Origin of the sequence: Nocardioides sp. URHA0020 (genome assembly GCF_000620705.1) — a bacterium.
Lineage (GTDB): Bacteria > Actinomycetota > Actinomycetes > Propionibacteriales > Nocardioidaceae > Nocardioides.
In genome coordinates this window covers 7501-235690 of sequence record NZ_JIAR01000025.1, presented here as the reverse complement: position 1 = coordinate 235690, position 228190 = coordinate 7501, and the positions used below count along the sequence as shown (strand labels likewise).

Here is a 228190-nt window from a genome sequence, read left to right as displayed (position 1 = left end):
CGAGCGCCGCGAGGCGTGCCTCCGGCGGCCGCTCGGTGTCGGCGGCGGCGTGGGCAGCGGCCGTCAGCACCTTCGCCGCCTGCGCCGCGTCGGGGTCCGTCTCGTCGATGGTGGCGAGCACCCGGTCGACCAGGAGCCCGGCCTCGGTGAACATCAGCTCGACGTCCACCCCGGCCGGCACCTTGAGCCCGGCGGCGTGCTGCCAGGTCGCGACCGGGTCCGACCAGGCGTGGATCTCGAACGTCCAGGCGCCACCGATGTCCGGGGTCACCCAGGCCTCGTAGAGGTCGGGCACCTCGGCGTGCTTGGTCATCCGCACCGGGGCACGGCGTACGCCGTCCGGCGCGGTGAGCACGACCTCGGCGCCGAGCTTGTCGTGACCCTCGCGGAACACGCTCGCCGTGACGGGAAACGGCTCGCCGACCGTCGCTTTCGCGGGCTGGCGACCGAGGTCGACCAGCGGTGTGACGTTCATGACGGGGATGCGTCCGACCATGCGCTCCAACCTAGCGAGAATGCGGAGAGGACCTGCAAGTGCGCTGGTCCTGTACCCGGATTCGCCGGCTCGACGCGTGGATGCGCGGGTGGTTTCGAGGCTCGGGCCTGGCGGCCCTCGCACCTCAACCACCGGTGGCCGGCCTGGCGGCCCTCGCACCTCAGCCACCGATGGCCCCCTGGCCCTCGCACTCGACCACTGCCCGGTGGTTGAGGTGCGAGCCGCGCTAGCGGCGAGCCTCGAAACCACCCGGCACCCGGGCCGAGGTGCTGCTCGCCGCCCCGGATCGGGTCCATCCGGACCCCGGAGATCGCGCCGTTCCTTTGATCGATCCAAGAGTCTCGCGGTAGCGTCCCTCCGGTGCGTGCCATTCGACGATTCACCGTCCGTCCCGTGCTCCCCGCGGCTCTTGCCGCCCTGGGCGACCTCGCAGGCAACCTGCGATGGTCCTGGCACCCCGAGAGCCAGGACGTGTTCGCCGCGGTCGACCCCGACCTCTGGGAGTCGACGGGGCGCGATCCGGTCCGCCTGCTCGGCGCGGTCGGCCGCGCCCGGCTCGACGAGCTCGCCCGCGACACCGAGTTCCTCGCCGCCCTCGGCGCGGCGCACGACGACCTGACGGCGTACCTGACCGGCGACCGCTGGTACCAGCGCCGCCTCGCGGCGGGCGTCGACGGTCCGGCGGCGATCGGCTACTTCTCGCCCGAGTTCGGCATCGCCGCGGTGCTGCCGCAGTACTCCGGCGGTCTCGGCATCCTGGCCGGCGACCACCTCAAGGCCGCCAGCGACCTGGGCGTCCCGATCATCGGTGTCGGGCTGCTCTACAAGCACGGCTACTTCAAGCAGTCCTTCTCCCGCGAGGGCTGGCAGCAGGAGACCTACCCGGTCCTCGACCCCGACGGGCTGCCGATCTCGCTGCTGCGCGAGGAGAACGGCGACCGGGCGATGATCTCCATCGCGCTGCCCGACGGCCCCGAGCTGCTGGCGCGCATCTGGGTGGCCAGCGTCGGCCGGGTCCCGCTGCTGATGCTCGACACCGACGTCGAGGGCAACCCCGACCACTACCGCGAGGTCACCGACCGGCTGTACGGCGGCACCAGCGAGCACCGGCTGCGCCAGGAGCTCCTGCTCGGCGTCGGCGGCGTCCGTGCGCTGCGCGTGTTCTCCCGCATCACCGGCCACCAGGCGCCGGAGGTGTTCCACACCAACGAGGGCCACGCCGGCTTCCTCGGTCTGGAGCGCATCCGCGAGCTGACGGTCGCCGAGGGCGGCCCCCAGCTCGACTTCGACACCGCGCTCGAGGTCGGGCGCGCGTCGACCGTCTTCACCACCCACACCCCCGTCCCCGCCGGCATCGACCGCTTCCCGCGCACGCTCGTCGAGCAGTACTTCAGCGACGCGGGTGCCACCCCCGGCGTGCCGATCGAGCGGATCCTGCCGCTCGGCAGCGAGGACTACGAGGGCGGCGACGCCTCGGTCTTCAACATGGCCGTGATGGGCTTCCGGCTCGCGCAGCGCGCGAACGGCGTCTCCCAGCTGCACGGCCACGTGAGCCGCGAGATGTTCAACGGGCTGTGGCCCGCCTTCGACGAGGCCGAGGTCCCGATCGGGTCGATCACCAACGGCGTGCACGCGCCGACGTGGGTCGCCCGCGAGGTCATCGAGCTGGCGGCCAGCCAGGGCGCCGACCCGGAGTCCGACGACGCCGAGGGCTTCTGGGCCGCGGTCGACAAGGTCTCCGGTGCGGACATCTGGGCGACCAAGCGCGTGCTCCGCGAGCGCCTGGTCGTCGACGCCCGCAAGCGCCTGGCCCGCTCGTGCGAGAAGCGGGGCGCCGCGAAGGCCGAGCTCGGCTGGATCGAGACCGCGCTCGATCCCGACGTCCTGACGATCGGCTTCGCGCGGCGCGCGGCGTCGTACAAGCGGCTGACGCTGATGCTGCGCGACCCGGCCCGGCTCAAGCGGCTGCTGCTCGACCCCGACCGCCCGATCCAGCTGATCATGGCCGGCAAGGCGCACCCGGCCGACGACGGCGGCAAGAAGCTGATCCAGGCGATCGTGCAGCTCGCCGACGACCCGGAGGTCCGCCACCGGATCGCCTACCTGCCCAACTACGACATCGCCATGGCACAGCCGCTCTACCCCGGCTGCGACGTCTGGCTCAACAACCCCCTGCGGCCGTACGAGGCCTGCGGCACCTCCGGCATGAAGTCGGCCCTGAACGGCGGGCTCAACCTGTCGATCCTCGACGGCTGGTGGGACGAGTGGTACGACGGCCAGAACGGCTGGGCGATCCCGTCCGCCGACGGTGTCGTCGACGCCGACCACCGCGACGACCTCGAGGCCAGCGCGCTCTACGACCTGATCGAGAACGAGGTCGCGCCGCGCTTCTACGACGTCGACGACGAGGGCGTCCCGACCCGCTGGCTCGAGATGACCCGGCACACGCTCAAGTCGCTCGGCCCGAAGGTGCTCGCGACGCGGATGGTCAGCGACTACGTGCGGCAGCTCTACACGCCGGCCGCGACGACCGCCCGCCGGCTCAACTCCGACTACGCGGGGGCCGTCGAGCTCGCAGCGTGGAAGAAGAAGGTGCGCACCGGCTGGTCCGGCGTGCGCGTCGAGCACGTCGAGAGCAGCGGGGTCGGCGACGCGCCCGAGGTCGGCGACACCATGAGCGTGCGCGCCTTCGTCGCGCTCGGCGACCTGTCGCCGGCCGACGTCGACGTGCAGCTCGTGCACGGTCGCAGCAACGGCGAGGACGAGCTGTCCGACACCACGGTGTCGTCGCTGCTCCCCGCCGAGTCCTACGAGGCCGGGCGGCACCGCTTCGACGGTGACGTCGTGCTCGACCACTCGGGCTCGTTCGGCTACACGGTCCGCGTGGTGCCCCGCAACGACCTGCTCACCTCGCCGGCCGAGCTCGGGATCGTCGCGCTGCCCTGAGCGGTCGGCGGGTCAGGCCTCGCGGAGCACGACGACGGTACGGCGACCGAGCGCGATCCGGTCCCCGGCCTTGACGTGCGTGCCGACCGGCAGCCGGAAGTCGGTGGAGAGCACGACCTCGCCGCTCTGCACCCAGTCGTTCTCGGCCAGCGAGATCGTGGTCGGCAGCCAGTCGGAGTTGAACCAGAGCACGAAGGACTTGTCGACCTGCTGCTCGCCGTGGCGTCCCGGTGCTCGCAGCGGGGCGCCGGAGACGAACATGCCGATCGTGCGCAGGGTGGGGTTGTGCCAGTCGGCCTCGGCCATCTCGCGCCCCGACGGGTGCAGCCAGGCCAGGTCCTTGGGTCCGCCGCGGATCGTCGGACGCCCCTCGAACCAGTGCCGCTGCCGCAGCGCCGGGTGCTCGCGGCGCAGGCGCAGCGCGGCCCGGGTGATCTCGTAGACGTCGAGCCAGGCGTTGTCGACGCTCCAGTCGACCCAGGAGATCTCGTTGTCCTGGCAGTAGGCGTTGTTGTTGCCGCCCTGGGTGCGCCCGCGCTCGTCACCGGCGGTGATCATCGGGACGCCGTTGGACAGGCACAGGGTCGCCATGATGTTGGCCGCCTGCCGACGCCGTACGGCGATCAGCGCGTCGTCGTCGGTCTCGCCCTCGTGCCCGAGGTTCCAGGACCGGTTGTTGTCGGTGCCGTCGCGGTTGCCCTCGCCATTGGCCTCGTTGTGCTTGCCGTCGTAGGTCACCAGGTCGCGCACGGTGAAGCCGTCGTGCGCGGTCACGAAGTTGATCGAGTTGTACGCCGATCGCCCGTCGTCGGCGTACAGGTCCGACGACCCGGCGAGCCGGGTGGCGACCGTGCTGTTGCCGGAGGAGTGGTTGCGCCAGAAGTCGCGGATCTCGTCGCGGTACTGGTCGTTCCACTCCACCCACGGCGGGGGCATGCCGCCGACGAGGTAGCCGTCCATGGACGCGTCCCACGGCTCGGCGATCAGCTTCACGTGCCGCAGCACCGGGTCCTGGCCGATCGCGACGAGCAGGCGACAGTTCATGTCGATGTCGTAGCCGGTGCGCGCGAGCGCCGACATCAGGTCGAAGCGGAAGCCGTCGATGTGCATCTCGGTGACCCAGTAGCGCAGCGAGTCGAGGATCAGCCGCAGCGCCAGCGGGTCGTTGGAGTCGACGGTGTTGCCGCAGCCGGTGACGTCCCAGTAGCTGTCGTCGTACACCTCGGCGCCGGTCACCGGGTCCGTGGTCGGCAGCACCCGCTTGTAGAAGCCGCGGTCGTCGAGGCCGCGGAAGGAGATCGTCGGCCCGAGCGGGCCGCCCTCGGCGGTGTGGTTGTAGACGACGTCGAGGATCACCTCGATCCCGGCGGCGTGCAGCGACTTCACCATCTGCTTGAACTCGCGGACCTGCTGCCCGCGGTCGCCCGCGGAGGAGTAGCCGGCGTCAGGGGCGAAGTAGCTCATGGTGTTGTAGCCCCAGTAGTTGACCGTCCCGCGCTCGAGCAGCGCGGGCTCGGAGAAGAACTGGTGCACCGGGAGCAGCTCGACGGCCGTGACGCCGAGGTCGCGCAGGTACTCCACGACGGTGGGGCTGCCCAGGCCGGCGTACGTGCCCCGCAGCTCCTCGGGCACGCGGTCGTGGAGCTGGGTGAAGCCCTTGACGTGCAGCTCGTAGATGACGGTGTCGCGCCACCGCCGCCGCATCGGCGCGTCGCCCTCCCAGTCGAAGCTGGGGTCCACCACGACGCTGCGGGCGGTGTACGGCGCCGAGTCGGCCTCGTCGAGCTTCGTGGGGTCCGACATCCGGTAGCCGAAGAGCGCCGGCACCGGGGTGATCGTGCCGGAGGTGGCCTGGGCGTAGGGGTCGAGGAGCAGCTTGTGGGGGTTGAACCGGTAGCCCTGCTCCGGGTCCCACGGTCCGTCGACCCGGAAGCCGTACCGCGTGCCCGGGGGTACGTCGGGGAGCGCGCCGTGCCAGATCCCGAGGGAGCGCTCGGTGAGCTGGTGCCGGATCTCGACCCCGTCGTCGTCGAAGACGCACAGCCAGCACTCGGTCGCGTTGGGGGAGTACACGGCGAAGTTGGTCGACTCCGGCGACCAGGTGGCGCCCAGCGGCCAGTTGCGGCCCGGCCACACCCGCGTGCGCTGTCCGAGGTGGGTCCAGATGCCAGGGGTCACGAGCATCATTCTTGCCGATGCTGGCAGCATGCCGGGGACGGGTCCGACACGACCAGGAAGAGGTGGCAGCGATGGGCGAGTTCGTGCGACTGGAGGTGGCCGACGGCGTCGGCACCATCCGGCTGGACCGACCGAAGATGAATGCGCTCAACGTGCAGGTGCAGGAGGAGATCCGCGCCGCGGCACTGGAGGCCACCGACCGCGACGACGTCAGGGCCGTCGTCATCTACGGCGGCGAGCGGGTCTTCGCGGCGGGCGCGGACATCAAGGAGATGGCCGACATGTCGTACACCGACATGGTCAAGCGCTCCGGGCCGCTGCAGTCCTCCCTCGGCGCCGTAGCCCGGATCCCGAAGCCCGTGGTCGCGGCCATCACCGGCTACGCGCTCGGCGGCGGCTGCGAGCTGGCGCTCTGCGCCGACCTCCGGATCGCGGCCGACAACGCGACGCTGGGCCAGCCCGAGATCCTGCTCGGCATCATCCCGGGCGCCGGCGGCACCCAGCGGCTCACGCGCCTGGTCGGCCCGAGCAGGGCGAAGGACCTGATCTTCACCGGCCGGTTCGTCCAGGCCGAGGAGGCGCTCGCGATCGGCCTGGTCGACAAGGTCGTCCCCGCCGAGAGCGTGTACGACGAGGCGCTCGCCTGGGCCGCGCAGTTCACCCGCGCGGCGTCGTACGCCCTGCGCGCCGCCAAGGAGAGCATCGACCGTGGGTCGGAGGTGGACCTGGAGACCGGGCTCGAGATCGAGCGTCAGCAGTTCGCCGCGCTCTTCGCCACCGAGGACAGGACGACCGGGATGACCTCGTTCGTCGAGAACGGCCCCGGGAAGGCCGCGTTCGAGGGTCGCTGAGGACCACCGGGCGCGCTCCGGTCCTTGTTTGGGTCCGGCCGGGTGGGGGATGGTTCGGCGGCGGGGACCGTGGTAACTCTGGTCGCCAACGGACAACAGGGATGGTGAGGCGGGGTGACGTCAGACGTGGCTGAGCGCAAGCGGGGCTCCATGGTGGCCGTGGTGCGCACGCGGGCGGCACAGGTGATCTGGCTGGCGGCGGTGGTCTGCGCGCTCTTCCTGGCCGTCGGGGCGCTGCTGATCGCGCTCGACGCCAACCAGGACAACCCGCTGGTGAGCTTCGTGCTCGACGTCGCCGACGTCGTCGACCTCGACGTGTTCTCGCGCTCCAACGGCATCTTCACCTTCGACGGCGCCGACGCCGCCACCAAGAGCGCCCTGGCGAACTGGGGGCTGGGCGCGGTCGCCTACCTGATCGTCGGACGCATCGCGGAGCGGATCGTCCGGCCCTGACGGTCGCCCTGCCGGCGGTTCCGGTCTCGAGGGCGACCGTGACAGTGACGCTGTGACGTATCCGACCCTGCTACGAGTTTCGGCGCGTCCTACGCGGCGGTAGCCTCACGAGCACATCGAGTCCACAGGAGGGGCCGTCCCGGCCACACCACCATGAACATTGTCGTCTGTGTGAAGTACGTCCCCGACGCCACTGCCGACCGGCAGTTCGAGTCGGACAACACTGTTGACCGCGTCGGCGTCGACGGCCTGCTGTCGGAGCTCGACGAGTACGGCGTCGAGCAGTCCCTGCAGATCAAGGAGAAGGCCGGGGACGACACCACCGTCACCGCCCTCTGCGTCGGCCCGGAGAAGGCGCTCGACGCCGTCCGCAAGGCGCTGCAGATGGGTGCCGACAAGGGTGTCCACGTGATCGACGACGCCATCGCCGGCTCCGATGCGGCCGCGACCTCGCTGGTGCTCGCCAAGGCGATTGAGAAGATCGGCGCCGAGACGCCCGTCGACCTCGTCGTCGGCGGTCTGGCCTCGACCGACGCCGGCATGAGCGTCGTCCCGGCGATGCTCGCCGAGCGCCTCGGGCTGCCGCAGGTCACGCTGGCCTCGGTCGTGGAGTTCCAGGGCGACCAGGTGCGCATCAAGCGCGACGGCGACACCGCCACCGAAGTCATCGGCGGCACCATGCCGCTGGTCCTGTCGGTCACCGACCAGTCGGGCGAGGCTCGCTACCCGTCGTTCAAGGGCATCATGGCGGCGAAGAAGAAGCCGCTCGAGACCTGGTCGCTGAGCGACCTCGGGGTCGAGGCCGACCAGGTCGGTCTGGCCGCGGCGTGGACCGAGGTCGTGGACACCGCGGCCCGTCCGCCGCGCACAGCCGGCGAGATCGTCAAGGACGAGGACGGTTCGGGCGCCACGGCGCTGGCCGAGTTCCTCGCTTCCAAGAAGTTCATCTGAGGAGCGCTGCCTGATGTCTGAAGTTCTGGTTGTCGTCGACCACGTCGACGGCGCGGTCAAGAAGCCCACGTACGAGCTGCTCACCATCGCCAAGCGGCTCGGTGAGCCCTCTGCGGTCTACATCGGTCCCGCCGACAAGGCGTCCGAGGTGACCGACAAGGTCAAGAAGTACGGCGCGGAGAAGGTCTACGTGGTCGACGACGCCCAGCTCAAGGGCTACCTCGTCGCGCCCAAGGCCGAGGCCCTCGCCCAGCTCGTCGAGAAGGCGTCGCCGGCCGCGATCCTGATCCCGTCCTCCGCCGAGGGCAAGGAGATCGGTGGTCGCCTGTCGATCAAGCTCCAGTCCGGCCTGATCACCGACGCCGTCGACGTCCAGCCCGGTGACGGTGGAGCGCCGGTGACCACGCAGAGCGTGTTCGCGGGCAACTTCACGGTCCAGGCGAAGGTCACCCAGGGCACCCCGATCATCACGGTCAAGCCCAACTCGGCTGCTCCCGAGGAGTCCGAGGGCGCCGGTGCGGTCGAGGAGTTCACGCCGACCATCTCCGACACCGCGAAGACCGCGCAGATCGTGGCCGCCCAGCCGCGGCAGGCCACCGGTCGCCCCGAGCTGACCGAGGCCGCGATCGTGGTCTCGGGCGGTCGTGGCACCGGCGGCAACTTCGAGCCGATCGAGGCCCTCGCGGACGCCCTCGGCGCGGCCGTCGGCGCCTCGCGGGCCGCCGTCGACTCGGGCTGGATGCCGCACACCTTCCAGGTCGGCCAGACCGGCAAGACGGTCTCGCCGCAGCTGTACGTCGCCAACGGCATCTCCGGTGCGATCCAGCACCGCGCCGGCATGCAGACCTCGAAGACCATCGTGGCCGTCAACAAGGACGAAGAGGCCCCGATGTTCGAGCTCGTCGACTTCGGGGTGGTGGGTGACCTGCACACGGTGCTGCCCGCCGCCACTGAGGAGATCAACAAGCGCAAGGGCTGAGTCCCCCTGCATGGACGGGTCGTCCGCCTCACGCATGTCACTGGGCATGCCTGAGGCGGACGACCCGTCTGTCGTGGGTCCTCCACCGCTGCGGATCCATCAGCGCGGCGCGCTGGCGGCGCTGGAGACGGCGTACGCCGCCGGCCGGACCCGGGCGTGGATCGCGCTCCCGCCCGGAGGCGGCAAGACCCGGGTCGGCCTGGAGACGGCGGCCCGGCACCTCGCGGACGGCACCGTCACCCGCGCCGTGGTGCTCAGCCCCAACACCGCGATCCAGGGTCAGTGGGTGGATGCCGCGACGGCCCTCGGGCTGACGGCCTCCGACGACCGCTCCCTGGACGCGCAGCTCGTCTCGCTGACCTACCAGGCGGTCGCCGTCTTCGACGCCGACGACGAGGTGGCCGACGACCCGGACGGCGCCGGTACGACGCAGCTCGCCCGCCTCCACCCCAACGGGCGCGCACTGGTCGAGCGGTTGCGGGCCACGCCCGGGCTGCTGCTCGTCCTCGACGAGTGCCACCACCTGCTCGAGGTGTGGGGCGAGCTGCTCGCGGAGGTGCTCGCCGAGCTCTCCGGCTCCCGGGTGCTGGGACTGACCGCGACGCCGCCGGCGACCCTGGACGCCGACCAGGCCGCGCTCGTCGACGACCTCTTCGGCGGGATCGTCTTCCAGGCCGGCGTCCCGGCACTGGTCCGCGAGGGCGACTTGGCGCCGTACCTCGAGCTCGCCCACCTGGTCACGCCGACCGCCCACGAGGAGGAGTGGCTGGCCGCGGAGGCGACCCGGTTCGCCGAGCTGACGACCCGGTTGACGGACCCCGCCTTCGGCTCGCTGCCGTTCCTGCAGTGGCTCGACGACCGGTTCGTGACCGCCACGCCTCGCGGCCCCGCCACGCCCGAGCAGCTCGACGCGGCGCTCCGCCTGCACTTCGTGGATCTGCTGGACCTGCCGCCCGGTGCGCTCGTCTCGGAGCGGCACCGTCGACCGCCGAGTCCGGCGGACTGGGTCGCGCTGCTCGATGACTGGCTGCTGCGGTGCGTGACCGACAGCGACGACGCGCGCGACCACGAGGTCCTCGCCGTCGTACGCCGGGCGCTGCCTGCGGTGGGCTACGTCTGGACCCGGCGGGGCGTGCGCCCCGGCCGCTCGATCGTCGACCGGGTGCTGGCCCGGTCGCTGGCGAAGACGACCGCCGCCGTGGGTCTGGTGGCGGGGGAGTGGGACGCCCTCGGCGAGCACGCCCGGGTGCTGGTGCTCTGCGACCACGAGCGCGCCACCGCGATCGTCCCGCGCGAGCTCGACGGGGTCATCGACGAGCAGGAGGGGTCGGCCCGTTCGGTCATCGCGGCCCTCGCCGCCGACCCGGCCACCGCCGGGCTCGACCCGCTGCTGGTGACCGGCTCCACCGTCGCCGCCGGCGAGGGCACGCTGCGGGCCCTGGTCGAGGACGTACGGCGCACCGACCCGCGCCTGGCCGACGCCCTGGTCGTCGAGCCGGGAGACGGGTCGGTGGCGCGGCTGACCGGACCGTGGACCAGTCGGCGCTGGGTGCCGCTCGTCACCCGCTTCTTCGAGAGCGGCGGGTCCCGGGTCCTCGTCGGCACGCGCGGCCTGCTGGGCGAGGGCTGGGACGCCCGCCGGATCAGCACCCTGATCGACCTGACCACCGCGACGACCAGCACGGCGGTCGTCCAGACCCGCGGTCGTGCGCTGCGGGTCGACCCGACGTGGCCGGACAAGGTCGCCCTGACCTGGTCGGTCGTCTGTCTCACCGAGGCGCACCCGCGCGGCGGCCAGGACTGGGATCGGCTGGTGCGCAAGCACGTCGGCTTCCAAGGGGTCGACGCCGAGGGCGACGTGGTCGACGGCGTCGGACACCTGGACGCGTCGTTCTCGCCGTACGCCCCTCCCGCGGCCGCGGACCTCGACCGGCTGAACGACCGGATGCGGCAGCGGGCCGCCGACCGCCACGCGGTGCGCGCCTGGTGGCGGATCGGGGAGCCGTACGCCGACCAGGTGCGACCGACCCTGCGGGTACGCGGCCGGCTCGCGCCGGTGGTCGGTCCCGACCAGCGGCCGGTGCCACCGACCGTCGTCGTGGGTGCCGAGGGCGTGCTGCTGCGGGGAGCCGACGACGGCCCCCGGACGCTCGGCGTCGGTGACCTGTCGACGGCCGGGCTGGCGGCGGCCGGCGTGGTGTCGGTGGCGGTGCAGCCGCTGGTCGCCCTCGGTCTGGGCGTCGCGACCGTCGGTGCCGGGCTGGCCACGGTGCGGCACCGCCGCGACGAGCTCCGGGTCTGGAGCGCCGGGCTGCTGGCGCGGGTGTTGGCCGGGCCGACCCTCGAGCAGCTGGCCTGCGCGGTCGCCGACGCGCTGACCGGTGCCGGGCTCGCCGCGCCCGGTGCCGACGCCGTGGTCGTCGAGCCGCACCCGAGCGGCGAGTACCGCTGCCGGCTGGAGGGCGCCGACGAGCCGTCGGCGTGGCTCTTCACCGAGGCGTTGGAGCAGCTGCTGGCCCCGCTGGCCGCGCCGCGGTACGTCGTCGCCCGCTACGTCCTCGCACCCGCCGACGTCCCCGTCCCGGGCGTGTGGGCCGGCCTGCGGGGAGCGGCCGCGGTGCGCGCGGCGCTCGGTCGGGCGCACCCGTCGGGCGAGGCGTGGCACGCGGTCCCGACCGTGCTCGGCGTCAACGCCACGCGCGCCGGAGCCTTCGCGACCGCCTGGGAGCGCTGGGTCGGGCCGACCGAGCTGCTCTACACCGGCTCGCCCCGGGGCGCCGGTGTCATCGCCGCCCAGCAGGGCAGCGACCCGTTCGCCGCCGCGACCGTGATCCGCCGCACCTGGTCCTAGGCTCGGGCGGTGGAGTTCGCATCGCTGGAGCCGCTCGAGGGCGGCTGGTCGGGCCAGACCTTCGTCGCCGACGCCGGCGGCGAGCGGACCGTCGTACGCATCTATGCCGACGGTCGTCGTGGCCCCGTGGCACAGGAGGTCGACGCCGCGGTGCTGCGCCTGGTGCGCGGGCTGCTGCCGGTGCCGGAGGTCCTCGAGGTACGCCGCGCCGACCCGGCCACCGGGCTGCCCGCCCTGCTGGTGACCGAGTTCCTGCCCGGTGTGCGCGGCGACCTGCTGCTCCCGACGCTCGACGACGACGGGCTGCGACGGGTGGGGGAGTCGGTCGGCCGCGTGGTCGCCACGCTCGGCGGGATGCCGTTGCTGGACCGCGGTGTCTTCGTGGACGGCGACCTGCGCGTCGAGCCCGTCGAGCCGGAGCTGCCCGAGTCGCTCGGTGCGCTGCGAGCGACCGCGGAGGCGCTGCTCGACGAGGAGACCCGCAGCTGCCTGGTCCACGGCGACCTCGATCCCGCGAACCTGCTCCTCGACCCGGGCACGGGGGAGGTCGTCGGCGTGCTGGACTGGGAGCTCGCGCACGCCGGCCACCCGTTCGCCGACCTCGGCAGCGTGCTCCGCTTCGACCGGGCGCCGGCGTACGTCGACGCCGTGCTCGCGACGTACGCCGAGCTCCGGGGCACCCCGCCGGGCCGGGCGCTGGAGCTGGCCCGGGCCGCGGATCTCCACGCCCTCGCGGGCCTGGCCCCCCGCGCCGGGCAGCACCCGGTCGCCACCCGGGCCGCCGGGCTGCTGGCCGCGATCGGTGCCGGGGGCGACCTCCACGCCGCCGCTCACCCCTAGGGGTGGGACGCCGTGCTGGATGTGGCGCGATTGCCACGATCGGCACGGATGGCATTTACACTTCCGCTGTGACACAGGGGACAACTCGGGCCGTGACGTTGCTGGCACTTGCGATTGGGGCGTCGTTGCTCAGCATCGTTCCGCTGAGCCCTGCGAACGCGGCGCGCGACCGCTGGAAGCCGCCGGTCGGTGTCAGCTTCAACGATCCCACCGGCAACGCCGACGCGCGCGGCGAGATCGTCACCCGCCTCAAGCGGGCGATCAAGCACACCCACAAGGGCTCCACGATCCGGCTCTCGAGCTTCTCCTTCGACCGCATGGACGTCGCGAAGCTGCTGATCCGGGCGCACCGCCGCGGGGTCCACGTGCAGATGGTCGTCATGGACCACACCGCCAAGACCGACACGCTGCCGGACGAGACCGAGGACGCCGACGACCCCGAGGCCGAGCCGTCCGCCGTCAAGCCGAAGCCCAACAAGGCGCAGAAGCGGATCGTCAGGGAGCTCGGCCAGAGCCGCAAGCGCTCGAGCTTCATCGTCTTCTGCACGGGCTCCTGCCGCAAGGGCAAGACCGGTGACCTGCACACCAAGATCTACTCGTTCAGCCGGACCGGCGCGGCCAAGTACGTCGTCATGGCGACCTCCGGCAACCTGACCAACGGCTCCGCCTTCGCGCAGTGGAACGACATGAACACGATCGTCGGCGACAAGGCCCTCTACCGGACCTGGGTCAAGGTCTTCCTGCAGCTCAAGGCCGACCGCAAGGCGAAGCCGCGTCGGATCAACTACAGCTCGCCGGTGCGCTCGGTCTACTTCTTCAAGCAGGCCGCCGGTGCCGCCCAGCGCACGACGTCGACGACGCCGGCACTGCGTCGGGGCAGCAGCGACCCCGTCATCCAGCGTCTCGACAAGGTCGGCTGCAAGGCACCGAGGGGCACCGGCAGCGCGGGTCGCACCGTCGTGCGCGTCATCATGTACGGCTGGTACGGCGGCCGCGGTGACCGGATCGCCAGGAAGGTGGCCTCGCTGCGCCGTTCGGGCTGCTTGGTGAAGGTGATCGGCAGCGTGCTCGGGCCCTCGACGGCCAGCATCCTGCGCGGGGCCAAGATCCCGATGAAGGCTGCTGACTGGGACTTCGGCGACCGGGTGTCGACCAACGGCCAGAAGCTGGTGACGGGTCCGCGCTGCTACTCCCACTACAAGGTGCTGGCGATCAGCGGCTCGTACGCCGGGAAGCGGACCAAGGCGGTGTGGACCGGCTCGGAGAACTGGTCGGCCGTCTCGTACTCCAACGACGAGGTGACGCTGCGCCTCAACGGCGGTCGCGTCTACTCCAAGTACTTCCACCTCTTCAGCAGGATGTGGAAGGACAAGGACGCCACCCACCCCGTCGGCGTCAAGCCCACGCGTCGGCCCTGCCACGGCTAGTCCGGTCGGGGCCCCTAGCCTGGGACCCATGATCTCCGAGGTGCTGCAGGTCGCGGTCCGGGCCCGGACGGCGAGCCTCGAGCTCGCGCTGGCCACCCGGGCCCGGAAGGACGCCGCCCTGCTGGCGATGGCCGCGGCGCTCTCGCGGCACGAGGCGGAGGTCCTGGCGGCCAACGCCGAGGACGTGACGCGCGCCGAGTCCGGTGGCACCGCGCCCAACATCGTGGACCGGCTGCGGCTGACGCCCGAGCGGATCGAGGGCATGGCCCAGGGGCTGCGCGACGTCGCCGCCCTGCCCGATCCGGTCGGTGACGTCGTACGTGGCAGCACGCTCGCCAACGGCCTCGAGCTGCGCCAGGTGCGGGTGCCGTTCGGCGTCGTCGGCATGATCTACGAGGCCCGCCCCAACGTCACCGCCGACGCGGCCGGCATCTGCCTGAAGTCCGGCAACGCGGTCCTCCTGCGCGGCAGCTCCAGCGCGCGGTCGAGCAACGCCGCGATCGTCGCCGTGCTGCGCGACGCCGTCGCCGCGACCGGGCTGCCGGCCGACGTCGTCCAGCTGGTGCCCGGCGACAGCCACGAGAGCGTCAAGGAGCTGATGCGGGCACGCGGGCACGTCGACGTGCTGATCCCGCGCGGCGGCGCGGGCCTGATCCGCTCGGTCGTCGAGGAGTCGACCGTGCCGGTGATCGAGACCGGGGTGGGCAACTGCCACGTGTACGTCGACCGCGCGGCCGACCTCGACCAGGCGCTGGCGATCGTGCTCAACGCCAAGACCCACCGCACCAGCGTCTGCAACGCGGCCGAGTCGCTGCTCGTGCACGCCGACGTCGCCGAGGACTTCGTGCCGCGGGTGGTCGTCGCGCTCCAGGAGGCTGGAGTGACGGTCCACGGCGACCCGACCTTCGCCGCGCAGGACGGGGTCGTCGCAGCCACCGAGGAGGACTACGCGACCGAGTACCTCTCGCTCGACATCTCCGCTGCCGTCGTACCGGACCTCGAGGCGGCGATCTCCCACATCCGACGCTTCTCGAGCCAGCACACGGAGGCGATCCTGACCCGCGACCAGGCGGCGGCCCGCCGGTTCACCGCGGCCGTCGACTCGGCGGCGGTGCTGGTCAACGCCTCGACCCGCTTCACCGACGGCGGCGAGTTCGGCTTCGGCGCCGAGATCGGGATCAGCACCCAGAAGCTGCACGCGCGGGGCCCGATGGGCCTGCCGGAGATGACCTCGACCAAGTACGTCGTGACCGGCGACGGCCACGTGCGCTGAGCGGTGGTTGAGGACCGAGCGCGGCGTGCCGGGCACGGTGGTCGAGGTGCGAGCGCGGCGTGCCGGGCACGGTGGTCGAGGACCGAGCGCGGCGTGCCGGGCACGGTGGTTGAGGTGCGAGCGCAGCGTGCCGGGCACGGTGGTTGAGGTGCGAGCGCAGCGAGCCTCGAAACCACCGGTAGGGTGTCGACCATGAACGCGCTGCTGACCGTCCTGCACACCGAGAACCCCAACGTGCCGAACCACTGGCTCGTCGGCGGGGTGGCGCTGGGGATCCTGCTGGCTCTGCTGCTGGGCCTGCTGGCCTTCGGTGCGGGACGAGAGCACAGCTGACCACCGGGCTCGTGTCGGGCGCCCGCCGGGTCGGTGTCATGGGCGGCACCTTCGACCCGATCCATCACGGCCACCTCGTGGCCGCGTCGGAGGTGCAGTCGTGGTTCGACCTCGACGAGGTCGTCTTCGTGCCGACCGGTGATCCGTGGCAGAAGTCGGACCGCGACGTCTCCCCGGCCGAGGACCGCTACCTGATGACGGTCATCGCGACCGCCGCCAACCCGCGCTTCAACGTCTCCCGCGTCGACATCGACCGGCACGGGCCGACGTACACGATCGACACGCTGAAGGACCTCGCGGCCCGGTTGCCCGACGCCGAGCTCTACTTCATCACCGGTGCCGACGCGCTGGCCGACATCTTCACCTGGCGCGATGCCGAGGAGCTCTTCTCGCTCGCCCAGTTCGTCGGCTGCACCCGGCCCGGCTACACGATGACCGAGGCCACGCTCGACGGGATCCCCGCCGACCGCGTCACGATGGTCGAGATCCCCGCCCTGGCGATCTCCTCCACCAACTGCCGTGAGCGCACCCGCCGCGGCGAGCCGGTCTGGTACCTCGTGCCCGACGGCGTCGTCCAATACATCGCCAAGCACCACCTGTACCCACAGGACTCCACAGAGGACCGTCAGTGACTGCCACAGAACACGCCATCGAGCTCGTCCAGGCCGCCGCCCGTGCGGCGTCCGACAAGCTCGCGTCCAACATCATCGCCTTCGACGTGAGCGAGCAGCTCGCGATCAGCGACGCGTTCGTGCTCGCCTCGGCGTCCAACGACCGCCAGGTCAAGTCGATCGTCGACGAGATCGAGGACCGGCTGCGCGACATCGGCGCCAAGCCGCTGCGCCGCGAGGGCGAGCGCGACGGACGCTGGGTGCTGATCGACTACGGCGAGATCGTCGTGCACGTGCAGCACGAGGAGGAGCGGCAGTTCTACGCCCTCGAGCGGCTCTGGCGTGACTGCCCGGCGATCAAGCTGCCCGCCGACGTCGTCTCGCATGAGCGCTGAGGCCGCGCGCCGACTGCTCCTGCTCCGTCACGGCCAGACCGCCTGGAACGCCGCCCGCCGCGTCCAGGGCCAGCTCGAGGCCGAGCTCGACGACACCGGCCACCGGCAGGCCGCCGCCGTCGCCGCTGCGCTCGCCGCCAGGGCGCCGGTGGCCCTCTGGTCCTCCGACAGCGTGCGCGCGCGCCAGACGGCGTCGTACGTCGCGGGGGAGACCGGGCTCGCCCCGGCGTACGACGCCCGCCTGCGCGAGTACTTCCTCGCCGACCGGCAGGGCCTGACCCACGAGGAGTACGCCGCGCTCGCCCCGGACGAGTTCGCCGCCTTCCGGCTGGGCGACTTCGACGTGGTGCCCGGAGGGGAGACCGCCGAGCAGGTGTCCCGCCGGATGGTGGCGGCGCTGCAAGAGCTGCTCGCCTCGATCGGCCCGGGCGAGCTCGCCGTGGCCGTGTCCCATGGGGCCGCGATCCGCGACGCGGTCCCTGCTCTCCTCGGCTGGCCCGTCACCGAGCGGGCCGTCCTGCACGGGCTGGACAACTGCGGCTGGGTCGAGCTCGACCAGGCCACCGCCGGTGGGGCGTTGCGGCTGAAGGCGTACAACCGCGTCGTGGCGCCCTGACCCTCCCCGGATTCGCATCCGGCGGATCGGTTGGCTAGTATTCCGCGAGTTGTCACCCGCTGGCGCGGGAAGCAATGGGGCTGTGGCGCAGCTGGTAGCGCACCTGCATGGCATGCAGGGGGTCAGGGGTTCGAATCCCCTCAGCTCCACCGAAGGTGCAGGCCAGGGCCATGTTCTGAATCCTCAGGCGAGGAGGACGGCATGGCCCTTCGGCTTGTCCGGCTCCTCCTCGTGCGCGGTGCCCGCCGGGAACGACGGCCGCGACGGGTCAGCTCTCCGTCCGGACGAGCGCGAGCCGCTGGAGAAGGGTCTCCAGGGAGTCCTCGAACTCGAGCGCGGAGTGGTTCTCGCGCAGCTGCCCCGAGAGCCGCCGGACGTTCGGGTACGGCGCGAGCGAGGTGTCGACGTCCTCCTCGAGGACGTCGAGGGGACCGAGGTCCGCGCCGAGCACGGCGACCTCGAGCAGCAGGTGGCCCAGCAGGAAGCTCGTGAACGCGCGGTAGGACTCAACCGTCGCCCGGTCGCTGAAGCCCTCGTCCCGCAGGCCCTGGAGGAACGCCTCCACCCACCGCAGGCTGCGCAGTGGCGGACGCAGCCAGGGAGCCTCGGCGGGTCGCGACGCGACGAGGGGGAACGCCCTCGGATGGCTCAGCGCGACCCGACGGATCCCGTGGGCGAGTCGTTGCAGGTAGTCCTGCCAGCCGTGCTGCGGGCGCTCGACGACGTCGGGGTCCGCCTCCATCTCGTCGACGATGCGCTCCACGACGGCGTCGAGGAGCTGCTCGCGGCCGGGGACGTACCGGTACAACGACATCGCCTCGACGCCCAGCAGGGTGCCCAACCGACGCATCGACAGGCCCGGGAGTCCCTCCCGGTCGATGAACGCCACCGCTGCGTCGACGATGCGCTCCTTGCTCAGCGGGACGCGCTCCGAGGGCACCGCCTCACCGCGGACCCGGGCGGCGTCGGCGTCGAGGTGGGTGTCGGGAGCCGGCGCGACCGACCCCTGGTCGTCGCCTTCTCGTGCGTCCGACATCGGGCCTCCTCGCGGCCAAGCCTACGAGCGTAGAAGAACGAGGCGCCCCGCCGACGGAGAAATCCTCGACGCCCACCCGCATGGAGGCCAGGGGCCATGGGCACCGAGCACGCAATCCGGTTTACGCCGTAAGGCGGTCGCATGGGAGCGGCCCGCCGACGTGAGCCGCACGTTCTTGGGAGGGCCAGATGGTCAGCAAGGTGTCATTCCTCATCGGGTTGGGAGCCGGCTACGTCCTCGGCGCGCGTTCGGGCCGTGAGCGCTACGAGCAGATCGCGCAGAAGGCGCAGCAGGTGTGGAACAACCCGCGGGTCCAGGAGAAGGCGGGACAGGCGCAGCAGGTCGCGCAGGAGAAGGCGGGGCAGGCCGGCCAGCTCGCGAAGGACAAGGTCGGCCAGGCCGGATCGGCGGTCAAGGAGAAGGTGTCGTCCACGTCCACCTCCGACGGTGACGGGACGGCCGGTGCAGGCACGCACGGGTACGCCGGCACCGTGTCCCCCGCGGCGACGGATCCGGTCGCCACCAGCGCGGGGAACCTGCCGTGAGCCACAACGCGGACGCGGGTGCCCGGACCGCCGCCGGCGCACGCACCGAGACGGACTCGACCGGCGACCTGGTGTCGCGCCTCTCGCAGGACGTGTCACGGCTGGTGCGCGACGAGCTCCGGCTCGCGCAGCTCGAGGTCAGTGGCAAGGCCAAGAAGGCCGGCGTCGGCGCCGGGCTGCTCGGGGGCGCCGGCGTCATCGCCCTCTACGGCCTGGGCGTGCTGATCACCACGGCCATCCTGGCCCTCGCGCTCGCGATGCCCGCCTGGCTGGCCGCCCTCATCGTCGGCGTGGTGCTTCTCGTCGTCGCCGGCATCGCCGCCCTGATCGGCAAGAAGCGCGTCGCCGCAGCGGCACCGCCGGTCCCCGAGCGGGCCGTCGAGAGCATCAAGCAGGACGTGGACGCGGTCAAGCAGGCCCGCAACCGCTGACCAGCGGAACGTCCGGCGTCCGGACTCACCTCCACGTCGGCCACCACGCCATTCCATGCACCGTTCACAGCATCGAGGGAGGCCACCACATGGCCACGAACGACACCGCCCACAGCGCCCGGACCCACCAGGACGACGGCAGCGCACCCGCTGAGGAGGCGAAGCCGGAGCTCGCGGAGGTCCAGGCCGACATCGAGCGCACTCGCGCCGACCTGGCCGACACCGTCGACCAGCTCACCGCCAAGCTCGACGTGAAGACCCGGGTCCGCAACAGCCTCGCGGACACCAAGGACGACGCGACGGCGCAGCTGCGGCGGCTCCAGGACCGGGCCACCGACGACGAGGGCAAGCCGACCCCGACGACGCTCGGCATCGGTGGCGGCACGCTCGCCGCGGTCCTGGCGGTCATCGTGCTCGCCCTGTGGCGTCGCAACAACGCCACCCGGCGGCCGCGGAGGCGGCGCTGATGTTCGGGCGGGGGAGCGGCTCCGATGTCGACGTCCGTGACCGCGGGACCGACGCCGGGACCCGGGACACGCCGCCGTCCGGGCACGCGGACAAGCCGGACTCACCGGGAGACCTGAGGAAGCGGTCGTGGCTCTACGTCGCGCGCAAGACCGTGCGCGAGTTCTCCGACGACCAGTGCACCGACCTCGCGGCCGCGCTGACGTACTACTCGGTCCTCGCGCTGTTCCCGGCCGCCATCGCCATCCTGTCGCTGGTCAGCCTCGTCGGCCAGGGCCCGAGCACCGTCGACACGCTGCTCGGCATCCTGCGAGACGTGGGCGCCGCCAGCGCCGCGGACACCCTGGAGCCGACCCTGACCCAGCTCAGCAAGGCCCAGAACTCCGGCCTGGCGCTCATCGTCGGACTCGCCACGGCCCTGTGGTCCGCCTCCGGGTACGTCGGCGCCTTCGGGCGCGGGATGAACCGGGTGTACGAGGTCGACGAGGGTCGGCCGATCTGGAAGCTGCGTCCGACGATGCTGGTGGTCACTCTCATCACCGTCGTCCTCACCGCCGTGGTCGCGATCGGGCTCGTCCTCACCGGGCCGGCCGCCACGGCCGTCGGGAACGCCATCGGGCTGGGCTCCACCGTCGTGACTGTGTGGAACATCGCCAAGTGGCCCGTCCTGCTCGCCGTGGTGGTCCTCATCGTCGCGTTGCTGTACTACGCGACGCCGAACGTCAAGCAGCCCAAGTTCCGGTGGATCAGCGTCGGCGCCCTCGTCGCCATCCTCACCTGGGTCGTCGCCTCGGCCCTCTTCGGGTTCTACGTCGCCAACTTCGCCAGCTACAACAAGACCTACGGGTCGCTGGCCGGCGTCATCGTGTTCCTGCTGTGGTTGTGGATCACCAACCTGGCGCTGCTCTTCGGCGCCGAGCTGGACGCGGAGCTGGAGCGCGGTCGCCAGCTCCAGGCGGGCATGCCGGCGGAGGAGGTCATCCAGCTCCCCGCGCGTGACACCCGCAAGAGCGACAAGGCCGCCGAGAAGGAGCGCACGGACATCGAGCGTGGCCGCCGGCTCCGCCTGACCCACGGTCGCGACGACGATCCCGACCGCTCCGACCACTCCGACAACCGGTCCGGCCAACACGAGCGAGGTGGCAGATGAAGTCCGAGAAGCAGTCGAGCAAGTCCGCGAAGATCCTGTACCGACCCTGGGGGCTCATCGCGAGCCTCCTGGGCGGGCTGATCGCGGGACAGATCTTCCAGCGGGTCTGGAAGCAGCTGGATCCCGAGAGTCCGGAGGACCCGCCCAAGCCCCTCGAGTCGGAGTACCGGCTCCGGAAGATCCTCATCGCTGCTGCCGTGCAGGGCGCCATCTTCACCATCGTCCGCGCACTCATCAACCGCGGTGGCGCCCGCCTCTTCGAGCGGTGGACCGGCGAATGGCCGGGCGACTAGCTCGTCCACGTCCACGCGCTGGGCATCCCTCAGCGAGCTCGCAGGCTCCGACCGGTGGTCGGAGCCTGCGCGGCGTCAGCTCAGGACCGGACGGCGTCGCTGGCGACGACCCGGAAGCTCCCCATCGTGGTGTCGGCCGACTCCGCGATGAGCATCCCGGCCTTGACCCCCGTCTGCAGGTACTCGACGGCCTGCGCCGTGATGACCTCACCGGGCGTGAGGACGGGCACGCCCGGGGGGTACGGCGTGACGAGCTCGGCGGCGACGCGGCCCACGGCCTCGGACGCGTCGACCTGCTCGGCCGCGGCGAAGAAGGCGTCGCGTGGCCGCATCGCGGTCTCCAGCTCCAGTCCGTGCTGATCGGGCAGGTCGACGCTGCCCGACGGTCCCAGGCCTCGGGCGTCGACCCGCAGCGCCTCGACCGTGCTGACGAGCACGTCGACCGACGTCTGGTCGTCGGCGTGCGTCAACCGGGCGTTGAGCCGGAAGGAGTCCGCGGCCCCGAAGTCGACGTGGTGGCGCGTCCGGGCCAGCTCGGCCGCCTGGTAGCCGGTGATGCCGAGTCCCCGGACGTCGATGGTGAGCACCAGCGGGTCGGTCTCGTGGGCGTACCCCTCGTCGACCACCTCGGCGCCCATCACGCTGATGCCGTCCAGGGCGCCGAGCCGGGAGCGGGCGTCCTGCGCGAGCCCGATCGTGCGGGCCATCAGCTCGTGGCCGTGCTCGACCATGTGGCGCCGCCACCCGTCGAGCGAGGCGTAGACGAGGCTGGAGGCGCTGGTGGTGCCCAGGAGGTCCTCGCGCTGCTTCAGGACGGTCGGGTCGACCCGACCGCCCTGGAGGTGGAAGACCGAGCTCTGCTCGATGGCGCCGCCCATCTTGTGCACGCTGGTGACGACCAGGTCGGCGTCGGCGTTCATGCCCCATGCCGGCAGCTGGTCGTGGAAGGGGAGGTGGGCACCCCACGCCTCGTCGACGATCAGCGGCACGTCGAACTCGTGGCACACCGCGGCGACGCCGCGCACGTCCGCGCACGAGCCCCAGTCGGTCGGGGTGATCAGCAGCATGCCCTTCGCGTCCGGATGCGCCTCCAGGGCCCGGCGCACGTCAGCGGGCTCCGGGGGATGGGCCAGATGCCGACCGGCGTCGAACTTCGGGTGCACCCAGATCGGCACCGTGCCGTTGACGATGACCCCGGAGATGACCGACTTGTGGGCGTTGCGGGAGATCAGCAGCTTCTCACCGGGCCCGGCGACGGCCAGCATCGCCGACTTCACCGACAGCGAACTGCCGCACGTGGAGAAGAAGGCGTGCTCGGCGCCGACGGCGTCGGCCATCAGGGACTGGGCATCCTCCAGGACGCCCTCGGACTGGCGTCGGTCGTCGAGACCGTTCAGCATCAGCACGTCGGAGGAGAAGACTCCCTCGCCCAGGATGGTGAGCGTGCGGGAGTCCACCCCCCGACCCTGCCGGTGGCCGGGTGGCCCGTACACGACGTCACCGCGGTGACGGAAGGCCGCGAGGGCGTCGAGCACGGGCGCGCGGGAGTGATCCATGGCCAGCGGTTCCCGGGCGTCGGCCCGGCAAACGTCGCCCGGATCAGTCGCCGCTCTTCACCTCGGACTGGACCGACTGGGCAGCCGACTGGCCCTCGGAGCGCACCTGCTCGGCTCCCTCCGCCGCAGCTCCCTTGACCTCGGCGGTCGCCTGGGAGACCGACTCTGCGAGGTGCTGGGTGACCTCCTGACCAGTGGCACGGGCGTGCTCGGCCAGCGGCTGGGCGTGCTCACGAGCGGTGTCGACGAGCTGGGCGCCGGCGCGGGTCTCCTTCTCGGTGACCGGCATCAGCGCTGCCAGCACCATGCCGGCCCCGAAGGCCACGAGTCCGGCGCCGAGAGGTGACCCCTGGATGGTGTCGTGGACGCGGTCCTGCGTGCCCTCGACGGCGCCGTGCGCGGTGCTCGAGGCGCCGCGCGCGGAGCCGGTGACGCCGTCCTTGGCACTGTGCGCCGTGCCCATGACCCGGTCCTTGATGCCGTCCCTCATCCCGCTCACCTTTCCCTTGGCCGCCTGCTTGCGGCGCTCGACGATGGCGCTGGGGCTGACCCGGTCCTGCAGGGCGTCCAGGTCGGACGCCAGGGACTGCCGGGTGCCGGCGATCTCTCCGCTCAGTTCTTCTGTGCTCTGGCCCATGCCGCATCCTCCTTGAGTGTGTGCTGCGTCCGGGGCAGCTGGGGGTTGGTTGCCTGGAGTGACTTCTTGCCGGTCAGGGCGAGCGCGGCTGCGACCACCGCCCAGAGGGCGGTGACGATCAGGGCCGCGACCTCGATCGGCATCCAGTTGTCGAGCAGGAACACGATGGTCAGCGACAGGAAGAGCAGGACCAGGTGTCCCGCCACTCCGGCGCCGCCCAGCAGGCCGGCGCCCTTGCCGGCCTTGGTCGCCTCCTCCTTCAGCTCGGTCTTCGCGAGCTCGAGCTCCTGCTTGAGGAGCTGGCTGAGGTCCTGGGCGATGTCGCTGACGATGTCTCCGACGCTGCGCTGGTCCGTGGTAGCCGCCGAGGGGATCGGCGGGGTCGGCGGCAGGGGCGCCGCTGACGGTGTGCCGAGCATCGGGTCGACGTCGTCCGGGCGGGAGGTGCTCACGGCTGGCTCTCCTGCGTGGGCCGCTGGCCGTAGCCCGCGGCGTTGGTGCCGAGCGCGTCGTCGTACTGGAACGCGTCCGGTCCGGGCTCGGTGATCGGCGGGTACGCCGGCGCCGGCGTCGTGGTCACCCCGGCGAGCGAAGCAGGCTCCGTCGACGACGGGAGCGGTTCCCCCGCGGCCGTCCCGACGGCGGGCGGCTGGGCCGAGGCTGCGGTGCCGGTGCCGGTGCCGGCGGACTCGGCGGCAGCCGCGGCGGCGACGCCCTCGCCGGCTCCGCGGACCAGGCGGCCCGCGACGACGCCGGCCGCGAGCGCGCCCAGCAGGAACACTCCCGGTCGCCTGCGTGCGAAGTCGCGCACGTCGTCCAGCAGCTGGCCCGGCTCACGGCCCTCCAGCGAGGACCCGAGGCTGCGGGCGCGATCGGCCACCTCCCGGGCGGCGTCGGTCGCGAAGCCGGGGCCGGCGCCGGAAGCCATCTGCTCCAGGTCGTCGCCCAGGCTCCGCAGCGTGTCGACGAGGCGGTCGCGCTGGCCGCTCGCCTGCTGGCCGAGCTGGCCGGTGACCTGGTCGAGCGCCTCGTGCGCCACGCTCTGTGCCTGGCCCTTGGCGGTGGCCGCCACGTGCTGGGCCTGCTCCTTGGCGGTGGCAGCGACGTTGCGTCCCTCGTCCGCGGCGGTCGACGCCGCGTGTTGTGCCCGTTCGGTCGGGCCCGCGCTGGTGGTCATGGTGCCTCCCATGTCTGTGGTGGTGACGGATTCGGTATCCGCGCTCGCCGCAGGCATTCCTGTCGGGGGGTGCCAATCGACCGAGTCCACCTAGTCGGGCGAACGCAGGTCGACGGGCCGACCGAGCAGGGGGGCGATCAGCGTGCGGATCCCGGCGGAGGGCCGGAGGCCGAGCTCGTCGGCGAGCAGCCGCCGGTAGCCGTCGTACTGGCGCAGCGCCTCGGCGTGGTTGCCCTCGGCCAGGTGGACCGCGATCACGCTGCGGTGCGCGGTCTCGCGCAGCGGCTCGGACTGGACGGCGCCGAGGCCGGCATCCAGGGCATCGGTGTAGAGCCCGCGCTCGCACAGCAGCCCGGCCGTGCGCTCCAGGGCGTGCAGCCGCTTCTGCCGGTAGGCCTCCCGCTCGGCCACGAGCCAGGACTCCTCCCACTCGGGCAGCAGGTCGTCGCGGAAGAGTGCGAGGTCTGCGCGGTGGTCGGGCAGGGCCTGCGGGTCCGTCGTTCGGAGCAGCTGAGCGTGCTCCTCGGCCTCCCACAGGTCGACCTTCAGGTCCGTCGAGAGCCAGACCTCGGTCGCGTTGCCGATCACCAGGGCCCGACCGCGGGGTCGCGGGAGACGCCACAGGACCGACCGCAGGCTGGAGCCGGCCCGGCCCGGGGGCGCGTCCGGCCAGAGCCGCTCGGCGACCGTCGCTCGGCGCGCCCGCTTGGTGCGGTGCACCACCGCGAGGAGGGCCAGGAGGCGCTGGGCCGTCAACCACAGGTCCTGCCGCTCGCCCTCGAGGGACAGGTTGAACTCGCCCAGCAGCCCGAGCCGGCTGGAAGGGAACATCCGGTACCTCCTCTCCCCGTCGGCGTCGGTTCCCCCCAGCCGTGCCGCCATGCCTTCCGAGGACCGATCGCGCGGCGACGACCCCGTCGGGCGCGTGACGCCGGTGTGACGCCGGTGTGACGCCGGTGTCACGTCAGGTCCTACGACGGCTGGTGCACCTGCTCCACGCCGACGAGACGCAGCTGCTGAAACGTCCCGGGTCACGAGGCGACCGACGCCTCGCCACAAGGAGGTCCGAGATGTACAGGCACACCAAGGAGCTGCAGTTCGACGTCCGCCCCGAACGGCCCGACGCCCTCTTCGCGGCCAAGCTGCAGGAGCTCGTCGGCGGTCAGTTCGGTGAGATGACCGTGATGATGCAGTACCTCTGGCAGGGGTGGAACTGCCGGATGCCCGGCAAGTACAAGGACATGATCTACGACATCGGCACCGAGGAGATCGGCCACGTCGAGATGCTGGTGACGCTGATGGCGCGGCTGCTCGAGGGAGCGCCGTCGGAGACGCAGGCGGCCGCGGCCACCGCGAACCCGGCCCTGGCCGCGGTGCTCGGCGGCCAGAACGTGCAGCACGCGATCGTGACCGGTGGAGCGGCGATGCCGACCAACAGCCAGGGCGTGCCCTGGAACGGTGGCTACATCGTCGCGAGCGGCAACCTGCTGGCCGACTTCCGGCACAACGTCGCGGCCGAGGCGCAGAGCCGCCTCCAGACCGCGCGGGTCTACCAGATGACCGACGACCCGGGCGTCAAGGAGACACTCCAGTTCAACCTGGCGCGGGACACGTTCCACCAGCAGCAGTGGCTGCTGGGCATCGAGCAGCTGATCGAGGACGGCTTCACCGATGGCATCGAGGACTCGCTCAAGGACGAGGAGAACCACGAGGCGGCGCGCACCTACTACAGCTTCCACGAGGGCAGCACCGCAGGCGAGGGCCGCTGGGCCCAGGGGACGACGCTCATCGGCAACGAGGAGATCCGCTTCGAGCAGGGCCGCCCGCTCCGCGACGACATCCAGGAGATCCCGGCGCCCGACCCGCTGCTCTTCGCGACGTACGACGGGAGCAAGGGCCCCGGCAAGCCCGGCAACGCCGCCGGCGGACTCGTCCAGGGTGCGGAGAACCTCATGAGCAAGGCCAAGGAGAAGCTCACCGGGGAGTGAGCAGCCGCGATGACTGATCTGATCCTGCGCCCGCTCGCCGACGCCTTCATGCAGGTCGGCGTCTTCGTCGCCCTGCTGGTCGCGCCGTTCGGGTGGGCGCGGCACCGGTGGGGCCACCGCCTCGACGACAGCCTCCAGCGTCGTCGCGGACTGGCCCCACTGGTGGCGGCGGCGCTCACGATGCCACCGGGCTGCGGTGGCGCGATCATCGTGATGTCGGCCTACTCGCGAGGTGCCGTGTCGTACGGCGCCGCGATCGCCGCGCTGGTCGCCACCATGGGGGATGCCTCCTGGGTCCTCCTGGCGGCCGACCCCCTGCTGACCGTGCAGCTCAAGCTGGTGCTGCTGGTGGTCGGCGCCTCGACCGGCTACCTCGTCGACGCCCTGGGCATCGCGCCGCGGCGGCGGGTGGACGGGGCGGCCGACGGGGTGAACCACGTCGACACGGGGCCGGACCCGGTGTCCTGCCCCCACGAGCGCGACGTCGCCGGCGCGACCGTGCCGACCCTGCCGGGCGTGCCGGCCCTGCCGGCCCTGCGGCTCCACGACCTCGGGGTGCTGCCGGTGCTGTTGTGGGTGCTGCTCGGCACGGGCGCCACGCTCAGCGTGCCGGTGACCTTCCAGGTGCTGGCACCCTCGAACCTCTACCTGGTCGTCGGTGTCCTGGGCACGTCCCTCGCGGTGGTCTTCTTCATCCGCAACGGGTGCAGGCTGGCCGACGACGACGAGGACAACACGCGGCCGGGCTCCATGTCGGGCGTGCTCCGCCACGGAGGCGAGGAGGTCGCCTTCGTGACCGTCTGGGTGGCCATCGCGTACGTCGCGTGGTCGCTGGTCACCCACGTCACCGGCTTCGACGGGTCGCAGCTCCCGCTCTTCGGGGTGGCCGGCGTCGTCGTCGGAGCCTGCATCGGGCTGATCCCGGGCTGTGCCGTGCAGATCGTCTTCGCCGGCATCTTCGTCGCGGGCGGCATGCCGTTGTCCACCCTGATGGCCAACACCGTCAGCCAGGACGGGGACGCACTGATCCCGCTGCTGGCTCTCGAGCACCGCTCGGCCCTGCTGGCCACCGTCCTGACCACGATCCCGGCCCTGACGGTCGGTCTCTGCCTGCTCGTCCTCACCTGACCTGGGACCAGGTCCCGCCAAGGAGAACGCCATGCTCGTCTTCCTCTCGCCCGTCCGCCTCCAGCTCTGCCTCGCGCTGCTCTGTGCGCTGACCGGCACGTGGTGGGGCATCGGCACCGCGCTGATGGTGCTCGCCGTGCTGGCCGCCCGCACGGCCGCTCGCCGTCACGTCGCCAGCTGGTCCTCGACGCCCCTGGCCCACGGGAGCATCTCGCTGCCGCCGGAGGCCGCGCCGCTCCCGGCTTCGCGCCGTGCGGGTCACGTCCGAGCGTGAGTGACCCGCGGCGACGACCCGGCCGTCCGGCGACGGCGGGAGCCGTCGCCGCCGCGGCGCCACGTCAGCAGCAGCGCGAGCGCGAGCAGGACCTCGGCGACGTCACCACCGACGTACATGAGGTTGCCGGCGGCCTGCATCTCGCCGACCGGCTCGTGCACCTGCACGAGGATCCCGGCGAAGAGCAGCTGGGACACCACAGCGTGCACGGCGACCGCGACGCCGAGGACGACCAGCCGTGCGGGCACCGACGCGCGCACCGGGGCGGGGTCGGGTCCGGCGATCACCCAGGCGAAGAGCAGGCCGGAGGCCAGCAGGTGCAGGTGCACCAGCGCGTGGACGACCGGGTCCCGGGTGCTCGCGTCGTACAGCGGGGTGAAGTACAGCAGCACCAGGCCGCCGCTCGAGAGCAGCAGCGCGACGGAGGGGCGGGCGAGCAACCGGATCGGCGCCGTGTGCAGGGCACGACCCAGCCGGCGGGCCGCTGCGTGGGGCAGCCCGCGCAGCAGGAGGGTGACCGGCGCCCCGAGGGCGAGGCCGAGCGGCGCCACCATGGCCAGCAGGAGATGCTGGGCCGCGTGTCCGCCGAAGTCATGGTCGGCCAGCCGGTCGACGGGCGGCGACACGGCGATCGTCAGGACGGCCGCGCCGGCCAGGAAGAGAAGGGTGCGGCCGACGGGCCACCGGCGCCCGTCGCGCGCAGCGAGCCACACGTAGCCGCACGCGAGGACCGACCCGGCCGCCGACGGCGCCAGGTCGACGACCGCGCCGCTCACCGCGTGCCGCGTGCGGGCACGGCGTCGACGAACCCGGCGCCGCGCTGAATCAACCAGCCGCCGACCACGAGCAGGACGCCGAGCGCGAGGAAGTCGAGGTCCCAGGCTTTCTGGTGCACCCCGGCGCGCACGTGGTGGATGCCGAGGAGGTGGTGGTCGACGATCCCCTCCACCAGGTTGAAGACCCCCCAGCCGACAAGGGCCCAGCCCCACAACGCCCGGGACCGCCAGACCCGGCCGCGGGAGTGCTGGACGCGCGCGTAGAGCAGGGCCAGGCCGCCGAGCACCATCAGCCAGGTGAAGGTGTGGAAGACGCCGTCCCAGACCGTGTTGATCCGCAGCCCGTGCACGGAGTCGGCGGGGTAGTACCGGATCCCGACGTGGTCGGTGTCGGTCGATGTCAGCATGTGGTGCCACTGGAGCACCTGGTGCAGCAGGATGCCGTCGACGAAGCCGCCGAGGCCGACTCCCAGCACGATGCCGGGCGCTGTGAGGGCGGGCGGGGGTCCTGACTCGTGAGCGCGCACGCCGCGGGGTAGCCCGGTCCGTGCTGCGGCATGCGGGGAGCCCTGGTCGGCCGGGCGCCCGAGGGCTCAGTGCATCGCCGCGCGTACGGCGTCGCGGGTGCGGTCGATGATCGAGGCGAACGGCCCGACCGCGTACTGCGCGACCGTCGAGCCCGCGGTCGACGGATGGGGGTGCGTCGGTGCGACGGCCTCCGCGGCGCGCAGGTGCATGCCCATCGCCTGCCGCTGCCCCTCGTCGCACGAGGACTCGATCAGCGGGAACTCCTCGTGCTCCTCGGCCTCGGCGTGCTCGTCCACCGACGCCTCGAGCTCCGCGAGCAGGGACTCGAAGTCCGACCCGGCCGGATCGAGCTTCTCCAGCCGCTGGAGGACCTCGTTGGCCTCGGCCTCCTCGTGGTTGCGGGCGTCGGCGACGTCCTTGCCGCCGGCCGCCGTGGTGGCCGGCCTGATCACCATCTCCTCAGCCGTCTCGTGCACCGCGAGCAGGGTGCGCAGCTCGGCGAAGGTCTCGCTCCTGCGGTCGCCGCCCGCGGCCTTCACCGCGGCGAACAGGTCACGGATCCGCGCATGCTGCTCGTAGAGCACGCGGAGCACGTCGCCCTCCGGATAGGTGGCAGCCTTCGCCCGGTCCTCCGCTGCGTCACCCACCGCTCACGCCTGGGGTGCGGTGTTGTCGGTGCCGCCCAGCTCGGCCAGGAACGCGTGGCACTGGTGCGCGCGGGCGCTGTCCTGCTCCATCACGTCGCGGAAGAAGCCGGCGATGTCGTCGCGTCCCGCGTTCTCGGCGTCGCGGACGTACTGGCCGTAGTCGTGCCCGGCCTTGAGCGCGTGGTACTGCAACGAGATCAGGTCGAACGTGACGTCGTCGAAGCCGGTCTCACCTGTGGCCATGGTTCATCACTCCTCTTCGGTGGGGGAACGGGCCGGTACCCCGAAGGGCGCCGGGTATCCGCACCCCTCTGGTCGTCCCACTCAGCCGGCGGGCCCCGCCGCGGTGTCGCGGCCGGGCAGCGTCCGCAGCATCCGGTCGCCCGCCGAAGCAGCCACGAGCTGTCGTTCGGCCTCCTCGGCGAGCGCGGTGTAGCCGCCGACCCGGGTCAGGAGCCGGAAGCACAGCGACGCCGACTCGACCTGGAGCTCGGCACCGCGGGCGACGATCCGCTCGCGCGCGTCGTCGATCAGTCGCAGGCAGCTGGAGTCGACGTGGGTCACGTTGCCGAGGTCGAGCAGGTAGCGGGTGCACCGGAGCTGCTCGAGGTCGAGCAGCCGCCAGGCGAGGGGCCCGCGGCTCTGGACGTCCAGCTCGCCGTCGATGCGGAGCGATGCGTGGGACGGCGCCGAGCAGAGGTGGAACGTTGCAGTCATGAGTGAATCCCGAGAGGAAAGCTGCACCGGCCGGTTCTGAGCTCGGTGTCGCACCCCGACGCTAGCCGACGCGTCGGGGCGCCACTACCTCCTCAGGGGTAGTGGTGCGGTTTGGGACCGGTGGCTTCGGGGACCGAGGTCCACCACCGGACCTACGCGAGGAGCACTGCCATGGTGAGCGCCACACTGGAGTTCGTCGGGACGGCGACCACGATCCTGCGGCTGGGTCCCTTCACCATCCTCACCGACCCGAACTTCCTGCACCGGGGCCAACGTGCCTACCTGGGCAAGGGCTTCTTCTCCACCAGGCTGACCGAGCCCAGCCGCCGGGTGAAGGACCTGCCCGCCCTGGACCTCGTCGTGCTCTCCCACCTGCACGGTGACCACTTCGACCGCACCGCCCGTGCCGAGCTCGACCGGTCGCTTCCCGTGCTGTCGACGACCAGCGCCGCTGATCGGCTGCGGAAGTGGGGCTTCGAGAACGCCGCGGGCCTGGCCACCTGGGAGTCCACGTCGTACGAGGACGCGGGGCACCGTCTCAGCGTGCGAGCCGTGCCGGGCCAGCACGGGAAGGGGGTGGCGCGCGCCCTGGTGCCGCCGGTGATGGGCACCGTCCTGGAGCTCGAGTCACCCGACGGCCAGCCGCTCCGGGTGTACGTCAGCGGTGACACGCTCTACTCCCCGACGCTCGCCCAGATCACCGAGCGCTGCGGGCCCGTGGATGCGGCCGTCGTCCACCTCGGCGGCACGCGGCTGCTCGGCCTCACCGTCACCATGGACGACCGCCAGGGCGCCGACCTGCTGCAGCTGCTGACGCCCCGGGTCGCGGTGCCGGTGCACTACGACGACTACGGCGTGTTCAAGTCTCCGCTGAGCGCCTTCGTGGACACGTGCGGCCGCCGCGGCGTGGCGACCCAGCTGCGCGTCGTACGACGCGGCGAGACGGTCAGCCTGCAGCCCGACTACGACGGCGGCTCGACGTAGTCGTCGTCGACGACGTGGACCGCCGCCTCCTCGGCGCCGGCTGCGGCGCCGTCGATGCCGACGTCCTCGGCGACCAGACCCGCCTCGACATCGGTGCGCACGCCCTCGTCGGGAGCGACGAGCCGGCCGGCCCGCTCATCGCCGACCTCGGTCTGTGACTGCTCGGCGGTGACCGCCTCGCGCTCGGCGAGCTCATAGGGGTCGGGCTCCGGGATCTCCTGCTGGAGGCGCTGGTCGAGCGTCTCGCCCATGCTCTCCTCGAGCGGGGTGTTGCCGAACCCCTGGGCCACCGACCACTTCTCCGGCGGCGAGAAGCCCTCGTCGAGGGGGTCGGCCAGGCCACGGTCGTCGTCGACCAAGCTGTCGCCGGTGCTCTGCGGCTGCGTCTCGTCGTCGACGCTGTAGCCGTGGTAGCTCTCGTTGTCCGAGGCGTCCTGGGTGACGTCGACGGCCGGGTCGGTGCCGATCGCCGTGTCCACGTCGGGCTGCTGGTCGCTCATCGGTGCCTCCACATCTCGGTTGCGTCCCGGCGTGGTACCCACTCGGTCCTCGGCCTATCCGAGGGTCACCCTCACGGATCCGCCGACGCCGGGTGGCCCGCCGCCCGGCGTAGCAGCGAGGAGACGTTGCTGCCGATGCCGCGCAGGACCCCGCCGTGGTCACCCGAGACCTGGTGACCGGTGTCACGGGAGTGCAGCACGTTGCCGGAGGTGGACGGGGCGGGGCGGCTGAGATCGACCGCCAGCAGCTGGCACATCGGTCCGACCAGGTGGTCGTAGACGACCGGCAGGCACGTGAAGCCGAACCGCACGACGTCGTTGGCGGCGCTCAGCTGCGCGCGGCGGCGCGGTCGTGCGAGGCGATCGAGGATCTGCCGCGCGACCCGCTCGGGACGCACGTACGGCGGCGGTGGCCGGGCCTCCCAGCCCCCGTAGTTGGCCGCCTCCCGGTAGATCGGCGTGTCGACCCCGCCGGGCGCGACGTAGCCGATGTGCACGCCGCGCAGGTCGCGGTTCTCCAGGCGCAGCTGGTGGACCAGCGACCGCAGGCCCCACTTGCTGACGGCGTACGCCGTCAACGAGGGCACGGCGACGTGACCGATGACGGAGCCGACGTAGAGGAGGGTGCCGGACCGCTGGTGTCGCAGTGTCGGCAGCACGTGGCGGGCCACGTTCGCGGCTCCCAGGAGGTTGGTGCGCAGGACGCGGTCGAAGACCTCGGCGGGGACCGCCTCGGCGCGACCGTACGACACCACCCCGGCGCCCGAGACCACCACGTCGAGACGCCCGTGCCGCTCCAGCGTGGTCGAGACCATGGCGCGCACGGCGTCGTCGAGGCCGACGTCGGTCGGGACCACCAGCGTCGACGCGGCGCCGGCCGTCTCGCATTCGGCAGCAGTCGAGTGCAGCGCGGTCGGGTCGCGGGCGACGAGCACCACGTGGGCGCCGGCCCGGGCGGCGCCGAGCGCCGTGGCGCGGCCGATGCCGCTCGAGGCACCGGTCACCAGCACCACCTGATCCGTGAGAGTCCGCACGGCCGCCGGTATCCCGACCGGTGGCGGGCATGCCGACCGCGTCCGGCAGCCGGCATGAATCCCGCAGCGGGCGGCTACCGCTGCGCCATGGCGCGCGAACACCACCCCCGACTGGCCATCGTCACCGGTGCCGACTCCGGCATCGGGCAGGCGACCGCGAAGCTCCTGGCGGCGGAGGGCTTCGACATCGGAGCGACCTTCCACACCGACGCCGACGGCGTCCGAGCGACCGCTAAGGAGGTCGAGATGCGCGGCCAACGGTGCTTCGTCGAGCAGCTCGACGCCGCAGCGCCCGACGCGGGGGCCGTGGTCGACCGCCTCGCGGACCAGCTCGGGGGAGTGGGGGTCCTGGTCAACGTCGCCGGGACCGGGCACTCCTCGCGAGCGCTGGACCTCGACCTCGCGACCTGGCGACAGGTGCTCGCGACCGACCTGGACGGTCCGTTCCTGTGTGCCCAGTCCGCTGCCCGCCGCATGATCGCGGCGGACCGTGGTGGCCGCATCATCAACGTCACCAGCGTGCACGAGCACGTCCCGCGGCTCGGGGCGGCGGCGTACTGCTCCGCCAAGGCGGGACTCGGCATGCTGACCAAGGTGCTGGCGCTGGAGCTCGCCGAGCACGACATCACCGTCAACGCGGTCGCGCCCGGCGAGATCGCCACGGCGATGACCGGGCTCGACGAGTCGGACGCCTACCACGAGGAGCGCCCGGGCAACCCGCTCGGTCGCCCGGGCCACGTCAACGAGGTCGCCTCGGTCATCGGCTTCCTGGCGTCACCGCGCTCGGCGTACGTGACCGGCTCCTCCTACGCCGTCGACGGTGGCCTGATGCTGATGGCCGCGCACGGACACGACTCCGCGACCGGGTGGCGTGAGGTCTGACCTCGGGCCCTCTTCTACATCGCCCGGTCGGCGGTCAGGCTGCCGCGCAGCTTGCGCTGCAGCACCAGCCCGAGACCGACCATGGCGACCCCGAGCACGAGGTGCAGCCAGTTGTCGGCGGTGTTGAGAGGCACGAAGTTCGCGGAGCTGTCGTGGCCGATGGCGAGCCCGTAGATCCACAGCGCGAGGTAGACGACGCCGCCGGCGAGGAAGTACGTGACGGCGGCCTTCGGCCGAGCGGCGACCGCGAGGCCGACGACGCCGTACGCCACGTGCACCAGGTTGTGGAGCACCGACACCTCGAAGATCCCGAGCAGCTTGGCGTGGCTCATGTGACCCGCGAACGTCATGTCGCTGTAGTGCGTCGTGATCCCGGGGATGAAGCCGAGGATGCCGACGACCAGGAAGACGGCACCGACGACCAGCGCGGCGAGCCGGGTGAGGCGGACGGCACTCGGGGCGAACGCGGTGGACCTGGTGGAAGTGGACATGGTCTTCTCCTCCTTGACGCGTTGGGAAGTGGCGCCGCTCCGGTAGCCATCAGCGTGGGGGCGAAACATCGGCGGCGGCGGCGATTGGGCCCTGGACGCCGGGATACCGAGCGAGCCCCATGAACGTCTATCGCTGGGTCTGGTCGGCCTGCTGGCTGGTCGTCGGTGCCGTACCCGTCGCCGTCGGCCTCGTGGTCGCGCCCGTCACCGTCGTGTGCGTCGGGCTCCTCGCCGCCACCGCCACGGCTGCGGTGGGTGCCGGTCACGATCGGTGGGCGGCGCACGCGTGGCTCCGGGCCGGTCTGCTCGGCGCTGCCGTGGCAGGCGGACTGTCGGCCAGTGGCCCCGCGGGCTTCGGACTGCTGGTGCTGGCCGCCGCGACGGCGCCTCCCGTCGTCCGGCGCGCGGTGGCCTGTCGGCGCAGCGCCCTCGGTCGGCCGGGAGTCGGGGTGGTCGACCTGCCGTCGGTCCTGACCGCCGACCTGCTCGCCGGGCCGGTGCACGCTCTCGAGGACGGGGCGCTCTGCCGGGCCTGGTCGGACAGCTTCGTGGCCCTCAAGCTGAGCCGCACCAGTGCCGAGCGGCTCGAGCTGGTCAACCTGCGACAGGCCTACCTCGACGAGCTCGAGTCGCGCAACGCCTTCGGCTTCCACGCCTGGCTGCGCTCCGGCGCCCGGCCCGTCGCCAACCCGGCGCGGTACCTCGCACTCCATGAGCCGTACGGGTCACCCCGGCCCTCGCTCGGCGACCAGCGCGACGGCTGACCACATCGGTGCCGGCGGCTCACCGTCGTGTCCCGCTCCGACCGGAAACGCAGTCCTGCGAGGAACGTCGCGAGCGACCGTATTGCCGGCCGGGCAGCGGGGTACAGCCCCTGGCATGGACACCGATCAGCTGACATGGACCGTTGGTCCACGTGGTCCCCACGGTCCACGTGGTCGTCGAGCGGAGGAGGTCGCGACAGCGTGAGCATGGAGCCGGTCCCCGAGACCATCGCCGCGTTCGACGAGCTGGATCCCGCGGCGGAGGCCGAGCTGCGGACGAGTCTGACCCGTGCCGGCCAGCAGGTGCGCGCGCTCGTGCCGGACTGCATCGGGCTCAGCATCGCCACCGTCGAGTACGGCGTCACGTTCACGCTGGTCGCGTCGGCGGTGGACATCGCGGTGCTCGACGCTATGCAGTACCTCGCGGGCGGACCCTGCGTCGATGCGCTCGCCAGCACCGACCCTCTCGAGGCCCAGGCCGAGGACTTCGCCGAGCAGGACTGGCAGCTCTTCGCGCAGGCGACAGCGGCCAAGGGGGTGCAGTCGACGCTCACCCTGCCGATCCTGGTCGGCGACCGGGTGATCGGGAGCGTCAACCTGTACGCCGCCTCGCGCCGCGCCTTCGGCGGCCTGCACGACCAGCTCGCCGAGATCTTCGGTGCCTGGGCGGGTGGCGCCGTCACCAACGCGGACCTGTCCTTCGACACCCGCCGACTCGCCACCGAGGCTCCCGGGCACCTGAAGGACTCCTCGAAGATCTCGACCGCCGTCGGCGTCATCTGCGCCCAGCTCGACGTTGACGAGGAGCAGGCGCGTCGACTGCTCCGCGACGCCGCCGCGTGCGCGGGCGCCAGCGAGCTGCGGGTCGCCGAGGCGCTGCTCGAGTCGTGGCACGAGTTCGGGGGCGGGGCGGGCACGTAGCCGGTCGACCGGGCGGCGACCAGGGACTAAGGTGGGAGGGTCGTCGGTGCTCAGACCTGGCACCGATCGCTCCCGGAGGGCGCAGGCCATGCGTTCCCTGATGACGGAGACCGTCGAGGACGGCTGCCTCGTCCTGCACCTCGACGGTGAGTTCGACCTGTCCACGCGAGCCGCGGTGGGGGTGTCGTGCCGCCGCCTGGCCCGGGCACCCGGAGGGCGGCGTACGGTCCTCGACCTCACGGCCGTGACGTTCATCGACTGCGGCACCATCCGCCAGCTGGCTCGGTTGGCGTCGAGCCGTCAGGCCTCGGGGGATGCCTGCACGATGCTGGTGAGTTCGCCCTTCCTCCAGCGGGTCATCGAGGTGACCGGCTACTCGCGGTGCGTACCGGTGGTGCTCATGCCGTCCGCGCGCGGTGCGTCGCCGAGGATCGCCGGCCGACGGCGGGGAGCCGGCACTCCATGGCAGCCACCACCTCGTCGACCGTGATCGCGAGGAGCGCGGGGTCGACGACCGCGCCGTGCGGATCGCCCGTGCCGTCGCCATGCCACACGACCGTGTGGGGACCGTCGACGGGTGGTCCCCAGGTCGCTGGAGACACCGGCCCGAACAGCACGACCGAAGGCGTCGCCAGGGCCGAGGCGAGGTGGGCGACCCCCGTGTCTCCCGAGACGACCAGACGGGCGGAGGCCACCGTCGCCGCGAGCTCCTGCAGGTCGGTGCGTCCGGCCAGCACGGCGGACGACGGGAGGCCGGCCGCGCCGGCCACCCGTTCGGCGCGGGCGCGCTCGGCGCTCGTGCCGGTGAGGACCACGGTCTCGCCGCGAGCCCGGGCCCACGCGGCGGCGCGGGCGAAGCGCTCCTCGGGCCAGCGGCGGCTCTCCGAGGCGGCCCCGACGTGCACCAGCACCGCGGCGGTCACCGAGGCCGGCTCCGTCGGCGCAGCGATGCCGACGTCGTCGGGGTCGGCCGCGACGTCGAAGGCCTCCGTGACGAGCCGGCACCAGCGGCTGCGCTCGTGCTCGTCGGCGCGCCAGCCGGGACCGGCCACCGGCTCACCGCCACCGCCGGGTCCGGCGAAGGCGACCAGCCGGCCGGGGTGCAGCTCCTGGAGCAGACGCTTGCTCGCCGGCCCGTTGCCGTGCAGGTCGACGGCGACCTCGGGAGGCCTGCCGCGCCACGGGACCGGCTGGAGCTCACGGGTCGGCAGCAGCCGGTCGACGGCGTCGGTGAGCCTGACCAGGGGTGCGAGCGCGGGCGGCGCGGCGAGCACGAGCTCGTGCGCCGGCAGGGCGCGCCGCAGCGCGCGCAGGGCCGGCACCCCGGCGAGGTAGTCGCCGAGACCGATGGCTCGGAGGACCAGCGCCCGTGGGCTCACGGTCGGTCAGGCCGCCCCGCTGCTGCGGTCACCAGCCCGCTCGTCGACCGGCCGGCGAGGTAGGGCACGACCACGGACTGCCCGCCCCACCCCCGGAGGATGGCCGCCTCCGGCAGCTCCGCGCCGGCGTAGTCCCCGCCCTTGACCCAGACGTCGGGCCGCAGCCGGCGGAGTGCCTCGACCGGTGTGTCCTCCTCGAAGACGACGACCTCGTCCACGGGCTGGAGGGCGGCCAGCACCCGGGCCCGGTCGGCCTGCGGCACCAGCGGTCGGGACGGGCCCTTGAGGCGGCGTACGGACTGGTCGGAGTTCAGGCACACGACCAGGCAGTCGCCGAGCGCGCGAGCGGCCTCCAGGGTCGCGACGTGCCCGGCGTGGAGCAGGTCGAAGCAGCCACCCGTCGCCACCACCTTGCCCCCGGCCGCCCGCACGCGCTCGACCACGGAGGCACCGGAGGCCTGGCTCGCACCGACAGGGGCCCGGCCGAACGCAGCGGCGCCTCCGTCGGCGACGAAGCGGGCGGCGCCGTGCACCGCAGCCTGGACCGCCTCCAGGGTCACGGCCCCCGACGCGAGGGCGACGGTGGCGGCGCTCGCGAACCGGTCGCCGGCTCCGCAGGCGTCACCGGCGCCCACGACCTGGGGCGCGGGGATCACCGACGGGGAGGACTCGCCGTGGGACAGCAGGGCGCCACGCGCTCCCAGCGTCACCGCGACCGCGTGCGCGCGCCAGGCCACGACCAGGACGCGCGCCTCGTCGGTGACCCGCGTCAGCCCGTCCAGGGCCGGAGGGACCTGCTCGAGACCGCCGGCCAAGGCACTGGCCTCGGCCAGGTTCGGCGTGGCGAGCCGTACGCCGGGCACCGGCATCGCGCCCCGGGGGTGCGGGTCCCAGACCACCGGCATCCGGTGGGCGGCATCGGCGAGCGCGGCCCGGACCGGTCCGAGACCGGTCAGGCCGTGCCCGTAGTCGGAGACCAGGACCGCGGAGGCCGAGCGGAGAGCGTCGACCACCGCCCCGCCCGAGGCGTCGATGGGCCCGGCGCCTCCGTGGTCCAGCCGGACCAGCGACTGGCCGTCGGCGCGGACGCGCCGCTTGACCGGGGTGCTGCCGGCGTGGGGCAGAGCCACGACGCGGACCCCCGCAGCCTCGACCAGGGCGCGCAGCCGGGCCCCGTCCTCGTCCTCGGCCAGGGCGGTGACCAGGACCACGTCGGTGTCGCGCGCCGCCAGCGCCGCCGCCAGGGCGGCGCCGCCGGGCCGCGGCACCTCGTCGTCGACGGCCACGACCGGCACCGGTGCGTCCGGGCTGAGCCGGCCGGCGTGTCCGAGGACGTCGATGTCGAGCAGGGCGTCGCCGAGCACGACCACCGGTCCCGCGGTCACGACGCTCCCGGTGCCCGCGTCCGGGACACCCCCACGCCGAGGGCGCGGTCGAGGGCGGCGCAGAGGACGTGGAGCGCGACCAGGTGCAGCTCCTGCACCGTGGCGGTGTACGGCGCGTCCACCGCGCAGCACTCCGTCGAGTGCTCGGCGAGCGGGTTGGGGAGCGGGCCGGTCGTCGACCAGACGTGCATGCCCACCTCGCGGCCACGCTGCGCCGCCGCGACGAGGTTCTCACTGCGGCCGCTCGTCGACATCAGCACCAGCACGTCACCCGGGCGGCCGTGGGCCTCCACCTGGCGCGCGAACAGCTCGCTGGCGGGGTAGTCGTTGCAGATCGCCGTCAGGCTGGAGGTCTCCGCGCTGAGGCAGATCGCGGAGAAGGGCGGCCGGTCGTGGCGGTAGCGACCCACCAGCTCGGCGGTGAGGTGCTGGGCCTGGGCCGCGCTGCCGCCGTTGCCGGCCGCGAGCAGCCGACCTCCCGATGCCAGGATCTGGGCCAGCCGGGTGCCCCAGTCGTCGACGACGTCCACACAGCTGCCGAAGCGCGCCAGCGCCTTCGAGAGCTCGTGGAGGTGCTCGTGGTCGCAGGGGGTCGCCGCCAGGTCGTGGTGGCGGGTCGTGGTCGTGGTCATCGGAGCACCTTCGTGGTCGGGCGGGCATGGACGCCCGCAACTGCGCGGTAGACGGTCTCGGTCTGCTCGACGACACGGCGCCAGTCGTAGCGCTCGACGGCGCGCCTCCGACTCGCGACGCCGTACGCCGCGCGCCGGGCGGGGTCGTCGAGGAGCCCGCGGACGGCCCGGGCCACCTGGTCGGGCCGGCGCGGAGCGACCAGCTCACCGGTCTCGCCCGGCACGACGGAGTCGAGCAGGCCACCGACGGCCGATCCCACCACGGGCCGGCCGCAGGCCATCGCCTCGAGCGGCACGATGCCGAAGGGCTCGTACCACGGCACCGCCACGACCACGTCGCAGTCGCGGATCAGCGCCGGCACGTCGGGCCGGGCGACGCTGCCCACGAGCCGCACCCGGTCGGCCACCCCCAGGCGGTCGGCCAGCGCGCGCAGCCGCACTACTGCGGGATCGGCGTCGAGCGCGTCGCGGCGAGGGCCGCCGGCGATCACGAGCTCGACGCCGGGGAGGTCGCGCAGTGCCTCGACCGTGTTGCCGATGCCCTTGCGCGTCACCAGCCGTCCGACGACGAGCAGGCGGGGAGGGCCGTCGGGATCGCGGCGTGGCCCCGGTCGGAAGAGGTCGGTGTCGACGCCGCAGGGGATGACGCTGGCACGGCCCGGCGGCAGCCCGAGCTCGCGCAGCTCCTCGACCTCGTCGGCACAGGTGGCGACGACGTGGTCGACGTCGCGGCACAGCCGTCGCTCGTGGTCGATGCGGGTCGGCGGACTGGTGTCCGCGTCGCCCTGCTCGCGCCGCTTCACCGATCCGAGGGCGTGGAAGGTCTGGACGACCGGGATGCCCGTGCCGCGGGTCGCGTCCCGGCTGGCGAGCCCGCTCATCCAGAAGTGCGCGTGCACCAGGTCGGGACGCTCGGCCTCGAGGTGGGTCCGCAACCGCGCACCGAAGGCGGGCATGTACTGCAGCAGCTCGTCCTTGGGGACGTCGGTCGGGGGTCCCGCCGTGATGCGGCGGACGACGTAGCCGTCCTCGCACCGGACGGCGGCGGCCCCGCCGGTGGTGTCTCGGCGGGTGAAGACGGTGACGTCGTGGCCGCGCCGCACGAGCCCGGCGGCCAGCGCCGCCACGTGCACGTTCTGCCCCCCGGCGTCGGTGCCGCCGATCGCTGCGAGCGGGTCTGCGTGCTCGGAGACGAGTGCGATCCTCATGAGATCCTCCTCAACGTGGTGCGGCGGTCAGGGGTCCCGGCCCGGCCGAGCAGCGACTCGAGAGCGGTCACCACGTCGTCCGCCGTGACCGAGCTCAGGCACGGGTGACCCGGCACCGGGCAGGTGGTGGCGCGGCTGCCCCGGCACGGGGCGTGCTGGTCGCCGAGCACGGCGACGGGCACGCCGTACGGCGCCCAGCGCGCAGCGGGCACCGTCGGTGCGAAGAGCGAGACGACGGGGGTGCCGACCGCCGCCGCGAGGTGGGCCGGCCCGGTGTTGCCCACCACCACCGCCTGGGCGCCGGCGAGGATCCCGGCGAGCTCAGCGAGGTCCGTGCACCCACCACGGTCCTCGCCCTCCTCGCCGGCGACGTACGCCGTCAACGAGCACTCGTCCGGCGCGCCGGTGACGACGACCCGCACCCCGCCGGCCGTCAGGGACCGGCACAGCCGGCGGTAGCCCTCGGCGGGCCAGGCGCGGGCGGGCACCGAGGTGCCCGGGTGCAGCACGACGTAGGGCTCGCCCACGGTCGGTGCCGACCAGGCGCCGGGACGCAGGGCCAGGCGGCCGTCGTCGCCGGGCGGCGGCTCCGCGCCGCACGCCCGAGCCAGGCCCAGCGCCCGCTCGGCCTCGGGGAGGTCGTCGGCGCAGCGGTGGCGCAGGTCGAGCAGCGAGCCGGGGTAGTCCTCGCTGATCGCCCCGATCCAGGGCACGCCGGCCAGGCGCAGCACCAGGGCGGTCGGCAGGGCCGACTGGTGGAAGGAGGTGACGACCACCGCGCGGTCGTAGCGCCCGGCAGCCACGGTGTCGACGAGGTCCTCGATGTCGCCGCGGCGCACCGGATCGGGCTCGGGGTCGATCCACGGGGATGCCCAGCAGAGGATCTCGTCGACCCCCGGCAGCAGCTCGGCCGCCGCTCGGCCGCGCGGCCCGCACAGCAGGGCGAGGTGGTCGGACCCGGCGGCGAGCGCGCGTACGGCGGGCCCGGTCACCAGCACGTCACCGAGGCTGTCGAGGCGCACCACCAGGGTCCGGGTCACCAGGCACCCGCCAGGATCCGGTCGACCGCGCCGTCCACGGACGGCTCGACGAGCCCGGCGGCCGCGACCTCGGCGCCGAGGGTCGCGCCGGTCGGCACCAGGATGCCCACCGCTCCGGCGGCCTCCGCCGCCGCCACGTCGGAGCCGATGTCACCGATCAGGACGGTGCGCGCGGCGTCGACGCCGAGGTCGAGGCAGGCCTGCTTCACCATGCCGGGCTCAGGCTTGCGGCAGTCGCAGCCGTCCGCGGCCGCGTGCGGGCAGAGGTAGATGGCGTCGAAGGGACCGAGCAGCTCCTCGACGCGCGCGTTGACGGCGTCGGCCTGGGCCCGGGAGATGCGGCCGGATGCGATGCCCGACTGGTTGGTGACCAGGGCGGTGCGCACGCCGAGCGCCCGCACCCGGCTCAGCGCCTCGGCGGCACCGGGCATCGGGCGCACGAGGGTCGGGTCGCCGTTGTAGGGCACGTCCTCGACCAGGGTCCCGTCGCGGTCCAGCAGCACCAGGTCGGGCAGGCCACGCCAAGGACGGGCGCCGCGATGACGGACGAGGCCGCGCAGCGAGTGGAAGGTCGCCGCAGGGGGGATGGCGATGCTGGTCAGCAGCATCCGGCGCACCTCTGCGCGGTCGCGGGGGCCGGGCGCGATCCGCGCCCAGGCCAGCTCGAGCGATCCGGCGGCCCACGCAGCGGCCGCGCCGACGGCGAGCGGCCGTCTCCGTGCGCATTCCGCTCCGAGCGCCACCAGCCCCAGCGCCGTGATCGCGGCGTTGCGGGCGCGGCGGCCGACGGGCGCCTGCGCGCGCCGGTGCCAGTGGCGGCCGTGGAGCGCGCGCATCAGGAAGTCGTCGGCGTTGCCGGCCTGCTGACGCAGGCTGGCCCAGTCGCCGGCAGGACGCACCGGGTGGGTGACGCGACGAGCGCCGTCCACGACGCGTCCGCGTTCGGCGCCCAGCCGCAGCGCCAGGTCGGCGTCCTCCCGGAAGGCGCGCGGGAACCGCTCGTCGAAGCCGCCGACGGCGGAGAGCGCGCTGCGTCGGTAGGTCAGGTCCGCGGTGATCCACCGGGCGGTCTCGAGCCCGGCCGTCCCGCGCTCCCAGTCGGTCGGTGCCCGGTCCGGTGGCAGGGGCACGTGGACCCGGCCCACACTGCCGGCCGCGGCGGCCAGCTCGGCGGCCCCGAGGTCGGCCGCGAGGTCGGCGTACCAGCTGTCGGGCGGCACCACGTCGTCGTCGAGGAAGGAGACCCACGTCGTCCGGGCGTGCCGCCAGCCCAGGTTGCGCGCCCGGGCCGGCCCGCCGCCCCCGGCCCGCAGCACCAGGAGCTCCAGTCCGTGGTCGTGGCCGAGCTCGTGGTCCAGCACCTCGGCGAGGTCCGTGCCCGAGGGGCGGTCGTCCACCAGGACCACGGGTGACCGCAGCGGCACCGTCTGGTCCGCCAGTGCACGTAGCAGCACCACCAGGCTCGGCCGGCCCAGGGTCGGGATCACGAGCGTGGTCTGCGGCAGGCTCATCGCGCCCGGCCTCCCCGCCGGACCACGAAGGGTCCGATGGCCAGCAGGGTCACCGGTGCCGAGCCGAAGCACTCCAGCGCGTCGCGGGGCGAGTCCACCATCGGGCGCCCCGCCGTGTTGAGGCTGGTGTTGACCACGACCGGCGTGTCCGTGCGCCGCTCGAACGCCCGCAGCATCCGGGCCAGCAGCGGCTGGTCCGCGGCGTCGACCGTCTGGACCCGGGCGGTGCCGTCCACGTGCACCACCGCCGGGATGCGCTCGCGCCACGCGGGCGCCACGTCGTGCACGAAGAGCATGTACGGCGAGGGGAGCGGCCCACCGGAGAAGATCTCGGTCGCCCGGTCGGCGAGCACCATCGGGGCCACCGGCCGGAACTGCTCGCGACCCTTCACGTCGTTGAGCCGCTCGAGGTTGGCGACGTTGCGGGCGTCGGCGAGGAGCGAACGGTTGCCCAGGGCACGCGGTCCGTACTCGCTGCGGCCCTGGAACCAGGCGACGACGCCGTCGGCGGCCAGGCACTCCGCGACCTCCTCGGCCACGTCGGCCGGCCGCTCGTAGGCGACCTGCGCCGTGCGCAGGCACGCCTCGATCTCGTCGTCGCTCCAGCCCCGTCCGAGGTCCGCCCCGCGGAAGGTCTCGAGCCGGTCGCCCCCGTCCGCGGCCACCTGGAGCGCCGCGCCCAGCGCGGTGCCGGCGTCTCCGGCGGCGGGCTGCACCCAGACCTCGTCGTACCCGCTCTGCTCGTGCAGTGCCGTGTTGGCGACGCAGTTGAGCGCCACCCCGCCAGCCATGGCGAGGCGCGTGGCACCGGTGCGCGCGCGCAGCCACTGCGCCAGCTCGAGCAGGACCTCCTCGAGGCGTCGCTGCACCGAGGCGGCCAGGTCGGCGTGCTGCTCGGTCCACTCCTCCCCGGGCTCCAGGCGCTTGGCGAGGCCCGCCCAGTCGACCCCGTGGGCGACGAAGCCGCCGCGCCCGTCGGCCCGGACGAGCCGGCGCATCTCGTCGAGGAAGCGCGGCGTGCCGTACGACGCCATCGCCATCACCTTGAACTCGTCCGAGGACCGCAGGAAGCCCAGGTGGTCGGTCAGCTCCTCGTAGAGCAGGCCCAACGAGTGGGGCAGCTCCTGGGCGGCGTGCACCGTGAGGCGACCGTCCGAGTAGTGACCGGCGAGGTGGCTCGCGCACTCTCCCCGGCCGTCGAGCACCAGGACGTCGGCGTCCGTGTCGGGGTAGGCGGCCAGGGCCGCGGAGGCGCCGTGGGAGACGTGGTGGGGGACGAACCGGACCGCGGCGGGGTCCAGACCCGGCAGAGCCGAACTGAGGAAGCCGGGCGCCTGGCGGGCATAGGTCTGGCGCAGGTGGTCCCACGGGTCGTGCAGCGACATCGCCTCGGCCGGACGGGCCAGACCGGGGTCGTAGGAGTAGGCGACCGCGTCGACGTCGGTGACATCGAGCCCTGCCTGCTCCAGGCACGACCGCGCGGCCAGCTCCGGGAGCTCCCAGGCCGCGAAGGGCACCGGGCGGTGGCCGTGCTTGCGGCGGGAGAGCCGCTCCTCCTCCACGGCGGCCACCGTGACCCCGTCGACCACGAGCGCGGCGGCCGGGTCGTGGAACAGCGCATTGATGCCGAGGACCTTCACGGGCACACCTCCTGGATCGGACGGACCTGCGGATGCGACGCGGTTCCCCTATGGGGACCCGACAAACGTCTCTCTCCCGATCGGGCCCGCTCCCGCGTGGAACCGGGCGAGGCATGAAGAAGCACTTGTGGGAGACCGGTCGTCATGCAGATCTCGGTTCTCGGCACGGGCTACCTCGGAGCCACCCACGCGGCCTGTCTCGCGGCCGGCGGCCACACGGTCATCGGGGTCGACACCGACCCGCTGCGCCTCGAGCTGCTCCGCCACGGCAGGGCGCCCTTCCACGAGCCCGGACTCGACGAGCTGCTGCGCTCCGGGGTGGACTCGGGCCGGCTGCGCTTCACCGACGACCTCGACGAGGTGGTCGACGCGGACGTGCACTTCCTCTGCGTGGGGACGCCCCAGGTCGCGGACGGCGACGGCGCGGACCTCTCCGTGCTGCACGCCGTGGTCGAGGCCCTGGCCCCCCGGCTCGACAAGCCGTGCCTGGTGGTCGGCAAGTCGACGGTCCCGGTCGGCACGGCTGCGGATCTGCGGGGGCGGCTGCAGCGCCTGGCGCCCGCCGGGACGGGGGTCGGCGTGGCGTGGAACCCCGAGTTCCTCCGCGAGGGTCGGGCCGTCCGCGACTCGCTGGAGCCCGACCGGCTCGTCTTCGGCGTCGACTCCGACCTCGACAACCAGCTCCTGCGCGAGGTGTACGCCGACCTCGTCCGCCGCGGCGCCCCGGTGTTCCGCACCGACCCCGCCACCGCCGAGCTCGCGAAGGTGTCGGCCAACGCGATGCTCGCCGCCCGCATCTCCCTGGTCAACCTCCTGGCCGAGGTCTGCGAGGCCTCCGACGCCGACGTCAGCGACCTCACGGCCATCCTCGGCGCCGACCCCCGCATCGGGTCCGACTTCCTCAGCCCCGGTCTCGGGTACGGCGGCGGCTGCCTGCCCAAGGACACCCGTGCCTTCGTCGCGCGGGCACGCGAGCTCGGGGTGGTCGAGTCCTCGCAGCTGCTGGCGTCCGTCGACGACGTCAACACGCGTCAGCGCACGCGGACCGTCGAGCTCGCCGGTGCCCTGGTCGACCTCACGGCGGGCCCCCGGGTCGCGGTGCTGGGCGGCGCCTTCAAGGCCGGGTCGGACGACGTACGCGACTCGCCCGCCCTCGCGGTGGCCAGTGCCCTGCGGTGTCGCGGCGCCCAGGTCGTCGTGCACGATCCCCAGGCGGGGGACAACGTCCGGCGCACCCATCCGGAGCTGGAGGTCTGCGCGACGGCCCACGACGCCGTGCGCGGCGCCGAGCTCGTGCTCGTGCTCACGGAGTGGTCGGAGTTCGCCGCCCTCGACCCCGTCGACCTGGGGCGGATCGCGGCGAGGCGCGTCGTCGTCGACGGCCGGCTCGTCCTCGACGGGGACAAGTGGCGCGCCGCGGACTGGGACTTCCACGCCCTGGGGCGAGGGACGAGGGGGGCGGCCTGATGCGCATCCTCCTCTGGCACGTGCACGGCTCCTGGACCACCTCGTTCGTGCAGGGCGGCCACGAGTACCTCCTGCCGGTGACGCCCGACCGTGACGGCGACGGTCTCGGCCGCGCCCGGACGTGGGACTGGCCGGCCACCGCACGCGAGGTCCCGGTGGAGGAGCTCCGCGACGTCGCCGTCGACGTCGTCGTGCTCCAGCGCCCGCACGAGCTCGAGCTCGTCGAGCGGTGGCTCGGCCGCCGCCCCGGGGTCGACGTCCCGGCGGTGTACGTCGAGCACAACACCCCGCTGCACGGCCGGCCCGATGTGCCCGACACCCGCCACCCGCTGGCCGGGCAGGACCGCATCCCCATCGCCCACGTGACCGGGTTCAACGAGCTGTTCTGGGACTGCGACGGCGCCCGGACGGTCGTGATCGACCACGGCATCGTCGACCCCGGGCACCGGTGGACCGGTGAGCTGGCCCGCTCCGCCGTGGTGGTCAACGACCCGGTACGCCGAGGCAGGTCGGTCGGCACCGACCTGCTGCCCGACCTCTGCGCCGCCGGTGGTGTCGACGTTTTCGGCATGCGGGTCGACCTGCTGCCGGCGTCCCTCGCCGACGTCCCACCGGGGCTCGCCGTCCACGAGGACCTGCCGCAGGACCGGATGCACGACGAGCTCGCGCGGCGCCGGGTCTACGTGCACACGTCGCGCTGGACCTCGCTCGGCCTGTCGCTGCTGGAGGCGATGCACCTGGGCATGCCGGTGGTGGCTCTCGGCGCCACCGAGGTCCCGATGGCCGTCCCGCCGCAGGCCGGGGTCGTGACGACGCGCCGCACGGAGCTGGTCGACGCCGTCGCCCGCTTCCTGGCGGACGAGCCGCTGGCGGCTGCGGCGGGTCGAGCGGCACGGCAGCACGCCCTCGAGCACTACGGGCTCAAGCGCTTCCTCGCCGACTGGGACCGCCTGCTCGAGACGGTGGTCGCCCGGTGAGCCGGGTCACCACCGTCATTGCGACGCGCAACCGCTGGACGGACCTCGAGGTCACGCTGTCTCTCCACACCGAGCCGGTCATCCTGCTCGACAACGGCTCCGACGACGGCACGCCCTCGCGCGTCCGGACCGCCTTCCCGCACGTGGCCGTCATCGAGCTGCGGACCAACCTCGGCGCCGTGGCGCGCAACGTCGGCGTCCGGGCAGCGACGACGCCGTACGTCGCGTTCGCGGACGACGACTCCTGGTGGGCGCCGGGCAGCCTCGACCGCGCGGCCGACCTCCTCGACGCCCATCCCCGGCTCGGTCTGCTCGCCGCGCACATCCTGGTCGGTCCCGACGAGTGGCCCGACCCGGTCTGCACCGAGATGGCGAGCTCGCCGCTGCTCGCGGGTGACGGCCGGCCGTGCCCGGGTCCGCGCGTCCTCGGGTTCGTGGCGTGCGGCAGCGTCGTGCGTCGGGAGGCCTTCCTCGCGGCCGGCGGCTTCGACCCGGTCGTCGAGTTCGCCGGCGAGGAGGAGCGCCTCGCGATGGACCTCGCCACGGACGGGTGGGACCTCGCCTACACCGAGGAGGTGGTCGCGCACCACCACCCGTCGCCGTCGCGCGAGGGGGCGCTGGCGCGCCAGACCCGCCTGGCCCGCAACCACCTGCTGACCGCCTTGATGCGCCGACCGTGGCCGGTGGTCGCCGGCACCGCGTGGTCGCTGGCCTGCGGTGACCCGGCCAGCCGACGTGGCGTCGCCCTCGCGGTCCCCAGGATGGCCCGCGCCCTGGGCCACCGCGAGGTCGTGCCGCCACCGGTCGAGAGCCAGCTGCGCCTGCTCGGCTGACGGCGGCATGCCCGGGGGTCGCGGGGGTACCGGACCGACCCATGTGGCATGCCGGAGAAGGGAGCACTCATGCCCGGCGAGAAGGAACTTCCCTCCACCCTCGAGCGGTCGCCCGCGAAGGCGCGGCGGACCTGGATCGAGGCGCACGACGCAGCCGTGGAGGAGTACGGCGAGGGCGAGCGCGCCCATCGCACGGCGTACGCCGCCCTCAAGCACAGCTTCGAGAAGGTGGGCGACCACTGGGAGCCCAAGGACGGCAAGGGGCCCTCCGACAAGCAGGCGGCGAGGTCGGGAGGTCCGGCCCGCCGGGGCGGCGAGACCGCGGGGGGCGTCGACGCCAACGCATCGAAGAGCCACCTGGCCGACATCGCGAAGCGGCTCGACATCTCGGGCCGCTCCCGGATGACCAAGGACGAGCTGGTCGACGCGATCCAGAAGGCCAACGCCAGGGAGACCCGCGCGAGCCGGTCGGGGAAGGACTGAGATGACCACCTCCGAGCAGACGACGACCGTCGGACGCCCCGCCCGGGACCTGAGCGACAGCGTCGCCCTGGTCACCGGCGCCGGCAGCGGGCTGGGACGGGCCATCAGCGTGGCACTCGCCGACGGGGGAGCGCACGTGCTCGTGGCGGACATCGACGTGGAGGGCGCCAAGTCCACGGTCGCTCTCGTCGAGGAGGGCGGTCGGGGCGGTGCGGAGGTCGTGGTGCTGGACGTCACCGACTCCGCCGCCGTCGACGAGGTGGTCCAACGTGCCTCGCTGACCTACGGCGAGCGCTTCGACTGCCTGGTCAACAACGCGGGCACCGACAGTGGCGACGACCTCGTCGATGTCCAGGACGACCGCTGGCACCGGGTCTTCGGGGTCAACGTGCACGGGCCGATGTACCTCAGCCGAGCCTTTGTGCGCCACCTGCGCAGCCACCACTCGGAGCGGACCGGGGACATCGTGTGCATCGTCTCGATCAGCGCGTTGACCGTGGGTGCCGGTGCGGGGGCCTACAACTCCTCGAAGGCGGCGATGCACAAGCTCGCCGAGGTGCTGCAGACCGAGTCGCGCGAGCACTCCTGGCCGGCGCGGGTGAGCATCATCGACCCGGCCGCGATGAACACCCCGATGATGGACCAGTGGTCGCTGCCGCAGGAGCGGATGATGGACCCGGCCATCGTGGCGGGGCTGGTGCGCTCGGCCGTGACGCTGCCTCCCGAGGTGGTGCTGCAGAGCCTGGTCGTCACGCTGCGCAACGAGTACTACCCGCGCTGACGCGGGCGGTCGCCGTGCGCCCGGGATGCGGGCGCACGGCGACCGGTCCGTCAGGGCGTGGGCTCTCCCAGCGACTGCCGCAGCTGGCTGGTGATCCGGCTCAGCAGACGCGACACCTGCATCTGGGTGACGCCGATCTCGTCGCCGATCTCCTGCTGGGTCCGGTCCTCGAAGAACCGCAGGTAGAGGATCCGGCGGTCGCGCTCGCTGAGCTTGCGCACCACCGGTGCCAGGATCACCCGGGCCTCGGCTGCCGGCGGGTCGGCGTCGTCGTCGGCGAGCACGTCGGCGAGCGTGAGCGAGGACCCGCTCGCGACCGCCCGGTCGATGGACCCGGCGGTGAAGCTGCCGAAGGCCGCCTCGGTGTCGCTGAGCTCCTCCGGGGTGATGTCGAGCTCCCGACAGATCTCGTCGCGGGTCGGCTCGTGCCCCAGCTCCGAGCGGAGCCGGTCGATGGTGCGGTTCAGCTGCCCCTGGAGCACCTGGATGCGACGGGGCGGCCGGACGTCCCAGCAGTGGTCACGGAAGTGCCGCTGGACGCCGCCGCGGATCACCGGGACGGCGTAGGTCCGCAGGTCGTCGGCCCGGCTGGGGTCGTAGCGGGAGACGGCTCGCACCAGGCCCTCGTAGGCGACCTGGCGGAGGTCCTCGTCGTCGACGCCGCGGTTGCGGTAGCGCCTGGCCACGGACTCGGCCACGCACCGGTTGGCGAGGACCACCTCCGCGAGGAGGCGCTCCCGTTCCTCCGGCTCGGCGACGGCCGCCTCGGCGAGGAGCCGCTGGGTGTGCTCGATGCGCGCAGCTCTGCGCTCATCCTGGTCATGCTGCTTGCGGTCGTGGTGCGCGGTCAGCTCGGTCTGGGTCATGAGACTGTTCCCGGGACGGGTCTCCGCCGTGATCTCAGCGGAACCATGTCGCATCGTGCGGCGCGACACTCTCCGTCTACCCAGCCACCGACCCGCTCTAGCCACCCTTCCGGGTGAAAAAGACGGCGGCTCAGGTCGCCGGTTCGATGACGTCCATCATCAGCATCGCGGCCGGGTCGCCGCCCTCCCGGCCCCGGATGGGCGTCAGGGTGACGCGCACCCGCACCCGTCGCCCGCGGCGGTTCACCGCCTCCAGGTCGGTGTAGTCGGGGGCCGAGGCGTCGTCCGAGAGCGTCGCGCGCAGCGCCCGGCGGATCGGCTCGAGCGGCAGACCGATGTCGAGGTTGAAGAGGTGGTCGCCGACCGCCTCGTCCGTGCGGACTCCCCAGAGCTCCGCGGCTCGCGCGTTCCAGGCCATGATCTGGAGATCGGTGTTCACCACGGCGACGCCGGACTCCATGCTCTCGAGCACCGAGACCATGAAGGCGTTGAGCCGGTCGACCTCGTCCTGGTGCTCGCGGAGCGCCTGGTTGCTGCCGTTGAGCTCGTCGTTCATCGCCTGGAGCTCCTCGTTCATCGTCTCGAGCTCCTCGTTGGTGCTCTGGAGCTCCTCGTTGGTGGTCTCGAGCTCCTCGACGGTGCTCTGGAGCTCCTCGTTGGTGGTCTCGAGCTCCTCGACGGTGCTCTGCAGCTCCTCGTACGCCGTCTCCAGCTGCCGGTTGGCGTACAGCAGGTCGTTCTGCAGCTGGCGGTACTGGGTGACGTCGTTGAAGATCACGGTCACGCCCTCGAGAGCGCTGAGCTCGTCGAGGAGCGGCACGAACTGGATGTCGAGATGGATCTTCTCGCCCGCCGCGCGCACCCACTCGACGTCGCGCAACCAGGTCGGCCGCCTGGCCTGCACGGCCTCGTCGATCTGGGCGCGCAGCTCGATGGGGCGGTACGAGATCTCCAGGTCCTGGATCGGCCGCCCCACGTCGCGCTGGACCAGGCCGCACAGGTGCATCGCGCGGTTGTTGGCGAAGGCCAGGCGCCCGTCGGGGTCCAGCACGATCTGGGCGGCCGCCGAGGACATCAGGGCGGAGTGGGCGAGACGGCCGTGGTCGAACGTGCTGTCCTTGACGAACGCCGTCGGGGCCGAGGTCGCCAGCGGCCGACGGTCACGGGGTGCGGAGGCGATCTTCTTGAAGAACCGGCGCCGCAGCTCGATCGGGCGGAAGTACGAGGAGTGGCTCAGCAGCATCTCCGCCTTCCCCAGGAAGAGGTAGCCGTCCGGTCGCAGCGCGAAGTGCAGCCGGTTGAGGATCTGGGCCTGGGTCTCGGCGTTGAAGTACATGAGCGTGTTGCGGCAGGTGAGCACGTCGACGTGGGAGATCGGTGCGTCCTTGACGAGGTCGTTGCGGCCGAAGATGACCGCACGGCGCAGCTCCTTGCGGACGATGAACCGACCGCCGCCCGGTTCGAAGTAGGTCTCCCGGAGCGCCGACGGCACGTGCTGGAGGTCCTTGGCCGAGTACGTCGCGGCCCGGGCGTGGGCCAGGGCGTCCTCGTCCACGTCGGTGGCATAGATCTTCACCCGCTGACGGAAGGCGTCGATGCCCAGCACCTCGGCGAGCACGATGGCCAGGGTGTAGGCCTCCTCGCCCGAGGCGCACCCGGCGACCCAGCACCGGACCGGTTGATCAGTGCTGAGGACGCTGTCGGGCAGCAGGCTGTGCTGGAGGTAGTCCCACGAGTCCACGTCGCGGAAGAAGCTGGTGACGTTGATCAGCACCGTGTCGAAGAGGGCCTGGAACTCGGCAGGGTGGACCACCAGGTGGTCGTGGTACGCATCGAACGTCTCGATGCCGGCCGCGGCCATCCTCCTCTCGACCCGGCGCATCAGGCTCGCGCGCTTGTAGCCGGTGAAGTCGAAGCCCCGCTCCTCGTGCAGGTAGGCGAGGAGACTCTCGAAGGCGGGGTCCGCCGCGCGTTCGGCCAGGTCGGGCTCGGTGCCCTCGGACATCAGGGCGTGCCGCCGTCGTTCAGGCTGCCGATGTCGTCGATCAGGGCCCGGACCAGCTCGGCGGCCTCCAACGTCTCCGCTGCACTGCTGTGGAACCGACCGGCCGTCAACGGGTGGCCGGACGTCTCGGCCCGGTCGCCGAGGTCCTGGTTGAGGGCGGCCTTCTCCTCCAGTCCCCGCAGCGCCATCCACAGCGCCCCCTCGAGGGCCAGGCCCTGCTGGGCCAGCAGGCTCTCCGGTGACCAGGCGTGTCCCACCCGGCACCGGTAGCGGACCAGATCACCCTCGGTGATCTCGAAGAGAGCGCCATGGCAGTCCGGGCACCCGAACCCCGACGGGGTGCCCGGTCGGTCGTGGTCGTGGATGGCGGTGGGATCGAGATCGGCCAAGGCTGTCTCCATGTCGAGGAGCCGCTCGGGCTCCGCCTGCTGATGGGACGAGGGTCGACGGAGCAACTCCGCGAGCAGGGCGGACAGCTCCTTCGCCGGGACGACGAGCTCCACCCCGGCGGCGAGCTGGGCGGCGCGAGGCATGCTGTCGTGGAGGGCGTCGTCGAAGTCCTGGACGATGCCGGTGCCCCCGCGTCGGGTGACGGCGACCATCCCGGCAGCGCCGTCGTCGAGCGCGCCGGAGAGGACGACCGCGATCACGTCGCCGTCGTGGGACCGGGCGGCGGAGCGGAAGAGCACGTCGACGGCCGGTCGATGTCCGTTCTCCCGCGGGCCGTGGGAGAGGGTGACCGAGTCGCGCAGCACGATGAGGTGGTGGTCGGGCGGGGCGACGAGGATCCGGCCGGGGGTGAGCGGGCTGCCTTCCACGGCGTGCTCGGCCGGCAGCACGCCGGTCCGGCTCAGGATGGCGGGTAGGGCGCTCATCCCGGTGCTCGGCACGTGCAGCGTCACCAGGATGCAGGCCGGGAAGTCGGCGGGCAGGTCGGCGACGAGGGTGCGCAGCGCCTCCACACCGCCGGCGGAGGCGCCGATGACGACGACCTTGGCACCGTTCGGCACTGGGTCCATGGATCAACTTTCAATGAGGACGGGCGCGGTCGTAGGGTGGGACCGCCGATGGCTGAGGTATCAGTACCCTCGTCCGGTGCGACGGACACGTCTCGTGAGGAGTCTGGCATGAACTCACCGGAGCAGCATCCGGGCGCGGGCGTCGCGGGCTTCCCGGCGGCGGTGCCGGCTCTGCCGCACCGGCTCGCCGCGCTCCGCTCGGTCGTCGGGGACTCACCGGAGGCCGAGACGGTGCTCGCCGAGCTCGAGACGGCGTACGAGGAGCTCCGCGTGGCCGACGAGGAGGTGCACACCCAGCAGGAGGAGATCCGTCGCCTGGCCGAGAGCCAGCAGCAGCTGCGGTGGCAGCACCAGCGGATGCTGGAGATGCTGCCGGTCCCGGTCGTGATCACCGACATGTCCGGCATGGTGCGCTCGGCCAACGCTGCGGCGGCGGGGCTGCTCGGCATCGACCTGGCGCGGCTGGTGCGCAAGCCGCTGATGGGTTTCGTGGCCCTGGAGGATCGCGCCGAGCTGCGTCGCCAGCTGCCGGGACTGGCCGACGGGCACCGGATCCGCCGGATGATCACCGTGAACGGGCGCGAGGGTCGCCTGCTCACCGTGGAGGCGAGCGCGACGCTGGGCACGGCCGACGGACGGGACATCACCTGGATCTTCCTGGCCTCCAGTGGGGGACAGGCAGCGATGACGACCGACATCGAGCTGCCGTCCGCCCTCGTGCAGCTGGCGAGCCTGCCGGTGGGCGCCGTCGAGGTCGTCGAGATCCTGCGCCGGGCCACGACGGTGTGCCAGGCCGCCCTGGGCGATCGCGTGACGGTCAGCCTCAACTACGGACCTCCGAACGCGCCGACGGCCGTCTCCTCCTCCGGGCAGCTGGCCCAGGCGGCAGACGGCGCCCAGATCAGCCTGGGCGAGGGGCCGTGCATCACGGCCTTCGAGCGGCGGCGGACCATCGTCTCCACCGACCTGCGCACCGACGACCGCTGGCCCCGCTTCGCCGCGGACCCGCGCACGGTGGCGGTCGGCGGGGTGATCGCAGCCCCGATGCTCATCGGCGGTGAGCTCGTCGGCGCCGTCAACGTGTACGGCGACGTCGGCGACCCACCGGACGGGCGCCTGGTGGAGACCGCGGAGCTGCTGGCGGCGGGGGTGGCGGCCGTGCTCTACGAGCTGTCGGTCCGCGAGGAGCTCGAGCTCACCGCGACGGACATGGAGCGGGCACTGTCGTCGCGAGCCACCATCGACCAGGCGAAGGGCATGATCATGGCCGATCGCGGGTGCACCGCCGAGGAGGCCTTCCAGCACCTGGTGGAGCTGAGCAGCACCCAGCACGTCAAGCTGCGCGACCTGGCCCGCCAGATCGTGGACCAGCGCTCGGCCACCCGCAGCCGGCGCTCGGATCAGGTCGGCGGAGCCGGCTCGTAGGGGAGCCGGGCCACGTCGAGCACGTGCTGGGCCGGCGTACCGGTCGAGGCCGTCAGCGCGACCCGATCGTCGGCGGCGAGCAGCTCCTGGAGCACCTGGACGCCGGCGCTGCCGAGGTGGGTGACCCCCGACAGGTCGACGACGAGCCCGGCGCTCGCGCGGCCCGCCGCTCGCCGGAGCAGGATCCGGAGCTCGTCCGCACTGCTCAGGTCGAGCGGCCCGCCGACCCGCGCGCGGTCGCCCACGACCTCGACCGCGAACGCCCGGCGCTCCGCTGTGGCGTCGGCGTCGTCCGACGCGGCCGGCACGGTCGTCGCGGCGAGCAGGTGGGCGGTGCGGTGCAACCGGTGGTGCAGCACCGCGGTGGTGCCGGCGTCCCCGCTCGAGAGCTCGAGCCGGTCGACCAGCCCGCGCACCATGGCCAGACCGTGGCCGCGACCCAACGACGTGGCGCCGGGGACCAGCCATCGACCGTTGTCGGTGACGGCGCACACGAGGTCGCCGTCGTGCTCCAGGGAGGCGCTGACGCTCACGGCACCCGGCCCCTCGGCTCCGGAGTGCTCGACCGCGTTGGTGACCAGCTCGCCGACGGCGTGCTGCACGGCGGTCACGTCCACGACGTCCGCCTCGAGCGGGGCCAGCCAGCGCGCCAGGGCCTCGCGCACCGAGGCCACCGCATCGGGGTGTGCCTCGCCACGGACCATGAGGGGAGCGGGCGGTGCGGTCCGCTCGGCGACGAGCAGCACGATGTCGTCGACGTAGCCCGTGACGCGCACGCGATCGACCGCGGCCGAGGTCGCGGCCGCCGACGCCCGCTGCGTCGGTCCGGCCCCTGAGGAGCGGTCCGCCAACGCGCCGCGAACCGCCCCGAGGAGCTCCTCGGAGCTGGTGGGATGCGACTGGCCGGGGCGCGCCAGGAGCCCGTCGCTGTACATCACGAGGACGTCGCCGAGACCCAGGCGGTCCGATCGGACGTGCGGAGGGGCCCCGACGCCCAGCGGGCCCGACCCGGTGTGGGCGAGGTAGCGCGCGTCGCCGTCGGCCGACCTCACCAGGGGCGGTGGGTGCCCCGCGGTGCAGTACTCGAGGTCTCCGGACCGCGGGTCGAGGACGACGACGCACACGGTCGCGGCCCGAGACTCCATGCGCGTGGCGGCGGAGAGGTCCGCCCTCCTGACGGCCTCCGCCACCGGGCTGCCCGCCAGCAGGTGGTCCGCCAGGACGGCGCGCAGCTGGCTCATCACGGCCGCAGCCGAGAGGCCTCCGCCGACCACGTCGCCGACCACGAGGGCCACCGAGCCGTCGGCCCGGACGATGCAGTCGAACCAGTCCCCGCCACACCGGCTCTCGTCGGGGGCGAGCAGGTAGGTGGCGGAGACGTCGAGACCCCCGAGCACGGGGAGGGCGACCGGCAGCAGCTCGCTCTGCAGCCTGACGATCAGGTCGAGGTCGGACCGCGTGGGGTCGATGCCTCGGCGCACGGCCCGGCGGCGTGCCCAGACCCGCTCCGTCGCGTCGACCAGGGCCAGGTGCACCCCGGTGACGGTGCCGTCAGCTGCGAGGTACGGCGTCGCCGTCACGTCGAGGTAGACCTCGCTCGGCGCCGCGTCCCCCGGGGCGAGGAAGGCGCACCACTCGCCGACCCGCTCGGGCTCAGCGGTCCGCCGGACATGGTCCAGGAGCTCGACCAGCTCCTGGGCCTCCGGGTCCGGCCACCGGTCCTCGAGCATCGTGCCCTCGGCGCCGGCCGGCTGCCCGACCAGGGCCCGGTAGGCCGCGTTGCAGGTGGCGAGCAGGTGCGACGGCCCCGTGACCGTGGCCAACGCCACCGGCGCGGCGTCGTACGCGTGTCCCTCCGGCCCACCGGCGTCGGCGAGCGGCTGGAGCTCCTCGGTGCTCACCGCGGCCTCCTCCCTGCCTGTGCGGCACCCTACGCTGGTGACCGGGTGGCGCATGGCCGCCGGTTGCCGGGATACCGCCGATCCATGCGAGCCGGAGTGCGGGTGGTGGTGACGGGTGGAGCCGGGTTCCTGGGCTCCTGGCTGTGTCGACGGTTGCTTGCCGACGGGGCCGACGTCGTCTGCCTCGACTCCCTGGTCACCGGTGCGCGCGCCAACGTCGCCGAGCTCGAGTCGCAGCCCGGGTTCACCTTCGTCGAGGCGGACGTGTGCGACCCGATCGCCCTCGACGGACCCGTCGACGTGGTCTTCCACCTCGCCTCGGTCGCCTCACCGGTGCACTACCTGCGCCTGCCGCTCGAGACCCTGCGCACCGGGAGCGTCGGCACGACCAACGTGCTCGACCTGGCGGAGCGCACCGGCGCGCGGTTCCTGCTCGCGTCGACGTCCGAGGTGTACGGCGACCCCCTCGAGCACCCGCAGCACGAGTCCTACTGGGGCAACGTCAACCCGATCGGACCACGCAGCGTCTACGACGAGGCGAAGCGGTTCGCTGAGGCGACGACGGCGGCGTACCGCCGATGCCGGGGCGTGGACACGACGATCGCCCGCATCTTCAACACCTACGGTCCGCGGATGGCCCTGGACGACGGGCGCGTGGTGCCCGCGTTCGTCCAGCAGGCGTTGGCGGGCCAGCCGCTGACGGTCGCCGGAGACGGCACCCAGACCCGCTCCCTGTGCTGGGTGGAGGACACGGTCGACGGTCTGGTGCGGCTCGCGGCGTCGTCCTCGTCAGGACCGGTCAACATCGGCGCCGAGGACGAGACCACGGTGCTCGAGCTGGCCACCACCATCCGACGCCTCGTCGGCTCGACGTCCTCCATCGACTTCGTGCCGCTGCCCCAGGACGACCCGCGCCTGCGGTGCCCCGACATCACCGAGGCGATGGGCCTCCTCGGCTGGGCGCCACGGATGCCGCTGGAGCAGGGGCTGAGCGCGACCGTCGACTGGGTCCGCGAGCGGCTGGGCGCCGACCTGGACCGTCAGCCCGCCTGACGTCGCTGCCGCGTACGTCGCCGCTCATCGACCCGGAGGAGACGGTCAGCGCAGGGCGTGGTCGGGACGACGGTCGGGGACCGACCGCAGCCGGACGGTCCGGGCCTCCCACGAGATCTCGGCGTCGGCCGCACCGGCGATCACGGTGTGCCGGTGCAGGCGTCGCACGACCACCCGCACGAGCCGCGGACCGATGTCTCCTCGTCGGTCGTAGCCCAGCAAGGACCCCGGGCGCCCGTGGCCGACGATGAGGGAGACGAGCACCAGCCGCCCGTGGTGGTCCGCCTGGAAGCGGGCGTCGAGCACGCGTCCGATCCGCGTGCCGTCCGGGCCGAGCACGTCCATGCCGGTCAGGGTCCCGAGCCGCAGGGCGTCACGGTCGCGCCGGAGCACGCCCTCGCGCCGCACGGCGAGGTGCAGAGCGCTGTCGAGGCGGTCGATGTCCTCGACGTCGATGCGCCAGGGCCGGGTGCGGTCGGGCTCGGAGACTCGCAGCTGCCCCCAGGTGCGGGTCATCGCCCCGCCGAGCCGCCCGCCCAGCCGCTGCGCGAGCGCCGCCGGACCGGTGAGCACGCCCGTGATCACCAGGTCGTCGCCCCGCTGGGTGAGCTCGACGTCGTCGACCTTGCCCAGCATCCGCCCCTCGCGGTCGAGGAGCTGGCGGTCCAGCAGGTGCAGCGCTCCGTCGATGGTGGCCTCGAGCCGGTTCTCGAGCCGCTCCTCGCCGGTCTCCGGGTCGCTCACTGGCCCATCCTCGTCCAGATCATCAGGGGGATCGCCGCGGTCGCCGCCACGGCGATGACGAGGAGGAAGAACGTGCCCAGGGCGTTGGCCAGTCGGCCGTTGACGTGCTCGCCCATGTAGTCGGGGTCGTTGGCGACCACCAGGATCGGGAAGTAGGTCAGGGGAAGGGCGGCCGCGGAGAACACGACCGAGACCTCGGTGACCAGGATGGGGTCCACCTGGGTCATCAGGAACGCGGTCGCCGCGAGGGTGGCCAGCAGCAGCACGACATGGAACACGGCGGCCTCCCGGGCTCGCACGTACTTGCCCCACTGGGCCCCGAAGTACTGCCCCACGCTGTAGCCGACGCTCAGCCCCGTCTCGCAGGCGGCGCCGAACGTGGCGGCGACGAAGCCGACGATGGCCACCGCGAGCCCCACCTTGCCAAGGGCTGCCGCCACCGGCAGGGCGACCTGGCCGAGGCTGTCGACGCCGATCTCGAGGGGGCCGAGCACCAGCCAGGAGCAGCCGACGATCGCGACCGAGAGCAGGCCGCCGAGCGGGAAGCCGACCAGCACGTTGGCCCGCATCGTGGCGATGTCCTCGGTGGTCCATCCCTCCTCGACGCCGCCGGAGGAGAAGAAGAAGACCTCGTACGGCGTCATCGCCGCGCCGAAGAGCGCGACGGCGTAGTAGGCGAAGGTCCGCCAGTCCTCGTCGGCAGGCTTGTCGAGGGTGACGGCCTGGTGCGCCACGGACGACCAGTCGGGGGCCAGCTGCCACAGGGCGACCGCGAAGACCACCAGGGCCAGCCCGAGGAGGCCGAGGACGTTCTCGATGGCGCTGAACCGTGCGCGCCACAGGAGAAGCCAGACGAGGAGGCCGACCAGCGGGACGATCAGCAGCAGGTGCACCGACGCGACCAGCTGCAGGGCCAGGGCGACGCCACCGATCTCGGCGACGAAGGTCAAGAAGGTGATCAGCATCGAGGAGACCAGGTTGAGCATGCCGACCCGCGGTCCCAGCCGCTCCCGGACCAGGTCGAAGGTGGCCCGACCACTCACCGCCGCCACCCGACCGGACATCTCGGCGAAGACGCAGATGCCCACCACGCCGATCGCGGTCGCCCAGACGAGCGAGAAGCCGAAGCGGGCACCGACCTGGGCGTTGGTCACGAGGTCACCGATGTCGACGAAGCCGCCGATCGCGGTCAGGACGCCCAGTGCGACGGCGAAGAGCCTGCTCACGGGAGCCCCTCGGCCGTGGCGGTCAGGTCACGCCCGACGGACTCCAGCTCGGTCAGCAGCGCCGGGTAGTCCGAGGTCGCCCTGCGGACGACGGCGATCCGCACCTGCGACAGCAGGTCGGACGCGTCGGTGAGGACGCCCGTCACCTCGGCGTACGTCGCGTCGTCCTGCGGCGGCGGCTGCTCGCCGCCGAAGTGCTGGAGCGTGGCCCCGACCGCCGTCTCGCTGTCCTGGGCCACGACCTGCTGGTACTTGCCGAGCACCTTGTCCTCGGTCGCGAGGCGGAGCAGCAGGCTCACCGTGGCGACCTGGCTCGAGGTGTCCTCGAGGGCCAGGTGCGCCTGGTCCACCCACGACGAGTCGTCCGGGGCCCGGGGCGCGCAGCCGGCGACGGCGGCCGCGAGGACCGCCACGCCGGTCGCCATCCGCACCACGCACGTACTGCGCCTCACACGTGAGAGGTACCCACTGCGATCGGCGGGCTAACCGACCCGGCGGCCGGGCACGGCTCCCTCAGTCCGTGGCCGGGGCCGACGAGATCGCCGCGACGAGCTCGCCGATCTGGTCCTCGGGCAGGCTCCGGGCGATGTCCGCCTGGCTGATCATGCCGACGAGGTCGTGACCGTCGATCACGGGAAGCCGTCGTACGCCGGCCTTGGTCATCGTGGCGAGCGCCTCCTCCACCGAGTCGTCGGCGCCGATCGTCACGACCTCGCCGCCCGCGTAGTCCTGGACCTTGACCTGGGTGGTGTCCATCCCCTCGGCGACGCAGTTGAGGACGATGTCACGGTCCGTGATCACGCCCTTCAGCCGGTCGTCCTCACCGCAGATGGGCAGGGCGCCGACGCCGAGGTCCTTCATCTTGCGGGCCGCGTCGGTGACCGTCTCGTCGACCTGCGCGCACTCCACGCCACCGGTCATGATCTCGCGTGCTGTCGTCACGGGCTTCCTCCTCTGTCAGCAGCCGGTCCCTCCCGGCCGACCTGGTGCCGCACGGTTGCCCGGCGGCGGCCTCGCAAACCGGCGGCCCGGCCCGCATGCGTCGGAGGGGGTCGGGTACTGGGCGGCGTGCGCATCGCTGTGACCGGAGCCACCGGCAACGTGGGGACCGCCGTGGTCCGTCGACTCCTGGCCGACGGGCACGCCGTCAACGGCGTCGCCCGGCGTCCACCGGACGCGGAGTTCTCGGGGTCCTCCGCCGTGACCTGGACCTCGGCGGACCTCGCCACCGACTGCCAGGAGCTGCTCGGGCAGGCGTTCCGCGGCTGCGACGCCGTCGTCCACCTCGCCTGGGGCTTCCAGCCCTCCCACGACCTCGCCTACCTGGAGCGTCTGGGCGTGGGCGGGACCGAGCAGGTGCTCCAGGCCGCCCGCGGCGCGGGCGTCGCGCACGTGGTGCACATGTCGTCCTTCGGTGCCTACGCGCCACGCACGGGGCCGGCCCCCGTCGACGAGTCGTGGCCGACGACCGGGGTCACCTCCTCGCCGTACAGCCGGCACAAGGTCGCCGCGGAGCGGTGCGTCGACCGGTTCGAGACCGCGACGCCCGACGTCCGGGTCGCCCGGCTGCGGCCGGGCATCATCGGACAGCGGTCCGCGGGCAGCGCCCTGCTGCGCTACGGCCTCCCGGGGCTGGTGCCGGCCGCGGTCCTGCGTGCCCTGCCCCTGCTGCCGCTCGACCGCCGCCTGGAGCTCCCGGTGGTGCACGCCGACGACGTGGCCGACGCCGTCTCCCGCATCCTCGACACCGCGGCGGTCGGAGCGTTCAACCTCGCGGCCGATCCCGTCATCACCGTCGAGCACCTCGCGGCCGCGCTGGGCACCGTCCACGTGCAGGTGCCGGCCCCGGTCGTGCGGGCGGCGGCGTCGTTGTCGTGGCACGCGCGGGTGCAGCAGGTGGACCCGGGCTGGGTGGACCTCGCCTACCAGCTCCCGCTCGTGGACACCGCACGAGCCGGCTCCGAGCTGGGATGGCGGCCGGCGACGGACGCCGTCACCACCCTGGAGGAGGTCGTGGCGGGGATGAGGTCGAGCGCCGCGGACGCCACGCCCGCCCTGCGCCACCGCTCCATCACCGAGAACGTCGTCCGAGCCTGGACCCGAGGACCGGTGAGCCGCAGGCGCGAGCCGTGAGCTGGGTGCACGCGGTGATCGACGTCCCCGAGGCCGCCCACCGGGAGGCCGGCTGCTTCTGGGGCGCGGCGCTCGGCTGGGCGCCGGGGGAGCCGTGGCCGGGGCACCCCGAGCTGCGGAGCTTCGAGCCGGCGCGCGGCTCGGCGTACGTCCACCTGCAGCGGATCGGCGGTCCGGCCCGGGTGCACCTCGACGTCGAGTCCGACATGCCGGACCGCACGGTCGCGGACGCGGTCGAGCTGGGTGCGACGGTGACGGCGGAGCAGGACCGCTGGCGCACCCTGGTCTCCCCGGGCGGCCTGCCCTTCTGCGTGCTCCACGTCGGCGAGCACCGGTCGCCCGACCCGGTCGCGTGGCCCGACGGGCACCGCAGCCGTCTGGTCCAGGTCGCGATCGACTCCCCGGCGGCCGCCCACGAGCACGAGGTGGCGTTCTGGCGGGCGCTGCTCGCGGGGCGGTGGGTGGACTCGAGCGTCACGGAGTTCGCCGGGAAGTGGCACGACGACGCCGGCTCGCCGCTCCAGCTGCTCTTCCAGCGGCTCGAGGAGCCCACGGGTCGCGTGCGCGCCCACCTCGACCACGGGACCGACGACGTGGCGGCCGAGGTGGACCGGCTGTGCGGGCTGGGCGCCGTGGAGCTCCACGGTGGCCGGGGCTGGCAGACGCTGCGGGACCCGGCCGGCCTGGAGTTCTGCGTCACCGGCAACGCCCCGGACCGCGACGTACGCCGCGACCTGAGCTGAGGAGCCGGCCCGCGACCACCGGTGGTCGGTCGCACGCATGATCGGACGGCGTGCGGTCACCACGAGACATGAGCCAACAGCCCCCACAGCACCAGGATCCCCCCGGCCTGCAGAGCGAGATGGACCCGCGGCCCGACTGCGGCGAGGAGAGCTACGTCGGTCACGACCGGCTGGCCGGGAAGGTGGCCCTGATCACCGGGGCCGACAGCGGCATCGGCCGCGCGGTCGCCATCGCCTACGCCCGCGAGGGCGCCGACGTCGTCCTGTCCTACCTCAGCGAGCACAGCGACGCCGAGGAGACGGCGTCGTACGTCGAGGCTGCGGGCCGTCGGGCCGTCCTGGCGCCCGGCGACGTCAGCGACCCCCAGCACTGCCGCGACCTGGTCGCGCGCACCGTCGACGAGCTCGGTCACCTCGACATCCTCGTCAGCAACGCGGCCTACCAGATGACCCGGGAGTCGCTGGAGGAGATCCCGGACGAGGAGTGGGACCACACGATCGCCACGAACCTCTCGGCCCTCTTCCACCTCAGCAAGGCCGCCGTACCGCACCTGGGGCCGGGCGCCTCGATCATCGGCAGCTCCTCGGTCAACTCCGACAACCCCAGCCCGACGCTGGCGCCGTACGCCGCGACCAAGGCCGCGATCGCCAACTTCTGCGCCAGCCTGGCGCAGCTGCTCGGCGAGCGCGGCATCCGGGTCAACAGCGTCGCTCCCGGTCCGGTGTGGACGCCGTTGATCCCCGCGACGATGCCGCCGGAGAAGGTGGCGGAGTTCGGGGGCAACGTGCCGCTGGGGCGCGCCGGTCAGCCGGTCGAGCTCGCGCCGGTCTACGTGCTCCTGGCCTCCGACGAGGCCAGCTACGTCTCGGGTGCGCGCGTCGCCGTCACCGGTGGCCGACCCATCCTCTGACCCGCCGAGCCCCGCCGCACCGATGGGTGACGCCGGGCGGGTCCGGGTGGGTCCTGGTGGGTCATGGCGGGTCGCGGTGGGTGCGGCCCGTCAGGGCGATCTCCTGGAGCCGCTTGACCCGCACCTCCAGGTGGTAGTGCCAGGTGCGATGGCGCTCCAGGTTCACCTGCTCCACCGCCGCGCCGCAGACCGCGCACGTCCTCAGCCCTTCCATCGTCGTCGCCTCCCGTCGCTCCCAGGGCCCGGTGCCGGGACCTGATCGCACCCGGTTCCCCGAAACCGCCGGCGTCACCGGTTGGCGGCGACCGGTCCGGGTACCGGTGGCCCGAGAGGCGGCGAGCACGCTGAGCGCCCGCCCCCCGACCACGTCCTCGACGACCGACCGGCAGGAGCCCCCATGACCACGACCGTCGCGGACCTGCTGCTCGACCGTCTCCGCGAGTGGGGCGTCGAGCAGGTCTTCGGCTATCCCGGCGACGGCATCAACGGGATCATCGGCGCCTTCTCGCGGGCCGACGACAAGCCGCGCTTCATCCAGGCGCGGCACGAGGAGATGGCGGCGTTCGAGGCGGTCGGCTTCGCGAAGTTCTCCGGACGGCCGGGCGTCTGCCTGGCCACGTCCGGCCCGGGCGCCATCCACCTGCTCAACGGCCTCTACGACGCGAAGCTCGACCACGTGCCGGTCGTCGCGATCGTCGGTCAGACGAACCGGACCGCGATGGGAGGCCACTACCAGCAGGAGGTCGACCTGCTGAGCCTCTTCAAGGACGTGGCGAGCGACTACGTGCAGATGGTGACGGTCCCCGAGCAGCTGCCGAACGTGCTGGACAGGGCGCTGCGGATCGCGATGAGCCGACGCGCCCCCACGGCCGTCATCATCCCGAACGACGTGCAGGAGCTGGCGTACTCGCCGCCCCAGCACGCCTTCAAGATGGTGCCGTCGAGCCTGGGCATCAGCTGGCCCCAGGTGGTCCCGGACGACGGCGCCCTCGCGGCGACGGCGGACCTGCTCAACGCCGGCGAGAAGGTCGCCATCCTGGTCGGCCAGGGCGCCCGCGGTGCCGCCGAGGAGGTGAGCCGGGTCGCCGACCTGCTCGGTGCCGGGGTGGCCAAGGCGCTGCTCGGCAAGGACGTGCTGTCCGACGAGCTGCCGTTCGTGACGGGCTCGATCGGGCTGCTGGGGACGCGGCCGAGCTACGAGATGATGCGCGACTGCGACACCCTGCTCACGATCGGCTCGAGCTTCCCGTACACGCAGTACCTGCCGCCCCTGGACCAGGCCCGCGCCGTCCAGATCGACGTGGACGGCGCCATGATCGGGATGCGGTACCCCTACGAGATCAACCTCGTCGGCGACGCGCAACGCACCCTGAGCGCCCTGATCCCGCTCCTGGAGCGCAAGCAGGACCGCAGCTGGCAGGACGGGATCCGGGACCAGGTCGCGCGCTGGTGGCAGGTCATGGACGCGGAGGCACACGTGTCCGCCGATCCGATCAATCCGATGCGGCTCTTCAGCGAGTTCTCGGCCCGAGCGCCGATGGATGCGATCATCGCCGCCGACAGCGGCTCGGCGGCCGACTGGTACGCCCGTCACGTGCGGATGCGCGGGCAGATGCGAGGCTCGCTGTCGGGCACGCTGGCGAGCATGGGGCCGGCCGTGCCCTACGCCATCGGCGCGAAGTTCGCGCACCCGGGGCGCCCCGCGATCGCCTTCGAGGGCGACGGGGCGATGCAGATGAACGGCCTCGCCGAGCTCCTCACGATCGCCCGGTACTGGCAGACGTGGGACGACCCGCGCCTGGTCGTGGCGGTCCTGCACAACAACGACCTCACCCAGGTCACCTGGGAGCTGCGGGCGATGGGCGGCACCCCGAGCTTCGTCGAGTCCCAGGCGCTGCCGGAGATGTCGTACGCCGACTTCGCCGCCTCGATCGGGCTCGGCGCCATCACGGTCACCGACCCGGAGCAGCTCGGCTCGGCCTGGGAGACGGCGCTGTCGGCCCAGCGGCCCTACGTCCTGGACGTGCGGTGCGACCCCGACGTGCCGCCGATCCCGCCGCACGCCGACCTCGAGCAGATGACGAACCTCGCGCGGGCGCTCATCAAGGGCGACACCTCGCGGTGGGGCGTGATCAAGGAGGGCATCAAGACCAAGGCCCAGGAGCTGGTGCCGCACCATGACCGGGACGGGAGCTGACCGGACGGTCAGCGCACCGTCTCACTGCGGCGGGTAGGGCGCCGCCTTCAGCAGCCGAGCCAGGTGGACGGCGTTCGTCGCAGCGACCGCCGTGGTCGACGCGGTCTTCTCCGGCGTCGGCTCGACGTCGCGGTAGTCGGTGGCCTGCATCGCCTCGCCCACCCAGTAGGTGGCGGCGAGCGAGGGGATCGAGAAGCCGGTGTCGTTGAGGGCCTGGAGGCACTCGGCGACGACGTGGTGGGCGCCGTCCTCGTTGCCGACCACCGCGACCACGGCGACCTTGCCCTGCGTGAGCATCCGGCCCTGGTCGTCGGTCTCGCCGAGCTCGGCGTCGAGACGCTCGAGCACCATCTTGCAGACCGAGGACGGCTGGCCCAGCCAGATCGGGGTGGCGACGACGAGGATGTCGCTGGCCAGCATCCGGGCGCGGATGTCGGGCCACGCGTCGCCGTCACCCTCGTCGGTGGTGACCCCGAAGCGCACGTCGTGGTCGACCACGCGCACGATCTCGCCCGTCGCGCCGTTGTCCTCCAGTTGAGCGAGCACCTGCTCGCCCACCAGCTGGGCGCTGGAGTCGGTGGGGGAGGGCTTGAGGGTGCACACCAGGACCAGGGCGCGGACGGGTGCGGGGATCGGGGCGTCGGTCATGGCGTCCGGTTCCCCCCGGTGGTCGGGCGCATGCCCGATGCCCCGGTGCGCTCAAGGTCCGGCACTCAGGTGCCGGCGAGCAGGGCCGCCGCGACCCGCAGGTCGGCGACCAGGCCGTCGTACGTCGCGGCGCGGTCGTCCGCGCGCAGCACCGCGGACGGGTGGGTGGTCGCGAGCACCCAGTCGGGGGGACGCCGCGCTGCCGAGGTCGCCGGCCACGTCATCGGCTCGCCGCGCGCGGCACCGACCCGGAAGGACGCGCCGTACACCGCCTTGCCCGCCGTCCCACCCAGGAGGACGACTCCGCGCGGGCGCACGAGCTCGAGCTCCGCCTCCAGCCACGGGCCGCAGGCGGCGACGTGCGCGCGGCTGGGGGACTGGTGGATCCGACGCCTGCCTCGGGTCCCGGACCAGCGGAAGTGCTTCACGACGTTGGTGGTGAAGACGTCGTCGGGGTCGATGCCGGCGTCGGCGAGCGCGTCGTGCAGGACGCCTCCGGCCGGGCCGACGAACGGGTGACCCTGTCGGTCCTCCTGGTCGCCGGGCTGCTCGCCGAGCAGCATCAACGCCGACCCGAGCCGGCCCTCGCCCATCACCGCCTGGGTCGCGTCCCGGTAGAGCTCGCAGCCCCGGCAGGACTGGACCGCCTCCTCCAGGCTGCGCAGGCTGATCCGGTCCGGGACCCAGGCACCTGCGCCGGGGCGCTCCTCCTCCGTCATGCCGCCGCGGTACCCGCACCGGCCGCGGGGATTCCGACGGCACGCTGCGGGTACCCCGGGTCGTCAACCGCCCGCCGTCCGAGGAGGACACCGTGGACCCGGCCTTCGAGACCCTGGACCGGTGGTGGCGCGCTGCCAACTACCTCTCCGTCGGACAGATCTACCTGATGGGCAACCCGCTGCTCCGGGAGCCGTTGCGACCCGAGCACGTGAAGCCGCGGCTGCTGGGGCACTGGGGCACGACGCCGGGGCTCACCTTCGTCTACGCCCACCTCAACCGCGCGATCCTGGAGCGCGGGCTCAGCACGCTCTTCGTGACCGGTCCCGGGCACGGCGGCCCGGGCGTGGTCGCGGCGGCGTACCTAGACGGCACCTACTCCGAGATCTACCCGGAGGTCAGCCAGGACGAGGCCGGGCTGGGCCGGCTCTTCACGCAGTTCTCCTTCCCGGGTGGCATCCCGAGCCACGCGGCGCCGGAGACGCCCGGCTCGATCCACGAGGGCGGTGAGCTCGGCTACGCGCTCTCGCACGCGTACGGCGCCGCCTTCGACCATCCCGACCTGGTCGTGGCGGCGGTGGTCGGGGACGGCGAGGCCGAGACGGGGCCCCTGGCGACGAGCTGGCACTCGACGAAGTTCGTCGACCCACGTCGCGACGGGGCGGTGCTCCCGATCCTGCACCTGAACGGCTACAAGATCGCCAACCCGACCGTGCTGGCCCGGATCCCGGAGGAGGAGCTGCTCGCCCTGATGCGGGGCTACGGGCACGCGCCGTACGTCGTCGCCGGCTCGGACCCCGAGGAGATGCACCGCTCCTTCGCGGCGACGCTCGAGCGCTGCCTGGACGAGATCGCCGAGATCCAGCAGGAGGCCCGCTTCGGAGCGGGGCCGGTCGCGCGCCGGCCGTGGCCGATGATCGTGCTGCGCTCACCCAAGGGCTGGACCGGGCCGAAGGAGGTCGACGGCCAGAAGGTGGAGGGCTACTGGCGCTCCCACCAGGTCCCCTTCGCCGACGCCCGCGGTGACGAGGGGCACCGCCGCATCCTCGAGGAGTGGCTGCGCAGCTACGAGCCGGACACCCTGTTCGACGCCGACGGCGCGCTCGCCGCCGACATCGCAGGCCTGCACCCGGCGGGGGACCTGCGGATGAGCGCCACGCCGTACGCCAACGGGGGCGTGCTGCGGCAGGCCCTCCGGATGCCCGACTTCCGCAGGTACGCCGTCCCCGTCGAGGAGCCGGGGACGGGCTCGGTCGAGGCGACCAAGGTGCTCGGCGGCTTCCTGCGCGACGTGATGGCCCGCAACGACAGCAGCTTCCGGATGTTCGCGCCCGACGAGAACAGCTCCAACCGGCTCCAGGACGTCATGGAGGTCACCGACCGCACCTGGAACGCCGAGATCCAGCCGGACGACGACCACCTCGCCCCGGACGGCCGGCTGATGGAGATCCTGTCCGAGCACACCTGCCAGGGCTGGCTGGAGGGCTACCTGCTGACCGGGCGGCACGGCCTGTTCTCCTGCTACGAGGCGTTCATCCACATCGTCGACTCGATGTTCAACCAGCACGCCAAGTGGCTGGAGTCCTCGGCGCGCATCGCGTGGCGACGACCGATCTCGTCGCTCAACTACCTGCTCACCTCGCACGTCTGGCGGCAGGACCACAACGGCTTCTCCCACCAGGACCCGGGCTTCATCGACCACGTGGTGAACAAGAAGGCCAGCGTGGTGCGGGTCTACCTGCCGCCGGACGCCAACACGCTGCTCTCCGTGGCCGACCACTGCCTGCGCAGCGAGCAGTACGTCAACGTCATCGTGGCCGGCAAGCAGCCGTCCCTGCAGTACCTGTCGATGGACGACGCCGTCGTGCACGCCACCAAGGGCATCGGCATCTGGGACTGGGCCTCCAACGACGGCACCGAGGGTCCCGACGTCGTGATGGCGTGTGCCGGCGACGTGCCGACGATGGAGACGCTGGCCGCGGTCTCGCTGCTGCGCGAGCACCTGCCCGACCTCCGGGTCCGGGTCGTCAACGTGGTCGACCTGATGCGGCTCCAGGACGAGCGGGAGCACCCCCACGGGCTCTCCGACGCCGACTTCGACTCGCTGTTCACCCGCGACCGGCCGGTGATCTTCGCCTACCACGGCTATCCGTGGCTGATCCACCGGCTCACCTACAGCCGGACCAACCACGCCAACCTGCACGTCCGTGGCTACGTCGAGGAGGGCACCACCACGACGCCGTTCGACATGACCGTGCTCAACGGCATCGACCGCTTCCACCTCGCCATGGACGTCATCGACCGGGTGCCCCGGTTGAGCGCGACGTCGGGCGGGGTGCGCGAGCGGTTCAAGGACCAGCTGATCCGGCACCGGCAGCACGTGCGGTCCGCGGGCGAGGACCTGCCCGAGATCCGGGACTGGCAGTGGAGCGCCGCCCCCGGACCCCGGGCGCGGACCGCCGCCCCCGAGCGCACCTCGCCGGAGGGCTGACGTGCGGACCCTCGTGGTCAACCCCGGCTCCAGCAGCCTCAAGGTCGTGCTGCTCGAGGACGGCGACCGCGTCTCCGCGACGACGATCGACCATCCCGTCGAGCCCGGCGAGGACCTGCACGGCCTGGTCGCCGAGCCCGAGCGCCTGGACGCGGTCGTGGTGCGCTTCGTGCACGGCGGGCCCGAGCACACCGGCGCCGTGCTCGTCGACGACCGCGTGCTCGCCGACCTGGTGGCCGTCACGGAGCTGGCGCCGCTGCACAACCCGCCCGCGGTCGCCGCGGCCCGGGCCCTGGTGGCCCACTACCCGCACGTCCCCGTGGTGGCCTGCTTCGACACCACGTTCCACACCACGATCCCGGCCGCGGCGTCGACGTACGCGCTGCCCCGGGAGTGGAACCGGCGCTGGGGGCTGCGGCGCTACGGGTTCCACGGGCTCTCCCACGCGTGGGCCGTACGCCGGGCCGCGGAGCTGCTCGCCCGCCCGGCGCTCTCCCTGCGCGTCGTCAGCTGCCACCTCGGCGGTGGCGCGTCGGTGTGCGCGGTCCGCGGGGGGAGGTCGGTCGACACGACCATGGGGTTCACGCCGATGGAGGGGCTGGTGATGCAGAGCCGCAGCGGCTCGGTGGACCCCGGCCTCCTGCTGCACCTCCTGCAGCGCCACGACGTCACCCCCGACCGGCTGGCCGCCGTCCTCGACCGCGAGTCCGGTCTCAAGGGCCTCTCCGGGACCTCCGGAGACATCCGGGAGGTGCTGGCCGCGCGCGAGGAGGGACACCGCGACGCCGGGCTGGCCCTCGACGTCTACGTGCACCGTCTCGTCGGTCAGGTGGCGGCGATGACGGCATCGGCCGGGGGCCTCGACGTGCTGGTCTTCACCGGTGGCGTCGGCGAGCACGCACCGGTCGTGCGCTCCCGGACGGCGGCGGGGCTGGCGCACCTCGGGGTGTCCCTGGACGAGGCGGCCAACGCCGGCGCCGGCGAGCGCGTCATCAGTGCGACCGGCTCCGCCGTCCGGGTCGTCGTCGTCGAGGCTCGCGAGGACCTCGAGATGGAGCGTCAGGCCCGCGCGCTGCTCAGGGAGCGACCCGCACCATGAGGCCGCGTGCCGGCAGCGTCGGGATCCGGGTCGCGTCGTACGACGGTGACGAGACCACCGCGTAGTCGACCTCGGCCAGGACCCGCAGGGTCTCCGCCAGCATGCGCACCGTGAGTGGCTCGCCGGGGCAGCGGTGGCCCGTGCGCGGGTCGCCGCCTCCCTGCGGGACGAACTCGTAGGGGTCCGGCTCGACGTCCGCGAACCGCTCGGGAAGGAACTCGTCGGGCTCGGTCCACGCCTGCGCGTCGTGGTTGGTGCCGGGCACGTCGAGGACGACCAGGTCGCCGGGCTCGACCCGCTCGCCATGGATCTCGGCGGTGCTGCGGGCGGTGCCGGCGAGCGCCGGCACGAAGGGGCAGGTGCGGCGCACCTCGTGACCGAACGCGGTCCGGCGGGCGCTCGCGTCGTCCCCGCGCAGGAGCGGCCGCCACTGCTCGTGCTGGGCGAGCGCGAGGGCGGCGAAGGTGGCCGGCCAGGCGACCGCGACCGTGGGCCGGAGGAGGTTGAGCAGCTCGACGCCCGCGGTCCGCGCGTCGAGGTCGCGGCCCGGACCGGTGGCGATCAGCTCGAGCGGGCTTCCCGGCGGCGGTCGCCGCTGGCCGTCCCGGACGCTCTGGACCAGCCGTCGCGCCCACCGGTCCGCCCGGATCCGGGCGGCCCAGCCTCGGGGGTACGCCGCGCCGGCGCCGCCGAAGCCGTCGACGATGTGGGCCAGGTGGTGGCTGGTGCGTCGGGCCTGCGCGCCCGTGCAGTCGATGCCCGCCCAGGCGAGGACGGCCGCGCCGTACACCTCGACCAGCTCGGAGTGGAGCTGGACGTCGCGCCCGCGCCAGGAGCGGGCCCGGCGCTGCAGGTCGGTGCCGATGGCCAGGGCGAGAGGCTCCACGCGTTCGGCTGCCAGCACCTGCAGGAACATCGCCTTGCGCTCCGCGTGCGCCTCGTCGTCCAGGCCGTGCACGGCGCCCCGGCCGAACAGGAGGTCGGCGAGCGGTGGCGGGATGGCACCTCGGCGCTGGATGACGGTCGGGTCGTAGAAGAGGCGGGTGCCGTCGCGGCCGCGGACGACGACGGCACGCCGACCGACCAGGCGACTGGGGTAGGCGGGCGCCCCCGCGTGTGCCGAGCGCTCTTCGGGCAGGGCGCGGTAGCCGGCCCGCCACAGGGCCCAGCTGAGATCCACGGTCACGGGGTGGCCTCCTCGTGTCGACGCCCGGGGTCCCTCGTTACCCCACCCGGTCGAGGTCATGCGGGGAGGTCGTGCGGCGGCGTCGCTCCGGAGGGGTCGACGGTGACCGGCGAGCTGGGCGCGCGGATCTCCCTGCGTACGACGCGGCCGGATGGATACCGCAGGGTCATGACAATCTCCGAGACAGGCTCCGGGACCGCGTCCGGGACGCAGGCACCTCTCGCTGTCGTGACGGGTGCCTCGACGGGCATCGGTCGCGCGCTGGCCCGCCAGTTCGTCGAGCACGGGTTCGACGTCGTCATCGCCGCCGACGAGCCCGAGATCCACCACGCGGCCGAAGAGCTGCTCGCAGCCGGCCGCCAGGTGGTGCCGGTCGAGGTGGACCTTGCGACGGCTGCTGGGGTGGAGACCCTCGTCGACCGCGTCCACGAGCAGCGGCGACCGGTGGCGGCGGCGGCGCTCAACGCGGGCATCGGCGTCAACGGCCGCTTCGACCAGACGTCGGTGGAGGACGACCTGAGACTGGTCGACCTCAACGTCCGCTCGACCGTCCACCTGGCCAAGCTGCTGGTCCGCGACATGGTGGCGCGCGGCGAGGGCAGGCTGCTGGTGACCTCCTCGATCGCCGCGGTGGCGCCCGGGCCCTACCACACGACGTACGCCGCATCGAAGGCGTTCGTGCACTCCTTCGCGGAGGGCATCCGCGAGGAGCTCAAGGACACCGGGGTCACGGTGACGTCGCTGATGCCCGGTCCCACCGAGACCGAGTTCTTCTCCCGCGCCGACATGGAGGACGACACGAAGATCGGGCGGATGAAGGGCAAGGACGATGCCGACGAGGTCGCCAAGGACGGCTTCGACGCCCTGATGAAGGGCCGGTCCAGCGTCGTGTCCGGCTCCCTCAAGAACCGCATCCAGGCCGAGCTCGGCACCCACCTCCCCGATGCGCTCGCCGCCCCGCTGCTCGCGCGGATGACCAAGCCGCAGGAGTGAGTGGCTCCACCCACACCGTGTCCGTCGACCGGCAGCTGATCAGCGCCCGGTCCAGCACCACCCGAACCCCAGGGAGTGAACGATGAAGGCAGTCACATGGCAGGGACGTCGAGACATGCGGGTCGAGGAGGTGCCGGACCCGATCCTGAAGGAGCCGACCGACGCGATCATCCGGGTGACCTCCACCGGTCTGTGCGGCTCGGACCTGCACCTCTACGAGACCCTGACGCCCTTCATGACGCCGGGCGACGTCGTGGGCCACGAGCCCATGGGCATCGTGGAGGAGGTGGGCTCCGGGGTCTCCAACCTGAGCGCCGGCGACCGCGTCGTGATCCCGTTCAACGTCTGCTGCGGCCGGTGCTGGATGTGCGACCACGAGCTCTACAGCCAGTGCGAGACCACCCAGACCCGTGAGTACGGCACGGGTGCGGCGCTGCTGGGCTACAGCAAGCTCTACGGCCAGGTCCCCGGCGGCCAGGCCGAGTTCCTGCACGTGCCGTACGCCGACTTCATGCCGATCAAGGTCCCCGAGGGGCCGCCCGACGACCGCTTCCTCTTCCTGTCCGACGTGCTGCCCACCGCCTGGCAGGCCGTGCAGTACGCCGCGGTGCCCGACGGCGGGACGCTGCTGGTGATGGGGCTCGGGCCGATCGGCGACATGTCGGCGCGGATCGGCCTGCACCACGGCTACCGGGTGATCGGCGTCGACCTGGTCCCGGAGCGTCTGGCCCGCGTGGCGGGCCGGGGTGCGGAGGTCATCGACCTCACGGCGGTCGACGACGTCGGCGATGCCGTGCGCGACCTGACCGACGGCCGGGGCGCCGACGCCGTGATCGACGCGGTGGGGATGGAGGCGCACGGCTCCCCGGGTGCCGCGGCGATGCAGACCCTGGTCGGGCTGCTGCCCAAGGCGCTGGCACAGCCGATGATGCAGCGGGCCGGCGTGGACCGGCTCGCCAGCCTGTACACCGCGCTCGACGCCGTGCGCCGCGGCGGCACGGTCTCCATCTCGGGGGTCTACGGCGGCCAGACCGATCCGATGCCGATGCTGACGATGTTCGACAAGCAGCTGCAGATCCGGATGGGGCAGGCCAACGTGAAGAAGTGGGTGGACGACATCCTGCCCCTGCTGACCGACGCTGACCCGCTGGGCGTGGACGAGTTCGCGACCCACCGGCTGCCGCTCGACGAGGCGCCGGCGGCGTACGAGCGGTTCCAGAAGAAGACCGACGGCACGATCAAGGTCGTGTTCCAGCCCTGAGGGGGGTACCGGGACCATCATGGCGACCAACAAGCGCAGGATGAAGGCGACCCCCGAGCACGTCTGGGAGGTGCTGTCCGACGGCTGGCTGTATCCGCTCTGGGTCGTGGGGGCGTCGCGGATGCGCGACGTCGACGCGACGTGGCCCGAGCCGGGCTCGCAGCTCTACCACTCGGTGGGGACCTGGCCCCTGCTGCTCGACGACAGCACCGAGGTGCTCGACATGGTCCCGGGCTCGATGCTGACCCTGCACGCCCGGGGCTGGCCGGCCGGTGCCGCCCGGGTGACCATCCGCCTGGAGGCGCACGGCGCCGAGACCGAGGTCGTGATCGACGAGGACGTCGCAGGCGGGCCGGCGGCGCTCGTCCCGACGGCGCTGCGCGACCTGCCCATCGGCTGGCGCAACGTCGAGAGCCTGCGGCGGCTGGCGTACGTCGTCGAGCGCCGACCGGCCTCGTGACCCGCTACGACGCGATCGTCGTCGGCGCGGGGCCTAACGGCCTCGTGGCGGCCAACCTGCTGGTGGACGCGGGGTGGTCCGTGCTGGTGCTGGAGGCCCAGCCGACGCCTGGGGGAGCGGTGCGCAGCGACCGCGAGCTCCACCCCGACTTCGTCCACGACACGATGAGCGCGTTCTACCCGCTGGCCGCGGCGTCGCCGGTCGTCCGCGCGCTCGGTCTGGAGGAGCACGGCCTGGTGTGGCGACACGCCCCTGCGGTGCTCGGGCACCGACTGCCCGACGGGCGGTGGGCGATCCTCCACCGCGACCGCGACGTCACCGCGGCGCTCTTCGAGGAGCAGTGCCCCGGCGACGGCGACGCCTGGCTCCAGTTGTGCTCCTCCTGGGACGCGGTCGGCGACCCGCTGGTCGAGGCGCTGCTGTCGCCCTTCCCGCCGGTGCGCGCCACACTCGCCGGGCTCCGCCGCATCCGTGCCGCCGGCGGTCTCGACTTCGTCCGCATGCTGCTGACCCCGGCCACCGAGATCGGGCGCACGCTCTTCCGGGGCGAGGCGCCCCGGCTGCTGCTGTCCGGCGGCGCCGGCCATGCCGACATCCCCTTGGACGGCACCGGGTCGGGGCTGATGGCGATCCTCATGTCGATGCTGGGGCAGACGGTCGGCTGGCCCGTCCCGGAGGGCGGGGCCGGTGCCCTGACCGACGCCCTGGTCGGTCGCCTGGTCGCCGCCGGCAGCGAGGTGCGGTGCTCCTCCGAGGTGGTCTCGATCCGGGTCGAGCGCGGCCGGGTCACCGGCGTCCGCACCGCGACGGGCGAGCAGCACGAGTCGGACGTGGTGATCGCCGACGTCGCTGCGCCGAAGCTGTACGGCGGCCTGGTGGCCACCGCCGACCTGCCCGACAGCGTGGTGCGCCGGATGCGGTCCTTCCAGCAGGACCCCTCGACGGTCAAGGTCGACTGGGCGCTCTCCGGCCCGGTGCCGTGGGACGGGGAGCCGCCGTACGCCCCGGGGACGGTGCACGTGGCGGACTCGGTCGAGGACATGTCCCACGCGGCCAGCCAGGTGGCGGCGCGCACGGTGCCGGCCAGGCCGTTCCTGCTGGCCGGCCAGATGACGACCTCCGACCCGACGAGGTCACCGAAGGGCACCGAGTCGATGTGGGCCTACACCCACGTCCCGCAGACGACCACCGGCGATGCCGGCGACGAGGGCATCCGAGGTGCCTGGGACCACGACGACCTGCAGCGCTTCGCCGACCGGATGCAGGCCCGGATCGAGTCCTGGGCGCCGGGCTTCGGCGACCGGGTCATCGCCCGTCGCGTGCTCGGACCGCACGAGCTCGAGGCCCGGGACGCGAACCTCGTCGGGGGCGCGATCAACGGCGGCACCGCCCAGCTGCACCAGCAGCTGGTGTTCCGGCCGATCCCCGGCCGCGGCCGCGCGGAGACCGCGATCCGCGGCCTCTACCTCGGCTCCGCGTCCGCCCATCCGGGCGGCGGGGTCCACGGGGCCGCGGGCAGCAACGCGGCGCGAGCCGCTCTCGCGCACCAGCGCCTGCGTCGGCGGTCCTGACCGCGGCGAGCCAGCGTGGCTCAGGCACCGCCCGCGGGCAGCTCCTCCAGCAGCACGTCGGGGTTGTCGCGGGCGGTCGTCCCGGCGCGCCACTTGTCGACGAAGAGAGCGAGATAGGTGCCGTCGGATCGCTGGAGGACCTCGACACCACGGGCCCCGGACAACGCCGTGGCCCCGGCGGCATCGGTACGGCGCGCCAGCTGGTAGTCGAGCCGTGAGAGCCGGATCGGCGAGTTGAACTCGTGGGTCATCCGCTCCTGCACCACCTCGAACTGCATCGGCCCGACCGCGGCCAGCACCGGGCTCTGGTCGCCACGCAGGTCGGAGCGCAGCACCTGGACCACGCCCTCCTGGTCCAGCTGCTCGATGCCGCGTCGGAACTGCTTGTACCTGCCGATGTCGGCGGCGGTGGCGGTCATGAAGTGCTCGGGCGCGAAGCTCGGCACCGGCGGGAACTCGATCCGGTCGCCGACGTACATCGTGTCGCCGACGCGCAGCGCCTGGGCATTGACGAGGCCGATGATGTCGCCGGGGTAGGCGTGCTCGATCGAGGACAGCTCCCGGCCGAAGACGGCCTGGGCGTACTTCGTCGCGAAGGGCCGCCCGGTCGAGGCGTGGGTGACGATCATGCCGCGGTCGAACTCGCCGGACACGACGCGGGCGTAGGCGACCCGGTCGCGGTGCGCGGCGTTCATGCCGGACTGCACCTTGAAGACGAACGCGCTGAACTCGTCCTCGACCTCACGCACCGAGCCGTCGACGCCGGGCGTCGCGTGCGGTGCCGGGGCGAGGTCGAGCAGCAGGTCGAGCAGCTGGGCCACGCCGAAGTTCTGCAGGGCGGAGGCGAACATGACCGGCGTCGTACGACCGGCCAGGAAGCGCTCCTGGTCGTGGTCGGCGTCGTCGGCCGACAGCAGCTCGTGCTCCTCCACCGCCGCCTCCCAGACCGCCGCGTCCGCCTCGCCGACGTCGGAGGCCGGCATCCGGACCTCCGGGGCCCGCGTGGCGCCACCGGCGGTGCGGGTGTACTTCACGAACTCGCCCGTGCGGCGGTCCAGCACGCCGCGGAAGTCGCCGGCCTCGCCGACCGGCCAGGTGAGGGGAGTGGGTCGCAGCTTGATCTGCTGCTCGATCAGGTCCATCAGCTCCAGCGCGGAGAGGCCGGGCCGGTCCCACTTGTTGATCACCGTGATGACCGGGATGCCCCGCAGCGCGCAGACCTTGAAGAGCTTGAGCGTCTGCGGCTCGAGCCCCTTGCCGGCGTCGACGAGCATCACGGCGGAGTCGACCGCCGACAGCACGCGGTAGGTGTCCTCGGAGAAGTCGCTGTGGCCCGGGGTGTCGACGAGGTTGACGACGTGGTCGCGGTAGACGAACTGCAGCGCCGCCGACGTGATCGAGATGCCGCGGGCCTTCTCCATGTCCATCCAGTCCGACACGGTGGCGCGGCGTCCGCCCTTGCCGTGCACGGCGCCGGCCTCGGTGATGACCCGCGCGTGCAGCGCGAGCGCCTCGGTGAGCGTGGACTTGCCGGCGTCAGGGTGGCTGATCACCGCGAAGGTACGGCGGGGACGGTTGTCGGACACCCGGAGAACTTACCGGCCCTCCCGCTCGTTCGACGGATCGGGATGCGCCGTACCCGTTGCGCTGGTTGAATCCCCGTCACAGGACGCCGTCCGGGACGTCCCGGACGCCACAGACTCGGAGGCTCCATGGCACGCCGTTCCTCGGTGGACCGCGACGACGGCGGTGTCGTCGGCCAGGAGGGCCGGGTCACCGGCACCGTCGGCCCGGGGCTGGTGGGCGAGGTGATCCTGCCCGTCCGCGGCGGCAGCGAGGCCTTCAACGCCTACCCGTACATCGGCACCGACACCATCCCGATCGGGACGCTGGTGCGCGTCATGTCCTACACGCAACCCCGCATCGTCTTCGTCTCGGCGGCGATGTGACCCACCCTGCGACTCTGAAGAGAGCCCTTTCGTGATCTCACTCCTGACCATCGCCGGCGTCGCCGTCGTCGCGCTGATCTTCCTCGTCCTGGCCTTCAAGCTGGTGTGGCGGGTCGCCGAGCCCAACGAGGCGCTGATCATCTCCGGCCTCGGTGCCCACGGGGAGAGCTCGGCAGACATGCCGGGAGACACCGGTCGCGGATTCAAGATCGTCGTCGGTCGCGGCACCGCCGTCATCCCGGGCTTCCAGACCGTGCGCCGCTTCTACCTCGGCCTGCGCACCACGACGCTGACCGTGAAGGCGCCGTCGAACCAGTCGATCCCGCTGACGGTCAAGGGCGTCGTCGTCTTCAAGGTCGCCGACGACAAGTCCAGCATCGCCAACGCGGCGCGACGCTTCCTGGAGCAGACCGAGGACGTCCTGGTCGGCACCATCCACGAGCTCTTCGCCGGCCACCTGCGGGCGATCGTCGGCGGGCTCTCGGTGGAGGACATGCTGCACAACCGCGAGTCGCTCACCAGTGCCATCCGCTCGTCCCTGGCCGACGACCTCGGCAAGCTCGGCCTCATCGTCGACTCGCTGCAGATCCAGGAGATCGACGACGAGGTCGGCTACATCAACAACCTCGGCAAGCCGCAGGCCGCCGCGATCGAGGCGGCCGCCCGCATCGCGGCCGCGCAGCGCGACCAGGAGGCGACCCAGGCCGAGCAGGTGGCCGACGCCCGCAAGGCGGAGGCGGTCCGCCAGTCCCAGATCGAGCAGGCGGCCTACCAGGCCGACGTCGACAAGGCCAAGGCCGAGTCGGCGCAGGCCGGCCCTCTCATGCAGGCCCAGGCCCGTCAGGAGGTCGTCCGCGCCGAGACCGCCGCGGCCGAGCTGGACGCGCAGCGCCAGGAGAAGGTGCTCAACACCGAGGTCCGCAAGCCGGCGGACGCGGAGGCCTACCGCCAGGTGACCATCGCCAACGCGGAGCGGGACGCCGCCATCGCGCGTGCCCAGGCCGAGGCCCAGCAGACGACGCTGACCGGCAACGCGCAGGCCGAGGCCACCAAGGCCACCGGTGACGCCGAGGCCGAGGTCATCAAGGCCAAGGGGCTCGCCGAGGCGGCCGGCATCAAGGCCCGTGCCGACGCGCTCGCCGAGAACCAGGACGCCGTCATCGCGCAGATCATCGCGGAGCGCTACCCCGAGATCGTGGCCGCCGGCGCTCAGGCCATGGCGAACGTCGACAACATGGTCGTGCTCAACGGCGGCGACGGTGTCGAGGACCTGCTGGCCAAGGCGATGACGATGGGGGGCGCTGGACTCGGCATCGCCCAGAGCCTGATCGCCTCGATCAGCGCCGGCTCGTCCGAGCAGACCGAGACCGGCTCCGCGCCGGTGCCGGTGGCCGCGCCGGTGGCCGCGCCCGTGTCGGTGGCCGCGCCGGAGGAGCAGCAGTAGCCGGCGGCCTCCTTCGTCACGCTCTTTCTTGACTCGTTCAAGAAAGAGCGCAAGACTGCCGGCATGCCCCTGGCCGACGACTTCGAGCAGCTGCTCCGAGGCGCCGGCCTGCGGGTGACGCGGCCCCGGGTGGCCGTGCTCGGGGCGGTGCGCCAGCACCCGCACGCCGACACGGAGTCGGTGATCGGCGCCGTCCGCGGCGACCTCCCCGACGTGTCCCACCAGGCGGTCTACGACTCGCTGCACACGCTGACGGCCGCAGGTCTCGTCCGCCGGATCCAGCCGTCCGGCTCGGTCGCGCGCTACGAGTCCCGCGTCGACGACAACCACCACCACGTGGTGTGTCGCTCGTGCGGCGCCATCGCCGACGTCGACTGCGCCGTCGGGCACACCCCCTGCCTGACCGCCTCCGACGACCACGGCTTCGTGGTCGACGAGGCGGAGGTCGTGTACTGGGGCACCTGCCCCGGGTGCGCGGCCGCTCGTACTCCCCAGTGATCCCCGCAGAGCACCACAGTCCGGAAGGAACCAGATGAGCGACAGCCAGACCCCGGAGAGCCCTCAGGGCGTTGACCGCAAGGCCGAGGGCGGTTGCCCGGTGGCGCACGGCTCCGCTGCCGCCCACGGCAGCGAGAGCGAGAACCCGGCGATCGACTCCCCGACGCCGAAGACCGGCGGCCGGCCGCACACCAACAAGGACTGGTGGCCCAACAGCCTCGACCTGTCGGTGCTGCACACGCACTCCTCGAAGGCCACTCCGCTGGCCCCCGACTTCAGCTACTCCGAGGAGTTCAAGAAGCTCGACCTCGCCGAGCTGCGGCGCGACGTCGTCGACGTGCTCAACACCTCCCAGGACTGGTGGCCGGCCGACTTCGGGCACTACGGCGGCCTCTTCATCCGGATGAGCTGGCACGCCGCCGGCACCTACCGCATCTACGACGGCCGCGGTGGGGCGGGCGAGGGCAACCAGCGGTTCGCCCCGCTCAACAGCTGGCCCGACAACGCCAACCTCGACAAGGCCCGTCGCCTGCTGTGGCCGGTCAAGCAGAAGCACGGGCAGCGGATCTCCTGGGCCGACCTGCTGGTGTACGCCGGCACCGTGGCGCTCGAGGACATGGGCTTCTCGACCTTCGGCTTCGGCTTCGGCCGCGAGGACGTCTGGGAGCCCGAGGAGATCATCTGGGGTCCCGAGGACACCTGGCTCGGCGACGAGCGCTACGCCGGCGAGCGCGAGCTCGAGGAGACCCTCGGCGCGGTCCAGATGGGCCTCATCTACGTCAACCCCGAGGGCCCGAACGGCAACCCCGACCCGCTGGCCTCGGCCCGCGACATCCGCGACACCTTCGCCCGGATGGCGATGAACGACGAGGAGACCGTCGCCCTCATCGCCGGCGGTCACACCTTCGGCAAGACGCACGGAGCCGGCGACGCCGACCTGGTCGGCCCGGAGCCCGAGGCGGCGCCGCTCGAGGAGCAGGGCCTGGGCTGGAAGAGCTCCTTCGGCTCCGGCACGGGCGCCGACGCCATCACCTCCGGCCTCGAGGTCACCTGGACCTCGACCCCGACCCGGTGGAGCAACGACTTCTTCAAGTTCCTCTTCAAGTACGAGTGGGAGCTGACCAAGAGCCCGGCCGGCGCCTACCAGTGGGTCGCCAAGGACGCCGAGGACATCGTCCCCGGCCCGGCGGCGGACTCGCCGAAGCGCAGGCCGACGATGCTGACCAGCGACCTCGCGCTGCGGTTCGACCCGGCGTACGAGAAGATCTCGCGCCGCTTCCTGGAGAACCCCAACGAGTTCGCGCTGGCGTTCGGCAAGGCCTGGTACAAGCTGCTGCACCGTGACATGGGCCCGGTCGAGCGCTACCTCGGTCCCTGGGTCCCCGAGCCGCAGCTGTGGCAGGACCCGGTGCCGGCGGTCGAGGGGCCGCTGGTCACCGATGCGGATGTCGCCACGCTGAAGTCGAAGGTCCTCGCGTCCGGCCTGTCGGTCTCCCAGCTCGTGTCGACCGCCTGGGCCTCGGCCGCGTCGTTCCGCTCCACCGACAAGCGCGGTGGCGCGAACGGCGCCCGGATCCGCCTGGAGCCGCAGCGTGGCTGGGCGGTCAACCAGCCCGAGCAGCTCGCCGGGGTCCTCGACCAGCTCGAGGCCGTCCGGGGCGAGTTCAACGCGGCCGGTGGCGCGCAGGTCTCGCTGGCCGACCTGATCGTGCTGGCCGGCTCGGCGGCGGTCGAGAAGGCCGCCGCGGACGCCGGGGTCGCGGTGACCGTGCCGTTCCACCCCGGGCGGACCGACGCGACGCAGGAGCAGACCGACGTCGACTCCTTCAAGGTGCTCGAGCCCCGCGCCGACGGGTTCCGCAACTACCTGCGTGCGGGGGAGAAGCTCCAGCCGGAGACGCTGCTGGTGGACCGGGCGTACATGCTGGGGCTCTCCGCGCCCGAGATGACGGTGCTGGTGGGTGGCCTGCGGGCGCTCGGCACCAACGTCGACGGGGTGCAGCACGGCGTGCTCACCGACCGCCCCGGTGTCCTGACCAACGACTTCTTCGCCAACCTGCTGGCCCCGGGCACGCAGTGGAAGGCGTCGGAGTCGGCGGAGAACGTCTACGAGATCCGCGACGCCGCGAGCGGTGACCTGAAGTGGACGGCGACCGCGGTCGACCTGATCTTCGGGTCGAACTCGCAGCTGCGCGCCCTGGCCGAGGTCTACGCGAGCGACGATGCGAAGGACAAGTTCGTCCACGACTTCGTGGCCGCGTGGGTCAAGGTCGTCGAGGCGGACCGCTTCGACCTGGCCTGAGTTCCCGACCCGAGGGGCCCGCGCGCTGCGCGGGCCCCTCGTGCATTTCGCCCAGCCGTGCATTTCGCCCAGCCGTGCATGTCGCCCGACGCGCATCTCGCCCGTTTCGGGCGACTCGCCCGAACGGGTGAGTTGGGATGCTGACCGGGGGGTTCTTGGGGTCTCACGGAGGAGCCAGCATGGGGCGCGACCGGCACGACCGGCACGATCCTTCCCACGTCGACGGACTCGGCCTGCTGGCCGCCCAGTCGTCGGCGGCCCGCTCCGCGATCTTCCCCTCGAAGCTGCGACCCGCCGCCCACCCGGCGCACCTCATCCTCCGGCCGCGCCTGCACCAGCTGCTCGCGCCGGAGACCTTGGCCGCGGTCACGCTGGTCGTGGCCCCTGCCGGCTCGGGGAAGACCTCGCTCTTGGCCACCTGGGTCGCCGGGCTGGACCTTCCGCACGCGTGGCTCTCCCTCGACGAGACGGACCGCGACCCGGTGCAGCTGTGGCGCGGCATCCTGGCTGCCCTGGAGGGCATCGCCCCGGGCTGCGCGGTCTCGGTGGCCGACCGGTTCCGTCGCGGCGGCCAGCTCACCGCGGCCGTCGGCGCGCTGCTCGACGAGCTCGAGGAGCGCGACCTCGGCCCGCGGGTGCTGGTGATCGACGACCTGCAGCTGGTCGACGACGACGAGGTGGTCGTCTCCTCCCTGGCGCTCTTCGTCCAGCACCTGCCGACCTGGTTGCGCGTGGTGATCGCCAGCCGCCACGAGCCGCGGCTGCCGGTCCACCGGCTCCGGGCGCGGGGACAGCTGGGGGAGGTCCACTTCGCGGAGCTGCGGTTCACCCCGGACGAGGCGCTCGCAGTGCTCGGCCGGCTCGTCCCGGAGCTCGGCCAGGACCAGGCGCGGGACGCGGCCGCACACGCCGGTGGCTGGGCGGCGAGCATTCAGCTCGCGGCGCTGACGGCACGCTCGGCCCGCGCCCGGGGCGTGCGCTACCTGCCGCAGACCGGCGACGGCGGGCGCCGCCTCGCGGACTACGTCTGGCACGAGGTGCTGGCCGCCGAGAGCGAGGAGCTCGTCGACGTGCTGCTGGCGACCTCGGTGGTGGAGCGGATCGACCCGGGCCTGGCCCAGGTGCTCGCCGAGCGCCCCGATGCGTCCGAGCTGCTCGCCACGGCGGAGTCCCGCGGCCTGTTCGTGACGTGGACCGAGCCCACCGGGTGCTACGAGATCCACCGACTGGTGCGCGAGGCGCTGCTGGCCGTGCTCTCCGAGCGCTCGCCGGACCGGCTGCGCCGGCTGGAGGGATGGGCGGCGGGGTGGTACGAGGCGCACGGGCAGGCCATCCCCGCCCTCGACCACTGGCTGCGCGCCGACGAGCCGGGCGAGGCGCTGCGGCTGCTCGCTGCGCAGGTGCCGGCCCTGTACGACGGCGGGCACGAGAGCACCATCCAGCGCGTGATCGCGGCCATCCCCGCCGCCGTCGCCGCCGAGGACGTGCAGGCGATGATCCGGTACGCGTGGTGCCACCTGCTCCTGGACCGGCACCGGTTCACCTCCCTGGTCGACGCGACCAGCCGGTCGGTCCGCGACGAGCTCGACCTCGCCCCCGCGCTGCTGGCACGTCTCGAGGTCCTCCAGTCGATCGCGGCGACGCTGCGCGGGCACTGGGCCGACGGTGCCTCCCTGGCTCGGTCGGCGGTGCAGCTGCTCGGCGAGACGTGGTGGCTCGACCCGCTGGGGCCGTTCGCGTGGAACATGATCGCGCGCGACGCAGCGCTCTCGGAGCAGTGGGACGAGTCGGGCCCGGAGGCGCGCACCGTCCTGCGCGCGCTCGACCTCGTGCCCGAGCGTCGCATCGCCATCCAGGGCACCCGGGCGCTCGGCGAGGCGCTGGCCGGTCGGCCTATCGACGCCCTGCGGGTCGTCGCCGGTGCCCGCAAGGCCGCCGAGGCGGCGAACCTGTCCATCCTGCGGGTCGAGGCCACGACCGCCGAGGCGATCGCCCACCGCGAGCTGGGGAACCTGACGGACGCCCTGCCGCTGCTGCTCGAGAGCTCGGTCGACTGCCTGGAGGCCACGCCGCACTGCGTCCTGATCGCCCGGCTCCAGCTCGTGGGTGCGCGCGTCGACGAGGGCGACCTCGAGTCGGCCGGTCGCATCTTCGGCGAGGCCGCCGAGCTGGTCGACACCGAGCTGACCGGTCCGGGCGCCCGTTCCTGGCTGGCCACGGTCGGCGTCCAGCTGGCGCTGGCCACGAAGGACCCCGAGCGCGCCCGGGACTGGGCGAGCCAGGTCTCCGACCCGTTCTGGTCGGCCGTGGGCTCGGCCCGGATCCTGCTCGCCACCGGCGAGCGGGGGCCGGCGTACGACGCGCTGAAGTCCGCCGAGCCGCGCTGCCTGCGTCACCGGGTGGTGCACGACCTGACGCTCTTCCGCGCCACCGAGGCACCCGAGGACGCCGAGCGCCACCTGCTCGAGGCGGTGCGGGTCGCGTCGGGCCACGGCATGGTCCAGACGGTCGCCTCCGAGGGGCGGGAGGTCGTCGAGGCGGTCGAGCTGCTGGCCTGGCGCGCGCCGGTGTCCTGGCTGGACCGGCTGCGCCGGGCCGCGGTCTCCGGGGGCCCTGCTCCGCTCCACCCGGGCCGGCTCCCGGCCGAGCAGCTCACCGAGCGTGAGCTCGAGGTGCTCCGGATGCTGCCGAGCCGGCTCACGCTGCGCGAGATCGCCGACGAGCTCTACATCTCGATCAACACCCTGAAGTTCCACCTCAAGGTGGTCTACCGCAAGCTCGACTGCGCGTCGCGGGCCGAGGCGTCGGAGGTCGCCCGGTCGCTCACCGGCCTGCGGAGCGCGGCTCAGCCGTCGAGCACCCTGCGACGCTGAACCTCGTACTGCTCCAGCGACAGCAGTCCGCGGTCGACCAGCTGCGCCAGGTTGCGCACCTGCGCCGCCTGGTCGACGACACCGACGGACGCGACGGTTCGCACCGTGACCGGACCGCGACTCAGCAGGTCGGCACCGTGCCGGCTCTCGGCGTCACCCAGGGCGGCCTCGGCGCGACGCCGGCCGATCCGCTCCCCGGCCGTGACCTCGCCGCCGACGGCGCGTGCCGCGGCGGACACCCGGTCGGCCCAGCGGTCCTCCACGAGCAGCAGGAGCGCCGCGACGCCGGGGGCCAGGGTCATCGACGTGAGCTCGATGTCGTGCAGGCTGAGGCGGATGCCGGACGCCGGGTCGACCGCGGCCCGCAGGGGTGCCAGCCCGACGTGGTCGGAGGGCTCGCCGACCGTCACCGTGGCTCCGCCGCCGGGACGCACCAGCAGCACGGCGTCGACGACGCGGATCGCCCCGCTGTGGACCGTGTCGGCGACCGCGGCGGCCACGTCGGAGAGGCCCGCGACGGCGTCGGCCGACACCATGACGTACTCGAGCAGATCGAGGTCGGGCGGACGCTCCGGCAGCACCTTCTCACCCATGCGATCACCCACCTGTCCGTCCTGTCATGGCGATGATGGCAGCGTCGCGGGTGGCCCAGCACCACCCCGTGACGGGTGAAGGTGGGTCTAGTGCAGGGCGACCTTGAGCGCGACGACGAGGAGCCCGAGGCCGAGGCCGGCGAGCCCGCTCGCGATCCGGCCCCAGGTGTCGAGCCCTCCGCGGACGCCGGCCAGATAGCTGTACGCCGTCAGCAGCGCGATCGAGGCACCCAGCGCGATCCACGCGGCGGTCCGGAGGTCAGCGCCGAACAGCGAGGCCGCCAGCAGGACGGCGAGCGGCACCACGGATGCTCCCGCGATCGGCCAGGTCTCTCCGAGGGCGTGCTCGAACGCCGCCAGCGGATGGTGCCGGTGCGTCAGGGCGCTCCCGATCGTGACCGCGTGCAGGTGGGCGATCCAGTACACGGCGACGGTGCCGAGGATGACGCCCGAGAGCGCGGCCACCGAGTCGGTGTGACCGCCGGAGTAGGCGATCGCGGCGGCACACACGACCGTCCCGGTGATCGTGCCCTCCCCGCCGGCTCGGAGCCCGAGGGGGTCGCGACCCTTGGCCTCAGCCACCACCGAAGGTCTCCAGCAGGGTCTCTCGCTCGGCCTCGGTGAGGTTGGTGCTGATCAGCCGGCTGTCGCGGGCGTGGAAGCGCTCACCGAGGCGGTCCAGGTCGGCGCCGTCGGTGACCAGGAACAGCGCCGACGTCCCCGGGGTGACCTCGGTGCGGATCCGCTCGAGGTCCTGCTTGGTGATGCCGGTGCCGGCGGTGGCCTTCGCGAGCGCGCCCACCCCCGCGCCGAGCACCAGGCCCGCGACCGGGATGGCGAACAGCGCCCCGCCGAGGATGCCCCAGAGTGCGCCCCAGGCGGCCCCGCGCTTGGGGCCGTCGTGCTCGTGGTGGAGCTCGGGCTTGCCGGCGTCGGGCTCCCAGGTCATGACCGCGTGGTCGACGATGGTGACCAGACCGTCGGCCGCCGCCGACTTCAGGGCGGACTCGGCCAGCAGCGCTCCGCCGGGCTCGTCGAACTTCCACACGGTGAACGTCGTCATGATCACTCCTTGTCGAGCGCCGCCGCGAGTGCGGCGAGCGCGGTCCGGGTCTTCGCCTCCTGGGGGACGGCGAGGTCGACGCCGTGACCGGCCAGGAAGATCTTGGTCTCGGCAGCCGCCTGGAAAGCGTCCGCCGGCGCGGCCTTCGCCGACAGCTCCAGCAGGCGGGAGCCGTCGGGGAGGAACCACAGCTCGGCGACCATCGGCCGCGGGAGGTCGGCCGGCGCGAACTTGCACTTCAGCAGCGAGAGCGGGCCGAGGACGCGCAGGTCCTCGAGGCCGACGTCCTCCGGCAGCCGCGCCGTGAGCAGTGCGAGCTGCGCCTTGCCGAGCACGCGGGCCAGCGGACGCGTCCCGGCGTACAGCTCCTTGACCTTGTGGTCCGGCACCTCGGCCGTGAGGGAGCACGAGCAGGTGTAGCCGGCCGGTGAGGCGTCGACCTCCACCTTGAAGCCGGGCTGGTCCCGCAGCCCGTCGGGCACCTGGTCCGGGAGCAGCGGCCGCAGCTTGACGGTCGCGTCACCCGGCTTGCGCTGCGTCCGCCTGGCGCGGACCACCACCCCGGCCGCGGAGAGCCGAAGGTCCGGAGTGTCGATGAAGGCCACCTGGCGGACCCGCGCGTCGAGGGTGTCGATGCCCAGCGCCGCGACCACCCCGGGGCGGTCCTGGTCGCCGACGCTCAGCTTGAGCTCGACGGAGTCCACGTCGGGCAGGAGGGCGAGCACGCCCGTGAGCTGCTCGGCGGTGTACGACGGGAGCGCGCTCATGTCCAGACTCCTCGCGCTCGGATGGCGAGCTTGACGGCCTCCTCGACGACCACCAGTGAGGCCGCGAGACCGAGGCACAGGCACCACTGGTCGAAGGAGAGCCCGGTGGTGTGGAAGATGCGCTGCAGGAGGTCGAGCGAGGTGATCGCGACGATGGCGACCAGCGAGATCGCGTAGCGGCGCAGCTGGAGCACCCCGGGCAGCGAGTCCCGGTCGAAGACGGTGGTGATCTGGTCGCGGCTCAGCAGCGCCCCCAGCAGGTGGAAGACCGAGAGCGTCGTCAACAGCATCGTGGCGGCCAGGACCGCGTCGCCCTGGTGGTCCCCGATCTGGTAGGCCAGGAGCGAGCCGGCGGTCATCACGGCGCCCTGCACGCAGAGCCGGACCCAGTCCGTGCGCGAGAGCACCGGGTCGCCGACTGGTCGGGGTGGGCGGGACATCAGGCCGCGTGCGGGCCGGTCGAAGCCCAGCGCGATGGCGAGCGGGATGTCGACGACCATGTTGAGCCAGAGGATCTGCAGCGGGTTCAGGGGTGCGCCCGCTGCGATGCCGAGCACGCCGGCCCCGATGAAGATCGCGATGTAGGCGACCAGCGTGGACATCTGGAAGCGCAGGTACTTGAGCAGGTTGTCGTAGAGGGTGCGCCCGTAGGAGACCGCGCCGACGATGGTCGCGAAGTTGTCGTCGGTCAGGATCATCACCGCGGCCTCCTGGGAGACCTCGGTCCCGGTGATGCCCATGGCGACGCCGATGTCGGCGGCCTTGAGCGCGGGCGCGTCGTTGACGCCGTCGCCGGTCATCGCGACGACGTTGCCCTTCTCCTGGAGCAGCCGGACCAGGCGGACCTTGTCCTCGGGTGCGACGCGGGCCACGACGCCGATCTCGTCGAGCTCGCCGAGCAGCTGCTCGTCGCTCATCGCGGCGAACTGCGCGCCGGTGATGGCCTTGCCCTCGATGCCGAGCTCACCGGCGATGGCCGCCGCCGTCGCAGCGTGGTCGCCGGTGATCATCCGCACCCGGATCCCCGCGTCGCGGCACTCCGCGATGGCGTCCCTCGCCTCCGGACGGGGCGGGTCGACGATGCCGACCATGGCCAGGAGCGTCAGGTCCTGCACGGCGCCGATCAGGTCGTTGCCGGGCCGGATCGTGCCGGCCTCGAAGTCCCGGGACGCGACGACCATGACGCGCTCACCGGCGTTCGCGATCCGGTCGTTGGCCTCCAGCGCGAGGTGCCGGTTGTCGTCGGTGATCGGCACCAGGGTCCCGTCCGGGTCCCGGAAGGTCGTGGCCCGCGCGATCAGCACGTCCGGGGCGCCCTTGACGTAGCACCGCACCACCGGACGGCCGTCCTCGGCGGTCATCTCGTGGAAGGTCGCCATGAACTTGTAGTCGGAGTCGAAGGGCACCTCCGCGATGCGGGGCAGCGCGGCCCGCGTCTCGGTGATGTCGAGTCCACCCTTCGCGCCGAGCACGATCAGGGCGCCCTCGGTGGGGTCGCCGATCAGGGCCTCGCCGTCGAGCACGGCGTCGGCGCAGAGCACCATCGGCAGCAGGTAGGGGTCCAGGTCGTGACGCTGGCCGCCGACGTGGCTGATCTGCCCGACGGTGCCGTAGCCCTCGCCCGAGACGGTGTAGCGGTTGTGGCCGGGGATCACCAGCTCGCGCGCCGTCATCTTGTTCAGCGTCAGCGTGCCGGTCTTGTCCGAGCAGATCGCCGACGTCGACCCGAGCGTCTCCACCGCCGGGAGCCGCTTGACGATCGCGTTGCGTCGGGCGATCTCACGCGTGCCCATCGAGAGCAGGGCGGTGACGACGGCGGGGAGGCCGGTCGGGATCGCGGCGACCGCGAGGGCGACGCCGGTGATGAAGAGGGTGTCGAACGACTCGCCCTGGGCCAGGCCGAGCAGCACCACGGCCACCAGGGCGACCGCCGCGATGGACGCGATGATCTTCGACAGGGAGTCGAGCTGCTTCTGCAGCGGCGTTTTGCTGGTCTCGGTGTGGGCCAGCATGTCGGCGATGTGGCCGATCTCGGTGTCCATCCCGGTCGCCGTCACGATCAGCTCGCCGCGCCCGCGCGTGACCGACGTGTTCATGTAGGCCATGCAGACCCGGTCGCCGAGAGGGATGTCGCTCCCGGGCACCGGGTCGGCGGTCTTGCCCACCGGGAGGCTCTCCCCGGTGAGGGCCGCCTCCTCGATCTCGAGGTTCGCGGCCAGCGACACCCGGCCGTCGGCCGGCACCCGGTTGCCCGCCTCGACGAGCACGACGTCCCCGGGCACCAGGTCCACGGCGTCGATCTCGACCGCCTGCCCGTCGCGCCGGACCCGGGCGATGGTCTTCATCATCTGGGAGAGTGCCTGGACGCTCTCCTCCGCCTTGGCCTCCTGCCGCAGTCCGATGACGGCGTTGAACACCGTCAGCCCGGCGAGGACCACCGTCGTGCCGGTGTCCTGGGTGACGAGCTGGTTGACCAGCGCCGCGGCCAGCAGCACCAGCTGCATGAAGTCCTCGTACTGCCGCAGGAACGCCCGCCACCCCGGCTCCCTGGTGCCCGCGGCCAGGGCGTTCGGCCCGAGCGACGCCAGCCGTGAGCCGGCCTCGGCCGCGCTGAGCCCCTGGGCCACGTCGACCCCGAGCCCCGCGGCGACCGCCTCCGCCGTGGCGGAGACCGGGTCGCTGCGCGGCGCCGCGGTGGCAAGCTGCACGCCGTTCGTCATGCCCCGATCGTCATGACCGCACGGGTGGTCGCGCCTCACCCGCGGCGGGGTGGGGTCGAACCACCCACCCTCGTGTGACCGTGGCGGCACAGCACTCGATCTCGACCACATCACACCGATGGAGTCGGCCTAGGAGGACCCGATGACCCAGCTGGACGTAGGACCCATCGACTATCTCGCCCTGGAGTTCCCGGGGGCGCGGATGGAGGGCGAGGGCCTGGCAGCGCTCCTCGACCTCACCGATCGCGGGATCATCCGGATCCTGGACCTGGTGGCGGCTGTCGTGGCCGAGGACGGCAGCTTCACCGTGGTGGCGCTCTCCGACCTCGACGGCGACGGGGTGCTCGACCTGGCGGTGTTCGAGGGCGCCCGCTCGGGCCTGCTCGACGACGCCGACGTCGCCCAGAGCGCGGCGCTCGTGCAGCCGGGCAACGCCGTCGCCGTGCTGCTCTACGAGAACACCTGGGCGGGACCCTTCGTCACCGCCATGCGCAATGTCGGAGCCGAGGTCATCGCCAGCGGGCGGATCCCGGCCGAGGACGTCATCACCGCCCTCGACGCGCTCGAGACCGCGGAAGCCTGAAGGAGACTGACATGGGACTGATCGGTGGAATGGCCCGCACGGCCGTCGTCGCGGGCACCGCGACGGCGGTGTCCAACCGGGTGTCGCGCCGCCAGGCGGGGCGCTGGCAGGCACAGGAGGCCCAGGCCTACCAGCAGCCTCCGCAGCAGTACGCCCCCCCGCCGCCCCCGCCGCCGCCGGCGGCGACGGACTCGGACGACCTGATCGAGACGCTCCAGAAGCTCGGGGCGCTGCGCGACCAGGGCATCCTGACCGACGCCGAGTTCGAGGCGCAGAAGGCGAAGGCGCTGGCCGGGCTCTGAGCGACGTACGACGTGCAACGGCCCCCCTCGCGCCTGGCGCGAGGGGGGCCGTTGCACGTGCCTGCCGGACGTCAGGCCAGCAGCTTGGCCTTGCCCTGCTGGAACTCCGCCTCGCTGATGGTGCCGGCGTCCCGGAGGTCGGCGAGGCTCTGGATCTCGCCCGCGGTGCTGGGCGACCCCGCCACGCTCTGGACGTAGGAGCGCATCTGCTGGTCCCGGAGAGAGGCGTCCTGGACGGCGTGCTCACCCATCCGGTGACCGCGCGCGATCAGGTAGACGAACACGCCCAGGTAGGGCAGCACGATCACGAAGAGCGTCCACAGAGCCTTGCCCCAGCCTCCCAGGTCGTCGCTGCGGAAGATGTCGCCGAAGACGCCGATCAGCAGCCAGATCCAGATGAAGAAGAGGAAGAACCACAGCATGCTGAGGAAGACGTCCCCGGGGGTGTACTCCAACACGGTGACCACGGTGAACCTCCTGGCAAAGTCGCAGCGGCGCTCCGCTGCAGCGTGCCGTCGGGTCGACGGCAGCCTGGGCCCAGCGTGGGCACCGCCGGGGTGGGCGGGCACCACCCCGGGCAGGGTGGAAGCCGGTGAGCGCCGACCGTCGGTGGGTCGTGGCACGCTGCGGACATGGTGGAGCTCAGCGACCGTGACCTGACCGGATCCCGCTTCAGGACCGTCGACCTGAGCGGGAGCCGGTTCAGCGACGTCAACCTGAGCGGCGCGCTCCTGCGCGGCGCGTGGGCCGACCGGCTCGAGCTCGACGGGGCGTTCGGCGCCCTCGTCGTCAACGGCGTCGACGTCATGCCGTTCGTGCTGGCCGAGATGGACCGGCTCGACCCCGAGCGGCCGTTGATGCGACCTGAGGACGCCGACGGCTTCCGGGTCGCCTGGCCGATCATCGAGCAGCGCTGGGCCGAGACGGTCGAGCGAGCCCGACGGCTGCCGCCCGACCTGGTGCACGAGCGCGTCGACGAGGAGTGGTCCTTCATCGAGACCCTGCGGCACCTGGTGATGGCGACCGATGCGTGGGTGCTCCGCGCGCTGCTCGGCGAGCCGGCGCCCTACCACCCCCTCGGCCTGCCGCACTCCGAGATGGACCCCTCCCTGGGCCTGCCGCGCGACCTCGACGCGCGCCCCGGCCTCGACGAGGTGCTGGCGATTCGGGCGGACCGGATGGCCACGGTCGGCGCCGTCATCGCCGAGCTGAGCGACGAGCGGCTCGACGCCATGACGGAGCCCGTGCTGGACCCGGGCTACCCGGAGCGCGTGAGCCACCCCGTACGCCGGTGCCTCGGTGCCGTCCTCAGCGAGGAGTGGGAGCACCGCCGCTTCGCCGAGCGCGACCTCGCGGTCCTGGAGGAGCGGGCCAGCGCTGTGGTGACGGTCACCCCTGACCGCTAGCATCGCGCAACGAGAACCTGTTCTAGTGCGAGGTGGCTGTCGATGTCCGGACCAGTTCCCCATGGCTTCAACCTGTCGCGGGTCTTCTCCACCGTGGCGGCCGCGGTGCCCGACCAGGTGGTGCTCATCTGGCGCGACCGCAGGGTGACGTACGCCGAGATGGACGCGCGGGCGACGGGACTGGCGAGCCTGCTCGTGGAGCGCGGGCTCGGGTCGCACGCGGAGCGGGAGACGCTCGCCGGGCACGAGTCCGGCCAGGACCACCTCGGCATCTACCTGCACAACGGCAACGAGTACCTCGAGTCGATGATCGGCTCCTTCCGGGCCCGGGTCGCACCGTTCAACGTCAACTACCGCTACGTCGCGGAGGAGCTCGTCTACCTCCTGACCGACGCGCGGACGCGGGCGCTGGTCTACCACGCGGAGTTCGCGCCGACGTTGGCCGCGATCCGGGACCAGCTGCCCGACCTCGAGCTGCTGGTCCAGGTGGCCGACGAGTCCGGCCACGACCTGCTGCCGGGGGCGGTCGACTACGAGCAGGCGGTGGCCACGCCGGTGCCCGCGGCCGGGCTTCCTGAGCCCGACGGCGACGACCTCTACATCCTCTACACCGGAGGCACCACCGGCATGCCCAAGGGCGTGCTGTGGCGCAACGACGACATCTACGTGAGCTCGATGGGCGGTACCCCGTTCGGCACGACCGAGCCCTACACGTCGTACGACGCCATCGCGGCGGCGGCGCGGGCGGGCGGCGGCGGGATGCGGCTGCTGATGATCCCGCCGTTCATGCACGGTGCCGCGCAGTGGTCGACCTTCCACACCATCACCGGTGGCGGCGCGATCGTGCTGCCCGACGAGGTGCGCCGACTGGTGCCGAGCGATGCGATCGGCGTCGCCGTGCGCGAGAAGGTGGTCAGCATCCCGGTCGTCGGCGACGCGGTCGCCCTGCCCCTCATCGAGGAGGTCGAGCGCGGCGACCACGACCTGTCCGGGCTGGCCGCCTTCAACAACGGCGGCGCGCCGCTCACGCCGGGCGTGCGGGACCGGATCCTGAGCGCCCTGCCGCACGTCCTGGTGATGGACGCGGCCGGCGCGTCCGAGACCGGGCTGCAGATGAGCTCGCTCTCGCTCAAGGGCATGGAGGCCGGCACCGCGACCTTCGACCCGATCCCCACGACGACCCTGGTCGACGACCTCCTGAGCCGGACGCTGCAGCCGGGGGAGGGCGAGGGCTGGCTGGCGCAGCGCGGTCGGGTGCCGCTCGGCTACCTGGGCGACGCGGCGAAGACGGCGCGCACCTTCCCGGTCATCGACGGCGTGCGGTTCTCGATCCCCGGCGACCGCGCGGTCATCAACGCCGAGGGGCGGGTCGTGCTGCTCGGTCGCGACGGGGTCACCATCAACTCCGGGGGCGAGAAGATCTTCGTCGAGGAGGTCGAGCGCGCGCTGGCCGCACACCCGGCCGTGCGTGACGTCGTCGTCGTCGGTCGCCCGTCGCAGCGGTGGGGGAGCGAGCCGGTCGCCGTGGTTCAGCTCGAGGACGGCGCGGAGGCGACCGACGAGGAGCTGGTCGCCGAGGCTGAGCGGCACATCGCCCGCTACAAGGTCCCGAAGGCGATCGTCCGGGTCGCCGCGGTGCAGCGCTCGCCCTCGGGCAAGGCCGACTACCGCTGGGCCAAGGCGCAGGCGGTCGAGCCCGTCGGCTGACCCGGGTCACACCACCGCCGGCGGCACCGCCGTCTCCGTCGCCGTGGTCGGGAGGGTGTGCGCCGAGGACGCCGCGGCGGCGACCGAGTCGCCGAGCGTGCCGCGCGGCTCGCGGTGCCGTCCCATCAGCACGGCCATCACGACACCGGAGAGGCTCAGCGCCGCCATCACCCACGCCGTGGTGCTCAGCCCGGCGGCCAGGGCGACGTCGGCGGCGTCCCCGTCCGCGATCCGGCCGGCCGTCACGTTGCTGTACAGCGTGGCCGCCAGGGCGGTGGCGACGGCGGCTCCGACGTACCGCGCCATGTTGGAGACCCCCGAGGCCTCACCGACCTGGTTGGAGGGCACGCACGACGTCGCCGCGGCCGACGACGGACCGTTGGACAGCCCCATGCCGACGGCCACGGCGATGAGCGGGAAGAAGAAGGCGAGGTAGGCCCAGGACGAGTCCGCGAGCCCGATCCATGCGAACCCGATGGTCGTGACCAGGAAGCCAACGCCGACGACCTCCCGCCCGCCGAACCTGGCGGCCAGTCGCGGGACCAGCGGCGCCGAGACGACCAGGCCGACCGTCGCCGGCAGGGTCGCCAGGCCCGCGTCGAGCGCGCTGAAGCCCAGGGCGCTCGGGTCCTGGAAGTAGAGGCTGAGGACATACATGAGCGCGTTGATCGTGCCCGCTCCGATGAGGATCGCGACGGTCGAGCCGACGAGCACCCGGTTGCGCAGCAGCCCGAGGTCGAGCAGCGGCTGGGCCACGCGGCGCTCGACGGCCACGAAGGCGAAGCCGGCAGCGATCGCGACCACGACGCAGCCGATCGTGCGGCCGGAGAACCAGCCCCAGGCGCTGCCCTTGCTCAGCGCCAGGATGAGCGGGCCGAGGGTCAGCGCGACCAGCACCGTGCCGGCGTAGTCGACCGAGCGCGGCCGGTCGGGGTCGGAGGACTCGGCGACGGTCGCGGCCGTGAGCGCGATGCACGCCGCGGCGATCCCGGCGTCGATCCAGAAGAGTCCCTGCCAGCCGGTGCTGCCGACGAGGACGCCGCCGATGAGGGGGCCGGCGGCGGCACCGACGGCCGCCGCGGCGCCCCAGAACGTCACCGCGCGCACCTGCTCCTTGCCGCTGAAGGCGACGGTCAGCAGGCTCATCCCGCAGGCCAGGATGGTCGCGCCCGCGGCCCCCTGGATCATCCGGCCGGCGATGACGGCCCCGCCCGAGCTGGACAGCGCGATCAGGACGCACGACCCGACGAAGAGCAGCAGCCCGAGCTGGAAGATCCGCCGGCGGCCGAAGACGTCACCGAGGGAGCCCGAGGTGATGATCACCGCCGCGCCGACCAGGGAGTAGCCGGTCACGGCCCACTGCAGCGTGTTCACCGACGTGCCGGTGTCCTCGCTGATCGCGGGCAGCAGGATGGTCACCGCCGAGGTGTTCGCGTTCACCACCAGCGTCGAGATGCAGGTGGCGAGGAGGACGCCCGACGTCCGGCTGCCGCTCATCGGAGCGCTGCGCCCTCGGTCAGGTGGACCAGCAGCCGTGACTGCGCGACCACCATCTTCTCGATCTCGGCCGGGTCGACGCTCTCGTCGGAGGCGTGGATCCGTGCCTCGGCCACGTCCTCGGGCCCCCACAGGATGAACTCCGCACCGGGGCACGCCTGCTGGAGGGTGCGCAGCAGCGGGATCGACCCACCGGACCCGGCCTCCGCGGCGGGCTTGCCGTACGCCTCCTCGAGCGCGACCCGCGCGGCGGCGTACCCGGGCCCGTCGGTGGCGCACCGGAACGGCGGCGCCTCCTTGGTCCGCTGCACGTCCAGCTGGGCGCCGTACGGCGTGTGCGACTCGAGGTGGGCGACCAGGGCGTCGAGCTCCTGGACGGGATCGGAGCCGGGCACGATGCGCATGGAGATCTTGGCCCGGGCCTCGGGGATCAGCACGTTGGACGAGGTGGCGACGGGCGTCATGTCGATGCCGATCGCCGAGACCGAGGGCCGCGACCACAGCCGGGTGCCGATGCTTCCCGTCCCGGTGAGCCGGACGCCGTCGGCGAGGTCGGCGCTCGCCTCGAAGTCGTCGGCGCTCATGTCGGCCCCGGTCCACTCGCCGCTCGAGACGCCGGCGACGGCGACGTTGCCCTCCGCGTCGTGCAGGCTCGAGAGCAGCCGGGCGAGCGTCATCATCGCGTCGGGCGCGGCGCCACCGAAGACCCCGGAGTGCAGCGGGTGCTCGAGGGTGCGCACCGTGGCGACGCAGGCGACGTCGCCACGGAGCGCAGTCGTGAGGATCGGCTCGCCGACGGTCAGGTTGCCCATGTCGCAGACGACGAAGACGTCGCACTGGAAGAGGTCGGGATGTGCCCCGACGAAGGCCTCCAGGTTGCTCTCGGTCTCCTCCATCCCCTCGAGGACGAGCTTGACCGTGCACGGCGGGGCACCGTCGAAGACGCGCATCGTGCCGAGGTGGGCCACCAGGCCACCCTTGTCGTCGGCCGCGCCCCGCCCGTAGATCCGTCCGTTCTTGTGGGTGGCGGTCCACGGGTCCGACGTCCAGCCCTGCTCGGGAGGGGCGGGCTGCACGTCGTAGTGGGCGTAGAGCAGCACGACCGGAGAGCCCGTCGGGCCCGGCGCCTCGGCGTAGATGGGCGGGTAGCCGGTCGGCACCTCCATCAGCCGGGCGTCGGTGAAGCCGACCTCGCGGAACATGTCGAGCGTCGTCGCCGCCATCTCGTGGACCGGCTCGGACGGGTAGCCGGGGAACGCGACCGACGGCAGCGCGACCAGCTGCTCCAGCTGCGTGATGAGGCTCGGCATCATCGCCCTCGCCCGCTTCTCGATCTCCTGGAGCTCCATGGGTCCTCCTGTGCGTGGGTGGCGGGAGTGGTCCGTCAGAAGAGGACGGAGCCGATGAGTGCGCCGACGCCGACGGTGACCACGGTCATGATCAGCATCGGGACGAAGAAGCTGTGGTCGATGAGCTTGTTGCCCAGCTTGGTGGTGCCACTGAGGTCGAAGTTCGCCGCCGCGATCTGGGTGCCGTTCGCGGGGAGCGTGTAGACGCCGCTGAGCGCGCCGGCCCACATGCCGGTGACGAGACCGGGTGAGAGGCCCGCGGCGAGGCCGATGGGCACGATCGTCCGGGTCGCCGTGGACTGGCTGGTGGTGAGGGCGGCCACGAGGAAGACGGCGAGCGCGAAGAGGAACTTCCAGTCGGTGACCCAGCCCCCGATCGTGTCGATGATCCGCTCCTCGTGCGCGGAGATGAACGTCGCGGTGAGCCACGCGATCCCGAAGAGAGCGATCGCGGAGATCATGCCGGCCTTGAAGACCGACTGGTCGGGGACCTCCTCGACCTTCGGCTTGCCGAGGAAGAGGATCGCGACGCCGACCGCGAACATGACCATCACGATGGTGGTCGTCATGTCGATCGACACGCTGCCCTCGCCCTCCACGGGGAAGGAGGGCCGCAGGTCGGGGAAGAGCCCGAGGATGACGATCACGACGACACCGGCGAAGAACGCCAGCGCGGAGTTCCTCCCGGCGGAGGTGTAGCTCAGCGCCGACGACGCCGGCGTCCCGTCGCTCGCCGGTGCGTCGGCCGCGGGTGCGTCGGTCGCCGACGTGCCCGGAGCCGCGAGCTCTCCGGCGCTGATCCGGGCCTGGACGGCGGGGTCGTCGTCGAGGTCCTTCCACATCCGGTTCACGACCAGGGACGTCACGATGATGCCGATCACGCAGGACGGCACCGTGATGGCGAGGATCTGCGTCAGCCCGAGGTCGTACGGCGCCACGTCGGTCAGGGTGAGCATCGCCGCCATCGCGGCCGACACCGGTGAGGCGGCGAGCGCCATGCCGGACTGGACCACGGTCACCGTCAGCGGCCGCGACGGCCGGATGTGGTTGCGGTAGGACACGTCGTAGATCACCGGGAGCAGCGGGTAGATGATGTTGCTGGTGCCGGCGCCGATCGAGAAGACGAACGCCGTCAACGGTGCGATCAGCGTGATCTGCTGCGGGCGCTTCTCGATGACGCGCGCGGCCATGGCCACCATCCAGTCGATGCCGCCGGCGGCCTGCATCATCGCCGCGGCCGTGACCACCGCCAGGATGATCGCCAACGCGGCCGCCGGTGGCTCGCCCGGCGGCTCGCCGAAGATGAACACCAGCACGCCGGTGCCGAGACCGCCCCACAGACCCACGCCGACGCCGCCGGCCCGCGTGCCCATCACGATGCAGCCGAGCACGACCAGCGCCTCGAGCAGGAGCTTCACATCATCTGCACTCATCTCGCCCTGCTTCCTGGTCGCTGATCGTCGCCGAGCGACCGCGCGGGGCGCGCGATCGTCCTCATGGCACGTCGCACCTGACGTCCGCGACCTGCTGCACGGTCGCCCAGGCCTCACGCACGTCGTCCAACGAGTCCTCGAGCAGCGGGCGGGCGGTCTCGAGCGCGTCCTCGCCCGCGGTGGTCGCCGACAGGACGAGGTCGTTGACAGCGGCCCGCAGCGTCGAGACCAGGGTGTCGAGGCGGCCCTCGGCCACGGCCTGGAACGCGTCGAGCTGCTGCTGCACGTCGTCGACCTGCGAGCGCAGCTCGTCGACGGCCACCGTGTCGGGGTCGACGCCGTCCAGCGAGTCCAGCCTCTCGACGAGCTGCCCGTACTGGGCGCACAGGTCGTCGTCGGCCCGCACGCGGGCCTCACCGCAACCGGTCAGGAGGACCGATCCGATCGTCAGCCCGAGTGCCGTCCCGACCGTCCCGGTCCGTCGGAGCACCGATGCGCGCCGCCTCCACATGGGGCGAACGTAGGTGGGGGTCGGGCTGTCCGGCACCACCCCGGAGCGGGTGGGATGCGGCGACGAGGATCCCCGCCCAGCGATGACTTCTCGGTGGCAGGGTGGTCAGAGCCTGCACACCCGCCGACGAAGGAGCACGACATGGCCACCCAGCTCAACCCGTACCTCGCCTTCCGCGGCCAGGCCCGCGAGGCGATGACGTTCTACCAGTCCGTGCTCGGCGGACGGCTCGAGGTGATGACGTTCGCGGACCAGGGCGGCATGGGCGTGCCCGAGAGCGAGGCCGACCAGGTGATGCACTCGGCGCTGTCGATCTCCGACACCCTGCAGCTGATGGGGTCCGACGTCCCCAGCCACATGGAGGGCGACCTCCACAACGGGCGCATCGCCCTTAGTGGCGACGACGTCGACACCCTGCGCGGCTGGTTCGACGGTCTCGTCGCCGGCGGCACCGTCAACGTGCCGCTGGAGAAGGCGCCCTGGGGTGACTGGTTCGGCGACCTCGAGGACAAGTACGGCGTCGGCTGGATGGTCAACATCTCGGGTGCCGCCGGGGAGTGACGCGCGTCGTGCTGTAGTTCTCCCATGCCGATGCTGACCCACGACGGACCGCTCTGGACGATCGACCTCGGAGACGACGAGAACCGCTTCTCGCCGGAGTGGCTCAGCACCGTCGAGGGCTTCCTCGACGACCTGGCCGCCAGCACGGAGCCGGCCGCCCTGGTCACGTCCGGGACGGGCAAGTTCTACACGAACGGGCTCGACCTGGACTGGCTCGGCGCGCACCCCGACGAGCTCGGCTCGTACGTCGCACGCGTCCACGGGCTCTTCGAGCGGGTCCTCACCCTGCCCGTCCCGACGATCGCCGCCGTCAACGGTCACGCGTTCGGGGCGGGCGCCATGCTGGCGATGGCCCACGACTACCGGGTGATGCGCACCGAGCGTGGCTACTTCTGCTTCCCCGAGGTCGACATCCACATCCCGTTCACCCCCGGGATGAACGCCCTGATCACGGCCAAGCTGACCCCGCAGGCGGCCATCGATTCGATGACGACGGGCCGTCGGTACGCCGCGGACGACGCGCGCGCTGCGGGGATCGTCGACGCCGTCGTGCCGATCGAGGAGCTGGCGGCGGCCGCTGCCGGCCGGGTCCGCGACCTCGCGGGCAAGGACCGGGCGACGCTGGGGAAGATCAAGGCCACGATGTTCGCCGGCGTCGTCGCCGCCCTGCGCGAGAGTCGCTAGCCGACCCGCTCCAGCTCGGCCCAGTCCACGCGGGCGAGCCGGCGCTGGTACTCCGCCACCTGGCCCGGCCAGTTCGTGGTGATCCGGGCGCCGTCGCGGTACCAGCTGTCGCAGTGCGACCAGATGCCCGACCCGAGGCGCGACTGCATCTCCTCGTCGTACGCGAGCCACACCTCGCGGCGTACTGCGAGCGCCGGGCCGCGTCCGTCCGCGATGCCGCGCGCCACCTGGGCGATCCAGCCCGCCTGCGCCTCCAGCATCTGGATGATCGAGCTGCCGCCCAGGTTGGTGTTGGGCCCGTAGACGCAGAAGAGGTTGGGGAAGCCGGGCACCGTCAGACCGAGGTGGGCACGGGCGCCGTCGGCCCACACGTCGCGCAGCGACACGTCGTCGACGCCGCGCACGTCGATCCGTCCGAGGTAGTCCGTCGCGGCGAAGCCGGTGCCCCAGATCAGCACGTCGACCGCGTGCAGCCGGCCGTCGGCGGTGCGGACGCCGGTCGGCTCGATCCCGGTCACGCGCTCGCTGACGACGTCGACGTGGTCCCGGGCGAGGGCGGGGTACCAGTCGTTGGAGAAGAGCAGGCGCTTGCAGCCGAGCGGGTAGTCGGGCACCAGTCGCCTGCGCAGCTCGGGGTCGGGCACGCCGCGCCGCAGGTGCAGCCGCCAGACCGCCTTGATCGCGGCCATCAGCGGCCGCTTCACCAGGGAGGTGCCCTCGAGGGCGCGGTTGAAGAGCTCCGTGAGCTCGTACGTCGCACGCCGCTCGGCCGCCAGGACGGCCGGGAACCGGCGGAAGAGCCGGTGGTGGAGCGGGGAGTAGCGCCGGTCGGGGCGCACCACGACGTACGGCGCGGACCGCTGGAAGACCGTCATCGCGGCGACCTCGTCGACGATGCCGGGCACGAGCTGGACGGCGCTGGCGCCGGTCCCGATCACGGCGACCCGCTTGCCGTCCAGGTCGACGTCGTGGCGCCACTCGGCGGAGTGGAAGGCGGGGCCGGCGAAGGTCTCGGCGCCGGCGATGTCGGGCACGACCGGCTCCGACAGCTGACCGACCGCCGCGACGACCACGTCAGCGTCGTACGAGCCGGTCGTGGTGGTCACCCGCCAGCAGGAGCCGTCCCAGGTCAGCCCGGTGACGGTGCTGCCCGTGCGCACGAGGTCGAGCAGCCCGCGGTCTGCCGCCGTGCGCTCGATGTAGGAGAGGATCTCCGGCTGCGCCGAGTAGCGGCGCGACCAGTCGGGGTTGGTCGCCCAGGACCACGAGTAGAGCGGTGAGGGCACGTCGCAGGCCGCGCCCGGGTAGGTGTTCTCGCGCCAGACCCCGCCGACCGCGTCGGCGCGCTCGAGGACCGTGACGTCGGTGATGCCGGCCTCGCGCAGGGCGTGGGCGGCCCCCAGGCCGCCGAACCCCGCGCCGATCACGACTGCTCGTGGACTCATGGGTCGACCGTAGGGTGCGCGGCCGGCCGCACGATCCATAATTCCGGACATGGTCAGGTTCGCCGACGCCGCCGTGCGGGACTGGGACTTCCCGCGCGCCGTCGCCGGGGTGGCCCTGCTGCTCGAGCACGCCCGAGAGCGCGGGGTGGCCGACGACGTGGTGCTGAGCGGGTCCGGGCTGACCGCCGTCGAGCTCGTGGCGGCCGTCGAGGTCACCGCCGCGCAGGAGCTGCGCGTGGTGCGCAACCTGCGCGGCCGGCTCGGCGAGGTCGGGCCGGAGGTCGGGCGCCGCTACCGCGCGTCGACCTTCGGCGTCCTGGGCTACGCCCTGCTGGCCAGTCGCACGGTCCACGAGGCGATGGACGTCGCGCTGCGCTTCCTCGACCTGAGCCACACCTTCGCGATCCCGCGGGTCGAGCTGGACGGGCAGCGGGTGCGGATCGTCGTCGACGGGGCGGGGCTGCCCGCCGACGTACGCCGCTTCCTGGTCGAGCGCGACGCGGCGGCCATCCGGGCGGTCCTCGCCGAGCTGGCCCGGTTGCCCATCCGGTCCGCGGGTGACGAGGCCGCGCGCGTGCTGTCCTTCGACCTCGCCGAGCTGGACCGGCCGCTGGCGCACTCCGAGCCGGCCAGCCTGGCTGCCTGCGAGGCCGCGTGCCGCGACGTGGTCGGGGCGCGACGCGAGCGCTCCGGGTTCGCCGGGCAGGTGCGGGTGCTCGTCACGCAACGGCTGCCGGTCGGCGCGCCGACGGCCGCGGTCGCCGCCTCCCTCGGGATGAGCGAGCGGACCGTGCGGCGACGGCTGGCGGCGGACGGCACCAGCTATCAGCACCTGCTCGACGAGGTGCGCGCGTCGATGGCCGAGGAGCTGCTGGGCACCGGTCGCCTCTCGGTCGAGGAGGTGGGGCTGCGCCTGGGGTACGCCGAGGCCTCCAGCTTCATCGCCGCGCACCGCCGCTGGACGGGGGAGACGCCCGGCGCGCGGGGACGACGCTGAGGCGCCGTGCGCCCGTCACCGCGGCGACGGGAGCCGTTCATCCGGGACTGGTCGGCTCGGGTCGACATCCCGACTCGGAAGGACCACTGCGGCATGCATGCACGCACCTCTCGGCCCTGGCTCGCCGTCGCCGGCCTGGCCACCCTCGCGGTCTCGGTGACCGGCACCCTCGCCTTCGCCGGCACCTCGAGCCCCACCGCCCTGTCCGACCACGGCGGCGCCACCCGCAACGCCGGTGACCGCACCGACGGCGTGCGCAAGGCCGTCGTGGGTGGACACGCCCGCAACGTCATCCTCCTGATCGGCGACGGCATGGGCGACTCGGAGATCACGGTCGCCCGCAACTACGCCAAGGGCGCGGCCGGTCGGTTCGCCGGGATCGACGCACTGCCGCTGACGGGCCAGTACACGACGTACTCGCTGGACAAGACCTCCGGCAAGCCCGACTACGTGCCCGACTCGGCCGCCACCGGGTCGGCCTGGTCGACCGGCACCAAGACCTACGACAACGCGATCTCGGTCAACCTGGCCGGCCAGCCGCAGCAGACGCTGCTGGAGCTCGCGAAGGCCAACGGCCTCAAGACCGGTGACGTCACCACCTCCGAGCTCCAGGACGCCACCCCGGCCGTCCAGGTCTCGCACATCTCGGCGCGCTCCTGCTACGGCCCGACCAAGACGACGGCGACCTGCCCGGAGGCGGCCAAGGAGAAGGGCGGGCTCGGCTCCATCACCGAGCAGCTGCTCGACGCCCGCCCCGACGTGACCCTCGGCGGCGGCGCGACGACCTTCGCCGAGACCGCGACCGCCGGCACCTGGGCCGGTCAGACGCTGCAGCAGCAGGCCACCGCCCGCGGCTACACGACCGTGACCGACGCCGCCGGTCTCGCCGCGGTCACCTCGGCCGACCAGGGCAAGCCGCTGCTCGGCCTCTTCGCGCCGGGCAACATGCCGGTGCGCTGGGTCGGCCCGGCCGCGACCGCGGGCGGCTCCAAGCTCCCGGGCGTCGCGTGCACCGACAACCCGGCCCGCCCGTCGACGCAGCCGAAGCTCTCCGAGATGACCGACAAGGCCATCAAGCTGCTCCAGAACCCCAACGGGTTCTTCCTCCAGGTCGAGGGCGCCAGCATCGACAAGCAGGACCACGCCGCGGACGCCTGCGGCCAGATCGGCGAGACGGTCGACCTCGACGAGGCGGTGCAGGTGGCGCTGGCGTACGCGAAGAAGGTCGGCAACACGAGCGTCTTCGTGACCGCCGACCACGCGCACACCAGCCAGATCATCGAGGTGAACAGCGACTCTCCCGGCAAGACCGTGACGCTGACCACCGCCGACCAGGCGCCGATGACGGTCAACTACGGCACGTCGACCGGGTCCTCGCAGCAGCACACCGGCACCCAGCTGCGGGTCGCCGGCTACGGCCCCGGAGCCGCCAACATCGTGGGGCTCACCGACCAGACCGACCTCTTCTACACGATCCGCAACGCGCTCGGGCTGGCCGACGACCCGAAGCACGCCAGCGACAAGGCGAAGGTCTCGGCCTCGCCGGCGAAGGTCAAGGCGGGCCGGAAGGTCACGCTCACGGCCAGCCGGTTCTACGGTGACCGCCGCGCGACGGTCACGGTGAGCGGACCCGTCAAGCAGACCCTCACCCGGGACCTCTCGGGTGGGCTGCTGAAGCTCTCCATCACCCCGAAGAAGGCGGGCACCTACACGGTGCGCGTCACCGGAGCCCAGTCGGGCAAGGTCGCGAAGGCGACCGTCAAGGTCGTCAAGGTGAAGACCAAGCACCACCGCTGATCTCGGGCGACGTCGTACGGGACGGGTCTCCACGACCGGCCCGTACGACGTCGTGGTGCGTCGCGGTGCGTCGTGCCGGGTGCGCCGGGTCGTGGTGGGGCGCACGTCGCCGAGGTCCGGTCAGGTGATGGTCATGCCGCCGTCGACCGCGAGGGTCTGGCCGGTGACGTAGCCGCCGGCGTCGGAGGCCAGGAAGACGACGGCCGCGGCCAGCTCGGCCGGGTCGCCCTGGCGGCCGGCGGGGATGCGCTGCTGCTGCGACTCGAGGTAGCCGGGCGGGTACTGCTCGGTCATCTCGGAGGCGAAGAACCCCGGCGCGATCGCGTTGACCCGGATGCCCTTGCGCCCGGTCCACTGCTGGGCCAGGTCGCGGGTGAGGCCGATCAGCCCGGCCTTCGAGGAGGCGTACGCCGCCTGGGGCAGCCCCGCGGTCGTGATGCCCAGGACCGAGCTGATGTTGATGATGCTGGAGCCGGGCTGCATCACCCGGCCGCAGGCCTGCGCCATCCAGTAGCACCCGTTGAGATTGACGTCGATCACCCGGCGGAAGTCGTCCGGCGCCTCACGGGTCGCCGGAGCCGCCGTACCGATCCCGGCGTTGTTGACCAGCACGTCGACCCGGCCGAACTCCTCCATCGCGAGCGCCACCAGGTTGCTGCACGAGTCGGGGTCGGCGACGTCGGTCCCGACGGTGAGCGCCCGCCGCCCGGCCGCCTCGACGAGCCGAGCGGTGTCGCCCAGCCGGTCGACGCGACGGGCCCCGAGCACCAGGTCGGCACCCGCCTCGGCCAGGCCCTGCGCGAACGCGACGCCCAGGCCGCTGGACGCCCCGGTCACGATCGCGACCCTGCCGTCGAGTCGGAAGAGGTCGGGGACGGTGCGTGCGTCGGTCATGGGCCGATCATGCCGGACCGTGCTGGCGGCGGCCCCGCCGGACGCATCCACCGTTTGGTCACCAACCGCAGATCTGGAGCGCTCCCACCTGCGGTTTGGTCACCAATCGACGGTCCCGCGCCCCGCCAGTCCCGCCACCAGCCCACCACCCAGGCCGACCCTCACGCCGACGCACGCAGCGTCTCGCGGATGTCGGACTTGAGCACCTTGCCGACCTTGGAGCGCGGCAGGTCGGGCCAGATCTCCACCTGCTTGGGCGTCTTGACGCTGCCCAGTCGCTGCTTGACGAAGGCGGTGATCTCCGCCGCCTCGAGAGTCGCGCCGGGCCGCAGCTGCAGCACGGCGGTGACCCGCTCGCCCCACTTCTCGTCGGGCAGCCCGATCACCGCGCAGTCCTGCACGTCGGGGTGGGCCATCAGCGCCTGCTCGACCTCGGTGGAGTAGACGTTGAAGCCGCCGGTGATGACCATGTCCTTGGCGCGGTCGACGATGTAGAGGTAGTTGTGCTCGTCGAGGTAGCCGATGTCGCCGGTGTGGTGCCAGCCGTACGCCGACGCCTCGGCGGTCGCCTCCGGGTCGCGGTGGTAGCCGGCCATCACGAGCGAGCTGCGTACGACGATCTCGCCGCGCTCGCCGTGGGGCAGGAGCACGCCGTCCTCGCCCATGATGGAGACCGTCACCAGCGGGGCCGGTCGCCCCGCTGATGACAGCCGCTCGTGGTCGATGCTGCCGTCGGGCCGGAAGTGGTCGCGCGGCGGCAGGGTCGAGATCATCATCGGCGCCTCGGTCTGCCCGAAGAGCTGGGCCATCACCGGACCGATGCGCATCAGCGCCTCCTCGAGCCGGGTCGCCGACATCGGCGCGGCGCCGTACCAGAAGCACTGCAGCGAGGTGAGGTCGACGGTGTCGAGGGCGCCGTGGGCGAGCACCATGTAGATCAGCGTCGGCGGCAAGAAGGTGTGGGTCACGTGGTGCTGCTCGAGCAGCTCCAGGAAGCGGCCGACGTCGGGGGAGCGCATCACGACGATCTCGCCGCCGAGCGCCAGGACCGGGAAGCACAGCACGCCCGCCGCGTGGGTGAGCGGCGCGAGCGCCAGGTAGGTCGGCCGGCCGACGAACGGGTAGCTCATCAGGGTGATCGCGGTCATCGTCTCGAGGTTGGTCCCGGTCAGCATCACGCCCTTGGGCCGGCCGGTCGTGCCGCCGGTCCCGACGATCATGGCCACGTCGTCGACCGGGGGGAGGTCGACGACGTGGCCCGCCATGAAGTCCTGCCACGAGAGTGCCCCCGGCAGCCCGGCCGGCGGGGCGCCGTCGAGGCACACCAGGGTGGCCAGCCGCGGGAGGTTGCCGCGGATCTGCTCGACCAGCGGGGCGAACCGCTCCTGGAAGAAGAGCGTGACGCACTCGAAGAGCTCGAGCAGCTCCTGGTTCTCGACCGCCTCGTTGCGCGGGTTGATCGGGCACCACACCGCGCCCGCCCGGCTGATGCCGAAGACGCAGGTGAACGCGAGCGGGTCGTTGGCCGACAGGATCGCGACCTTCTCGCCCGGGTGCACACCCCGCTCGGCCAGGCCCGCGGCGATCCGACCGCTGAGCTCCTGCACCTCGGCGTACGACCACGTCTCGCCGTCCGTGGTCAGGCAGGGCGCGTCCGGCCCGAGGGACGCTCCCTTGTCGAGGTAGTCGGCGAGTCGCACGCTCAGCCCTCGACCGTCAGGACCGGCTCGGAGACGAGGCCGAAGCTGCGCAGCACACCGAGCAGCTCACGGTGCCCGAACGCCTGGCAGCCCGATGCGAAGCCGACGCGCCTGGGTGGCTGCTGGAGCAGGGAGTACGCCGCGTAGGCCTGCAGCGCCCCGGTCTGCTTGTAGTTCTGGTTGCCGTGGATGACCACGTGGGCCCGGCCCAGCGGCCCGGACGCGTGCACGGAGTCGAGCGACTTGTTGACGCGCGGGTTCTCCCGCGGTGGCATCTGGCTCATCACCTGGGAGGCGGTCGCGGTGAGGGCGGCGTACTTGTCGTCGGGCGACATGTCCTTGGTCGCCTCGACGGCGGCGGCCACGATCTGCGGGACGCCGGTCATCAGCTGCTTGTTGAAGACGCCACCGAGCACCTTGACGTTGGCGACCCGGGGGTCGCGTCGGTACCAGACCGGATGCGACGTCCCGCCCCACGGCAGGGCGAGCGCGAGCTCGTGCTGACCCGGGATGGCGAGCTGGTAGAGGCCGGCCTCGGGGTCCCACGGCGCGTACTGGTTCTGCTCGAGGTAGTAGGCACCGGCCAGGGCCGCGTTGACCAGGATGGTGAGCGTCGAGGCGACGGTCGGGCTGCCGCCCCAGAACACCGCGACGTCGAGCGTGTCGAGGCCGGGCTTCTCGAGCGCGACCTCGACGGCGATCTCGCCGGTGGTGTACATCTGCGCGATGCCGGGTGCCAGGAGCAGCCCGGCGGCGGCGAAGTCCGCGCCGTACTGCTCGTCGCAGGTGATCAGCCAGTCCTGCTCGCCGGTGGTGTCGGTGTAGTGGGCACCGGCGGCCAGCGCGGCCTCGACGACGGCCGGGCCCAGCTGGCTGAACGGCCCCACGGTGTTGAGGACGACGGAGGCTCCGTCGAACAGGCGCGCCAGGGCCTCCGGGCTGCCGTCGCACTCGACGACCTCGTAGTCGGCGGTCTCGATGCCGGCGACGTTGGACTCCATCGAGCTCTTCAGCCGACCCTCGTCGCGGCCGGCGGCGACGAACGGCACGTGGTACTCGCGGAGGTACTCGCAGATCAGCCGGCCGGTGTAGCCCGAGGCGCCGTAGACGACGACGCGACGCTCGTTGCGCGGTGTGGTCGACATGCTCACATCCCCATCCCGCCGTCGACCGGCAGGCCGATGCCGTTGACGAAGCGGGCGCTGTCGGAGGCGAGGAAGACCACGGCGTCCGCGATGTCGGCGACCTCGCCGAGCCGTCCGCTCGGGGTCAGCTCGACGACGGCGCCGACGGCCTCCTCGGGGGAGCCGAAGAGGCCCAGCGCGGCCATGTCGACGGCGAGGCCCTGGCCCATGGCGGTCGGGACCAGGCCGGGGTAGACGCAGTTGACGCGTACGCCGTACCCGAGCTTGCCGGCCTCCATCGCCGCGACCCGCGTCAGCCGGTCGACGGCCGACTTGGTGGCCGAGTAGATCGGGATGCCGGGGAAGGCGATCGTGGCCGCGACCGACGAGATGTTGATGATGCTCCCGCCCCGGCCGGCGACCCCGTCGGGGCGCATCGCCCGCAGCCCCCACTTCAGGCCCAGTGCGGTGCCCAGGACGTTGACCTCGAGCATCGTGCGGATGTCCTTCGGGTCCACGTCCACGACCAGGCTGCTGATCTCGACGCCCGCGTTGTTGACCAGCACGTCGAGGCCGCCGAAGCCGGAGGCGACCGCGGTCACGGCGTTCTCCCAGCTGCCCTCGTCGGTCACGTCGAGGTGCACGAAGCCGTGGCCGTCGCCCTCGAGCGAGTCGGCGACCTTCTCGCCGAGGTCGTCCTGCAGGTCGGCGACGACGACCCGGGCACCGGCGGCCGCGAGGGCGTGCGCCATGCCCTCGCCGAGGCCCTGGGCGCCCCCGGTGACGAGGGCGGTGCGGCCGCTGAGATCGAGCTGGGGCATGAAGGTTCTCCTCGGGGCGAAGTGGTGGCCGTCACAACGTAGGCCGCGACCCTTGACGACTGTCAAGACTTTGCTGGACAAATGCCCGGAAACGTCTGGACAATCGTCAAGATCGGTGATGGGGCGCGGTCCGGGCCGCGTAGAGTGACGCCCGATCGAGTCGGAGAGGCGAACCATGGCAGGCACCAAGCAGGCGCGTCGCGCGCCCGCGGACAGGTACGACGAGCGCCGCAACCAGCTCGCGGAGTCCGCGCTCCAGACCCTCGGCGAGCTCGGCTACGCCCGCACCAGCCTGCGCGAGATCGCCAACAACTCCGAGTTCAGCCACGGGGTCGTGCACTACTACTTCGCCGACAAGTTCGAGCTGATCATCTACTGCGTGCGCTACTACAAGTCCCGCTGCGTCACCCGCTACGACGCCGTCGTCGAGGACTCGACGACGCCCGAGGAGCTGCTCACCGCCTTCGCGGCCAAGCTGGTGGAGACGGTCCGGGAGGAGGCGGCCATGCACCGCCTCTGGTACGACCTGCGCACGCAGAGCATGTTCGAGGAGAAGCTGCGCGAGGCGGTCCTGATGATCGACGCGACGCTCGAGGCCATGATCTGGCGCGTCGTCAGCCGGTACGCCGAGCTCGCGGGTCGCCCGACGGCGATGACCCCGGCGGCGGCGTACGGCGTCCTCGACGGGCTGTTCCAGCAGGCGCTGCTCGGCCACCTGACCGGCAGCACGGTCGCCGTGGACTCGATGGCGGCGCAGGTGCACGAGCTGATGCCGCTCATGCTGGCACCCTCCGCGGCCTGACCTTCGGGTATCCTGGCCCCATGCGCAGGACCCTGCTCCTTAGCCAGCCGCACTGATCACCTCCTCAGTGCGGCCACCCCTCACGCCCGAGGGGTTTTTTTGTGCCCCGAGCAGATCCGAGACCACGCGAGAGAGACGACGATGAGCGAGCACGACGAGCCGGCGACGTACGACGTACGCGCCGCCCAGGACAAGTGGCTGCCGGTCTGGGACCGGCTGCAGCCCTTCCGCGCCGACGACGACTCGCCGCGCGAGAAGAAGTACGCGCTGACGATGTTCCCCTACCCCAGCGGCGACCTGCACATGGGTCACGCCGAGGTGACCGCGCTGCACGACGTGATCGCGCGCTACTGGTGGCAGCGCGGCTACGAGGTGCTCAACCCGATGGGCTGGGACTCCTTCGGCCTGCCCGCCGAGAACGCCGCGATCCGCAACGACGAGCACCCGGCGACGTACACCTACGCCAACATCGAGACGCAGTACGAGTCGTTCCGGCGCTACGGCATCTCCTTCGACTGGTCGCGCCGGCTGCACACCTCCGACCCGGAGTACTACCGCTGGACCCAGTGGCTGTTCCTGAAGTTCCGCGAGCGGGGCCTGGCCTACCGCAAGAACAGCCCGGTCAACTGGTGCCCCAACGACCAGACCGTGCTGGCCAACGAGCAGGTCGTCGACGGCCGGTGCGAGCGGTGCGGCGCCGAGGTCACCAAGCGCGAGCTGACGCAGTGGTACTTCAAGATCACCGAGTACGCCCAGGAGCTGCTGGACGAGCTGGACAACCTGGAGGCCACCTGGCCGGCCCGGGTCGTCGCTGCCCAGCGCAACTGGATCGGGCGCTCCGAGGGTGCGCACGTCTCGTTCGCCATCGACGGGCGCGACGAGCCGGTGACCGTCTACACGACCCGACCCGACACGATCTTCGGCACGACGTTCATGGTCATCGCGGTCGACTCCGCGCTGGCCGACGATCTGGTGACCGACGCGCAGCGGCCCGCGTTCGAGGCCTACCGCGAGGAGATCCGCAAAGAGACCGAGATGGAGCGGCTGTCCACCGACCGTCCCAAGACCGGCGTCGACCTGGGCGTCACGGCGACCAACCCCGTCACCGCTGAGCAGATCCCGGTGTGGGCGACCGACTACGTGCTGGCCGACTACGGCACCGGCGCGGTCATGGGCGTGCCCGGCGGCGACCAGCGTGACTGGGAGTTCGCGACCGAGTTCGGGCTGCCGATCGTGCGGACGACGCAGACGCCCGACGACTGGGAGGGTGAGGCCTTCCACGGCGAGGGTCCCGCCATCAACTCGCCGGCCCCCGGTGCCGCGGCGCCGCTGGACATCAACGGCCTGGGCGTCGCCGACGCGAAGCGCGCCACCATCGACTTCCTGGAGCAGCGCGGCAGCGGCACGGGCGCGGTCAACTTCCGGCTGCGCGACTGGCTGCTGAGCCGGCAGCGGTACTGGGGCGTGCCGATCCCGGTGATCCACTGCGCCAAGGACGGCGAGGTCGCCGTCCCGTACGACCAGCTGCCGCTGGAGCTGCCGGAGCTGCGTGGCGCCGACCTGAAGCCCAAGGGCGTGTCGCCGCTGGCCGCGGCAGAGGACTGGGTCAACGTCGAGTGCCCCACCTGCGGCGGTCCGGCCACGCGCGACAGCGACACGATGGACACCTTCGTCGACTCGTCCTGGTACTTCCTGCGCTTCTGCTCGCCGGGCTACACCGACGGTCCGTTCGACGTCGCGAAGGCCAACGCGTGGATGGCGGCCGACATCTACGTCGGCGGCGTCGAGCACGCGGTGCTGCACCTGCTGTACGCCCGCTTCTTCACCAAGGTGCTGCGCGACATGGGGATGCTGGAGGTCGGTGAGCCGTTCGCCGCCCAGCTGAACCAGGGCTTCGTGATCAACCAGGGCAAGAAGATGAGCAAGTCGCTGGGCAACGGCGTCAACCTGGGGGACCAACTCGCGGAGTTCGGGGTGGACGCCGTACGCCTGACCCTGGTCTTCGCCGGCCCGCCGGAGGACGACATCGACTGGGCCGACATGTCGCCGGCCGGCTCGCTGCGCTTCCTGCAGCGGGCCTGGCGGCTGTCCGGTGACGTCACCTCGGCCGTCGGCACGTCGCCCGAGGGCGGCGACGTCGCGCTGCGGCGGGTCACCGCCCGCACGGTGCACGACGCGGCCGAGCTGGTCGAGGCCTACCGGTTCAACGTCGTGATCGCCCGGGTGATGGAGCTGGTCAACGCGACCCGAAAGGCGATCGACTCCGGCTCCGGACCGGCGGACCCCGCCGTGCGCGAGGCCGCGGAGGCGGTTGCCGTCCTGCTGTCGCTGGTGGCGCCGTACACCGCGGAGGAGATGTGGGAGCGGCTGGGGCACCAGCCGACCGTCGCCCGGGCCGGCTGGCCCGCCGTCGACCCGGCGCTGCTGGTCGAGGAGTCGGTGGTCGCGGTGGTCCAGATCCAGGGCAAGGTCCGGGCGCGCCTGGAGGTGTCTCCCGACATCTCCGAGGCCGACCTCGAGCAGCTGGCGCTGGCCGACGCGGACGTCGTCCGCGCGATCGACGGCCGCGAGGTGCGCAAGGTGATCGTGCGCGCACCCAAGCTCGTCAACGTCGTGGTGTAGGTCGCTACTCTTCCCCGCATGCCGGTCGCGATCGTCACGGACTCGACCGCCAGCCTCCCGCCGGAGCTGGCGGCCGAGCGTGGCATCGTCGTTGTGCCCCTCCAGGTCGTGATCGGCTCCAGGGTGTACGACGAGGGTGCCGACGGGGCCACCCCCGACCTGGTCGCGGCCGCGCTGAAGGAGTGGCGCCCGGTGAGCACCTCCCGGCCCGGGCCGGCGGCGCTGCTGGAGGTCTACGAGCAGGCCGCCGTCGCCGGCGCGACCGAGATCGTGTCGGTGCACCTGTCCGGCGACATGAGCGGCACCTTCGAGTCCGCCCAGCTCGCCGCTCGCGACTCCTCGGTGCGGGTGATCCCGGTCGACACCCGCCAGGTCGGGGTCGCCACCGGGTACGCCGCGCTCGCGGCCGCCGACGTCGTCGCGGCCGGGGGCACGGCCGAGCAGGCCGCCTCGGCCGCCCGCGAGCGGGCGGCCGCCTCGTCCTCGCTGTTCTACGTCGACACGTTGGAGTACCTCCGCCGCGGTGGGCGCATCGGTGCCGCCGCCGCGCTCCTCGGTGGCGCGCTGGCGGTCAAGCCGCTGCTCCAGATCGACGACGGCAGGGTCGCCTCCCTGGAGCGGGTGCGTACGTCGGCCCGCGCCCTGGCCCGGCTCGAGGAGCTGGCCGTCCAGCGCGCCGGCGAGGAGCAGGTCGACGTGTGCGTGGCGCACCTCGCCAACCCCGAGCGTGCCGGGCAGCTCACCGACAAGCTGGCCCAGCGCCTCGAGGCGAACCTCGGTGGGCGCGAGGTCTGGTGCGGCGAGCTCGGCGCCGTGCTCGGCGCGCACGTCGGACCGGGGATGATCGCGGTCTGCGTGGCGCCGCGCGCCTGATCCGGGCCACCGGTCGTCCACAGCCGCGGCTCGGGACCCTTTCTCCACAGGGGTCGTCGCCGTGGCTGGCTGAGGTCGGAGGCGCTGCCTAGCGTCGCGGCATGACCTCTCTGCGACCTCGCGCCGACCACCAGGACGCCGTCTCGCGGCGGCTGGCGTCACTGACGGCCGACATCGCCTCGACGCGGCCGCGGCAGCCACCCGTCGCGGAGGCCGAGGACGACGCGTGGCTGGCGGGACACACCCGGATCCGACCGCTGCGGGCCGTCCCCGAGCCGGCGCACGGCCCGGATCCACCGTGGGTGGGAGTCCGTCCCGGGGCCCCGCCCGTGCCCACGCCGGGTCGGCACGCTGCCCGCAGGCGCGGCACGCCCCTGCTTCCCGAGGCACTGCGGGGCCGGGTCGCGCTCGGGCCGACCCAGCTCGTGGTCGTCGCCGTGCTGGTCGCCGTCGGGATCGCCGTGACGGGCTGGTGGGTGGTCCGCGGCGACCCGGAGCGCCTCGAAGCCCCCCGTGCCCCGGTCTCCTCGGGGCGCGCCGGCGCCGCTCTGTCCGGGGCCTCGGCGCCGCTGGCCGACGCGGCGCCGACAGCGAGCGGTGCTGCGGCGGCGCCCGCGGGCGCCGCGAAGGAGGTGACCGTCGACGTGACCGGCAAGGTGCGACACCCGGGGATCGTCGTGCTCGACCTCGGATCGCGGGTGGTCGACGCCGTCGAGTCGGCGGGAGGCCCTCGCCGCGGCGTCAGCCTGTCGTCGCTCAACCTCGCGCGGGTGCTGGTCGACGGCGAGCAGATCGTCGTGGGCGGACCACCCGCACCGACCGCGGGGGCGGCGGCCGCCGCAGGCGCCCCCGCGCCGGGCGGCCCGATGGTCAACCTCAACACCGCCACCGAGTCCGAGCTCGAGACCCTGCCGGAGGTGGGCCCGGTGACGGCGCAGTCGATCGTGGCCTGGCGCACCGAGCACGGCGGCTTCAGCTCGGTCGACGAGCTCCTCGAGGTCGACGGCATCGGTGACGCGACGCTCGCCAAGATCGCTCCGCACGCGACGATCTGAGGTGGGCGTGGCGGAGCGTGAGCCCCCGCGCGAGCGGGCCGACCTGCGGATGCTGGTGCTCGCGGGTGCGGCCTGGGCGGGGGCGGGCGTCGGCCGGTGGCTCGGGTGGTGGGTGGTGGTCGTGGCTCTGGCCGGTGCGGTCGCCCTGTGGGCACTGAGCCGGTGCACCACCGCCGACCTGTCCCGGACGGTGGCGGGCGCCCTGCTGGTCCTCACCGCCGTCGGCGCCGTCACCGTGCTCCGCCTCGACCAGGTCCGGCGCAGCCCGGTCGAGGCACTGGCCGAGGACGGCGCCACCGTCCGACTGGTGGGGACCGTCCGCTCCGACCCACGCGCGGTCTCCGCGCGCTACGGCGACCTGGTCGTCACCCGGCTCGAGCTCCGCGAGGTGACCGGCCGCGGGACGACGTACGCCGCGGCGGCACCGGTGCTGGTGATCGGCGACGCCGACTGGCTCACCGTGCCTCTCGGTGCCCGGGTGCGCGTCGGAGGTCGGCTCTCACCCGCTGACGACGACGACCTGGCCGGCGTCCTGTCCGCCCGGGGTCCGCCCGACGTCGTGGCACAGCCCGACCTGTGGTGGCGCGGGGCGGCCGCGGTCCGGAGATCGATCCGCGACGCGGTCGAGCATCGCCCGGCCGACCAGCGGGCGCTGGTGCCGGCGCTCGTCGACGGTGACGACGCCGGGGTCGACGACGCGCTCGCGGATGACTTCAGGACCACCGGCCTCACCCACCTGCTGGCCGTCTCGGGCACCAACCTCACCCTGGTCGTGGGCTTCCTGCTGGTGCTCGCCCGGTGGGCCGGCCTGCGGGGGCGGGCCCTGCTGGGCGTCGGCGCTCTCGGCATCGTCGGGTTCGTGCTGCTCGCCCGCACCGAGCCCAGCGTGCTGCGCGCCGCGGTGATGGGGACGGTCGCCCTGTTCGCGATGGGCGCCGACGGCCGGCGGCGAGGTCCGCGCGCGCTCGGCGTCGCGGTCGTGGTGCTGCTGCTGGTGCAGCCCGGGCTCGCCGTGCAGCCGGGCTTCGCGCTGTCGGTCCTGGCCACGGCGGGGATCGTGCTGCTCGCCCCGGGCTGGCGCGACGCGATGGCGCGCTGGCTGCCTCGGTGGGTCGCCGAGGCGGTCGCGATCCCGTCCGCCGCCCAGCTGGCGTGCACGCCGCTGGTCGCCGCCCTGTCGGGACAGGTGAGCCTGGTCGCGGTGGCGGCCAACCTCGCCGCGGCGCCCGCGGTCGGACCGGCGACGGTCCTGGGGCTCACCGCGGGCCTTCTCGGCCTGGTGCTGCCGGCCGGCGGTGGCGCGCTCGGCACCCTGGCCGCGTGGTGCGTCGCCTGGATCGTCACCGTCGCCACCCGGTGCGCCGCGCTGCCGACGGCGGCGCTCGAGTGGGGGAGCGGTGCCCCCGCCCTGGCTGTCCTCAGCCTGCTGGTGGCGGCGATCGCGCTGCTCGGCCCGCTCGTGCTGCGCCGACCCGTCACGGGCGTCGGCTGCTGCGTGCTGCTGACCCTGGTCGTGGTGGTGCAGCCGCCGAGCCCCGGGTGGCCGCCGCCGGGCTGGGTCCTGGTCGCGTGCGACGTCGGGCAGGGCGACGCCCTGGTGCTCAACGCCGGTCGCGGGGCGGGCGTCGTGGTCGACAGCGGCCCCGACCCGGTGGCCGTCGACCGGTGCCTGGACCGGTTGGGCGTCCGCGAGCTGCCGCTGGTGGTGCTCACCCACTTCCACGCCGACCACGTCGACGGGCTGGCCGGGGTGGTGGACGACCGCCGGGTCGGGACCGTCGAGACCACCACCCTGCGCGACCCGCCGGGCGGCGTGCGCGAGGTGGGGTCCGTCGCCGGGTCGGTGGGTCGGTCGCCCGCCCCGACGCCGTACGGCGTGACCCGACGCGTCGGCGCGGTGACGCTGCAGGCGCTGTGGCCCCCACCGGGGGCGCCCACGACGGGACCGGGCGACGGCAGCACCGCCAACGAAGCTAGCGTCGTGCTGCTCGTGGAGGTGCGCGGCGTCCGGATGCTGCTCACCGGCGACATCGAGCCGGAGGGGCAGCAGGCGCTGGCCCGGTCTCTGCCGGACCTCCACGTCGACGTGCTCAAGGTGCCCCACCACGGCAGCCGCTACCAGGACGAGCCCTGGTTGCTGTCCCTCGGCGCCCGCGTCGCGCTGGTGAGCGTCGGCGCCGACAACGACTACGGGCACCCGGCCGAGGCCACCCTCACCCCGCTGCGCCGGGCCGGCACCCGGGTGCTGCGCACCGACCTCGACGGTGATCTCGCGGTGATCGCCGACGGCGACGGCCTGTCGACCGCGACCCGCTGAGGCCTCACTCCGGGGCGTCGGCGGGCTGTGGGACGCTACGTGCAATGTCCAGCTCTCCGCCCCGCGCCGCCGATGTCCTGGGCCGGGTCACCCTCGTGACCGGCAAGGAGGAGTTCCTCAACGAGCGCACGGTCGTGGCCGTCCGCGACAGCGTCCGCACCTATGACGCCGAGTCGGAGTTCTCCGAGACGGTCGGCTCCGACCTCACCCTCGGCACCCTGGGGGAGCTGGCGGCGCCGTCGCTCTTCTCGAGCGTGCGCTGCGTCGTGGTCCGCGGGCTGGAGAACCTGCCCGACGAGTCGGTTGAGGGACTCCTGGCGTACGCCGCCGCGCCGGCCGACGAGGTCGCGCTGGTGCTGGTGCACGGCGGTGGCCAGAAGGGCAGCGGCACGCTGACCAAGCTCCGCAAGCTCGCCACCGTCACCGAGTCCAAGTCCGGCGAGCTGCGCCCCTCGGAGTACCCGAGCTTCGTGGCGGCCGAGGCTCGCCGCCACGGCGCCACGATCGAGCCCGACGCCGCCGACTTCCTCGTGCAGGCGGTGGGTCAGGACCTGCGCTCGCTGGCGGCCGCGGCCGACCAGCTGACCAGCGACTTCATCGGACAGGCGATCACCGCCGACAAGGTGAAGCAGTACTTCGGCGGCCGCGCCGAGGCGAAGTCCTTCGCGGTCGCCGACGCCGCGTTCTGGGGGCGCCGGACCGAGGCGCTCGAGGAGCTGCGGTGGGCCCTCGACGGCGGCACGCCGGCGGTGCTGGTCACGTCCGCGTTCGCGGGCGGCGCCCGCGGCGTCGCGCGCTACCGGTCCGCGCCGCGCGGCATGCGCGAGGCCGACCTGGCTCGCGAGGTCGGCGTGCCCCCGTGGAAGCTGCGCACGATCCGCGACCAGTCACGCGGGTGGTCCGACGGCGGCATCGCCCGGGCGATCCAGGCGATCGCCCGCGCCGACGCCGACATCAAGGGCGCGGCGAGCGACGCGTCGTACACCTTGGAGCGGCTGGTGCTCACCGTCACCGCGCTGCGCGACCCGCGCTGACACCGGCACCCGGCGAAATGACATCGACCCGCCTGACGAGGTCAGACGGGTCGACGAACGACCGACGTGCCACCTGGGGACCAGGTGACGGGGAGGATCAGAGCGAAGCGGCCTTCTTGGCGATCGCGGACTTGCGGTTCGCGGCCTGGTTCTTGTGGATGACGCCCTTCGAGGCGGCCTTGTCGAGCTTGCGGGCGGCGTCCTGACCGGCCTTGACGGCCACGTCCTTGTCGCCGGCCTCGGCGGCCTCGCGGAACTTGCGGACGGCGGACTTCAGGCCGGTCTTGACAGCCTTGTTGCGCTCGTGCGCCTTCTCGTTCTGCTTGTTGCGCTTGATCTGGGACTTGATGTTCGCCACTGGTGTGCCTTCGCGTCGAGGATGATCGGTGATCGGTCGTTGTAACGTCGGGTCGCGCGCACGGTGGATCCACACGTGACGCGACGGACAAGGCTAGCAGCGGCGCTCGGATGCACCAAAACCGCCGGGGCCGGCCTCAGGACCAGCCGCGGCGCTCGCCGAGCCACCGCCAGCAGACCTCGCCCTGCCACCGCTGCGCGTCGCGGATGTACGGCGAGGTGGGCGGCACCGGCTGGGCCGCGGACACCAGGAAGTACGCCGTGACCAGCGCGATCAGGACGTCGACCGACTCCGCCGGCACGTCGCGGGTCAGCGCCGAGGACGCCAGCACGGCGTCGACGTCCAGTCCGTCGCCGCGAGGCCCGATCATGAGCAGCACGGTGTCCAGCCAGGCGGCGCCGACCACCGGCCAGTTCCAGTCGCAGAGCAGCACCCGTCCGTCGGTCGCGAGCAGCAGGTTGTCGTCGCGGATGTCGGTGTGCACCAACGTGGTGCCGTCCGTGACGTCGGCGAACCGGCCGGCCAGCGCGGCGGCCTCGTCCAGGTGCTCGACGAGCCCGGGCAGGTCGGGCGGAGCGGCGCGCAGCGTCTCCCAGTACGCCGGCCAGGAGGCGAACTCGGCCACGAACGACTCCGTCGTGAGCTCGTCGGGCGGGGGAGTGAGCACGCCCGCCAGCCGCTCGGTCATCGCCACGCACAGGTCCAGCTCGGCGGCGCGCCAGGGTCGCCGAGGCGCCCGTGCCTCGACGTGCTCGATGCCCAGCACGACCCAGTCGTCGGCGTCGTGCGTCCACAGCAGGGCGGCGGCCGGGGCGTCGGCGGGCAGGGCGGCGAGCTTGCGGGCCTCCTCGCGGTAGGCCTCGGCGAACATCCGCTGCGCCTTCAGCGAGGCGGCCTTCACGAAGTGCCGCGAGCCGTCCTCGCAGACGAGCACGGAGGCGAACCCGGGGGTGAAGCCCGAGCCCTGCGAGACCGCCTCGACCACCGGCGAGCCGCACCGGCGCTCCACGAGAGCGCGCAGCGGTGGTGGCAGGTGGGACCACTCGAGGCGTCGCGCCGTCCTGCCGTGCGGGATGGTCGTCGGGAGTCGTACGTCGGGCATGCGCCAATCCTTCACCACAGCCGTCACTCGAGTCGTCACTAGGCTGCCACCGTGCCGGACACCGATCGGGAGCGCGACCTCGAGCGCTTCATCACGTTCATCGATGCGATCGTGGCGATCGCCATCACGTTGCTGGTGCTCCCGCTGGTCGAGCTGACTGCCGACGTCGAGGAGTTCGACACCGTGGCGGACCTCCTGCGCGAGCACCAGACGCAGATCTGGGCGTTCCTGCTCAGCTTCGTGGTGATCGCCCGGCTGTGGTTCGTCCAGCACGAGTCGGTGCGCCACGTCATCCGCTACCACCGCCGGGTGGCCCAGCTGCTGATGGTCTGGGTGCTCACGATCGTCTTCCTGCCGTTCCCCACCGCCCTGGTCGCCACGTCGGGCAGCAGCGCGCTGACCAAGGTCCTCTACCTCGGCTCGATGGTCGTCTCCACGGCCGTCCTGACCGTGCTGGAGGCGTTCCTGGTCCTGCACCCGGAGCTGACCGACGGAGCCGACGACGCCGACCCGGTCGCCGGCGTGACGAACGTCGTCCTGCTGCTCGCGGCCCTCGCCATCTCCGTCGCCGTACCCGCCGCCAGCTACTTCCCGCTGCTGCTGCTGCTCGTCGCCACCCCGGCGGCGAACGGATGGCGGCGGCTGCGCGGACGCGGTCCGCGGCCCTCGCGTGTGGGAGAATGAGGACGCCCCCCGTACGTGACCCGAGAGACGTCTGTGCCCAACGCTGCTGCACCCCTGCCCGGTCAGACCGACCCCGCGATCATCCGCAACTTCTGCATCATCGCGCACATCGACCACGGCAAGTCCACGCTCGCCGACCAGATGCTTCGGCTGACCGGTGTCGTCGACGCGCGGGCGGCCCGGGCGCAGTACCTCGACCGGATGGACATCGAGCGCGAGCGCGGCATCACGATCAAGAGCCAGGCCGTGCGGATGCCGTGGACGGTGCCCGACGGCAACGCCGAGGGCGCCGACGCCGGCACCTACGTGCTCAACATGATCGACACCCCCGGTCACGTCGACTTCACCTACGAGGTGTCCCGCTCCCTCGAGGCCTGCGAGGCGGCCGTGCTCCTGGTCGACGCCGCCCAGGGCATCGAGGCGCAGACGCTCGCGAACCTCTACCTCGCGATGGGCGCCGACCTCCACATCATCCCCGTGCTCAACAAGATCGACCTGCCCGGCGCGAACCCGGAGAAGTACGCCGCGGAGCTCGCCGGCCTGGTCGGCTGCGACCCCGCCGACGTGCTGCGGGTCAGCGCCAAGACCGGTGAGGGCGTCGAGGGCCTGCTCAACGAGATCGTGCTGCAGACCCCGGCTCCCGTCGGCGACGCCGACGCCGCCCCGCGCGCACTGATCTTCGACTCCGTCTACGACACCTACCGGGGCGTGGTCACCTACGTCCGGGTCATCGACGGCAAGCTCAGCCACCGCGACCGGATCAAGATGATGTCCACCGGTGCCGTGCACGAGATGCTCGAGGTGGGCGTGATCAGCCCGGAGCCGGTCAAGGCCGGCGACCTCGGCGTCGGCGAGGTCGGCTACCTGATCACCGGCGTGAAGGACGTCCGCCAGTCCCGCGTCGGCGACACCGTCACCAGCCAGCACAACGGCGCGACCGACGCCCTGGGCGGCTACAAGCACCCGAACCCGATGGTCTACTCCGGGCTCTACCCGATCGACGGCGACGACTACCCGACGCTGCGCGACGCCCTGGAGCGGCTGCAGCTCAACGACGCGGCGCTGACCTTCGAGCCGGAGACCTCCGGTGCGCTGGGCTTCGGCTTCCGGATCGGCTTCCTCGGTCTGCTGCACATGGAGATCACCCGCGACCGCCTCGAGCGCGAGTTCAACCTCGACCTGATCTCCACCGCGCCCAACGTGGTCTACGACGTGGTCATGGACGACGGCGCGACGCTGGTCGTCACCAACCCGAGCGAGTACCCCGAGGGCAAGATCGCCGAGGTCCGCGAGCCCGTCGTCCGCGCCACGATCCTGAGCCCGAGCGACTACATCGGCACGATCATGGAGCTCTGCCAGACCAAGCGCGGCAACCTGCAGGGCATGGACTACCTGTCCGAGGACCGCGTCGAGATGCGCTACACGCTGCCGATGGGCGAGATCGTCTTCGACTTCTTCGACCAGCTGAAGTCGCGCACCAAGGGCTACGCCTCGCTCGACTACGAGCGCTCCGGCGACCAGGCCGCCGAGCTGGTCAAGGTCGACATCCTGCTCCAGGGCGAGCCCGTCGACGCGTTCTCCGCGATCGTGCACAAGGACGCGGCGTACTCCTACGGCGTGATGATGGCCAGCAAGCTCAAGGACCTGATCCCGCGCCAGCAGTTCGAGGTGCCGATCCAGGCCGCGATCGGTGCCCGCGTGATCGCCCGGGAGAACATCCGCGCGATCCGCAAGGACGTGCTGGCCAAGTGCTACGGCGGCGACATCACCCGCAAGCGCAAGCTGCTGGAGAAGCAGAAGGCCGGCAAGAAGCGGATGAAGAACATCGGCACCGTGGAGGTCCCGCCCGAGGCCTTCATCGCCGCGCTCTCCACCACGCAGCCCTCGGAGAAGTCCAAGAAGTAGTGGTGCGCTTCGCTCGGGTCGGTGACGACCAGTGGGACATCGTGGCCTGGCTGTGGCAGGCCTTCCGCAACGACCTCGCGCCGGTCGTCGACGGGTTCCCGTACGCCGACGGCCGCTACCGGCATGACCGGCTGGCCGACTACCCCGGCCCCGACCGCGAGGGCTGGTTGGCCTGGTCGCCGCACCCCAACACCGGTGAGGCGGCACCCGTCGCGTTCGCGCTGGTCTCCGGCATCGGCACGCTCGAGCAGGCGATGGCGGAGTTCTTCGTCGTACCGGCGGCTCGTCGTGGTGGCACCGGACGGCGGCTGGCCGCGCACGTGCTCGCGCAGCACCCCGGCCGGTGGTGCGTGGCGTTCCAGGACGGCAACCCGGTCGCCGGGCGGTTCTGGCGCACCGTCTTCACCGAGGCGTACGGCGACGGCTGGGTCGAGACCGAGGAGCCCGTGCCCGGCCGGCCCGACGTCGCACCGGACCACTGGATCCGGACCACGTGAGCGCCGCCGTGGTGCGCGCGCTGCTCGAGGAGTGGCAGCTGACGCCCGACGGTGAGCCCACCGAGGTCGTGCCCGTCCGGACGTCCAGCGGCCGGCCGGCGGTGCTCAGGGTCGGCGCCGCCGAGTACGCCCACCTCGCCCTGCAGCACTGGCACGGCCGTGGTGCCGTGCAGCTGCTGCGCGCCGACCCGCACCGCTCGGCGCTGCTCCTCGAGCGCCTGCATCCCGAGGACCTCGGAGAGCTGTGGGACGTCGAGGCGTGCGAGGTCGTCGGCGGGCTCTACGCCCGGCTGCACGTCCCGGCCATCCCGCAGCTGCGCACGCTCACGTCGTACGCCGAGGGCTGGGTCCGCGAGCTCGACGACCTCCCGCGCGACGCGCCGCTCCCGCGCCGGCTGGTCGAGCAGGCCGCCTCGCTGGGTCGCGACCTCAGCCGCGACGACGCCAGCACCGGCCGGACCATCCACACCGACCTGCACTACGCCCACGTGCTCGCCGGTGACCGCGAGCCCTGGCTGGCGATCGCCCCCAGGCCCCTCAACGGCGACCCGCACTACGAGGTCGCCCCGATGCTCTGGCACCGCTGGGACGAGCTCGTCGGCGGGCCCCGCAGCATCCGCGATGGGGTCCGGCTGCGCTTCCACACCCTCGTCGACGTCGCCGGGCTGGACGAGCGGAGGGCGCGTGACTGGGTGGTCGTGCGGACAGTGGTGCACGTCCTCCACGCCCTCCAGGGGCCGCGTGGGCCCTCGGACGCCGATCTCACCCGGTGCATCGCCATCGCGAAGGCCGTCCAGGACTGACGCACCAGGTTTCAACCGCGGCGCGGAACGGGAAGGTCCCCTCACAGCATGGCGTGACTCGGCACGCGTCATTCAACCGGGGGACCCATGAAGCACACGCCGTGGCCGGCCGTCGATCGGTCGTTCCAGTCCGCACTCGCCCAGCGTCAGCAGGTGCCGTTCACCCACGGCCTCGCCGGCGACCCGCGCTTCTCGCTCGACGAGATCGCCCGGCTCGGGGACGAGCTCGGTGCCGACTCGGTCTCGGCCGAGAGGGCCTCGAAGCCGTTGGTCTCCGCGGACGCGGGCGCCGGCACGACCCTCGAGGTGGTCAGGGTCTCCGACCAGATCCGCGCCCTGGCCGCCAACGACTCGTGGTTCACCCTGCTCAACATCGAGCAGTCGGAGCCCTACCGCGCGCTGGTCGACCAGCTGCTCGAGGGGATGGCGGCGGACGCCGGCATCGATCCGGCGACCATGAAGCGCCGGATGGGCTTCGTCTTCGCGAGCTCGCCGGGATCGGTGACCGCCGCGCACTTCGACATCGAGCACAGCTTCCTGCTCCAGCTCGAGGGGCGCCGGACGCTCGGCTTCGGCAGGTTCGCCGACCGCGAGCAGCGCGAGCGCGAGGTCCACCGCTACTGGAACGGCTCCTTCGGTCGCCTCGACACCCTGCCGGAGCAGGTCGACGAGATCGAGCTCGGTCCGGGTCGCGGCGCCTACATCCCGCCGTACACGCCCCACTGGCTCACGAACGGCGACGACACGTCACTCTCGCTGACCATCACCTTCTTCAACCGCGACAACGCCGACGAGTCGATGGTCCAGGCCTTCAACGAGAAGGTGCGACGGGTCGGCATGGACCCGAGGGTCTACGGCGACGCCCCCGGGCGCGACCGGGCGAAGGTCGCGTTCATGCGCGCCTACGGAGCGGTCAAGCGCCGGGTCACGGGACCCGAGACCTCAGCCTCGCACTGACCCGCCGGGCCGCGTCCTCGGCGCTGAGCTGCGCCCGCGCCACGCCTCCGCGGGCGGCGCGCAGCCGCATGACCTGGCGGGTGGCGTCGGCGAACGACGACTTGTAGCCCTCCCCGCCTCGCAGCAGGTCGACCTCGACACACCCGGCGGCCACGGCGTCCTCGATCACCGCGGCCAGCAGGGCGGTGCCGGCGCCGTCGTGCTCCGCCTCCAGCGAGCGCGCCACCTGGTAGAGGCTGAGCCGGCCCGCCACCACGAATGCGAAGGACGCGGCGATGACCTCGTCGTCCGAGGCCAGCACGTCGACGCGAGCCTCGCCGGCCGCCACTCCAGCGGTCAGCGCGCGCGCGAGCGTGGGCAGCGCGGCCACGAGGGGGCCACGTCCGTCGCGGTCGTCCTGCAGCGAGCGGAAGGAAGCGACGGCCTCCGGCAGGCCTTCGGCGGTGACGCGTCGATGCTCGAAGCCCAAGCCTGCAAGGCGTCTGGTGCTTCGGCGCACGCTCCGCCGGAAGTTGGACGAGCGACCCGAGAGGAAGTCCTCGGGCGGCGCGGGCAGCGGCTCGTACGGCGCGACGTCGGCGGGCGCGGCCGCGGTGCCGGCGGCCCGGGCGAGCAGCGAGTCGGCGACCAGGCCCCGCACGTCGAGCAGCCGCTGTCCGGGTCGGCCCAGCCAGTGCGCCACGGCGGCCACCACCTCGCCCTCGGCGCCGGGCTGCGCCATCAGGTCGAGGTGGTCGGGACACAGCACGAGCGGCCCGGGAGCGACCAGACGGCGTACGCCGGCGAGCCGAGCCTCTCGCAGGGCGATCCCGCCGACGAGCCGGTCGTCGTCGAGCACGAGCAGGTACGTCGTGTCCGTCGGACCCACGCCCTCGAGCCACCACGAGCGCTGGAAGGGCGTCGGGATCGGCTGGCGGGTGCCCAGCGCGTCCCAGGCGGCCTGGTGGCGGCCCAGCCGGGACTGGGCTCTGACGCGGAGCGATCCCGGGGCCGGCACGCACGCACCCTAGGTCACGTCCACGGAGTGGACGGTCGGCGTCCACCGGGGGCCGGCGGCGTTTGAGCGGCACCGCCAACGGGCACGGAGCGTCCGTTAGGTATTCGCGTCGCCTCCTCTCGGGGCCCACGCGGGCGTGTCGACCGAATCCGTGATGATCACAGGGGGAAGTCAGGCATGCCCAAGGACGTATCAGCACCGTCATCGAGGGCCGCGTCGGTGACAGCGGCCGCAGCAGGTGGACCGAGTGCGACGGACCGGGCCCACGCCATGCGCGCCCGCCTCGGTGCCCAGCGCGAGGCGGAGGAGATGCTCGCGGAGGCCAGCAGGCTCCGCGGATCCGCTGCCGCCGACGCCGGCGTCATCGTCGCCGACGCCGAGGCCGTGGCGGCGGACGTGCTCACCGAGGCCCGCGCCGAGGCCGCGCGGCTGACCGCCGAGGCCACGGAGCGCGCGGACGAGATCCTCGCCCAGGCGTGGTTCGACGCCGAGGACCTGCGTGCGAGGTCCGCCGGCATGCTGCAGCAGGCCGAGGACGGGCTGCGCCAGCTGACCCCGAACCTCCAGGACGCGATCGCCACCGTGACCGAGGTGGTCGGCTCGCTCGAGCAGCTGAGGACCGGCCCGGTCGACGGCAGCACCCGCGCGAAGGTGGCCGTGCTCCAGCTCGCGAGCACCCCGGACACCACGCCGGACACCACGCCGGACATCGCAACGGACACCGCGCCCGAGCCGTCGGCCACCGCGGTGGACGTCGTGACGGTGGGGGACGACGTGGTCCCCGAGGGTGGGCAGAGCACGACCGCCCCAGACCCGGAGGCGCGTCCGCTCGGCTGGCTCTTCCGCGCCTCGCACGCCTGATGCGGCCCGTGCGCACGAGCGCGCTGGTCGGGCTGCTCGTCCTCGCGCTCGCCGCTGCCGGCTGCTCGAGCTCGACGTCGCGGACCAGCGGCGACACCACGGCCTCGGCCTCGCCGAGCACCGCTGCGGCGCGCCCGATCCTCGTCACGCGAGGCTGGGGCGTCGTCGACGGCATGCTGTCCGTGGTCGTCAAGAACACCACCGGCCGCACCCTGCGCGGCGCCGAGGCCGTGATCGAGGCGCGGGACGACGACGACGTGCTGGTCGCGACGTCGCTGGGGGGCGCCGGCGACGAGTGCTGCCCGGTGGTCGACCTGCCGCCGGGTCAGGAGTTCGGCTTTTACGTCGACATCGGCGCCGCCGCGAGCACGATCAGCCGGGTCGACGTCAGCTACCGCAACGTCTCGTGGACCCCGGTGGCCGACGCGCCGCGCAACTCCCTCACGGCGCGCCCGGTGCGCCTCCGGGCCACTGGCCGCGGCACCGTCGTCGTCGCCGACGTGCGCAACAGCGGGCCGATGGTGGCCCAGGCCAGCGTGCAGGCCCTCCTGACCGGACCGGACGGCGACTTCCTCGCCGTCGTGGCGGGACGGTGGTCCTGCTTCTCCCGCGGCAGGCACGAGATCCGGATGCAGCTGCTGCACCCGGTGCCGGCCGGCACCACGGCCTCCCGCGTGGTCATCCACCCGCTCGCCGACGACCCCGACACGACGCCGACCACGTGCGCCGGTCCGGCCCGGAAGGGCTGACGTCGTCTCGATGAGTGCTGCCTCGATCACCTCGGACGAGCGCGTCCAGGCGCCGCACTGGACCGTCGGCGACCGCCTCGCGGCCTTCGCCGTGCTGCTGCCCGCGGAGGTCCGGGGTCCCGTCGTCCTGGCGCTGTGCGACGACCTCGCGCCGCACCTGCAGTCGGCGTACCCGGGCGCCCTGGTGCTCACCGACGGCGCCCGCACCGGGGGCTGGCCGGACCCAGCACGCGTCGTGCGCTGGGACGGGACCCGGCTGCCGATCGCACCCGGCACCGCCGACCTCGTCGTCGTCGACGGGCGACGGTACGACGTGGCTGCCGCCTCGGCGCTGGTCTCGGCGGACGGCGTCGTGGCCCTGCTCGGCGACGACGGCCCGCACCTGCTCTACCCGAGCGCCGAGGCCCCGGAGCTCGTCTGGCGCCGGAGCTGGCCGGTGCACATGCCCACTGGTCCGGTGCCCTGGCTGCGCCGACGGCTCGGGCTGTCGGTCGGTCGCGGTGCGGCGGTGCCGCGACTGCGGGTGAGCGGGGACCGGCCGACCCTGGCGGACGCCGTCGTGGCCGACCTGGCCCGCGCCACCGGGCTCGACGGTGAGCTGGTCGGGGTCATCACGGCCGGGCACTCGGTGCTGCGCGTGCGGACCGCCGAGAGCGACCTGGCCGTGCGGCTGTCGCTGACGGACCCCGACCGGGAGGTCGACCTCGCCGCCCGGGTGCTGAGGGACGTGCCGGACGCGCGGGCCTTCCTGCCGGTGGTGGTCGCCGAGGGGCGGACCGCCGGCCGACCGTGGGTCGCGACCGAGTGGACCCCTCGTCGGCGCCGCCCGCTGACCTGGCCGTGGCCGCGGACCTCGCGGCAGTGGGAGGTCGCCGGTGACCTGACCGAGGTGCTCGCGGGACACGTCACCGGTCGGACCGACGCCGGATGGTCGGCGCGCTGGTGCGACCGCGCCCACGTCGTACCGCCCGAGGTGCGTGAGCGGTGGGCGTCGGAGCTCGAGATCCTGGACGGCGCCGTCCCCACCGGTTGGTGCCACGGCGACCTGTGGCCGGGCAACGTGCTGCTCGACGACGACGTGACCACCGTCATCGACTGGGACAACGCCAGCGACGACGCGCCGCTCGGCCTGGACGCCCTGCTGCTGCACGCGCTGCGGGCGACCGCCGGCTCCGACGACCTGGTCAGCGAGTCGCTGCTGCGGCTGGTCGACGAGCCGCTGGGGCTGGGGGACACCCCGGTCGGCGGCCGCCCGTGGTCGGCGTGGTCCCGTCCCGAGCGCCGCGCGCTGGCCGTCGCGGCGGTCGTGCTCCACCTGCGGAACCGGTCGCTGCACGACCTCGGCCAGGAGCTGCTCGACCGCCACGTCGCCGCGGTGGCGGACGCCCCGACGCCCGAGCCGACCCAGCCCAGCGCCGAGGCGGCCCGGACGGCGCGCGGCGCGCTGTGGCTGGCCACCAACGGGATCGTCGTCAAGACCTCGCAGACCGTCGTGCTGCTGACGCTGGCCGCCCTGCTCGCCCCCTCGGCCCTCGGCGTCGTCGCCCTCGGCACCCTGGTCGCGAACGTCTCGGCGGTCGTGACCAGCCTCGGCACGGCCAGCGCGCTCGTCTACTGGCGCGGCGACGTGCTCCGCGCCGCGCGCACCGCCGTGACAGTGGGTGTGGCCATGGGCGCGGCGATCGCCGCGGTCCTCTGGGTCGCCGCTCCGTCGCTGGCCGCAGCCTTCCACGCGGCGGACGGCGGCGCCGCCGTGATCCGCGGATTGACCGTGACCCTGCCGTTCCTTGCGGTCGCCGCGGTGACCAACGAGCTGCTGCGCCGCCGGCTGGCGTTCGTGCGCCGGATCATCCCGGACACCACCTCGTCCGTCGTCGGTGCGGTCGTCGCGATCGCGCTGGTCATGCACGGTCACGGGGTGATGGCCCTGGTGGTCGGCCAGATCGTCCAGGCCAGCCTGACGATGGTGCTCGCCTGGGTCGTGCACCCGCCGGTGCTCCCGGGCTGGCACCGCGAGGACGCCCGCGGCCTGCTGTCGTACGGCGGTCCCTACGCCGGAGCCAACCTCCTCGAGCTGGTCCAGCTCAACATCGACTACCTGATCGTGTCCCGCGTGCTCGGTGGCGAGGCGCTCGGCCAGTACTCGTTGGCCTTCCGGCTGGCGTTCATGCCCTATCTGATGGTCGTGGTGGTGATGTCAGGTGCGGCCTTCCCCTACCTCTGCCGCCAACGCGGGGCCGAGCTCGGGCGGGCCGCCGTCACGGTGATGACCGCGGCCCTGACCGTGGTCGCCCCGATCTGCCTGGGCATCGCGCTCTTCGCCGACGACCTCGTGCTGCTCGGCGACAAGTGGTCGCCGGGCGTCCCGGTGGTCGCCTGGCTCGCGGCGTACGCCGGGCTGCTCAGCGTCGGCCAGCTGGTGCAGACGTCGCTCAACGCCGCCGGGCGCCCCGCGATCTCGATGGGGCTGCGGCTGTGCCACCTGGTGCTGCTCTTCGGTGCGCTGCTCCTGCTCGCCCGGCACGGGATCACGGCCGTCGCGGTCGGCCAGGTGCTCGTGGCGACGGTGGTAGCGCTGGTCGCCCTCACCCTGGCGCGGCTCCACGTCACGGGCTTCTCGCTCCGTCGGCTGGTCCTCTCCCTGAGGCCGGCCGCGGTCGGGGTCGCGGCGATGGCGACCGTCGTGCTCGTCGTGCGCCACCTCGTCGGGCTCACCGAGCCGTCGTTGGCGGGCCTGCTCGTCGTCGGGACGCTGGGCGTCGTCGCGTACGCCGCGACCGTGTGGGTGCTGGACCGCGACCACCTGCGCGAGGCCGGTCGGCTCGTGCGGAGGACGTCGTGAGAGGCGGGGTGCGCGCTGTCGGGACCGCCGCGCGTCCACTCGCGCGGGCCACGCGTCGGATCTCGGCGGCGCGCGGGCTCACGATCATCGGCTGGCACCGGGTGGACGGGCAGTCGGACGGTCTCTCGACCGGGGTCGACGACTTCCAGCGCCACCTCGACACCCTCGACGAGTGGGGCGCCACCGTGCTGCCGCTCGACGCGGCCGTCGCGGCGCTCGAGGCCGGCACGCTGCCGGACCGGGCCGTCGCGCTGACCTTCGACGACGGCTACGCCAGCGTCGTCGAGACGGCCTGGCCGATCCTGCGCGAGCGCGGCCTGCCGACCACGCTCTTCGTGGTCTCGGACAGCCTGACCACCGACCTGCGCTTCGCCTGGGACCGGCACGAGCCCGAGCACGACCGGCTGCGGCTGGCGCGGCCGGAGGAGCTGGTCGCGGCCGCCGCCAGCGGGCTCGACCTCGGCTCGCACACGGTGTCGCACCCGTGGCTCCCTCGGCTCACCCCCGACGAGCTCAAGCGCGAGCTCGTCGACTCGCGGGTCGCGCTCGAGGAGCTGCTGGGCCGCCCGGTCACCTCGCTGGCCTACCCGACCGGTGGGTGGAGCCCCGCCGTGCGTGCCGCTGCCGCCGACGCCGGCTACGACATCGCGATCACCGTCGACCGCGGGCTCAACACCCGTCGTACGCCGCACCTCTCGCTGCGCCGCGCCTTCGTGCCGACCGAGCCCGAGGACCTGCGCCTGCTGCTCGACGGCGCTTACACGATGCTGCGCCCGCTCGACTCCTGGCGTCGGCGCGGGGGGCCGGCATGGTGAGCGCAGCGGTGCTCGCACGACCGCAGCGCTGGACGGTCGCGCTGCCCCTGGCGGCCGCTGCCCTCTTCGGGGTGCTCGCCGGCCTGGCCCCGCTGCCCGTGGTCGCGGGGGTCGGCGTGCTCGTGGTCGTCGCCGCCGTGGTCCTGCGGCTCGAGTGGGTCGCGCTGGCCCTGGTCGCCGTGTCGCTCTTCGAGGACTACGCGACCCGTGCCGGCCCGAGCGTCGTCAAGGTGCTCGCCGTCCTGCTCGTGCTCGCCTGGGCGGTCCGCCGCTGCCGCGGCCGCCTGCACGACGGGCCGCGCAGCCCGGTCCTGATGGCGGCCATGGCGTTCGTCGTGGTGCTCCTGCTGGCGACGGCGGTGCACAACAACGGCTCGGCCGGGCTCGCCGTCCTGCTGCGGTACGCCGGCTTCCTCGGGGCGCTCTTCGTGCTCGCCGACGCGGTCCGGGGCGGTCTGCGCGTCGAGCGCGTCGCCCAGGTCTACGTCGTCGCCTCGGCGCTCGCCGCTGCGTGCGGTCTCCTCACGTTCGCGCTCGGAGCGGACCGTCGCGTCGGCGGACCGATCGGCGACCCCAACGACTTCGCGTTCTTCCTGGTCCCGGCCGTCGCGCTCGGGCTCGCGGTCCGGCGTACGACGAGGCGCCGGTGGCCGTGGGACCTCGCGACCGTGGTGGTGCTGGTCGCCATCCTCGGCACCCTGTCGCGCGGTGCCCTGGTCGGTCTGGCCGCGATGGCGGTGGTCGCCGTGGTCTCCGGCATGGTGCGGCTGCGCGGGGCGGTCACCCTCGGGCTGGCGGTCGGCGCCGCGGTGGGTCTGGTCGCCCTGGTCTTCCCCGGTCTGGTGGCGACGAGCCTGCACCAGAAGGACTTCGTCGCCCAGCAGAACGTCTCCGAGCGACTCCAGCTCTGGACCGCCGCCGCCGACATGACCGTGCACCACCCGCTGCTCGGGATGGGACCCGGCTCCTTCGCGCTCTACCACCACGAGTTCCTCAGCGCGCTGCCCGACGACGTCAACCATCCGCTCGACGTCGCCCACAACACCTGGCTCGAGCTGTCGAGCGAGCTCGGGCTCCTCGGCCTGCTCGCGTTCGTCGCGCTGCTCGGCGTCGCCTTCGCCCAGGCCTGGTCGAGCTGGCGGCGTGGCGGCGACCCGGTGGCGGCGGCGGTCTGCGCCGGACTCGTCGGCACGGCGGCCGCGGCCACCTTCGTGACCGAGCAGTACTACCTGCCGATGTGGCTCCTGTGCGCGATGGCCGTCGGCGTCAGCGCCGCGAAGGACACCGCATGAGCACCGCCACGACCGGGCAGCGGATCGTCCAGGTCACCACCCAGACCGTGGGTGGTCCGGTGGAGCACGCCGTCGACGTCGCGATCGGGCTGGCGGCGCGCGGTCACGACAGCCACGTCGTGGGTCCGCGCACGTCGCGCACCGAGGAGGCGTCGGGTGCCGGGGTCACCTGGCACGACGTGCCGATGGTCTCCAAGCGGGACCTCCGGGGCGGGCTCGCCAGCGCCCGGCTGCTGCGGGCGCTGCGGCCCGACGTCGTCCACCTGCAGGACCGGCGGGCCGGGTGGCTCGGTCGGGCGATCGCGCCCGTGCTGCGCGGGCGCGAGGGGTCGACCGGTGTCGTCTACACGTTGCACGGCGTCGCCGACGGTCTCTCGGACCTGGTCGCCGGCAACGCGCGCGCGGCGCAGCGTCGCCGCCGCGACGGGTGGTACTACCTGACCGGGGAGCGCGCGATCACCCGCTGGGGCGGCGGTCGGGTCGTGGTGCCGAGCCGCGCGGTGGCGGCGTACGCCGTGGACCACGTCGGTCTGCGTCCGGAGATCGTCGACGTGGTGCCCAACGGCGTCGCCGCCGCCCACCACGAGGCGCCTCGCGTCGCCACCGGCGACCCGGTGGCGATCTGGGTCGGGGTGCTCGCCCCGGTGAAGCGGGTCGACCTGCTGCTCGACGCCGTCGCCGCGGCGCCGGGCCTGCGCCTGCTCGTCGCGGGCGACGGGCCGCTGCGCGACGAGGTCGGGCGGCGGGCCGCCGAGCCGGACCTCGCCGGTCGCGTCGAGCTCGCGGGCTGGGTCGACGACCCGTCCGGGCTGCTCGCTCGCGCCGACGTCTACGTCCTCACCTCCGACGCCGAGAACTGTCCGCTGTCGCTGCTCGAGGCGATGGCCGCCGGCCTGCCGGTCGTGGCGACCACGGTCGGCGGGGTGCCGGAGGTGGTCCGCGACGGCGTCGACGGACTGCTGTGTCCCGCCGGCGACGCCGCTGCCCTGGCGGCTGCGCTGCGGCGGCTCTCGGCCGACCCGCACCTGCGTGCGCGCCTCGGCGCCAGCGCCCGGCAGCGGGTCCTGGACTCGTACACGCTCGACCACTGCCTCGACGGCCTGCTGGCCAGCTATGCCGCGAGCCGGGGTGGTGCGTGATGCGCGCGCTGACGGTGATCGCGGAGATGGGGTCCGGTGGGGCCGAGACCGTGGTCGCCGACCTCGCCGGCCACCTGGTCGCGACCGGTCAGGAGGCCTGCGTCGCCAGCAGCGGGGGGTGGCGCGTCGAGGCCCTCGAGGCCGCGGGGGTCGCGACCCTCGCCGTCCCGCTGCGTGCGAGTGGACCCGCGAGCCTCGGCTGCGCGGTCGCCCGGCTGCGCCGCGAGACCGCGGCCCGCCCGGTCGACCTGGTGCACGCCCACAACGTGCGCGCCAGCGTGGCCGCGCATCTCGGCACCCGGGCCGGCCGACGCTCGCGGCCCCCGCTGGTCACGACCGTGCACGGCCTGGCCGACGGCGACTACACCCGGGCGGCCCGGGTGCTCGGGGTCAGCGACGTGGTGGTCGCGGTCTCCGACGACGTCGCCGAGCGTCTGGTGGTGGGCGGCCTCGACCCGGCCCGGCTGCGGGTCGTGGCGAACGCCGTACCCGCCCCCGTCGCCGAGCCCGACCTGCGCGACGAGGTCCGCGGTGAGCTCGGGCTCGCGTCGGCCGCGCCGGTCGTGCTGTGCGTGGCGCGGCTGGCGACCCCGAAGCGGATCGACCTGCTGCTCGACGCCTGGGCCGACGTGCCCGACGCGACCCTGCTGGTGGCCGGGGACGGCCCGGACCGCGAGGCGCTCGTCCGCCGAGCCGCCACCCTGGGCGACCGGGTGCGGTTCCTCGGCGAGCGCCGTGACGTCGGGCGGCTGCTGGGCGCGGTCGACCTGCTGGTGCTGCCCAGTGATCGCGAGGGCCTGCCGATGGCGGTCCTGGAGGCGCTGGCCGCCGGGGTGCCGGTGGTCGCGAGCGCCGTCGGCGGCATCCCGGTGCTCGGCCCGCACGCCGTCGAGCTGGTGACGCCGGGTCGCGCCGACGCGCTCGCGGACGGCGTACGACGGCTGCTGGACGACCCGCGACGGCGCCGTGACCTGACGACGGCCGGCCCGTTACTGGTGCGGGAGAGGTTCTCGTCCGCCCGGATGCAGTCCGACTACCTCGAGGTCTACGGACGAGCCCTGGAGGCACGCTCGCGACCTTCCTGAAGCGTGACGGCACGTGAGACAACAGCATGAGTAGGTGGGGGAGAATGGAAGCGGAGCACGTCGTACGAGCAGTGTCGCGACACAAGACCTTGGTCGCGGCGATCATCCTGGTGACGATGGGGGCGGCCGGGGTGGGCCTGTGGCTCGCGCCCAAGACCTACGACGCCAGCGCGACCATCTCGGTCGGCGCGGCGCCGGGGGCCACCCAGCCGCTCGAGGACCTCGACGCCCTGCGCAGCAGCATGGGCGAGGTGGCCGGCTCCCAGGACGTGCTCGACGACGTCTCCCAGCGGCTGGAGCGGTCCCGCAGCGTCGACCAGCTGCGCGACGAGATCGACGGGGGCTGGGTGCAGGGCACGGTCCTGGTCCAGATCAGCGTCTCGGACGCCGACCCGGACGTGGCGGCCGACATCGCCAACACGGTCGCCGAGGTGCTCCCGCTCTACGACCTGAGCAACGGCGCACTGGTCTACACGACGAGCGACCCGGCGCGGCCGGCGACCTCGGCGTCCAGCCCCAACCTGCTGCTGGGCCTCGGTGTCGCTGCCGTGCTGGCGGTGATCCTCGCGATCTGCGGCGCGCTGCTGCGCGAGCGTCGTACGGCCGGCTTCCACGGTGCCGAGGTCGAGCACCTGGTCGGCGCCCCGGTGCTCGCCGCCCTGGCGCCGCCGAAGGACCCCACGACCCTGCCCGCGCTCTACCCCGGCACCTCGGCCGCCGACGTCTTCCGCAAGCTGCGGATCGGTCTCGAGGCCGAGGCCAGCAGCGACCCGGTGAGCCTGGTCGTCGTCGCCGGCATCACCGACGGTGAGGTCAGCGTCTGGCTGGGCGCGAACGTCGCGGTCTCCCTCGCCAACGTCCATCGCCGGGTGCTGCTCGTCGACGGCCGCGTCGGTGACCAGGAGAGCAGCCCGATCGCCGCCCCCGACACCCTCGGCCTGTACGACGTCCTCACCGGCGCGGACCTCGGCGACGCCCTCAGCCCCGGCCCGGTGGACAACCTCACCGTGCTCCCGTCGGGGGAGTGGGGCGGTGCGTCGGCCGAGACGCTGCTCGAGACCCGGTTCGCGGCCGCCATGCGTGAGGCGACCGACCGCTTCGACATCGTCGTCGTGCTCGCCCCGTCGCTCGCGGCCTGCGAGGACGCCCGGATCATGGCCGCCGGCGGCTCGCTCGTCCTGGCGGTCCCCGAGCACGGCGTCACCGCCTCGGAGCTGCGCCGCCACGCCACCCGGATCCGGGCCGTGGGCGTCCGGCTGCTGGGGGTCGTGCTCGTCGGCAGGCGGGTCGAGCGGATGCCCGCGCGCGCCTGAGGCCGCCGTCGCAGGCCCGCCGGCGGTGGCCTGTCCACGGGTGGACGCCGGCGGGCGGGCCTCGGCTAGCGCTGGGCGCGTCGGTACTGCGCGGGCCAGAGCTGGGGGTCGGACTCGCCCAGCTCGTACGCCGCGCGCAGCGGCCAGTGCGGCTCGCGCAGCAGCTCACGGCCCAGCAGCACGACGTCGGCCGAGCCCTCGGCCAGCACGTCCTCGGCCTGCTTGGGCTCGGTGATGAGCCCGACGGCCCCCGACGCGATGCCGGCCTCGGTGCGGATGCGTCGGGCGAAGGGCACCTGGAAGCCGGGCCCGACGGGGATGTCGGCGAGCACGTTGCCACCGGTGGAGGTGTCGACGAGATCGACCCCCGCGTCGCGGAGCAGGCCGGCGAGCCGCACCGTGTCGTCGCCCGTCCAGCCGCCGTCGGCCCAGTCGGTCGCCGACAGCCGCACGACGACGGGCACCCCGTCGGCGACGCGGCCGCGGATCTCGCGGACCACGTCGAGCACCAGCCGGACCCGGTTGTCGAAGGAGCAGCCGTACTCGTCCTCGCGGTGGTTGGACAGCGGGGAGAGGAACTCGTGGAGCAGGTAGCCGTGGGCCGCGTGCACCTCCAGGACGTCGAAGCCGGCGGCGACGGCGCGAGCGGCCGCGTCGCCGAAGGCGGCCACGACGTCGGCGATGCCGGCGGCGTCCAGCGCGGCCGGGTCCTCGCGCAGCCGCGGGAAGGGCTCCGCCGACGGAGCGACGGGCTGCCAGCCGCCGTCGGCGTCCGCGACGGGACCGCGCTCGACGGTGAGACCGGAGTACGTCGAGGCCTTGCGGCCGGCGTGGGCGAGCTGGATCCCCGCCGTCGCGCCTTGGGCGTGCACGAAGTCCACGATCCGCGCCCAGGCCGCCTGCTGCTCGTCGTTCCAGAGGCCGGTGTCCTCCGGCGAGATCCGCCCCTCGGGCACCACGGCGGTCGCCTCGGTGAAGACGAGCCCGGCACCACCCCGGGCGAACGACCCGAGGTGCACCAGGTGCCAGTCGTTCGGGAGCCCGTCGACCGCCGAGTACTGGCACATCGGCGCCACCCACGCCCGGTTGCGGACGGTGACGTCGCGCAGGGTGATGGGGGTGAAGAGCTGGCTCACGGTGCTGCCTCCTGGATCGGTCGGGACGGACGTGCCCACGGGGGCCAACCCGCCGAGGACGCTGCGGATTCCCTCCTCACCACCGTGTCCGCGCCCGGGCGTGGGTGGGTGCGGCTCCGGTGCCGTCAGCCGATGCTGCTGACGTCGATGACGAAGCGGTAGCGGACGTCGGAGGCGAGCACGCGCTCGTACGCCTCGTTGATCCGGTCGGCGGTGATGACCTCGACCTCCGAGCCGATGTGGTGCTCGGCGCAGAAGTCGAGCATCTCCTGGGTCTGGGCGATCCCGCCGATCATCGAGCCGGCGAAGGAGCGCCGGGAGTTGATGAGGGAGAAGACGTTCACGCTGAGCGGCTCGGGCGGCGCCCCGACGTTGACCAGCGTCCCGTCGACGGCGAGCAGGCCGAGGTAGGCGTCGACGTCGAGGTGGGCGCTGACGGTGTTGATGACGAGGTCGAAGGAGCCGGCGAGCTGCTCGAAGGTGCCGGAGTCGTTGGTGGCGAAGTAGTGGTCGGCGCCGAGCCGCAGGCCGTCCTCCTGCTTCTTCAGCGACTGCGAGAGCACGGTGACCTCCGCGCCGAGTGCGTGGGCGATCTTGACGCCCATGTGGCCGAGCCCGCCGAGGCCGACGATCGCGACCTTCTTGCCCGGGCCGGCGCCCCAGCGGCGCAGCGGCGAGTACGTCGTGATGCCGGCGCACAGCAGGGGTGCGGCGGCGGCGGGGTCGAGACCGTCGGGCACGGAGAGCACGTAGTCGGCATCGACGACCACGTGGGTGGAGTAGCCACCCTGGGTGGTGGTGCCGTCGCGGTCGGTGCCGGCGTAGGTGCCGACCATGCCCTCGAGGCAGTACTGCTCGTCGCCGTTCGTGCAGTTCACGCACTCGCCGCAGGAGTTGACCATGCAGCCCACCCCGACGCGGGCGCCGACCCGGTGCCGGGTGACGGCGGAGCCGACCTCGACGACCGTGCCGACGATCTCGTGCCCCGGCACGACCGGGAACGGCTGGGGTCCCCAGTCGCCGTTGACGGTGTGGATGTCGGAGTGGCAGATGCCGGCGTACTGGATCTCGATCAGGACGTCGTCGGGTCCGACGTCTCGGCGCTCGATGGTGGTCGGGGCAAGGGGCTGGCCGGCTGCTGGGGCCGCGTAGGCGTTGACGCGCATGGGTGTCTTCCTCTGATGGGTCGGGTGGTGTGGGCTGCTGGAGGTGGTGGTCAGGGCCTGCCGGCTCGCTTGAGGTCGCGGGCGAGCCGGAGGGCCTCGTCGGAGAGCTGCTCGGCGCGGGACTCGTCGCCCGCGTCGGTCGCGCGCCAGTAGTCGATCTTGAGCGCCACGTAGCGCTGACGCAGCGCGATGTGCTCGGCCTCGATCTCGAGCCGGCGCTGCTGGGCGGTGAGGAGCTCGACCTGGGCGCGTGCCGCCGCGGGTCCGAGCTCGCCGTTGGCGACGTACCTCTTCATGTCGCCGACCGACATCCCGGTGGCGGCGAGGCAGGCGATCCACATGACCCGGTCGAGGTCGCCTTCGTCGTACACCCGGTGCCTGCTGCTGGCGCCACGGCTGACTGGGGCGATGATCCCGATCGACTCGTAGTAGCGCAGGGTGCTCGCCGGGAGTCCGGTCAGGGCGGCCGTCTCCTTGATCGTGTACGTGCGCCGGGCGGCCTGGATGCTCACTCCGTCCACGCTAGGAACTTCGAGTACTCGAAGTCAAAGCTCCGCGGCGCGGTGGCAGGATCGGGGGCATGGAGCTGCAGGAATTCCTCGCCCACGTGGACCGCGGGGCGCTGGTCGAGGCCGGCTCGGCCCATCACCGGTTCATGCACGGCGCGGCGCAGGACGCGCTGCGGACCGTCGCCGAGATCAACACCGGCTACCGCACGCCCGAGGAGCTCCGGGCGCTGCTGTCCGAGCTGACCGGCCGGCCGGTGGACGAGACGGTCGCGCTCTTCCCACCGTTCTACTGCGAGTTCGGCCGCAACCTGCGCCTGGGCAAGGACGTCTTCATCAACATGGGGTGCCGCTTCCAGGACACCGGCGGCATCACGATCGGCGACGGCACCCTGATCGGCCACGGCAGCACGCTGACGACGCTCAACCACGGCGTCGACCCCGACCGACGCGGCGACCTGCTGCCGGCGCCGGTCGTCATCGGCCGCAAGGTCTGGCTGGGCGCCTCGGTGACCGTGGTGCCGGGGGTGCGGATCGGCGACGGAGCCATCGTCGGCGCGGGTGCCGTGGTGACCAAGGACGTCCCGGCGAACGCGGTCGTCGCCGGCGTCCCGGCGAGGCTCGTCCGGATGACGGGCTTCGAGGCCTCCTGAGCGGGGCCGCGGCGCCCGCGTCGGCGGCCGGGTCAGTGCTCGCGGTCCGCGGGCACGGCGACGGCCGAGGCACCGCCGCGGCGCCGGCGGGGCTGGGTGAGGGGCATCGGCTCGAGGGCCATGAGCACGTCGGCCGTGCCGCGTCCGCGGTGGTACTGACGCAGCGTGAGCCGGGCGACGTCGCGGGCCGAGGCGTTCGCGTCGTGGTGCGCGGTGACGTGTCGCTGGCCGACGGCGCCCTCGCGGTCGGCGAGGCCCGGGTCGAGGAGCCGGTCGGCGATGCCGTCGGCGAGGGCGTCGACGTCACCGATCTCGACGATCAGGCCGCCACCGCGCGGCACGGACTCCGCCATGCCCTCGACGTCGGTCGCGACGACGCTGCGGCCCGAGGCCATCGCCTCCAGCGGGGCCACGGCCATGCCCTCCCAGTGCGACGGGACGGCGATCACGTCGGCGGCGGCGAGCCAGGTGTCGACGTCGGAGCGGACGCCGACCAGGTCGACGTCCGGCAGCTCCGCCGTACGCGCCTCGAGGACGTGCCGGTCCGGACCGTCGCCGACGAGCACCAGGTGGGCGTCGGGCACCCGGTCGCGGACGCCGTCCCAGGCGTCGAGCAGGTCCTGCTGGCCCTTCTGCTCCGCGAGCCGCCCCACGCAGACGACCGTCGGCACGTCGGTGAGGCCGAGCCGCCGGCGCGCGTGGGTGCGCTCGAGCCGGGCGTCCGGGTCGAACCGGTCGAGGTCGACGCCGTTGGGCGAGATCGTGGTGGCGGTGGAGATCCCCACCGACTCGGCGACCGCGCGCTCGCTGCGGCTCACGCAGACGAGCTCGGTGGTCCACCGCTGGGCGAACCGCTCCCACGCGGTCGTCGCCCGCCTCATCGGTCCGGACACGGCCTGGAACGACCAGGCGTGCGGCTGGAAGATGGTCGGTACGACGCCGCGCAGCAGCAGGCGTCCGACCATGCCGGCCTTCGCGCTGTGGAGGTGCACGACGTCGGGGCGGCTGTCGTTGACGATGCGGCGCAGCCGGCGGATCTCGCGCACGAGGCCCGGTCCGGGGCTGCGGGTTGCCTCCCAGCGGACCACGTCGGCCCCCGAGGCGCGGGCGGCCTCGCCCAGCCAGCCGGCGGACGGGCAGGCGACGGTGACGCTCCAGCCGCGGGCGACCTGGTCGCGGACGTAGCCCATCAGGACGTTGGCGACCCCCTCGGTCGTCGGCATCGACACGTGCAGCACGTGCGGGGCGTCCGGCTCGACGGCCCGGGTCGGCGCCGACGGCGGGGGAGCGGTCGGCTCCTCGGGCCGGTGCAGGATCGGCGCCCGGGTGTCCGGCTGGTGCCGCACGATCGCCAGCACGGTCCGGGCCATGATCTTGAGGTCGGTCCAGAGCGACCAGTTCTCGATGTAGTGGTTGTCGAAGCGCACCCGGGCGTCGATCGAGGTGTCGCCGCGCAGGTCGTGCACCTGCGCCCATCCGGTCAGACCGGTCTGCACGCGGTGGCGCTCGTCGTACCGGACCGTGGCCCGGGAGAACTCGCGCACGAAGAAGGGCCGTTCGGGACGCGGGCCGACCAGGCTCATGTCGCCGCGCAGCACGTTGACGAGCTGCGGCAGCTCGTCGAGGCTCGTGCGGCGGAGGAGTCGGCCGACCGGACCGACGCGGTGGTCGTTGTCGATCGACCACTGCGTCTGGCTCTCGGTGGTGTCCAGCGGCTTGAGCGAGCGGAACTTGAAGAGCACGAACGGACGGCCGCCGAGCCCGATCCGGGTCTGCCTGAAGATCACGCCCGGTCCCGTCTCCACGCGTACGGCGAGGGCACAGGCGAGCAGCACCGGCGTGAGCAGGACCAGCGCGATGCCGGACAGCACGATGTCGACCGTCCGCTTGAGCAGCATCGCGTGGGGCTGCAGGCCCCAGCGACGCAGCCGCATCACGGCGACGTCGCCGATCACCTCGGTGCGGCGGTGGTGGTCCACGCCCATCATCTCGAAGAAGCGAGGCACCACGAAGACCTGGTGGTCGGCCTGCACGCACCGGCGCACGACGGCGGTCAGCTCGTCGTCGGGCGGCTCGGGGAAGGCGAAGACGACGTCGTCGACGCCGAGGTCCTGCATCGCGTTCTCCAGGCCCGCGGTGGTGCCCAGCAGCGGCACGGGCAGGTCGCGGGACGTCAGGTCGGAGGAGGTGTCGATGATGCCGACCGGATGCAGACCCAGCTCGGGGCGGTGCAAGAAGGTGGTGACCAGCCGCTGGCCGACCGGACCCGCGCCGACCACGATCACCGGGTGCGAGCTGCGGCCGCTGCGTCGACGTGCGTGCGCCAGCGCGTAGACGCCGGAGCGGAGCACCACGAGCAGCAGCAGCGCCGCGGTGGTGAAGACCAGCAGCGAGCGGAGGTCAGCCGACGTCAGCGCCGCGACCGTCAGCCCCGCGGTGGCGGCGGCGAGGGCGAGGCGTGGCAGGTCCTCGACCGCGGAGAGCACGAGCCGCGACCGGTGCAGGTCGGAGCCGCGGCAGACCAGGACCGCGGCCAGCGCGGCGGCAGCCGTCGAGACCGGACTGACGGATCCGCGCACCAGGAGAGCGGCCGCGACCACCGCCACGGGGTCGACCAGCGTCAGCGCCGGTCGGATGCTCTTGAGCCATGGAAGTACGTCGATGATCCCTGCGCGCACGTGCTAGTCCCCCCGGAAAAGCTCGATGTGGTGCCCGGGAGGCAATGCCGCCCAGGGTCACCGTGCCCGGGAGCGGGAGGGTGAAACGTGGGTGATCCGCAAGATCTCCTCTGGTCCTGGCGGCGGCGCGGGAGGATGGGTGCATGGTGCCCCTGTCCCCGTCCCTGGTGTCGGTCAACGTCGGGAGGCCGCGTGTGGCGGACTGGGCCGAGATCGGGCGCACGTCGATCTCGAAGCACCCGGTCGCGGGAGCCGTCCAGGTCGGACCGCTCGGCCTCGACGGCGACCAGGTCTCGGACCGGCGCCACCACGGCGGCCTCGACCAGGCCGTCTACGCCTTCGCCCGCGAGGACCTCGACTGGTGGGCCGGTGAGCTGGGCCAGGAGATCCCCGACGGTCAGTTCGGCGAGAACCTCACCACGCACGGCATCGACGTCAACGAGGCCGAGATCGGCGAGCGCTGGCAGATCGGCGAGGTGCTGCTCGAGGTGCGCTCCATCAGGACGCCGTGCAACGACTTCAAGGCCTGGATGGGCCGCAGCGGCTACGACAACGCGGCGTGGGTCCGACGCTTCGCCCAGGTGGCCCGGCCGGGGCCGTACCTGAAGGTGCTCGGCGTCGGCGAGCTCCGCAGCGGTGAGGAGATCTCGGTGCTGCACACGCCCGGTCACGGCGTGACGGTGTCGCTGATGTTCCGGGCGCTGCACGGGGAGCCGGAGCTGCTGCCGCGGCTGCTCGACGTACCGGACCTGGTGCCGAAGGCGCGGGCCAGGGTCGCGGCGTACGCCGCTGCGCGGTCCTGATCGGGGCTCCGCTGAGGGTTGCCTACCCACGAGTCGGGCGAGTGATCTAGGTTACTCCGCATCCCCGACCATCTCGGCCGCCCTGCAGGAGCGTCAATGACCACCGCCCAGGACACCAGCTTCGTCGACCACCTCACGAAGAACGTCGCGGTCCAGTTCCTCGACCGCGTCGCCACGTCCGCCGAGCACGAGGCCTACCGCTTCCCGCGCGGTGAGACCTGGGAGTCGGTCACCTGGCGCCAGGCCGGCGACCTCGTCGAGCGGCTCGCCGCCGGCCTGCTCTCCCTCGGGATCGAGTCCGAGCAGCGCATCGGCATCGCGTCCGCCACCCGCTACGAGTGGATCCTCGCCGACCTCGCCGTGATGTGCGCCGGGGGAGCGACGACCACCGTCTACCCGACGACCAACGCCGAGGACACGACGTACATCCTCTCCGACGCCGAGTGTCGCGTCGTGTTCGCCGAGGACGACGACCAGCTCGCCAAGCTCACCGCCAACAAGGCCGAGCTGCCCCACGTCAGCAAGGTGGTGACCTTCGACGGCGCCACGGACGGCGACTGGGTGATCGGCCTCGACGACCTGGCGAAGCTCGGCGACGTCCACCTCGCCGCGCACCCCGGCATCGTGGAGCAGACGGCGAACGCGATCGAGCCCGACCACCTCGCGACCCTGATCTACACCTCCGGCACCACCGGTCGCCCCAAGGGCGTGCGGCTGCTGCACCGGGCCTGGGTCTACGAGGGCACCGCGATCCAGGTGCAGAAGATCCTCGACGAGAGCGACCTGCAGTTCCTGTGGCTGCCGATGGCGCACTCCTTCGGCAAGGTGCTGCTCTCCGCGCAGCTCGCGTGCGGCTTCGCGACCGCCATCGACGGCCGCGTCGACAAGATCGTGGAGAACCTCGGCATCGTGAAGCCGACCTTCATGGGCGCCGCCCCGCGGATCTTCGAGAAGGCCTACGGCCGGATCGTCACCATGCAGGCCAGCGAGGGCGGCCTGAAGGAGAAGCTCTTCAAGAAGGCCTTCGAGGTCGGCCTCAAGGTCGACGCGCTGAAGCGCGACGGAAAGTCGGTGCCCACGCTGCTGAACCTGCAGCACGGTCTCTTCGACAAGCTGGTCTTCAGCAAGGTCCGCGAGCGCTTCGGTGGACGGGTGCGGTTCTTCATCTCGGGCTCGGCCGCGCTCAACCCCGAGATCGGCGCGTGGTTCCACGCCGCGGGCATCCTGATCCTCGAGGGCTACGGCATGACCGAGAACGCCGCCGGCGCCACGGTCAACCACCCCGACGACTACAAGATGGGCACCGTCGGCCCCGCGCTGCCGGGCGCCGAGGTGAAGATCGGCGAGAACGACGAGGTCATGCTGCGCGGGCCGCACATCATGGCGGGCTACCACAACCTGCCCGAGGAGACGGCGAGGACGCTGACCTCCGACGGTTGGCTGCACACCGGCGACAAGGGCAGCCTCGACGCCGACGGCTTCCTGACGATCACGGGCCGGATCAAGGAGCTCTTCAAGACCTCCGGCGGCAAGTACGTCGCCCCGCCGGCGATCGAGTCGAAGTTCAAGGCGATCTGTCCGTACGTCAGCCAGTTCCTCGTCTTCGGCAGCGAGCGCAACTTCGTGGTCGCGCTGATCACCCTCGACCCCGACGCCATGGCGGGCTGGGCCGCGGAGAACGGCCAGGCCGGCGCGACGTACGGCGACGTCGTGAAGTCGGACGCCGTGCACACCATGGTCGGCGACTACGTCGAGGAGCTCAACGGCAGGCTCAACCGCTGGGAGACGATCAAGAAGTGGGAGATCCTCGACCACGACCTGACCATCGAGTCCGGTGAGCTCACCCCGTCGATGAAGGTCAAGCGCAACATCGTCGAGGACAACAACAAGGCTCTGATCGACTCGTTCTACGGCTGAGTCGGGGTGTTCAGGGATACCCGGTTAACCGGGTATCCCTGAACTTCTCGGGCCTTGCAGAGCCCCAGAAGTTGGTGAAGTGCCGATGTCCTGTGACGGGTGTGACTGCTGAGGCGACAGCCCGGACCCGCGATTGACTCGTTCGAACATGTGTTCGATCATGGAGCGTGGTCGTTCGCGTCGATACCCCCGGAGCCGCCGTCCAGACGGTGGAGCAGCTGCGTCACCGGATGGCGCGGATGCAGGACGGTCCCGCGGGGATGTCCTCGATGCCGCTGGCCACGCATCCCGCGCTGGCCGGGCTGGTGCAGCTCCGGGCGGGGGCGAGCTACTCCGTCGACAGCGCGACCCTGGCGCTGGCGCTGCTGGCCGGCCCGTCGCAGGCGGGCGGCTGGTGCGCGGCCGTGGGCGTCTCCGACTTCGGCGCGGAGGCTGCGCTCGCCCTGGGCGTCGACCTGGACCGGACCGTGCTGGTGCCCGACCCGGGCGAGCAGTGGCTGGAGGTCGCCGCCGCCCTGGTCGACGTCGCGACCATCGTGCTGGTGCGACCCACCGGCCGGGTCGCCCCCTCGGCCGCCGAGAAGCTCTCCGCCCGGCTCCGCAAGCGCGGCGCCGCCCTGGTCGTCTGGGGTGAGTGGCCGCGCTGCGAGGTGCGGCTGACCGCGAGCGAGCCCACCTGGTCCGGAGTCGGCCAGGGCCACGGCCACCTCCGCGCCCGCCGCCTGCTCGTCGAGGCCAGGAGAGGTACGTCGGCGCCGCGCCGCGGGGCGCTGTGGTTCCCGGCCGAGGACCAGTCCTGGGTCCGCGACCACCGCCTCGAGCAGGCGGCCGTCGCCGAGGACGTCGGGGTCGCCTGATGCGTGTGATGGTCGTCTGGTGCCCGGACTGGCCGGTGGTCGCCGCGCTGGCCGACGAGGGGCTGCCCACGCACCTCCCGGCCGCGGTCTTCCACGCCAACCTGGTGCAGGCCGGCAACGCGGCCGCCCGCGCCCTCGGCGTACGACGAGGGATGCGTCGCCGCGACGCGCAGTCGCGCTGCCCCGAGCTCAAGGTCTACGCCGCGACGCCGGAGCGCGATGCCCGGACCTTCGAGACCGTGCTGGCCGCGGTCGAGGAGCAGCATCCCGGGGTCGCCCCGCTGCGGCCCGGGATGGCGGCACTGCGCGCACCCGCACGCACCCGCGGTGGCGAGCCGGCCGCCGCCGCGCTGCTCGCCGAGCGCCTGGTCGAGCTCGGTGTCTGGGACAGCCGGGTCGGCGTCGCCGACGAGCTCTTCACCGCCGAGCAGGCGTCCCGGCACGCGACCGCCCAGGACTGCCACGTCGTCGCACCGGGTGGATCGGTGGCGTTCCTGCGCGAGCTGCCCGTCGAGGTGATCGAGGACCTCGAGGCGATCAGCCTGCTCAAGCGGCTGGGCCTGCGCACCCTCGGTGACCTGGCCGACCTGCCGGCCACCGCCGTGCGCGACCGGTTCGGCGGCAAGGTCGCCTGGGTGCACCGGGTGGTGGGCGGGGCGGGCGCCGTACCTCTCACCACGCGCACGCCGCCCCCCGAGCTGGCCCGGCACATCGACTTCGAGCCACCGCTCGACAACGCCGAGACCATCAGCTTCAGCGTCCGCCGGACCGCCGACCAGGTGGTCGCCGGACTGGCCGCCCAGCAGCTGGTCTGCACCGAGGTGCGGATCGAGGCGTTCTGCGAGGGGGCGTCGTACGACGTCGCCGCGTCGGCACGCGAGTGGCTGCACCCGCGCTGGTTCACCGCGGCCGACCTGGTCGACCGGCTGCACTGGCAGCTGCAGGGAGGGTTCCGGGGCGGGGACATCAGGACGCCGGTCAGCCGGGTGCTCTTCACCCCGGTGACCGTCGTGCCCGACGCGGTGCACGCCGACGGCCTGTGGGGCGGCACCGACGAGCGCGTCCAGCGCGGCATCGCCCGGGTGCAGGGCATGCTCGGCCACGAGGCGGTGGTCGTGCCGGTGCTCCAGGGCGGTCGCGCTCCCGCCGACCGGCAGGCGCTGGTGCCCTGGGGTGAGCGCCCGACCGGGCTGCGACCGGTCGGGCACCCGTGGCCGGGCAGCATCCCGCCGCCCGCACCGGCCCGGGTCTTCACCAGTCCGTGGCCGGCCGAGGTCGTCGGCCCCGGCGGTCGCCCGGTCGCGGTCGACGAGCGCGGCGGCGTCCTGGGGGAGCCGACGCGCTTCCAGCCCGAGCCCCGCGGCGGGTGGCACCCCGTCGCGGCCTGGGCCGGACCGTGGCCCGTCGAGGAGCTGTGGTGGGAGTCCGGTGCGCGCCGGGTCGCGCGCTTCCAGATCGTCGGCGTCGACGGCCGGGCGTGGCTGCTGACCTGGGAGGCCCCCGGGTCGTGGTGGACCGAGGCCGCGTATGACTGACAGGGACCTCTGATGGGCTGGAGCAACCCCTCGATCTCCTGGGGCGAGCTGGAGAAGCGCCTCTCCGGGCGGGTCGTCACGCCCCAGGACCCGGAGGCGCCGATCTCGCAGCGCAAGCGCAAGCGCGAACGGGTCGAGGTGGACCGGCCGACCGGCCCCGTCACGCCGTACGCCGAGCTGCACTGCCACTCCAACTTCAGCTTCCTCGACGGTGCCAGCGGACCGGACAAGCTGGTGCTGGAGGCGCTCGGCCTCGGCCTGCACGCGTTGGCGATCACCGACCACGACGGGTTCTACGGGGCGCCGCTCTTCGCCGAGACCGCCCAGCTCCACGGTGGGATCGGCACGATCTACGGCGCCGAGCTCTCCCTGGGGCTGACCGGTGCGCAGAACGGCGTCGCCGACCCCGAGGGCAGCCACCTGCTGGTGCTCGCGCGCGGGGTCGAGGGCTACCACCGGCTGGCCGGCGCGATCACCGACGCGCAGCTGCGCGGTGACGAGAAGGGCCGCCCCGTCTACGACCTCGCCGAGCTGGGGGAGAGGGCCGAGGGGCACTGGGTGGTGCTCACCGGCTGTCGCAAGGGTGCGGTCCGACAGTCGCTCACCCGCGGACCGGCGTACGCCGTCGCCGAGCTGGACCGGTTGACGGGCCTCTTCGGGCGCGAGCACGTCGTGGTCGAGCTGACCGACCGTGGGCACCCCACCGACAGCCGTGACAACGACCTGCTCGCCGCGGTCGCCGCCGAGCGCGGGCTGCCCGTCGTCGCCACCAACAACGTGCACCACGCCCGACCCGACGGGCACCGGCTGGCCGCGGCGATGGCGGCGGTCCGGGCGCGGCGCAGCCTGGCCGAGATGGACGGCTGGCTGCCGGCGGCGGGCGCCGCCTGCCTGCGCTCGGGCGACGAGATGGCGCGCAGGTTCGCCCGCCACCCCGGCGCGGTCGCGCGGTCGGTCACCCTCGCCGACGAGCTCGCCTTCGACCTGCAGAAGGCGACCCCGCGGCTGCCCAAGGACGGCATCCCCGACGGCCACACGCCCCTGACCTGGCTGCGGGAGCTGACCGAGCGCGGCTTCGCGCAGCGCTACGCCGGGACCGACCTCGAGCAGGAGGCGCGGGCGAAGGTCGAGCACGAGCTGAAGGTGATCGGGGAGAAGGACTTCGCCGGCTACTTCGTGATCGTCCACGACATCGTCGCCTTCGCTCGCAGCCAGCGGATCCTCTGCCAGGGCAGGGGGTCCGCGGCCAGCTCGTCGGTCTGCTACGCCCTCGGCATCACCGCGATCGACCCGGTCTTCTACCAGCTGCCCTTCGAGCGCTTCATCTCCGAGCACCGCGACGAGGAGCCCGACATCGACGTCGACTTCGACTCCGACCGGCGCGAGGAGGTGATCCAGTGGGTCTACGACAAGTACGGTCGCCACAACGCCGCCCAGGTCGCCAACGTCGTGGGCTACCGGCCCAAGATGGCGGTCCGCGACGCGGCCAAGGCGCTCGGCCACTCACCCGGTCAGCAGGACGCCTGGTCCAAGCAGATCACCAGCTGGACCGCGGTCGCGGCCGACGGCGAGCACGGCGTACCGGCTCCCGTGGTGGAGCTCGCCAACCAGTTCCTCGGAGCGCCGCGACACCTCGGCATCCACTCCGGCGGGATGGTGCTCACCGAGCGGCCGATCGGTGAGGTGGTGCCGATCGAGCGGGCCCGCATGGAGAAGCGCACCGTCCTGCAGTGGGACAAGGACGCGTGCGAGTTCATGGGGCTGGTGAAGTTCGACCTGCTCGGGCTCGGGATGCTCGGTGCGCTCGACCACATGATGCGCATCGTCGAGGAGCACCTGGGGGAGCGCTGGGAGCTGGAGACGATGCCCAAGGAGGAGCCGGCCGTCTACGACATGCTCTGCCGCGCCGACTCGATCGGCGTCTTCCAGGTCGAGAGCCGGGCCCAGATCGGCACCCTGCCGCGGCTGCGCCCGCGCGCCTTCTACGACCTGGCGATCGAGATCGCGCTGATCCGGCCAGGTCCCATCCAGGGCGGCGCCGTGCACCCCTACGTACGCCGGGCGACGGGTCGTGAGGAGGTCACCTACGCGCACCCGTCGCTGGAGCCGGTGCTGGGGCGCACCCTCGGCGTACCCCTCTTCCAGGAGCAGCTGATGGACATGGCGCGCACCCTCGGCGACTGCACCCGCGACGAGGCCGACCTGCTGCGCCGGGCGATGGGCTCCAAGCGCGGGGTCGAGCGGATCGAGTCGATCAAGGAGAAGCTCTACCAGGGCATGGAGCGCAAGGGTCTGGTCGGCGCCGAGGCCGACGCGATCTACCTGAAGATCCTGTCCTTCGCGAACTTCGGCTTCGCCGAGAGCCACTCGCTGTCCTTCGCCAAGCTCGTCTACGCGAGCTCCTGGTGCAAGCTGCACTACCCGGCGGCGTTCCTGGCCGCGCTGCTGCGCAACCAGCCGATGGGCTTCTACTCGCCGCAGTCGCTGGTGCACGACGCGCGCCGGCACGGCGTCGAGGTGCTGCGTCCCGACCTGTCCCTGTCGGGGGCGGTGGCCGACCTGGAGCTGTCCGTCGATGAGGAGGGGTCGCGCGGACCGAGCGGGCTCGACTCGTGCCTGCTCGACGGCACCCGCACGGAGTGGGTGCCGGGCACGCCCGACCCGACACCGGAGCACCGACGAGACGCGGCGTACGCCGTACGCCTGGGTCTGGACTCGGTCCGGGGGATCGGCAGGGTGGTGGCCGAGCGGATCGTGGCGGCGCGCGCGGAGCGGCCGTTCGCCGACCAGGTGGACCTGTCGCGGCGGGCCGGGCTCGACGCGCGGCAGCTCGAGGCGCTGGCCACGGCCGGCGTCTTCGACGGCACCGGGCTCTCCCGCAGGCAGGCGCTGTGGAACGCCGGCTGGACCGAGAGCGAGGAGCACCTCGAGGGGATCCGGGTCAGCGAGGTCGCGCCGATGCTGCCCGACATGGACGTCGTCGAGACCACGATGGCCGATCTCTGGGCGACCGGGATCACGCCTGACGTGCACCCGATCGCGCTGCTGCGCGACCACCTGCGGGCGGCGGGGATCAAGGCGGTCGGCGACACCGCGACCGCCGAGGCGGGGCGGCGGGTGCACGTCGCCGGTCTGGTGACGCACCGTCAGCGACCCGGGACGGCGGGCGGCGTCACCTTCCTCAACCTCGAGGACGAGACCGGGATGCTCAACGTGATCTGCACGGTCGGGGTGTGGCGGCGCTACCGGTCGGTGGCGACGAGCTCGGCGGGCATGGTGATCCGGGGCATCCTCGAGCGCCAGGACGGGGTCACCAACCTGGTCGCCGACCGGCTGGCGCCGATCGAGGAGGTGCATCCCGAGGCCGGTCGTGCCCTCCGGGCCCGGCACCGCTCGCGCGACTTCCAGTGACCGGTCCTCACCCACCGGATCGTCCGCCTCCCACTTGCTGATGCACCAGCCTCAGGCGGACGACTCGAGTACGCCGAGGGCCCGCAGGTCGCGGGCGATCCGGTCGGGACGCTCGCGCAGCTCGAGAGCCGTGCAGCGCAGCACCACGACGCCGGTGGCGACGAGCTGACGCTCCCGCTCGATGTCGGCACCCCAGTGCTCGACCTGCATGTGGAAGCCGCCGTCCACCTCGAGCGCCACGAGCCGACCGTCGGGCAGTCGCCACTCGGCATCGGTGTAGCGCAGCCGACCCGCGGAGTCGCGACGCGACGTCTGGCGCAGCGGTCGCGGGAGACGGAAGGTGTCGCACATCGTCAGCACGTCCCGCTCCGCGGCGGACTGCGTGCCGGCGGCCAGCTCGCCCAGCAGCCGCCGGAACGGCTTCGCCCGGCGCAGCGGACGCATCCGCGTGATCCAGGCGTCGAGTCGCACCGGGGTCGTCAGGCGCTGCTGCACACAGGCCGAGAGCAGTCCGTACGCCGAGCGCGTCACGGGCTCGTAGCCCGCCCACAGCAGCGCGGCCGGCTCGACGCGCCAGGTCGACAGGGGCCTCGGAGCCGTCAGGAGCGGGATCGGGCGTCGGGTCTCCACGAAGCGGACTCCGGCGATCGGCTCGATGTTGTGCGACTTCTGGACCAGGACGGTGACCTCCTCGCGATGCCACCGCTGCAGCCCGTGACGCTCCAGCGCGCTCAGCCCGCCGAGTGCGCTGCGCGGACCGGCGTGCAGGACGCCGGCCCACATCAGTTGCTCACGGGTCAGGGTCCCCGTCGTCGTGCAGAGGACGACGCTGCTGATCTGCTGCCACCGACCCGCGTCGAGCTGCGTGTCGACGTAGTTGAAGCTCAGCCCCAGCCGGCGCAGCTGTCGCCGGGTGATCAGCCCGCACTGGGCCGCAGTCACCGGGAGCCAGCGCGGAGGGCGGGTTGCCATGCCGAGACGATGCCGCACCCCGGCGTACCGAGGCGGTCGTCCTCCACAGGGCACGGGTCGTCCGCCTGAGGCCGGTGCATGGAGAGGCGGGAGGCGGACGACCCGCTCAGCCCGGGTGCGAGGATGGGGCCATGCCGTCAGCGTTGCCCGTGGGCGATCCGGTCCCGGACGACGGGGCACTGCCGCCGAGCGCGCTCGAGGGCCTGGGCCGGCGGCCGTTCGGGTTCTACGTGCACGTGCCGTTCTGCACGGTGCGCTGCGGCTACTGCGACTTCAACACCTACACCGCCGACGAGCTCGGGCCGGCGGGTGGCGCCCGCGGAGCCAGCAGGGCGACGTACGCCGAGGCCGCGATCGCCGAGGTACGCCGCGCTCGCGCCGTCCTCGGCGACGTCGACCTGCCGGTGAGCACGATCTTCTTCGGCGGGGGTACGCCGACGCTGCTGAGCCCGGGCGACCTCGGGTCGATCGTCGCGTCGATCGCCGCCGAGTTCGGGCTGGCGCCGGACGTCGAGGTCACCACCGAGTCCAACCCCGACAGCGTCGCGCTCTGGGACCTCGAGGAGCTGCGCGGCGCCGGCTTCAACCGGCTGTCCTTCGGCATGCAGTCGGCGGTCGACCACGTGCTCAAGGTGCTGGACCGCACCCACGACCCGCTGCGGGTGCCCGCGGTCGTCGACTGGGCGCGCCAGGCCGGGTTCGACCAGATCAGCCTCGACCTGATCTACGGCACGCCCGGGGAGTCCCTCGCGGACTGGGAGACCAGCGTCGAGGCGGCGCTCGCCTGCGGACCCGACCACGTCTCGGCGTACTCCCTCATCGTCGAGGACGGCACCGCCCTGGCCCGCCAGATCCGGCGTGGCGAGGTGGCGATGCCGGACGACGACGACCTGGCCGACAAGTACCTGCTGGTCGACGAGCGCCTCGGGAGCGCCGGGCTGGAGTGGTACGAGGTGTCCAACTGGGCCAAGGACGCGAGCAGCCGCTGCCGCCACAACATGCTCTACTGGACCGGCGGCGACTGGTGGGGCGTCGGCCCGGGCGCCCACTCCCACGTCGGCGGCGTCCGCTGGTGGAACGTCAAGCACCCCGCGGCGTACGCCGAGCGCATCGCCGCCGGGGTCAGCCCCGCGCACTCCCGCGAGGTGCTGGACGACGAGAGCCGTCGCGTCGAGCGGGTGCTGCTCGAGCTCCGGCTGCGCGACGGGTTGCCGGTCAGCGTCCTCGACGCGACCGGGCGGGCCGCGGTCGCACGGCTGATCGACGACGGGCTGCTGACCCGGCAGCCGGTCGAGCGCCTGGTGCCGACGCAGCGCGGCCGATTGCTCGCCGACGCCCTGGTGCGGGACCTACTGCCGTAGGCCACGACGCCCTAGGGTGTCGCCATGACCGAAGGCCCCGAGGACCCGAACGCCGGCCAGCCGACCCCTCCGGAGGGCGAGCCGACCCCACCCCCGTACGGCGCGCCCACGCCGCCGCCGTACGGACAGACCCCGCCGCCCCAGCAGCCGGGCGGGCCGCAGCAGGGCTACCCCCAGCAGGGCTACCCGCAGGCCGGCTACGCCGTCGGCCCGTACGGCGCGAGCCCCCAGGCGCCGTACGGCGTGCACCCGGCCACCGGTCTGCCCTACTCGGACAAGCAGAAGCTGGTCGCCGGCCTGCTGCAGATCCTGATCCCGCTCGGCATCGGCCGCTTCTACATCGGCGACACGAAGACCGGCGTCTGGCAGCTGATCGTGACGGTCCTGACCTGCGGCATCGGCGGGCTGTGGCCCTTCATCGACGGCATCATCATCCTCGCGACCGACAGCAAGGACGTGAACGGGCTGCCGCTGCGCAGTTGAGCGCCGCGCACGCCGGCTCGACCGAAGTCCTCAAGAGCACCGACCGCGGACCGATCAGCACGTCGACGACGTCGGTCGAGACCAGGGTCTGGACGCTCAGCTCGCGACGAAGTCGATCAGTTCCTCGACCCGGCCCAGCAGGGCCGGGTCGAGGTCCTGGTAGGAGGAGACGCGGCTCAGGATGTGCTGCCACGCGCGGGCCGTGTCGGCCTGGTCGCGGTGCGGCCAGCCGAGCTGCTGGCACACGCCCTTCTTCCACTCGATGCTGCGCGGCACGTCGGGCCACCGCTGCAGCCCCAGGCGCTCGGGCTTCACGGCGGCCCAGATGTCGATGAACGGGTGACCGACGATCAGGACGTGCTTGCCCACGGGCGACTTCGCGATGCCCTGGGCGATCCGGCTCTCCTTCGAGCCGGGCACCAGGTGGTCCACCAGGACGCCGACCTTGCGCTCCGGGCCGGGCCGGAAGTCGCGGAGGTGCTCGGCCAGGTCGTCGACGCCGCCGAGGAACTCGACCACCACGCCCTCGATGCGCAGGTCGTCGCCCCAGACCTTCTCCACCAGCTCGGCGTCGTGCCGGCCCTCGACGAAGATCCGGCTCGCCCGCGCCACTCGGGCCTGCGCGCCGTGCACGGCGACCGACCCGGACGCCGTACGCGTGGGCTTGGCGGGGGCGCCCGTGCGGGCCGGCGCGGCCAGGATGACCGGCTTGCCCTCGAGCAGGAAGCCTGGTCCGAGCGGGAACGTGCGGCGCTTGCCGCGCCGGTCCTCGAGCGTCAGCGTGTGCAGGTCGCGGTCGACCGCGACGATCTCACCGACCCAGTCGGTGGTGACCTCCTCGACGACCGCACCGATCTCGGCGGGCGCCTCGACGGCGCGCCCGCGCTTGGGCGCGCGCCAGTCGGTGGCCAGGACGTCGGTGCCGTAGCGGTCGGGGGAGCTCACCGGCTCCACGCTAGGCGTCCCCGCCGACAACCCGGTGGGGGCGCGCCGTCAGTCCCCGGAGTCCGGCTCGTCGTCGTGCGCGCCCTTGCCGCCGAGCACGTCGAGCTCCTCGGCCGACTTCGGGTCGTCCTCGTCGGTCAGCGGCTTGGCGAGCGGGTTGTCGTCGGTGGGCTGGAGGTCCTCGGGCAGGTCCTCGTCCTCGATCGCGTTGGTGGGCTTGTCGTCGCTCATGGGCAGCACGTACCCGCTCAGGCGAGCGGCAACCGCTTCTCGCTGCGGGGCAGCTGCTCGTACCCCCGCCGTACGGCGTCCGCGAGCTCCTCGCGGGGGTAGGGCCACTCGGTGGCGCCGAGGGCGTCCTCGAGGCGTACGCCGCGGGCCGCCAGGTCGCGGATCGTCTGGGCCACGATGCCGATCGCGTTGCGCTGGTCCTCCACGAACTCGCGGTCCACCGGAGCGCCGTGGCCCGGCACCACCACGGTCGAGGAGGTGGTGAGGCTGAGCACGATGTCGAGCGAGTGCGGCCACTCCAGCGGGTAGCAGTCACCGCCGAAGCCGGGCACGCCGTCGCGCACCATCGACTCCTCGACCAGGTCGCCGGCGAGCAGCACGTCGACGTCGGGGACCCGCAGCACCAGGTCGCCGCCGGTGTGGCCGCGGCCCGGGTGCACCAGCTCGACGGCCCGGTCGCCGAGGTCGAGCGTGACGGCCGACGAGAAGGTGCGGTCCGCCGGCACGATCTCCGTGGCCCGCACCTCGTCGCGGTGCGGGTCGTCCGGCTGGGCGTCGTACAGCCGCTTGATCCGCTCGCCCGCCGACACCGTGCGCTCGGCGGCGACCTCGTGGGCGTGGATCGGGAGGTCGCCGTACGCCGCCCGGAACGCGCCGTTGCCGAAGGTGTGGTCGAAGTGCTCGTGGGTGTTGACGATCCCGACGACCCCCGGACCGCCGAGCGCGGCCCCGAGGCGGCGTACGTCGTCGATGACCGCGCGGGCAGCGAGGTCGGACGCGTGCGTGTCGACGACCAGCAGGCCGCGGTCACCGCCGACGAGCGTCACGTTGACGTCGAACCACTCATAGCGCGCGACCCAGACCCGGTCGGCGATCTCGGTGAAGGCCACCCGGTCAGGGTAGGCGCACTCCTCAGCAGAGGCCGGCGTGCAGCCCGCGTCGCAGCATCTCGCCGAGCTCGGTGAGGTCGCGGGCGGTACGCGCGAAGGCGATGACCTGCTCGTGCGCCCCGGTGCTGTCGACCCACTGGACCACGACGTCGGCGGGGGAGAGGCGCGCGATGCGCACGCCGACCACGTCGCCGGGGCGGGTGCCGCTGCCCAGTGCGATCGCCTGGCGCAGCTGGTCCTGGTGGCAGTCGTTGGCGTGCTCGACCGAGCGCTGGAGATGGCCGCGGTTGAGGTGGTGGCGGCGGCTGCCGAAGTCCTCGAGCGGCACCCGCAGCTGCCGCTCGGGTCCGGCCAGCAGCACGAAGCTGAGGTTGAGCGACACGACATGACGCCGCTCGTCGCAGCAGTCGCATTGCTCGAAGCCGGTGCGCTCGAGCCGCCCGGCGAGGGTGAGCGTGTCACCGCGCTCGTGGCCGCCGCGGGGGCCCAGCCCGCTGGTCACGGTCAGCAGTGCGCTGCGCTGGGTGGCGGCGGCCCGGGCGACGGGGGAGGTCGCGGGGCACAGGAAGGTCGGCGTACCCCGGTGGTCGGAGAGGCCGAGCTCCTCGTCCGCGCCGACGGCGTGCTCCTCGCCCTCGATGACCAGGCTGACGGAGGACGGGCAGGCGAGGATGCTGCGGGCGTCGGCCGCCACGTCGCCGTGGTCGCCGGGGTGGCTCGCGTTGTGGTGCTCGGTCGTACTCACCGTGACTCCCTCCGCTGTCGATACTTAGGTAAGCCTAACCTATTGCGATCTTGGCCACGGCGCACCGGGGCTTCCACGATGTGACCGTCGGGCCGCCGGGTACTCTTGGCACTCCCACCGAGCGAGTGCCAAGACGAGGAGGCGACACGTGCAGGAAGAGCGACGGCTGGCCGTCCTCCGCGCGATCGTCGAGGACTACGTCGCCACCGAGGAGCCCGTCGGCTCCAAGGCACTGGTGGAGCGGCACGGTCTCGGCGTCTCGCCGGCGACGGTGCGCAACGACATGGCCGCCCTGGAGGACGAGGGCTACATCACCCAGCCCCACACCAGCGCGGGCCGGGTGCCCACCGACAAGGGCTACCGGCTCTTCGTGGACCGGCTGACGACCGTGAAGCCGATGACCTCCGCCGAGAAGCGTGCCATCGCCTCGCTCCTCGACGGTGCCGTCGACCTCGACGACGTCGTCCAGCGCTCGGTGCGGCTGCTGTCGCAGCTGACCCGCCAGGTCGCGATCGTGCAGTACCCCACGCTGTCCCGCTCGACCGTGCGTCACATCGAGCTGGTCGCGCTGGCGCCGAGCCGGCTCCTGGTGGTCCTCATCCTCAGCACCGGCCGCGTCGAGCAGCGCCTCGTCGAGCTGGGCGACGACCTCGACGACCAGGCGATCGCCGACCTGCGGGCGCTGGTCAACCGGGTCGCGACCGGTGAGGTGATCGCGGAGGCCAACGCGGCCCTGACCGCGCTCGCCGCCGACCCCGCCGCGGTCTCGCCGGCCACCCAGGCCGTGGTCGACGCCCTCCTCGACGCGATGTCCGACCACCGCTCCGACGAGCGGATCCTCGTCGGCGGCGCCGCCAACCTGGCGCGGTACGGCGACAGCTTCGACTCCGCCGTACGCCCGCTGCTCGAGGCCCTGGAGGAGCACGTCGTGCTCCTCAAGCTCATCGGCGAGGCGACCACCGGTGAGCCTGTCACGGTCCGGATCGGTCACGAGGGCCCCTACCAGCAGCTCGCCTCGACCAGTGTGGTCGCGGCCGGCTACGGCCCGGGTGAGGAGGCGTTCGCGCGTCTCGGCATCGTCGGGCCGACCCGGATGGACTATCCGGGCAGCATGGCCGCCGTCCGCGCCGTCGCCCGCTACGTCTCCCGGATCCTCGACGAGGCCTGAGCGGCGCACTCGTCGCCCCAGCACCCAGACCAGCACCCAGCACCCAGCACCAGCAACGAAGGAACCACGTGAGTCAGGACCCGTACGAGCTCCTCGGCGTCGATCGCGACGCGGACGCCGACGCTCTCAAGAAGGCCTACCGCAAGCTGGCCCGGCAGTACCACCCGGACGTCAACCCGGAGCCCGAGGCCCAGGAGCGGTTCAAGGAGATCTCGCGCGCCTACGAGGTGCTCTCCGACCCGCAGAAGCGGGCGGCGTACGACCGTGGCGGGGACCCCTTCGGCGGCGGTGCCGCGGGCTTCGGCCAGGGGCCGGGCTTCTCGTTCACCGACATCATGGACGCGTTCTTCGGTGGCGCGGGCGGCGCGGCCGCGGGCGGCGGCCGCGGGCCGCGCTCACGCGAGCGACGGGGCCAGGACGCCCTCATCCGGATCGAGGTCGAGCTCGCCGAGGCGGCGTTCGGCGTCACCCGTGAGCTGATGGTCGACACGGCCGTGCGCTGCACGGCGTGCGGCGGCGAGGGTGCGGCTCCCGGCTCCCACGCGATCCCGTGCGAGACCTGCCACGGCCAGGGCGAGGTGGCGCAGGTGCAGCGCTCGTTCCTCGGCGAGATCCGGACGCTGCGGCCGTGCGCGGCCTGCCGTGGCTTCGGCACGATCATCCCCGACCCGTGCCGTGAGTGCTCGGGCGACGGCCGGGTCCGTGCCCGCCGGACCCTCACCGTCAAGATCCCGGGTGGCGTCGACACCGGCACGCGCGTCCAGCTCGCCGGTGAGGGTGAGGTCGGGCCCGGAGGGGGCCCGGCCGGAGACCTGTACGTCGAGATCCACGTCGCCCCGCACGAGGTGTTCGTCCGCAACGGCAGCGACCTGCACTGCACCGTCACGCTGCCGATGACCGCCGCGGCGCTCGGCACGGTGCTCACCCTGCCGACCCTCGAGGCCGACGTGGTGGGCGACGAGGAGCCGACGACGGACGTCGAGACCAGCTTCGAGCTCGACATCCGGCCGGGCACCCAGTCCGGCTCCGAGCAGGTGCTGCGCGGGCGCGGCGTACCCGGACTGCGAGGAGGGCGCGGCGACCTGGTCGTCACCGTCATCGTCGAGACACCGGGCCGCCTGGATGCTCGTCAGGAGGAGCTGCTGCGCGAGCTGGCGGCCATCCGCGACGAGGAGAAGCCGTCGGGGCAGGTGCACGCGAGCAGCAAGTCGATGTTCGGCCGGCTCCGAGACGCGTTCAACCAGCACTGATGTCGCTCCCGGTCCATCTCGTCCCGACGCTCCAGGGCGTCGTGGTCGGGGACGTGGTGACCGTCGAGGGCGACGAGGCGCACCACGCCGTCGCCGTACGACGTCTGCGGGTCGGCGAGCAGGCGGTGCTCACCGACGGGGCCGGGGTCTCGGTGCAGGGCTCGGTCGGCTCGACGGGCAAGCGGGTCTTCACCCTCGACGTCGACTCGGTCTCGGCGACTCCGCCTGCGGCGCCGGAGATCGTCGTCGTGCAGGCGATCCCCAAGGGCGAGCGTGGGGAGCTGGCGGTCGAGGTGCTGACCGAGATCGGCGTCGCGCGCGTCGTGCCCTGGGCGGCGGGGCGCAGCGTCGCGGTCTGGAAGGGGGAGCGTGCGGCCAAGTCTCTGGCGAGGTGGCGCGCGACCGCCCGGGAGGCGGCCAAGCAGGCGCGCCGCTCCTGGCACCCCGAGGTGTCCGAGCTCGCGTCGACCGCCGACGTCGTCGCGCTCGTCTCGGACGCTGCGCTCGCGATCGTGCTGCACGAGGCGGCCTCCGCGCCGTTCGCGGACGTGGTCGTCCCTGCCGGGGGTCGGATCGTGGTCGTCGTCGGTCCCGAGGGCGGCCTGAGCGAGGACGAGGTCGCCGCGTTCGTCGCGGGCGGTGCGGTGTCGGTGCGACTCGGCGCTGAGGTGCTGCGTACCTCCACCGCCGGCGTCGCCGCCGTTGCCGCGATCCTGTCGCGCACACCGCGCTGGGGGTAGTGGCCGTCGGGTGGTCTGGCGCGAGGTGGCGGTGGGAGATCCACGGTCTTGAGCTGGTGATCGGTGGATCGGCCACCGCTAGCGGGCGGCCGGCCGGGGTCGCGGTGGGAAATCCACGGACCTGAGCTGGTGAGTCGGTGGATTGGCCACCGCCAGCGGGCGGCTGGGGTGGCGGTGGGAGATCCACGGTCTTGAGCTGGTGAGTCGGTGGACAGCCCACCGCCGGCCGGTGGGCGGTGGGAGATCCGCGGACCTGAGCTCGTGAGTCGGTGGATTGGCCACCGCCAGCGGGCGGCCGGGGTCGCGGTGGGAGATCCACGGTCCTGAGCAGGTGTTTCGGTGGACAGCCCACCGCTAGCGGGCGGCCGACCGGGGTGGCGGTGGGAGATCCACGGTCGTGAGCAGGTGTTTCGGTGGACAGCCCACCGCCAGCCAGCCAAGCCAAGCAAGCCGACCGACCGACCGCCAGCCCACCCCCGACACGAACGGCTACCGAGCGAGCAGACCCTCCACCCGGGCGATCTCGTCGTCGAGCTCGGCCCGCTCACGGACGGTGAGGTCGCGGAAGAGCTCGATGACCTCCACCCGGTCGTCGACCACCCGCCAGAGACCCTCGAGCCAGCCGTCGACGAAGACCGTCATCGCGACGCCACCGTTCGGCCCCATCCACTTGGTCCGGTTGGCCGGATCGGTAACCCGGTCGCGAGCCGAGTGCGACAGCCAGAGGTTGTCGTAGGTGCCGAGGAGCCGGACCGGGGCCGGGGCGTCCTCCTCCTCGAGCGCGCCGCCCGGCACGTCGTACAGGACCTTGCCGGTCTCGTCCTCGTGCCGCTCCAGGTCCATCGCGACCAGCACCGGACCGAGCCGGGTCACGCCCGACCAGGTGGTGACGTCGGCCGCGGAGGCGGGACCGTACGCCGCCAGGTAGCGGCGTACGACGTCCTCCACGTCGGGCTCCGTGAGCGGTCGGCCGAGCCAGCGTTCGGCGTGCTCGTAGACCAGGCCGCCGGGGCCCTTCCACGTCCCGCGCGGCGGCAGCTGCACCAGCGGCACCAGGCCGCGGGCGATGACCGCACGGTCGCCGCTGGGCAGGTCGGGCAGCGCCTCACCGATCGCTGCCGACAGCTCACGCTGGCCGACAGGCCCGTCGGCCAGCACGTCCGCCACGGCCGTGCGGACGCGCGCCGGGTCGGCCGGGGCATGGTGGCGCAGCACCTTGTCCAGCACCGGCTGCGTCCACGGCCGCAGGGCCAGGGCGTCCTCGGGCGTCAGCAGGTGGATGGTGCCGCGCAGCGTCAGCAGCCGCACCAGCGTGGGCGCCTCGAGGGCGCGGGTCAGGTCGTACGGGTCGAACGACCTCAGCCGCGCCTGCAGCGAGAGGTACGGCGGCAGCGACTCCTGCGCCTGCAGGCCGACCAGGTGTCGGCACATCTGCTCGGGCGTCGCGTCGGTGCGCTCGAGCAGGTGCTGACGCCGCAGCAGCGTGCGGTTGAGCCGCTGCCGCGACAGCCTCACTTGACGGTGATGCTCTTCGTGTCGACGGTCGGGCCGCCGCCCTCGCCGCCGGAGGGGTCGTCGGTCATGGCGACGAAGGTGTAGTCGCCGGCCGGCAGGCCGGACACGTCGACCTCGGTCTCCCACGGGTAGAGCTTGTCCATCCAGCCCTCGGCCGTCGCGAAGCCCTTCGTGACCACCTTGCCGTCGGCACCGCCCGCGCGGATCTCCCACGGGGTGGTCGCCTCGAAGGAGCTCGAGACCCCGGTGGCGGTGAAGGTGCCGCGCACGCTCGCACCCTCCTCCGGCGTGGTGACGTTGACGAGCGCGCGTACGTCGATCTCCGGGTCGTTGGTGACCTGGCCGGCCAGGCCGAAGAGGTCGGCGGGCGCTCCGTCGACGGTGATCGACACCGGGAGCCGCTTCTGCGCCACGCCCTGGACTGTGTAGACGAGCTGCTGCGCGGCGAGCCGGGCGTCGTCCTCGGACATGCCGTCGGGGGCGGTCGTCCAGGAGTCGTCGGACATGTCGACGGTGATCATCTTGTCGCCCACGTCGACGCTGGAGAACGAGCCGCCGTCGGGATAGAGCGTGTCGTAGTCGGGGTCGAGGGCGTCTCCCGCGGTCATCAGCGCGAGCGCCTCGTCGGCGGGGTTGTCCGCCTCGACCTTGCGGAACTCCCGGAAGAGCCGCTGGCCCTGGGGGGTGTCGCCGACGAAGTAGACCGGCACCGTCGTCGTCTCCGCGGCCGCGGAGGAGGTCGGCTCCGTCGGCTCGCTCGCGTCGTCGCTCGGGTCGGCCGCCTGCGTGGGCGTGCTGTCGGCCGAGGCCGGGTCCTTGGCCTCGTCGCCGCAGCCGCTCAGCCCGGCGAGGGCGAGGGCGGACAGCGAGGCGAGGGTGGCGAGGCGGGTGCGGGAGGACATGAGGGTCATTTTCGGGGTTCCGGGCGGCTATCGGACGCTGATCGAGCGCGTGTCGGTCGATGGGTGGGTGGTCGTCGCCGGCAGCCCGAGGACCTCGACCCGGGCGGCCAGGCCGGTCACGGTCGTCGCGGTGATCACGGTGATGCCACGCTCCGGCGGCCAGTTCGGTTTACTCTCACCTGGAGGAGGACCAGTGGACTGTCTGTTCTGCAAGATCGTGGCGGGGGAGATCCCCGGCGACATCGTGCACACCACCGAGCGCACGGTCGCGTTCCGCGACCTCGTCGCGCAGGCGCCGACGCACGTGCTGATCGTGCCGAGGGACCACTACGCCAACGCCGCCGAGCTGGCCGCAGGCGACCCCGTCGCGTCCGCCGAGCTGGTGACCACGGCCGCGGCCGTCGCCACCGCCGAGGGGTACGACGACTACCGGCTGGTCTTCAACACCGGTGCCGGCGCCGGACAGTCCGTCTTCCACACCCACCTGCACCTGCTCGCCGGGCGCCCGCTGAGCTGGCCGCCCGGATGACCGGCACCGTACGGCGCCTCCTCGCCGCCACGGCCGTGCTGCTCGTGGCTCTGCCTCTCGCCGGCTGCGTCCAGGAGGACGACGACCGGCGGTCGGGCTCGCCCTCGACGCTGCTCAACCCACCCGACCCGCCCGCGGTGCAGGCCAGCCAGCTGGCCCGGGTCAAGCCGGGCAAGCTGATGCCGCTGCGCGCCGGCGAGCACCGGATGACGCTGAGCATGCCGTCGTCGTACACGCCGTCCGCGCCGACCGGCAAGGGCACCGACGACTACCGATGCTTCCTGCTCGACCCCGGCCTGGACAGGGACGTCTGGCTGACCGGCAGCAACGTGCTGCCGGGCAACCCCGACGTCGTGCACCACGTGATCCTCTACCGGCTCTCGCCGGACCAGACCGCGGAGGCCGAGCGGAAGGACGACCAGACCAAGGGCGAGGGCTGGACCTGCTTCGGCGGCACCGGCCTGGCCGGTGACTTCTCCAACACCGACGACGCGCCCTGGCTCGCCGCCTGGGCCCCCGGCGGCAACGAGACCAAGGTCCGCAACGGGTACGGCGTCCGCCTCGCCGCCGGCTCCCGCATCGTGATGCAGGTGCACTACAACCTGCTCAAGGGTGCGGCGCCCGACGTCTCCAGCACCCAGCTGCGCTGGATGGCCGGCAGCCGCGAGCTCACACCGCTGCACACCTTCCTGATGCCGGCACCCGTGGAGATGCCGTGCCGGCCCGAGCACAGCGACTCGCCGCTGTGCGACCGGGACGCCGCGGTCGCCGACGTGATGTCGCGCTTCGGCAACGTCGGCAACACCAACAGCCTGCTGCACCTGCTCTGCGGCACCGAGGTCAAGGCGTCCAACACCAGCAGGTGCACCCGCTACATCAACAAGCCGATGACGATCCTCGGCGTCGCCGGGCACATGCACCTGCTCGGGCGCTCGCTCAAGATCGAGGTCAACCCGGGCACCCCGGACGCCCGGACGATCCTCGACATCCCGATCTGGGACTTCGACGACCAGGGCACCAAGCCGATCAAGCCCGTCCACGTCGACCAGTACGACACCGTCAAGATCACCTGTCACCACGTGCAGTGGCTGCGCGACGTCCTGCCGTCCTTCGAGGGCATCCCGGACAAGTACGTCATCTGGGCCGAGGGCACCACCGACGAGATGTGCCTCGGCATGCTCCAGGTCGCCTTCGACGACGGGTCCTAGGCCCGACCGCTACAGGACGTAGACGAAGACCCGCAGCACGGCCAGCACCACCGGCAGCCCGAAGAGCACGAGCAGCGCCCAGGCGGCGATCCGGTGCCCGGGCTTGGTGGAGTCCAGCCGACCCGCGAAGTCCAGGATCGCGCCCTCCGGCACCTGGTGGGTCAGTCCCATGCTCCGGGCGTCGGGAGGCAGGTACTGCCCGGCGAACCAGTACGGCGGAGCGGGGTGCTCGGCGTCGGGCTCGTCGTCCCAGGCGTCGTCGAGCTCGCTCTCGGCCGGCATGCCACCACCGTACGCCGCAACTCGCTGGGCCGCGCCATGCCGCTCCCGTAGCATGGAAGTGCCTCCATCGCCGACCAGAAGGGCGCCCGTCCGGGCCTCATGACTGACACACCCACGACCAAGCACACGGTCGTCGTCCCCAACAGCATCAACATGGTCAGCCTGCTCGGGCCCGGCGACGAGTACCTCGGGATCATCGAGGGCGCCTTCGACGCCGAGATCCACGTGCGCGGCAACCGCATCTCGATGAAGGGCGAGCCCGGCGAGGTCGCCCTCGCCGAGCGGCTCCTCGACGAGCTGGTCACCATCCTGCGCACCGGTCAGGGCCTCACCTCCGAGACCGTCGAGCGGGTGCACACGATGCTGCGCACCGAGACCACCGAGCGACCGGCCGACGTCCTCAGCCTCAACATCCTGAGCAACCGGGGCCGGTCCATCCGCCCCAAGACGCTCAACCAGAAGCGCTACGTCGACTCGATCGACAAGCACACGATCACCTTCGGCATCGGCCCCGCCGGCACCGGCAAGACCTACCTCGCGGTCGCGAAGGCGGTCCAGGCGCTGCAGGGCAAGCAGGTCAACCGGATCATCCTCAGCCGTCCCGCGGTCGAGGCCGGCGAGCGGCTCGGCTTCCTGCCCGGCACCCTGACCGAGAAGATCGACCCCTACCTGCGGCCGCTGTACGACGCGCTGCACGACATGCTCGACCCCGAGCTGATCCCGAAGCTGATGGCGGCCGGCACCATCGAGGTCGCGCCCCTGGCGTTCCTGCGCGGCCGGTCGCTCAACGACTCCTTCATCATCCTCGACGAGGCGCAGAACACCACGCCGGAGCAGATGAAGATGTTCCTGACCCGACTGGGCTTCGGCTCCAAGATCGTGGTCACCGGCGACGTCACCCAGACCGACCTGCCGAACGGGCAGAAGTCCGGCCTGCGCGCCGTCGAGGAGATCCTCGACGAGGTCGAGGACATCTCCTTCAACCGGCTCACCGCCCACGACGTCGTACGCCACAAGCTGGTCGGCAAGATCGTCTCGGCGTACGACGAGCACGATGCCCGGGTCGAGCGGCTGCAGGCCGGCCGGACGGAAGCCCGCAGTTGAGCATCGAGGTCCTCAACGAGTCCGGTCGCGAGCTCGACGTCAACCGGCTGGCCGCACTCAGCCGCCATGTCATGGACCAGATGCGCGTGCACCCGCTGGCCGAGCTGTGCATCAAGGCCGTCGACGAGGCGACCATCGCCGGGCTCAACGAGCAGTGGATGGGCAAGGAGGGGCCGACCGACGTGCTGGCCTTCCCGATGGACGAGCTGCGTCCCGGCCTCGTCAACGAGGAGCTCGAGGAGGGCGTCCTCGGCGACCTCGTGCTGTGCCCCGACATTGCCGCCAGGCAGGGCGAGACGGCCGGCCACGGCGCGGAGGCGGAGATCGAGCTGCTGACCGTGCACGGCATCCTGCACCTGCTCGGCTACGACCACGCCGAGCCGGAGGAGCACAAGGAGATGTTCGGTCTCCAGGACGAGCTCCTCGCGTCCTGGCGAGCCCAGTGAAGTCGGCCCGGTGAGCGGGCACGACGTCTGGCTGCTGATCGGGGCAGCCGTGCTGGTCGTGCTCGCCGGACTCTTCTCCGCGGCCGACGCCGCGCTGGCCGGCTTCTCGCGCGCCCGCGCCGAGGAGCTCCTCGACGACAGCCGGCCCGGTGCGCGCCGGCTGGTGGCGCTGCTCGGGGACCCGCCGCGCTACCTCAACACCGCGCTCTTCCTGCGCCTGCTCTGCGAGATCTCCGCGACCGTGCTGGTCGCCTTCACGATCGACCAGGTGTACGACGGCGCGTGGTGGCCCGCCGTTCTCACCACGATCCTCGTGATGCTGGTCGTGTCCTTCGTCGCGATCGGCGTCGCTCCGCGCACGGTCGGTCGTCAGCACTCCGAGCGGGTGGCGCTGGTCTCGGCCGGACCGCTCTACGTCGTGACGGCCATCCTCGGCCCGCTGCCCAAGCTGCTGATCCTGGTCGGCAACGCGCTCACCCCCGGCAAGGGCTTCCGCGAGGGCCCGTTCTCGACGGAGACCGAGCTGCGCGAGCTCGTCGACATGGCCGAGGCGTCGTCGCTGATCGAGTCCGGCGAGCGCAAGATGATCCACGACGTGCTCGAGCTCGGAGACACGATCGCCCGGGAGGTGATGGTGCCGCGCAACGACGTGGTCTACGTCGAGCGGCACAAGAACCTGCGCCAGACGCTGTCGCTCTTCCTGCGCAGCGGCTTCTCCCGCGTGCCGGTCATCGGCGAGAACCTCGACGACGTCGTGGGCATCGCCTACCTCAAGGACATCGTGCGCCGCGACTTCGAGGCGCCCGACGTGGAGTTCACCCAGCGCATCGACGAGGTGATGCGCCCGACCCACTTCGTGCCCGACTCCAAGCCGGTCGACGCGCTGCTCTCGGAGATGCAGGCCAACCGCCAGCACATCGCGGTCGTCGTCGACGAGTACGGCGGCACCGCCGGCCTGGTCACGATCGAGGACATCCTCGAGGAGATCGTGGGTGAGATCACCGACGAGTACGACGCCGAGGAGATCGAGGTGGAGACGCTCGAGGACGGCGTCGTGCGGGTGTCGTCGCGCTACCCGATCGACGACCTCGACGAGCTCTTCGGCTTCGACGTCGAGGAGGAGGACGTCGACAGCGTCGGCGGCCTGATGGCCAAGCACCTGGGCCGGGTCCCGATCCCCGGCTCGGTCGTGGAGGCGCACGCGCTGCGCTTCGAGGCCGAGGCGGCGACCGGCCGCCGCAACCGCATCGGCACCGTGCTGATCGCGCGGGTCGCCACCGACGACGAGGACGACGACAGCGATGACTGATTTTGCCACCCCGCTGTCCGCCGAGGACAAGAAGCTGGTCACCCTGGCCCGCGCGACCCGCGCCCGCACCGGCGCCGCCGAGGGGGCCGCCGTACGCGACTCCGACGGCCGCACGTACGCCGCCGCCACCGTCGACCTGCCGTCGCTGCGGGTCTCGGCGATCGGGGTCTGCGTCGCGATGGCCGTCGCGTCCGGGTCGCGGGGCCTGGAGGCCGCGGTCGTCCTCACCGCGGCGGACACGGTGGCCGACGCCGACCTGGCCGCCGTCGGTGACCTCGGTGGCAGCGGCGTCGTGGTGCACCGCGGCGACGTGAAGGGCGCGATCGTCGAGACGCTGACGACCTGAGCGAAAGCCCCGGCGACCGGGGCCGCGGTCTGGTCCGCGCCGGCGCGACGTACGCGACGTCACCGTGGAGACCTACCGCGTGCGCGCTGACGGCTCCGGAGGAGTGTGATTCCGGAGACACTCTCCGTGTATGCCGGGTCGGAAACACATCCGACACCCGACAGGAGTAGCCTCTGCGCCGTGAGTTTGCGCGGTTGGTCGGCACACGACGTGGCGGTGGAGCGACTGAGCACGTCGTACGCCGCGATCCCCGCCGGGGCTCCGGTGCGGTTGGCGAAGAGGACCTCGAACCTCTTCCGGCCCCGCGCCGCCACGACGGCACCCGGTCTCGACGTCTCCGGACTGGACGGCGTGATCGCCATCGACGTCGACGCGAGGACCGCCGACGTGCAGGGCATGTGCACCTACGAGGACCTCGTCGACGCGACGCTGCCGCACGGCCTGATCCCGTACGTCGTGCCGCAGCTGCGCACCATCACGCTGGGCGGTGCGGTCACCGGTCTCGGCATCGAGTCGACGAGCTTCCGCAACGGGCTGCCGCACGAGTCGGTGCTCGAGATGGACGTCTTCACCGGTGCCGGCGGGGTCGTCACCTGCCGGCCGGGCGACGACCTCTTCGACGCCTTCCCCAACTCCTACGGCTCGCTCGGCTACGCCACCCGCCTGCGGATCGAGCTCGAGGCGGTGCCCGGCCACGTCGCCCTGCGGCACGTGCGCTTCGACGACGCCGGGCTGCTGGCCAAGACCATCACCGAGATCACCGAGACCGCGTCGTACGACGGGGTCCGGGTCGACGGGCTCGACGGCGTCGCGTTCGAGCCGGGGGAGTACTACCTGACGCTCGCGACCTGGAGTGAGCAGGGCGGCCCGACCAGCGACTACGCCGGTCAGGACGTCTACTACCGGAGCATCCAGCAGCGTGAGACCGACCTGCTGACGACGTACGACTACCTCTGGCGCTGGGACACTGACTGGTTCTGGTGCTCGGGCGCGTTCGGCGCCCAGAACCCCCGGATCCGCAGGCTCTGGCCACGCCGCTGGCGGCGCTCGGACGTCTACCAGAGGCTGCTCGGCCTGGACCGCCGCTTCTCGATCGCCGACCGGCTCGACCGCCGCGCGGGGCGTCCGCTGCGGGAGCGGGTGATCCAGGACATCGAGGTGCCGGTCGCCAACCTGGCGGCGTTCCTGGAGTGGTTCGACGACGCGGTCGGGATGCGCCCGGTGTGGCTCTGCCCGCTGGTCTCGAAGCGGGAGTGGGCCTCCTACCCGCTGGAGCCGGGCCAGGTCTACATCAACGCCGGCTTCTGGGGCACCGTGCACGTCGGGCCGGACGCCCCGAACGGACCCCGCAACCGCGCGATCGAGACGAAGGTCCTCGAGCTCGACGGCCACAAGTCGCTCTACAGCGAGGCCTTCTACGACCGCGAGACGTTCGACCAGCTGTACGGCGGAGCCAACCTGGCCGCCGTGAAGGGTCGCTACGACCCGCACGACCGACTGACCACCCTGTACGACAAGGCGGTGAAGAGACGATGACCAAGACGTACACGATCGGCGAGGCCGTTGGTGCACTCATGCGTGATGGGATGCCGGTGCGCTTCAAGGCGTACGACGGCAGCTCGGCCGGGCCGCCGGACGCCGAGATCGAGCTGGACCTGCTGACCCAGCGCGGCCTGTCCTACATCATGACGGCACCGGGGGACCTCGGGCTCGCCCGTGCCTACGTTTCCGGTGACCTGGACATCAACGGCGTGCACCCGGGCGATCCCTACCCGCTGATGACGCTGCTGCAGAACCACACCAAGTTCCGCCGCCCGGCGCCGGCCGAGCTGGTCGCCATCGTGCGCGGGCTCGGCATCGCCAACCTCAAGCCGCCGCCGCCCCCGCCGCAGGAGCACCTGCCGCGCTGGCGCCGCGCCGTCGAGGGAGTCCGGCACTCGCTGCAGCGCGACGCCGACGTCATCCACCACCACTACGACGTCTCCAACACGTTCTACGAGTACGTGCTCGGGCCGTCGATGACCTACACCTGCGCGCTCTACCCGACCGACGACGCGACGCTCGAGGAGGCGCAGACGGCCAAGTACGACCTGGTCGCGCGCAAGCTCGACCTGCGACCCGGCCAGCGGCTGCTCGACCTCGGCTGCGGCTGGGGCGGGATGGTCCGGCACGCCGCACGCGAGTACGGCGTACGCGCCATCGGCGTCACCCTGTCGCGGGAGCAGGCGTCGTGGGCGCAGCAGGCGATCAAGGAGGAGCGGCTCGACCACCTCGCCGAGGTCCGGTTCATGGACTACCGGCGCGTGGAGGAGACCGGCTTCGACGCGATCTCCTCTATCGGCCTGACCGAGCACATCGGCGTGAAGAACTACCCGTCGTACTTCGGCTTCATCGAGGACCACCTCAAGCCGCAGGGCCGCCTGCTCAACCACTGCATCACCCGGCACGACAACCGGCCGACCGACACCGGCGCGTTCATCGACCGCTACGTCTTCCCCGACGGCGAGCTGATCGGCTCCGGCACGATCGTCACCGCGGTCCAGGACGCCGGTCTCGAGGTGCAGCACACCGAGAACATCCGGGTGCACTACGCCAAGACCCTCGCCGCGTGGTGCCAGAACCTCGTCGACAACTGGGACGCCTGCGTCGCCGAGGTCGGCGAAGGCACCGCCCGGGTCTGGGGCCTCTACATGGCCGGATCGCGGCTCGCCTTCGAGCGCAACGAGATCCAGCTGCACCACGTGCTCGCCACCAAGACCGACGCGACCGGGGCGAGCGGCTACCCGCTGCGTCACACGTTCTGAGGCCGGGCGATAGCGTGGCCCGGTGAGCACCCGGGCCCAGCAGTACGACGCGCAGGTGCTCCGGCGCGAGCAGCTCTCGGACCACCTGGTGCGCCTGGTGCTCGGCGGCCCGGGGCTGTCCGGGTTCGTGAGCACCGGCGTGCCCGACGAGTGGGTCGGCCTGGTGGTCCCGAGCCAGTTCCAGAGCCGCTACTACACGGTGCGCGGCTGGACCGGCTCGGAGCTGACGCTGGACGTCGTCGTGCACGACGTCGGCCTGGTGACCGAGTGGGCGGCTCGCGACGTCGTCGGAGACACGGTGACGATCACCGAGCCGAAGGGCTCGTTCGCGATGCCGGCCGACGCAGGCTGGCTGATCCTGGTCGGCGACCTCACCGCCCTGCCGGCGATGGCGCGGATCGCGGAGTCGGCCGCGGTCCCCACGCGGATCTGGGCGGAGGTCCCCGACGACCTCTCGGCGTACCTCCCCTCCGGCGCCGACGTCACCTGGCTGACCCCGCCGTGGGACGGGCAGAGCAGGCTGGCCGAGGCGGTCGAGTCGATCGACTGGCCGGCGGGCGACGGCTACTTCTGGATGGCGGGGGAGTCGGCGCAGATGCGGGCGATCCGCAAGCACCTGATGCGCGACCGCAAGCTGCCGAGCACGGCGTACGACGTGATGGGCTACTGGCGCGGGGTGGCCCAGCGCCAGCCCCGGGCGGTCGACCCCGGACCGGTCTGGCGCGCGGGCAAGGCGGCGGGCAAGACCGATGACCAGATCTGGGCCGACTACGACGACGCGAGGGAACGATGAGCGACGAGCACAAGAGCGGGTTCGTGTCCTTCGTCGGCCGCCCGAACGCCGGCAAGTCGACCCTCACCAACGCGCTGGTGGGCACCAAGGTGGTGATCACCTCCGACAAGCCGCAGACCACTCGCACCGTCGTCCGCGGCATCGTGCATCGGGAGGACGCCCAGCTGATCCTGGTCGACACCCCCGGCCTGCACCGGCCGCGCACGCTGCTCGGGGAGCGCCTCAACGACCTGGTGAAGACGACCCTCGCCGAGGTCGACGTGGTGGCGGTCTGCCTGCCGGCCAACGAGAAGCCGGGCCCCGGTGACCGGTTCATCGTCAACGAGATGGGCAAGGTCAAGCGCACCACGAAGGTCGCGATCGCCACCAAGACCGACCTGGTGACCTCCGAGCAGCTCGGCGAGCACCTGCTCGCGATCCAGCGCCTCGGTGAGGAGACCGGCACCGACTGGGCCGAGATCGTGCCCGTGTCGGCGCGGTCCGGCGACCAGGTGGCGCTGCTCCAGGACCTTCTCGTGGGCCTGCTGCCGCCCGGTCCGCAGCTCTACCCCGACGGCGACCTGAGCGATGCGCCCGAGGAGATCCTGGCGGCGGAGCTGATCCGGGAGGCCGCGCTCGACGGCCTGCGCGACGAGCTCCCGCACTCGGTCGCGGTCGTGGTCGAGGAGATGCAGCTGCGCGCGGACCGCCCCGAGGACAAGCCGTTGCTCGACATCTACGCCAACCTGTACGTCGAGCGCGACTCCCAGAAGGGCATCCTGATCGGTCCCAAGGGCACCCGCCTCCGGGCGATCGGCACGACCTCGCGCAAGCAGATCGAGGCGCTGCTCGGCACTCCGGTCTACCTCGACCTGCACGTCAAGGTGGCCAAGGACTGGCAGCGCGACCCCAAGCAGCTCCGCAAGCTGGGCTTCTGATGACCCGCCCGGCTCCGGTCGCCGCGTGGCACGCCATCGCCGCGTCGCGGGACCCGTCGGGACTGGCCGAGCTGCTGGCCGACGACGTGGTCTTCCGCTCGCCGGCGGTGCACACCCCGCAGGTGGGCAAGGCGCTGACGACGGCGTACCTCTCGGCCGCCGTCGTGGTGCTCGGCCCGACGCTCGGCTACGTCCGGGAGTGGTACGCCGAGGACTCGGCCGTGCTGGAGTTCACCGCCGAGCTCGACGGGCTGACCGTGCACGGCGTCGACATGATGACCTGGGACGCCGACGGCCGGCTGACCGACTTCACCGTGATGGTGCGCCCCTTCAAGGGCCTGCAGAAGCTGGTCGAGCTGATGGCGGCCGAGCTGACCCGCTGACCTACCGGTCCGGGACCCAGCACAACCCGTAGGTCTGCCCGGCGCGCCACTGCGCGGCGGTCGGCCACTCGTAGCCCCAGCGGTAGTCGAGCGCGCCGTCGGCCGCGTCGGCGCCGGCGCTCTTGCACGGCCCGTCACCGGCCGTGCGGACGGACCCGACGCCGGGATACCTGCCGGCGTCGAAGGGCACGGTCGCCACGGCTCGCCAGCTGTGGTCGGCCGAGCAGATCACTCGCTCGAAGCCGGACGTGCCGGGTTCGGCCGTGCCGCACATGGCGTACCGGTCGCGGCCGTCCGGGTCGTCGAGCACGTCCTTGAGGGGGCCGGCGAGCGGCGCCAGCCGCTCGTCACCCGCCAGCGCCACCGCGTCGCAGCGGTACCACGACTCGCCGGCGTCGGACTGCTCGACGGTCGGGGTGAACCACACGGAGCGCAGCATGCTGAGCCGCCGGTCGTCCTCGGTGCCGCCGACGTGCTCGGCGAAGCGGGCCGGGCACGTCTGCGCCACCTGGTTGCGCACCCGCTTGGAGTCGACGGCCAGCAGGTGACCGTCGACGACGGCGTCGAGGGCCCCGACCGCGAACGTCTTCGAGGTGTGCTTGCGCTTGCAGGGCGTCGGCGCCACCTCGACCGTGGGCGCCACTGCCTCGGCGTAGTCGAGCCGGTAGCAGGCTCCCTCGCCCGGTGGCTTCGGCAGCGCGGCCGCCGGGGACGGCGTCGGGGTCGGGGTCGGCGACGCGGACGGCGTACCGGCCGGCGCGTCGGCGTCGTCGCTCCCGCCGCTGCAGCCGGCGAGCAGGAGGGTGAGGGCCGCGGTCGCCAGGACGGACGCGGCCGTACGACGGCTCACTCCGGCGTCTTCGCCCAGCAGACCGAGCGTCGGTTGCCCGCGTTCCACTCGGCCTCGTGGAACCACGTGTAGCCGAAGTCGTAGTCGACCGGGTAGTTGAGCCAGGCGCCGACCGACTTCGAGCAGAAGTCCCGGGTCTTCACCTCGGCCAGGCGGTCGCCGGGGTACTTCGTCTTCGCGTCGCCGAGGGCGATCGTCGTGACCGCGCGCCAGTTGTGGGAGTCGGTGCAGGGGACCTTGACCGAGCCCGAGACGGTGTCGCCCTCCGCGCAGACCAACCAGCTGTCCTTGGGTCGTCCGAGGAGCAGGCCCTTCGAGCTCGCCGGGAGGCGGACGTACTTCCGGCTCTGCTCGCCGCCCCCGACGACGTCACAGCGGTACCACCGGGCGCCGTCGTCCCAGGCCTCCTCCGACGGCCGGAACCACGCCCAGCTGACGACGGTGCGCATCACGAGGCTGTCGTCGGCGCCGAGGAACTTCTTGAAGCCCTGCGAGCAGGTGCGGTAGGCCCAGGCGCCGAGCTCCTGGTCGTCGTACTCCACGTCGTCGTAGGCGCCGGGGAGGTCGCCGACGGCGTACGTCTCGGCCGTGTGCGGCTTGGCGCACCCGACGACGGGGCTGGAGTTCGCCGGCTTGGCGACGTCTCCCGGGGACAGGACGCGACAGGCGCCGAGCGCCGGCGCCTTCTTGTCGGCCGCGGACGCCGCGTTGCCGTCGCTGCACCCGGTCAGCACCGCGATGGCCGCGAGCGCGAGGACGGCCAAGCGCACGCGATGCACGGAGCCTCCCTCGGTGTTGCCGGACCGCGCGATCGTACCCCCGCTCAGCTGAGCAGCGCCGCCAGCGTCCCCCCGAGGTCGTACGCCGCCTCCTGCTGCTCCGCGCCGACGTCGCCGATCACGCTCAGCACGTCCGCCGCCTGCGTCCACGGCAGGGCTCCGACGATCGCCAGGACCGAGCGCACGGCACCGGTCGCGTCGTACCGCCCGTGCACCCACAGGCCGAAGGGCCGCTTGCCGCCGCTCGCCGAACCGGCCGACCCGTCCTCGGAGAGCGACCCGCCCGCCTCGAGGAAGATCGTGTCGAAGAAGTGCTTGAGCGCTCCGCTCATGTAGCCGAAGTTCGCCGTCGTCCCGAGCAGGTAGCCGTCGGCCACCAGCACGTCCTCAGCGGTCGCCTCGAGCGCCTCCCGGACGACGACCTCCACGCCCTCGATCGCGTCGTCGCGGGTGCCCGCGAGCACCGCGTCGGTCAGTGACCGAGCCGTGGGCGTGGGGGAGTGGTGGACGACCAGGAGACGAGCCACCGGGCGCTACCGCCGCCCCCGCCCGAACATCCGGCCCACCCGCTCGGCCACCGACCGCGTCGGCTTGATGTCCACCAGGGTCGACCCGTCCGGCTCCGGCAGGCCCGCCGCCTGCTCGGCGGTGAGCGTCGTGCAGACGTAGGTCACGTAGATCGAGCCGATCTGGTCGGCGTCGACGAACCGGGTCCCCTCGGCCGTGTCGACGACGATGCCGTCGAACACCGACACCTTCTCGTCGACCAGCACCGCCTTCACCGTGGCGAAGAGCTCGCCGCTGCTCGTCTGCACCGGCGTCCCGGGCTGGAGCGCGGTGTAGGCGATCGGGTGCGCGGACTCGTCGGGCATGCCGCCAGCCTAGGTCGTCGTACGCCGCCCGGTCGCCGTCGATCGCCGGGATCGACCTCGGTGGTCGAGCAGGGCGCCGCCCCACCGGTGGTTGAGGAGGGCCGCGGCCCCACCGGTGGTTGAGGAGGGCCGCTAGGCCCGTCTCGAAACCCCCGCAGCGCACGTACGTCGTTGGGTACGGGGGTCTCGACGACGCTCGCTGGCGCTCGCTGCTCGACCGCCGAGGGCTCCGTTGGTTGAGGAGGGCCGCTAGGCCCGTCTCGAAACCCCCGTAGCCCACGTTCGTCGTCGGGTGCGGGGGTGGTTTCGAGGCTCAGGCCTGGCGGCCTTCGCACCTCAACCACCGTGTTGCGCGCTCCGGTGGGTGAGGAGGACGCGGCCTCTCCGGTGGTTGAGAAGGACGTGGCCCACCGGTGGTTGAGGAGGGCCGCTAGGCCCGTCTCGAAACCCCCGGCGGCCCACGTACGTCGTCGGGTGTGGGGTGGTTTCGAGGCTCAGCGCTAGCGCGCTTCGCACCTCAACCACCGTGTTGCGCTCCGGCGGTTGAGGGTGCCGCGGCCCACCGGTGGTTGAGAAGGGCCGCTAGGCCCGTCTCGAAACCCCGCAGCCGGCGTACGTCGTCGAGTGCGGGGGTCTCGACGACGCTCGCTGGCGCTCGCTGCTCGACCACCGGGGGCTCCGGTGGTTGAGGAGAACGCGGCCCACCGGTGGTTGAGCGGCGGCCCATCGGTGGTTGAGGAGGGCCGCTAGGCCCGTCTCGAAACCCCCGCAGCCCGGGCAGTACGTCGGGTGCGGGGGTCTCGACGACGCTCGCTGGCGCTCGCTGCTCGACCACCGGGGGCTCGGTGGTGGTTCGTCAGGCGGGCGACTTCTTGGCCGCAGGGACCCGCTTGACCGGGGCCCTCTTCACCGGCGCCTTCTTGACCGGCGCCTTCTTGACCGGGGCCTTCTTCACCGGGGCCTTCTTGGCCGGAGCCTTCTCGACCACAGCCTTCTTGGCCGGGGCCTTCTTGGCCGGCGCAGGCACGACGACGGGGGCGGGCGGCTGGGCGGCGGCGAGGGCGGTCTTGGTCTTCGCGAGCTTCGCCTGGCGCTTGTCGTACGCCGCGAGGCCCTCGGCGAGCTCGAAGGCGGCGTCGTCGCGGTCGTCGGCGGTGGCGCGGGCGCGCTTGGCGGCGCGCTTGGCCTCCTTCGCGATGCGGTGGGCACGGCGCTTCGCGACCTTGCGGGCCGCCTTCAGCCGCGTCCGCTCGGCGTCCGCCTCCTCCGCCGCCGCGGCGGCGGCGTCGAAGCGCGCCTGGGCGGCGTCGACGGCCGCGGTCGCGCTGGTGAGCTTGTCGGTGTGGTTGTTGACTCGCTGCTGGAGCTCTTCGACGTCGGCCATGTGGGTCAACCTACCGATCCGGACAACGCAGCCACCAGGGCCGGGCGTGGGTTAGGCTGACGTCGTCATGATGATGCGCCAGCTTCTCCTTCGCTGCCGCAGCGAGGTCTGAGCCAGAGCCGGACCCCCTCGCTGCGGAGTGAGCGCGTGCGCCGGCCGACACGGATCTACCCACCGAGGAAGCCATGACCAGCACCAACCCGCAGCAGCCCAGCGGCATGCCGTACGAGCGCTACGTCCCGTTCATCCCGATCAGCCTGGCGGACCGCACCTGGCCCGACGCGACGATCACGCAGGCCCCGCGCTGGTGCGCGGTCGACCTCCGCGACGGCAACCAGGCGCTGATCGACCCGATGTCGCCGGCCCGCAAGAAGAAGATGTTCCAGCTCCTGGTCGCCATGGGCTACAAGGAGATCGAGGTCGGCTTCCCGAGCGCGAGCCAGACCGACTTCGACTTCGTGCGGATGCTCATCGAGGACGACCTGATCCCCGACGACGTCGTCATCCAGGTGCTGACCCAGGCGCGCGAGGAGCTCATCGAGCGCACCTACGAGTCGCTGCGCGGCGCCAAGCAGGCGATCGTGCACCTCTACAACTCGACGAGCACGCTCCAGCGCCGGGTCGTCTTCGGGCTCGACATGGACGGCATCGAGGACATCGCCGTCCAGGGCGCCCGGCTGTGCCGCAAGTTCGAGGAGCGGATCCCGGAGACCGAGGTCTTCTACGAGTACTCCCCGGAGTCCTACACCGGCACCGAGCTCGAGTTCGCCGTCCGCGTCTGCAACTCCGTGCTGGAGGTCTTCGAGCCGACCGCCGACAAGCCGGTCATCATCAACCTGCCCGCGACCGTCGAGATGGCCACGCCCAACGTGTACGCCGACTCGATCGAGTGGATGAGCCGCAACCTCAACCACCGTGACCACGTCGTGCTCTCCCTGCACCCCCACAACGACCGCGGTACGGCGGTCGCCGCGGCTGAGCTCGGCTACCTCGCGGGCGCCGACCGCATCGAGGGCTGCCTCTTCGGCAACGGCGAGCGCACCGGCAACGTCTGCCTGGTCACGCTCGGCCTCAACCTCTTCACCCAGGGCGTCGACCCCGAGATCGACTTCTCGAACATCGACGAGATCCGCCGCACGGTCGAGTACTGCAACCAGCTGCCGGTCGCCGAGCGCCACCCGTACGGCGGCGACCTGGTCTACACGGCGTTCTCCGGCTCCCACCAGGACGCGATCAAGAAGGGCTTCGAGGCCCTGGAGCGCGACGCCGCAGCCGCCGGCGTACCGGTCTCGCAGCACGAGTGGGCGGTGCCGTACCTCCCGATCGACCCCCAGGACGTCGGTCGCACCTACGAGGCCGTGATCCGGGTCAACAGCCAGTCCGGCAAGGGCGGTGTCGCCTACGTCCTCAAGGCCGAGCACAAGCTCGACCTGCCGCGACGCGCGCAGATCGAGTTCAGCCGGGTGGTCCAGCAGCGCACCGATGCCGAGGGCGGCGAGATCCTGCCCGACGACATCTGGGCGATGTTCCGCGCCGAGTACCTCGACCGCGAGACGCCGCTCAAGCTGAACTCCGTGCACACCTCCTCGGCCGCCGGCGAGAAGGACGCCCTCGACGTCAACGTGTACGTCGACGGCACGATCCAGTCGCTGCACGGCGAGGGCAACGGGCCGATCGCGGCGTTCGTCAGCGCCATCAACGAGCTGCCCCACGGGTGGGACGTCCGCGTGCTCGACTACGCCGAGCACGCTCTCTCCTCCGGTGGCGACGCACTCGCGGCGGCGTACGTCGAGTGCCTGGTCGGCGATCAGGTCTACTGGGGTGTCGGCGTGGACGCCAACATCGTGACCGCCTCGCTCAAGGCGGTCATCAGCGCGGTCAACCGCGCGCCAGCGGCAACCTGATCGTCACCGTGGTGCCCTCCAGGTGGGCGGATCGCACGTCGATCTGCCCACCGTGGGTGGCCACGATCGCCGCGACGATCGACAACCCCAGGCCGGTGCCCTGGATCGCCCGCTGCTGGGCCGAGGTCGAGCGGAAGAACCGCTCGAACAGCCGCGCCTGCTCCTCGACGGGTACGCCGATCCCGGTGTCGGCGACGCTCAGCCACGCCTCGCCGTCGTGGACCTTCGCCGACACCTCGATCCGCCCGCCGTCCTCGGTGAACTTGATCGCGTTGCTCAACAGGTTCATCAGCGCACGCTCGAGCTGCCGCCGGTCGCCGAGCACCGGGATGGGCGAGTCCGACGACATCACCACGACGTCGAGGTCACGACCGGCAAGCTGGGCCCGCAGAGCGTCGTCGGCGCCGGTGACGATGGCGGAGAGGTCGACGGCGTTCCGCTCCCAGCGGGTGGCGCCGGAGTCCATGCCGCTGAGCGTCAACAGGTCGTCGCACAGCAGGATCAGGCGCTGGCCGTTGCGCGCGATGCTCGCCAGCAGCGGCACCTGCTCGGGGGACGGGTCCACCAGGGTGCCGTCCTCGAGCATCTCGGTGTAGCCGACGATGCTGGTCACCGGCGTCCGCAGCTCGTGGCTGACCGTGGAGACGAACTCGTTCTTCGCCTCGTCCAGCTCCTTCATCCGCTGGACCGCGAGCCGCTCCTTCTCCAGGGCCGCGATCAGCATCTCCTGGCTGGCCCGGGCCTCCGTGACGTCGCGGCCGACGCACAGGTAGCCGATCTCCGCCGCGAAGGTGTCGGCGGCGACGCTGAGCGTCATCGAGACGGTGTGGCGGCGGCCGTCGCTGCCGATCCACACCCAGTCGCGCAGCGGCGTCGCCCCCGCGGCGCTGGTGGCCGTGACGAGGCGCGGGAAGGCGTCCTCGCCGGTCAGACCGCCGCAGCGCTGCGCCACCTGCGCGGGATCGAGGAGGTCCACGAACGCGGTGCCGACGATGTCCTGGCCGTCGTAGCCCAGGAGGTTCACCGCCCCCGCGTTGAAGACCGTGATCCGACCCTGCGGGTCGATGCCGATCATCGCCGTGGTGACGGCCGACTCCAGGAGGTGGCGGGTGAGCCCAGCGGCCGTGCGCTCCGCGGTGAGGTCGGTGCCGGTGAGGACGACGTACGCCGGACGCTCCTGGTCGTCGAGCACGTAGCTGGTGTTCCACAGGACCCGGCGCCGCTCGCCGGTGCGGGTCGCCAGGTTCGTCTCCCGGCTGGCCTGGGCGTGCGGATCCGTCGGCAACCCGGCCGGGTAGCCGGTCGAGCCGGCCGGCGCGAACGGCATGTCCCAGATGTCGTGGCCCAGCAGGTCCGACTCGGGGAAGCCGGTGAGCGTCGTGGTCGCGCCGTTGACCCGGACCACCTGCCCGCGCAGGTCGGTCACCAGGATCAGCGCGGCGGTGGTGTCGAGGGTTGCGCTGGTGAGCTTCTCGCTGTCACCGAGGCGGCCGAGCAGTCGGCGGTTCTGCTCCACGCCGATCGCGAGGGGCAGCGTCATCAGGGCGCAGACCACCACGAAGGCCTGGAGCACGGCGCCGAGCCCGAGCGCGCTGACCTGGCCGCGCTCGAAGTCGAACCCGAAGGGCCCCTGGCCCTGGGAGCTGGCCACGATGACGATGATCGAGACGCCGGCGAGCTCCCACGCGACGATGGCGACGTCGAAGCGGAGGGCGGCCCAGATCAGCAGCGGCAGCGGCAGGAACTCCAGCGACCGGGTCTGTCCCGAGACGAAGACGAAGGTGGTGACCACGGTCAGGGCGACCAGCTGGACCGGGAGCTCGGCTCGCTGCCACAGCACGCGTCGACGCCGCCGGAGCGGCGGCGCCATCACGATCGGCAGCACCACCAGCGTCGAGGCGGCGTGGGACAGGGTCAGGGAGCGGAACGCCTCCGGCACCGAGCCGTCGGTCAGGACGAGGATGCCGGCGGCGGCGAGGACCGCCATCGTGAGGCCGCCCAGGACCGCGCCGATGACCAGTCGCACGAAGACGTCCAGGCTCGCGAGCTCGGGCAGCTCGTCGCGGCGCCAGCGCAGGAAGGCGGCGGCCACCACCGCCTCGGAGGTGTTGGCCACCGCCAGCCACACGCACAGGTCCAGGGGACGGTCCTCGACGAGGTTGGCGGCCCCGGTGACCACGACGAGGGCCGGCACCAGCCACCACCACCAGCGGTGCGGGGTGAGCGCCAGCAGGGCCACGGAGATGCCGGCCGCCGGCCACCAGATCGCGACGGGGGAGCCGTCGGGCTCGGAGACGATGGCGAGCACGCCGGCGCCGAAGACCACGCCGAGGATCAGCACCGCCTCGGAGACCGCCAGCCGGCCCCGGCCCAACTTCCACATGGCGGCAGTGTCGCACCTGGGTCGCCTAGGCTGGTGGGCATGCTGGTGTCGGAGCGGATCGGGCAGCTCTTCGTCGAGACCCACGCCGGTCGTGACCGGCTCGAGTTCACCGAGTACGGCGGCGGGGACGCCTGGGTGGTGCTGCTGCCGGCCGAGCTGCTGCCGCGCCGGATGCAGCAGCCGCTGGCCCGGGTGCTGGCCGCGCAGGGATTCCACGTCGTCACCCTGGACCCGCTCGGCCACGGGCGCTCCGACCGTCCGGCCGACCCGCAGGCCTACTCGGTCACCGTCTTCGCGGAGCAGGTGGTGGCCCTGCTCGACCACCTGGGTGCGTCCCAGGCGGTGGTCGGCGGGACCTCGCTGGGAGCCAACACCGCTCTCGAGACCGCCGCGATCGCCCCGGACCGGGTGCGGGGTCTGATCCTCGAGGCCCCGATCCTGGACAACGGCGTGGAGGCCGGGATCCTGACCTTCGGTCCGGTGCTGCTGACGGCTCGGTTCCTCCCGCTGGCCGTCAGCGCCCTGCGCCGCGTGACCCGGTCGGTGCCGCGCGGCATCGTCCCCTTCTGGGCGGGCATCGCCCTCGACACGTGCAACCAGCGGCCCGGAGCGGTCGCCGCGCTCCTGCACGGGATGTTCTTCGGACGAGTGGCGCCGTCGGCGCGCGAACGGCGCCGCATCGACGTGCCGGCGCTGGTCGTCGGACACCCGTTCGACCTGCTGCGTCCGCTCGCCGATGCGGAGATGCTGGCCGGTGAGCTGCCGCGGGCGACGCTGCTCCGGGCCCGGACCGCGCTGGAGTGGCGGCTGCGCCCGCAGCGGCTCGACGAGGCCGCGGTCCAGCTGGTGGCCCAGTGCTGGCGGACGCCACGCCGCCGCCGGCGCGCCGGATCCTGACCCGCCCAGGCAGAATGGGCGAGTGCTCTACCGTGACGAGGCGATCGTGCTGCGCACCCACAAGCTGGGTGAGGCCGACCGCATCATCACGCTCCTGACCCGGCAGCACGGTCGCGTCCGCGCGGTGGCCAAGGGCGTGCGCCGTACGACGTCGCGCTTCGGCTCGAGGCTCGAGCCCTTCACCCACGTCGACCTGCAGCTCGCCGAGGGGCGCAACCTCGACACGATCACCCAGGCCGAGACGATCGCGCCGTTCGCCAAGGGACTGGGTCTCGACTACGACCGCTACACCGCCGGGACGGTGATGCTCGAGACCGCCGACCGGCTGGTGACCGAGGAGCGCGAGCCCAGCGTCCAGCAGTTCCTGCTCCTCGTCGGCGGCCTGCGGGCGATGACGGCCGGCGAGCACGGACCCGGGCAGGTCCTCGACTCCTACCTGCTGCGCTCGCTCTCGGTCGCCGGCTACGCCCCGTCATTCGAGCACTGCGCGCGCTGCGGCACCCTGCCCAACCCCGGCGCCGGACCGCACCGCTGGTTCAATCCGTCGATGGGCGGGGTGCTGTGCGCGACCTGCCGCGTGCCGGGCTCCGCCAACCCCGCCCCCGAGACGGTGGCGCTGCTCGCGGCCCTGCTCAGCGGGGACTGGGCCGTCGTGGACGTCGCTCATCCGCGGCAGCTGAAGGAGTCGAGCGGCCTCGTCTCGGCGTACCTCTCCTGGCACCTCGAGCGCGGCCTCAAGTCGATGGCGTACGTCGAGCGCTGACCCTTCCGCTCAGGTAGCGCCCCCGTCGGCCGATGCTCAGTGAGACAGGAGCGTCAGGAGGCAGCGGTGCGGGGCTGGACTCAGCGGAGTCGATGGGTCATCACCCATCTGTGCTGGAACGACGGCGAGCCCGATCCCCGCGTGCTCCAGGGCGGGTTCACGCTGCTGCTCGTCGGTGCCATGGTGCTGCGCACGCTCGGCGACCGCCCGGTGCCGCTGGTGTCCTGGCCGGTGGCCGGGGTGGCCGCCTCGACACTCGGCCTGGTGGCCGTGATGACCTCACCGCCGAGCCAGCTCGACCTGCGCACCAGGTCCATGGCGGTGGTCAACATCGCCGCCCTGGGCATGCTCGCAGCCGGCCCGGACCTCGGCACCGCCTCGCCGCTGCTCGTGCTGCCGTCGATCTGGCTCGGGGCCGTGATGGGTCTGCGTGGAGCCGCGCTGGCCATCGGCTCCGTGCTGGCCTTCATCACCGTCCCGGGACTCGTTGCCCACGGCGCCGATGCCGTGACGTTCGAGCGACTGATCATCCTGCCCGTCGTCGCCGGCGTCGGCGCGGCGGCCATCACCGCCGGTCTGACCGCGGCGCGCACCGCGCAGGCCGGCGCCGAGGCCCGCGAGGCCGAGCTCGAGGCGGCCATGGAGGTCATCGAGCGGAGCCGCCGGTCGGCCCAGGCCATCTTCGAGGCGGTGGACGTCGGTCTCGCGCTGCTGGACCGCAACGGTCAGCCGGTGCTGATCAACCAGCGGCTGGCGGAGTTCTCGGAGCTGGCCTACCCGGCCGGCAACATCGAGGACCCGTGGGTCTTCGACGAGTCCGGGACGACCCGGCTGCCGATCGACGACGTGCCCACGGCCCGGGCCCGACGCGGTGAGGAGTTCGACGACCTCCGGGTCTGGATCGGTCGTGCTCCGGACGCCCGGCGCGCGATGTCGATCTCGGCGCGCCGCGTCGAGCACTCCGACGGCAGCCTGGTGGGCGCGGCGGTCTCCTACACCGACGTCACCGACTTCATGCGGGCCCTGCTGGTCAAGGACGACTTCATCGCGCTGGTCTCGCACGAGCTGCGCACCCCGCTGACCTCGATCGTGGGGTACGTCGCGGTCATGCTCGAACGCACCGACCTCGACCCCGGTCTGCGCAAGCACCTGGAGGTCGTGGCGCGCAACGGACGACGGCTGCAGCGCCTGGTCGGCGACCTGCTCCAGGAGGTCCAGCACTCCGCGCACGCCGCGCCGCTGCGCGAGCAGGGGACCGACCTCGCGGTCATCGTGCGTGGCTCGGTCGTGGCCGCGCGGCCCAACGCCACCCGAGCCGGCATCCGACTGGAGGTCGACGTCCCCGAGCGGATCGACTTCCTGGGCGACCCGCAGCGCCTGGGCCAAGTGGTCGACAACCTGCTCTCGAACGCGATCAAGTACACGGCCGCCGGAGGGCGCGCGTGGGTGCACGTCACGTCCGTCGACGGGTGCGCCGTCATCCGGGTGCGCGACACCGGCATCGGCATCCACCCCGACGACCAGTGCCAGCTCTTCACCCGGTTCTTCCGCACCCGTGAGGCCACGCTGAGCGCGATCCAGGGGGTCGGACTGGGGTTGTCGATCACCAAGTCCATCGTCGAGAGCCACGGCGGCCGGATCGAGGTGGAGAGCGAGATCGGGCGGGGCAGCGAGTTTCGGGTCGTGCTGCCGCTGACCGCCATCCGACTCGCCTCCTGAGGAGCGATGACGGTGAGACTCGTGCGTCGTTCCGGTTCGGCGGTCTGGCAGCTGGTGTGGCTCGGCGGCGAGCCCGACCCGCGGGTCCTCCAGCTGGGCTTCACCCTGCTCCTGGTCGTCGAGGCGTGCCTGCGCGTGCTCGGCGGGGTGCCGCTTTCGGAAGGGCGCCAGGTGCCGGCGGCGATCGCGGCGGCGACGCTGCTCGCCGCGGCGGTGTGGTGGGTCCCGTCGCCGCGGAGGCGGGCGGCGATCACGGTGATCGCGATCCTCGACATCGCGATCCTCGGGCTGGCGCTGCTCAGCAGCGAGGACGGTGGCCTCGGGCTGCTGGTCGTGCTGCCCGCGCTCTGGCTCGGGCGTCGGTACGGCGAGCGCGGCGCCGTGCTGGCCGTGGGAGCCAGCCTGGCACTGGTGACCGTGCCCGGCCTCGTCGTCCACGGCGGCGAGGGAGCCGCGGCGACGTACCTGGCGATGATGCCGCTGATCGCCGGGGTGAGCGCGGTCGCGATCTCCGCCGGTCTCGACGTGGCCCGCTCCGCGCAGGCGCGGGCCGAGCGTGGCGAGTGCGAGCTGGCCCGAGCGCTGGAGACGATCCGGGCCCAGCAGCACACGTCCCAGGCGATCTTCGACGCCGCGGGGGTCGGCCTGATGCTCCTGGACCGTGACGGACACCTGGTGGCGATGAACGAGCGGTACGGCGACTTCGTCTCGCTCAGCCTGCCCGAGGGACGGGGCCTGACGTGGCCCGGCGACACGTTCGCGGCGGACGGCGTCACGCTGCTGCGCGCCGACGACGTGCCCAGCGCCCGCGCCGCGCGCGGGGAGCAGTTCGACGACTTCCGGATGTGGTCGGGTGCCGACCCGCGCACCCGGCGGGCGGTGTCGGTCTCCGCCCGTCACGCCGAGGGCGAGGACGGCGGGTTCATCGGTGCGGCGCTGGCCGGCACGGACATCACCGACCTGATGCAGGCGCTGGCGGTGAAGGACCAGTTCGTCGCCCTGGTGTCGCACGAGCTGCGCACGCCGCTGACCTCGATCGTCGGCTACGTCAGCATCCTGCTCGAGGACGAGGACCTGCCCGCGCACGTCATCAAGCAGCTGGCGGTGGTCGCCCGCAACACCGAGCGGCTCCAGCGGCTGGTCGCCGACCTCCTGCAGGAGCAGCAGCCCGGTGGTGCGATGCCGGTCGAGCGCACCCGGACCGACCTGGGCGCGATCGTCCGCGAGTGCGTGCAGACTGCCGGGACGGCCGCCGAGCGTGCCGGCGTGGAGCTGTCGCTGAGGTCGCCCTCGGCTCTGTGGGTCGACGCCGACGCCCACCGCTTCGCGCAGGTCGTCGACAACCTCGTGTCCAACGCGATCAAGTACAGCCTGCGCGGCGGCCGGGTGGACGTCGAGCTCCGCGCCCGCGCCACTGAGGTGGAGCTGGTCGTCGCGGACGACGGCATCGGCATCTCGGAGGTGGACCGCGAGGAGCTCTTCACCCGCTTCTTCCGCGCGCAGGATGCGCACGACCGCGCGATCCAGGGGATCGGCTTGGGCCTGAGCATCACCAAGTCCATCGTGGAGAGCCACGGCGGTCGCATCGAGGTGGACAGCGAGATCGGACGGGGCAGCGAGTTCCGGGTCGTGCTGCCGGTGCAGATCGCCCGCCTCGCCTCCTGAGTCCACCGGAGAGGCTCGATACGCTCCTGGTGTGAAGCGCGCCGTACGACAGCCCACGCCGCACCCCTCCGGCGCCCGGCCGCCGGCGATCCCGCGGGACCTGGTGCCGCGGCACGTCGCCGTGGTGATGGACGGCAACGGCCGCTGGGCCAAGGAGCGGGGCCTGCCCCGGACCAAGGGGCACGAGCAGGGCGAGTCGTCGCTCTTCGACGTCGTCGAGGGCGCGATCGAGATCGGCGTGAAGGCGATCTCGGCGTACGCGTTCTCCACCGAGAACTGGTCGCGCTCGCCCGACGAGGTCAAGTTCCTGATGGGCTTCAACCGCGACGTGATCCGCCGGCGTCGCGACGAGATGCACGAGCTGGGCGTCCGGGTCCGGTGGGCCGGCCGGGCGCCCCGGCTGTGGAAGTCGGTGATCCGGGAGCTGCAGGTCGCCGAGGAGCTGACGAGGAAGAACGACGTCCTCACGTTGACGATGTGCGTCAACTACGGCGGCCGCGCGGAGCTCGCCGACACCGCCCGCAGCATCGCCCGCGAGGTCGCCGCCGGTCGGCTCGACCCCGAGAAGGTCGACGAGAAGACGTTCGCGCGTCACCTCTACGTGCCCGAGCAGTCCGACGCCGACCTGATCTGGCGCACGTCGGGGGAGCAGCGGCTGTCCAACTTCCTGCTGTGGCAGGCGGCGTACGCCGAGCTCGTGTTCACCGACGTGCTCTGGCCCGACGTGGACCGTCGGCACCTGTGGCAGGCGATCGACCTCTACGCCCGACGCGACCGTCGCTACGGAGGGGCCCTGCAGTGAGCCGCCGCGGCCGGTCGGCCGAGGACGCACGCTAGCGGCAGCGCGGGCAGGTCCCGAAGATCTCCAGGGCGTGGCTGACGTCGGCGTACCCGTGCTCGGCGGCGATGGCGCTGGTCCAGCGCTCGACGGTCGGGCCCTCGACCTCGACGGTCGCCCCGCAGGAGCGGCAGACCAGGTGGTGGTGGTGACTGTCGGAGCAGCGGCGGTAGATCGCCTCGCCGTCCTCCGTGCGGAGCACGTCGACCTCGCCGGCGTCGGCCAGCCGCTGCAGGGTGCGGTAGACGGTGGCGAGGCCGACCTGCTCGCCCCGCTCGCCGAGCAGCTCGTGGATCTCCTGGGCCGAGCGGAAGTCCGCGAAGGAGGCCATCGCCTCGACGACGGCCCGGCGCTGCCGGGTCGGGCGCAGCGGGGGCAGCGGGGGCGTGGCGTCAGTGCTCGTCATAGTGCCTCCCGTGGGGCGCGTGGCGGTGCCCGCCGTGGACGTAGTCGACGTGGTCGCCGTGCTGGACCGCGACGTGACCGCAGTCCTTGCCGTGGTCGTGCGGGTGCTCGTCGATGACCTCGTGGGCCGCGACCTCGACCACGGGGAAGGGCCGCCGGAGGCGGTGCCGCGACCGCAGCAGCACGCCCACCGGCCACGCGACGACGAAGCCGGCCAGCGCGACCAGCACGATCGTCGGGCCGGGCGCGACCCGCGCGTAGGTGGAGGCGTACGCCGAGAGCAGCAGCCCGCCGACCGACGCGAGCGTGCCGAGGACCATCGCCGCCCCCAGCGTGGAGCGGAAGGAGCGCGTCAGCTGCTGCGAGGTGGCGACCGGCACCACCATCAGGGCCGAGACCAGGAGCAGCCCGACCGTCCGCATCGCGACCGTGACGCTGACGGCGGCGAGCACCGCGACCAGCACGTTGTAGAAGCGGATGTTGAGCCCGGCGACCCGGGCGAACTCCTGGTCCTGGGCGACCGCGAAGAGCTGCGGCGACAGGCCGACGCAGACCAGCACGATCACCGCCGCCAGCACCATCACGACGATCACGTCGCCCGGCGACGTCGTGGTGATCGCGCCGAAGAGGTACTGGTTCAACCTGGCGGCGCTCTGCCCGGCGAGCCCGGTGAGCAGGACGCCGCCCGCCAGCCCGCCGTAGAAGAGGAGCGCGAGCGCGACGTCGCCGTTGGTGTGGCCGCGCTCGCGGATGACCTCGATCAGCACCGCACCGAGCACGGCCACCACCACCGCCGTCCAGGTGGGCGAGCTGTTCGTCAGCAGTCCGAGCGCAACCCCGGTGACAGCGACGTGGCCGATGCCGTCGCCCATCAGGGCCTGGCGCCGCTGCACGAGGTAGGTGCCGACGGCCGGGGCCGCGAGGCCGGTGAAGACCGCGGCGATGATGGCGCGCTGCATGAAGGGCAGACCGAGCAGGTCCAGGAAGTCGCTCATCTCGCACCGTCGATCGGCGAGGCCACGTGCGGAGCGTGGTCGTGACGCTCAGGCTCGTGGTGATGGTGGTGGTGGCCGTCGAGGTGGGCGGTGGCGACCTCCGCGCTGGCCAGCGGCGGGCCGTCGTACGCGATCCGGCCGTCCCGCATCACCACGGCACGGTCGATCAGGGGCGCCATCGGACCCAGCTCGTGGGCGACCAGGACGATCGTCGCCCCGCGCTCCGAGAGGGTCTCGAGGGTGTCCGCGAGGATCTGCTGGTTGGGCAGGTCGACGCCGGCGGTCGGCTCGTCGAGGAAGAAGAGGTCCGGCTCACCGGCCAGCGCGCGGGCGATGAGGACCCGCTGCTGCTGGCCGCCGGACAGCGTCGAGACGCCGTCGCGCGCGCGGTGCGCCAGCCCGACCACGTCGAGGGCCTCGGCGATGGCCGCCCGGTCACGCCGGCCCAGGGGTCGCAGGAGTCGCCGGTGGGTGAGGCGGCCGGACGCGACGATCTCCCACACCGACGCCGGTACGCCGGACGCGGCGCCGCCGCGCTGGGGCACGAAGCCGACGCGCTGCCAGTCGTGGAAGTCGTCGTACGGCGTCCCGAAGAGGCTGAGCGCACCGCCGGCCAGGGGCCGCAGCCCGGTGAGCGCGCGGACCAGCGTGGACTTGCCGGACCCGTTGGCACCCATCAGGGCGACGAACTCACCGGAGCGCACGCTCAGGTCGATGCCGCGCAGGATCGGCCGGCCGGCGATGGCGACCGCGCCGTTGCTCATCTCGAGCACGGGTGGGGTGCTCAACAGCCGTTCGCCTCCTCGAGGGACGCCAGGTTGCGGCGCATGAGGGAAAGGTAGTCCTCGCCGGAGGTCTCGTCGGAGAGCCCCTCGATCGGGTCGAGCACCTTGCTCCGGACGCCCATGTCGCGGGCCAGGGAGTCCGCGGTCTCCGGGCTGGCCAGGGTCTCGGAGAAGACCGTGGTCACGCCCTCGTCGCGGATCACCCGCTGCAGCCGCGCCAGGTCGGCCGGGGTCGCCTCGGAGTCGGGGGAGAGGCCCAGGATGGCGTCCATGGTCACGCCGTACCGCTGGAGGTAGCCGAACGCGTCGTGGCTCACGACGATGGTGTCGCGCTCACAGCCCTGCAGCCCGGTCGCGTACTCCCGGTCGAGCCCCTCCAGGTCGGCGCGCAGGTCCTGGGCGTTGGCGGTGTAGTCGTCGGCGTGGGTCGGGTCGACCTTCGCCAGGCTCTTCGCGACCGCGTCGCCGACGTCGGCGAGCAGCAGCGGGTCCTGCCAGAAGTGCGGGTCGTCCTCGTCGGAGTCGACGCCGTGCTCCTTGAACGGCACCAGCGCGACGACGTCGGTCACGTCGAGCACGGCACCCTCGGCGTTCTCGTCGACGGCGTCGTCGACCGCGGGCTGGAAGCCGCGCTCGTAGACGACGAGGTCGTCCTGGGCGACGTCCGCGGTCTCCCTCGGGGTGAGCTCGAGGTCGTGCGGCTCCCCGCCGGGAGCGGTGAGGTTCTGCACCTCGGCGTGGTCGCCGGCGACCCGGTCGGCGACGTACTGCAGGGGGTAGAACGCCGCCGCGACCTGCACGCCGTTGTCCAGCCCGACGGTGTCGTCGGTGAAGGCGGAGCACCCGCTCAGGAGGACGAGGGGCGCGAGCGCGAGGAGGGCGAGCGTCTTCATGAGAACCATTCTCAGGTTATTTGAGAATGATTGTCAACATGTCGCCGAATGCGCTCCGCCGGGTGGCACGTTCGGGCCATGTCCGACGGCCGGTCGGGATCCCTACGGTGCAGAGGTCACCCGTCCGGGTGAGCGTCTCGTCGTGAGGTGACCCATGGTCCAGTCCCGTCCCGTCGTCGCGCTCTGTCTCTCGATGTGTCTCTCGATCTGCCTCTCGGTCGCGGTCGTCGGCCCGGCTCCCGCGAGCGGCTCCGCAGGGACACCGACCTCGAGCCGCGCCGCGTCGAGCACCATCGACGACCGCTCGCTGCAGCGCTCGGGCCGCTGGCGGGCGGTCCGGGCCGCGAAGGCCTACCGCAGGACGCTGTCGAAGGCCGCTCGCGCGGGTGCGACCCTGACGACCAGGGCTGCGGGCGCGGGGGGCTCGGTCACCTTGCAGATCGGGCCGCGCCGGGGGCGGGCCCAGATCCTCGTCGGTGGCACGGTGCGCAGGACGGTCTCCACCGCGGCCCGGAAGGTCCGGTTCAGGACCGTCGCCGTGAGCGGCTCCGGCAGGATCCAGGTGCGGGTCGTCGCGGGCCGCGCAGGAGTCTTCGTGGACAAGATCGTCCTCAAGCGGAAGTCCGCTCCGCCGTACGCCGCGGGGGTGCTCCGCCAGGTCGACGCGACCGCCGGTGGAGCCGGTGCGAACGGCAGCTCGGTCAACTCGGCGGCGGTCTCGCCGGACGGGAAGTACGTCGCCTTCTGGTCCGACGCGACCAACCTGCGGCCGGAGGCGACCGACGGGCTGTTGCACCTCTACGTGAAGACGCTCGCGACCGGAGCCCTCCGGGTCGTCGACAAGTCGGCCAGCGGTGTGCTGGGCAACGACGGCGGCTGGGTCAGCGAGGCGCGGGTCATCGGGTGGAAGCCGCGCAGCCACGAGCTGCTGCTCACGACGTACGCGACGAACCTGATCGACGGCGTCGTCCTGGACGGCTCGGTCGGGCCCTTCCTGCTGGCCAAGGACCTCGACGACGGCTCGGTGGGCTACATCGCGGCGGGGGTGGGCGACGCGACCTGGTCACCCAACGCCGCGTGGATCGCGTACGCCTCGAGGTACGTCGACGGCTGTGGCGACGCCTGTGCGCCCAACGCGAACTCGAGCTCTCAGGTCTTCGCGTGGCAGGTGGGCACCGCCAACTACGTGCCCATCAGCGCCACCTCCGCCGGCGTGCTGCCCTCGGACGGGAGCGGCCCGCTGGACTCGGTCGAACCGGTCTGGAGCCCCGACTCGAAGCGGGTCGCGTTCACGTCGTCGTCGCACGAGCTGGTGCCGGGCGACACCAACGTCAGCAGGGACGTCTTCGTCAAGACCGTCCAGACGGGGGCGATCAAGCGGGTGTCGGTCTCCGCGGGTGGGGGCCAGGCCAACAGCTCCAGCGACAACCCGGCCTTCGCCCCGACCGGCAACCGGGTGGCGTTCAGCTCCACCGCGACCAACCTCGTCAGCGGCGACGACAACTCCGCCGCGGACGTCTTCGTCAAGGACCTCTCGTCCAACGCGGTCCGGGTGGTCTCGCTGCGCCCCGGCGGCCAGTTCTCGGTGAGCAACCGGGGCAGCCGGATGCCGACCTGGTCACCGGACGGCACCCGGGTCATGTTCATGACGCAGGCCTTCGACCTCGTGCAGGGCTACGACAAGAACATCCTCGACGACATCTACGTCAAGAACCTCAGCACGGGGGCGATGCAGCTCGTGTCGGTGCTCCCCAGCGGCACGAACGGCACCAGCGGCTCCACGCTCTTCGGGATGGTCAGCGCAACCGGCTCCGCCTGGGCACCCGACGGCAGGTCGGTCTTCTTCCTCTCGGCCGCGACGAACTTCGCGGCCCACGACAACAACGCCTTCCAGCAGGACGTCTTCCACAAGTTCCTCGGCTGAGCCGCTACGGTCGCCCCGTGCTGGTCGTGAACAGGTTCCGGGTCCCCGCCGAGCGCGCTGCGTCCTTCCGCGAGGACCTGGAGACGGCGCGGGAGGCACTGGCCGCGTGCGCGGGCTACGCCGGCGGGGAGATCGGCCGCAACGTCGACGACCCGGAGCTGTGGGTGCTCAGCACCCGGTGGGACAACGTCGGCGGCTACCGGCGGGCGCTCTCGTCGTACGACGTGAAGCTGCGCGCGGTGATGACCCTGTCGCAGGCGATCGAGGAGCCGTCGGCGTACGAGCGGGTGGAGCCGGGCACCACTCTCAATATCGGCTCGCCCCGGTCGTTAGGCTGAGCGCTCGCACGTTCCCCCTTGACCGGCAGCCAGCCGGCCGTGACCCGCAGGAGCTCCACCGTGGCCAAGCCGCCCCCGTCCACCGTCGACCACGTCGTCTCGCTCGCCAAGCGGAGGGGCTTCGTCTACCCGTGCGGTGAGATCTACGGCGGCACCCGGTCGGCGTGGGACTACGGCCCGCTCGGTGTCGAGCTCAAGGAGAACATCAAGCGTCAGTGGTGGAAGTCCATGGTCACCATGCGCGACGACATGGTCGGTCTCGACTCCAGCATCATCCTGCCGCGCCAGGTCTGGGAGGCCAGCGGCCACGTCGAGACGTTCAGCGACCCGCTCACCGAGTGCCAGTCCTGCCACAAGCGCTTCCGCGCCGACCACCTCCAGGAGCAGGTCGCGGAGAAGAAGGGTCTCGACGACCCGGACACCGTCGACCTGTCCACGGTCGCTTGCCCCAACTGCGGCACCCGCGGCGCGTGGACCGAGCCGCGCCAGTTCTCCGGTCTGCTCAAGACCTACCTCGGTGTCATCGAGGACGAGAACGGCCTGCACTACCTGCGGCCCGAGACCGCGCAGGGCATCTTCATCAACTTCGCCAACGTGGTGACCTCGAGCCGCCAGAAGCCGCCCTTCGGCATCGCGCAGATCGGCAAGAGCTTCCGCAACGAGATCACGCCCGGCAACTTCATCTTCCGCACCCGTGAGTTCGAGCAGATGGAGATGGAGTTCTTCGTCAAGCCCGGCGAGGACGAGGAGTGGCACCAGTACTGGATCGACCAGCGCACCGCCTGGTACGTCGAGCTCGGCATCAACCCCGACAACCTGCGCCACTACGAGCACGCGCAGGAGAAGCTCAGCCACTACAGCAAGCGCACCGTGGACATCGAGTACCGCTTCAGGTTCGCGGGCTCCGAGTGGGGCGAGCTTGAGGGCATCGCGAACCGCACCGACTTCGACCTCACGACCCACTCGAAGCACTCCGGCCAGGACCTGTCGTACTTCGACCAGGCCAACAACGAGCGCTACACGCCGTACGTCATCGAGCCGGCCGCGGGCCTCTCGCGCAGCCTGATGACCTTCCTGGTCGATGCCTACACCGAGGACGAGGCGCCCAACACCAAGGGCGGCGTCGACAAGCGCGTGGTGCTCAAGCTCGACCCGCGCCTGGCGCCGGTGAAGGTGGCGGTCCTGCCGCTCTCGCGCAACGCCGACCTGTCGCCGAAGGCCAAGGCCCTCGCGCTGGAGCTGCGCACCGCGGGCTGGAACGTCGACTTCGACGACTCCGGCGCCATCGGCCGTCGCTACCGCCGCCAGGACGAGATCGGTACGCCGTACTGCGTCACCGTCGACTTCGAGACGCTCGAGGACGACGCCGTCACCGTGCGTGAGCGGGACACGATGGCCCAGGAGCGGATCAGCCTCGATCGCGCCGTGTCGTACTTCGCCGAGCGTTTCGTCGGTTGTTGACGCCCTCGGCTAGGCACAATGTCCGCATGACCTCGCGCGTGTTCGGGACCACGGCCCTCGCCGTCGTGGTGGCGACGACCCTGCTCGCCGGCTGCTCGGGCTCCGACTCGGAGGGGGCGTCGGCGAAGGGGACCGCGTCGGCCAGCGCCACGCCGTACCTGCCGGTGCCGGACGGGGTCGAGCTCACCCCGCAGGGCAAGCACCTCGAGGTCGGCGACACCGCGACGGTTGCCTACCAGCCGCGCCAGGACGAGGTCGGCGTCCTCGACCTCGGCGTCACCAAGCTCGAGAGGACGACGGTCAAGAAGTCGCTCTCGGCCTGGCAGCTGACGGCGGCGCAGAAGAAGGCGACGCCGTACTTCGTGCACGTGAGGGTCACCAACGTCGGCGAGACCGACCTCGGCGGCCGCCGGGTGCCGCTCTACGTCGTCAACGAGGACAACCTCCTGCTGGAGTCGACCCCGTTCGCGAGCTCCTTCACGGCGTGCCCGAGCACGGCGCTGCCGAAGAAGTTCGGCCCGGGCGCCAAGGCCGACATGTGCCTGGTCTACCTCGCCCCGGACGCCGGGACCCTCGAGGCGGTGAGCTTCCGCCCCGAGGAGACCTTCAACCCCATCACCTGGGAGGGCGAGGTCACGGCGTACGTCGCACCGAAGGCCAAGAAGAAGTGACGGTGGCCTGAGGGCTGCCTGCTGCCTCCGGGGCCGCCGTTTGGTCACCAACCGCAGTTGCGGGGCCTGTTTTTCTGCGGTTGGTGACCAATCCGCGGGTGCACGCGGTCGGTCGGGCGGTGAGCCGGCTGGGGTCGCTCGAGAGCGGCTGACGTGCGCCGGCAGGGCGCCGTTTGGTCACCAACCGCAGCTGCGGGGCCTGTTTTTCTGCGGTTGGTGACCAAACGGCGGACTCGCGCGGCCGGAACCCCCCATGCACCCACCGGATTTGGGTGCACGGACACCGCTTACGGACAATGAGCCCATGTCTGCCCTGCCGTCCTCGCTGACCCTCGGGTCGCTGCGCGTCGACGTGCCGGTGGTGCTGGCGCCGATGGCGGGCATCACCAACGCGGCGTACCGGCGCCTGTGCGCCGAGCAGGGCGCCGGGCTCTACGTCTGCGAGATGATCACCAGCCGCGGCCTGGTCGAGGGCGACCAGCACACCAAGGACATGCTGGTCTTCGACGAGCTCGAGACGACCCGCTCGGTGCAGCTCTACGGCACCGACCCGGTCTACGTCGGCAAGGCGGCCGAGATCCTCTGCGCCGAGTACGGCGTCGCGCACATCGACCTCAACTTCGGCTGCCCGGTCCCCAAGGTCACCCGCAAGGGCGGTGGCGGTGCGCTGCCCTGGAAGCGGGGGCTGCTCGCCGAGATCCTCGAGCACGCGGTCGCCGCGGCCACGCCGTACGACGTGCCGGTGACGATGAAGACCCGCAAGGGCATCGACGACGACCACCTGACCTACCTCGACGCCGGCCGGATCGCGCAGGAGAGCGGCGTGGCGGCGATCGCGCTGCACGGCCGGACCGTGGTGCAGGCCTACTCCGGCACCGCGGACTGGGAGGCGATCGCGGCCCTGGTCGACCACGTCGACATCCCGGTGCTCGGCAACGGCGACATCTGGGAGGCCGCCGACGCCGTGCGCATGGTCGAGCAGACCGGTGCCGCCGGCGTGGTCGTCGGCCGCGGCTGCCTGGGCCGCCCCTGGATCTTCCGCGACCTGGCGGCCGCCTTCTCCGGTGAGACGGTCGCGACCCTGCCGACGCTCGGCGAGGTGAGGACGATGATGCGGCGCCACGCCGAGCTGCTCTGCCAGCACATGGGGGAGGAGCGGGGCTGCAAGGAGTTCCGCAAGCACGTGACGTGGTACCTCAAGGGCTTCGCCGCCGGCGGTGAGATGCGCCGCTCGCTGGGTCTGGTCCACACCCTCGCCGACCTCGACCGGCTGCTCGCCGAGCTCGACCCGACGGAGACGTTCCCGGTCGCGGAGCTCGGGACGCCGCGCGGACGCCAGGGCTCGCCCCGCGACCGCGTGGTCGTGCCCGAGGGCTGGTACGACGACACCGACGGCGCCGGCTCCCAGCTCCACGAGGACGCCGACGAGACCACTGGCGGGTGAGTCACCCCACCCCCGATTTGTCCGTTGAAGATTGCACCGGTCTAGCCGAGCTGTGGTTGACTCGACCGTCGTTGCCGTTTCGTGACCACCGTGGCGGTCCGGCAACACGCCCCTGACGGACAACAGCTAAGGATCAGCGCTGTGGCAGAACACCGCCACAAGCGGGACACCGATGCCCGCCGCAAGCCCCGCGCCGCAACCGTGGCCGCGCCGCTCGCCCTGCTCGCCACCGCATCCGCGGTGACGATCGGAGTCCTGGCGAGCAGTCCCGACCCGGGCAGCCTCCTGGCCACCCGCGACGCCACGACGATCTCCCGGGCCACCCCCGCCGTGGACGGCTCCAGCGACGTCGCCTCGCGCGCCGAGTCCCGGCTCGGCTCGCGGGTCGAGCGCGCGCAGCTCCAGCGGGCGTTCGACCGCAGCCAGCGCCGCGCCGTCACCCGGGCGGCGGTGCGCGCCGCCGACACCCGCATGTGGACCACCGCCGACCTGAACCTCTGGCTGGGAGCGGCGAAGGACGCGGCCCAGGACGGCGAGATCAAGACCGGCAAGCGGATCCTGGTGACCGGTCGCAAGTCCGACGGCCGCGTCGAGGTCGCCATCGACGGCCAGTCGCGCTGGATCACCGCGGGCTACCTCTCCGACGAGAAGCCGCCGACCGCGCCCGCCGGCCTGTCGATGGCCCCGTGCCCGGACCCCGGCGTCGAGAACGGCCTCACCAAGAACGCTGTCTACGTCTACCGCTCGGTGTGCCACGCCTTCCCGCAGATCACGTCGTACGGCGGCTGGGACGGGCACGGCGAGCACTCCTCGGGCAAGGCGCTGGACATCATGACCAGCGACGTCACCCTCGGCACGGCGATCGCGGACTTCCTGCGGTCCCACGCCGCCGAGCTCCAGCTCTACGACATCCTGTGGCGGCAGCGGATCTTCACCCAGCAGCGTGGCGGCGAGGGGTGGCGCACCTTCCCCGACCGTGGCTCGGCCACCGCCAACCACTTCGACCACGTGCACGTCTCCACCTACTGACGCCCGCGTGGGCGCTGCCTCTAGGCTCGCCTGCGATGACTGACCACGACGGGTACGACGAGGGCGCGCGCGAGCGGCTCGTCGAGGAGCCGCCCAAGCGCGTGGACGCACCGATCCGCACGCCGTTCGAGCGCGACCGGGCCCGCGTCGTGCACGCCGCGGCGTCGCGACGGCTCGCGGCCAAGACCCAGGTGGTCGGCCCGCAGAGCGACGACTTCGTGCGCAACCGGCTCACCCACTCCCTCGAGGTGGCCCAGGTCGCCCGCGACCTGTCTCGCGCGCTCGGTAGCCAGCCGGACATCGCCGAGACCGCCGCGCTCGCCCACGACCTCGGGCACCCGCCGTTCGGCCACAACGGCGAGCGCGTCCTCGCCCGGCTGGGGGAGGCGTGCGGCGGCTTCGAGGGCAACGCCCAGACCCTGCGGCTGATCACCCGGCTCGAGGCGAAGACCTTCGACGCGAGCGGCGCCTCGGTCGGGCTCAACCTGACCCGCGCCACCCTCGACGCCTGCACCAAGTACCCCTGGCCGCACGGGGCCGCCGACGGCCCGCAGGGCGTCCACGCGGATGGGTCGCCGCGCACGGCGGTCAAGTTCGGGGTGTACGCCGACGACAGGCCGGTCTTCGACTGGCTGCGCCGGGGCGCGGTCGGCACCCGCCAGTGCGTCGAGGCGCAGGTGATGGACCTGGCCGACGACGTCGCCTACTCCGTGCACGACATCGAGGACGGCATCGTCGCCGGCCGCGTCGACCTGACCGCGATCGAGCCCGCCGCGGTCTGGGAGACGGTGCGCGACTGGTACCTCCCCGCCGCCTCCGACGACGCCCTCGACGCCACGCTGAGCGGCCTGCGGACCGTCGGCAGCTGGCCGACGACGCCGTACGACGGGAGCCGGCGCTCGCTCGGCGCCCTGAAGAACCTCACCAGCGACCTCATCGGCCGCTTCTGCGGCGCGGTGCAGCACGCGACGTACGCCGCCTCCGACGGCCCGTTCGTCCGGTACGCCGCCGACCTCGTCGTGCCCGAGGCGACCCGGCTCGAGATCGCGGTGCTCAAGGGGATCGCCGCCCACTACGTGATGCGCACCGATGACCGGGTGGCGCTCATGCACCGTCAGCGCGAGCTGCTCGCCGAGCTCGTCGCCGTGCTCCTCGACCGCGGGCCGGACGCGCTCGACCGGCCGTTCGCCGACGACTGGCACGCGGCGGTCGACGAGCCGGCCCGGCTGCGGGTCGTCATCGACCAGGTCGCCTCGCTCACCGACGCCAGTGCGGTCACCTGGCACCAGCGGCTCTGCTGAGGGGCTGGAGCGCGGTCGCGAGCGCGGTCTCTAGCGCGGTCTCGAGCGCGACCTCGGCCGCGCACTCGAGGTCGGGGCGCACCCCCGTCCCCTCCCAGTTGGTGCCCGTGACGGCGTTGACCGAGCGGGCGGTCGGCACGTGCAGCTGCAGGTGGGCGGTGAGGTCGAAGGCCTCGCGCGGGTGGGCGCCGCCACCGGTGGTCGCCCCCACGACCCGGGCCCGGCCGAGCGCCTGCAGGTCGTAGGCGAGCTCCTCGCCGCCGCTGAAGGTCCGGGCGCTGGTCAGCACGTCGACCGGGACGTCGGCGGGGACCTTGGGCGTGACCGACGGCGTGGTGCACGACGTGACCACCGTGCCGTCACGCGTCAGCAGGTCCTGCAGGTGCACGGGTGCGTCGCCGCACAGGTGGCTGACCAGGAGCGCGACCGACTCCGGGACCCCGCCGACGCAGTCGCGGGCGTCGATGACCACCCGCGAGACGCCCCGGAGCAGGGTGAAGGCCGCTGCCGCTGCCGGTCCGAGGTGCTCCGGCGTCGGGATGATGGGACCGACGGCGAGCAGACCGACGTTGCCGTCGAGGCGGCGTACGGCGGAGATGCCCGGCCCCTGCTGCTCGACGATGGTCGCGAACCAGGCACGCACGGCCGCCTCGTCGTCCTCCGGCGGTACGCCGTCGGGGTAGTGCCGGACCCGCAGGTGGCGGTCGCCGTTGACCGACTGGAGGGCCGTCGTCAGCGTCGCGGCGTCGACGGGTCCGCCGTCCTCGAGGTCGAGGCCGGACAGCCCGGCAGCGATCTGCTCGGCGACGTCGGGGAAGACGTAGTGGGCACGGACGAGGTCCTGCACGAGGGGGATCAGCACGCAGCCAGTGAAGCGGTGGGCTTGACGAAGCGTCTACTTCTCTTGACGCTTGATCCGTGCCCGACCCCGTCGAGACCGCGACCTCCGCGCAGCTGCGCGCCCTCGACCACCCGATGCGGCACCGGATCTGGCGCGAGGTCGGTGCCGACGGTGCCACCGTCAGCCAGCTCACCCACCGGCTCGCCACCAACAAGGGCAACGTCGCCCACCACGTGAAGGTGCTGGTCGCGGCCGACCTCCTGGCCCCCGGACGCACCCGCACCGTGCGCGGTGGCACCGAGCAGTACTACGTCCGCACGGCCGGGCGTCTCCGCCTCTCGGGCGAGGCGGGTGAGGCCCGCGACGCGACCCGGGCGATGCTCGCCTCGATCTCCGAGGAGGTCCAGGCGGCCACGGACCCGCTGCTCAACCACCGCACCCTGCGGCTCACCCGCCCGCAGGCCGAGGCGCTGGCCCGTCACCTCGACCGGGTCGTGCACGAGCTGGAGCCCGCCGGTGACCGCGAGACGTCGTACGGCGTCCTGGTGAGCGTCTACCGGCGCTGAGTGCCCGACTAGGCTCGCCGCCGTGACCGACCGACTCGTCTGGCTGCCGTTCGAACCCGACCTGCTGGACGATCCGCCGGCGGGTCTGCGCTACGAGGTGGTCGACCCCACCGAGCACGTCCCCGACAGCGTGGGGCAGGTGCGGTTCTACGTGCCGCCCTACCAGGTCGGGTCCGCGGTCGCCGACGTCCTGCCCCAAATGACGGGCCTCGAGGTCGTGCAGACCCTGACCGCGGGCGTCGACAACCTGCGCCCGCACGTCCCCGACGGCGTCACGCTCTGCAACGGCCGCGGCATCCACGACACCTCCACCGCGGAGCTCGCGCTGACGCTCGTCCTGAGCAGCCTGCGAGGGATCCCCAGCTGGGTGCGCGCCCAGGACCGGCACCAGTGGCGGCCCGGCTGGCGCCCCGCGCTCGCCGACAAGCGCGTCCTGCTCGTCGGGTACGGCGCGATCGGCGCCGCCATCGAGCGTCGGCTGCTCCCCTTCGAGGTGGAGGTCACGCGCGTGGCGCGGACGGCGCGCGACGGCGTGCACGCCTTCACCGAGCTGCCCGAGCTCCTGCCCAGCGCCGACGTGGTGGTGCTCGTCGTACCCCTCACCGAGGAGACCCGCGGCCTCGTCGACGCCGCCTTCCTGGCGGCGCTCCCGGACGGCGCGCTGCTGGTCAACGTCGCCCGCGGAGCCGTCGTCGACAACGACGCGCTGCTCGCCGAGCTCGACACCGGCCGGCTGCGCGCCGCGGTCGACGTGGTCGACCCGGAGCCGGTCCCCGAGGACCACCCCTTCTGGGACGCCCCCGGTCTGCTGATCTCCCCGCACGTCGGCGGCGCGAGCAGCGCGATGTGGCCCCGGGCGCACCGGCTGGTGCGCGACCAGCTGCACCGCTACGCCGCTGGTGAGGACCTGTGGAACGTCATGTCGGGCGACTACTGATCCGCCCGTAGACTCCGCCACGTGGCCGGCCGGATTCGCGAGGAAGACATCGCCGAGGTGCGCGAGAAGGCGCGCATCGACGACGTCGTCTCGCAGTACGTCACGCTGAAGAACGCCGGCGGCGGCTCCCAGAAGGGCCTCTGTCCCTTTCACGACGAGAAGTCCCCGTCGTTCCACGTCACCCCCGCCCGCGGGTTCTTCCACTGCTTCGGCTGCAGCGAGAGCGGCGACGTCATCAGCTTCCTGATGAAGATCGACGGGCTCACCTTCGGTGAGACCGTCGAGCGCCTCGCCGACAAGTACGGCGTCCAGCTGCGGCGCGAGGAGGGCGGCGTCCAGGAGGAGCGGCCGAAGGGCCCGCAGCGCAACCGGCTGATCGAGGCCAACAAGATCGCCCAGCAGTTCTACGCCGAGCAGCTCGCGACCCCCGACGCGCAGGTGGCCCGCCAGTTCCTCGTCGAGCGGGGCTTCGACCAGGAGGCCGCCGCCACCTTCGGCCTCGGCTTCGCGCCACGCGACGGCGAGGTGCTCTTCAAGCACCTGCGCGGGCGCGGCTTCACCCAGGAGGAGACGGTCGAGTCCGGTCTCGTGGCGATCGGGCGCTCGCCGTACGACCGCTTCCGCGGCCGCCTGCTCTGGCCGATCCGCGACGCTCCGGGGGACACCATCGGCTTCGGCGCCCGGCGGATCTTCGACGACGACAAGATCGAGGCGAAGTACCTCAACACCCCCGAGACCCGGCTCTACAAGAAGAGCCAGGTCCTCTACGGGCTCGACCTGGCCCGCCGCGACATCGCGAAGTCGTCGCAGGCGGTCATCGTCGAGGGCTACACCGACGTGATGGCCTGCCACCTCGCCGGCGTCGGCACCGCGGTCGCCACCTGCGGCACCGCCTTCGGCGACGACCACTCCAAGGTGCTGCGCCGCTTCCTCAACGACCACGAGGAGTTCCGCGGCGAGGTGATCTTCACCTTCGACGGCGACGCCGCCGGCCAGAAGGCCGCCATCCGCGCCTTCGGCGGCGACCAGAACTTCGTCTCGCAGACGTACGTCGCCGTCGAGCCCGACGGGCTCGACCCCTGCGACGTGCGCATCAAGAAGGGCGACGCCGCCGTGCGCGAGCTGGTCGCCCGGCGGGTGCCGCTCTACCGCTTCGTGCTCTCCAACATCGTGGGCAAGTACGACCTGGACCGCGCCGACGGCCGGGTCGACGCCCTGCGCGAGAGCGCCCGCCTGGTGTCGAGCATCCGCGACAAGTCCAAGGTCGACGCCTTCGCCCGCGAGATCGCCGGGATGATCGGCATCGACGTCGACGAGGCCCGCACGGAGGTCCGCCGGGCGGCGTCCCGGCAGCTCCGCGACGCCCGGGGCGCGGCGGCGTCCGAGGCGGCGGCCGCGACGCCGCCGCCGCGCAGCACCGTGCCCGACCTGCGCGACCCTCGCTTCGAGACCGAGCGCGAGACCCTCAAGCTGGTCATCCAGCACCCGATGGCCATCGGTCGCACGACCACCGACCTCGGGCCCAACGACTTCACCCATCCGACCTACCGCGCCGTCTGGGAGCTGGTCGAGGGCGCCGGCGGCTCGGTCGCGGGTGCGGGCGACCCCGGCTGGGCCAACAAGCTGCGCGACTCGGCCACCGACCCGGCCGTCTCCTCGGTGATCGGGGCCATCGGCGTCGAGCCGCTCAAGAAGGAGCCCGACGCGGCGTACGTCGCGCAGCACGTCGTCCGCCTGATGGAGCTGACGGCCGCGCGCCGGATCGCCGCGATCAAGTCCAAGCTGCAGCGCACCAACCCGGTCGAGCACCCGGAGGAGTTCAACAAGATGTTCGGTGAGCTGGCCGCGCTCGAGGCGCACCGCCGCGCGCTGCGCGACCGGCTCGCGGGGCCGGCCCAGTGACGCCCCTGCGACGCGAGCGCCCGCCCATCCGGGTCGAGCGCGGCGAGCGGCTGCTCGCCGACGCGGTCGCGGAGGAGGCGCACCTCGGCGGCACCAGGGACGCGTTCTACATCCTGCGCTCGCGGGGCGGGGGAGCGCTCGGGCTCGAGGAGACCGTCCGGATCCCGTGGGAGGACGTGCAGGCCGCCGACTGGGACCAGGACGCCTCGACCCTGCGGGTCCGGGAGGTCGGGTCCTGGGGCGAGGTGCGCCCCGACCACCTCTTCACGATCGACGCCCCGGGCCTGCTCCTGGAGCTGGTCCGCGAGCGGGTGACCGCCAGCGTCATCCTGCAGCGTCACGTGCCGCTCAGCGGTCGCCGCGGCGTCCGCGTCATCGCTCGTCGGGCCCCCGCCGGTGACCGCCCGGTGCAGTGGATCTACGAGTACGACGAGGGCGTGGACCCCGACGATCCGGCCGTCCAGGCGGCGGCTGCCGAGGCTCTCGAGGCCGCTCGGGCCGACGTCGGCCTCGACTGAGCGGTCGCCGGACCCCTCAATTTTTCAGTACGGACGCCGATTGCTAATCTATGCGGGCTGTACCGATCCCCTGTAGCTCAACTGGCAGAGCATTCGACTGTTAATCGGAGGGTTGTTGGTTCGAGTCCAACCGGGGGAGCCAGCATCGGAGGGCCCGTCTCATCGCGAGACGGGCCCTTCGTCATGTCCGGGGGTGCCGGGGACACGACGGTCCCTTCCGGCGCTCCGCGGACTCTGACAGGCTGCGGCGCATGCCGCGGTACGCCGACATCGCGCTGCGCCTGCCGTCCACCAGCGAGCGCTGGTCGGGCGACGCCTTCCGGGCGGAGCTGACGGCCTGGATCGCGGACGCGGTGGGGGAGCCGAGCTCGCTGGAGCCGGTCAAGATCCGGCCCTGGGCGACCGTGTGGCGGGCCGAGACGCCGGGCGGCGTCTTCTTCGCGAAGCAGAACTGCCCCACGCAGGCGCACGAGGCCCGCCTCCTGGTCGCGCTCAACGACCTGGCGGCGCGCCACGTCGTACCCGTGACCGCCGCCGACCGGGACCGCGACCTGCTGCTGACGCCCGACCAGGGGCCGGTGCTGGGGGAGTCCGCGGACGATGACGTCGACACGTGGTGCCGGGTGGTCGCGGGCGGCGCGCAGCTGCAGCTCGAGGTGGCGCGGTACGCCGACCGCCTGGCCGCGGCCGGGCTCACGACCCTCGCGCCGGGGGACTGCCGCTCGTACGTCGAGGTCCAGCTCGACGCCTTCGCGGCCCTGCCCGCGGGTGACCGACGAGCCATGCACGCCGACGACCGCGCCGCCGTACGCGCCCTGCTGCCGGCGGTGTCCGCGTGGTCGGAGCAGGTGGGCGCGCTTGGCCTGCCGCTGACCCTGTGCCACAACGACCTGCACGGCAGGAACGTCTTCGACCGCGGCGGTGGGCTGAGGTTCTTCGACTTCGCCGACGCCCTTCTCATGGAGCCGCTGGCAGCGCTGCTGATCCCGATCAACGGACTCGCCCACGCCCTCGACGCCGGTCCCGAGGACCCGCGGCTGCACCGGGTCGCCGATGCTGCGGTCGAGGTGTGGACCGACTACGCCACGGCCGCCGAGATCCGCGCGGCGCTCCCGGCGGCCCTCCAGCTCGCCCGCCTGGCCCGCACCGAGTCCTGGATCCGCTGCACCGCCCCGATGGACGCCGCCGAGCTGGACGACTGGGGCGACGCCGCCGCGCGCTGGCTCACCTCGCTGACCCGGGACCCGTTGCTGTCGGCGTGATTCGCGCCGAGTCCGGGTACCGCCCGGTCATGAGCTACCCCCTGAGCCGCCTCATGTCGACCGCCTCCGCTGCGTACGGCGTCTACGCGCTCAGCCAGCCGTCGCACCTGTGGCAGGCGCTGCACTCGGACCGCAAGGACCAGGCAGGTCTGGAGCTCCTGGCCCGCACGTACGGCGTCCGCGACTCGGCGATCAGCGCGCTCGGCGTCCTCGGCCGCTCCGACGGGACCATGCGCGCCGCGATGCTGCTGCGCATCGCGATGGACCTCGGCGACGCCGCCGTCCTCGGCACGATGACCAAGGATCCCGAGCTGCGCCGCAAGGTGCTCGGCCTGACCCTCGGCTGGGCCGCGCTCAACACCCTCGCCCTCGCGATCGACACCAACCGCAGCAGGTAGCCGTGGGGGAGGTCCGCATCGGCATCTCGGGCTGGACCTACGCCGGCTGGCGGGGTGACTTCTACCCGCGGGGACTGCCCCAGCGCCAGGAGCTGCGCTACGCGGCGGAGCGGCTGGGGTCCGTCGAGATCAACGGGTCGTTCTACTCGCTCCAGCGGCCCTCCTCGTATGCCACCTGGCGGGACCAGACGCCCGACGGCTTCCTCTTCGCCGTCAAGGGCGGTCGCTTCGTCACCCACCTCAAGCGGCTGCGCGACGTCGAGACCCCGCTCGCGAACTTCTTCGCCTCCGGGGTCCTCGCCCTCCAGGACCGCCTCGGCCCGATGCTGTGGCAGATCCCCGAGCGGCTGCACTACGACGCCGACCTCCTGGCGTCGTTCTTCGACCTGCTGCCCCGGACCGTCGGCGAGGCCGCGGCGCTCGCCCGTCGCCACGACGACAAGGTGCCCGAGGACCGGGCACTGACGCAGGCTCCTCGCGGGCATGCCGACCGCACGATCCGCCACGCCCTCGAGTTCCGTCACGAGTCGTTCTGCACCGACGAGGCGTTCGCGCTGCTCCGCGAGCACCGCATCGCGACGGTCGTGGCCGACTCGGCCGGCCGGTGGCCGCGCGCCGAGGTGGTCACCTCCGACCTCGCCTACGTGCGCCTGCACGGCGACCAGGAGCTCTACACGAGCGGCTACTCCGACGCTGCTCTCGGCGCCTGGGCCGAACGCATCGCTCAGTGGTCGCGCACCGCCGACGTGGTCGTCTACTTCGACAACGACGCGAAGGGCTTCGCGCCGCACGACGCCATGCGGCTGATCGAGCGCCTCCGCACCGGTTAGGCTCTCCGCCGCGAGGGCGGCGCCCTCCGGGGGCGGTAGCTCAGTCGGTTAGAGCAGAGGACTCATAATCGGGTCATCTTCTCGGTCTCGCCCAACGGCACGGCGTGGACTGTCCTCGCCACGTACAACCACAAGTGGGGCGCGGTTCCGGACGGACAGGGTGGCTAACTGTCTCTTCAAGCTTTGAACTCTTCGGCCTCTGGTGCTGCGCTGGAGGTCTTCCTCGACAACGTGACTGTGGTGACGGGCAGCGGCGCTCCGGGTGACCTCGCAGCCTGGACCAACCCCAACGGTCCCCATGCTTGGCCCGGCCTCTGGAAGCCGACCGCCGACGTTGTGCCCGGGCCGACTGGATTCTGCGAGTCTGTGTTCCGCGTCGTTCGCGACCCAGCCGTCGTTACGGACGACTCCGGCTCGACTCTCGGCACGCAGGTCTACAACCACGGCTGGCTGCTGGCCGTCTGGCTCTCGTCCTACGCCTCCCTCAAGGTGCTCCCGGTCACGTGGCCCGCCGATGGTGGCTTCAAGGTGCTCCCCGTAACGGGGACGCCGGTCGTCGCAGACGGCGTGGGCACGCACGGCATGCAGTCGGTGACCTGGCCTGGCTCTGGGGTGGGGGTTGGCACGCTCCGACAGGTCGTCTCCGGCGACGGAGGTAGCACTCGCCAGGTCGGCGCGATCCTCGACCTGCTGGCCGCGACGACCAGCGCGCAGAAGACGACCATCGGCAGCACGTACACGAGCACGGTCGCGACCATCGACCCCGCACGGGTGAACCTGTTCCTCGCCACGCAGGCTCTCAGCGCCGCCGCGAAGAGTCAGGTTCTCGGGCGGTCGGAGTTGGCCGCGTTCCTCGGCTGCCAAGCAGTCGCCGCCCCGCGTGGCAGCACCTTGGAGAACGGCATCATGTGGGCCATGTACGCCATCGTCGCCAAGGAGGCCGGTCTCATCGGGGCGACCTTCACCACCGCGAACTACGAGACGCTGACACAGCCCATCGACGCCGTGCTGGCGATGCCCTCCGGCTACTGAAACGAAACCGGCCATCATTGCGTACGCGCAACCCCTCCTCTCGGCATTCACCTTCTCATCGGCGTGTCGCCCCGGTTTCTGTCGGTGCCAGCAGCCACCATGGTTGTAGTCGAGCAGAAAGGAGGAGGTCCCATGGCTGGCAAGAAGAGCAGCAGCGGTAGTGGCAAGAACGTGCGTTCTGCGATCACTGGTCGCTACGTCACCCCGGCGACCGGTCGTCGTCACCCGAACACGACCGTGACCGAGAAGAGGAAGTAACCATGTCGCTGTAGGCGGGGAAGCCGCGCAGCGTCTCAGGAGCCCCACCCGAACCGAAGTGATTACGACACCTCGGTGCGAGTGGGGCTCCGTCTCATTCAACCAAGCAGCCGTGGTGCTCGGCTACGGGGTCTTGCGAGTTGGCCTGCGCCTGCCTGGATAGGCTCTTCGGCTGCGGGGCGTTAGCTCAGTCGGTTAGAGCAAGCCACTCATAATGGCTCGGTCGTCGGTTCAAGTCCGACACGCCCCACCACCACGATGTCTAGGCCGGACGACCGGTTGCTGTCGGTGGTGTGTGGCACTCTGCCGACATGCCAGATGAGCCGAAGTACGAGTACGACCTTGCTGTGTCCTTCGCAGGCGAGCAGCGCGACTACGTGAAGGGCGTCGTGCGCGGACTGGGTGATGACCTCACCGTGTTCTACGACGAGGACGAGAAAGCCAAGTTGCTCGGTGAGAACCTCATCGACCTGCTGACTGACCTCTACCAGAACAAGGCCAAGTACGTCGCCATGTTCGTGTCGGCTGCCTACGCCGAGAAGATGTGGACGAACATCGAGCGTCAGAGCGCGATGGCTCGTGCCGCTCAGCAGAGGACCGCATACATCCTCCCGATCCGCATGGACGACACGGACCTACCCGGCCTGCTGCCGACCGTTGGCTACCTGGATGCTCGGGTCGAGGGCCTGGACGGGGTGATCAAGGTGATCCGGGAGAAGTTGGCCGGTCAGCGCGTCGCCGCGACCTACACGGGTCGCGTGCCTGAGACGCAGGCAGACATCGAACTCCTGTTGGCGCTCCGCCCTCGCTTCTGGGAGTACTGGCTGTATGCGGGCGCGCTTCGTGTCGGACTGGCGGCGCTGGAGGGCAAGTACCACGACTATGAGATGCGCTTCGCATCACCCACTGGTGAGGCGTACTTCGGCCGCGACGCGTTCGACTTCCTCCGCACTGTGCCAGCGCGGGCCACCAACCTGGTCGACAACTTCAACGCGGTGTTCCAGCCGGAAGTCCAACTGCGTGCCTTCGGTGCACCCGGCGATGCGGGTGATGCTGACCGCATCCTCCACATGGCAAAGCGCTTCCTGGACGTGTACGAGGGCTTCCTGGATGAGGCCGCTCGGATTCGCGGGACCGCGCTGGACGATGACTTCGAGGATGCTCAGAGAGCGGGTGCGGAGTTCGGGTCCGATGCGGTCGGTCAGATTCGCGAGTTCATCACACGGTGCGTCGAGTCGATGAGCGCCATCCCGGAGATGACGGCGGAGTGGGTGGAAGGCGACGAGCCGATCGAACTCGCGCTGGCGATCACCCTGACGGTTGATGAGGAAGTGTCCGCCCGGTTCACTCAGGGGCTCGATGCGGGCGTCCAAGCGATGATCCGCGACGAGTAGCGCTCCGGCCTTGCGAGGGGTGGGGAGGTCCGATTCCGCCCCGGAGACCCGTCAACAGGGGAGAGGGCCGTTGCAGCCCCATGCAGCGGGGTCTACGGGGCCGGGACGTTCCCCGGACGCCGAACCGGCTCCCCGGAGACCCGCGCCGCGCTCTCCGCGCTACGGGCGCGCTACGCGGCTCGGATCAGGACCCGTCGAGCGCGTTTCGCCTGGTCGGAGCGCTGGGAGGGTGAATCCCTCTCAACGGCAGGGGATTCTGCTCTGAATGGATACCGACTGGCTGCGACCCATGCCAACCCCTTCGGACCCCTCGCGGAGACTCATAATCCTTGGGTCGTGGGTTCGAGCCCCACCCGCCCCACCACCCGGCCACGACTCCCAGCGAGCCCCCAGAGCGCTCCCAGGGCGGCACCGCAGATTGAGCTCCCTGTCCCGGCTCACCTGGAGGTCTCGTGCCCATCCCTGCCCGCTCGCTGCTGACGCTCGCCACCGCGGCGTCCCTGCTCATCGCCCCCACCGCGCTCCCACCTGCGGGTGCCGCCACCCCCGACTCCGCTCGCACCGGCACGTCGCGCGGCACCCTGGTCTTCATCAAGGCGCACAACGTGTGGCTCTCGCGCGGTGACGGCTCGCACGCCCGCCGGCTCACCAGGGACGGCAGCTTCGCGACGCCGTACGTCGCGCCGAGCCAGTCCGACACCGGCATCATCGTCGCGGGTCGGCTGGCCGAGATCGTCCGGATGGACCAGTCCGGGCGGGTGCTCAACCGGATGGACCCGCCCTCGCTGCCCAGCTCCGTCGGCTCGCCGATCAACGGCAACATCCGCGACCTGGCCATCTCGCCCAACGGCGCGCTCGTCGCCTACACCTACACCGAGTGGCTGAGTCCGTCCGGCGCCAGCTCCGGCTTCCGGTCGGCCACCGGCTACACCTCCGCCACCCACCTGACGGACCCGAAGCCGCGCGGCACGACGTACTTCAACGCCCCCTCCTGGGTCGGCAACGCCCGCACGCTCCAGGGCGGCGGCCTCGGCTCGCACGTGATGATCGACGACCTCGGTCGCGCCCGGCCGAAGCACTGGTTCGACGACGGCGACATCTACGCGGCCTCCACCGACCTCGGTCAACCCGAGCTGTCACCCGACGGGCGGCATCTCGCGGCGCTGCGCGGCTACAACGAGGGCACGTCGATCATCTGGTACCGCGTCAACGGCAACGCCCGCAGGGGTGCGGCGCCCGCCGACCCGACCCCGCTCTGCGAGGTCATCGCGCCCGGCGTCAGTCATCCGACCTGGGCGCCCGACAGCGACTCGCTCGCCTGGGCCGAGAGCGACGGCATCTGGTCGCGCTCGGACGCCGAGGACTGCTCGGTGCCGTCGCGCCGCATCGTGCCCGGCGGCTCCGAGCCGGACTGGTCCGGTGCCCCGCTCAAGGCGCCGGTCGACCGCATCCACAACGTCAAGCGTCCGGTCGTCTCCGGCACGGCGCGGCTCGGCAAGGTGCTGACGTCCTCCGCCGGCCGCTGGTCGCCTCGCAGCGTCCGGGTGACCTACCGCTGGCTGCGCAACGGCAAGGCGATCAAGGGCGCCGACGGCCGTCGTCACCGGGTGACCCGCGCCGATCGCGGACGTCGGATCCAGGTCGTCGTCACCGCCCGCAAGAGCGGGTGGAAGCGTGACTCGGCCACCAGCAGACCGGTGCGGATCAAGCGCTGACAGGCGCCGCGGGCGCTAGGTTGGGGCCACCTCGCGCCGACCGACCAGGAGGACTCCGGACCGTGACTGGGCTCGAGCTCTCGGTGCTGGGCGCGGTGCGGGTGAGCAGGGACGGCGACGAGGTCGACCTCGGCACGCCGAGGCAGCGCGCCATCATCGCCGCCCTGGCGCTCGCCGACGGGCGCCCGCTGCCGGTCGCGGCCGTGATCGAGCGGGTCTGGGGGGCGGACGCACCCGCCGCTGCGCTCGCGACCCTGCACGGGTACGTCGCCGCCCTGCGGCGCGCGCTCGAGCCCGACCGCCCACCGCGCACGCCCGCCACCGTGCTCGTCACCCACGCGGACGCCTACTCGCTCGAGATCCCGCTCGCCGGGCGTGACGAGTTCCGGTTCCAGTCGGCGCTCGAGGCCGCGCGGGAGCTCCTGTCCGTCGTGCCCGACCACCTGCGCCCCCGGATCGTGCCCCACGAGCGCGAGACCGTCGAGGCCGCGCTCGACCAGGTGGACCTGGCACTGTCGCTGTGGCGCGGGACGCCGTACGCCGAGCTCGGCGAGCACCCGGCAGCGGTGGCCCACCGGGCGCGGCTCGAGGACCTGCGACGGATGGCGGAGGAGCTGCGGGTCGTCGGCCGGCTGGCGCTCGGGCTGCACGACGTCGTGAGGGCCGAGCTCGAGGCGCAGACCGCGCGGCACCCGCTGCACGAGCGGTGGTGGGCCCTGCGCGCCGTCGCCCTGGCCCGCGAGGACCGGCGGGCCGATGCGCTGGCCGTGCTCGACGAGCTGCGCGACCGGCTCGCCGAGGAGCTCGGGGTGGACCCCAGCCCACCGCTCCAGGCCCTCCACGCGGCGATCCTGCGCCAGGACCCCTCGGTCGTGGCGGCCGAGGTCGATCCGCCCCAGCCGCGGCCCACCGGCGCCCTCCAGCTGCGACGCGAGCCGTGGACGATGCTGGGCCGCGATCCCGAGCTGGCCGACCTGCGCTCGGCGCTGGACGACAGCCTCGAGGGCAGGCCCGGCTTCGTGGTCCTCACCGGGGAGCCGGGGATCGGCAAGTCCCGGCTGGCCGCCGAGCTGGCCGAGACGGCAGCACAGCAAGGATGCTCGGTGGCGGTCGGCCAGTGCTCGCAGGACGACGGGGCGCCGCCCCTCTCGCCGTGGCTGTCGGCGCTGCAGACCCTGGGCAGACCGTTCGCCGCGCCGGAGGCCGGCCAGGAGGCCGGCGGCCTCTTCCGGGTCCGCGCCGACGTCGCCCGGGCGGTGTGCGCGGCAGCCGCCGAGCAGCCGGTGCTGCTGGTGCTGGAGGACCTGCACTGGGCCGATCCCTCGACCCTCGGCGTGCTCCGCCTGCTCGCCGAGTCGGTCACCCACGAGCGCCTGCTGGTCGTGGCGACGTGGCGCACCCAGACGGAGGTCGGTCGCGACCTCGGCGCCGTGGCCGAGGCGCTCGCCCGTCGGCACGCCGTACGCCGCGAGCTCACCGGCCTGGATGTCGCCGGCACCCGCGGCGTCGTCGCCGAGGTGGCCGGCGTCGAGCTGGGCGCCGAGGCCGCCACCGAGCTTCACCAGCGCACCGGCGGCAACCCCTTGTTCGTCGTGGAGTTCGCCCGCCTCGCGGCCGCCGACTCCGAGCGAGATGTCGCCGAGCTGCTCGACGACCCGGCGCTGCCCACGGCGGTCGCCGAGGTCGTCGGCCGTCGCATCGACGTGCTGCCCGACGTCACCGTGACCGTGCTCCGCACGGCGGCGATCATCGGTCGCGGGTTCGACCTGGACACCCTCGCGGCGGTGACGCGGATGCAGGAGGACGAGCTGCTCGACGCGGTCGAGCCCGCCGCCGACGCCGGGCTCCTGCACGAGGAGGGCGTCGACGTCTTCCGGTTCTCCCACGCCCTGGTGCGCGACGTCCTGTGCGCCACGATGACCGCGTCCCGGCTGGCGCGCACCCACGCCCTGGTGGCCGAGCTGCTCGAGGACCGCGTCGGTCGAGAGGCCGAGGCCGCGTCGCACTGGCGAGCGGCCGGGCCGGCGTACGTGTCCCACACCTGGCGCGCCCTCGCCGTCGCTGCGGAGGCCGCGACCCGGGTCTACGCCTACCCGGACGCGGCCGAGCTGCTCGAGGAGGCCCTGGAGCTCCAGGCCGCCGACCCGGCCGCCGACCTGAGGGACCGGGCCGGGCTCCTGCAGCAGGCGATCGACGTCTACCGGTGGGCCGCCATGCTGCCCGAGCTCATCGTCACGGTCGAACGCGCGATCGCCACCGCCGAGGAGCTCGACGACGTCACTCTGCTCGCCCGCGCCGCGACCCAGACCTCGCACCGGATGCTGTGGCGCTCGGCGGCCTTCGGCACCGTCCACGAGGGGGTCGTCGGTGCACTTCGTCGGGCGCTCCAGGAGCTGCCGCCCGACGAGACCGAGCTGCGCTGCCGCGTCCTGATGAGCCTCGCCAACGAGCTGCGGGAGAACGCGTCGATCGCCGAGCGCGCCCTGCTGTGCGACGAGGCCGTGGCGATGGCCCACCGGCTGGGCGACCCGGCCCTGGTGTGCGACGTGCTGCTGCACACCGCGATGTCGACATGGGTCCCTGCGACTGCGGACGCCCGGGTCGAGCTCGTGGCGGAGGCGGTCGTGCTCGCGCGCGACACCCACCAGGACCACGCGCTGGTCATGGGGCTGACGATGCTCACGGTGATGCTCGGCGAGCTCGGCCGGCCCGACGAGATGATGGCCGCGCTCAGGGACGCTCGCGCGCAGGCCGCCCGCCTGCGGGTGGTGTACGCCGAGCTCGTGCTCGACGAGGTCGAGCTGGCGTGGTCGGCCGCGGCCGGTCGGCTCGATCACTGCGAGGTCGTCCTGGCCGCCATCGAGGGGCGGATCGCCCTGATGAGCCGCACCGGAGGCGACGAGGAGCTGTCGGTCGACCGCCACATCGACACCTTCGCCCTGCGGATCTGGCAGGGCCGTCCGCTCGACGCCGCACCCGACGTCATCGCCCGCATCGAGTCCGGCTACCCGATGCAGCCCTTCGCGATCGCCGCCCTGTGGCGCGGCGGCGACCGGGACGCCGCGACCGCGCGGTTCTCCGCCCACGAGCTGGCCGGCGTCCTCGACCAGGAGCTCGCCTTCTCGACCCCGCTCTGGTGCCAGACGGCCGAGGTCGCGCTGTACTTCCAGGACACCGGGCTCGCCGAGCGCGCCTACGAGCGGTTGACGCCGTACGCCGGCCGCGCCTCCGGACCCGACGGCCTGCTCTTCGGCCCGGTCGACGCGTTCCTGGCGATGGCTGCCCGCGGCGCCGGTGATCGCCAGGGGGCCGCAAGGCATGCCGACCGGGCGCTGGAGCTCATCGACGCGTGGGGCCTGGCCTCGGTGCGCAGCTGGCTCGAGGGCGTGCGCACGACGTACGACTTCTAGGCGGTCCGGCCCCGCGGAGCCCGGCCGGCCGGATCGCGGGGTCCGGATCGACGCTCGCGGGTCGCTCGGCCGATCGCCGACGGCGCAGACCCTAGACTCGGGCGGTGTCGTCGCGACCCGTCCCCGTGCTCACCCCCTGGATCTCGTTGGGGGCCGGCGGCCACGCGGCCAGCGCCGCCCACGCGCTGGCCGGGGTCGCCGAGCTGGTCGCCGTCGTGGGGTTGTCGACGCGCGACTGGTCGGTCGACGTCCTGGAGTCCGACAGTGCGGCCGTCGCGATGGCCCAGCAGCACGACCTGCGCATCGTCGTCACGATCGGCGACAACCGTCGTCGCCTCGAGGTGCTCGACCAGATCCCGGCGGCGCTGCTGCTCTCCGCCGCGGCCCTCACCTCGACCGTGTCTCCGGACGTGGTGCTCGGTGGCTCCTCCGTGGTCTTCCACCACGCGCACGTGGGGCCCGGTGCCCGGGTCGGGCGGGGCGTCATCGTCAACACGGCGGCCGTCGTCGAGCACGACGTGACCCTCGGCGACGGCGTCCACGTGGCGCCCGCCGCCGTCGTGCTCGGTGCGGCCACCGTGGGCGCAGGTGCGTTCGTCGGGTCGGGGGCCCGGATCCTGCCCGGGGTCACCGTGGGCGCGGGTGCCGTGATCGGTGCGGGTGCCGTCGTGACGCGCGACGTCCCCGACAATGTCTCGGTGCTCGGCGTACCGGCCCGGGAACGCCACCGCTTCGAGAGGACCACGTCGTGAACAGCGAACGCCCCGTCTTCCCGCCCCCCGGCCGCCTGACGGTGATCGCCGAGGCGGGCGTCAACCACGACGGCGACGAGGGCCGCGCCCACGAGCTCATCGACGTGGCCGTCCGGTCTGGCGCCGACGCCGTGAAGTTCCAGACCTTCGACCCGGCCCTGCTCGTCTCGTCGCACGCGCAGACCACCCCCTACCAGCGCGACCGGGCCGGCGCGGAGGACCAAGCCGGTCTGCTGGCGGCGCTGACCCTGCCGACCGAGGCGTGGGCGCGACTTCGCGACCACGCCGAGGGCGAGGGACTCACCTTCCTCAGCACGCCGTTCGACCTGGGCAGCGCACGGCTGCTGGCCGGCCTCGGGGTCGCCGCGATCAAGACGTCGTCGGGCGAGCTCACCAACACGCCGTTCCTGCAGGCCCTCGCGGAGCTGGGTCTGCCCCTGCTGGTGTCCACCGGCATGGGCGACGAGGACGAGGTCGCGGCAGCGCTCCGCGCCACCTCGGCGGCACCGTCGGTGACCCTCCTGCACTGCGTCTCGGCGTACCCCGCCCCGATCGAGGAGGCCAACCTCCGCGTGATCCCGGCCCTCGCCGCGGAGCACGGTGTGCCGGTCGGCTGGTCCGACCACACGCGGGGTCTGACCAGTGCCGTCGTCGCCGTCGCCCTCGGCGCCACCGTGCTGGAGAAGCACATGACCACCGACCGCACGCTGCCCGGGCCCGACCACGCGGCCAGCCTGGAGCCGGGGGAGCTGCGGGACTACGTCACGGCCGTGCGCGACGCCGCGGCCTCCCTGGGCGACGGTGTCAAGCGCCGGATGCCCTCCGAGGTGGAGAACGCCGCGCTCGTACGCCGCTCCTGGCACGCGGCCCGCGACCTGCCCGCCGGTCACACGGTGGTCGCCGCCGACGCGGTCACGCTGCGACCCGAGCACGGTCTGGCTCCGGCGACCCCGGTCATCGGTGCCCGGGTGGTCCGCCCGGTCCGGGCCGGCGACCCGATCACCGCGACCGACGTCGAGCTCGCGTGAGGGTCGGGGTCTTCGTCGGCACGCGTGCCGATCTCGGCCCGTTGCAGCCGGTGCTGGCCGAGCTCGCCTCCCGACCCGAGGTCGAGACCGTCGTGCTCACGGGCCTGGCCTTCGACGCCGACGACCTGGCGCGGCGACTCGAGGGCTCGGTGTCCTCGGTGATCGCCCTGGCGAGCCCGCTCGGCGAGGTCGACCTCTCGACCCAGCTGCGCCACGGTCCGGCGATGTCGGCCGGGGCCGGTCGCGCGGTGGTCGAGCACCCGGTCGAGCGCCTGGTCGTCCTGGGTGACCGGTGGGAGCTGCTGTACGTCGTGCCGCCGTACGTGCTGGCGGGCGTGCCGGTGGTCCATCTCCACGGTGGGGAGGTCACCAGCGGGGCGATCGACGAGCGCGTGCGCCACGCCGTCACCAAGCTCGCCGACGTGCACTGCGTCGCCTCCCAGGACGCCGCGGACCGGGTCGCGCAGATGGGCGAGGAGCCCGAGCGCATCCACGTCACCGGGGCGCCGGGGCTCGACCGCCTGGCGGCGCAGGGCCGGCTCGACGACACCGAGCTCGAGGCGCTGCTCGGGGTGCCGGTGCGACGACCGCTGGCCCTCTTCACCTACCACCCGCCCACGGCGTCGGGCACACGCGACTCGGGCCGCTGGGCGGAGGCGGCCCTGCGGGCCACCCTCGAGGTGTGCGGCACGGTGGTGGCGACCCACCCGGGCATGGATGCCGGCCGCAACGAGGTGCTGGCCGCGCTGACCCGCGTCGAGCAGGAGGACGACCGCGTGCTGGTCGTGGAGGCGCTCGGACCGCGCTACCCGGCCGTCCTCGCGTCGTGTGACGTCGTCGTGGGCAACTCCTCGTCGGGCGTGATCGAGGCGGCGTCCGTCGGCGTACCGGCCGTCGACGTCGGGCTCCGCCAGCACGGACGGCTCCGCGCGGACAACGTCTGGTCCTCCGACGAGGGCGAGGCTGCGGTCGGCGACGCGCTGCGGCACGTCCTCGCCGAGGACTTCCGGCTACGGGCCGCGCGCGTGGTCAACCCGTACGGCGACGGCACGGCCGCCCGCCGGATCGTCGACGTCGTGCTGGCCGACCCGCCGCAGCACGCCAAGCACTTCGTCGACCGCCAGCCCGCGCTGCGTCTCAGGCGCCGAACCAGGACCGCACCGCGACCACGACGCGATCGTGGTCCTCGGGCCTGAGGTCGGTCGAGCAGGGGAGCGACAGGCCACGGTCGAACAGCCCCGTGGCGACGTCACCCCCGAGCGTGCGAGCGCCGCTGAACGGAGGCTGCTGGTGCAGCGGACGCCACAGTGCGCGCGCACCGACGCCCGCCCGGGCGAGCTGCGCGAGCAGCGCGTCCCGGGACGGCTGGTCCTCGGCGAGGACGGAGTAGAGCCAGTACGTCGACTCGGTGCCGGCCACCCGAGGCGCCAGCGTCAGCGGCAGGTCGGCGAACGCGGCGTCGTACCGGGCCGCGATGTCGCGCTTCGCGGCGACGAACTCGTCGAGCCGACGCAGCTGCGCCAGGCCGAGCGCCGCGGCGAGGTTGGTGAGCCGGTAGTTGTAGCCCACCTCGTCGTGCAGGTAGCCGACGTCGGGCACCTTCGCCTGGGTGGTCAGGTGCCGCGCCCGGCGGGCGAGCTCGTCGTCATCGGTGACGATCATGCCGCCGCCGCCGGCGGTGACGATCTTGTTGCCGTTGAAGGAGAACGCGCCGAGCGCGCCCAGGGTGCCGGTGCTGACGACGCTGCCGTCCTCGTCGACCCACCCGGCCCCGAGGCTCTCGGCGGCGTCCTCGACCAGCATCACGCCGTGGCGCCGGGCGATCTCAGCGATGCGGTGACCGTCGGCGGGCTGTCCGAGGACGTGGACCAGCTCGATCGCCCGCGGCATCGGCTCGCCGGACCGGTCACGACGGTCCAGCTCCTGCTCGACGAGCGCGGGGTCCATGTTCCAGGAGCCGGGCTCGGAGTCGACCAGGACGACCTCGGCGCCGAGGTAGGCGACCGGGTTGGCCGAGCCGATGAAGGTGAAGTCGGAGACGAAGACCTCGTCGCCGGGGCCGACCCCGGCCAGGCGCAGCGCCACGTGCAGGGCGGCCGTGCCGCTGGCCGTGGCCACCGCGTGCCGGGACCCGACGAGGTCGGCGAGCTCGCGCTCGAACTGCGACACCTCGGGGCCGACGGAGGAGACGAAGCCGGAGTCGAGCGCGGCCAGCACCGCGAGGCGCTCGGCCGCGCCGACGTTTGGCGTGGCCAGCGGGATGGTGCCGACCGGTCCCGGAGCCCCCGGGGCGCTCAGCTCACGGTCGTCGGTCATCGGTGGTATCGCTGGGCGGTCGCGAGGTCGACGTTGCCCGCGATCCAGTCGGCGGTGCGCTGGAGCCCGGTCTCGAGGTCGACCTGCGGGGTCCAACCGATCAGCTCCTTGGCCAGGCTCGGGTCGGACAGCAGGATCTCGACCTCGGACCCCGTCGGGCGCACCCGCTCGTCCTCGACGACGACCTCGGCACTCGAGCCGGTGATCCGGCGTGCGATGTCGACGACCTCCCCGATCGACACCGTGCGGCCCGTTCCGAGCTGCACCGTCGTGCCGGGAGCCACCTCGGCCACCGCGGCGCGGGCGAACCCCAGGGCGGTGTCGGTCACGAAGGTGAAGTCGCGCTGGGGCGTGATGGAGCCGAGGCGCAGCTCCTCGGCACCGGCGAGCAGCTGGGCCAGGACGGTGGGGATGACCGCACGGGCCGACTGGCGGGGGCCGAAGGTGTTGAAGGGCCGCAGGATCGTGACCGGGGTGTCGAAGGACAGCGCGTAGGACTCGGCGAGCTTGTCCGCGGCGATCTTGGTCGCTGAGTACGGCGACTGCCCGCGCAGCGCGTGCTCCTCCGTGATCGGCACGGTCTGCGGCGTCCCGTAGACCTCGGAGGTGGAGGTGTGCACCAGCCGGGGGGTCCGGTGGCGACGTACGGCCTCGAGCACGTTGAGGGTGCCGGTGATGTTGGTGTCGACGTACGAGCGCGGGGCCACGTAGGAGTAGGGGATGGCGATGAGCGCGGCGAGGTGGAGCACCACGTCGACGCCCTCGACGGCGGCCGACACGTGCTCGGCGTCGCGGATGTCGCCGAGCACGAACTCGGCCTGCCCGGACTCGACCGCAGCGGCGAACACGTCCGAGCTGTCCAGCCAGCCGAGCGACCCGAACGAGTTGTAGAGCGCGAACGCCGTCACCCGCGCCCCCAGGCCCAGCAGGGTCTCGACGACGTGGCTGCCGATGAACCCGTCGGATCCGGTCACCAGGACGGAGCGCCCCGCGAGGGACTCGGCCAACGTGCTCATCCAGTTCCTTTCGCCCGCGCGAGGTCCGCCGGGGTTCCGACATCGAGCCAGTCCGAGGAGAGCTCCCAGGCCGAGACCTGCTCCCCGTCGTCCAGGCAACGCTGGACCAGGTCCGGCATGTGACTCATCGTGTCGGGTGGGACGAGGTCGATCAAATCAGGGTCGATGCAGTAGACCCCGGTGTTGATCGAGACGGTGAGGTCGGGCTTCTCGACGAGCTGCCGGATCCGGAGGTCGGCGTCCTGCTCGACCACTCCGAAGGGGACCGTGTGGGAGTACTGGCGGACGCCCACCGTGATCCGAGACTGCATCTGGGCGTGGAACCGCAGCAGCTGCCGGGCATCGAAGTCGACCATCAGGTCGCCGTTCATCACCAGCATCGGCGCGCTGGGCCGATCCTCGATGAGCGCCAGCGAGCCGCCGGTGCCCAAGGGGGTCTCGGGGTCCTCACGCAGGTAGCGCACCTCGGCACCGAGCCCGCGGCCGTCACCGACGTGCTCGATGATCTGCTCGGCGAGGTGGTTGACGCTGACGTAGATCCTGCGGATGCCGTCACCGACGAGACCCAGGATGATCCAGTCGACGATCGGTCGCCCGGCGACCCTCATCAGCGGCTTCGGCACCTGCCGGGTCAGGTCGCCCAGGCGGGTGCCCTTGCCGCCGGCCATGATCACCGCGACGTTCGGCAGCTCCGCGGGCCCGATGACGTCGGAGAGGGCGTGGACGCCGCGGACCCGGCCGGCACCGTCCACCTCGGGGATGGCCGAGACCCGCCAGGCGTGCATCAGGTCGAGGACGTGCGCCCGCGGTGTGCCGGCGACGACCGTGTGCGGGCTGGCGGTCGCGTGGCCGATGGCCGGCGCGGTCAGGGGGTGCCCGGCGATCAGCCCGCGACGGACGTCGCCGTCGGTGAGGACGCCCTGCAGGCGGCCCTGGTCGTCAACCAGGCAGCAGATGCCCAGTGCTCCGCGGTCGATCACCTCGAGCGCCTCGAGGAGGGTGGAGGTGACGGCAGCGACTGGAAGGTGGTCCTCGGCGTGCGTCATCGGTGGGCTCCGGTTCGCCTCTGGCAGTCGGGGCGTGGGCGCCACATGTCCGCGGCAGGGCCATCATAGGGTCGGGCACGCGCCTCGCACCGACAGGGGCGGGTGTCCCCGAACGGAGAGTCCCAGATGATCGAGCGCGTCCTGGCCGTGGTCCCTGCCCGCGGCGGATCCCGCGGACTGCCGGGCAAGAACCTCCGCGAGCTGGCCGGGGTCCCGCTGGTCGGACACTCGATCGCAGCGGCCCGCGCCGTACCTGCCGTGCGCCGCACGCTCGTGAGCACCGACGATCCCGAGATCGCCGCCGCGTCGCGGGCCCTGGGTGCCGACGTACCCTTCCTCCGCCCGGCCGAGCTGGCCACCGACACGGCCCCGACGGGGCCGGTGATCGCGCACGCGCTGGCCTACGCCGAGTCCGACGAAGGCGTTGCGTACGACGCGGTGCTCCTGCTCGAGCCCACCAGCCCGGTCCGTGACCCGGCACATCTGACCGAGGCGATCGGCCTGCTCGACGCCCATCCCGGGTCCGACGGGGTGGTCAGCATCTCGGCCCCCGGCTTCGACCCGTTCTCGACCGGGGTCGAGGTCGACGCTGCCGGCGTGCTGCGTCGGGCCTTCCCGGAGGCGGCCGGCGTGACCAGGCGTCAGGACAGCGGACGATCGTTCCTGAAGCTCAACGGGAACTTCTACCTCTGGCGCGCTGACTTCGTCCGTCGGCTCGAGCGCAGCTGGTTGGACGAGGGCAGCTTCCTGGCCCTGCAGATCCCCGAGACGCAGGCCTTCAACATCGACACGGAGTTCGACTTCCGGCTCGTCGAGGCGGCCGTGGACGCCGGCCTGGTGACGGTGCTCGCCACCCGCCCCTGACCCAGGTCAGCCCTTGCCGAGCGCCTTGAGCAGGAAGGGCTCGAGCCGCGGTGCGACCGTGCGCGCGTACGTGTTCGTCAGGTGGTGCCCGTCGGCGTAGACGACCACGCCTCCGATCGCGCTCCAGCACGTCGTCGTGTCGCAGAGCGAGTCCGTGAGGTCGGCGATCGAGACACCGCGGTCGGCGAGCTGGCGGGCGGCGGCGATGCTCGGGTCGCCCGACTCCCAGACGTCTCGCGGGCCGGAACACGCGTCGGGGTCGTCGCCGTGGAGCGCCAGGCAGGCGGGTACGTCGTCCAGGCCACCCTGGATGGGGATCGGGGTGTCGCGGATGACGACCACCGGCACGCCCGTGGTCGTGAGCGCGTCCAGCGTCCTGCGGAAGCCCACGGTGTACTTCGGGGCGCTCTCCTCCAGGGAGGTCTCACCGAGGGCGGGCCGGCCGGTCCGGTTGGTGAAGACCACGAGGTCGGGCCGGCTCTCGGCGATGGCCGCGGCGACCGCCCGGGTCCAGCCGATGCAGCCGGCGGTCGCGCCCTTCTCGTCGAAGTACTGCCGCAGGTCGGCGGCCGTGCACTTGCTGGCGAGGTAGGTCGTGATCCGCCAGTGGCGACGCTCCGCGATCGCCTGCAGCGCGGGGAGCCACTGGGCGGCGTGGGAGTTGCCGAAGAGGGCGACGTCGACGGTGCCGTCCGGATCGCCGAACGTGCACGTGTCCAGCGCGAAGCCGGGACCGGGGCTGATGCAGGTGCTGCCGTCAGACCGCTCGTCGTACGCGTCGGACCAGTCGTCGCTGGCCAGCAGCGGGGACAGCACGAGTGAGCGGTTGTCGTTCGGCGGGCACGAGGTCGCCGGGTCGAGGACCCCCGCGCCGGCGCACGGATCGCTGCCGTCGAGGGCTGCCGCGAGCGCCGTACGGTCCGCGCGCTCGTGTGCACTCACCGTCGCCCCGAGCGAGAGCGTCAGCGCCACGACGACGGCCATGCCCACGGCACCGGACACCAGGCTGGGGCGCACCCGCCGTGACCAGGCGGGCGTGCGGAAGCGGTCCTCGACGTAGACCTTGGTCAGCCCGGCGAGCACGAGGGTGGCGATGAGGATCAGGAGCGTGTCAAGAGGTCCTCGCTCCGGCGAGCCGGCGACCTTGCTCAGCGCGACGGGGAGGATGACGATGAGCGGCCAGTGCCACAGGTAGACCGCGTACGACACGTCGCCCAGCCACTGCACGCCGCGCAGCCGGTACCACCGCATCCGGCTGTGCGCGGCGATCACGAGCCCCGCGCCGACCACCGGCAGTGCTGCCGCCCAGCCCGGGAAGGGCGTGCGGTCGGTGTAGAGCACCGCGGTCGCGAGGATCAGGCACCACCCGGCGACGGCGACGGCAGTCGCGCCGCGAGGACGCGGCTCCGCCCACCGTCGCGCTGCCGGGGCGGCGAGGGCCAGCAGCCCACCCACGCCCAGCTCCCACAGGCGGGTCCAGGTGACGAAGTACGCCGCGGCGGGCTCGGTGGAGGTGAGGTGGACGGAGTAGCCGAGCGAGACCACCACGACCGCACCCAGCCCCCACCAGTAGCCGCGCACCCGGTGGGCGGCCGGCACGAGCGCCGTGAGCGCCAGGAGGAGGACGGGCCAGCCCAGGTAGAACTGCTCCTCCACGCCGAGCGACCAGAAGTGCTGCACCGCCGACGGGTCGTTCTCGGAGGCCAGGTAGTCGACGGCGTCCGCCGCCAGCTGCCAGTTCTCGACGTACAGGGCCGCGGCCCGCGTGTGGACGGCCGTGGTCTCCCACTGGGTCTCCGGCAGGAAGAGCCAGGCCGCGCAGAGCGTCGCCGCCAGCACCGTCAGCGAGGCCGGCAGCAGCCGCCTCGCGCGGCGTGCCCAGAACGCGACGAGGTCGTGCGCCCCCCGCGGTGGCCTCTCGATCAGGTGCAGGGTGATGAGGAAGCCGGAGATGACGAAGAACGTGTCGACGCCGATGAAGCCACCGGTCAGACGGGTCGGGAACAGGTGGTAGAAGACGACCAGGCCGACCGCGAGCGCGCGGAGGGCCTGGATGTCGGCACGACTTTCGCGTCGCTGTGTCGACTGGTCTGTCATCGGGCGCCATTGTCCACCATGGCCCGAGCCGACAGCCGCTCGGTCGGGCCGCTCGCACGGCTCCCGCGCGCCGGCCATGGCCTAGCATGTGCGCGTGATTCCCACCCCGGCCGTCTCGAGCCCTCGATGAGCGCCGGCAGGCAGCAGCGCCTGGTCGTCCTGGCGGTCGCCGGTCTCGCCGTCGTGGTCGCCTCCGCGGTGGCCGTCGAGGTGCTGGGTGACCTGGCCGTCGGTGCGCTCCTGGGCGTGCTCGTCGTGATCGCGGTCGTCGGTCTGCTCCAGCAGGTGCGCTACGCACGCCGCGCCGCCGACGTCGCGCCGGCGGTCGCGTCCGTGGCCCGACGCCTCACCAGGGTGGCGAAGCGGGTGCGGGTCGCGTCCAAGGACGCGGATGCGCACGCCAAGGCCCTCGCCGCGCAGTCGAGGTCGATCGCGGCCCTGTCGAAGGCGGTCGACGCGCTGGCCAAGGACGCGGAGACGCGCTCGGGCGAGATCGCCGCGCTGTCGCGCACCGTCACCACGTGGTCGAAGGACGCTCGGCGAGCGGAGATCGAGACCGGGATCGCAGCCCTCAACCGGTACGTCGCGCTGGGCTCCGACGACACCGTAGACCGGACCTGAGGCCGGCTGCGTGCCGCCTGCGATCCTGGCCGTCATCGGCTCGCCGTACCAGGCCCTCGGGCTGGTGGAGTACGTCCGTGAGCACGGCATCACCAAGGGCGTCGTCTTCCTGCCCGTCCAGGAGGACCCGGCGATGCTGCACCCGACGACCAACGTGCTGATGCACCTGCGGGGGTTCACCTTCCACCTGCGCAAGACGAGCGGGTTCCGGCGGCCGGGACCCGACACCGGTGCGGTGGCCGAGGAGATGGTCGCGGTCGCTCGCCACGAGCGCTCGGTCGACCAGGTCGTCATCGGCGACTACCGCGACACCGCGGGGTGGCGCGTCGCGTCGCTGCTCGGACGGACCGGCACCGACGTCGTCGTCCTCGACGACGGCGCGTCGACCTTGGCCATCGACCGGTCCCACGGTGGCTTCGAGCCGCTCGAGTGGAGCGAGGAGGCCGAGCACGGCGGGTTCATGCCGCAGCCGGAGGTCACGTTCTTCACCTCGATGGTCGAGTCCCTGCGCTCCGCACCCGGCGACACGGTGATCGCCAACGACTGGGTCTGGCTGACGTCGCGCTACGGCGACCTCCGCCGGTCCGCGTCCCTGGTCCTCGTCGTCGGCCAGGGCTTCGCCCGGGTCCGGCTGATGGACGCGCCGCTGGCTCTCGAGGCCGCGGTCGGTCTCGTCGAGACGGCCAGGCAGCTGCATCCGGGGTGCCGACCGCTCTACGTGGCGCACCGTGCCGAGCCCGTCGACAAGCTGGCGGCCGTCGGCGAGGTCTGCGACGTGGTCCGGTTCGACATCCCCCTCGAGCTGGTGCCGGTGGAGACGGGACTGCTGCCGGCGGGCGTCGTCGGTCACTACTCCACCGCCCTGACCAGCATGGCGGAGCTGGCGCCGCCGGGCCTGCCCGTGCACGCCAAGCGGCTGCGCGCCGACCAGCTGCTGTCGCGGCAGGACTACATCGACGGCGTGTACACCAGGCTCGCGTCCGACTACGCGGGGCGCATCACCGTCATCGACTGAGCGCTCCGCTCAGGCGTGGCCCGAGACCGGGTGGGGGCGGTAGCCGTCGCCGAGCTCGACCAGGTCCGCGTCCGAGAGCTCGAGCTCCACGGCGGCCACGGCGTCCGTCAGGTGCGCGGTCCTGGTGACGCCGACGATCGGTGCGGTGACAGCGGGCTGGTGCAGCAGCCAGGCGAGGCCGACCTGCGCGCGCGACACCCCGAGCCTGGACGCGACCGTCGCCACGGTCTCCACGATCCTCCGGTCGTCGTCGACGTAGAGGCTGGCGCCGAACTCGTCGGTCTCCGAGCGCGCCGTTTCGGCGTCCCAGTCGCGGGTCAGCCGACCCCGGGCCAGCGGGCTCCACGGGATGACGCCGACCCCCTGGTCGGTGCAGAGCGGGATCATCTCCCGCTCCTCCTCGCGGTAGATCAGGTTGTAGTGGTTCTGCATCGACACGAACGGCGTCCACCCGTTCGACGCGGCGACGTGCTGCGCCGTGGCGAACTGCCAGGCCCACATCGACGACGCCCCGAGGTAGCGCACCTTCCCAGCACGTACGACGTCGTGCAGCGCCTCCATCGTCTCCTCGATCGGGACCCCGGGGTCCCACCGGTGGATCTGGTAGAGGTCGACGTAGTCGGTGCCGAGTCGCCGCAGCGACTCGTCGATCTCGTGCAGGATCGCCTTGCGGGACAGGCCGGCGCCGTACGGGCCCGGTCGCATCCGGCCGTGCACCTTCGTGGCGATGACGACGTCCTCACGCCTCGCGAAGTCACGCAGCGCCCTGCCGGTGAACTCCTCGCTGCTGCCACCGGCGTACACGTTCGCGGTGTCGAAGGTCGTGATCCCGGCCTCGAGGGCCTGGCGGATGATCCCGCGCGCAGCCTCCTCGTCGAGGATCCACGGGTGCCAGCCGCGGTCGGCATCTCCCCAGCTCATGCAGCCGAGGACGACCCGGGAGACGTCGAGTCCGGTGTTGCCGAGCTTCGCGTAGCGCATGGGACGAGCCTTTCACCCGGACGGTCAGCTCGAGGGCTGGGGGACCTTGACGTCGCAGTCGACCTTCGGGTTGACGCCGAAGTAGTTCAGCGGCCCGGCGACGATCGTGAGGACCGTGTCGCCGGTGGACTTGCAGCTCACGTCCCGGTCGTTGGTGAAGTAGTCGCGCTGGTAGGCCGCGAGCACCCCGATCGCCAGCCAGATCACGAGCACGAGTCCGATGATGGTCTTCATGACGTGGTCCTACCCGAGGGGGACCGGCCCGAACCTCAGCCGGCTGTGGAGTACGTCGCCTGGTAGGCCAGCAACGCGGCCCGTCCGGCCTCGAGGTCGAGCTCGAGCTGGTCGGTGAGCTCGACGGCGCCCTCCGTCGAGCCGGTGTCCGCGACCAGCTCGATCTGCTGCGCGGTGCGCCCCGCTGCGGTGACGCCCAGGTTCAGCGCGCCGCCGGCGAGCTTGTGGGAGACCTGCTTGAGGGCCTCGGTGTCGCCGTCGGCGATCGCCTGCCGGATGGTCTCCAGCGTGGTCGGCGTGTTGCGCATGAAGTTGCCGATCGCCCGGTCGAGGTAGGCCGTGCTGTCCGGGTCGAGGTCGCGGAGCTCGTCGAGCCGCTCGGTGGCCAGGCCGTCGATGGGGGAGGAGGCAACGTTCGCAGACTCAGACACAGGCGGCAGCGTACGGCGTACGCCGCCGGTCCCGCTCGTCGCGATCCATCGGTCGAGCGCGGCCGACAGTGCGCTCGGGTCGACGGGCTTGGTCAGGAAGTCGTCCATCCCGGCCGCCAGGCAGCGCTCGCGCTCGCCCTCGACGGCGGCGGCGGTCATCGCGATGACGGGGACGTGCTCGCCCTGCTCGGCCCGGATCGCCCGGGTGGCGGCGTACCCGTCCATGCGCGGCATCTGGACGTCCATCAGCACCGCGTCGTACCCGCCCTTGCGCATCTCGAGGACGGCCACCTCACCGTCGTCGGCGGTCGTGGCGGCGTAGCCGAGCGCGCGGAGGAGACCGACGGCGACCATCTGGTTGATCGGGTTGTCCTCCACCACCAGCACGCGGTGGGTCAGCTGCGCCTCGCCGGTCTCCGGCAGGTGTGCGTCGGGGATCGGGTCCTGGGCGGCGAGCAGCCGCAGCATCGTGTTGCGCAGGTCGGCCGCCAGTGTCGGCTTGGTCAGGCAGGCCACGATCCCGGCCTCGGCGAGCGTCGCGGCCGGCGGCGCGGTCGACGACGTCAGCATCACCAGCGGCAGCGCGCCGTTGGCGGGGTCGGCGCTCAGGGCGCGGGCCAGCCCGAGCCCGTCGCGTCCCGGCATCGCCATGTCCAGCAGGACGGCGTCGTAGGGGTCGCCGCTCGCCCGCGCCTCGGCGACGGCGACCTCGGCGGCGTCCGCGCCGGCCACGCTGGTCGAGCGCACCCGCCAGCGGGCCAGCTGCTCCACCATGATCAGCCGGTTGTTGTCGTTGTCGTCGACGACCAGGACGTGCCGATCGGCCAGCCAGGCGCGGCCGTACTCGTCGTCGGGGTCGACGCCCGTGCCGACCGGCGCCCCGAGCTGGGCGGTGAACCAGAAGACGGTGCCCCCGCCGGGATTCGGGCGCAGCCCGATCTGGCCGCCGAGAGCGTTCACGATCTCGCGACAGATCGCCAGCCCCAGGCCGGTGCCGCCGTACCGGCGCGTGGTCGAGGCGTCCGCCTGCGTGAAGGCGTCGAAGAGGTCGGTGACCTCGTCCTCCACGATCCCCACCCCGGTGTCGGTGACCGTCACCAGGAGCTCGGTGCCGCCGTCGTCGCTCGCGGTCGCCGTGGCCCGGATGAAGACCTCGCCCCGGGCGGTGAACTTGACGGCGTTCGAGCCGAGGTTCGTCAGCACCTGGGCCAGCCGCGTCGGGTCACCGCGCAGGATCTCGGGCACGTCGGGGTGGCACGCGACGATCAGCTCGAGACCCTTGGCCCGGGCGGTCTCCCCGAGCACGCTCGCGACCTGGTCGAAGACCGCTCGCACCTCGAAGTCGAGGTGCTCGAGCTCGAGCTTGCCGGCCTCGATCTTCGAGAAGTCCAGGACGTCGTTGATGATCGAGAGCAGCGCCCGGCTCGCCACCTGCACGCCGGAGGCCAGGCGCAGCTGCTCCGGGCTCAGCACGCTGCGCAGCAGCAGGTCGTTCAGCCCGATCACGCCGTTGAGCGGCGTCCGGATCTCGTGGCTCATGGTGGCCAGGAACTCCGACTTCTGTCGCGACGCCTCCATCGCGGCGTCGCGGGCGTCGGCCAGGACCCGCTCCGCGCGCTCGCGCTCCGCGACCCGGCCCAGCTCGACCGCGACCTGGGCGGCCATCGACTCGATCATCTCGAAGCGGTGGAGCGGCGGCGCCGACGTGATCGTCACGACCGCCAGCACCTCGGTGCCGTGCGTGACGGGGAAGGCGATGGTCAGCCGCGAGTCGCTCCACTCGGGCCTGCCGCTGCGGTAGGCCCGGTTGGCCAGATCGAGCTCCATCGCCGACTCGTCGGGGGTCGCGAGGTCCGCCTCGCGGTCCATCTCGGAGATGTGGAGAGGTACGACGGCGGTGCCCTCCTCGTCCGGCACGAACGCCCGGCCGCGTTCCCAGTCGTCGTGGAGCAGCACCAGGTGCTGGGCCTGGCCGAGCACCTCGTCGAGCGTGCGCGCCTCGTTCGCCGCGACGGCGACGGCCTGGAGGAGCGCGTTCTGCCTGACCTGGTCCTCGAGCGCGAGGTCGGCGAGCTTGGTCTCGGTGATGTCCTGGTGGGTGCCCGCCATGGAGACGACGTGGCCGCTCCCGTCGGCGGTGGAGACGCCGCGTCCGCGAGTCCAGACCCAGCCGTCCTCGCCGCGGATTCGCACGACGAAGAGGAACTCCCCGGGCTGCTCGCGCGCCCCGCGCACCGCCTCGTCCACCTGGTCCCGGTCGTCGGGGTGCACGATCTCGAGGAACCCCGCGTAGGTCGCGGGGAACGTCGTCGGATCGAGCCCGTAGAGGGCGCACAGCTCGTCGGAGGCGTAGATCTCGTCGGTCCGCAGGTCCCACTGCCAGCTGCCCAGCCGGGCGATGCGGTGCGCCTCGGCGAGCTGCTCGCGGCTCTCACGGAGCTCGTCGAGCGCACGTCGGCGGCCGCTGTAGTCGCTGATCCGGTGGGTGAAGCCGACGACCTCGCCGTCGGGCCCGCGCAGCTCGCGCTCGCTGATGATCACCCACAGCGACGTACCGTCGCGGCGCCAGAAGAGGACGTCGACGTCCTCGCCGTTGCCGCCGACACGCTTCATCTCCTCCAGGTGCTCGGCGAACTGCCGGCGGCCGGGCTCGTCGAGCGAGTCGTAGACGGTGACGTCCGCCATCTCCTCGGCGGTCGCCCCGTAGAGCTCGCACATCGCCGCGTTGGCGTAGATCGTGCGACCGTCGAGGTCGCAGACCCAGAAGGCGTCGGGGGAGCGCTCGACGATGTCGCGGTACAGACCCGCCAGCTCCATCTCACCCTCCTCGTCTCACGATAGGGGCCGGCGTCAGCTCTCGCCGGCGATCAGGAAGTCGCCATCGGTGCCCTCGAGCCGCAGGGTCACCTCGTCGGTCGTCTTGCTGCCGTCCTGGTGCAGGTACTCCACGGAGTACCGGATGACCAGGCTGTCCGGGTCGGCCTGGGCGTCGAGGAGGTCGGCGCTCTGGATGTCGCTCCAGAACTTCTTGTACTGCCCGAAGCTGCCGCTCTCCTTCTGGAACTGGGGGGTGAGCTCCGCCCAGGCGGCCGCCGGGTCCGAGGTCACCGTGACCAGGTAGTCCTCGATGAAGTTCTCCATGCCGTCGGCCGTCACCGCGCTCTCGGTGGGCGACGGCGACGTGGACGGGCTGGACTGGCTGGACGTCGGCGCCTCCGGGGCCGCTTCCGGGTCGTCGCCGGACCCGAGCAGCCATGCGATGACGCCGACCACCACGGCCACGACGGCGAGCACGATGAGGGGGAGCAGCGCGCTCCGACGCCGCGACGGTGCCGCACCGCCGGCAGGGAGCGGCGCCGACGGCACCGGCGGGACGGCAGCGATGACCTGGGTCGAGCCGGGGTCGCCCGACGCGGAGAGCCCGACCGGGATCGCGCGCGGCAGCGGCGCGGGCAGGGGCGCCGACGGCCCCGCGGCGAGGAAGTCGCGCACGTGCGCCATCGACCAGCGGTCCTCCGGACGCTGCGCCATGGTGGAGAGCAGGACGGGCGACAGCCAGCCCGCGCTGGCCCCCAGCCGCGGCGGCTCCTCGTGCACGATGCGGTAGAGCGCGCCGAGCAGGTTCTCGCTGACGTCGTACGGCGGCCGCCCCGCCAGCGCGTGGTACATCGTGGCGCCCAGCGACCAGACGTCACTGGCCACGGTGGCCTGCTGCCCCGAGGCGATCTCGGGCGCCAGGTACGCCGGAGACCCGGTGACCAGCCCGGTCTGGGTCAGCGAGGCGTCGGCCTGGGCGCGCGCGATGCCGAAGTCGGAGAGCTTCGCCTGCCCGTCCGGCGCGACCAGGATGTTCGACGGCTTCACGTCGCGGTGGACGATCCCCTCGGCGTGCGCCGCGGCCAGCGCGTCGGCGGCCTGGCGCAGCACTGGCGCCACCTGGTCGGGGGCGAGCGCCCCGTCCCGGCGTACGAGCTCCGCGAGGGTGGCCCCGGCGACGTACTCCATCACCAGCCAGCGCTCGGCGCCCTCGTTGACGAGGTCGTAGACCGCGACGACGTGCGGGTGGTTGAGGCGCGCCGCGAGCCGGCCCTCACGCTCCGCGCGGTCCAGATCGAGGTCACTGCCGCCCGGCCCGTGGCCGATGCGCTTGAGCGCGACCTGGCGCCCCAAGACCTCGTCCCGGCCGAGCCACACGGCACCCATGCCACCG

The 228190-nt window shown here is 72.6% G+C and carries 212 protein-coding genes and 3 tRNA genes (2 of these 215 running past the window's edge); 131 read left to right on the top strand and 84 right to left on the bottom strand.

The features are described 5' to 3' along the window. Window positions 1-496, bottom strand: the 5' end (the start) of a protein-coding gene (locus tag N542_RS0101445) for an alpha-1,4-glucan--maltose-1-phosphate maltosyltransferase (RefSeq protein ID WP_028642410.1). The gene continues 1487 nt to the left of window position 1, outside the view; only the first 496 of its 1983 coding nucleotides appear in the window; it begins with the start codon at window positions 494-496; its stop codon lies beyond the left edge, outside the window. A 360-nt stretch (window positions 497-856) separates the two neighbouring features. On the opposite strand from N542_RS0101445, the gene glgP reads away from it, so the two are divergent. Beyond that, on the top strand, window positions 857-3442 hold the full coding sequence (gene glgP, locus N542_RS0101440) for an alpha-glucan family phosphorylase (RefSeq protein WP_028642409.1): 2586 nt from the start codon (window positions 857-859) through the stop codon (window positions 3440-3442). Window positions 3443-3454: 12 nt separating this feature from the next. Here the strand turns inward: glgP and glgX are convergent, their stop codons facing one another. Further along, window positions 3455-5626 carry a glycogen debranching protein GlgX gene (gene glgX, locus N542_RS0101435; RefSeq protein WP_442937381.1) on the bottom strand — a complete coding sequence of 724 codons (2172 nt, stop codon included), beginning with the start codon at window positions 5624-5626 and terminating at the stop codon, window positions 3455-3457. Between the two features lie 65 nt (window positions 5627-5691). Here glgX and N542_RS0101430 point away from each other — a divergent pair, with 65 nt between their 5' ends. The 13 genes from N542_RS0101430 to N542_RS0101370 all read left to right on the top strand — a co-directional run bounded on the left by N542_RS0101430 (window position 5692) and on the right by N542_RS0101370 (window position 17349). Continuing rightward, window positions 5692-6471 carry an enoyl-CoA hydratase/isomerase family protein gene (locus N542_RS0101430; protein WP_028642407.1) on the top strand — a complete coding sequence of 260 codons (780 nt, stop codon included), beginning with the start codon at window positions 5692-5694 and terminating at the stop codon, window positions 6469-6471. Window positions 6472-6597: 126 nt separating this feature from the next. Next, window positions 6598-6924, top strand: coding sequence for a hypothetical protein (locus tag N542_RS0101425; protein WP_231482361.1), 327 nt, complete (start codon window positions 6598-6600; stop codon window positions 6922-6924). Between the two features lie 171 nt (window positions 6925-7095). After that, window positions 7096-7875, top strand: coding sequence for an electron transfer flavoprotein subunit beta/FixA family protein (locus N542_RS0101420; protein ID WP_231482360.1), 780 nt, complete (start codon window positions 7096-7098; stop codon window positions 7873-7875). Window positions 7876-7888: 13 nt separating this feature from the next. Next, window positions 7889-8854, top strand: a complete 966-nt coding sequence (locus N542_RS0101415; protein ID WP_028642404.1) for an electron transfer flavoprotein subunit alpha/FixB family protein — start codon at window positions 7889-7891, stop codon at window positions 8852-8854. Window positions 8855-8900: 46 nt separating this feature from the next. Then, window positions 8901-11705: a DEAD/DEAH box helicase family protein gene (locus N542_RS0101410; protein ID WP_081794950.1), complete on the top strand. Its 2805-nt coding sequence runs from the start codon at window positions 8901-8903 to the stop codon at window positions 11703-11705. Window positions 11706-11714: 9 nt separating this feature from the next. Further along, on the top strand, window positions 11715-12545 hold the full coding sequence (locus N542_RS0101405; protein ID WP_028642402.1) for a phosphotransferase family protein: 831 nt from the start codon (window positions 11715-11717) through the stop codon (window positions 12543-12545). Window positions 12546-12670: 125 nt separating this feature from the next. Continuing rightward, complete coding sequence (locus tag N542_RS0101400; RefSeq protein ID WP_028642401.1) at window positions 12671-13972, top strand: phospholipase D-like domain-containing protein; 1302 nt, start codon at window positions 12671-12673, stop codon at window positions 13970-13972. A gap of 28 nt (window positions 13973-14000) precedes the next feature. Next, window positions 14001-15245, top strand: coding sequence for a glutamate-5-semialdehyde dehydrogenase (locus tag N542_RS0101395; protein ID WP_028642400.1), 1245 nt, complete (start codon window positions 14001-14003; stop codon window positions 15243-15245). A 192-nt stretch (window positions 15246-15437) separates the two neighbouring features. Continuing rightward, a complete protein-coding gene (locus N542_RS27730) occupies window positions 15438-15578 on the top strand; it encodes a hypothetical protein (RefSeq protein ID WP_197025825.1) in 141 nt (46 codons plus the stop codon). 11 nt (window positions 15579-15589) lie between these two features. Beyond that, on the top strand, window positions 15590-16210 hold the full coding sequence (gene nadD, locus N542_RS0101385) for a nicotinate-nucleotide adenylyltransferase (protein WP_442937378.1): 621 nt from the start codon (window positions 15590-15592) through the stop codon (window positions 16208-16210). After that, complete coding sequence (rsfS, locus tag N542_RS0101380; protein WP_028642398.1) at window positions 16207-16584, top strand: ribosome silencing factor; 378 nt, start codon at window positions 16207-16209, stop codon at window positions 16582-16584. Before nadD ends, rsfS begins: the two co-directional genes overlap by 4 nt. Further along, complete coding sequence (locus N542_RS0101375; protein WP_028642397.1) at window positions 16574-17200, top strand: histidine phosphatase family protein; 627 nt, start codon at window positions 16574-16576, stop codon at window positions 17198-17200. The genes rsfS and N542_RS0101375 overlap by 11 nt, the downstream gene beginning before the upstream one ends. Before the next feature lie 76 nt (window positions 17201-17276). Further along, window positions 17277-17349, top strand: a tRNA-Ala gene (locus N542_RS0101370). A 119-nt stretch (window positions 17350-17468) separates the two neighbouring features. Here N542_RS0101370 and N542_RS0101365 read toward each other — a convergent pair. After that, window positions 17469-18236: a TetR/AcrR family transcriptional regulator gene (locus tag N542_RS0101365; RefSeq protein ID WP_028642396.1), complete on the bottom strand. Its 768-nt coding sequence runs from the start codon at window positions 18234-18236 to the stop codon at window positions 17469-17471. A gap of 200 nt (window positions 18237-18436) precedes the next feature. Between N542_RS0101365 and N542_RS22875 the strand changes: the two genes are divergently transcribed. The 5 genes from N542_RS22875 to N542_RS0101340 all read left to right on the top strand — a co-directional run bounded on the left by N542_RS22875 (window position 18437) and on the right by N542_RS0101340 (window position 21120). After that, window positions 18437-18781 (top strand): hypothetical protein, encoded by a 345-nt coding sequence (locus tag N542_RS22875; RefSeq protein WP_197025824.1) that lies wholly within the window; start codon window positions 18437-18439, stop codon window positions 18779-18781. Further along, complete coding sequence (locus N542_RS0101355; protein WP_028642395.1) at window positions 18778-19212, top strand: phage holin family protein; 435 nt, start codon at window positions 18778-18780, stop codon at window positions 19210-19212. The genes N542_RS22875 and N542_RS0101355 overlap by 4 nt, the downstream gene beginning before the upstream one ends. Before the next feature lie 89 nt (window positions 19213-19301). Continuing rightward, window positions 19302-19679, top strand: a complete 378-nt coding sequence (locus tag N542_RS22870; RefSeq protein WP_051551276.1) for a DUF3618 domain-containing protein — start codon at window positions 19302-19304, stop codon at window positions 19677-19679. Next, a complete protein-coding gene (locus tag N542_RS22865) occupies window positions 19679-20827 on the top strand; it encodes a YihY/virulence factor BrkB family protein (protein WP_197025823.1) in 1149 nt (382 codons plus the stop codon). The genes N542_RS22870 and N542_RS22865 overlap by 1 nt, the downstream gene beginning before the upstream one ends. Beyond that, window positions 20824-21120 carry a DUF4235 domain-containing protein gene (locus N542_RS0101340; RefSeq protein ID WP_028642394.1) on the top strand — a complete coding sequence of 99 codons (297 nt, stop codon included), beginning with the start codon at window positions 20824-20826 and terminating at the stop codon, window positions 21118-21120. The genes N542_RS22865 and N542_RS0101340 overlap by 4 nt, the downstream gene beginning before the upstream one ends. Window positions 21121-21200: 80 nt before the next feature. Here N542_RS0101340 and N542_RS0101335 read toward each other — a convergent pair whose 3' ends face one another. The 5 genes from N542_RS0101335 to N542_RS0101315 form a co-directional block, all read right to left on the bottom strand. Next, entirely contained in the window at window positions 21201-22676 is a 1476-nt protein-coding gene (locus N542_RS0101335) for an aminotransferase class I/II-fold pyridoxal phosphate-dependent enzyme (RefSeq protein WP_028642393.1), read from the bottom strand. A gap of 43 nt (window positions 22677-22719) precedes the next feature. Then, window positions 22720-23313, bottom strand: a complete 594-nt coding sequence (locus tag N542_RS0101330; RefSeq protein ID WP_028642392.1) for a DUF3618 domain-containing protein — start codon at window positions 23311-23313, stop codon at window positions 22720-22722. Further along, window positions 23289-23765: a phage holin family protein gene (locus N542_RS0101325; RefSeq protein ID WP_197025822.1), complete on the bottom strand. Its 477-nt coding sequence runs from the start codon at window positions 23763-23765 to the stop codon at window positions 23289-23291. The genes N542_RS0101330 and N542_RS0101325 overlap by 25 nt, the downstream gene beginning before the upstream one ends. Then, complete coding sequence (locus N542_RS22860) at window positions 23762-24490, bottom strand: hypothetical protein (protein ID WP_155992814.1); 729 nt, start codon at window positions 24488-24490, stop codon at window positions 23762-23764. The genes N542_RS0101325 and N542_RS22860 overlap by 4 nt, the downstream gene beginning before the upstream one ends. A 90-nt stretch (window positions 24491-24580) precedes the next feature. Beyond that, window positions 24581-25321 carry an AfsR/SARP family transcriptional regulator gene (locus N542_RS0101315; RefSeq protein ID WP_051551274.1) on the bottom strand — a complete coding sequence of 247 codons (741 nt, stop codon included), beginning with the start codon at window positions 25319-25321 and terminating at the stop codon, window positions 24581-24583. Window positions 25322-25560: 239 nt separating this feature from the next. On the opposite strand from N542_RS0101315, the gene N542_RS0101310 reads away from it, so the two are divergent. The 3 genes from N542_RS0101310 to N542_RS0101300 are packed head-to-tail and all read left to right on the top strand — an operon-like array spanning window position 25561 to window position 27880. Next, a complete protein-coding gene (locus N542_RS0101310) occupies window positions 25561-26478 on the top strand; it encodes a manganese catalase family protein (protein WP_028642389.1) in 918 nt (305 codons plus the stop codon). Window positions 26479-26487: 9 nt separating this feature from the next. Then, a complete protein-coding gene (locus N542_RS0101305) occupies window positions 26488-27606 on the top strand; it encodes a putative manganese transporter (RefSeq protein ID WP_028642388.1) in 1119 nt (372 codons plus the stop codon). 31 nt (window positions 27607-27637) lie between these two features. Continuing rightward, window positions 27638-27880 (top strand): hypothetical protein, encoded by a 243-nt coding sequence (locus N542_RS0101300; RefSeq protein ID WP_028642387.1) that lies wholly within the window; start codon window positions 27638-27640, stop codon window positions 27878-27880. On the opposite strand, the gene N542_RS22855 is transcribed toward N542_RS0101300, so the two are convergent. The 5 genes from N542_RS22855 to N542_RS0101275 all read right to left on the bottom strand — a co-directional run bounded on the left by N542_RS22855 (window position 27865) and on the right by N542_RS0101275 (window position 30548). Continuing rightward, window positions 27865-28656, bottom strand: a complete 792-nt coding sequence (locus tag N542_RS22855; RefSeq protein WP_051551273.1) for a cytochrome c oxidase assembly protein — start codon at window positions 28654-28656, stop codon at window positions 27865-27867. The genes N542_RS0101300 and N542_RS22855 overlap by 16 nt on opposite strands. Further along, a complete protein-coding gene (locus N542_RS0101290; protein WP_231482357.1) occupies window positions 28653-29132 on the bottom strand; it encodes a DUF2243 domain-containing protein in 480 nt (159 codons plus the stop codon). Before N542_RS0101290 ends, N542_RS22855 begins: the two co-directional genes overlap by 4 nt. A gap of 117 nt (window positions 29133-29249) precedes the next feature. Next, window positions 29250-29831 carry a hemerythrin domain-containing protein gene (locus N542_RS0101285; protein ID WP_028642385.1) on the bottom strand — a complete coding sequence of 194 codons (582 nt, stop codon included), beginning with the start codon at window positions 29829-29831 and terminating at the stop codon, window positions 29250-29252. A 3-nt stretch (window positions 29832-29834) separates the two neighbouring features. After that, entirely contained in the window at window positions 29835-30074 is a 240-nt protein-coding gene (locus N542_RS0101280; RefSeq protein WP_028642384.1) for a hypothetical protein, read from the bottom strand. Window positions 30075-30155: 81 nt separating this feature from the next. Then, window positions 30156-30548, bottom strand: coding sequence for an STAS domain-containing protein (locus tag N542_RS0101275; protein WP_028642383.1), 393 nt, complete (start codon window positions 30546-30548; stop codon window positions 30156-30158). A gap of 171 nt (window positions 30549-30719) precedes the next feature. On the opposite strand from N542_RS0101275, the gene N542_RS0101270 reads away from it, so the two are divergent. Further along, the gene (locus tag N542_RS0101270) at window positions 30720-31532 is read left to right on the top strand and encodes an MBL fold metallo-hydrolase (protein WP_028642382.1); all 813 of its coding nucleotides are present in this window, start codon (window positions 30720-30722) and stop codon (window positions 31530-31532) included. Here the strand turns inward: N542_RS0101270 and N542_RS0101265 are convergent. Continuing rightward, on the bottom strand, window positions 31511-32032 hold the full coding sequence (locus N542_RS0101265) for a DUF5709 domain-containing protein (RefSeq protein WP_155992813.1): 522 nt from the start codon (window positions 32030-32032) through the stop codon (window positions 31511-31513). The two genes, N542_RS0101270 and N542_RS0101265, sit on opposite strands and share 22 nt — an antisense overlap. A gap of 71 nt (window positions 32033-32103) precedes the next feature. Continuing rightward, window positions 32104-33066 (bottom strand): SDR family NAD(P)-dependent oxidoreductase, encoded by a 963-nt coding sequence (locus N542_RS22850; protein WP_197025821.1) that lies wholly within the window; start codon window positions 33064-33066, stop codon window positions 32104-32106. 87 nt (window positions 33067-33153) lie between these two features. On the opposite strand from N542_RS22850, the gene N542_RS0101255 reads away from it, so the two are divergent. Continuing rightward, window positions 33154-33948, top strand: a complete 795-nt coding sequence (locus tag N542_RS0101255; RefSeq protein WP_028642380.1) for an SDR family oxidoreductase — start codon at window positions 33154-33156, stop codon at window positions 33946-33948. 14 nt (window positions 33949-33962) lie between these two features. Here the strand turns inward: N542_RS0101255 and N542_RS0101250 are convergent, their stop codons facing one another. Next, a complete protein-coding gene (locus tag N542_RS0101250) occupies window positions 33963-34439 on the bottom strand; it encodes a DUF4383 domain-containing protein (protein ID WP_028642379.1) in 477 nt (158 codons plus the stop codon). Between the two features lie 119 nt (window positions 34440-34558). Here N542_RS0101250 and N542_RS0101245 point away from each other — a divergent pair, with 119 nt between their 5' ends. From N542_RS0101245 to N542_RS28380, 3 genes are all read left to right on the top strand, one after another. Continuing rightward, window positions 34559-35203, top strand: a complete 645-nt coding sequence (locus N542_RS0101245) for a hypothetical protein (protein WP_028642378.1) — start codon at window positions 34559-34561, stop codon at window positions 35201-35203. Between the two features lie 207 nt (window positions 35204-35410). Then, window positions 35411-36124 carry a GAF domain-containing protein gene (locus tag N542_RS0101240; RefSeq protein ID WP_028642377.1) on the top strand — a complete coding sequence of 238 codons (714 nt, stop codon included), beginning with the start codon at window positions 35411-35413 and terminating at the stop codon, window positions 36122-36124. A gap of 88 nt (window positions 36125-36212) precedes the next feature. Continuing rightward, entirely contained in the window at window positions 36213-36614 is a 402-nt protein-coding gene (locus tag N542_RS28380) for an STAS domain-containing protein (protein WP_081794947.1), read from the top strand. Here the strand turns inward: N542_RS28380 and N542_RS22845 are convergent. The 7 genes from N542_RS22845 to N542_RS0101205 are packed head-to-tail and all read right to left on the bottom strand — an operon-like array spanning window position 36523 to window position 44919. Then, on the bottom strand, window positions 36523-37503 hold the full coding sequence (locus N542_RS22845) for a glycosyltransferase family 9 protein (RefSeq protein WP_051551272.1): 981 nt from the start codon (window positions 37501-37503) through the stop codon (window positions 36523-36525). The genes N542_RS28380 and N542_RS22845 overlap by 92 nt on opposite strands. After that, the gene (gene rfaE2 / locus N542_RS0101230; RefSeq protein ID WP_028642376.1) at window positions 37500-38888 is read right to left on the bottom strand and encodes a D-glycero-beta-D-manno-heptose 1-phosphate adenylyltransferase; all 1389 of its coding nucleotides are present in this window, start codon (window positions 38886-38888) and stop codon (window positions 37500-37502) included. The genes N542_RS22845 and rfaE2 overlap by 4 nt, the downstream gene beginning before the upstream one ends. Beyond that, window positions 38885-39520 carry a D-sedoheptulose-7-phosphate isomerase gene (locus N542_RS0101225; protein WP_051551271.1) on the bottom strand — a complete coding sequence of 212 codons (636 nt, stop codon included), beginning with the start codon at window positions 39518-39520 and terminating at the stop codon, window positions 38885-38887. The genes rfaE2 and N542_RS0101225 overlap by 4 nt, the downstream gene beginning before the upstream one ends. Next, window positions 39517-40728 (bottom strand): glycosyltransferase, encoded by a 1212-nt coding sequence (locus N542_RS22840; protein ID WP_036505925.1) that lies wholly within the window; start codon window positions 40726-40728, stop codon window positions 39517-39519. Before N542_RS22840 ends, N542_RS0101225 begins: the two co-directional genes overlap by 4 nt. Further along, window positions 40725-41768: a glycosyltransferase family 9 protein gene (locus tag N542_RS0101215; protein WP_197025820.1), complete on the bottom strand. Its 1044-nt coding sequence runs from the start codon at window positions 41766-41768 to the stop codon at window positions 40725-40727. Before N542_RS0101215 ends, N542_RS22840 begins: the two co-directional genes overlap by 4 nt. After that, window positions 41765-43279: an HAD-IIIA family hydrolase gene (locus N542_RS0101210; RefSeq protein WP_028642373.1), complete on the bottom strand. Its 1515-nt coding sequence runs from the start codon at window positions 43277-43279 to the stop codon at window positions 41765-41767. Before N542_RS0101210 ends, N542_RS0101215 begins: the two co-directional genes overlap by 4 nt. Continuing rightward, window positions 43276-44919, bottom strand: a complete 1644-nt coding sequence (locus N542_RS0101205; protein ID WP_028642372.1) for a carbamoyltransferase family protein — start codon at window positions 44917-44919, stop codon at window positions 43276-43278. Before N542_RS0101205 ends, N542_RS0101210 begins: the two co-directional genes overlap by 4 nt. A gap of 144 nt (window positions 44920-45063) precedes the next feature. Between N542_RS0101205 and N542_RS0101200 the strand changes: the two genes are divergently transcribed. The 5 genes from N542_RS0101200 to N542_RS0101180 are packed head-to-tail and all read left to right on the top strand — an operon-like array spanning window position 45064 to window position 49460. Continuing rightward, entirely contained in the window at window positions 45064-46386 is a 1323-nt protein-coding gene (locus N542_RS0101200) for a UDP-glucose dehydrogenase family protein (protein ID WP_036505923.1), read from the top strand. Beyond that, window positions 46386-47363 (top strand): glycosyltransferase, encoded by a 978-nt coding sequence (locus N542_RS0101195; protein ID WP_028642370.1) that lies wholly within the window; start codon window positions 46386-46388, stop codon window positions 47361-47363. The genes N542_RS0101200 and N542_RS0101195 overlap by 1 nt, the downstream gene beginning before the upstream one ends. Continuing rightward, window positions 47360-48196, top strand: coding sequence for a glycosyltransferase family 2 protein (locus N542_RS0101190; protein WP_028642369.1), 837 nt, complete (start codon window positions 47360-47362; stop codon window positions 48194-48196). Before N542_RS0101195 ends, N542_RS0101190 begins: the two co-directional genes overlap by 4 nt. A gap of 48 nt (window positions 48197-48244) precedes the next feature. Then, window positions 48245-48679, top strand: coding sequence for a ChaB family protein (locus tag N542_RS0101185; protein ID WP_197025819.1), 435 nt, complete (start codon window positions 48245-48247; stop codon window positions 48677-48679). 1 nt (window position 48680) lies between these two features. Further along, a complete protein-coding gene (locus tag N542_RS0101180; protein WP_051551270.1) occupies window positions 48681-49460 on the top strand; it encodes an SDR family oxidoreductase in 780 nt (259 codons plus the stop codon). Window positions 49461-49510: 50 nt separating this feature from the next. Here N542_RS0101180 and N542_RS0101175 read toward each other — a convergent pair whose 3' ends face one another. From N542_RS0101175 to N542_RS22835, 3 genes are all read right to left on the bottom strand, one after another. Then, entirely contained in the window at window positions 49511-50326 is an 816-nt protein-coding gene (locus N542_RS0101175) for a sigma-70 family RNA polymerase sigma factor (protein WP_051551269.1), read from the bottom strand. 130 nt (window positions 50327-50456) lie between these two features. Beyond that, window positions 50457-52331 carry a CheR family methyltransferase gene (locus N542_RS0101170; RefSeq protein ID WP_155992808.1) on the bottom strand — a complete coding sequence of 625 codons (1875 nt, stop codon included), beginning with the start codon at window positions 52329-52331 and terminating at the stop codon, window positions 50457-50459. Beyond that, entirely contained in the window at window positions 52331-53350 is a 1020-nt protein-coding gene (locus N542_RS22835; protein WP_036505921.1) for a chemotaxis protein CheB, read from the bottom strand. Before N542_RS22835 ends, N542_RS0101170 begins: the two co-directional genes overlap by 1 nt. 108 nt (window positions 53351-53458) lie before the next feature. Between N542_RS22835 and N542_RS0101155 the strand changes: the two genes are divergently transcribed. Next, window positions 53459-54775, top strand: a complete 1317-nt coding sequence (locus N542_RS0101155; protein WP_051551268.1) for an ANTAR domain-containing protein — start codon at window positions 53459-53461, stop codon at window positions 54773-54775. Here the strand turns inward: N542_RS0101155 and N542_RS22825 are convergent. Then, the gene (locus tag N542_RS22825; RefSeq protein WP_051551267.1) at window positions 54751-56676 is read right to left on the bottom strand and encodes a SpoIIE family protein phosphatase; all 1926 of its coding nucleotides are present in this window, start codon (window positions 56674-56676) and stop codon (window positions 54751-54753) included. The two genes, N542_RS0101155 and N542_RS22825, sit on opposite strands and share 25 nt — an antisense overlap. Before the next feature lie 84 nt (window positions 56677-56760). Between N542_RS22825 and N542_RS0101145 the strand changes: the two genes are divergently transcribed. Continuing rightward, entirely contained in the window at window positions 56761-57729 is a 969-nt protein-coding gene (locus N542_RS0101145) for a UDP-glucuronic acid decarboxylase family protein (protein WP_036505917.1), read from the top strand. 45 nt (window positions 57730-57774) lie between these two features. Here the strand turns inward: N542_RS0101145 and N542_RS26260 are convergent, their stop codons facing one another. The 4 genes from N542_RS26260 to N542_RS0101125 all read right to left on the bottom strand — a co-directional run bounded on the left by N542_RS26260 (window position 57775) and on the right by N542_RS0101125 (window position 60641). Continuing rightward, window positions 57775-58473 (bottom strand): hypothetical protein, encoded by a 699-nt coding sequence (locus tag N542_RS26260; RefSeq protein WP_051551266.1) that lies wholly within the window; start codon window positions 58471-58473, stop codon window positions 57775-57777. Continuing rightward, complete coding sequence (locus tag N542_RS0101135; RefSeq protein WP_028642362.1) at window positions 58470-59699, bottom strand: NRAMP family divalent metal transporter; 1230 nt, start codon at window positions 59697-59699, stop codon at window positions 58470-58472. The genes N542_RS26260 and N542_RS0101135 overlap by 4 nt, the downstream gene beginning before the upstream one ends. Continuing rightward, window positions 59696-60151, bottom strand: coding sequence for a hypothetical protein (locus N542_RS0101130; RefSeq protein ID WP_155992807.1), 456 nt, complete (start codon window positions 60149-60151; stop codon window positions 59696-59698). Before N542_RS0101130 ends, N542_RS0101135 begins: the two co-directional genes overlap by 4 nt. A 61-nt stretch (window positions 60152-60212) precedes the next feature. Next, window positions 60213-60641 carry a CBS domain-containing protein gene (locus N542_RS0101125; protein ID WP_028642360.1) on the bottom strand — a complete coding sequence of 143 codons (429 nt, stop codon included), beginning with the start codon at window positions 60639-60641 and terminating at the stop codon, window positions 60213-60215. Window positions 60642-60767: 126 nt separating this feature from the next. Between N542_RS0101125 and N542_RS0101120 the strand changes: the two genes are divergently transcribed. The 3 genes from N542_RS0101120 to N542_RS0101110 all read left to right on the top strand — a co-directional run bounded on the left by N542_RS0101120 (window position 60768) and on the right by N542_RS0101110 (window position 63486). After that, window positions 60768-61832, top strand: a complete 1065-nt coding sequence (locus N542_RS0101120; RefSeq protein WP_028642359.1) for an NAD-dependent epimerase/dehydratase family protein — start codon at window positions 60768-60770, stop codon at window positions 61830-61832. Beyond that, a complete protein-coding gene (locus tag N542_RS22815; protein WP_051551265.1) occupies window positions 61829-62575 on the top strand; it encodes a VOC family protein in 747 nt (248 codons plus the stop codon). Before N542_RS0101120 ends, N542_RS22815 begins: the two co-directional genes overlap by 4 nt. A 68-nt stretch (window positions 62576-62643) precedes the next feature. Beyond that, window positions 62644-63486, top strand: coding sequence for an SDR family oxidoreductase (locus N542_RS0101110; protein ID WP_028642358.1), 843 nt, complete (start codon window positions 62644-62646; stop codon window positions 63484-63486). Window positions 63487-63547: 61 nt separating this feature from the next. Here the strand turns inward: N542_RS0101110 and N542_RS27330 are convergent, their stop codons facing one another. Continuing rightward, a complete protein-coding gene (locus N542_RS27330) occupies window positions 63548-63700 on the bottom strand; it encodes a hypothetical protein (RefSeq protein WP_155992806.1) in 153 nt (50 codons plus the stop codon). Between the two features lie 183 nt (window positions 63701-63883). On the opposite strand from N542_RS27330, the gene N542_RS0101100 reads away from it, so the two are divergent. After that, the gene (locus N542_RS0101100; protein WP_028642357.1) at window positions 63884-65683 is read left to right on the top strand and encodes a thiamine pyrophosphate-requiring protein; all 1800 of its coding nucleotides are present in this window, start codon (window positions 63884-63886) and stop codon (window positions 65681-65683) included. Between the two features lie 21 nt (window positions 65684-65704). Here the strand turns inward: N542_RS0101100 and N542_RS0101095 are convergent, their stop codons facing one another. Together N542_RS0101095 and N542_RS0101090 are read right to left on the bottom strand one after the other, a co-directional pair. Continuing rightward, window positions 65705-66331 carry a flavodoxin family protein gene (locus tag N542_RS0101095; RefSeq protein ID WP_036505915.1) on the bottom strand — a complete coding sequence of 209 codons (627 nt, stop codon included), beginning with the start codon at window positions 66329-66331 and terminating at the stop codon, window positions 65705-65707. Between the two features lie 65 nt (window positions 66332-66396). Further along, window positions 66397-67050: a UdgX family uracil-DNA binding protein gene (locus N542_RS0101090; protein ID WP_028642355.1), complete on the bottom strand. Its 654-nt coding sequence runs from the start codon at window positions 67048-67050 to the stop codon at window positions 66397-66399. Between the two features lie 92 nt (window positions 67051-67142). On the opposite strand from N542_RS0101090, the gene N542_RS0101085 reads away from it, so the two are divergent. Continuing rightward, the gene (locus N542_RS0101085; RefSeq protein ID WP_028642354.1) at window positions 67143-69539 is read left to right on the top strand and encodes a phosphoketolase family protein; all 2397 of its coding nucleotides are present in this window, start codon (window positions 67143-67145) and stop codon (window positions 69537-69539) included. A 1-nt stretch (window position 69540) separates the two neighbouring features. Further along, the gene (locus N542_RS0101080; RefSeq protein WP_028642353.1) at window positions 69541-70638 is read left to right on the top strand and encodes an acetate/propionate family kinase; all 1098 of its coding nucleotides are present in this window, start codon (window positions 69541-69543) and stop codon (window positions 70636-70638) included. On the opposite strand, the gene N542_RS22810 is transcribed toward N542_RS0101080, so the two are convergent. Then, window positions 70616-71824 (bottom strand): cytochrome P450, encoded by a 1209-nt coding sequence (locus tag N542_RS22810; protein WP_051551264.1) that lies wholly within the window; start codon window positions 71822-71824, stop codon window positions 70616-70618. The genes N542_RS0101080 and N542_RS22810 overlap by 23 nt on opposite strands. Window positions 71825-71992: 168 nt before the next feature. Between N542_RS22810 and N542_RS0101070 the strand changes: the two genes are divergently transcribed. The 4 genes from N542_RS0101070 (at window position 71993) to N542_RS0101055 (ending at window position 76109) form a co-directional block, all read left to right on the top strand. Then, complete coding sequence (locus tag N542_RS0101070) at window positions 71993-72817, top strand: SDR family NAD(P)-dependent oxidoreductase (RefSeq protein ID WP_051551263.1); 825 nt, start codon at window positions 71993-71995, stop codon at window positions 72815-72817. An 82-nt stretch (window positions 72818-72899) separates the two neighbouring features. Further along, window positions 72900-74078: a zinc-dependent alcohol dehydrogenase gene (locus N542_RS0101065; protein WP_028642351.1), complete on the top strand. Its 1179-nt coding sequence runs from the start codon at window positions 72900-72902 to the stop codon at window positions 74076-74078. 19 nt (window positions 74079-74097) lie between these two features. Beyond that, window positions 74098-74538, top strand: a complete 441-nt coding sequence (locus N542_RS0101060) for an SRPBCC family protein (RefSeq protein ID WP_028642350.1) — start codon at window positions 74098-74100, stop codon at window positions 74536-74538. After that, on the top strand, window positions 74535-76109 hold the full coding sequence (locus tag N542_RS0101055; RefSeq protein WP_036505913.1) for a phytoene desaturase family protein: 1575 nt from the start codon (window positions 74535-74537) through the stop codon (window positions 76107-76109). The genes N542_RS0101060 and N542_RS0101055 overlap by 4 nt, the downstream gene beginning before the upstream one ends. A gap of 20 nt (window positions 76110-76129) precedes the next feature. On the opposite strand, the gene N542_RS22805 is transcribed toward N542_RS0101055, so the two are convergent. Beyond that, window positions 76130-77695 (bottom strand): peptide chain release factor 3, encoded by a 1566-nt coding sequence (locus tag N542_RS22805; protein WP_036505910.1) that lies wholly within the window; start codon window positions 77693-77695, stop codon window positions 76130-76132. Window positions 77696-77821: 126 nt separating this feature from the next. On the opposite strand from N542_RS22805, the gene N542_RS0101045 reads away from it, so the two are divergent. The 5 genes from N542_RS0101045 to N542_RS0101025 all read left to right on the top strand — a co-directional run bounded on the left by N542_RS0101045 (window position 77822) and on the right by N542_RS0101025 (window position 85175). Next, a complete protein-coding gene (locus tag N542_RS0101045; RefSeq protein WP_036505908.1) occupies window positions 77822-78058 on the top strand; it encodes a hypothetical protein in 237 nt (78 codons plus the stop codon). Window positions 78059-78089: 31 nt separating this feature from the next. Then, complete coding sequence (locus tag N542_RS0101040) at window positions 78090-79502, top strand: flotillin family protein (RefSeq protein WP_231482356.1); 1413 nt, start codon at window positions 78090-78092, stop codon at window positions 79500-79502. Window positions 79503-79565: 63 nt separating this feature from the next. Beyond that, a complete protein-coding gene (locus N542_RS0101035; RefSeq protein ID WP_028642346.1) occupies window positions 79566-80000 on the top strand; it encodes a Fur family transcriptional regulator in 435 nt (144 codons plus the stop codon). Window positions 80001-80034: 34 nt separating this feature from the next. Next, window positions 80035-82302 (top strand): catalase/peroxidase HPI, encoded by a 2268-nt coding sequence (katG, locus tag N542_RS0101030; protein ID WP_028642345.1) that lies wholly within the window; start codon window positions 80035-80037, stop codon window positions 82300-82302. A 179-nt stretch (window positions 82303-82481) separates the two neighbouring features. After that, entirely contained in the window at window positions 82482-85175 is a 2694-nt protein-coding gene (locus N542_RS0101025; protein WP_028642344.1) for a LuxR C-terminal-related transcriptional regulator, read from the top strand. Here N542_RS0101025 and N542_RS0101020 read toward each other — a convergent pair. From N542_RS0101020 to N542_RS0101000, 5 genes are all read right to left on the bottom strand, one after another. After that, entirely contained in the window at window positions 85148-85768 is a 621-nt protein-coding gene (locus N542_RS0101020) for a hypothetical protein (RefSeq protein WP_028642343.1), read from the bottom strand. The genes N542_RS0101025 and N542_RS0101020 overlap by 28 nt on opposite strands. 87 nt (window positions 85769-85855) lie before the next feature. After that, window positions 85856-86350 carry a hypothetical protein gene (locus N542_RS0101015; protein WP_155992804.1) on the bottom strand — a complete coding sequence of 165 codons (495 nt, stop codon included), beginning with the start codon at window positions 86348-86350 and terminating at the stop codon, window positions 85856-85858. Next, the gene (locus tag N542_RS0101010) at window positions 86343-86831 is read right to left on the bottom strand and encodes a DUF1269 domain-containing protein (RefSeq protein WP_028642341.1); all 489 of its coding nucleotides are present in this window, start codon (window positions 86829-86831) and stop codon (window positions 86343-86345) included. The genes N542_RS0101015 and N542_RS0101010 overlap by 8 nt, the downstream gene beginning before the upstream one ends. Before the next feature lie 2 nt (window positions 86832-86833). Next, window positions 86834-87598, bottom strand: a complete 765-nt coding sequence (locus tag N542_RS22800; RefSeq protein WP_051551262.1) for a hypothetical protein — start codon at window positions 87596-87598, stop codon at window positions 86834-86836. After that, window positions 87595-90318: a cation-translocating P-type ATPase gene (locus N542_RS0101000; protein WP_051551261.1), complete on the bottom strand. Its 2724-nt coding sequence runs from the start codon at window positions 90316-90318 to the stop codon at window positions 87595-87597. Before N542_RS0101000 ends, N542_RS22800 begins: the two co-directional genes overlap by 4 nt. Before the next feature lie 142 nt (window positions 90319-90460). Between N542_RS0101000 and N542_RS0100995 the strand changes: the two genes are divergently transcribed. Together N542_RS0100995 and N542_RS0100990 are read left to right on the top strand one after the other, a co-directional pair. After that, window positions 90461-90901, top strand: coding sequence for a DUF6325 family protein (locus tag N542_RS0100995; protein WP_028642339.1), 441 nt, complete (start codon window positions 90461-90463; stop codon window positions 90899-90901). 11 nt (window positions 90902-90912) lie between these two features. After that, window positions 90913-91203 (top strand): SHOCT domain-containing protein, encoded by a 291-nt coding sequence (locus N542_RS0100990; protein ID WP_028642338.1) that lies wholly within the window; start codon window positions 90913-90915, stop codon window positions 91201-91203. A 71-nt stretch (window positions 91204-91274) separates the two neighbouring features. On the opposite strand, the gene N542_RS0100985 is transcribed toward N542_RS0100990, so the two are convergent. Further along, the gene (locus N542_RS0100985) at window positions 91275-91670 is read right to left on the bottom strand and encodes an SHOCT domain-containing protein (protein WP_231482353.1); all 396 of its coding nucleotides are present in this window, start codon (window positions 91668-91670) and stop codon (window positions 91275-91277) included. A 165-nt stretch (window positions 91671-91835) separates the two neighbouring features. Here N542_RS0100985 and N542_RS0100980 point away from each other — a divergent pair, with 165 nt between their 5' ends. Next, window positions 91836-92609 (top strand): DinB family protein, encoded by a 774-nt coding sequence (locus tag N542_RS0100980; RefSeq protein WP_028642336.1) that lies wholly within the window; start codon window positions 91836-91838, stop codon window positions 92607-92609. 42 nt (window positions 92610-92651) lie between these two features. Further along, complete coding sequence (locus N542_RS0100975; RefSeq protein WP_028642335.1) at window positions 92652-94316, top strand: acyl-CoA synthetase; 1665 nt, start codon at window positions 92652-92654, stop codon at window positions 94314-94316. A 6-nt stretch (window positions 94317-94322) separates the two neighbouring features. On the opposite strand, the gene N542_RS0100970 is transcribed toward N542_RS0100975, so the two are convergent. From N542_RS0100970 to N542_RS0100955, 4 genes are all read right to left on the bottom strand, one after another. Further along, complete coding sequence (locus N542_RS0100970; RefSeq protein WP_028642334.1) at window positions 94323-95813, bottom strand: MFS transporter; 1491 nt, start codon at window positions 95811-95813, stop codon at window positions 94323-94325. Further along, window positions 95810-97162: a M20/M25/M40 family metallo-hydrolase gene (locus tag N542_RS0100965; protein WP_028642333.1), complete on the bottom strand. Its 1353-nt coding sequence runs from the start codon at window positions 97160-97162 to the stop codon at window positions 95810-95812. The genes N542_RS0100970 and N542_RS0100965 overlap by 4 nt, the downstream gene beginning before the upstream one ends. A 35-nt stretch (window positions 97163-97197) precedes the next feature. Next, window positions 97198-98595: an anaerobic C4-dicarboxylate transporter family protein gene (locus N542_RS0100960; protein ID WP_028642332.1), complete on the bottom strand. Its 1398-nt coding sequence runs from the start codon at window positions 98593-98595 to the stop codon at window positions 97198-97200. Between the two features lie 61 nt (window positions 98596-98656). Beyond that, window positions 98657-99106 (bottom strand): hypothetical protein, encoded by a 450-nt coding sequence (locus N542_RS0100955; RefSeq protein WP_155992803.1) that lies wholly within the window; start codon window positions 99104-99106, stop codon window positions 98657-98659. Between the two features lie 141 nt (window positions 99107-99247). On the opposite strand from N542_RS0100955, the gene N542_RS0100950 reads away from it, so the two are divergent. Then, the gene (locus N542_RS0100950; RefSeq protein ID WP_028642330.1) at window positions 99248-99667 is read left to right on the top strand and encodes a VOC family protein; all 420 of its coding nucleotides are present in this window, start codon (window positions 99248-99250) and stop codon (window positions 99665-99667) included. Window positions 99668-99691: 24 nt separating this feature from the next. Then, window positions 99692-100351: an enoyl-CoA hydratase-related protein gene (locus N542_RS0100945; RefSeq protein WP_028642329.1), complete on the top strand. Its 660-nt coding sequence runs from the start codon at window positions 99692-99694 to the stop codon at window positions 100349-100351. On the opposite strand, the gene N542_RS0100940 is transcribed toward N542_RS0100945, so the two are convergent. Next, the gene (locus tag N542_RS0100940) at window positions 100348-101796 is read right to left on the bottom strand and encodes a flavin-containing monooxygenase (RefSeq protein ID WP_028642328.1); all 1449 of its coding nucleotides are present in this window, start codon (window positions 101794-101796) and stop codon (window positions 100348-100350) included. The two genes, N542_RS0100945 and N542_RS0100940, sit on opposite strands and share 4 nt — an antisense overlap. Before the next feature lie 49 nt (window positions 101797-101845). Between N542_RS0100940 and N542_RS0100935 the strand changes: the two genes are divergently transcribed. Further along, window positions 101846-102793 (top strand): helix-turn-helix transcriptional regulator, encoded by a 948-nt coding sequence (locus tag N542_RS0100935; protein WP_028642327.1) that lies wholly within the window; start codon window positions 101846-101848, stop codon window positions 102791-102793. A gap of 93 nt (window positions 102794-102886) precedes the next feature. Then, the gene (gene phoA / locus N542_RS22795) at window positions 102887-104590 is read left to right on the top strand and encodes an alkaline phosphatase (protein WP_081794942.1); all 1704 of its coding nucleotides are present in this window, start codon (window positions 102887-102889) and stop codon (window positions 104588-104590) included. A 120-nt stretch (window positions 104591-104710) separates the two neighbouring features. On the opposite strand, the gene N542_RS0100925 is transcribed toward phoA, so the two are convergent. From N542_RS0100925 to N542_RS0100910, 4 genes are all read right to left on the bottom strand, one after another. Then, entirely contained in the window at window positions 104711-105484 is a 774-nt protein-coding gene (locus tag N542_RS0100925) for an SDR family NAD(P)-dependent oxidoreductase (RefSeq protein ID WP_028642326.1), read from the bottom strand. A 161-nt stretch (window positions 105485-105645) separates the two neighbouring features. Next, window positions 105646-107184, bottom strand: a complete 1539-nt coding sequence (locus tag N542_RS0100920) for an acyl-CoA synthetase (RefSeq protein WP_028642325.1) — start codon at window positions 107182-107184, stop codon at window positions 105646-105648. Between the two features lie 2 nt (window positions 107185-107186). Then, the gene (locus N542_RS0100915) at window positions 107187-108329 is read right to left on the bottom strand and encodes a DUF5938 domain-containing protein (RefSeq protein ID WP_028642324.1); all 1143 of its coding nucleotides are present in this window, start codon (window positions 108327-108329) and stop codon (window positions 107187-107189) included. Between the two features lie 2 nt (window positions 108330-108331). Further along, the gene (locus N542_RS0100910; protein WP_028642323.1) at window positions 108332-109129 is read right to left on the bottom strand and encodes an SDR family NAD(P)-dependent oxidoreductase; all 798 of its coding nucleotides are present in this window, start codon (window positions 109127-109129) and stop codon (window positions 108332-108334) included. A gap of 175 nt (window positions 109130-109304) precedes the next feature. Here N542_RS0100910 and N542_RS0100905 point away from each other — a divergent pair, with 175 nt between their 5' ends. From N542_RS0100905 to holA, 6 genes are all read left to right on the top strand, one after another. Continuing rightward, the gene (locus N542_RS0100905; RefSeq protein WP_028642322.1) at window positions 109305-109931 is read left to right on the top strand and encodes a TetR/AcrR family transcriptional regulator; all 627 of its coding nucleotides are present in this window, start codon (window positions 109305-109307) and stop codon (window positions 109929-109931) included. A 141-nt stretch (window positions 109932-110072) separates the two neighbouring features. After that, window positions 110073-112553: a leucine--tRNA ligase gene (gene leuS, locus N542_RS0100900; protein ID WP_028642321.1), complete on the top strand. Its 2481-nt coding sequence runs from the start codon at window positions 110073-110075 to the stop codon at window positions 112551-112553. An 18-nt stretch (window positions 112554-112571) separates the two neighbouring features. Next, window positions 112572-113426 (top strand): DegV family protein, encoded by an 855-nt coding sequence (locus tag N542_RS0100895; RefSeq protein WP_028642320.1) that lies wholly within the window; start codon window positions 112572-112574, stop codon window positions 113424-113426. Between the two features lie 101 nt (window positions 113427-113527). Beyond that, complete coding sequence (locus N542_RS27725; RefSeq protein ID WP_081794941.1) at window positions 113528-114481, top strand: helix-hairpin-helix domain-containing protein; 954 nt, start codon at window positions 113528-113530, stop codon at window positions 114479-114481. A gap of 7 nt (window positions 114482-114488) precedes the next feature. Then, window positions 114489-116798 carry a ComEC/Rec2 family competence protein gene (locus N542_RS0100885; RefSeq protein ID WP_028642319.1) on the top strand — a complete coding sequence of 770 codons (2310 nt, stop codon included), beginning with the start codon at window positions 114489-114491 and terminating at the stop codon, window positions 116796-116798. Window positions 116799-116842: 44 nt separating this feature from the next. Further along, window positions 116843-117832: a DNA polymerase III subunit delta gene (holA, locus tag N542_RS0100880; RefSeq protein ID WP_028642318.1), complete on the top strand. Its 990-nt coding sequence runs from the start codon at window positions 116843-116845 to the stop codon at window positions 117830-117832. A 97-nt stretch (window positions 117833-117929) separates the two neighbouring features. On the opposite strand, the gene rpsT is transcribed toward holA, so the two are convergent. Both rpsT and N542_RS0100870 read right to left on the bottom strand, forming a co-directional pair. Next, on the bottom strand, window positions 117930-118190 hold the full coding sequence (gene rpsT, locus N542_RS0100875) for a 30S ribosomal protein S20 (protein WP_028642317.1): 261 nt from the start codon (window positions 118188-118190) through the stop codon (window positions 117930-117932). A gap of 136 nt (window positions 118191-118326) precedes the next feature. After that, complete coding sequence (locus N542_RS0100870) at window positions 118327-119292, bottom strand: phosphotransferase (protein WP_051551260.1); 966 nt, start codon at window positions 119290-119292, stop codon at window positions 118327-118329. Between the two features lie 51 nt (window positions 119293-119343). Here N542_RS0100870 and N542_RS22785 point away from each other — a divergent pair, with 51 nt between their 5' ends. The 5 genes from N542_RS22785 to N542_RS0100845 all read left to right on the top strand — a co-directional run bounded on the left by N542_RS22785 (window position 119344) and on the right by N542_RS0100845 (window position 124138). Further along, entirely contained in the window at window positions 119344-119976 is a 633-nt protein-coding gene (locus tag N542_RS22785; protein WP_051551259.1) for a TMEM175 family protein, read from the top strand. Between the two features lie 33 nt (window positions 119977-120009). Next, on the top strand, window positions 120010-121881 hold the full coding sequence (lepA, locus tag N542_RS0100860; RefSeq protein WP_036505904.1) for a translation elongation factor 4: 1872 nt from the start codon (window positions 120010-120012) through the stop codon (window positions 121879-121881). A 2-nt stretch (window positions 121882-121883) separates the two neighbouring features. Next, the gene (locus N542_RS22780; protein ID WP_051551306.1) at window positions 121884-122378 is read left to right on the top strand and encodes a GNAT family N-acetyltransferase; all 495 of its coding nucleotides are present in this window, start codon (window positions 121884-121886) and stop codon (window positions 122376-122378) included. Continuing rightward, complete coding sequence (locus N542_RS0100850) at window positions 122375-123181, top strand: aminoglycoside phosphotransferase family protein (protein WP_231482348.1); 807 nt, start codon at window positions 122375-122377, stop codon at window positions 123179-123181. The genes N542_RS22780 and N542_RS0100850 overlap by 4 nt, the downstream gene beginning before the upstream one ends. Before the next feature lie 87 nt (window positions 123182-123268). Further along, on the top strand, window positions 123269-124138 hold the full coding sequence (locus N542_RS0100845; protein WP_028642313.1) for a JmjC domain-containing protein: 870 nt from the start codon (window positions 123269-123271) through the stop codon (window positions 124136-124138). On the opposite strand, the gene N542_RS0100840 is transcribed toward N542_RS0100845, so the two are convergent. Beyond that, complete coding sequence (locus tag N542_RS0100840) at window positions 124107-125135, bottom strand: GNAT family N-acetyltransferase (protein ID WP_028642312.1); 1029 nt, start codon at window positions 125133-125135, stop codon at window positions 124107-124109. The two genes, N542_RS0100845 and N542_RS0100840, sit on opposite strands and share 32 nt — an antisense overlap. Window positions 125136-125405: 270 nt before the next feature. On the opposite strand from N542_RS0100840, the gene N542_RS0100835 reads away from it, so the two are divergent. From N542_RS0100835 to N542_RS0100800, 8 genes are read left to right on the top strand one after another with little or no spacing between them, the layout of a single operon-like run. After that, complete coding sequence (locus tag N542_RS0100835; RefSeq protein ID WP_028642311.1) at window positions 125406-125996, top strand: hypothetical protein; 591 nt, start codon at window positions 125406-125408, stop codon at window positions 125994-125996. A gap of 8 nt (window positions 125997-126004) precedes the next feature. Next, on the top strand, window positions 126005-126745 hold the full coding sequence (locus tag N542_RS0100830) for a hypothetical protein (protein ID WP_028642310.1): 741 nt from the start codon (window positions 126005-126007) through the stop codon (window positions 126743-126745). Window positions 126746-126755: 10 nt separating this feature from the next. Continuing rightward, window positions 126756-129587 carry an oligosaccharide flippase family protein gene (locus N542_RS0100825; RefSeq protein WP_028642309.1) on the top strand — a complete coding sequence of 944 codons (2832 nt, stop codon included), beginning with the start codon at window positions 126756-126758 and terminating at the stop codon, window positions 129585-129587. Between the two features lie 8 nt (window positions 129588-129595). Next, the gene (locus N542_RS27720; protein ID WP_051551258.1) at window positions 129596-130402 is read left to right on the top strand and encodes a polysaccharide deacetylase family protein; all 807 of its coding nucleotides are present in this window, start codon (window positions 129596-129598) and stop codon (window positions 130400-130402) included. Continuing rightward, window positions 130396-131694 (top strand): O-antigen ligase family protein, encoded by a 1299-nt coding sequence (locus N542_RS0100815; RefSeq protein WP_028642308.1) that lies wholly within the window; start codon window positions 130396-130398, stop codon window positions 131692-131694. The genes N542_RS27720 and N542_RS0100815 overlap by 7 nt, the downstream gene beginning before the upstream one ends. After that, entirely contained in the window at window positions 131691-132833 is a 1143-nt protein-coding gene (locus N542_RS26250) for a glycosyltransferase family 4 protein (RefSeq protein WP_051551257.1), read from the top strand. Before N542_RS0100815 ends, N542_RS26250 begins: the two co-directional genes overlap by 4 nt. Beyond that, the gene (locus N542_RS0100805; RefSeq protein ID WP_028642307.1) at window positions 132833-133918 is read left to right on the top strand and encodes a glycosyltransferase; all 1086 of its coding nucleotides are present in this window, start codon (window positions 132833-132835) and stop codon (window positions 133916-133918) included. The genes N542_RS26250 and N542_RS0100805 overlap by 1 nt, the downstream gene beginning before the upstream one ends. Window positions 133919-133962: 44 nt before the next feature. Further along, window positions 133963-135231 carry a Wzz/FepE/Etk N-terminal domain-containing protein gene (locus N542_RS0100800; RefSeq protein WP_197025818.1) on the top strand — a complete coding sequence of 423 codons (1269 nt, stop codon included), beginning with the start codon at window positions 133963-133965 and terminating at the stop codon, window positions 135229-135231. Between the two features lie 65 nt (window positions 135232-135296). On the opposite strand, the gene N542_RS0100795 is transcribed toward N542_RS0100800, so the two are convergent. The 3 genes from N542_RS0100795 to N542_RS0100785 all read right to left on the bottom strand — a co-directional run bounded on the left by N542_RS0100795 (window position 135297) and on the right by N542_RS0100785 (window position 138045). Next, window positions 135297-136367 (bottom strand): NADH:flavin oxidoreductase/NADH oxidase, encoded by a 1071-nt coding sequence (locus tag N542_RS0100795; RefSeq protein WP_028642305.1) that lies wholly within the window; start codon window positions 136365-136367, stop codon window positions 135297-135299. Between the two features lie 125 nt (window positions 136368-136492). Then, window positions 136493-137533, bottom strand: a complete 1041-nt coding sequence (locus N542_RS0100790) for an NAD(P)-dependent alcohol dehydrogenase (RefSeq protein WP_028642304.1) — start codon at window positions 137531-137533, stop codon at window positions 136493-136495. 50 nt (window positions 137534-137583) lie between these two features. Then, window positions 137584-138045, bottom strand: a complete 462-nt coding sequence (locus N542_RS0100785) for a MerR family transcriptional regulator (protein ID WP_028642303.1) — start codon at window positions 138043-138045, stop codon at window positions 137584-137586. A gap of 68 nt (window positions 138046-138113) precedes the next feature. On the opposite strand from N542_RS0100785, the gene N542_RS0100780 reads away from it, so the two are divergent. Then, complete coding sequence (locus N542_RS0100780) at window positions 138114-138692, top strand: sugar O-acetyltransferase (RefSeq protein ID WP_028642302.1); 579 nt, start codon at window positions 138114-138116, stop codon at window positions 138690-138692. Between the two features lie 32 nt (window positions 138693-138724). On the opposite strand, the gene N542_RS26245 is transcribed toward N542_RS0100780, so the two are convergent. Beyond that, window positions 138725-141370: an exopolysaccharide biosynthesis polyprenyl glycosylphosphotransferase gene (locus N542_RS26245; protein WP_051551256.1), complete on the bottom strand. Its 2646-nt coding sequence runs from the start codon at window positions 141368-141370 to the stop codon at window positions 138725-138727. Between the two features lie 143 nt (window positions 141371-141513). Between N542_RS26245 and N542_RS0100765 the strand changes: the two genes are divergently transcribed. From N542_RS0100765 to N542_RS0100745, 5 genes are all read left to right on the top strand, one after another. Then, window positions 141514-142173, top strand: a complete 660-nt coding sequence (locus N542_RS0100765; protein WP_028642301.1) for an MOSC domain-containing protein — start codon at window positions 141514-141516, stop codon at window positions 142171-142173. Window positions 142174-142269: 96 nt separating this feature from the next. Continuing rightward, window positions 142270-144090, top strand: coding sequence for an AMP-dependent synthetase/ligase (locus tag N542_RS0100760; protein WP_028642300.1), 1821 nt, complete (start codon window positions 142270-142272; stop codon window positions 144088-144090). A gap of 167 nt (window positions 144091-144257) precedes the next feature. After that, the gene (locus N542_RS22755; protein WP_081794938.1) at window positions 144258-144947 is read left to right on the top strand and encodes a hypothetical protein; all 690 of its coding nucleotides are present in this window, start codon (window positions 144258-144260) and stop codon (window positions 144945-144947) included. After that, entirely contained in the window at window positions 144947-146482 is a 1536-nt protein-coding gene (locus tag N542_RS0100750) for a DNA polymerase Y family protein (RefSeq protein ID WP_051551255.1), read from the top strand. The genes N542_RS22755 and N542_RS0100750 overlap by 1 nt, the downstream gene beginning before the upstream one ends. Window positions 146483-146494: 12 nt before the next feature. Then, entirely contained in the window at window positions 146495-149893 is a 3399-nt protein-coding gene (locus N542_RS0100745) for an error-prone DNA polymerase (protein ID WP_028642298.1), read from the top strand. 51 nt (window positions 149894-149944) lie between these two features. Here N542_RS0100745 and N542_RS22750 read toward each other — a convergent pair whose 3' ends face one another. Further along, window positions 149945-150865 carry a hypothetical protein gene (locus tag N542_RS22750; RefSeq protein ID WP_051551254.1) on the bottom strand — a complete coding sequence of 307 codons (921 nt, stop codon included), beginning with the start codon at window positions 150863-150865 and terminating at the stop codon, window positions 149945-149947. Window positions 150866-150996: 131 nt separating this feature from the next. On the opposite strand from N542_RS22750, the gene hemW reads away from it, so the two are divergent. Together hemW and N542_RS0100730 are read left to right on the top strand one after the other, a co-directional pair. Beyond that, entirely contained in the window at window positions 150997-152226 is a 1230-nt protein-coding gene (hemW, locus tag N542_RS0100735; protein ID WP_028642297.1) for a radical SAM family heme chaperone HemW, read from the top strand. A 24-nt stretch (window positions 152227-152250) separates the two neighbouring features. Beyond that, complete coding sequence (locus tag N542_RS0100730; protein WP_028642296.1) at window positions 152251-152709, top strand: TM2 domain-containing protein; 459 nt, start codon at window positions 152251-152253, stop codon at window positions 152707-152709. Between the two features lie 96 nt (window positions 152710-152805). On the opposite strand, the gene N542_RS0100725 is transcribed toward N542_RS0100730, so the two are convergent. The 4 genes from N542_RS0100725 to N542_RS27715 are packed head-to-tail and all read right to left on the bottom strand — an operon-like array spanning window position 152806 to window position 155520. Continuing rightward, on the bottom strand, window positions 152806-153654 hold the full coding sequence (locus N542_RS0100725; RefSeq protein WP_036505901.1) for a DUF3097 domain-containing protein: 849 nt from the start codon (window positions 153652-153654) through the stop codon (window positions 152806-152808). A gap of 48 nt (window positions 153655-153702) precedes the next feature. Beyond that, window positions 153703-153885: a hypothetical protein gene (locus N542_RS0100720; protein WP_028642294.1), complete on the bottom strand. Its 183-nt coding sequence runs from the start codon at window positions 153883-153885 to the stop codon at window positions 153703-153705. 17 nt (window positions 153886-153902) lie between these two features. Next, window positions 153903-154775 (bottom strand): MBL fold metallo-hydrolase, encoded by an 873-nt coding sequence (locus tag N542_RS22745; RefSeq protein WP_036505899.1) that lies wholly within the window; start codon window positions 154773-154775, stop codon window positions 153903-153905. 22 nt (window positions 154776-154797) lie between these two features. Then, a complete protein-coding gene (locus N542_RS27715; protein ID WP_028642293.1) occupies window positions 154798-155520 on the bottom strand; it encodes a hypothetical protein in 723 nt (240 codons plus the stop codon). A gap of 148 nt (window positions 155521-155668) precedes the next feature. Between N542_RS27715 and hrcA the strand changes: the two genes are divergently transcribed. The 3 genes from hrcA (at window position 155669) to N542_RS0100695 (ending at window position 158678) form a co-directional block, all read left to right on the top strand. Further along, window positions 155669-156688 (top strand): heat-inducible transcriptional repressor HrcA, encoded by a 1020-nt coding sequence (hrcA, locus tag N542_RS0100705; RefSeq protein WP_028642292.1) that lies wholly within the window; start codon window positions 155669-155671, stop codon window positions 156686-156688. A gap of 68 nt (window positions 156689-156756) precedes the next feature. Continuing rightward, window positions 156757-157938 (top strand): molecular chaperone DnaJ, encoded by a 1182-nt coding sequence (gene dnaJ, locus N542_RS0100700; RefSeq protein WP_028642291.1) that lies wholly within the window; start codon window positions 156757-156759, stop codon window positions 157936-157938. Further along, entirely contained in the window at window positions 157938-158678 is a 741-nt protein-coding gene (locus N542_RS0100695; protein ID WP_028642290.1) for a 16S rRNA (uracil(1498)-N(3))-methyltransferase, read from the top strand. Before dnaJ ends, N542_RS0100695 begins: the two co-directional genes overlap by 1 nt. Window positions 158679-159167: 489 nt before the next feature. Here N542_RS0100695 and N542_RS0100690 read toward each other — a convergent pair whose 3' ends face one another. After that, the gene (locus tag N542_RS0100690; protein WP_028642289.1) at window positions 159168-160193 is read right to left on the bottom strand and encodes a winged helix DNA-binding domain-containing protein; all 1026 of its coding nucleotides are present in this window, start codon (window positions 160191-160193) and stop codon (window positions 159168-159170) included. Next, complete coding sequence (locus N542_RS0100685) at window positions 160190-161095, bottom strand: Gmad2 immunoglobulin-like domain-containing protein (protein ID WP_036505896.1); 906 nt, start codon at window positions 161093-161095, stop codon at window positions 160190-160192. Before N542_RS0100685 ends, N542_RS0100690 begins: the two co-directional genes overlap by 4 nt. Before the next feature lie 193 nt (window positions 161096-161288). Between N542_RS0100685 and N542_RS0100675 the strand changes: the two genes are divergently transcribed. Further along, window positions 161289-161624, top strand: coding sequence for an HIT domain-containing protein (locus N542_RS0100675; protein ID WP_028642287.1), 336 nt, complete (start codon window positions 161289-161291; stop codon window positions 161622-161624). After that, window positions 161621-162832 (top strand): hypothetical protein, encoded by a 1212-nt coding sequence (locus N542_RS22740; RefSeq protein ID WP_036505894.1) that lies wholly within the window; start codon window positions 161621-161623, stop codon window positions 162830-162832. The genes N542_RS0100675 and N542_RS22740 overlap by 4 nt, the downstream gene beginning before the upstream one ends. 9 nt (window positions 162833-162841) lie before the next feature. Here the strand turns inward: N542_RS22740 and N542_RS22735 are convergent, their stop codons facing one another. Then, window positions 162842-163114: a hypothetical protein gene (locus tag N542_RS22735; protein ID WP_036505892.1), complete on the bottom strand. Its 273-nt coding sequence runs from the start codon at window positions 163112-163114 to the stop codon at window positions 162842-162844. Between the two features lie 99 nt (window positions 163115-163213). Between N542_RS22735 and N542_RS22730 the strand changes: the two genes are divergently transcribed. The 9 genes from N542_RS22730 to N542_RS0100620 all read left to right on the top strand — a co-directional run bounded on the left by N542_RS22730 (window position 163214) and on the right by N542_RS0100620 (window position 171216). Beyond that, window positions 163214-164218: a PhoH family protein gene (locus tag N542_RS22730; protein ID WP_036505890.1), complete on the top strand. Its 1005-nt coding sequence runs from the start codon at window positions 163214-163216 to the stop codon at window positions 164216-164218. Further along, a complete protein-coding gene (ybeY, locus tag N542_RS0100655) occupies window positions 164215-164664 on the top strand; it encodes an rRNA maturation RNase YbeY (protein WP_028642286.1) in 450 nt (149 codons plus the stop codon). Before N542_RS22730 ends, ybeY begins: the two co-directional genes overlap by 4 nt. A gap of 10 nt (window positions 164665-164674) precedes the next feature. Continuing rightward, window positions 164675-165973: a hemolysin family protein gene (locus tag N542_RS0100650; protein ID WP_028642285.1), complete on the top strand. Its 1299-nt coding sequence runs from the start codon at window positions 164675-164677 to the stop codon at window positions 165971-165973. Next, window positions 165966-166319 (top strand): cytidine deaminase, encoded by a 354-nt coding sequence (locus N542_RS0100645; protein ID WP_028642284.1) that lies wholly within the window; start codon window positions 165966-165968, stop codon window positions 166317-166319. The genes N542_RS0100650 and N542_RS0100645 overlap by 8 nt, the downstream gene beginning before the upstream one ends. Window positions 166320-166499: 180 nt before the next feature. Then, window positions 166500-167855, top strand: a complete 1356-nt coding sequence (locus N542_RS0100640; RefSeq protein ID WP_231482346.1) for an FAD-binding oxidoreductase — start codon at window positions 166500-166502, stop codon at window positions 167853-167855. Next, window positions 167852-169123 carry an SAM-dependent methyltransferase gene (locus N542_RS0100635; protein ID WP_028642282.1) on the top strand — a complete coding sequence of 424 codons (1272 nt, stop codon included), beginning with the start codon at window positions 167852-167854 and terminating at the stop codon, window positions 169121-169123. The genes N542_RS0100640 and N542_RS0100635 overlap by 4 nt, the downstream gene beginning before the upstream one ends. 22 nt (window positions 169124-169145) lie before the next feature. Further along, entirely contained in the window at window positions 169146-169916 is a 771-nt protein-coding gene (locus N542_RS0100630; RefSeq protein ID WP_028642281.1) for a siderophore-interacting protein, read from the top strand. Further along, window positions 169913-170833, top strand: coding sequence for a GTPase Era (gene era / locus N542_RS0100625; RefSeq protein ID WP_028642280.1), 921 nt, complete (start codon window positions 169913-169915; stop codon window positions 170831-170833). The genes N542_RS0100630 and era overlap by 4 nt, the downstream gene beginning before the upstream one ends. Beyond that, a complete protein-coding gene (locus tag N542_RS0100620; RefSeq protein ID WP_036505886.1) occupies window positions 170833-171216 on the top strand; it encodes a nuclear transport factor 2 family protein in 384 nt (127 codons plus the stop codon). The genes era and N542_RS0100620 overlap by 1 nt, the downstream gene beginning before the upstream one ends. Window position 171217: 1 nt before the next feature. Here N542_RS0100620 and N542_RS0100615 read toward each other — a convergent pair whose 3' ends face one another. From N542_RS0100615 to N542_RS22725, 4 genes are read right to left on the bottom strand one after another with little or no spacing between them, the layout of a single operon-like run. Continuing rightward, window positions 171218-172066, bottom strand: coding sequence for a septum formation family protein (locus tag N542_RS0100615; protein WP_028642278.1), 849 nt, complete (start codon window positions 172064-172066; stop codon window positions 171218-171220). Beyond that, window positions 172063-172845: a septum formation family protein gene (locus N542_RS0100610; RefSeq protein ID WP_028642277.1), complete on the bottom strand. Its 783-nt coding sequence runs from the start codon at window positions 172843-172845 to the stop codon at window positions 172063-172065. Before N542_RS0100610 ends, N542_RS0100615 begins: the two co-directional genes overlap by 4 nt. 44 nt (window positions 172846-172889) lie before the next feature. Beyond that, a complete protein-coding gene (locus N542_RS0100605) occupies window positions 172890-173372 on the bottom strand; it encodes a flavodoxin family protein (RefSeq protein ID WP_028642276.1) in 483 nt (160 codons plus the stop codon). Window positions 173373-173378: 6 nt separating this feature from the next. Continuing rightward, window positions 173379-173717 carry a hypothetical protein gene (locus N542_RS22725; protein ID WP_036505883.1) on the bottom strand — a complete coding sequence of 113 codons (339 nt, stop codon included), beginning with the start codon at window positions 173715-173717 and terminating at the stop codon, window positions 173379-173381. Window positions 173718-174562: 845 nt separating this feature from the next. Here N542_RS22725 and N542_RS28375 point away from each other — a divergent pair. Both N542_RS28375 and leuA read left to right on the top strand, forming a co-directional pair. Next, window positions 174563-175156 (top strand): pentapeptide repeat-containing protein, encoded by a 594-nt coding sequence (locus tag N542_RS28375; protein ID WP_155992801.1) that lies wholly within the window; start codon window positions 174563-174565, stop codon window positions 175154-175156. Window positions 175157-175286: 130 nt separating this feature from the next. Continuing rightward, entirely contained in the window at window positions 175287-177005 is a 1719-nt protein-coding gene (leuA, locus tag N542_RS0100590; protein ID WP_028642275.1) for a 2-isopropylmalate synthase, read from the top strand. Here the strand turns inward: leuA and N542_RS26240 are convergent. Continuing rightward, entirely contained in the window at window positions 176980-179388 is a 2409-nt protein-coding gene (locus tag N542_RS26240; protein ID WP_051551253.1) for an ATP-binding protein, read from the bottom strand. The genes leuA and N542_RS26240 overlap by 26 nt on opposite strands. Window positions 179389-179427: 39 nt before the next feature. Between N542_RS26240 and N542_RS0100580 the strand changes: the two genes are divergently transcribed. The 5 genes from N542_RS0100580 to N542_RS0100560 all read left to right on the top strand — a co-directional run bounded on the left by N542_RS0100580 (window position 179428) and on the right by N542_RS0100560 (window position 185234). Then, window positions 179428-180285, top strand: coding sequence for an alpha/beta fold hydrolase (locus N542_RS0100580; protein WP_028642274.1), 858 nt, complete (start codon window positions 179428-179430; stop codon window positions 180283-180285). A gap of 22 nt (window positions 180286-180307) precedes the next feature. Further along, complete coding sequence (gene recO / locus N542_RS0100575) at window positions 180308-181048, top strand: DNA repair protein RecO (protein ID WP_028642273.1); 741 nt, start codon at window positions 180308-180310, stop codon at window positions 181046-181048. 66 nt (window positions 181049-181114) lie between these two features. After that, window positions 181115-182767, top strand: a complete 1653-nt coding sequence (locus tag N542_RS22710) for a sensor histidine kinase (protein ID WP_155992800.1) — start codon at window positions 181115-181117, stop codon at window positions 182765-182767. A 21-nt stretch (window positions 182768-182788) separates the two neighbouring features. Further along, window positions 182789-184432 carry a sensor histidine kinase gene (locus N542_RS26235; protein ID WP_155992799.1) on the top strand — a complete coding sequence of 548 codons (1644 nt, stop codon included), beginning with the start codon at window positions 182789-182791 and terminating at the stop codon, window positions 184430-184432. A 31-nt stretch (window positions 184433-184463) separates the two neighbouring features. Then, on the top strand, window positions 184464-185234 hold the full coding sequence (locus N542_RS0100560) for an isoprenyl transferase (RefSeq protein WP_028642272.1): 771 nt from the start codon (window positions 184464-184466) through the stop codon (window positions 185232-185234). 31 nt (window positions 185235-185265) lie between these two features. Here the strand turns inward: N542_RS0100560 and N542_RS0100555 are convergent, their stop codons facing one another. The 4 genes from N542_RS0100555 to N542_RS0100540 are packed head-to-tail and all read right to left on the bottom strand — an operon-like array spanning window position 185266 to window position 188348. Beyond that, window positions 185266-185676 (bottom strand): Fur family transcriptional regulator, encoded by a 411-nt coding sequence (locus N542_RS0100555; protein ID WP_028642271.1) that lies wholly within the window; start codon window positions 185674-185676, stop codon window positions 185266-185268. Continuing rightward, window positions 185663-186670: a metal ABC transporter permease gene (locus N542_RS0100550; protein ID WP_036505881.1), complete on the bottom strand. Its 1008-nt coding sequence runs from the start codon at window positions 186668-186670 to the stop codon at window positions 185663-185665. The genes N542_RS0100555 and N542_RS0100550 overlap by 14 nt, the downstream gene beginning before the upstream one ends. After that, window positions 186667-187458: a metal ABC transporter ATP-binding protein gene (locus tag N542_RS0100545; protein ID WP_231482340.1), complete on the bottom strand. Its 792-nt coding sequence runs from the start codon at window positions 187456-187458 to the stop codon at window positions 186667-186669. The genes N542_RS0100550 and N542_RS0100545 overlap by 4 nt, the downstream gene beginning before the upstream one ends. Continuing rightward, complete coding sequence (locus N542_RS0100540; protein WP_051551250.1) at window positions 187455-188348, bottom strand: metal ABC transporter substrate-binding protein; 894 nt, start codon at window positions 188346-188348, stop codon at window positions 187455-187457. The genes N542_RS0100545 and N542_RS0100540 overlap by 4 nt, the downstream gene beginning before the upstream one ends. 154 nt (window positions 188349-188502) lie before the next feature. Here N542_RS0100540 and N542_RS0100535 point away from each other — a divergent pair, with 154 nt between their 5' ends. From N542_RS0100535 to N542_RS0100505, 7 genes are all read left to right on the top strand, one after another. After that, window positions 188503-190272, top strand: coding sequence for a TolB family protein (locus N542_RS0100535; RefSeq protein ID WP_028642267.1), 1770 nt, complete (start codon window positions 188503-188505; stop codon window positions 190270-190272). A 17-nt stretch (window positions 190273-190289) separates the two neighbouring features. Beyond that, window positions 190290-190610, top strand: coding sequence for an antibiotic biosynthesis monooxygenase family protein (locus N542_RS0100530; protein ID WP_028642266.1), 321 nt, complete (start codon window positions 190290-190292; stop codon window positions 190608-190610). 60 nt (window positions 190611-190670) lie between these two features. Further along, complete coding sequence (locus N542_RS0100525) at window positions 190671-192071, top strand: glycine--tRNA ligase (RefSeq protein WP_028642265.1); 1401 nt, start codon at window positions 190671-190673, stop codon at window positions 192069-192071. Between the two features lie 26 nt (window positions 192072-192097). Further along, complete coding sequence (locus N542_RS0100520) at window positions 192098-192742, top strand: hypothetical protein (protein WP_028642264.1); 645 nt, start codon at window positions 192098-192100, stop codon at window positions 192740-192742. A gap of 304 nt (window positions 192743-193046) precedes the next feature. Next, window positions 193047-194186: a tRNA dihydrouridine synthase DusB gene (dusB, locus tag N542_RS0100515; protein ID WP_028642263.1), complete on the top strand. Its 1140-nt coding sequence runs from the start codon at window positions 193047-193049 to the stop codon at window positions 194184-194186. Between the two features lie 141 nt (window positions 194187-194327). After that, window positions 194328-195215, top strand: coding sequence for a mucin-2 protein (locus N542_RS26230; RefSeq protein WP_155992798.1), 888 nt, complete (start codon window positions 194328-194330; stop codon window positions 195213-195215). Window positions 195216-195250: 35 nt separating this feature from the next. Further along, window positions 195251-196516 (top strand): deoxyguanosinetriphosphate triphosphohydrolase, encoded by a 1266-nt coding sequence (locus N542_RS0100505; RefSeq protein WP_028642262.1) that lies wholly within the window; start codon window positions 195251-195253, stop codon window positions 196514-196516. Here N542_RS0100505 and N542_RS22695 read toward each other — a convergent pair. Further along, entirely contained in the window at window positions 196491-197378 is an 888-nt protein-coding gene (locus N542_RS22695; protein ID WP_051551248.1) for a S41 family peptidase, read from the bottom strand. The two genes, N542_RS0100505 and N542_RS22695, sit on opposite strands and share 26 nt — an antisense overlap. A gap of 56 nt (window positions 197379-197434) precedes the next feature. Between N542_RS22695 and N542_RS0100495 the strand changes: the two genes are divergently transcribed. The 16 genes from N542_RS0100495 to neuC all read left to right on the top strand — a co-directional run bounded on the left by N542_RS0100495 (window position 197435) and on the right by neuC (window position 214555). Further along, window positions 197435-197923: a winged helix-turn-helix domain-containing protein gene (locus N542_RS0100495; RefSeq protein WP_028642261.1), complete on the top strand. Its 489-nt coding sequence runs from the start codon at window positions 197435-197437 to the stop codon at window positions 197921-197923. A gap of 22 nt (window positions 197924-197945) precedes the next feature. Further along, on the top strand, window positions 197946-198860 hold the full coding sequence (locus N542_RS0100490; RefSeq protein WP_028642260.1) for a 2-hydroxyacid dehydrogenase: 915 nt from the start codon (window positions 197946-197948) through the stop codon (window positions 198858-198860). Window positions 198861-198881: 21 nt separating this feature from the next. Beyond that, window positions 198882-200762 carry a DNA primase gene (gene dnaG / locus N542_RS0100485; protein ID WP_028642259.1) on the top strand — a complete coding sequence of 627 codons (1881 nt, stop codon included), beginning with the start codon at window positions 198882-198884 and terminating at the stop codon, window positions 200760-200762. After that, window positions 200759-201280: a hypothetical protein gene (locus N542_RS22690; RefSeq protein ID WP_051551247.1), complete on the top strand. Its 522-nt coding sequence runs from the start codon at window positions 200759-200761 to the stop codon at window positions 201278-201280. Before dnaG ends, N542_RS22690 begins: the two co-directional genes overlap by 4 nt. Before the next feature lie 66 nt (window positions 201281-201346). Continuing rightward, window positions 201347-201422 (top strand) — tRNA-Asn (locus N542_RS0100475). 109 nt (window positions 201423-201531) lie between these two features. After that, window positions 201532-202542 (top strand): phosphotransferase, encoded by a 1011-nt coding sequence (locus tag N542_RS0100470; RefSeq protein WP_028642258.1) that lies wholly within the window; start codon window positions 201532-201534, stop codon window positions 202540-202542. Between the two features lie 29 nt (window positions 202543-202571). Further along, the gene (locus N542_RS0100465) at window positions 202572-202940 is read left to right on the top strand and encodes a hypothetical protein (RefSeq protein ID WP_028642257.1); all 369 of its coding nucleotides are present in this window, start codon (window positions 202572-202574) and stop codon (window positions 202938-202940) included. A gap of 2 nt (window positions 202941-202942) precedes the next feature. Further along, entirely contained in the window at window positions 202943-203770 is an 828-nt protein-coding gene (locus N542_RS0100460) for a DUF72 domain-containing protein (RefSeq protein WP_028642256.1), read from the top strand. 336 nt (window positions 203771-204106) lie between these two features. Next, on the top strand, window positions 204107-204802 hold the full coding sequence (locus N542_RS0100450; protein WP_231482339.1) for a hypothetical protein: 696 nt from the start codon (window positions 204107-204109) through the stop codon (window positions 204800-204802). 434 nt (window positions 204803-205236) lie between these two features. Continuing rightward, window positions 205237-205313 (top strand) — tRNA-Ile (locus N542_RS0100445). A 58-nt stretch (window positions 205314-205371) separates the two neighbouring features. Then, window positions 205372-206454, top strand: a complete 1083-nt coding sequence (locus N542_RS26225) for a TIR domain-containing protein (RefSeq protein WP_155992796.1) — start codon at window positions 205372-205374, stop codon at window positions 206452-206454. 452 nt (window positions 206455-206906) lie between these two features. Then, window positions 206907-208169 (top strand): hypothetical protein, encoded by a 1263-nt coding sequence (locus N542_RS0100435; RefSeq protein WP_028642254.1) that lies wholly within the window; start codon window positions 206907-206909, stop codon window positions 208167-208169. A 62-nt stretch (window positions 208170-208231) separates the two neighbouring features. Further along, complete coding sequence (locus N542_RS22680) at window positions 208232-211579, top strand: BTAD domain-containing putative transcriptional regulator (RefSeq protein WP_036505877.1); 3348 nt, start codon at window positions 208232-208234, stop codon at window positions 211577-211579. A gap of 104 nt (window positions 211580-211683) precedes the next feature. Continuing rightward, entirely contained in the window at window positions 211684-212331 is a 648-nt protein-coding gene (locus N542_RS0100425) for a PglD-related sugar-binding protein (RefSeq protein ID WP_028642253.1), read from the top strand. Beyond that, window positions 212328-213359 (top strand): N-acetylneuraminate synthase family protein, encoded by a 1032-nt coding sequence (locus N542_RS27315; RefSeq protein ID WP_028642252.1) that lies wholly within the window; start codon window positions 212328-212330, stop codon window positions 213357-213359. The genes N542_RS0100425 and N542_RS27315 overlap by 4 nt, the downstream gene beginning before the upstream one ends. Then, on the top strand, window positions 213356-214555 hold the full coding sequence (gene neuC / locus N542_RS27310) for a UDP-N-acetylglucosamine 2-epimerase (protein WP_051551245.1): 1200 nt from the start codon (window positions 213356-213358) through the stop codon (window positions 214553-214555). The genes N542_RS27315 and neuC overlap by 4 nt, the downstream gene beginning before the upstream one ends. Here the strand turns inward: neuC and N542_RS0100410 are convergent. The 3 genes from N542_RS0100410 to N542_RS0100400 are packed head-to-tail and all read right to left on the bottom strand — an operon-like array spanning window position 214497 to window position 217737. After that, a complete protein-coding gene (locus N542_RS0100410) occupies window positions 214497-215675 on the bottom strand; it encodes an aminotransferase class I/II-fold pyridoxal phosphate-dependent enzyme (protein ID WP_028642251.1) in 1179 nt (392 codons plus the stop codon). The two genes, neuC and N542_RS0100410, sit on opposite strands and share 59 nt — an antisense overlap. Continuing rightward, a complete protein-coding gene (locus N542_RS0100405; RefSeq protein WP_036505875.1) occupies window positions 215672-216691 on the bottom strand; it encodes a GDP-mannose 4,6-dehydratase in 1020 nt (339 codons plus the stop codon). The genes N542_RS0100410 and N542_RS0100405 overlap by 4 nt, the downstream gene beginning before the upstream one ends. Next, window positions 216688-217737 carry a nucleotidyltransferase family protein gene (locus tag N542_RS0100400; RefSeq protein WP_028642249.1) on the bottom strand — a complete coding sequence of 350 codons (1050 nt, stop codon included), beginning with the start codon at window positions 217735-217737 and terminating at the stop codon, window positions 216688-216690. Before N542_RS0100400 ends, N542_RS0100405 begins: the two co-directional genes overlap by 4 nt. Window positions 217738-217863: 126 nt before the next feature. Here N542_RS0100400 and N542_RS0100395 point away from each other — a divergent pair, with 126 nt between their 5' ends. Further along, window positions 217864-218601, top strand: a complete 738-nt coding sequence (locus N542_RS0100395; protein WP_028642248.1) for an acylneuraminate cytidylyltransferase family protein — start codon at window positions 217864-217866, stop codon at window positions 218599-218601. A 6-nt stretch (window positions 218602-218607) separates the two neighbouring features. Here the strand turns inward: N542_RS0100395 and N542_RS22670 are convergent, their stop codons facing one another. Beyond that, on the bottom strand, window positions 218608-220698 hold the full coding sequence (locus N542_RS22670; RefSeq protein ID WP_051551244.1) for an acyltransferase family protein: 2091 nt from the start codon (window positions 220696-220698) through the stop codon (window positions 218608-218610). A gap of 126 nt (window positions 220699-220824) precedes the next feature. On the opposite strand from N542_RS22670, the gene N542_RS0100385 reads away from it, so the two are divergent. Both N542_RS0100385 and N542_RS0100380 read left to right on the top strand, forming a co-directional pair. After that, window positions 220825-221319: a hypothetical protein gene (locus N542_RS0100385; protein WP_028642247.1), complete on the top strand. Its 495-nt coding sequence runs from the start codon at window positions 220825-220827 to the stop codon at window positions 221317-221319. Between the two features lie 10 nt (window positions 221320-221329). Further along, complete coding sequence (locus N542_RS0100380; RefSeq protein ID WP_028642246.1) at window positions 221330-222334, top strand: hypothetical protein; 1005 nt, start codon at window positions 221330-221332, stop codon at window positions 222332-222334. A gap of 9 nt (window positions 222335-222343) precedes the next feature. On the opposite strand, the gene N542_RS0100375 is transcribed toward N542_RS0100380, so the two are convergent. The 4 genes in view from N542_RS0100375 to N542_RS22660 are tightly spaced (at most 35 nt apart) and all read right to left on the bottom strand, a layout consistent with a single transcriptional unit that may run on beyond the window. Next, on the bottom strand, window positions 222344-223315 hold the full coding sequence (locus N542_RS0100375) for an aldo/keto reductase (protein WP_028642245.1): 972 nt from the start codon (window positions 223313-223315) through the stop codon (window positions 222344-222346). Between the two features lie 24 nt (window positions 223316-223339). After that, complete coding sequence (locus N542_RS0100370) at window positions 223340-223549, bottom strand: hypothetical protein (RefSeq protein WP_028642244.1); 210 nt, start codon at window positions 223547-223549, stop codon at window positions 223340-223342. A gap of 35 nt (window positions 223550-223584) precedes the next feature. Next, window positions 223585-226797 (bottom strand): response regulator, encoded by a 3213-nt coding sequence (locus tag N542_RS26220; RefSeq protein ID WP_051551243.1) that lies wholly within the window; start codon window positions 226795-226797, stop codon window positions 223585-223587. A gap of 33 nt (window positions 226798-226830) precedes the next feature. Then, a protein-coding gene (locus N542_RS22660; RefSeq protein ID WP_051551242.1) for a serine/threonine-protein kinase crosses the window boundary here: on the bottom strand, window positions 226831-228190 show its 3' portion. 41 nt of this gene lie beyond the right edge of the window; the window shows 1360 of its 1401 coding nt (coding positions 42-1401); its start codon lies off the right edge, out of view; the stop codon is at window positions 226831-226833.

Excerpts from the sequence above, each read along its gene's own strand:
- glgX (WP_442937381.1), bottom strand. The coding sequence starts at position 5,626 with ATGCTCGTGACCCCTGGCATCTGGACCCACCTCGGACAGCGCACGCGG.
- N542_RS0101430 (WP_028642407.1), top strand. The coding sequence starts at position 5,692 with ATGGGCGAGTTCGTGCGACTGGAGGTGGCCGACGGCGTCGGCACCATC.
- N542_RS0101415 (WP_028642404.1), top strand. The coding sequence starts at position 7,889 with ATGTCTGAAGTTCTGGTTGTCGTCGACCACGTCGACGGCGCGGTCAAG.
- N542_RS0101410 (WP_081794950.1), top strand. The coding sequence starts at position 8,901 with ATGCCTGAGGCGGACGACCCGTCTGTCGTGGGTCCTCCACCGCTGCGG.
- N542_RS0101395 (WP_028642400.1), top strand. The coding sequence starts at position 14,001 with ATGATCTCCGAGGTGCTGCAGGTCGCGGTCCGGGCCCGGACGGCGAGC.
- N542_RS27730 (WP_197025825.1), top strand. The coding sequence starts at position 15,438 with ATGAACGCGCTGCTGACCGTCCTGCACACCGAGAACCCCAACGTGCCG.
- N542_RS0101375 (WP_028642397.1), top strand. The coding sequence starts at position 16,574 with ATGAGCGCTGAGGCCGCGCGCCGACTGCTCCTGCTCCGTCACGGCCAG.
- N542_RS0101365 (WP_028642396.1), bottom strand. The coding sequence starts at position 18,236 with ATGTCGGACGCACGAGAAGGCGACGACCAGGGGTCGGTCGCGCCGGCT.
- N542_RS22870 (WP_051551276.1), top strand. The coding sequence starts at position 19,302 with ATGGCCACGAACGACACCGCCCACAGCGCCCGGACCCACCAGGACGAC.
- N542_RS22865 (WP_197025823.1), top strand. The coding sequence starts at position 19,679 with ATGTTCGGGCGGGGGAGCGGCTCCGATGTCGACGTCCGTGACCGCGGG.
- N542_RS0101340 (WP_028642394.1), top strand. The coding sequence starts at position 20,824 with ATGAAGTCCGAGAAGCAGTCGAGCAAGTCCGCGAAGATCCTGTACCGA.
- N542_RS0101335 (WP_028642393.1), bottom strand. The coding sequence starts at position 22,676 with ATGGATCACTCCCGCGCGCCCGTGCTCGACGCCCTCGCGGCCTTCCGT.
- N542_RS0101330 (WP_028642392.1), bottom strand. The coding sequence starts at position 23,313 with ATGGGCCAGAGCACAGAAGAACTGAGCGGAGAGATCGCCGGCACCCGG.
- N542_RS22860 (WP_155992814.1), bottom strand. The coding sequence starts at position 24,490 with ATGACCACCAGCGCGGGCCCGACCGAACGGGCACAACACGCGGCGTCG.
- N542_RS0101315 (WP_051551274.1), bottom strand. The coding sequence starts at position 25,321 with ATGTTCCCTTCCAGCCGGCTCGGGCTGCTGGGCGAGTTCAACCTGTCC.
- N542_RS0101310 (WP_028642389.1), top strand. The coding sequence starts at position 25,561 with ATGTACAGGCACACCAAGGAGCTGCAGTTCGACGTCCGCCCCGAACGG.
- N542_RS0101305 (WP_028642388.1), top strand. The coding sequence starts at position 26,488 with ATGACTGATCTGATCCTGCGCCCGCTCGCCGACGCCTTCATGCAGGTC.
- N542_RS0101300 (WP_028642387.1), top strand. The coding sequence starts at position 27,638 with ATGCTCGTCTTCCTCTCGCCCGTCCGCCTCCAGCTCTGCCTCGCGCTG.
- N542_RS0101280 (WP_028642384.1), bottom strand. The coding sequence starts at position 30,074 with ATGGCCACAGGTGAGACCGGCTTCGACGACGTCACGTTCGACCTGATC.
- N542_RS0101275 (WP_028642383.1), bottom strand. The coding sequence starts at position 30,548 with ATGACTGCAACGTTCCACCTCTGCTCGGCGCCGTCCCACGCATCGCTC.
- N542_RS0101270 (WP_028642382.1), top strand. The coding sequence starts at position 30,720 with ATGGTGAGCGCCACACTGGAGTTCGTCGGGACGGCGACCACGATCCTG.
- N542_RS0101265 (WP_155992813.1), bottom strand. The coding sequence starts at position 32,032 with ATGAGCGACCAGCAGCCCGACGTGGACACGGCGATCGGCACCGACCCG.
- N542_RS0101255 (WP_028642380.1), top strand. The coding sequence starts at position 33,154 with ATGGCGCGCGAACACCACCCCCGACTGGCCATCGTCACCGGTGCCGAC.
- N542_RS0101250 (WP_028642379.1), bottom strand. The coding sequence starts at position 34,439 with ATGTCCACTTCCACCAGGTCCACCGCGTTCGCCCCGAGTGCCGTCCGC.
- N542_RS0101245 (WP_028642378.1), top strand. The coding sequence starts at position 34,559 with ATGAACGTCTATCGCTGGGTCTGGTCGGCCTGCTGGCTGGTCGTCGGT.
- N542_RS0101240 (WP_028642377.1), top strand. The coding sequence starts at position 35,411 with ATGGAGCCGGTCCCCGAGACCATCGCCGCGTTCGACGAGCTGGATCCC.
- N542_RS28380 (WP_081794947.1), top strand. The coding sequence starts at position 36,213 with ATGCGTTCCCTGATGACGGAGACCGTCGAGGACGGCTGCCTCGTCCTG.
- N542_RS0101225 (WP_051551271.1), bottom strand. The coding sequence starts at position 39,520 with ATGACCACGACCACGACCCGCCACCACGACCTGGCGGCGACCCCCTGC.
- N542_RS22840 (WP_036505925.1), bottom strand. The coding sequence starts at position 40,728 with ATGAGGATCGCACTCGTCTCCGAGCACGCAGACCCGCTCGCAGCGATC.
- N542_RS0101210 (WP_028642373.1), bottom strand. The coding sequence starts at position 43,279 with ATGAGCCTGCCGCAGACCACGCTCGTGATCCCGACCCTGGGCCGGCCG.
- N542_RS0101200 (WP_036505923.1), top strand. The coding sequence starts at position 45,064 with ATGCAGATCTCGGTTCTCGGCACGGGCTACCTCGGAGCCACCCACGCG.
- N542_RS0101195 (WP_028642370.1), top strand. The coding sequence starts at position 46,386 with ATGCGCATCCTCCTCTGGCACGTGCACGGCTCCTGGACCACCTCGTTC.
- N542_RS0101185 (WP_197025819.1), top strand. The coding sequence starts at position 48,245 with ATGCCGGAGAAGGGAGCACTCATGCCCGGCGAGAAGGAACTTCCCTCC.
- N542_RS0101180 (WP_051551270.1), top strand. The coding sequence starts at position 48,681 with ATGACCACCTCCGAGCAGACGACGACCGTCGGACGCCCCGCCCGGGAC.
- N542_RS0101175 (WP_051551269.1), bottom strand. The coding sequence starts at position 50,326 with ATGACCCAGACCGAGCTGACCGCGCACCACGACCGCAAGCAGCATGAC.
- N542_RS0101170 (WP_155992808.1), bottom strand. The coding sequence starts at position 52,331 with ATGTCCGAGGGCACCGAGCCCGACCTGGCCGAACGCGCGGCGGACCCC.
- N542_RS22835 (WP_036505921.1), bottom strand. The coding sequence starts at position 53,350 with ATGGACCCAGTGCCGAACGGTGCCAAGGTCGTCGTCATCGGCGCCTCC.
- N542_RS0101155 (WP_051551268.1), top strand. The coding sequence starts at position 53,459 with ATGAACTCACCGGAGCAGCATCCGGGCGCGGGCGTCGCGGGCTTCCCG.
- N542_RS0101145 (WP_036505917.1), top strand. The coding sequence starts at position 56,761 with ATGCGAGCCGGAGTGCGGGTGGTGGTGACGGGTGGAGCCGGGTTCCTG.
- N542_RS0101110 (WP_028642358.1), top strand. The coding sequence starts at position 62,644 with ATGAGCCAACAGCCCCCACAGCACCAGGATCCCCCCGGCCTGCAGAGC.
- N542_RS27330 (WP_155992806.1), bottom strand. The coding sequence starts at position 63,700 with ATGGAAGGGCTGAGGACGTGCGCGGTCTGCGGCGCGGCGGTGGAGCAG.
- N542_RS0101100 (WP_028642357.1), top strand. The coding sequence starts at position 63,884 with ATGACCACGACCGTCGCGGACCTGCTGCTCGACCGTCTCCGCGAGTGG.
- N542_RS0101095 (WP_036505915.1), bottom strand. The coding sequence starts at position 66,331 with ATGACCGACGCCCCGATCCCCGCACCCGTCCGCGCCCTGGTCCTGGTG.
- N542_RS0101090 (WP_028642355.1), bottom strand. The coding sequence starts at position 67,050 with ATGACGGAGGAGGAGCGCCCCGGCGCAGGTGCCTGGGTCCCGGACCGG.
- N542_RS0101070 (WP_051551263.1), top strand. The coding sequence starts at position 71,993 with ATGACAATCTCCGAGACAGGCTCCGGGACCGCGTCCGGGACGCAGGCA.
- N542_RS0101065 (WP_028642351.1), top strand. The coding sequence starts at position 72,900 with ATGAAGGCAGTCACATGGCAGGGACGTCGAGACATGCGGGTCGAGGAG.
- N542_RS0101060 (WP_028642350.1), top strand. The coding sequence starts at position 74,098 with ATGGCGACCAACAAGCGCAGGATGAAGGCGACCCCCGAGCACGTCTGG.
- N542_RS0101045 (WP_036505908.1), top strand. The coding sequence starts at position 77,822 with ATGGCACGCCGTTCCTCGGTGGACCGCGACGACGGCGGTGTCGTCGGC.
- N542_RS0101035 (WP_028642346.1), top strand. The coding sequence starts at position 79,566 with ATGCCCCTGGCCGACGACTTCGAGCAGCTGCTCCGAGGCGCCGGCCTG.
- katG (WP_028642345.1), top strand. The coding sequence starts at position 80,035 with ATGAGCGACAGCCAGACCCCGGAGAGCCCTCAGGGCGTTGACCGCAAG.
- N542_RS0101025 (WP_028642344.1), top strand. The coding sequence starts at position 82,482 with ATGGGGCGCGACCGGCACGACCGGCACGATCCTTCCCACGTCGACGGA.
- N542_RS0101020 (WP_028642343.1), bottom strand. The coding sequence starts at position 85,768 with ATGGGTGAGAAGGTGCTGCCGGAGCGTCCGCCCGACCTCGATCTGCTC.
- N542_RS0101010 (WP_028642341.1), bottom strand. The coding sequence starts at position 86,831 with ATGACGACGTTCACCGTGTGGAAGTTCGACGAGCCCGGCGGAGCGCTG.
- N542_RS22800 (WP_051551262.1), bottom strand. The coding sequence starts at position 87,598 with ATGAGCGCGCTCCCGTCGTACACCGCCGAGCAGCTCACGGGCGTGCTC.
- N542_RS0101000 (WP_051551261.1), bottom strand. The coding sequence starts at position 90,318 with ATGACGAACGGCGTGCAGCTTGCCACCGCGGCGCCGCGCAGCGACCCG.
- N542_RS0100995 (WP_028642339.1), top strand. The coding sequence starts at position 90,461 with ATGACCCAGCTGGACGTAGGACCCATCGACTATCTCGCCCTGGAGTTC.
- N542_RS0100990 (WP_028642338.1), top strand. The coding sequence starts at position 90,913 with ATGGGACTGATCGGTGGAATGGCCCGCACGGCCGTCGTCGCGGGCACC.
- N542_RS0100980 (WP_028642336.1), top strand. The coding sequence starts at position 91,836 with ATGGTGGAGCTCAGCGACCGTGACCTGACCGGATCCCGCTTCAGGACC.
- N542_RS0100975 (WP_028642335.1), top strand. The coding sequence starts at position 92,652 with ATGTCCGGACCAGTTCCCCATGGCTTCAACCTGTCGCGGGTCTTCTCC.
- N542_RS0100970 (WP_028642334.1), bottom strand. The coding sequence starts at position 95,813 with ATGAGCGGCAGCCGGACGTCGGGCGTCCTCCTCGCCACCTGCATCTCG.
- N542_RS0100965 (WP_028642333.1), bottom strand. The coding sequence starts at position 97,162 with ATGGAGCTCCAGGAGATCGAGAAGCGGGCGAGGGCGATGATGCCGAGC.
- N542_RS0100960 (WP_028642332.1), bottom strand. The coding sequence starts at position 98,595 with ATGAGTGCAGATGATGTGAAGCTCCTGCTCGAGGCGCTGGTCGTGCTC.
- N542_RS0100955 (WP_155992803.1), bottom strand. The coding sequence starts at position 99,106 with ATGTGGAGGCGGCGCGCATCGGTGCTCCGACGGACCGGGACGGTCGGG.
- N542_RS0100950 (WP_028642330.1), top strand. The coding sequence starts at position 99,248 with ATGGCCACCCAGCTCAACCCGTACCTCGCCTTCCGCGGCCAGGCCCGC.
- N542_RS0100945 (WP_028642329.1), top strand. The coding sequence starts at position 99,692 with ATGCCGATGCTGACCCACGACGGACCGCTCTGGACGATCGACCTCGGA.
- N542_RS0100940 (WP_028642328.1), bottom strand. The coding sequence starts at position 101,796 with ATGAGTCCACGAGCAGTCGTGATCGGCGCGGGGTTCGGCGGCCTGGGG.
- N542_RS0100935 (WP_028642327.1), top strand. The coding sequence starts at position 101,846 with ATGGTCAGGTTCGCCGACGCCGCCGTGCGGGACTGGGACTTCCCGCGC.
- phoA (WP_081794942.1), top strand. The coding sequence starts at position 102,887 with ATGCATGCACGCACCTCTCGGCCCTGGCTCGCCGTCGCCGGCCTGGCC.
- N542_RS0100925 (WP_028642326.1), bottom strand. The coding sequence starts at position 105,484 with ATGACCGACGCACGCACCGTCCCCGACCTCTTCCGACTCGACGGCAGG.
- N542_RS0100915 (WP_028642324.1), bottom strand. The coding sequence starts at position 108,329 with ATGTCGACCACACCGCGCAACGAGCGTCGCGTCGTCGTCTACGGCGCC.
- N542_RS0100910 (WP_028642323.1), bottom strand. The coding sequence starts at position 109,129 with ATGCCCCAGCTCGATCTCAGCGGCCGCACCGCCCTCGTCACCGGGGGC.
- N542_RS0100905 (WP_028642322.1), top strand. The coding sequence starts at position 109,305 with ATGGCAGGCACCAAGCAGGCGCGTCGCGCGCCCGCGGACAGGTACGAC.
- leuS (WP_028642321.1), top strand. The coding sequence starts at position 110,073 with ATGAGCGAGCACGACGAGCCGGCGACGTACGACGTACGCGCCGCCCAG.
- N542_RS0100895 (WP_028642320.1), top strand. The coding sequence starts at position 112,572 with ATGCCGGTCGCGATCGTCACGGACTCGACCGCCAGCCTCCCGCCGGAG.
- N542_RS27725 (WP_081794941.1), top strand. The coding sequence starts at position 113,528 with ATGACCTCTCTGCGACCTCGCGCCGACCACCAGGACGCCGTCTCGCGG.
- holA (WP_028642318.1), top strand. The coding sequence starts at position 116,843 with ATGTCCAGCTCTCCGCCCCGCGCCGCCGATGTCCTGGGCCGGGTCACC.
- N542_RS0100870 (WP_051551260.1), bottom strand. The coding sequence starts at position 119,292 with ATGCCCGACGTACGACTCCCGACGACCATCCCGCACGGCAGGACGGCG.
- N542_RS0100845 (WP_028642313.1), top strand. The coding sequence starts at position 123,269 with ATGAAGCACACGCCGTGGCCGGCCGTCGATCGGTCGTTCCAGTCCGCA.
- N542_RS0100835 (WP_028642311.1), top strand. The coding sequence starts at position 125,406 with ATGCGCGCCCGCCTCGGTGCCCAGCGCGAGGCGGAGGAGATGCTCGCG.
- N542_RS0100825 (WP_028642309.1), top strand. The coding sequence starts at position 126,756 with ATGAGTGCTGCCTCGATCACCTCGGACGAGCGCGTCCAGGCGCCGCAC.
- N542_RS0100815 (WP_028642308.1), top strand. The coding sequence starts at position 130,396 with ATGGTGAGCGCAGCGGTGCTCGCACGACCGCAGCGCTGGACGGTCGCG.
- N542_RS26250 (WP_051551257.1), top strand. The coding sequence starts at position 131,691 with ATGAGCACCGCCACGACCGGGCAGCGGATCGTCCAGGTCACCACCCAG.
- N542_RS0100805 (WP_028642307.1), top strand. The coding sequence starts at position 132,833 with ATGCGCGCGCTGACGGTGATCGCGGAGATGGGGTCCGGTGGGGCCGAG.
- N542_RS0100800 (WP_197025818.1), top strand. The coding sequence starts at position 133,963 with ATGGAAGCGGAGCACGTCGTACGAGCAGTGTCGCGACACAAGACCTTG.
- N542_RS0100790 (WP_028642304.1), bottom strand. The coding sequence starts at position 137,533 with ATGCGCGTCAACGCCTACGCGGCCCCAGCAGCCGGCCAGCCCCTTGCC.
- N542_RS0100780 (WP_028642302.1), top strand. The coding sequence starts at position 138,114 with ATGGAGCTGCAGGAATTCCTCGCCCACGTGGACCGCGGGGCGCTGGTC.
- N542_RS0100765 (WP_028642301.1), top strand. The coding sequence starts at position 141,514 with ATGGTGCCCCTGTCCCCGTCCCTGGTGTCGGTCAACGTCGGGAGGCCG.
- N542_RS0100760 (WP_028642300.1), top strand. The coding sequence starts at position 142,270 with ATGACCACCGCCCAGGACACCAGCTTCGTCGACCACCTCACGAAGAAC.
- N542_RS0100750 (WP_051551255.1), top strand. The coding sequence starts at position 144,947 with ATGCGTGTGATGGTCGTCTGGTGCCCGGACTGGCCGGTGGTCGCCGCG.
- N542_RS0100745 (WP_028642298.1), top strand. The coding sequence starts at position 146,495 with ATGGGCTGGAGCAACCCCTCGATCTCCTGGGGCGAGCTGGAGAAGCGC.
- N542_RS22750 (WP_051551254.1), bottom strand. The coding sequence starts at position 150,865 with ATGGCAACCCGCCCTCCGCGCTGGCTCCCGGTGACTGCGGCCCAGTGC.
- hemW (WP_028642297.1), top strand. The coding sequence starts at position 150,997 with ATGCCGTCAGCGTTGCCCGTGGGCGATCCGGTCCCGGACGACGGGGCA.
- N542_RS0100730 (WP_028642296.1), top strand. The coding sequence starts at position 152,251 with ATGACCGAAGGCCCCGAGGACCCGAACGCCGGCCAGCCGACCCCTCCG.
- N542_RS0100720 (WP_028642294.1), bottom strand. The coding sequence starts at position 153,885 with ATGAGCGACGACAAGCCCACCAACGCGATCGAGGACGAGGACCTGCCC.
- N542_RS0100695 (WP_028642290.1), top strand. The coding sequence starts at position 157,938 with ATGTCGCTCCCGGTCCATCTCGTCCCGACGCTCCAGGGCGTCGTGGTC.
- N542_RS0100685 (WP_036505896.1), bottom strand. The coding sequence starts at position 161,095 with ATGTCCTCCCGCACCCGCCTCGCCACCCTCGCCTCGCTGTCCGCCCTC.
- N542_RS22740 (WP_036505894.1), top strand. The coding sequence starts at position 161,621 with ATGACCGGCACCGTACGGCGCCTCCTCGCCGCCACGGCCGTGCTGCTC.
- N542_RS22735 (WP_036505892.1), bottom strand. The coding sequence starts at position 163,114 with ATGCCGGCCGAGAGCGAGCTCGACGACGCCTGGGACGACGAGCCCGAC.
- N542_RS22730 (WP_036505890.1), top strand. The coding sequence starts at position 163,214 with ATGACTGACACACCCACGACCAAGCACACGGTCGTCGTCCCCAACAGC.
- N542_RS0100645 (WP_028642284.1), top strand. The coding sequence starts at position 165,966 with ATGACTGATTTTGCCACCCCGCTGTCCGCCGAGGACAAGAAGCTGGTC.
- N542_RS0100635 (WP_028642282.1), top strand. The coding sequence starts at position 167,852 with ATGACCAAGACGTACACGATCGGCGAGGCCGTTGGTGCACTCATGCGT.
- era (WP_028642280.1), top strand. The coding sequence starts at position 169,913 with ATGAGCGACGAGCACAAGAGCGGGTTCGTGTCCTTCGTCGGCCGCCCG.
- N542_RS0100620 (WP_036505886.1), top strand. The coding sequence starts at position 170,833 with ATGACCCGCCCGGCTCCGGTCGCCGCGTGGCACGCCATCGCCGCGTCG.
- N542_RS22725 (WP_036505883.1), bottom strand. The coding sequence starts at position 173,717 with ATGCCCGACGAGTCCGCGCACCCGATCGCCTACACCGCGCTCCAGCCC.
- leuA (WP_028642275.1), top strand. The coding sequence starts at position 175,287 with ATGACCAGCACCAACCCGCAGCAGCCCAGCGGCATGCCGTACGAGCGC.
- N542_RS26240 (WP_051551253.1), bottom strand. The coding sequence starts at position 179,388 with ATGTGGAAGTTGGGCCGGGGCCGGCTGGCGGTCTCCGAGGCGGTGCTG.
- N542_RS0100580 (WP_028642274.1), top strand. The coding sequence starts at position 179,428 with ATGCTGGTGTCGGAGCGGATCGGGCAGCTCTTCGTCGAGACCCACGCC.
- N542_RS0100555 (WP_028642271.1), bottom strand. The coding sequence starts at position 185,676 with ATGACGAGCACTGACGCCACGCCCCCGCTGCCCCCGCTGCGCCCGACC.
- N542_RS0100550 (WP_036505881.1), bottom strand. The coding sequence starts at position 186,670 with ATGAGCGACTTCCTGGACCTGCTCGGTCTGCCCTTCATGCAGCGCGCC.
- N542_RS0100540 (WP_051551250.1), bottom strand. The coding sequence starts at position 188,348 with ATGAAGACGCTCGCCCTCCTCGCGCTCGCGCCCCTCGTCCTCCTGAGC.
- N542_RS0100535 (WP_028642267.1), top strand. The coding sequence starts at position 188,503 with ATGGTCCAGTCCCGTCCCGTCGTCGCGCTCTGTCTCTCGATGTGTCTC.
- N542_RS0100520 (WP_028642264.1), top strand. The coding sequence starts at position 192,098 with ATGACCTCGCGCGTGTTCGGGACCACGGCCCTCGCCGTCGTGGTGGCG.
- dusB (WP_028642263.1), top strand. The coding sequence starts at position 193,047 with ATGTCTGCCCTGCCGTCCTCGCTGACCCTCGGGTCGCTGCGCGTCGAC.
- N542_RS0100505 (WP_028642262.1), top strand. The coding sequence starts at position 195,251 with ATGACTGACCACGACGGGTACGACGAGGGCGCGCGCGAGCGGCTCGTC.
- N542_RS0100470 (WP_028642258.1), top strand. The coding sequence starts at position 201,532 with ATGCCGCGGTACGCCGACATCGCGCTGCGCCTGCCGTCCACCAGCGAG.
- N542_RS0100465 (WP_028642257.1), top strand. The coding sequence starts at position 202,572 with ATGAGCTACCCCCTGAGCCGCCTCATGTCGACCGCCTCCGCTGCGTAC.
- N542_RS26225 (WP_155992796.1), top strand. The coding sequence starts at position 205,372 with ATGCCAGATGAGCCGAAGTACGAGTACGACCTTGCTGTGTCCTTCGCA.
- N542_RS0100410 (WP_028642251.1), bottom strand. The coding sequence starts at position 215,675 with ATGACCGACGACCGTGAGCTGAGCGCCCCGGGGGCTCCGGGACCGGTC.
- N542_RS0100405 (WP_036505875.1), bottom strand. The coding sequence starts at position 216,691 with ATGAGCACGTTGGCCGAGTCCCTCGCGGGGCGCTCCGTCCTGGTGACC.
- N542_RS0100400 (WP_028642249.1), bottom strand. The coding sequence starts at position 217,737 with ATGACGCACGCCGAGGACCACCTTCCAGTCGCTGCCGTCACCTCCACC.
- N542_RS0100395 (WP_028642248.1), top strand. The coding sequence starts at position 217,864 with ATGATCGAGCGCGTCCTGGCCGTGGTCCCTGCCCGCGGCGGATCCCGC.
- N542_RS22670 (WP_051551244.1), bottom strand. The coding sequence starts at position 220,698 with ATGACAGACCAGTCGACACAGCGACGCGAAAGTCGTGCCGACATCCAG.
- N542_RS0100385 (WP_028642247.1), top strand. The coding sequence starts at position 220,825 with ATGAGCGCCGGCAGGCAGCAGCGCCTGGTCGTCCTGGCGGTCGCCGGT.
- N542_RS0100375 (WP_028642245.1), bottom strand. The coding sequence starts at position 223,315 with ATGCGCTACGCGAAGCTCGGCAACACCGGACTCGACGTCTCCCGGGTC.
- N542_RS0100370 (WP_028642244.1), bottom strand. The coding sequence starts at position 223,549 with ATGAAGACCATCATCGGACTCGTGCTCGTGATCTGGCTGGCGATCGGG.
- N542_RS26220 (WP_051551243.1), bottom strand. The coding sequence starts at position 226,797 with ATGGAGCTGGCGGGTCTGTACCGCGACATCGTCGAGCGCTCCCCCGAC.